This is a genomic window from Devosia sp. Soil_C_22 (assembly GCF_057657195.1).
This window is the reverse complement of record NZ_JBDGIY010000001.1, coordinates 2,887,256-3,116,398: the sequence shown is the minus strand read 5'-3', so window position 1 is coordinate 3,116,398 and position 229,143 is coordinate 2,887,256. Positions and strand designations below refer to the sequence as shown.

198 protein-coding genes (2 of these 198 only partly in view) are annotated in these 229,143 nt (G+C 65.9%); 97 read left to right on the top strand and 101 right to left on the bottom strand.

Translation table 11 applies throughout. The features are described from left to right. Positions 1-486, bottom strand: partial view of a phosphotransferase family protein gene (locus AC3A6I_RS15050; RefSeq protein ID WP_487544544.1) — the 5' portion only. It extends 432 nt beyond the left edge of the window; 486 of the gene's 918 nt are visible here — the first part of the coding sequence; the start codon lies at positions 484-486; its stop codon lies off the left edge, out of view. A 102-nt stretch (positions 487-588) separates the two neighbouring features. On the opposite strand from AC3A6I_RS15050, the gene AC3A6I_RS15045 reads away from it, so the two are divergent. Beyond that, positions 589-2,235 (top strand): FAD-dependent oxidoreductase, encoded by a 1,647-nt coding sequence (locus AC3A6I_RS15045; protein ID WP_487544543.1) that lies wholly within the window; start codon positions 589-591, stop codon positions 2,233-2,235. 77 nt (positions 2,236-2,312) lie between these two features. On the opposite strand, the gene ctrA is transcribed toward AC3A6I_RS15045, so the two are convergent. After that, entirely contained in the window at positions 2,313-3,023 is a 711-nt protein-coding gene (ctrA, locus tag AC3A6I_RS15040; protein WP_487544541.1) for a response regulator transcription factor CtrA, read from the bottom strand. Between the two features lie 385 nt (positions 3,024-3,408). Between ctrA and fliI the strand changes: the two genes are divergently transcribed. After that, positions 3,409-4,746, top strand: a complete 1,338-nt coding sequence (fliI, locus tag AC3A6I_RS15035; protein WP_487545039.1) for a flagellar protein export ATPase FliI — start codon at positions 3,409-3,411, stop codon at positions 4,744-4,746. A gap of 28 nt (positions 4,747-4,774) precedes the next feature. Continuing rightward, on the top strand, positions 4,775-5,188 hold the full coding sequence (gene fliJ, locus AC3A6I_RS15030) for a flagellar export protein FliJ (RefSeq protein ID WP_487544540.1): 414 nt from the start codon (positions 4,775-4,777) through the stop codon (positions 5,186-5,188). 70 nt (positions 5,189-5,258) lie between these two features. On the opposite strand, the gene AC3A6I_RS15025 is transcribed toward fliJ, so the two are convergent. The 3 genes from AC3A6I_RS15025 to AC3A6I_RS15015 form a co-directional block, all read right to left on the bottom strand. Then, complete coding sequence (locus AC3A6I_RS15025; protein ID WP_487544539.1) at positions 5,259-5,882, bottom strand: PRC-barrel domain-containing protein; 624 nt, start codon at positions 5,880-5,882, stop codon at positions 5,259-5,261. Between the two features lie 291 nt (positions 5,883-6,173). Further along, a complete protein-coding gene (locus AC3A6I_RS15020; protein ID WP_487544538.1) occupies positions 6,174-6,608 on the bottom strand; it encodes a GNAT family N-acetyltransferase in 435 nt (144 codons plus the stop codon). A gap of 158 nt (positions 6,609-6,766) precedes the next feature. Further along, positions 6,767-7,876, bottom strand: coding sequence for a zinc-binding metallopeptidase family protein (locus AC3A6I_RS15015; protein ID WP_487544537.1), 1,110 nt, complete (start codon positions 7,874-7,876; stop codon positions 6,767-6,769). A 135-nt stretch (positions 7,877-8,011) separates the two neighbouring features. Here AC3A6I_RS15015 and AC3A6I_RS15010 point away from each other — a divergent pair, with 135 nt between their 5' ends. Together AC3A6I_RS15010 and AC3A6I_RS15005 are read left to right on the top strand one after the other, a co-directional pair. Beyond that, positions 8,012-8,209 carry a hypothetical protein gene (locus tag AC3A6I_RS15010; protein WP_487544535.1) on the top strand — a complete coding sequence of 66 codons (198 nt, stop codon included), beginning with the start codon at positions 8,012-8,014 and terminating at the stop codon, positions 8,207-8,209. A gap of 89 nt (positions 8,210-8,298) precedes the next feature. Beyond that, on the top strand, positions 8,299-8,484 hold the full coding sequence (locus tag AC3A6I_RS15005) for a CsbD family protein (protein WP_487544533.1): 186 nt from the start codon (positions 8,299-8,301) through the stop codon (positions 8,482-8,484). 186 nt (positions 8,485-8,670) lie between these two features. On the opposite strand, the gene flhA is transcribed toward AC3A6I_RS15005, so the two are convergent. The 6 genes from flhA to fliF all read right to left on the bottom strand — a co-directional run bounded on the left by flhA (position 8,671) and on the right by fliF (position 16,232). Continuing rightward, positions 8,671-10,806 (bottom strand): flagellar biosynthesis protein FlhA, encoded by a 2,136-nt coding sequence (flhA, locus tag AC3A6I_RS15000; protein ID WP_487544531.1) that lies wholly within the window; start codon positions 10,804-10,806, stop codon positions 8,671-8,673. Positions 10,807-10,986: 180 nt separating this feature from the next. Then, positions 10,987-12,351, bottom strand: a complete 1,365-nt coding sequence (gene flbD, locus AC3A6I_RS14995) for a sigma-54-dependent transcriptional regulator FlbD (RefSeq protein ID WP_487544530.1) — start codon at positions 12,349-12,351, stop codon at positions 10,987-10,989. 157 nt (positions 12,352-12,508) lie between these two features. Further along, positions 12,509-12,796: a flagellar motor switch protein FliN gene (gene fliN / locus AC3A6I_RS14990; protein ID WP_487545038.1), complete on the bottom strand. Its 288-nt coding sequence runs from the start codon at positions 12,794-12,796 to the stop codon at positions 12,509-12,511. 32 nt (positions 12,797-12,828) lie between these two features. After that, complete coding sequence (locus AC3A6I_RS14985; protein WP_487544529.1) at positions 12,829-13,464, bottom strand: FliH/SctL family protein; 636 nt, start codon at positions 13,462-13,464, stop codon at positions 12,829-12,831. Next, on the bottom strand, positions 13,461-14,537 hold the full coding sequence (gene fliG / locus AC3A6I_RS14980) for a flagellar motor switch protein FliG (protein ID WP_487544528.1): 1,077 nt from the start codon (positions 14,535-14,537) through the stop codon (positions 13,461-13,463). The genes AC3A6I_RS14985 and fliG overlap by 4 nt, the downstream gene beginning before the upstream one ends. 12 nt (positions 14,538-14,549) lie before the next feature. Beyond that, entirely contained in the window at positions 14,550-16,232 is a 1,683-nt protein-coding gene (gene fliF / locus AC3A6I_RS14975; RefSeq protein ID WP_487544527.1) for a flagellar basal-body MS-ring/collar protein FliF, read from the bottom strand. A 157-nt stretch (positions 16,233-16,389) separates the two neighbouring features. Here fliF and AC3A6I_RS14970 point away from each other — a divergent pair, with 157 nt between their 5' ends. Further along, entirely contained in the window at positions 16,390-17,013 is a 624-nt protein-coding gene (locus tag AC3A6I_RS14970) for a glutathione S-transferase family protein (RefSeq protein WP_487544526.1), read from the top strand. A 166-nt stretch (positions 17,014-17,179) separates the two neighbouring features. Here the strand turns inward: AC3A6I_RS14970 and sciP are convergent, their stop codons facing one another. After that, positions 17,180-17,458 (bottom strand): CtrA inhibitor SciP, encoded by a 279-nt coding sequence (gene sciP, locus AC3A6I_RS14965; protein ID WP_055046067.1) that lies wholly within the window; start codon positions 17,456-17,458, stop codon positions 17,180-17,182. A 225-nt stretch (positions 17,459-17,683) separates the two neighbouring features. On the opposite strand from sciP, the gene AC3A6I_RS14960 reads away from it, so the two are divergent. Beyond that, positions 17,684-18,238 carry a pyridoxamine 5'-phosphate oxidase family protein gene (locus AC3A6I_RS14960; RefSeq protein WP_487544525.1) on the top strand — a complete coding sequence of 185 codons (555 nt, stop codon included), beginning with the start codon at positions 17,684-17,686 and terminating at the stop codon, positions 18,236-18,238. 4 nt (positions 18,239-18,242) lie between these two features. Here the strand turns inward: AC3A6I_RS14960 and AC3A6I_RS14955 are convergent, their stop codons facing one another. Together AC3A6I_RS14955 and AC3A6I_RS14950 are read right to left on the bottom strand one after the other, a co-directional pair. Further along, positions 18,243-18,941, bottom strand: coding sequence for a flagellar hook assembly protein FlgD (locus AC3A6I_RS14955; RefSeq protein ID WP_487544524.1), 699 nt, complete (start codon positions 18,939-18,941; stop codon positions 18,243-18,245). Positions 18,942-18,950: 9 nt separating this feature from the next. Next, positions 18,951-20,927, bottom strand: coding sequence for a flagellar hook-length control protein FliK (locus AC3A6I_RS14950; RefSeq protein ID WP_487544523.1), 1,977 nt, complete (start codon positions 20,925-20,927; stop codon positions 18,951-18,953). Between the two features lie 364 nt (positions 20,928-21,291). On the opposite strand from AC3A6I_RS14950, the gene mnmA reads away from it, so the two are divergent. Then, entirely contained in the window at positions 21,292-22,443 is a 1,152-nt protein-coding gene (gene mnmA, locus AC3A6I_RS14945; RefSeq protein WP_487544522.1) for a tRNA 2-thiouridine(34) synthase MnmA, read from the top strand. A 174-nt stretch (positions 22,444-22,617) separates the two neighbouring features. Here mnmA and AC3A6I_RS14940 read toward each other — a convergent pair whose 3' ends face one another. After that, positions 22,618-22,809, bottom strand: a complete 192-nt coding sequence (locus AC3A6I_RS14940; protein ID WP_487544521.1) for a hypothetical protein — start codon at positions 22,807-22,809, stop codon at positions 22,618-22,620. Positions 22,810-23,098: 289 nt separating this feature from the next. On the opposite strand from AC3A6I_RS14940, the gene AC3A6I_RS14935 reads away from it, so the two are divergent. After that, the gene (locus tag AC3A6I_RS14935) at positions 23,099-23,653 is read left to right on the top strand and encodes an RNA polymerase sigma factor (protein WP_487544520.1); all 555 of its coding nucleotides are present in this window, start codon (positions 23,099-23,101) and stop codon (positions 23,651-23,653) included. Beyond that, positions 23,650-25,749: a vWA domain-containing protein gene (locus AC3A6I_RS14930; protein WP_487544518.1), complete on the top strand. Its 2,100-nt coding sequence runs from the start codon at positions 23,650-23,652 to the stop codon at positions 25,747-25,749. Before AC3A6I_RS14935 ends, AC3A6I_RS14930 begins: the two co-directional genes overlap by 4 nt. Positions 25,750-25,846: 97 nt before the next feature. On the opposite strand, the gene AC3A6I_RS14925 is transcribed toward AC3A6I_RS14930, so the two are convergent. After that, complete coding sequence (locus AC3A6I_RS14925; RefSeq protein ID WP_487544517.1) at positions 25,847-26,797, bottom strand: ring-cleaving dioxygenase; 951 nt, start codon at positions 26,795-26,797, stop codon at positions 25,847-25,849. 181 nt (positions 26,798-26,978) lie between these two features. Here AC3A6I_RS14925 and AC3A6I_RS14920 point away from each other — a divergent pair, with 181 nt between their 5' ends. Then, positions 26,979-28,220, top strand: a complete 1,242-nt coding sequence (locus AC3A6I_RS14920) for a putative DNA modification/repair radical SAM protein (RefSeq protein ID WP_487544516.1) — start codon at positions 26,979-26,981, stop codon at positions 28,218-28,220. 181 nt (positions 28,221-28,401) lie between these two features. Next, positions 28,402-29,841 carry a UdgX family uracil-DNA binding protein gene (locus tag AC3A6I_RS14915; RefSeq protein WP_487544515.1) on the top strand — a complete coding sequence of 480 codons (1,440 nt, stop codon included), beginning with the start codon at positions 28,402-28,404 and terminating at the stop codon, positions 29,839-29,841. 141 nt (positions 29,842-29,982) lie between these two features. Here the strand turns inward: AC3A6I_RS14915 and efp are convergent, their stop codons facing one another. Then, the gene (gene efp / locus AC3A6I_RS14910) at positions 29,983-30,555 is read right to left on the bottom strand and encodes an elongation factor P (protein ID WP_487544514.1); all 573 of its coding nucleotides are present in this window, start codon (positions 30,553-30,555) and stop codon (positions 29,983-29,985) included. 143 nt (positions 30,556-30,698) lie between these two features. Between efp and epmA the strand changes: the two genes are divergently transcribed. Both epmA and AC3A6I_RS14900 read left to right on the top strand, forming a co-directional pair. Continuing rightward, the gene (gene epmA / locus AC3A6I_RS14905; RefSeq protein ID WP_487545037.1) at positions 30,699-31,769 is read left to right on the top strand and encodes an EF-P lysine aminoacylase EpmA; all 1,071 of its coding nucleotides are present in this window, start codon (positions 30,699-30,701) and stop codon (positions 31,767-31,769) included. Continuing rightward, positions 31,766-32,818 (top strand): lysine-2,3-aminomutase-like protein, encoded by a 1,053-nt coding sequence (locus AC3A6I_RS14900; RefSeq protein ID WP_487544513.1) that lies wholly within the window; start codon positions 31,766-31,768, stop codon positions 32,816-32,818. The genes epmA and AC3A6I_RS14900 overlap by 4 nt, the downstream gene beginning before the upstream one ends. 261 nt (positions 32,819-33,079) lie before the next feature. Here the strand turns inward: AC3A6I_RS14900 and AC3A6I_RS14895 are convergent, their stop codons facing one another. Both AC3A6I_RS14895 and AC3A6I_RS14890 read right to left on the bottom strand, forming a co-directional pair. Further along, positions 33,080-33,823, bottom strand: coding sequence for a sugar isomerase domain-containing protein (locus tag AC3A6I_RS14895; RefSeq protein ID WP_487544512.1), 744 nt, complete (start codon positions 33,821-33,823; stop codon positions 33,080-33,082). 1 nt (position 33,824) lies between these two features. Next, the gene (locus tag AC3A6I_RS14890) at positions 33,825-34,574 is read right to left on the bottom strand and encodes a GntR family transcriptional regulator (RefSeq protein ID WP_487544511.1); all 750 of its coding nucleotides are present in this window, start codon (positions 34,572-34,574) and stop codon (positions 33,825-33,827) included. 213 nt (positions 34,575-34,787) lie between these two features. On the opposite strand from AC3A6I_RS14890, the gene AC3A6I_RS14885 reads away from it, so the two are divergent. After that, positions 34,788-35,420, top strand: a complete 633-nt coding sequence (locus tag AC3A6I_RS14885; RefSeq protein ID WP_487544509.1) for a GNAT family N-acetyltransferase — start codon at positions 34,788-34,790, stop codon at positions 35,418-35,420. A gap of 91 nt (positions 35,421-35,511) precedes the next feature. Here AC3A6I_RS14885 and AC3A6I_RS14880 read toward each other — a convergent pair whose 3' ends face one another. The 3 genes from AC3A6I_RS14880 to AC3A6I_RS14870 all read right to left on the bottom strand — a co-directional run bounded on the left by AC3A6I_RS14880 (position 35,512) and on the right by AC3A6I_RS14870 (position 38,587). Continuing rightward, positions 35,512-36,531 carry an ABC transporter permease gene (locus tag AC3A6I_RS14880; RefSeq protein ID WP_487544508.1) on the bottom strand — a complete coding sequence of 340 codons (1,020 nt, stop codon included), beginning with the start codon at positions 36,529-36,531 and terminating at the stop codon, positions 35,512-35,514. Between the two features lie 207 nt (positions 36,532-36,738). Further along, positions 36,739-37,779 (bottom strand): sugar ABC transporter substrate-binding protein, encoded by a 1,041-nt coding sequence (locus tag AC3A6I_RS14875; RefSeq protein WP_487544507.1) that lies wholly within the window; start codon positions 37,777-37,779, stop codon positions 36,739-36,741. Between the two features lie 37 nt (positions 37,780-37,816). Further along, positions 37,817-38,587, bottom strand: a complete 771-nt coding sequence (locus tag AC3A6I_RS14870; protein WP_487544506.1) for an ATP-binding cassette domain-containing protein — start codon at positions 38,585-38,587, stop codon at positions 37,817-37,819. 201 nt (positions 38,588-38,788) lie between these two features. On the opposite strand from AC3A6I_RS14870, the gene AC3A6I_RS14865 reads away from it, so the two are divergent. The 3 genes from AC3A6I_RS14865 (at position 38,789) to pbpC (ending at position 47,647) form a co-directional block, all read left to right on the top strand. After that, positions 38,789-39,658 carry an NAD(P)-dependent oxidoreductase gene (locus AC3A6I_RS14865; protein ID WP_487544505.1) on the top strand — a complete coding sequence of 290 codons (870 nt, stop codon included), beginning with the start codon at positions 38,789-38,791 and terminating at the stop codon, positions 39,656-39,658. A gap of 260 nt (positions 39,659-39,918) precedes the next feature. Continuing rightward, positions 39,919-45,402, top strand: coding sequence for an alpha-2-macroglobulin family protein (locus AC3A6I_RS14860; RefSeq protein WP_487544503.1), 5,484 nt, complete (start codon positions 39,919-39,921; stop codon positions 45,400-45,402). A gap of 190 nt (positions 45,403-45,592) precedes the next feature. Next, positions 45,593-47,647: a penicillin-binding protein 1C gene (gene pbpC / locus AC3A6I_RS14855; RefSeq protein WP_487544502.1), complete on the top strand. Its 2,055-nt coding sequence runs from the start codon at positions 45,593-45,595 to the stop codon at positions 47,645-47,647. 254 nt (positions 47,648-47,901) lie between these two features. Here the strand turns inward: pbpC and AC3A6I_RS14850 are convergent, their stop codons facing one another. The 8 genes from AC3A6I_RS14850 to AC3A6I_RS14815 form a co-directional block, all read right to left on the bottom strand. Next, the gene (locus tag AC3A6I_RS14850) at positions 47,902-49,764 is read right to left on the bottom strand and encodes a glucose/sorbosone family PQQ-dependent dehydrogenase (RefSeq protein ID WP_487544501.1); all 1,863 of its coding nucleotides are present in this window, start codon (positions 49,762-49,764) and stop codon (positions 47,902-47,904) included. Positions 49,765-49,892: 128 nt separating this feature from the next. Next, positions 49,893-50,720 carry an NAD-dependent epimerase/dehydratase family protein gene (locus AC3A6I_RS14845; protein ID WP_487544500.1) on the bottom strand — a complete coding sequence of 276 codons (828 nt, stop codon included), beginning with the start codon at positions 50,718-50,720 and terminating at the stop codon, positions 49,893-49,895. 11 nt (positions 50,721-50,731) lie between these two features. Next, on the bottom strand, positions 50,732-51,697 hold the full coding sequence (locus AC3A6I_RS14840) for a mannonate dehydratase (protein ID WP_487544499.1): 966 nt from the start codon (positions 51,695-51,697) through the stop codon (positions 50,732-50,734). A 115-nt stretch (positions 51,698-51,812) separates the two neighbouring features. Next, positions 51,813-52,688 (bottom strand): ABC transporter ATP-binding protein, encoded by an 876-nt coding sequence (locus tag AC3A6I_RS14835; protein WP_487544498.1) that lies wholly within the window; start codon positions 52,686-52,688, stop codon positions 51,813-51,815. Further along, positions 52,678-53,712 (bottom strand): ABC transporter ATP-binding protein, encoded by a 1,035-nt coding sequence (locus AC3A6I_RS14830; protein WP_487544497.1) that lies wholly within the window; start codon positions 53,710-53,712, stop codon positions 52,678-52,680. Before AC3A6I_RS14830 ends, AC3A6I_RS14835 begins: the two co-directional genes overlap by 11 nt. Positions 53,713-53,717: 5 nt before the next feature. Further along, positions 53,718-54,623, bottom strand: coding sequence for an ABC transporter permease (locus tag AC3A6I_RS14825; RefSeq protein WP_487544496.1), 906 nt, complete (start codon positions 54,621-54,623; stop codon positions 53,718-53,720). A gap of 11 nt (positions 54,624-54,634) precedes the next feature. Continuing rightward, a complete protein-coding gene (locus AC3A6I_RS14820) occupies positions 54,635-55,633 on the bottom strand; it encodes an ABC transporter permease (protein WP_487544495.1) in 999 nt (332 codons plus the stop codon). Between the two features lie 66 nt (positions 55,634-55,699). Next, entirely contained in the window at positions 55,700-57,493 is a 1,794-nt protein-coding gene (locus tag AC3A6I_RS14815; RefSeq protein WP_487544494.1) for an ABC transporter substrate-binding protein, read from the bottom strand. 771 nt (positions 57,494-58,264) lie between these two features. Between AC3A6I_RS14815 and AC3A6I_RS14810 the strand changes: the two genes are divergently transcribed. Continuing rightward, entirely contained in the window at positions 58,265-59,482 is a 1,218-nt protein-coding gene (locus AC3A6I_RS14810) for a lytic murein transglycosylase (protein ID WP_487544492.1), read from the top strand. 138 nt (positions 59,483-59,620) lie between these two features. Further along, positions 59,621-60,838, top strand: coding sequence for a GGDEF domain-containing protein (locus AC3A6I_RS14805; protein ID WP_487544491.1), 1,218 nt, complete (start codon positions 59,621-59,623; stop codon positions 60,836-60,838). Here AC3A6I_RS14805 and AC3A6I_RS14800 read toward each other — a convergent pair. Continuing rightward, complete coding sequence (locus AC3A6I_RS14800) at positions 60,835-62,046, bottom strand: NAD(P)/FAD-dependent oxidoreductase (protein WP_487545036.1); 1,212 nt, start codon at positions 62,044-62,046, stop codon at positions 60,835-60,837. The two genes, AC3A6I_RS14805 and AC3A6I_RS14800, sit on opposite strands and share 4 nt — an antisense overlap. 153 nt (positions 62,047-62,199) lie before the next feature. On the opposite strand from AC3A6I_RS14800, the gene AC3A6I_RS14795 reads away from it, so the two are divergent. Continuing rightward, positions 62,200-63,234, top strand: a complete 1,035-nt coding sequence (locus AC3A6I_RS14795) for a proline racemase family protein (RefSeq protein WP_487544489.1) — start codon at positions 62,200-62,202, stop codon at positions 63,232-63,234. Here the strand turns inward: AC3A6I_RS14795 and AC3A6I_RS14790 are convergent. The 4 genes from AC3A6I_RS14790 to AC3A6I_RS14775 all read right to left on the bottom strand — a co-directional run bounded on the left by AC3A6I_RS14790 (position 63,231) and on the right by AC3A6I_RS14775 (position 68,174). After that, on the bottom strand, positions 63,231-64,511 hold the full coding sequence (locus tag AC3A6I_RS14790) for an L-fuconate dehydratase (protein ID WP_487544488.1): 1,281 nt from the start codon (positions 64,509-64,511) through the stop codon (positions 63,231-63,233). The genes AC3A6I_RS14795 and AC3A6I_RS14790 overlap by 4 nt on opposite strands. Before the next feature lie 67 nt (positions 64,512-64,578). Continuing rightward, positions 64,579-65,523, bottom strand: a complete 945-nt coding sequence (locus tag AC3A6I_RS14785) for a substrate-binding domain-containing protein (RefSeq protein WP_487544487.1) — start codon at positions 65,521-65,523, stop codon at positions 64,579-64,581. Between the two features lie 93 nt (positions 65,524-65,616). After that, a complete protein-coding gene (locus tag AC3A6I_RS14780) occupies positions 65,617-66,612 on the bottom strand; it encodes an ABC transporter permease (RefSeq protein WP_487544486.1) in 996 nt (331 codons plus the stop codon). Further along, a complete protein-coding gene (locus AC3A6I_RS14775) occupies positions 66,609-68,174 on the bottom strand; it encodes a sugar ABC transporter ATP-binding protein (RefSeq protein WP_487544485.1) in 1,566 nt (521 codons plus the stop codon). Before AC3A6I_RS14775 ends, AC3A6I_RS14780 begins: the two co-directional genes overlap by 4 nt. A gap of 175 nt (positions 68,175-68,349) precedes the next feature. On the opposite strand from AC3A6I_RS14775, the gene AC3A6I_RS14770 reads away from it, so the two are divergent. After that, entirely contained in the window at positions 68,350-69,042 is a 693-nt protein-coding gene (locus AC3A6I_RS14770) for a FadR/GntR family transcriptional regulator (protein WP_487544484.1), read from the top strand. A gap of 110 nt (positions 69,043-69,152) precedes the next feature. Next, positions 69,153-70,382: a chromate efflux transporter gene (gene chrA / locus AC3A6I_RS14765; RefSeq protein WP_487544483.1), complete on the top strand. Its 1,230-nt coding sequence runs from the start codon at positions 69,153-69,155 to the stop codon at positions 70,380-70,382. Here chrA and AC3A6I_RS14760 read toward each other — a convergent pair. Beyond that, the gene (locus tag AC3A6I_RS14760) at positions 70,379-70,687 is read right to left on the bottom strand and encodes a hypothetical protein (protein WP_487544482.1); all 309 of its coding nucleotides are present in this window, start codon (positions 70,685-70,687) and stop codon (positions 70,379-70,381) included. The genes chrA and AC3A6I_RS14760 overlap by 4 nt on opposite strands. 105 nt (positions 70,688-70,792) lie before the next feature. Between AC3A6I_RS14760 and AC3A6I_RS14755 the strand changes: the two genes are divergently transcribed. After that, positions 70,793-71,410, top strand: coding sequence for an ANTAR domain-containing response regulator (locus tag AC3A6I_RS14755; protein WP_487544481.1), 618 nt, complete (start codon positions 70,793-70,795; stop codon positions 71,408-71,410). Continuing rightward, positions 71,407-72,564 carry a CmpA/NrtA family ABC transporter substrate-binding protein gene (locus AC3A6I_RS14750; protein ID WP_487544480.1) on the top strand — a complete coding sequence of 386 codons (1,158 nt, stop codon included), beginning with the start codon at positions 71,407-71,409 and terminating at the stop codon, positions 72,562-72,564. The genes AC3A6I_RS14755 and AC3A6I_RS14750 overlap by 4 nt, the downstream gene beginning before the upstream one ends. On the opposite strand, the gene AC3A6I_RS14745 is transcribed toward AC3A6I_RS14750, so the two are convergent. Further along, positions 72,552-73,337, bottom strand: coding sequence for an IclR family transcriptional regulator (locus tag AC3A6I_RS14745; RefSeq protein ID WP_487544479.1), 786 nt, complete (start codon positions 73,335-73,337; stop codon positions 72,552-72,554). The genes AC3A6I_RS14750 and AC3A6I_RS14745 overlap by 13 nt on opposite strands. A 189-nt stretch (positions 73,338-73,526) precedes the next feature. Here AC3A6I_RS14745 and AC3A6I_RS14740 point away from each other — a divergent pair, with 189 nt between their 5' ends. Further along, positions 73,527-74,588, top strand: a complete 1,062-nt coding sequence (locus tag AC3A6I_RS14740; RefSeq protein ID WP_487544478.1) for a LacI family DNA-binding transcriptional regulator — start codon at positions 73,527-73,529, stop codon at positions 74,586-74,588. 3 nt (positions 74,589-74,591) lie between these two features. Here the strand turns inward: AC3A6I_RS14740 and AC3A6I_RS14735 are convergent, their stop codons facing one another. The 5 genes from AC3A6I_RS14735 to AC3A6I_RS14715 all read right to left on the bottom strand — a co-directional run bounded on the left by AC3A6I_RS14735 (position 74,592) and on the right by AC3A6I_RS14715 (position 82,599). Then, positions 74,592-76,454: an ABC transporter ATP-binding protein gene (locus AC3A6I_RS14735; protein ID WP_487544477.1), complete on the bottom strand. Its 1,863-nt coding sequence runs from the start codon at positions 76,452-76,454 to the stop codon at positions 74,592-74,594. Between the two features lie 12 nt (positions 76,455-76,466). Continuing rightward, positions 76,467-77,345 carry an ABC transporter permease gene (locus AC3A6I_RS14730; RefSeq protein WP_487544475.1) on the bottom strand — a complete coding sequence of 293 codons (879 nt, stop codon included), beginning with the start codon at positions 77,343-77,345 and terminating at the stop codon, positions 76,467-76,469. Then, positions 77,345-78,280, bottom strand: a complete 936-nt coding sequence (locus AC3A6I_RS14725) for an ABC transporter permease (RefSeq protein ID WP_487544474.1) — start codon at positions 78,278-78,280, stop codon at positions 77,345-77,347. Before AC3A6I_RS14725 ends, AC3A6I_RS14730 begins: the two co-directional genes overlap by 1 nt. Positions 78,281-78,343: 63 nt before the next feature. Further along, positions 78,344-80,908 carry a hypothetical protein gene (locus AC3A6I_RS14720; RefSeq protein ID WP_487544473.1) on the bottom strand — a complete coding sequence of 855 codons (2,565 nt, stop codon included), beginning with the start codon at positions 80,906-80,908 and terminating at the stop codon, positions 78,344-78,346. Positions 80,909-80,982: 74 nt separating this feature from the next. Next, entirely contained in the window at positions 80,983-82,599 is a 1,617-nt protein-coding gene (locus AC3A6I_RS14715; RefSeq protein ID WP_487544471.1) for an ABC transporter substrate-binding protein, read from the bottom strand. A gap of 227 nt (positions 82,600-82,826) precedes the next feature. On the opposite strand from AC3A6I_RS14715, the gene AC3A6I_RS14710 reads away from it, so the two are divergent. After that, complete coding sequence (locus AC3A6I_RS14710; protein ID WP_487544470.1) at positions 82,827-85,016, top strand: alpha-amylase family protein; 2,190 nt, start codon at positions 82,827-82,829, stop codon at positions 85,014-85,016. Between the two features lie 77 nt (positions 85,017-85,093). Here the strand turns inward: AC3A6I_RS14710 and AC3A6I_RS14705 are convergent, their stop codons facing one another. The 3 genes from AC3A6I_RS14705 to AC3A6I_RS14695 all read right to left on the bottom strand — a co-directional run bounded on the left by AC3A6I_RS14705 (position 85,094) and on the right by AC3A6I_RS14695 (position 88,678). Continuing rightward, positions 85,094-86,704, bottom strand: a complete 1,611-nt coding sequence (locus tag AC3A6I_RS14705; RefSeq protein WP_487544469.1) for an ABC transporter substrate-binding protein — start codon at positions 86,702-86,704, stop codon at positions 85,094-85,096. Positions 86,705-86,787: 83 nt separating this feature from the next. Beyond that, a complete protein-coding gene (locus tag AC3A6I_RS14700; RefSeq protein ID WP_487544468.1) occupies positions 86,788-87,897 on the bottom strand; it encodes a mandelate racemase/muconate lactonizing enzyme family protein in 1,110 nt (369 codons plus the stop codon). Between the two features lie 127 nt (positions 87,898-88,024). Continuing rightward, a complete protein-coding gene (locus AC3A6I_RS14695; protein WP_487544466.1) occupies positions 88,025-88,678 on the bottom strand; it encodes a GntR family transcriptional regulator in 654 nt (217 codons plus the stop codon). Between the two features lie 317 nt (positions 88,679-88,995). Here AC3A6I_RS14695 and AC3A6I_RS14690 point away from each other — a divergent pair, with 317 nt between their 5' ends. The 7 genes from AC3A6I_RS14690 (at position 88,996) to AC3A6I_RS14660 (ending at position 97,653) form a co-directional block, all read left to right on the top strand. Next, positions 88,996-90,150 carry an enolase C-terminal domain-like protein gene (locus AC3A6I_RS14690; protein ID WP_487544465.1) on the top strand — a complete coding sequence of 385 codons (1,155 nt, stop codon included), beginning with the start codon at positions 88,996-88,998 and terminating at the stop codon, positions 90,148-90,150. A gap of 44 nt (positions 90,151-90,194) precedes the next feature. Continuing rightward, a complete protein-coding gene (locus tag AC3A6I_RS14685) occupies positions 90,195-91,451 on the top strand; it encodes an extracellular solute-binding protein (RefSeq protein WP_487544464.1) in 1,257 nt (418 codons plus the stop codon). Positions 91,452-91,523: 72 nt separating this feature from the next. Next, positions 91,524-92,483 (top strand): carbohydrate ABC transporter permease, encoded by a 960-nt coding sequence (locus AC3A6I_RS14680; protein ID WP_487544463.1) that lies wholly within the window; start codon positions 91,524-91,526, stop codon positions 92,481-92,483. A gap of 4 nt (positions 92,484-92,487) precedes the next feature. Continuing rightward, complete coding sequence (locus AC3A6I_RS14675; RefSeq protein WP_487544462.1) at positions 92,488-93,333, top strand: carbohydrate ABC transporter permease; 846 nt, start codon at positions 92,488-92,490, stop codon at positions 93,331-93,333. Between the two features lie 5 nt (positions 93,334-93,338). Further along, a complete protein-coding gene (locus AC3A6I_RS14670) occupies positions 93,339-94,415 on the top strand; it encodes an ABC transporter ATP-binding protein (protein ID WP_487544460.1) in 1,077 nt (358 codons plus the stop codon). A gap of 182 nt (positions 94,416-94,597) precedes the next feature. Then, positions 94,598-95,767: an enolase C-terminal domain-like protein gene (locus AC3A6I_RS14665; RefSeq protein WP_487544459.1), complete on the top strand. Its 1,170-nt coding sequence runs from the start codon at positions 94,598-94,600 to the stop codon at positions 95,765-95,767. A 5-nt stretch (positions 95,768-95,772) separates the two neighbouring features. Then, the gene (locus AC3A6I_RS14660; RefSeq protein WP_487544458.1) at positions 95,773-97,653 is read left to right on the top strand and encodes a DUF8034 domain-containing protein; all 1,881 of its coding nucleotides are present in this window, start codon (positions 95,773-95,775) and stop codon (positions 97,651-97,653) included. 136 nt (positions 97,654-97,789) lie between these two features. Here AC3A6I_RS14660 and AC3A6I_RS14655 read toward each other — a convergent pair whose 3' ends face one another. Genes AC3A6I_RS14655 through AC3A6I_RS14630 form a run of 6 tightly spaced genes read right to left on the bottom strand, consistent with a single transcriptional unit; the run spans position 97,790 to position 102,151 of the window. Further along, on the bottom strand, positions 97,790-98,233 hold the full coding sequence (locus tag AC3A6I_RS14655; protein ID WP_487544456.1) for a MaoC/PaaZ C-terminal domain-containing protein: 444 nt from the start codon (positions 98,231-98,233) through the stop codon (positions 97,790-97,792). Beyond that, positions 98,233-99,327 (bottom strand): extracellular solute-binding protein, encoded by a 1,095-nt coding sequence (locus AC3A6I_RS14650; protein WP_487545035.1) that lies wholly within the window; start codon positions 99,325-99,327, stop codon positions 98,233-98,235. Before AC3A6I_RS14650 ends, AC3A6I_RS14655 begins: the two co-directional genes overlap by 1 nt. 17 nt (positions 99,328-99,344) lie before the next feature. After that, positions 99,345-100,496, bottom strand: a complete 1,152-nt coding sequence (locus tag AC3A6I_RS14645) for a CaiB/BaiF CoA transferase family protein (RefSeq protein ID WP_487544455.1) — start codon at positions 100,494-100,496, stop codon at positions 99,345-99,347. Beyond that, positions 100,493-101,062 carry a MaoC family dehydratase gene (locus AC3A6I_RS14640; protein WP_487544454.1) on the bottom strand — a complete coding sequence of 190 codons (570 nt, stop codon included), beginning with the start codon at positions 101,060-101,062 and terminating at the stop codon, positions 100,493-100,495. Before AC3A6I_RS14640 ends, AC3A6I_RS14645 begins: the two co-directional genes overlap by 4 nt. Next, positions 101,052-101,381, bottom strand: a complete 330-nt coding sequence (locus AC3A6I_RS14635; protein WP_487544453.1) for an L-rhamnose mutarotase — start codon at positions 101,379-101,381, stop codon at positions 101,052-101,054. Before AC3A6I_RS14635 ends, AC3A6I_RS14640 begins: the two co-directional genes overlap by 11 nt. After that, positions 101,378-102,151, bottom strand: a complete 774-nt coding sequence (locus AC3A6I_RS14630) for an IclR family transcriptional regulator (protein ID WP_487544452.1) — start codon at positions 102,149-102,151, stop codon at positions 101,378-101,380. Before AC3A6I_RS14630 ends, AC3A6I_RS14635 begins: the two co-directional genes overlap by 4 nt. A gap of 143 nt (positions 102,152-102,294) precedes the next feature. Between AC3A6I_RS14630 and AC3A6I_RS14625 the strand changes: the two genes are divergently transcribed. Both AC3A6I_RS14625 and AC3A6I_RS14620 read left to right on the top strand, forming a co-directional pair. Then, entirely contained in the window at positions 102,295-103,266 is a 972-nt protein-coding gene (locus AC3A6I_RS14625; protein ID WP_487544451.1) for an aldo/keto reductase, read from the top strand. Positions 103,267-103,335: 69 nt separating this feature from the next. Continuing rightward, positions 103,336-104,442 (top strand): mandelate racemase/muconate lactonizing enzyme family protein, encoded by a 1,107-nt coding sequence (locus AC3A6I_RS14620; RefSeq protein WP_487544450.1) that lies wholly within the window; start codon positions 103,336-103,338, stop codon positions 104,440-104,442. A gap of 187 nt (positions 104,443-104,629) precedes the next feature. Here the strand turns inward: AC3A6I_RS14620 and AC3A6I_RS14615 are convergent, their stop codons facing one another. Beyond that, complete coding sequence (locus AC3A6I_RS14615) at positions 104,630-105,322, bottom strand: GntR family transcriptional regulator (protein ID WP_487544449.1); 693 nt, start codon at positions 105,320-105,322, stop codon at positions 104,630-104,632. 84 nt (positions 105,323-105,406) lie between these two features. Here AC3A6I_RS14615 and AC3A6I_RS14610 point away from each other — a divergent pair, with 84 nt between their 5' ends. From AC3A6I_RS14610 to AC3A6I_RS14555, 12 genes are all read left to right on the top strand, one after another. Beyond that, positions 105,407-106,558 carry a mandelate racemase/muconate lactonizing enzyme family protein gene (locus AC3A6I_RS14610; RefSeq protein WP_487544448.1) on the top strand — a complete coding sequence of 384 codons (1,152 nt, stop codon included), beginning with the start codon at positions 105,407-105,409 and terminating at the stop codon, positions 106,556-106,558. A 43-nt stretch (positions 106,559-106,601) separates the two neighbouring features. Beyond that, positions 106,602-107,873 carry an ABC transporter substrate-binding protein gene (locus tag AC3A6I_RS14605; protein WP_487544447.1) on the top strand — a complete coding sequence of 424 codons (1,272 nt, stop codon included), beginning with the start codon at positions 106,602-106,604 and terminating at the stop codon, positions 107,871-107,873. Between the two features lie 216 nt (positions 107,874-108,089). Further along, positions 108,090-109,019: a carbohydrate ABC transporter permease gene (locus AC3A6I_RS14600; RefSeq protein WP_487544446.1), complete on the top strand. Its 930-nt coding sequence runs from the start codon at positions 108,090-108,092 to the stop codon at positions 109,017-109,019. Next, entirely contained in the window at positions 109,006-109,920 is a 915-nt protein-coding gene (locus AC3A6I_RS14595; RefSeq protein WP_487544445.1) for a carbohydrate ABC transporter permease, read from the top strand. Before AC3A6I_RS14600 ends, AC3A6I_RS14595 begins: the two co-directional genes overlap by 14 nt. Before the next feature lie 5 nt (positions 109,921-109,925). Continuing rightward, a complete protein-coding gene (locus AC3A6I_RS14590) occupies positions 109,926-110,258 on the top strand; it encodes an L-rhamnose mutarotase (RefSeq protein WP_487544444.1) in 333 nt (110 codons plus the stop codon). Positions 110,259-110,269: 11 nt separating this feature from the next. Further along, positions 110,270-111,448: an aldose 1-epimerase family protein gene (locus tag AC3A6I_RS14585; RefSeq protein WP_487544442.1), complete on the top strand. Its 1,179-nt coding sequence runs from the start codon at positions 110,270-110,272 to the stop codon at positions 111,446-111,448. Next, complete coding sequence (locus AC3A6I_RS14580; RefSeq protein WP_487544441.1) at positions 111,448-112,212, top strand: SDR family NAD(P)-dependent oxidoreductase; 765 nt, start codon at positions 111,448-111,450, stop codon at positions 112,210-112,212. The genes AC3A6I_RS14585 and AC3A6I_RS14580 overlap by 1 nt, the downstream gene beginning before the upstream one ends. Before the next feature lie 198 nt (positions 112,213-112,410). Then, complete coding sequence (locus AC3A6I_RS14575; RefSeq protein ID WP_487544439.1) at positions 112,411-113,604, top strand: CaiB/BaiF CoA transferase family protein; 1,194 nt, start codon at positions 112,411-112,413, stop codon at positions 113,602-113,604. After that, positions 113,601-114,371: an enoyl-CoA hydratase/isomerase family protein gene (locus AC3A6I_RS14570; RefSeq protein ID WP_487544438.1), complete on the top strand. Its 771-nt coding sequence runs from the start codon at positions 113,601-113,603 to the stop codon at positions 114,369-114,371. The genes AC3A6I_RS14575 and AC3A6I_RS14570 overlap by 4 nt, the downstream gene beginning before the upstream one ends. 86 nt (positions 114,372-114,457) lie before the next feature. Further along, positions 114,458-114,976 (top strand): DUF4142 domain-containing protein, encoded by a 519-nt coding sequence (locus AC3A6I_RS14565; protein WP_487544437.1) that lies wholly within the window; start codon positions 114,458-114,460, stop codon positions 114,974-114,976. After that, positions 114,976-115,290 (top strand): cupredoxin domain-containing protein, encoded by a 315-nt coding sequence (locus AC3A6I_RS14560; RefSeq protein WP_487544436.1) that lies wholly within the window; start codon positions 114,976-114,978, stop codon positions 115,288-115,290. The genes AC3A6I_RS14565 and AC3A6I_RS14560 overlap by 1 nt, the downstream gene beginning before the upstream one ends. A gap of 9 nt (positions 115,291-115,299) precedes the next feature. Then, positions 115,300-115,977 (top strand): RNA polymerase sigma factor, encoded by a 678-nt coding sequence (locus tag AC3A6I_RS14555; protein WP_487544435.1) that lies wholly within the window; start codon positions 115,300-115,302, stop codon positions 115,975-115,977. 26 nt (positions 115,978-116,003) lie between these two features. On the opposite strand, the gene AC3A6I_RS14550 is transcribed toward AC3A6I_RS14555, so the two are convergent. The 7 genes from AC3A6I_RS14550 to AC3A6I_RS14520 form a co-directional block, all read right to left on the bottom strand. Then, a complete protein-coding gene (locus AC3A6I_RS14550) occupies positions 116,004-117,080 on the bottom strand; it encodes a Gfo/Idh/MocA family protein (RefSeq protein ID WP_487544434.1) in 1,077 nt (358 codons plus the stop codon). Then, positions 117,080-117,931, bottom strand: a complete 852-nt coding sequence (locus AC3A6I_RS14545; protein ID WP_487544433.1) for a sugar phosphate isomerase/epimerase family protein — start codon at positions 117,929-117,931, stop codon at positions 117,080-117,082. The genes AC3A6I_RS14550 and AC3A6I_RS14545 overlap by 1 nt, the downstream gene beginning before the upstream one ends. A gap of 3 nt (positions 117,932-117,934) precedes the next feature. After that, positions 117,935-119,350 carry a CehA/McbA family metallohydrolase gene (locus AC3A6I_RS14540; protein WP_487544432.1) on the bottom strand — a complete coding sequence of 472 codons (1,416 nt, stop codon included), beginning with the start codon at positions 119,348-119,350 and terminating at the stop codon, positions 117,935-117,937. 169 nt (positions 119,351-119,519) lie between these two features. Continuing rightward, the gene (locus tag AC3A6I_RS14535) at positions 119,520-120,632 is read right to left on the bottom strand and encodes an ABC transporter ATP-binding protein (protein ID WP_487544431.1); all 1,113 of its coding nucleotides are present in this window, start codon (positions 120,630-120,632) and stop codon (positions 119,520-119,522) included. After that, complete coding sequence (locus AC3A6I_RS14530; RefSeq protein ID WP_487544430.1) at positions 120,632-121,462, bottom strand: carbohydrate ABC transporter permease; 831 nt, start codon at positions 121,460-121,462, stop codon at positions 120,632-120,634. Before AC3A6I_RS14530 ends, AC3A6I_RS14535 begins: the two co-directional genes overlap by 1 nt. Then, the gene (locus AC3A6I_RS14525; protein ID WP_487545034.1) at positions 121,462-122,325 is read right to left on the bottom strand and encodes a carbohydrate ABC transporter permease; all 864 of its coding nucleotides are present in this window, start codon (positions 122,323-122,325) and stop codon (positions 121,462-121,464) included. The genes AC3A6I_RS14530 and AC3A6I_RS14525 overlap by 1 nt, the downstream gene beginning before the upstream one ends. Before the next feature lie 355 nt (positions 122,326-122,680). Next, complete coding sequence (locus tag AC3A6I_RS14520) at positions 122,681-124,042, bottom strand: extracellular solute-binding protein (protein ID WP_487544429.1); 1,362 nt, start codon at positions 124,040-124,042, stop codon at positions 122,681-122,683. A gap of 319 nt (positions 124,043-124,361) precedes the next feature. Between AC3A6I_RS14520 and AC3A6I_RS14515 the strand changes: the two genes are divergently transcribed. Both AC3A6I_RS14515 and AC3A6I_RS14510 read left to right on the top strand, forming a co-directional pair. Further along, positions 124,362-125,399 (top strand): LacI family DNA-binding transcriptional regulator, encoded by a 1,038-nt coding sequence (locus AC3A6I_RS14515; protein WP_487544428.1) that lies wholly within the window; start codon positions 124,362-124,364, stop codon positions 125,397-125,399. Positions 125,400-125,410: 11 nt separating this feature from the next. Continuing rightward, entirely contained in the window at positions 125,411-127,258 is a 1,848-nt protein-coding gene (locus AC3A6I_RS14510; protein WP_487544427.1) for a DUF5054 domain-containing protein, read from the top strand. 34 nt (positions 127,259-127,292) lie between these two features. On the opposite strand, the gene AC3A6I_RS14505 is transcribed toward AC3A6I_RS14510, so the two are convergent. From AC3A6I_RS14505 to AC3A6I_RS14490, 4 genes are read right to left on the bottom strand one after another with little or no spacing between them, the layout of a single operon-like run. Beyond that, a complete protein-coding gene (locus tag AC3A6I_RS14505) occupies positions 127,293-129,875 on the bottom strand; it encodes a hypothetical protein (RefSeq protein WP_487544426.1) in 2,583 nt (860 codons plus the stop codon). A gap of 11 nt (positions 129,876-129,886) precedes the next feature. Beyond that, on the bottom strand, positions 129,887-130,720 hold the full coding sequence (locus AC3A6I_RS14500) for an enoyl-CoA hydratase (RefSeq protein WP_487544425.1): 834 nt from the start codon (positions 130,718-130,720) through the stop codon (positions 129,887-129,889). A gap of 11 nt (positions 130,721-130,731) precedes the next feature. Then, positions 130,732-132,999, bottom strand: a complete 2,268-nt coding sequence (locus tag AC3A6I_RS14495; RefSeq protein ID WP_487544424.1) for a CaiB/BaiF CoA-transferase family protein — start codon at positions 132,997-132,999, stop codon at positions 130,732-130,734. 8 nt (positions 133,000-133,007) lie between these two features. Continuing rightward, positions 133,008-135,395: a transketolase-like TK C-terminal-containing protein gene (locus AC3A6I_RS14490; protein ID WP_487544423.1), complete on the bottom strand. Its 2,388-nt coding sequence runs from the start codon at positions 135,393-135,395 to the stop codon at positions 133,008-133,010. Between the two features lie 144 nt (positions 135,396-135,539). Here AC3A6I_RS14490 and AC3A6I_RS14485 point away from each other — a divergent pair, with 144 nt between their 5' ends. From AC3A6I_RS14485 to AC3A6I_RS14450, 8 genes are all read left to right on the top strand, one after another. After that, positions 135,540-136,013 (top strand): Lrp/AsnC family transcriptional regulator, encoded by a 474-nt coding sequence (locus AC3A6I_RS14485; RefSeq protein ID WP_487544422.1) that lies wholly within the window; start codon positions 135,540-135,542, stop codon positions 136,011-136,013. A 196-nt stretch (positions 136,014-136,209) separates the two neighbouring features. Beyond that, complete coding sequence (locus AC3A6I_RS14480; protein ID WP_487544421.1) at positions 136,210-137,805, top strand: ABC transporter substrate-binding protein; 1,596 nt, start codon at positions 136,210-136,212, stop codon at positions 137,803-137,805. A 70-nt stretch (positions 137,806-137,875) separates the two neighbouring features. Then, on the top strand, positions 137,876-139,054 hold the full coding sequence (locus tag AC3A6I_RS14475) for a mandelate racemase/muconate lactonizing enzyme family protein (RefSeq protein WP_487544420.1): 1,179 nt from the start codon (positions 137,876-137,878) through the stop codon (positions 139,052-139,054). Between the two features lie 9 nt (positions 139,055-139,063). Then, entirely contained in the window at positions 139,064-140,311 is a 1,248-nt protein-coding gene (locus AC3A6I_RS14470) for an alpha-hydroxy acid oxidase (protein WP_487544419.1), read from the top strand. After that, positions 140,308-141,297: a D-2-hydroxyacid dehydrogenase gene (locus AC3A6I_RS14465; RefSeq protein WP_487544418.1), complete on the top strand. Its 990-nt coding sequence runs from the start codon at positions 140,308-140,310 to the stop codon at positions 141,295-141,297. Before AC3A6I_RS14470 ends, AC3A6I_RS14465 begins: the two co-directional genes overlap by 4 nt. 19 nt (positions 141,298-141,316) lie before the next feature. Next, positions 141,317-142,255 (top strand): ABC transporter permease, encoded by a 939-nt coding sequence (locus tag AC3A6I_RS14460; RefSeq protein WP_487544417.1) that lies wholly within the window; start codon positions 141,317-141,319, stop codon positions 142,253-142,255. Between the two features lies 1 nt (position 142,256). After that, positions 142,257-143,144, top strand: a complete 888-nt coding sequence (locus tag AC3A6I_RS14455) for an ABC transporter permease (RefSeq protein ID WP_487544416.1) — start codon at positions 142,257-142,259, stop codon at positions 143,142-143,144. Between the two features lie 9 nt (positions 143,145-143,153). After that, positions 143,154-145,013 carry an ABC transporter ATP-binding protein gene (locus tag AC3A6I_RS14450; protein WP_487544415.1) on the top strand — a complete coding sequence of 620 codons (1,860 nt, stop codon included), beginning with the start codon at positions 143,154-143,156 and terminating at the stop codon, positions 145,011-145,013. Between the two features lie 9 nt (positions 145,014-145,022). Here AC3A6I_RS14450 and AC3A6I_RS14445 read toward each other — a convergent pair whose 3' ends face one another. Further along, positions 145,023-146,213, bottom strand: coding sequence for an MFS transporter (locus AC3A6I_RS14445; protein WP_487544414.1), 1,191 nt, complete (start codon positions 146,211-146,213; stop codon positions 145,023-145,025). Between the two features lie 260 nt (positions 146,214-146,473). Between AC3A6I_RS14445 and AC3A6I_RS14440 the strand changes: the two genes are divergently transcribed. Next, a complete protein-coding gene (locus AC3A6I_RS14440) occupies positions 146,474-147,460 on the top strand; it encodes a 2-hydroxyacid dehydrogenase (protein ID WP_487544413.1) in 987 nt (328 codons plus the stop codon). Between the two features lie 1,141 nt (positions 147,461-148,601). Here the strand turns inward: AC3A6I_RS14440 and AC3A6I_RS14435 are convergent. Next, complete coding sequence (locus AC3A6I_RS14435; RefSeq protein ID WP_487544412.1) at positions 148,602-149,918, bottom strand: enolase C-terminal domain-like protein; 1,317 nt, start codon at positions 149,916-149,918, stop codon at positions 148,602-148,604. A 68-nt stretch (positions 149,919-149,986) separates the two neighbouring features. Further along, positions 149,987-150,958 carry an aldo/keto reductase gene (locus AC3A6I_RS14430; RefSeq protein WP_487544411.1) on the bottom strand — a complete coding sequence of 324 codons (972 nt, stop codon included), beginning with the start codon at positions 150,956-150,958 and terminating at the stop codon, positions 149,987-149,989. A 238-nt stretch (positions 150,959-151,196) separates the two neighbouring features. Between AC3A6I_RS14430 and AC3A6I_RS14425 the strand changes: the two genes are divergently transcribed. From AC3A6I_RS14425 to AC3A6I_RS14360, 14 genes are all read left to right on the top strand, one after another. Then, on the top strand, positions 151,197-151,937 hold the full coding sequence (locus tag AC3A6I_RS14425) for a FadR/GntR family transcriptional regulator (protein WP_487544410.1): 741 nt from the start codon (positions 151,197-151,199) through the stop codon (positions 151,935-151,937). 2 nt (positions 151,938-151,939) lie between these two features. After that, positions 151,940-152,689: an SDR family oxidoreductase gene (locus AC3A6I_RS14420; protein WP_487544409.1), complete on the top strand. Its 750-nt coding sequence runs from the start codon at positions 151,940-151,942 to the stop codon at positions 152,687-152,689. A gap of 217 nt (positions 152,690-152,906) precedes the next feature. Further along, a complete protein-coding gene (gene kdgD, locus AC3A6I_RS14415) occupies positions 152,907-153,818 on the top strand; it encodes a 5-dehydro-4-deoxyglucarate dehydratase (protein WP_487544408.1) in 912 nt (303 codons plus the stop codon). Between the two features lie 61 nt (positions 153,819-153,879). Next, positions 153,880-155,439, top strand: coding sequence for an ABC transporter substrate-binding protein (locus tag AC3A6I_RS14410; protein ID WP_487544407.1), 1,560 nt, complete (start codon positions 153,880-153,882; stop codon positions 155,437-155,439). A 65-nt stretch (positions 155,440-155,504) separates the two neighbouring features. Continuing rightward, positions 155,505-156,422, top strand: coding sequence for an ABC transporter permease (locus AC3A6I_RS14405; RefSeq protein ID WP_487544406.1), 918 nt, complete (start codon positions 155,505-155,507; stop codon positions 156,420-156,422). After that, positions 156,422-157,348 (top strand): ABC transporter permease, encoded by a 927-nt coding sequence (locus AC3A6I_RS14400; RefSeq protein WP_487544405.1) that lies wholly within the window; start codon positions 156,422-156,424, stop codon positions 157,346-157,348. The genes AC3A6I_RS14405 and AC3A6I_RS14400 overlap by 1 nt, the downstream gene beginning before the upstream one ends. Continuing rightward, the gene (locus tag AC3A6I_RS14395) at positions 157,345-158,964 is read left to right on the top strand and encodes an ABC transporter ATP-binding protein (protein ID WP_487544404.1); all 1,620 of its coding nucleotides are present in this window, start codon (positions 157,345-157,347) and stop codon (positions 158,962-158,964) included. The genes AC3A6I_RS14400 and AC3A6I_RS14395 overlap by 4 nt, the downstream gene beginning before the upstream one ends. A gap of 76 nt (positions 158,965-159,040) precedes the next feature. Further along, positions 159,041-160,048, top strand: a complete 1,008-nt coding sequence (locus AC3A6I_RS14390) for a LacI family DNA-binding transcriptional regulator (RefSeq protein ID WP_487544403.1) — start codon at positions 159,041-159,043, stop codon at positions 160,046-160,048. Positions 160,049-160,182: 134 nt separating this feature from the next. Then, positions 160,183-161,187 carry a zinc-binding dehydrogenase gene (locus AC3A6I_RS14385; protein WP_487544402.1) on the top strand — a complete coding sequence of 335 codons (1,005 nt, stop codon included), beginning with the start codon at positions 160,183-160,185 and terminating at the stop codon, positions 161,185-161,187. Then, on the top strand, positions 161,184-162,041 hold the full coding sequence (locus tag AC3A6I_RS14380) for a sugar phosphate isomerase/epimerase family protein (protein WP_487544401.1): 858 nt from the start codon (positions 161,184-161,186) through the stop codon (positions 162,039-162,041). Before AC3A6I_RS14385 ends, AC3A6I_RS14380 begins: the two co-directional genes overlap by 4 nt. A 23-nt stretch (positions 162,042-162,064) precedes the next feature. Next, positions 162,065-163,405: an ABC transporter substrate-binding protein gene (locus tag AC3A6I_RS14375; RefSeq protein WP_487544400.1), complete on the top strand. Its 1,341-nt coding sequence runs from the start codon at positions 162,065-162,067 to the stop codon at positions 163,403-163,405. Further along, positions 163,402-164,358, top strand: coding sequence for a carbohydrate ABC transporter permease (locus AC3A6I_RS14370; RefSeq protein ID WP_487544399.1), 957 nt, complete (start codon positions 163,402-163,404; stop codon positions 164,356-164,358). The genes AC3A6I_RS14375 and AC3A6I_RS14370 overlap by 4 nt, the downstream gene beginning before the upstream one ends. Before the next feature lies 1 nt (position 164,359). Continuing rightward, positions 164,360-165,244 carry a carbohydrate ABC transporter permease gene (locus AC3A6I_RS14365; RefSeq protein ID WP_487544398.1) on the top strand — a complete coding sequence of 295 codons (885 nt, stop codon included), beginning with the start codon at positions 164,360-164,362 and terminating at the stop codon, positions 165,242-165,244. Between the two features lie 34 nt (positions 165,245-165,278). Next, a complete protein-coding gene (locus AC3A6I_RS14360) occupies positions 165,279-165,869 on the top strand; it encodes a DJ-1/PfpI family protein (protein WP_487544397.1) in 591 nt (196 codons plus the stop codon). Positions 165,870-166,008: 139 nt separating this feature from the next. On the opposite strand, the gene AC3A6I_RS14355 is transcribed toward AC3A6I_RS14360, so the two are convergent. From AC3A6I_RS14355 to AC3A6I_RS14345, 3 genes are all read right to left on the bottom strand, one after another. Then, complete coding sequence (locus tag AC3A6I_RS14355) at positions 166,009-166,980, bottom strand: ABC transporter permease (protein ID WP_487544396.1); 972 nt, start codon at positions 166,978-166,980, stop codon at positions 166,009-166,011. Then, positions 166,977-168,494 carry a sugar ABC transporter ATP-binding protein gene (locus tag AC3A6I_RS14350; RefSeq protein ID WP_487544395.1) on the bottom strand — a complete coding sequence of 506 codons (1,518 nt, stop codon included), beginning with the start codon at positions 168,492-168,494 and terminating at the stop codon, positions 166,977-166,979. The genes AC3A6I_RS14355 and AC3A6I_RS14350 overlap by 4 nt, the downstream gene beginning before the upstream one ends. 142 nt (positions 168,495-168,636) lie before the next feature. Then, positions 168,637-169,575, bottom strand: a complete 939-nt coding sequence (locus tag AC3A6I_RS14345) for a substrate-binding domain-containing protein (protein ID WP_487544394.1) — start codon at positions 169,573-169,575, stop codon at positions 168,637-168,639. 140 nt (positions 169,576-169,715) lie between these two features. On the opposite strand from AC3A6I_RS14345, the gene AC3A6I_RS14340 reads away from it, so the two are divergent. Beyond that, positions 169,716-171,164, top strand: coding sequence for a xylulokinase (locus tag AC3A6I_RS14340; RefSeq protein WP_487544393.1), 1,449 nt, complete (start codon positions 169,716-169,718; stop codon positions 171,162-171,164). Positions 171,165-171,195: 31 nt separating this feature from the next. On the opposite strand, the gene AC3A6I_RS14335 is transcribed toward AC3A6I_RS14340, so the two are convergent. From AC3A6I_RS14335 to AC3A6I_RS14320, 4 genes are read right to left on the bottom strand one after another with little or no spacing between them, the layout of a single operon-like run. Further along, entirely contained in the window at positions 171,196-172,302 is a 1,107-nt protein-coding gene (locus AC3A6I_RS14335; protein ID WP_487544392.1) for a substrate-binding domain-containing protein, read from the bottom strand. 53 nt (positions 172,303-172,355) lie between these two features. Further along, positions 172,356-173,300 carry an ABC transporter permease gene (locus AC3A6I_RS14330; protein WP_487544391.1) on the bottom strand — a complete coding sequence of 315 codons (945 nt, stop codon included), beginning with the start codon at positions 173,298-173,300 and terminating at the stop codon, positions 172,356-172,358. Further along, the gene (locus AC3A6I_RS14325; RefSeq protein WP_487544390.1) at positions 173,297-174,295 is read right to left on the bottom strand and encodes an ABC transporter permease; all 999 of its coding nucleotides are present in this window, start codon (positions 174,293-174,295) and stop codon (positions 173,297-173,299) included. Before AC3A6I_RS14325 ends, AC3A6I_RS14330 begins: the two co-directional genes overlap by 4 nt. After that, positions 174,292-175,803: a sugar ABC transporter ATP-binding protein gene (locus tag AC3A6I_RS14320; RefSeq protein ID WP_487544389.1), complete on the bottom strand. Its 1,512-nt coding sequence runs from the start codon at positions 175,801-175,803 to the stop codon at positions 174,292-174,294. Before AC3A6I_RS14320 ends, AC3A6I_RS14325 begins: the two co-directional genes overlap by 4 nt. Before the next feature lie 361 nt (positions 175,804-176,164). On the opposite strand from AC3A6I_RS14320, the gene AC3A6I_RS14315 reads away from it, so the two are divergent. Next, a complete protein-coding gene (locus AC3A6I_RS14315; protein ID WP_487544388.1) occupies positions 176,165-177,796 on the top strand; it encodes a GMC family oxidoreductase in 1,632 nt (543 codons plus the stop codon). Between the two features lie 28 nt (positions 177,797-177,824). Further along, entirely contained in the window at positions 177,825-178,589 is a 765-nt protein-coding gene (locus AC3A6I_RS14310; protein WP_487544387.1) for an SDR family NAD(P)-dependent oxidoreductase, read from the top strand. A 10-nt stretch (positions 178,590-178,599) separates the two neighbouring features. Here AC3A6I_RS14310 and AC3A6I_RS14305 read toward each other — a convergent pair whose 3' ends face one another. From AC3A6I_RS14305 to AC3A6I_RS14290, 4 genes are all read right to left on the bottom strand, one after another. Continuing rightward, positions 178,600-180,099 carry an alpha/beta hydrolase gene (locus tag AC3A6I_RS14305; RefSeq protein ID WP_487544386.1) on the bottom strand — a complete coding sequence of 500 codons (1,500 nt, stop codon included), beginning with the start codon at positions 180,097-180,099 and terminating at the stop codon, positions 178,600-178,602. After that, positions 180,099-181,751, bottom strand: coding sequence for an alpha/beta hydrolase (locus tag AC3A6I_RS14300; RefSeq protein ID WP_487544385.1), 1,653 nt, complete (start codon positions 181,749-181,751; stop codon positions 180,099-180,101). Before AC3A6I_RS14300 ends, AC3A6I_RS14305 begins: the two co-directional genes overlap by 1 nt. Positions 181,752-181,872: 121 nt before the next feature. After that, a complete protein-coding gene (locus AC3A6I_RS14295; RefSeq protein ID WP_487544384.1) occupies positions 181,873-183,234 on the bottom strand; it encodes an FAD/NAD(P)-binding protein in 1,362 nt (453 codons plus the stop codon). 43 nt (positions 183,235-183,277) lie between these two features. After that, on the bottom strand, positions 183,278-183,724 hold the full coding sequence (locus AC3A6I_RS14290) for an RrF2 family transcriptional regulator (RefSeq protein WP_487544383.1): 447 nt from the start codon (positions 183,722-183,724) through the stop codon (positions 183,278-183,280). 382 nt (positions 183,725-184,106) lie between these two features. Here AC3A6I_RS14290 and AC3A6I_RS14285 point away from each other — a divergent pair, with 382 nt between their 5' ends. The 9 genes from AC3A6I_RS14285 to AC3A6I_RS14245 all read left to right on the top strand — a co-directional run bounded on the left by AC3A6I_RS14285 (position 184,107) and on the right by AC3A6I_RS14245 (position 192,868). Then, positions 184,107-184,664 carry a flavin reductase family protein gene (locus tag AC3A6I_RS14285; RefSeq protein ID WP_487544382.1) on the top strand — a complete coding sequence of 186 codons (558 nt, stop codon included), beginning with the start codon at positions 184,107-184,109 and terminating at the stop codon, positions 184,662-184,664. A 127-nt stretch (positions 184,665-184,791) separates the two neighbouring features. Then, on the top strand, positions 184,792-185,313 hold the full coding sequence (locus AC3A6I_RS14280) for a flavin reductase family protein (protein WP_487544381.1): 522 nt from the start codon (positions 184,792-184,794) through the stop codon (positions 185,311-185,313). A 182-nt stretch (positions 185,314-185,495) separates the two neighbouring features. Beyond that, the gene (locus AC3A6I_RS14275; protein ID WP_487544380.1) at positions 185,496-186,518 is read left to right on the top strand and encodes an ABC transporter substrate-binding protein; all 1,023 of its coding nucleotides are present in this window, start codon (positions 185,496-185,498) and stop codon (positions 186,516-186,518) included. A gap of 26 nt (positions 186,519-186,544) precedes the next feature. Then, positions 186,545-187,444, top strand: coding sequence for an ABC transporter permease (locus AC3A6I_RS14270; protein WP_487544379.1), 900 nt, complete (start codon positions 186,545-186,547; stop codon positions 187,442-187,444). Further along, positions 187,420-188,157: an ABC transporter ATP-binding protein gene (locus AC3A6I_RS14265; protein WP_487544378.1), complete on the top strand. Its 738-nt coding sequence runs from the start codon at positions 187,420-187,422 to the stop codon at positions 188,155-188,157. Before AC3A6I_RS14270 ends, AC3A6I_RS14265 begins: the two co-directional genes overlap by 25 nt. Before the next feature lie 12 nt (positions 188,158-188,169). Then, positions 188,170-189,534: an LLM class flavin-dependent oxidoreductase gene (locus AC3A6I_RS14260; RefSeq protein ID WP_487544377.1), complete on the top strand. Its 1,365-nt coding sequence runs from the start codon at positions 188,170-188,172 to the stop codon at positions 189,532-189,534. Between the two features lie 9 nt (positions 189,535-189,543). Next, a complete protein-coding gene (locus AC3A6I_RS14255; protein ID WP_487544376.1) occupies positions 189,544-190,386 on the top strand; it encodes an NADPH-dependent oxidoreductase in 843 nt (280 codons plus the stop codon). 27 nt (positions 190,387-190,413) lie between these two features. Further along, positions 190,414-191,517: an LLM class flavin-dependent oxidoreductase gene (locus AC3A6I_RS14250; RefSeq protein WP_487544375.1), complete on the top strand. Its 1,104-nt coding sequence runs from the start codon at positions 190,414-190,416 to the stop codon at positions 191,515-191,517. A 94-nt stretch (positions 191,518-191,611) separates the two neighbouring features. Then, positions 191,612-192,868, top strand: coding sequence for a DUF3422 family protein (locus AC3A6I_RS14245; RefSeq protein ID WP_487544374.1), 1,257 nt, complete (start codon positions 191,612-191,614; stop codon positions 192,866-192,868). Between the two features lies 1 nt (position 192,869). Here the strand turns inward: AC3A6I_RS14245 and AC3A6I_RS14240 are convergent, their stop codons facing one another. The 5 genes from AC3A6I_RS14240 to AC3A6I_RS14220 all read right to left on the bottom strand — a co-directional run bounded on the left by AC3A6I_RS14240 (position 192,870) and on the right by AC3A6I_RS14220 (position 197,377). Further along, positions 192,870-193,646, bottom strand: coding sequence for an ABC transporter ATP-binding protein (locus AC3A6I_RS14240; protein WP_487544373.1), 777 nt, complete (start codon positions 193,644-193,646; stop codon positions 192,870-192,872). A 75-nt stretch (positions 193,647-193,721) separates the two neighbouring features. Next, positions 193,722-194,735, bottom strand: a complete 1,014-nt coding sequence (locus tag AC3A6I_RS14235; RefSeq protein ID WP_487544372.1) for an ABC transporter substrate-binding protein — start codon at positions 194,733-194,735, stop codon at positions 193,722-193,724. Between the two features lie 19 nt (positions 194,736-194,754). Further along, entirely contained in the window at positions 194,755-195,504 is a 750-nt protein-coding gene (locus AC3A6I_RS14230; RefSeq protein ID WP_487544371.1) for an ABC transporter permease, read from the bottom strand. Between the two features lie 101 nt (positions 195,505-195,605). After that, positions 195,606-196,592 (bottom strand): LysR family transcriptional regulator, encoded by a 987-nt coding sequence (locus AC3A6I_RS14225; protein WP_487544370.1) that lies wholly within the window; start codon positions 196,590-196,592, stop codon positions 195,606-195,608. An 89-nt stretch (positions 196,593-196,681) separates the two neighbouring features. Further along, entirely contained in the window at positions 196,682-197,377 is a 696-nt protein-coding gene (locus tag AC3A6I_RS14220; protein WP_487545033.1) for a GntR family transcriptional regulator, read from the bottom strand. 160 nt (positions 197,378-197,537) lie between these two features. Here AC3A6I_RS14220 and AC3A6I_RS14215 point away from each other — a divergent pair, with 160 nt between their 5' ends. The 4 genes from AC3A6I_RS14215 to AC3A6I_RS14200 all read left to right on the top strand — a co-directional run bounded on the left by AC3A6I_RS14215 (position 197,538) and on the right by AC3A6I_RS14200 (position 202,056). Then, positions 197,538-198,794 carry an extracellular solute-binding protein gene (locus AC3A6I_RS14215; protein ID WP_487544369.1) on the top strand — a complete coding sequence of 419 codons (1,257 nt, stop codon included), beginning with the start codon at positions 197,538-197,540 and terminating at the stop codon, positions 198,792-198,794. Positions 198,795-198,880: 86 nt separating this feature from the next. Further along, on the top strand, positions 198,881-199,744 hold the full coding sequence (locus AC3A6I_RS14210; protein ID WP_487544368.1) for a carbohydrate ABC transporter permease: 864 nt from the start codon (positions 198,881-198,883) through the stop codon (positions 199,742-199,744). A 3-nt stretch (positions 199,745-199,747) separates the two neighbouring features. Then, positions 199,748-200,581 carry a carbohydrate ABC transporter permease gene (locus AC3A6I_RS14205; protein ID WP_487544367.1) on the top strand — a complete coding sequence of 278 codons (834 nt, stop codon included), beginning with the start codon at positions 199,748-199,750 and terminating at the stop codon, positions 200,579-200,581. A gap of 20 nt (positions 200,582-200,601) precedes the next feature. Further along, positions 200,602-202,056, top strand: a complete 1,455-nt coding sequence (locus tag AC3A6I_RS14200; protein ID WP_487544366.1) for a hypothetical protein — start codon at positions 200,602-200,604, stop codon at positions 202,054-202,056. Positions 202,057-202,214: 158 nt separating this feature from the next. On the opposite strand, the gene AC3A6I_RS14195 is transcribed toward AC3A6I_RS14200, so the two are convergent. The 4 genes from AC3A6I_RS14195 to AC3A6I_RS14180 all read right to left on the bottom strand — a co-directional run bounded on the left by AC3A6I_RS14195 (position 202,215) and on the right by AC3A6I_RS14180 (position 206,509). Then, complete coding sequence (locus AC3A6I_RS14195) at positions 202,215-203,459, bottom strand: ABC transporter substrate-binding protein (protein WP_487544365.1); 1,245 nt, start codon at positions 203,457-203,459, stop codon at positions 202,215-202,217. Positions 203,460-203,586: 127 nt separating this feature from the next. Continuing rightward, on the bottom strand, positions 203,587-204,684 hold the full coding sequence (locus tag AC3A6I_RS14190) for an ABC transporter ATP-binding protein (protein ID WP_487544364.1): 1,098 nt from the start codon (positions 204,682-204,684) through the stop codon (positions 203,587-203,589). Positions 204,685-204,686: 2 nt separating this feature from the next. After that, positions 204,687-205,616: a carbohydrate ABC transporter permease gene (locus AC3A6I_RS14185; RefSeq protein ID WP_487544363.1), complete on the bottom strand. Its 930-nt coding sequence runs from the start codon at positions 205,614-205,616 to the stop codon at positions 204,687-204,689. Next, positions 205,616-206,509 (bottom strand): carbohydrate ABC transporter permease, encoded by an 894-nt coding sequence (locus AC3A6I_RS14180; RefSeq protein ID WP_487544362.1) that lies wholly within the window; start codon positions 206,507-206,509, stop codon positions 205,616-205,618. The genes AC3A6I_RS14185 and AC3A6I_RS14180 overlap by 1 nt, the downstream gene beginning before the upstream one ends. A 237-nt stretch (positions 206,510-206,746) precedes the next feature. On the opposite strand from AC3A6I_RS14180, the gene AC3A6I_RS14175 reads away from it, so the two are divergent. The 4 genes from AC3A6I_RS14175 to AC3A6I_RS14160 all read left to right on the top strand — a co-directional run bounded on the left by AC3A6I_RS14175 (position 206,747) and on the right by AC3A6I_RS14160 (position 209,686). Next, positions 206,747-207,193, top strand: a complete 447-nt coding sequence (locus tag AC3A6I_RS14175; protein ID WP_487544361.1) for a VOC family protein — start codon at positions 206,747-206,749, stop codon at positions 207,191-207,193. Between the two features lie 88 nt (positions 207,194-207,281). Then, positions 207,282-208,283, top strand: a complete 1,002-nt coding sequence (locus tag AC3A6I_RS14170; protein ID WP_487544360.1) for a LacI family DNA-binding transcriptional regulator — start codon at positions 207,282-207,284, stop codon at positions 208,281-208,283. Positions 208,284-208,305: 22 nt separating this feature from the next. Beyond that, positions 208,306-208,776, top strand: coding sequence for a VOC family protein (locus AC3A6I_RS14165; RefSeq protein WP_487544359.1), 471 nt, complete (start codon positions 208,306-208,308; stop codon positions 208,774-208,776). A gap of 88 nt (positions 208,777-208,864) precedes the next feature. Then, a complete protein-coding gene (locus AC3A6I_RS14160; RefSeq protein WP_487544358.1) occupies positions 208,865-209,686 on the top strand; it encodes a pentapeptide repeat-containing protein in 822 nt (273 codons plus the stop codon). Here AC3A6I_RS14160 and AC3A6I_RS14155 read toward each other — a convergent pair. The 4 genes from AC3A6I_RS14155 to AC3A6I_RS14140 are packed head-to-tail and all read right to left on the bottom strand — an operon-like array spanning position 209,683 to position 214,393. Then, positions 209,683-210,366, bottom strand: a complete 684-nt coding sequence (locus AC3A6I_RS14155; RefSeq protein WP_487544357.1) for a hypothetical protein — start codon at positions 210,364-210,366, stop codon at positions 209,683-209,685. The two genes, AC3A6I_RS14160 and AC3A6I_RS14155, sit on opposite strands and share 4 nt — an antisense overlap. Continuing rightward, positions 210,363-211,898 carry an outer membrane protein assembly factor BamB family protein gene (locus tag AC3A6I_RS14150; protein WP_487544356.1) on the bottom strand — a complete coding sequence of 512 codons (1,536 nt, stop codon included), beginning with the start codon at positions 211,896-211,898 and terminating at the stop codon, positions 210,363-210,365. The genes AC3A6I_RS14155 and AC3A6I_RS14150 overlap by 4 nt, the downstream gene beginning before the upstream one ends. A 53-nt stretch (positions 211,899-211,951) precedes the next feature. Further along, the gene (locus AC3A6I_RS14145) at positions 211,952-213,772 is read right to left on the bottom strand and encodes a PQQ-dependent dehydrogenase, methanol/ethanol family (protein ID WP_487544355.1); all 1,821 of its coding nucleotides are present in this window, start codon (positions 213,770-213,772) and stop codon (positions 211,952-211,954) included. Positions 213,773-213,802: 30 nt separating this feature from the next. Further along, positions 213,803-214,393 (bottom strand): QcrA and Rieske domain-containing protein, encoded by a 591-nt coding sequence (locus AC3A6I_RS14140; protein WP_487544354.1) that lies wholly within the window; start codon positions 214,391-214,393, stop codon positions 213,803-213,805. 296 nt (positions 214,394-214,689) lie between these two features. Here AC3A6I_RS14140 and AC3A6I_RS14135 point away from each other — a divergent pair, with 296 nt between their 5' ends. The 4 genes from AC3A6I_RS14135 to AC3A6I_RS14120 are packed head-to-tail and all read left to right on the top strand — an operon-like array spanning position 214,690 to position 218,055. Next, positions 214,690-215,121 (top strand): cupredoxin domain-containing protein, encoded by a 432-nt coding sequence (locus AC3A6I_RS14135; protein ID WP_487544353.1) that lies wholly within the window; start codon positions 214,690-214,692, stop codon positions 215,119-215,121. A 3-nt stretch (positions 215,122-215,124) separates the two neighbouring features. Beyond that, the gene (locus AC3A6I_RS14130) at positions 215,125-216,099 is read left to right on the top strand and encodes a PQQ-dependent catabolism-associated beta-propeller protein (RefSeq protein WP_487544352.1); all 975 of its coding nucleotides are present in this window, start codon (positions 215,125-215,127) and stop codon (positions 216,097-216,099) included. Continuing rightward, positions 216,092-217,252 (top strand): type 1 periplasmic-binding domain-containing protein, encoded by a 1,161-nt coding sequence (locus AC3A6I_RS14125; protein WP_487544351.1) that lies wholly within the window; start codon positions 216,092-216,094, stop codon positions 217,250-217,252. Before AC3A6I_RS14130 ends, AC3A6I_RS14125 begins: the two co-directional genes overlap by 8 nt. Next, positions 217,243-218,055 carry an ABC transporter permease gene (locus tag AC3A6I_RS14120; protein WP_487544350.1) on the top strand — a complete coding sequence of 271 codons (813 nt, stop codon included), beginning with the start codon at positions 217,243-217,245 and terminating at the stop codon, positions 218,053-218,055. The genes AC3A6I_RS14125 and AC3A6I_RS14120 overlap by 10 nt, the downstream gene beginning before the upstream one ends. A gap of 155 nt (positions 218,056-218,210) precedes the next feature. On the opposite strand, the gene AC3A6I_RS14115 is transcribed toward AC3A6I_RS14120, so the two are convergent. The 11 genes from AC3A6I_RS14115 to AC3A6I_RS14065 form a co-directional block, all read right to left on the bottom strand. Continuing rightward, positions 218,211-218,957, bottom strand: a complete 747-nt coding sequence (locus tag AC3A6I_RS14115) for an ABC transporter ATP-binding protein (RefSeq protein WP_487544349.1) — start codon at positions 218,955-218,957, stop codon at positions 218,211-218,213. Between the two features lie 97 nt (positions 218,958-219,054). Next, positions 219,055-220,107 (bottom strand): SMP-30/gluconolactonase/LRE family protein, encoded by a 1,053-nt coding sequence (locus AC3A6I_RS14110; protein WP_487544348.1) that lies wholly within the window; start codon positions 220,105-220,107, stop codon positions 219,055-219,057. A 396-nt stretch (positions 220,108-220,503) separates the two neighbouring features. Next, a complete protein-coding gene (gene hydA, locus AC3A6I_RS14105; protein WP_487544347.1) occupies positions 220,504-221,967 on the bottom strand; it encodes a dihydropyrimidinase in 1,464 nt (487 codons plus the stop codon). 2 nt (positions 221,968-221,969) lie between these two features. Beyond that, complete coding sequence (locus AC3A6I_RS14100) at positions 221,970-222,839, bottom strand: NHL repeat-containing protein (RefSeq protein WP_487544346.1); 870 nt, start codon at positions 222,837-222,839, stop codon at positions 221,970-221,972. 11 nt (positions 222,840-222,850) lie between these two features. Continuing rightward, a complete protein-coding gene (locus AC3A6I_RS14095) occupies positions 222,851-223,714 on the bottom strand; it encodes an ABC transporter permease (protein WP_487544345.1) in 864 nt (287 codons plus the stop codon). Continuing rightward, complete coding sequence (locus tag AC3A6I_RS14090; RefSeq protein ID WP_487544344.1) at positions 223,711-224,520, bottom strand: ABC transporter ATP-binding protein; 810 nt, start codon at positions 224,518-224,520, stop codon at positions 223,711-223,713. Before AC3A6I_RS14090 ends, AC3A6I_RS14095 begins: the two co-directional genes overlap by 4 nt. Before the next feature lie 2 nt (positions 224,521-224,522). Beyond that, positions 224,523-225,416 carry an ABC transporter permease gene (locus AC3A6I_RS14085; RefSeq protein WP_487544343.1) on the bottom strand — a complete coding sequence of 298 codons (894 nt, stop codon included), beginning with the start codon at positions 225,414-225,416 and terminating at the stop codon, positions 224,523-224,525. Between the two features lie 10 nt (positions 225,417-225,426). Further along, complete coding sequence (locus AC3A6I_RS14080; RefSeq protein WP_487544342.1) at positions 225,427-226,746, bottom strand: ABC transporter substrate-binding protein; 1,320 nt, start codon at positions 226,744-226,746, stop codon at positions 225,427-225,429. A gap of 141 nt (positions 226,747-226,887) precedes the next feature. Beyond that, positions 226,888-227,724, bottom strand: coding sequence for an IclR family transcriptional regulator (locus AC3A6I_RS14075; protein WP_487544341.1), 837 nt, complete (start codon positions 227,722-227,724; stop codon positions 226,888-226,890). A 174-nt stretch (positions 227,725-227,898) separates the two neighbouring features. Next, the gene (locus tag AC3A6I_RS14070; RefSeq protein WP_487544340.1) at positions 227,899-228,645 is read right to left on the bottom strand and encodes a class I SAM-dependent methyltransferase; all 747 of its coding nucleotides are present in this window, start codon (positions 228,643-228,645) and stop codon (positions 227,899-227,901) included. 217 nt (positions 228,646-228,862) lie between these two features. Beyond that, positions 228,863-229,143, bottom strand: the 3' portion of a protein-coding gene (locus AC3A6I_RS14065; protein WP_487544339.1) for a putative quinol monooxygenase. 4 nt of this gene lie beyond the right edge of the window; only the last 281 of its 285 coding nucleotides appear in the window; its start codon lies beyond the right edge, outside the window; it ends in the stop codon at positions 228,863-228,865.

The following is a 229,143-nucleotide window of genomic DNA, read 5'->3' as shown; positions in this document are numbered from 1 at the left end:
GTGGGGCAGGTCGGCGGCGATGCGGGCGAGGGCGTGAGGCCAGGCGGAGCGTTCGGGGAGCCAGCCGGTCAGGTCGGCGGGCGGGACGCGATGGTGCTGGTCGGCGATCATGACGCCGAGTTGCCCGCCCAGCGCGCGGGCATAGCCGGGGTCGGCGAGGACTCGGCTGTAGGTGGCCCAGGGATCGACAGTGCCGGGGACGGCGGCGCGGAGCTGCCAGTTCGGGCCGGTGGCGAGGACGCGCGGGGTGGCGAAGCGGCAGTGGCTCGCGAGGAGCGCAAGGACGCGGGCTTCGCGGGCGATACGGTCGGCGCCGGTGGGATTGGTGGGGAACCAGGCGATGCGGTCGCCGGGGAGGAAGGCGACGAAGCGGTCGTCGCGGGGCTCGATGCGGATGTCGGCAGGGGCCGGATCTAGGCCGAGCGCCGCGGCTACCGCGGCGGGCTCGGGGGCGATCCAGTCGGGGGCGGCGAGCGGGTGTTCCATGCGGATTGAGTAGCCCGGATGGGCGGGCGGGCAAAGCGCATTGCCGGGTCCACGGGAAGCGGCTAGCACTGGCGCAGCTCTAGCCTGATACCGGGACCTGCCATGCTCACTGCAGACGATCTTGCGCCTGTTCCCATGTTCGCGGCCGAGGCCGAGCCGGTGCGGCAGGCGCTGGTGGCGGGGTCGGGCGATATCCGGCTGGGGGCGGGCGAGTTCGTGGTCTACGAGGGCGACGAGCCGATGCTCTACGCCGTGCTCGAGGGCAGGCTCGAGGTGATCAAGCGGGTCGACGGGATCGAGCGCAAGATCGGCGAGCGGCTGCCGGGGACGTTTATCGGCGAGGTGCCGATCGTCTACGGCACGCAGTTCCAGGCGGCGGCGCGGGCAGTGGAGCCAACGCACCTCGTGCGGATCGAGCCCAGGCAGTTCCATGCGGCGGCGGCGCTCTCGACCGAGCTGGCGCGCAAGATGGGCGAGCTGGCGCGCGAGCGGATCGGCGGGCTGCAGGGCATCATTGCGAATGCAAGGCGGGCCAAGGTGGTGCTGATCGGGCAGCGCTGGGACCCCGAGTGCCTCGCGGTACGGCGGTTCCTCGCCGGCAATCGCATCATGTTCGATACGTTCACCGCCGATGCGCCGGAGCTGGCGACGCGCTGGCAGGGGGAATTGCCGACGGCGGAGCAACTGCCGGCGGTGCAGGTGATGGACGGGCCGACGCTGTTGCGGCCGGGGTTCCGGGCGCTGGCCGAGGCGGTGGGGCTCGAGACCAAGGCCAAGGCGGCGCGCTACGATACGGTGATCATCGGCGGCGGGCCGGCGGGGCTGGCGGCGGCGGTGTATGGCGCGTCCGAGGGGCTGAAGACGCTGGTGATCGAGCGCGAGGCGCCGGGCGGGCAGGCGGGGACGTCGTCGCGGATCGAGAATTATCTCGGGTTTCCGGGCGGGATTTCGGGCGACGAGCTGGCCGGGCGGGCGCTGCTGCAGGCGAAGCGGCTGGGGGCCGAGGTGCTGATCACGCGGTCGATCGAGGGGATCGATCCGGTTGAGCGGGTGATCACGCTCGATGGCGGCGAGGCGATCTCGGCGCGGACGATCATTCTCGCGACGGGGGTGAGCTGGCGGCGGGTGGCGATCGAGGGGTTCGACCGGCTGATCGGCAAGGGCATCTACTATGGCGCGGCGCGGAGCGAGGCGGGGACGACGCAGGGGCTCGACATCCACCTGATCGGGGCGGGCAACTCGGCCGGGCAGGCCGCGATGTTCTTTGCCAGCCACGCGCGCTCGGTGACCATGCTGGTGCGCGGGGACTCGCTCGAAAAGAGCATGTCGCAGTACCTGATCGAGCAGGTGCGCAGCAAAGCCAATATCCGCGTGGCGCTGAACAGCGAGGTCGGCGCGGTGCATGGCGAGCAGAACCTCGTCGGGCTCGACGTGGTGGACCGGGTGAGCGGCGCGTCGCGGCGCGAGGAGAGCGCGGGGCTGTTCGTGTTCATCGGCGCCGATGCCGAGACGGACTGGCTGCCGGCGGAGGTGGCGCGGGAGGGGCACGGCTATGTGCTGACGGGCGAGGATCTCAGGCGGGCCGGGCGGTGGAGCGAGGAGCGCGATCCGTATCTGCTGGAGACGAGCGTGCCGGGGATTTTTGCCTGCGGCGACGTGCGGTTCGGTCCGGTGAAGCGGGTGGCGTCGGCGGTGGGCGAGGGCGCGATGGCGATCGCGTTCGTGCACCAGTATCTGGCACGGGGATGAGGGTGGAGCCGCACGGTGCAAAAAGCAAAAGCCCCACATTGGGCGGGGCTTTGTGACGTGACGTGTGCTGTCGGTGCCTAGGCGACGCTGGATTCGGCGAAGTTCTCGTTGTCGTCGGGTTCGCGCAGGACGTAGCCGCGGCCCCAGACGGTTTCGATGTAGTTCTTGCCGCCGGTGGCCACCGAAAGCTTCTTGCGGAGCTTGCAGATGAACACGTCGATGATCTTGAGCTCGGGCTCGTCCATGCCACCGTAGAGGTGGTTGAGGAACATTTCCTTGGTGAGCGTGGTGCCCTTGCGGAGCGAGAGCAGCTCCAGCATCTGGTATTCCTTGCCAGTGAGGTGCACGCGCTGCGTCTGCACTTCGACGGTCTTGGTGTCGAGGTTGACGCTGAGGTCGCCGGTGTTGATGACCGACTGAGCGTGGCCCTTGGAGCGGCGGACGATGGCGTGGATACGGGCGACCAGCTCGTCCTTGTGGAAGGGCTTGGTCATGTAATCGTCGGCGCCAAAGCCGAGGCCGCGGACCTTGTCCTCGATGCCGGCGAGGCCGGAGAGGATCAAGATCGGGGTCTGCACCTTGGCGACGCGCAGGGTGCGCAGCACCTCGTAACCCGACATGTCGGGAAGGTTCAGATCCAGCAGGATGATGTCGTAGTCGTAGAGTTTGCCAAGGTCGACACCCTCTTCACCGAGATCCGTCGTGTAGACGTTGAAACTCTCGGACTTGAGCATCAGTTCGATGCTCTGCGCTGTGGCGCTGTCGTCCTCGATCAGAAGCACACGCATGCCGTCAATCCTCTTAAACCGTTCCCTGCTGGAACACTGGGCCAAACGCCTGTTGCGTTCACCCTTAACCGAACCCTACTGGATATGACCCAAACCTAAGCGCAATTAGTTAACAAAGTTTAATTCTGATCCGCAAGGTTCTAATCGCCTCCCGCTAACGATATATTAAGTCGTTGATTTTGTTGAGGAAAATGCCGATTACCGACTTAAGAAATTAGGTTAAGAAAGGCTTTCAAGCGACTCTTGAGACTCAATGATTTCGGGGGATCGGGGTGGTCCGGAGCGGCCGCAGGCAGACCAGGCTCCGAGGCTATGGTTAACGCATTTTGTTTAACGTTCGGTTACGTTGGTTCAAAGCGATTCGTGCCACCGTCAACAGGGCCAGATGCAGTCCCTCAAAGCCGCCATCGATGCGATCGAAGAGGTCGAGGTGTTCGGCCGCGTAAAGACGGTGCAGGGCCTGCTCGTCGAGGTGGTCGGCCCAGTGCGCGAACTCAAGATCGGCGGACGGGTGGAGATCGAGACCACCGGTGGCGGCACGCTCAAGGCCGAGATCATCGGGTTTCGCGACGGGCACGCGCTGTGCCTGCCATTCGGGGCGCTGACAGGCGTCAGACTCGGCTGCAAGGCGGTGTTCAGGAGCCATGACGGCGCCGTGCAGCCGTCCGAGCATTGGCTGGGGCGGGTGATCAACGCGGACGGGGTGCCCATCGACGGCAAGGGGCCGCTGCTGCCCGGCCCGATCGCCTATCCGCTGAAGCAGCAGCCGCTGCCGGCGCATGAGCGCATGCGGGTAGGCGATCCGCTCGATATGGGCGTGCGCACGATGAACACGTTCACCACCATGTGCGAGGGCCAGCGCATGGGGATCTTCGCCGGCTCGGGCGTCGGCAAATCCGTCCTGATGTCGATGCTGGCGCGTAACGCGCAAGTCGATGTGGCGGTGATCGGGCTGATCGGGGAGCGCGGCCGCGAAGTGCAGGAATTCGTCACCGACTATCTGGGCGAGGTCGGCATCGAGCAGGCGGTCGTGGTGGTGGCGACGTCGGACGAGGCGGCGCTGATGCGGCGGCAGGCGGCCTACCTGACGCTGGCGCTGGCGGAGTACTTTCGCGATCAGGGCAAGCGGGTGCTGTGCATGATGGACAGCCTGACCCGCTTTGCGCAGGCGCAGCGCGAGATCGGACTTTCCATCGGCGAGCCGCCGACGGCCAAGGGTTACCCCCCGACGGTGTTCACGGAACTGCCCGGATTGCTGGAAAGAGCCGGTCCTGGATTGAAGGATAGCGGCTCCATTACCGGTCTATTTACCGTTTTGGTGGAAGGTGACGACCACAATGAGCCCATTGCGGACGCCGTTCGCGGCATTCTCGATGGGCACATCGTGATGGAGCGCTCGATCGCCGAACGGGGGCGGTACCCGGCGATCAACGTGCTCCGGTCCATATCTCGCACCATGCCAGGTTGCGTGCCGGTTGTTGTCCGGCCCGTCCTGCAGAAGGCGCGGGAGCTCATGTCGACATTTGCCGACATGGAGGAACTGATCCGGCTGGGGGCTTACCGGAAAGGATCGGATCCGGGCGTGGACCGCGCCATTGCGATCAACCCGGCGCTGGAGGCATTTCTCAGCCAGCAGCGGGAAGAACGCACCTCGATCGCCGACGGCTATGTCATGCTGGAGGCGATCCTGGACAAGGTGGCCAGCGGGACGCCAGTGAAGTGAGTGACTTGATGTGTAAGGAGTACAAGTCATGAAGTCGCGCAGCGAAAGCCTGATCCGGCTCAAGAAGTTTCAGGTGGACGAAAAGCGGCGTCAGCTGACGCAGATCGAGATGATGATTGCCGATTTCGAGCGCATGGCCGCCGAACTCGACCAGCAGATCGAGATCGAACAACAGAAAACCGGCATTTCGGATGTCGCGCATTTCGCCTATTCGACCTTCGCCAAGGCAGCGATGGCGCGCCGGGACAACCTGCTGGCTTCCGCGCGGGATATGCGCGGGCAACTCGAGGCGGCCCAGGACGCATTGGCCGAGGCGGTCGAGGACTTGAAGAAGGTGGAGCTGCTGGACCAGCGCGAGCACGGCCGCGAAGCGGCAGCCGACGCCAAGGCCGAACAGGCCGACTATGACGAGATCGGCCGGCTGCGTCACCGCCGGCACTGAACCAACTCTGTCGCCGCCGCAATGAAAAAGGCCCGCTTGCGCGGGCCTTTCGCGTTCTGATGTCTTGTCGTTACGGCGTGGCGGGAGCCGCCGGAGCCATCGCGCCACCGTCAGCTGGGGCAGCCGGGGCCATCGCGCCACCATCTGCCGGCGCCGGGCTCATGCCGTCGGCGGCAGGAGCCGCTGCGTCGTCGGTGGTTTCAAAGGCCGGGGCGGCGTCGAGGGTTTCCTTGGTGGTCGGCAGCACGAAGCGCTCCGAGCCATCCTCGGCGGTGACCCACTCGAGCTCGGCATAGTTCACGGCAACGTTCTTCTCGCCGATGCCGAGGAAGCCGCCGACGCCGATGATCACGGCAGCAATGTCGCCGGTTTCACCGATGACGAGATTGTTGACGTCGCCGATATGCTCGGCATCAGCGGCGCTGGAGGAATAGACCTGCTTGCCGATGATCTCGGTGGCGAGGTTGTCCTTGTCGGTAACCGTGTAGCCGGTGGCGAGAATGGAGTCGCCGGTCGCAGGGGCAGCAGTGGCCGCGGCGGGGGCGTCGGCTGGCGCCGGAGTAGCAGGGGCGTCGGTAGCCGGGGTGGCAGGAGCCTCGGTCGGGGCTGGAGTGGCAGGCGCAGCGTCCTGCGCGATGGCGCCGGCCGATAGCAGGGCGGCGATAGCAGTGGAGGTCAGCAGGGTGCGGAACATTGGGACGTCCTCTCGTTGTTGCCTTCATGTTGAGGCCGCGCAGGCGGGCTGCACGGCCGCATGAGAGACCAACGTGGCTCTGCGGCTGGCGTTCCTGCGACAAAGCGCGTGCTGACGAAAATATGAAAAGGACCGGCCCCGTGTTCGAGGTCCGGCCCAATACGCCTCCCAGCGTGCTGTCGAGGCGGCAGAGCGCCTCACATGAATCAAGTTAGCGTAAAATGCGGGGCAGTTGGCACGCGGCCGGGTTAACGGGTTAAGCGGGAGTTAACGGGCGGCGGTGAGCCGGCATCAATAAGTCTTCATGGCGAGATGGAGGATGCCGGAGCCGTCGTCGAATTTGTCGCCATAGGCGACGAAGCCGAGCTTTTCGTAGACGGCGGTTTTGTCATGCTGGGCAGCGAGCCAGAAGCGGGCGTGGCCGCGCTCGCGGCCAATCTCCATGGCGCGGGCGAGCATGAGAGAGGAGATGCCCCGGCCGCGCCAGGCGCGGGCGACGGCGACGCGACCGAGCTTGGCCTGCTCCGGCGTCTCGATGATCCGCAGCGTGCCGACCACGGTCCCGGCGGCGATGGCCACGAGGTGAGTGGCGGTGAGATCGTCGGCGTCGAACTCCTCGGCCTCGGGGATCTGCTGCTCGACGACGAAGACCTCGCGGCGCAGGGCGAAGGCGAGGTTGCAGAGCGGGGAGAAGACGGGAACGGGGAGGAGGGTGATGTCGGGCATGAGGCCGACATCAGCATGGACGGGCTAGAAAGGCGAGTGGGTCCGGCGTCGGCGCACTTGGCACCCCCCACCCCTGTCCCTTCCCCGCAAGGGGGAGGGAGACGCCCACATGGGTAACGGCGCTTGTGGCCGCCCCTCCACCAGCTTCGCGGGGAGGATCACGCCGGTTCGTTGATCGGGATGGGGCCCGTTGGGCCGGGGACGGTCCACTGGGCGGCGCCGGCGGTGCGGACGAGGGTGGCGATGAAGCCGAGCTTGGCGATGACGGCGGGGGTGAGGACGAAGGGGTAGGCGTCGTGCTGGCCGACGGCGCGGTTGAGATTGTTGATCAGCGAGGCGAGGGGGATCCAGTTTTCGACCAGGCCCTCGATGCCGCCGGAGTAGGGATCGAAATCGACCACCTTGGTGAGCTCGCCACGCTCGTCGAGCTTGGGATCGAGGCGGACGCCGAAGGCGGCGGCCATCTCGGTGGTGTCGGTGAGGTGGAGGTAGTGGGCGAAGGTTTCGGCGAAATCCTCCCAGGGGTGGGAGGTGGCGTAGGCCGAGATGTAGTGCTGCTGCCAGCCGATGGGAATGTCGTTGCCGTAGTAGCGGGAGAGCGCCCCGGCATAGTCGGCGCTTTCGTCGCCGAACAGGGCGCGGAACTCGGCATGGGCGGGCTGGTTGGCGACGAGGATATCCCAGTAGTAGTGGCCGATCTCGTGGCGGAAATGGCCGAGCAGGGTGCGATAGGGCTCGCGGAACTGGGTGCGCCGGTATTCGCGCGCGGCGTCGTCGGCCTCCTTGAGCGCAATGGTGACGATGCCGTTGTCGTGGCCGGTGAGGACAGGGGCGGGCGCAATGTCCTCGTTGATGAACTGGAAGCTGAGGCCGTGCAGCGCGTCCTCGTTGCGGGTGGCGAGGGGGAGACGCAGGCGAAGGAGCGAATAGATCAGGCGCTTCTTGGCGCGCTCGAGCGCCTGCCAGCGGCCCAGATCGAGCGGATCCTCGATATTGGGGATGAGTGCGTTGTGGCGGCAGGCGCGGCAGTAGGGATCAGCGCCGGGCGCGTAGGGGACGAGCCAGTTGCAGGCGCCGTGCGCGGCATTGGCGCAGAAGACGAATTCGCGGTTATCGAGGAAGGGCGCGGTGAAGACGTCCGGGCCACCCTCGAGCGAGACGAGGGCGTTGGATTGCGGCTCGTAACCGAGAGTGCGGCCGCAATGCTCGCAGCGGGTGTTTTCGAAGTAGAGAAGGTGACCGCAGTGGTCGCAGCGGAAAAGTTTCATGACGGGCCCCCGGGTGCGGTGAGAATGTTGCTGGGACAGAGGCGGTTCCAGCCCAACGGGGAATTAAGGTAGAGCGACGATGATCGATGCCGTGCGGGAATTTGCGGAAGGCCGTAGAGCGCGATGGCCAAGCGCATGACGAAGACGCTCGCGGCGGAAATCGCCGAGCGGGTGCTGAAGGTGGTGAACCCGGCCAATCGCCCGATGGCGCTGAGCGAGGCGCTCAGGCGGCACGGGTTCGGCTCGGCGACGCTGCCGACGGGCGGGCTGCCGGCCGACAAAGCCGCGATGGTGGCGTGGCTGCAGGCGACCTATCCCGGCGAGGGCGGCTAGCGCGCTGGTTGCGAACATTAAATTCTCGCAGCGGGGGAACGGCGCCGGCGGGCGGCCCGTTGTTCGGCCACCTGAAACGGAGGTTCAGAATGCCCCACAAGGATGAAGTCAAAGGTACGGCCAAGGAAGCCCGCGGCCACGTGAAGGACGCGATCGGCAAGGCGACCGGCGATGAGAAGCTGCGCGCCGATGGCGCGGCCGACAAGGCCGAGGGCAAGGTGCAGAAGGCGGTCGGCAAGGTGAAGGAAGCAGCGCGGGATGCGCTGAAGCACTGAGCCGGCGGTGAGCTGGATTTTTGAACCGGGCGCTCTGTGAGGGGCGCCCGGTTTTGTTTGGGGGCGGGGCGGTCGCGGCATCGCAGGGCCCCCTCACCCTAGCTCTGCTAAGCCGCTTTGCGGCTAGCGGCGCTACCCTCTCCCCGACGGGGCGAGGGGACGCGGTGGCTCGGCTGGCGACCTCTATTAGACGCTGCCGATCGTCTTCAGCCGCACGCGTGGGTGCACCTCGTTCTGGCTCATGACCACGGTCTGCGGGCGGAAGCGTTCGATGATGGCGCGGACGTGGGGGCGGATGCCGGGCGAGGTGATGAGGACGGGGATTTCGCCCATCTGGGCGGCGTTCTCAAAGCCCTGCTGGATGCCGACGATGAATTGCTGCAGGCGCGAGGGGGCCATGGCGAGGTGGCGCTCGTTGCCGTCGCCGACCATGGCTTCGGCGAAGTCACGTTCCCATTGCGGTGAGAGCGTGAGCAGCGGCAGGTTGCCGTCCGGGCCGAGATTGGCAGCGCAGATCTGGCGGGCGAGGCGGGAGCGGACGTGCTCGGCGATGGACTGGGCGGTGCGGCCGGGGCCGGCGATTTCGGCGATACCTTCCAGGATGGTGGGCAGGTCACGGATGGAGATGCGCTCGGTGAGCAGCGTCTGCAGCACGCGCTGGATGCCCGAGACCGAAATCTGCGATGGGACGATGTCCTCGACCAGCTTCTGCTGGTCCTTGGGCAGTCCGGAGAGCAGGGACTGGACGTTGGCGTAGCTGAGCAGGTCGGCGACGTTGCCCTTCAGCACTTCGGTGAGGTGGGTCGAGATGACGGTCGAGGGATCGATGATCGAGTAGCCGCGGAGTTCCGCTTCGTCGCGCAGGGCGGGCTCGATCCAGGTAGCGGGGAGGCCGAAGGTGGGCTCGGTGGTATGGATGCCCGGGAGGGTGATCTCGTGGCCCATCGGATCCATGACCATGAGCTGATGGGCGTAGATCTGGCCGCGGCCGGCGTCGACTTCCTTGATCTTGACGCGATAGTCGTTGGGCTCGAGCTGCATGTTGTCGAGGATGCGGACGGGCGGCATGATGAAGCCGAGTTCGGTGGCGAGCTGACGACGCAGCGCCTTGATCTGCTCGGTGAGGCGGTCGGTGCCGGTATCGTCCTCCTTGACCAGCGAGAGCAGGCCATAGCCGAGTTCGAGCTTGAGCTCGTCGATGCGCAGGCTGTCGGTGATCGGCGCCTCCTCGGCGGTGGCCGGGCCCGCCTGCTGGGCCTGCTGCATGGCAGTTTCGATGATCGCCTTGTCGGCCGCGACGGACTTGCGCTTGCCGGACTTGAAGGCGAGCCAGCCGACGCCACCGGCAAGGGCGAGGAACGGGATGATCGGCATGCCGGGCAGCAGGGCCAGCCCGCCGATGACGGCGGCCGACATGCCGAGGGCCTTGGGGTAATGCGTGAACTGGGCGACGAGCGCCTTGTCGGCCGAACCGGTGACGCCCGATTTCGACACGAGGATACCGGCGGCGGTTGACACGATCAGCGCGGGGATCTGGGAAACGAGGCCGTCGCCGATGGTGAGCAGGGTGTAGACGCCGCCGGCCTCCTGAAAGCTCAGGCCCTCCTGCATCATGCCGATGATCATGCCGGCGATGATGTTGATGAAGGTGATGAGCAGGCCGGCGATCGCGTCGCCGCGCACGAACTTGCTCGCACCGTCCATGTTGCCGAAGAAGGCGCTCTCGGCCTCGAGGTTTTCGCGGCGCTTCTTGGCGGTCGTCTCGTCGATGAGGCCGGCGCTCAGGTCGGCGTCGATGGCCATCTGCTTGCCGGGCATGGCGTCGAGATTGAAGCGTGCCGCGACTTCGGCGATGCGGCCCGAGCCCTTGGTGATGACGATGAAGTTCACGATCAGCAGGATCGCGAAGACCACGACGCCGATGACGAAGTTGCCGCGTGTGACGAACTCGCCGAAGGCCTCAATGACATGGCCGGCCGCATCGGTGCCGTTATGGCCTTCGGACAGGATGAGGCGCGTGGTGGCGAGGTTGAGCGCCAGCCGCAACAGCGCCGAGATCAGCAGCACGGTGGGGAAGGACGAGAATTCGAGCGGCGTCTGGATGAACAGCGCCGTCATCAGGATGAGGACCGAGAAGACGATCGAGACGGCGAGCAGCAGATCGAGCAGCAGCGGCGGCAGCGGCACGATGAGGACGAGGATGATCCCCATCACGCCGACCGCCAGGCCGATCTCGGACGAGCCGAGGGATTTCAGCAGGCCCTGGAGGGTAAAGGCGGGGAGCCTTGCGCGGGCGCCGGAGGGGGCGGAGAGATCAGCCATTGGTCACCGAAGAAGAGATGGCTGAGTGCCCTATCGATAGAGACGCCCCCCTCCCGGCCTCCCCCACAAGGGGGGAGGTGAAGGGGGAGTTTGTGGCGCTGACGGTGCCCCGAATGCGATGCGGCACCTCCCCCCTTGTGGGGGAGGATGGGAGGGGGGCGTCTGCCAGCAGTCGATCCATCAAGCCACGTTCCGCTGTTCGCCCGGCGCCGGGACGGCGATCCCTTCGTCCATGTACTGGTTGAGCTTGTTGCGCAGGGTGCGGATCGAGATGCCGAGGATGTTGGCGGCGTGGGTACGGTTGCCGAGCACGTGGTCGAGCGTGTCGAGGATCAGGTCGCGTTCCACGTCGGCGACGGTGCGGCCGACCATGGTGCGGGCGATGGCGTCGGCGGCCTGGGCGGCCTGGCTGGCGACGGACGGCGTGGCGACTTCCGTCAGACCGGTGCCGTCGGGCATGGCGATGGCGTCGGGTCCGATGACTTCGCCGCCGGCGAGGAGAACCGCGCGGTGCAAGGTGTTCTCGAGCTCGCGCACGTTGCCGGGCCAGGGGGCGCGGACGAGGGCGGTGCGGGCTTCTTCGTTCAGCACGCGGCGACCGAGGCCGTTGGCCTTGGCGTATTTGTCGACGAAGTGGTCGGAGAGCGCCGCAATATCGGCGGGGCGGTCGCGCAGCGGCGGGAGTTTCAGGTTCACGACGTTGAGGCGGAACAGCAGGTCCTCGCGGAAGCTGCCTTCGCGCACGGCGTCGCTGAGGTTGCGGTTCGAGGTGGCGATGATGCGGATATCGACCGGCACGGGGCGGGTGCCGCCGACACGGTCGATCAGGCGCTCCTGGATGGCGCGGAGGAGCTTGGCCTGCAGGCGCACGTCCATTTCGCTGATTTCGTCGAGCAGGAGCGTGCCGCCATTGGCTTCCTCGAACTTGCCGACGCGGCGGGCGACGGCGCCGGTGAAGGCGCCTTTCTCGTGGCCGAACAGCTCGGACTCGAGCAGGGCCTCGGGGATGGCGGCGCAGTTGATGGAGATGAAGGGCCGCGACGCGCGCTTGGAACGGGCGTGCAGGTACTTTGCCATCACTTCCTTGCCGGTGCCGCTCTCGCCCGTGATGAGCACAGAGGCTTCCGACGGGGCGACCTGCTCGGCGAGCTTCACCACGCGCGCCATGGACGGGTCGCGGTAGAGCATGTCGCTCGACTCGCGGGCGACGGCGGCGATGACGGCGGCGATCAGCTCGGCGTCGGGCGGCAGCGGGATGTATTCCTTGGCGCCGGCGCGGATGGCACTCACCGCGGCAGCGGCATTGGACTCGGTGCCGCAGGCGACGACCGGCACGACGATGCGTTCGGCATCGAGGGCGGCGATCAGACCGGCAATGTCCATCACCACATCGACTAGCAGCAAGTCGGCGCCGCGGCCGGCGCGGAGCGAGGCGAGCGCGATCTCGATGCTCGGGGCGTGGGCGACTTTGGCGCCGCCATCCATGGCGAGTTTGGTGGCGGTGGTGAGCTGGCCTTCGAGAGCGCCGACGATGAGTAGCCGCATTAGTATTCTCCGAAAATGTCGGCCAAGGCCACTGGTGTCATCCCCGCGAAAGCGGGGATCTTCGTTTGCGGCGCGTGCCGCGAATTCAGAAAACGGAGGTTCCCGCTTTCGCGGGAATGACCCGGTGATGGAGCCGCCAGTTCAGCACTGACGCCCATCATGCTGCCTTGATGATTTCGGTCATGGTCACACCCAGGCGGTTCTCGACCAGCACGATCTCGCCGCGGGCGACGAGGCGGTCGTTGACGTAGATTTCGACGGCTTCGCCGACCTGGCGGTCGAGTTCGACGACGGTGCCGACATCCATCTTGAGCAGGTTCGCGACTGGCACCTTGGCGCGGCCGAGGACGACCGAGATGCGGACGGGGACGTCGAATACGGCCTCGAGGTCGGCCGCGGTCTTCTCCGCCGGCGGGGTGTAGCCGTCGCGGTCGGGGGCAGTCATCTCCTCGAAGGCGACGCCTGGCTCAGTGGTCATCAGGACTGCTCCTCGTTGCGGATGCCGCGGGCGGCAAAGTACTGGCTGATCTGGTCGTCGATGCCGGCGCTGATGGCGCGGATGTCGCGCACCACGCCGCCATCGGCCCATTCGATGCGGGCGTCGCCGATGGCGATGTCGGGAGCGCCCATGACGACGAGCCGGCCGGCAAAGCCCGAGGTGGCCATGCGCGCCTCGGCAATGTCGCGAACCCTGTCGGCGAGGCTTGGCTCGCAGCGGATGACGAGATGTGGGGCACCACCGAGGGTGGCCATGCACTCGGCGACCAGCGTCTCGATTTCGGCTGCCGGCTCGCGGGCGATGAGGCCGCCGGCGAGTTTTCGCGCGATGGAAAGGGCGACCTCGACGGCTTCGGCGATGGTCTGCTTGCGCAGGTCGTCGACCGAGGCGGTGAAGGCGGCGACACGGATCGCAAGCGCTTCGGCATGGGCGGCCTCGGCCCTGGCGGCTGCCGCGAGCGCTGCGCGTTCGCCTTCGGCGCGGCCGGCGGCAAAGCCTTCCTCGCGTGCGGCCTCGAGCATGGCCGACATCGCGGTCTCGCTGACCGTGGCGTTGCGCTCCTCACGGCGGCCGAGGTCGAGATCGAAGGTGAAGCGGGCGGGTGCGGCGCTCACTCGATCATCTCCTCGTCGGCCTTGCCCTTGGTGATGACGATCTCGCCGCGGGCCGCGAGGTCCTTGGCCGTCGCGACCATGCGGGCCTGGGCCTCGTCGACATCCTTCAGGCGGACCGGGCCGAGGGCCTGCATGTCTTCCTTCAGCATCTTGCCGGCGCGGCTCGACATGTTGGCGAAGAACATGTCCTTGACCGTGTCGTTGGCGCCCTTGAGCGCCAGGGCCAGTTCCTTCTTGTCGAGCTTTTGCACCATGGTCTGGATGGCGCCGGACTCGAGGCGGGCGAGATCCTCGAAGGTGAACATCAGCGCCTTGATGCGGTCCGAGCCGTCGCGGTCGCGTTCCTCGAGCGTGGTGAGGAAGCGCGCCTCGGTCTGGCGGTCGAAGGCATTGAAGATCTCGGCCATCTGCTCGTGGCTGTCGCGGCGCTTGGTGTGGCTGAGCGTCGACATGAACTCGGTGCGCAGGGTCGTCTCGATCTTTTCGAGGATTTCCTTCTGCACGGGATCGAGCGCCAGCATGCGTTGCACCACGTCCATGGCCAGCTCCTCGGGCAGCTCGGAGAGGACGGCGGCGGCATGATCGGTGTTGAGCTTGCTCAGCACCACGGCAATGGTCTGGGGGTATTCGTTCTTGAGATAGGTGGCGAGCACGTCCTGCTGAACGTTGCTCAGCTTCTCCCAGATGTTGCGCCCGGCGGGACCGCGGATCTCTTCCATGATCGCATCGACGCGCTCCTGCGGCAGGAAGGAGAGGAGCAGGCGCTCGGTGGTGTCGGTGTTGCCCGAGATGTTGCCGTTCGAGGAAATCGTGGTGACGAACTCGATGAACAGGGTGTCGAGCATGTCCTGGGTGATCGGGCCGAGCTTCACCATGGCGCGGGAGAGCTGGCGGATCTCCTCGTCGTCGAGCTCCTCGAGGATGGGTTTGCCGAAATCGGGGCCGAGGGCGAGCAGCAGCACGGCGGCCTTTTCGTCGCCGCCCAGCGCGCGCTGGGTGGCGTCGGCGCCGACGACCAGTTGCCGGGTCATTGCCTGCTGGGCGTCGTTGCTGGCGGGGTTGGGGGTGGCCATCTGCGCTCAGTCTCAGGTGGTGCCGGCCAGCCAGTCGCGCACGATCAGCGCGGCCTGGCGGGGATTTTCGTCGACGAGCTGGCCGACGGTCTTGAGTGTGGCCGCCTGTTGCTCGCCAAGCGCCTTGGCGTTGTTCATCCAGGCGGGCGTGCGGGGACGCTGGGGCTCGTCCTCGTCGAAGCCGCCTTCGAGGCCCGGAGGAAACGGCGGGGCGGCGCCGGGGGCGAAATTGCCGGGAACCATCGCGGTGCCCGGGGCATGGCCGAGCTCGGCGCTGGCGGGCAGGGCGAGCGTCCTGTTCTCGGGCGCCAGCACCCGCTTGAGCAGCGGGCGGAGGACGAAGAACACCAGCGCCAGGGCAATGAGGATGGTCACCGCCATCTCGGCGAGGTTCATCAGATCGTCGCGGGTGAAATCGAACAGGCCGGCTTCGGCGGTGCCGCCGGTGGCGAGCTCGGGGCGCTCGGCGAATTGCAGGTTGGCGACCTCCACCTGGTCGCCGCGGGCTTCGGAGAAGCCGACCGCGGAGCGGACGAGGGCGGTGATCTGGTCGAGTTCGGCCTGGGTGCGCGGGGTGTAGGTGGAGTTGCCATTGGCGTCGGCGACATAGGTGCCGTCCACCACCACCGCGATCGACAGCCGCTTGATGCCGCCGGCCTCGGTCATGGCCGTCTCGGTGACCTTGGAGATCTCGTAGTTGGTGGTTTCCTCGGTGGTGGTCGCTTCTTCCGAGGTGGTGCCGCCGCCGGTGGCGGCAGGCGTCGCACCCGGCAGTTCGGTCGAGGCGCTGACCTGGCCGCTCTCGCCGGCGCCGCGGGCCGAATTGGCGAGGTCGCGGGTCTGGGTCGAGCGGACGACCTGGCCGTTGGGGTCGAAGGTCTCGGCGGTGCGGCTCAGCCGGTTCATGTCGAGCTCGGCCGACACCTGCACGCGGGCGCGGCCGGCGCCGACGATGTTGGCGAGCAGATCCTCGACACGGTTGCGCAGGCGCGTTTCGGTGCTGAGAGTGCGCTCCTCGAGCTCGCCGGCGACCATATCCTCGGCGCCATTGCCGGCGCCCGAGGCGAGGAGGTTGCCGGTATCGTCGACGACCGAAACGCGCATCGGGGTCAGGCCCTCGACGGCGGAGGCGACGAGGTGCTGGATGGCGCGGATTTCGCCGGCCGAAAGCTCGCCGCGGACGGAGAGGACGATGGAGGCGGTGGGGTCCTTCTGCTCTCGGCTGAACAGGGCGCGCTCGGGCAGGACGAGGTGGACGCGGGCCGAGCGGATGCGAGCGAGCGAGGAGATGGTGCGGCTGAGCTCGCCTTCGAGGGCGCGGACATTGTTGATGTTCTGGACGAAGCTGGTGGCCCCCAGCGTCGACTGCTGGTCGAAGATCTCGTAGCCGACCTGACCGCGGGTGGGCAGGCCATCGGTGGCCAGCGACATGCGGATGGTGGTGATCTGGTCGCGCGGGACCAAGATGGTGTCGCCTTCGCCGCGCAACTCGTAAGGTACGTTCTGCGTCTGCAGTTCGGAGACGATGGCGGCCGAATCCTCGAAGCTGAGGCCGGAGTAGAGCGGCGCCAGAGACGGCGCGGAGGCGCGCATGATGAGGAAGGCGAAAAAGCCCAGCATCAGCACGGCGATTACGGCCATGGCGGCGACGCGCGCCAAACCAAGGCGATTGACGAATGCCAGCAACCCGTCCACGCGGGGATCACCCTTTAGTCATTTGGGTGCGCACGAACGCACCGAGCCCATAGGCAAAAATTACCCATCAGATGGTAAACAGCTGGTTAACCACTGGTTGCAGAATGCAAAAATCGGCAGGGATTGCCGGGTACACGGTTAGGGAGTGGTGAAGGAAATGAGCCTCAAGATCCTGGGTCGGGTGACCTCGATCAACATGCGCAAGGCGCTCTGGACAGCGGACCTGATCGGGGTCGAGTACGAGACCGAGCTATGGGGGCTGCCGCATCGCGACCCCAAGGCGCCGGAATACCTGGCGCTCAACCCCAATGGCCTCGTGCCGGTGATCATCGATGACGGGTTCGTCTTGTGGGAGAGCAACGCCATCATGCGCTATCTCGCCGATACGCGGCGGAGCGGGCTGTGGCCGACGGCGCCCAAGGAGCGGGCGCTGGTCGACCAGTGGCTGACCTGGCAGGTGGCCGAGCTGAACGCCGGCTGGGGCTATGCGGTCCATGCGCTGCTGCGCAAGAACCCGGCCTATGACGACGAGTTGCGGATCGCCGAGTCGATCAAGAAGTGGACCGCGGCGATGCAGATCCTCGAGGCGCAACTCGTAAAGGGCGGCGGTTTCGCGGCCAACGAACGGCTGAGCATCGCCGATATCGGGCTGGCGCTGTCATCGCACCGCTGGTTCTCAACGCCGTTCGACAAGCCGAACCTACCTGCAGTGGCGGAGCATTACAGCCGGCTGCGGGAAACGCCGGAGGGGCTGAAGTATATGGGTGGGGAGACGCCGTAGGGGGAGTAGAAGGTAGGAAGTAGAAGGTAGAAGTTAGAAGTTGGTGCGTGCCGGGCTGGCAGGCTTTCGCTGCTTCCCACGTTTCTACCTTCTACTTTCTACCTTCTGCGAATGCGAAAAACCCGCCGCGGCGTGCCGGGCGGGTTTTCGGAACCGACAGGATCGATCAGCCTTCGCGGTAGTGCTGAATCCAGGTGGTGCGCAGGCCGGCGAGGCCGTGCTTGTCGATGGCGGCCTGCCAGTTGAGGAATTCATCGACCGAAAGAGTATAGCGCTGGCATGCCTCTTCGAGGCTCAGCAGCCCACCACGGACGGCCGCGACCACCTCGGCCTTGCGGCGGATGACCCAGCGACGGGTGTCCTTGGGGGGGAGGTCCGCAATCGTCAACGGACTGCCGTCCGGACCGATCACGTACTTTACACGGGGACGCATTTGTACGGTCATTGTACTCACTTACTCAACCTGACCACGTCCCAAACCCTAGGCCATCGCGCTTAAAATTCGGCTAAGGCATTACTTAGAATGCGTTAAGAGCCAAGGGTTTCGGGGTGGTACAACCATTAACGCATTGCACGTGGGCGCGACCGGCCGCGGCGGCAAGACTTGGCCGCAAGTTGCATCGAAAGCGATCAGTTGGCGGCGTATCGAAGTGCCGAAAGGACGACTGGAATGGCCAAGGATTTTCCGGCGCTCAACGCGCACCAGCGCGAGTTCATCTCGCGGCAGCATTTCTTCTTCACCGCGACGGCGGCGGCAGGGGCGCGCATCAATATCTCGCCGCGCTCGACCGACATGTTCCGGGTGATGGGCGACAATGCCGCCTGCTATCTCGACCGCACCGGCAGCGGCAACGAGACTGCGGCGCACCTGATCGCGGACGGGCGGATGACGATCATGTTCTGCGCGGTGGACGGGCCGCCGCTGATCCTGAGGCTCTATGGCCGGGGGCATGTGATCGTGCGCGGTTCGGACGAGTATGCCCGGCTGCTCGAGGAGCAGTTCAGCAATACCGAGCCGCTGGGCGCGCGGCAGATCACCTGGATCGATTTCGACCTGGTGAAGACCTCGTGCGGCTATGGCGTGCCGCTGATGGACTATGTCGGCGAGCGCGACACGATGGACCGCTGGGCCGAAGCCAAGGGGCCGGACGGGATCGTGAACTACTGGGCAGAAAAGAACATGGTCAGCCAGGACGGACTGCCCACGGGCTTCCGGCAGGAATAGCGAGCTAGGCGGCGGCTTCTTCCTCGGCCGGCGGGGTGTCCGCCGCGGTCTTGGCGCGGACCGAGAGGACCGAGGACAGGTTGACGCGGGCGCCGCCGACGATGAGCACCGGCTCGGTGCCGGAGAAATCGACGCCGGTGACTTCGCCGGTCATTTCGGTGGCGACGTCGAGCAACTGGCCTGTGGCGCTGTCGCGGGCCTGGATCTGGACGGTGTAGGTGCCTTCGGGGCGGTCGCGGCCGTCGTCGCCGATGCCGTCCCAGGTGAAGACGCTCTCGCCCTTATTGACCGTGCCGGTCTTGGTGTAGACCACGTTGCCCTTGGCATCCTTCACCGTGGCGATGATGTCGGCCTTGCTCTCGACGGCGAAATGCCAGGTGGCGAGGCCATCGACCAGCTCGGATTTTTCGCCCGAGGCGGTGACGATCTTGCCGACATAGGAGACGGCCTGCGAGTTGTTGGCGGTCTGGGTCGAGGTCATCATGGCCTCGAGGAACTCATTGGTCTTGAGCTGCTGCTCGACACCGGTGAATTGCACCAGCTGCTGGGTGAACTGGTTGGTATCGAGCGGATCGAGCGGGTTCTGGTTCCTTAACTGCGTGGTGAGCAACTGCAGGAAGGTATCGAAATTGTCGGCAATGGTCTGCCGGCTATTCGCCATTGCGCTGGTGTTCGAGGTGGAACCGACGCCGTTGATGGCCATGCCAGTCTCCTAGACGAAAAGGTTGACGCCGCCGGCCGAGGCCGTGCCGCGATAAAGATTTGCCGCCGGGGCGATCTCCGCACCGGAGGGATCGCCGCCGCCGGCGCCATTGCCGCCGAAGCGCGGCTGGTTGTTGGCCTGACCATCGGCGAGGCCGCCCTGCTGGGCGAAGGGGTTCTGGCGCAGCGAGAATTCGAGGTTGGTCTTGTTGGCGTCGAGCCCAGCCTGCTGCAGCGCCTGGTGCAAAGCGCGCTGGTCGCGCTGCATCAGGTCGAGCGTTTCGGAGCGCTCAACGGTGAGGCGGGCGCTGACGGTACCCGACTTGTCGACATCGAGCTTGACGTCGATGCGGCCGAGCTCGGGTGGATCGAGCCGGATCTGGAAGCGCGAATTGCCGGCCTCGAACTGGCGCGCGACCTCGAAGGCGACCTGGGGCAGATTCACCTGCTGGATCGGGGCCTGGTAGGCGGCATGGGCGGTGCGCGCGACCGGGGCCGCGGCATCGACCGGCGGGGCTGCGGCAACGGGTGCGGGCGGGCTCAGCGGCTGCGGCGCGGTTTGCGGTTGGGTGGGAGTGGGATCGGCCGGCTTACTAGTAGCAGCCGCGGCGTTCGGCGCACTCGGTTTCAGGTCGGGAGCGGGGCTGTCGGTTGGCAGGTCGGTGGACGCATCGAACTCGAGCGCGGTGTCGGGCGTGGTGGGCGCGGCTGCGGGGATCGGGGCCGCCGGATTTGCCTCGGCCTTGGGCGGCGGTTTGACGGGTTCGGGCCTCGGCGGTTCAGCCTGTACGGGCTGCGGCTTGGCCGGCTTCGGCTGCTCGGCATCGTCGGCCAGCGGCTCCAGTACATCGAGGGCGACGGCGGCGAAAGGCTGCCGCTGCGGCGGGGCGGCAGCCGCCGGCTTTTCCGGCCTGGGCGTGGCGGTGAGCGCGGCGGTCAGTTGCTCGAGCTCGGGCGTGGTGCTGTCGGCGGTGCGAGTCAGGCCGAGTTCGGCCAGCACGTCGTCGGGGACATCGCCGACGGCGATGCGATCGCCCAGCTTGGCGAGGGTCCTGGCAAGGTCGGGCGACTGCCGCTCGAGCCGGGCTGCGAGATACTCGAGGGCAGTGCCGAGCTTGCCCAGCGCCTCCGGAACGATTTTCGCCTGCACGGCGGCCGGGACGAGGCTCGCGGGGGCCGCATCGACCGGCGCGTCCGGCGCCGTGGCGGCGGCAACAGCGGGTGCCGGGGGGAGGGGTGCGGGGGGCGGGAACTCGGCCGCGCCAGGAGGAGTCGGTGTCGCCACGACAGCCTGGGCCGGCGCGGTGGCTTGCGGCTGTTGGGCCTCGGGCCGCTCGGCCGTCTCCGTGCCGCCATCCGGAGAGAGCGAAGCAGGGGGCAGGTCGGTGGCGGGGGTCGGCAGCAGGCCGGCAGCCATCTGCCCGACGATGGCAATCGCTTCGGTGGGCGTAGCCGTCGGCTGGGGCTGCGGCAGGCCGCCGAAATAGGCGGCGACGGCATCGAGCGTGTCGCGAAGCCTTTGCTCCTGCTCGGGATCGAGCGGCTTGCCGTCCTGCAGCGTCGCCTGGGCGGCACGCAGGGCTGCGCCGAACGCCTTGAGCAGGGCTTTGCCGTCCCCGGTGGTCGGGGTGGCTTCGAGGCTGGCGGGCACGGAAGCGAGGGGAGCCGGGGGCGGCACGGGGCTGTCGGGCTGCGTCGCAATCGGCGGAATATCGGCCGGAGGCTTGGCTGCGGGGACGTTCGCCACCTGGGCGCCGGGCAGGGGGTGCGCGGTCGGCTCGACGTTCAGGAGGTCGGAGCCCTTGGGTTTGGGCGTGTCGATCGCTTGCGGTGGCGGCGTCGCGCCGGGCGCGAGCATGGCCACCAGCATGGCGAACAGGTCGGCGCCACCGGCATCGGTCCCCAGCGTCGGGGCGACAGCGCCAGCCGGCGCCGCGCCCGTGACGAGCGGCGAACTTGCCTGGGAAAAGCCGACGGTGACCGACACGAATGCCTCGCGAGACACAATAATCCGACGAGAGCGATGCAAGCCGCATGCCGGGGCGGGAGGTAGCAAAAACAATGGGTTAGATGGCAGCGGATGCCGCGATGGCCGGCAAGGCTTGTTCAATCGGCAAGATATGCCTAGCCGATAAAGACGCCCCCTCCCGGCCTCCCCCACAAGGGGGGAGGTGCAGACAGAAAAAGCGGCTGCACTGCACCCTCGACCTGCTCGTGTTGTCGCCCCCTCCACCGGCTTAGCCGGTCCCCCTCCTCCGCTTCGCGGGGGAGGATCAAGAGGTGACATCCTCGGCCTGAGCGACTATATCCCGCGCCATCCGTCGGACCTTGAACCCTTCCGGATGAGAGATATGGACCTGAATTCGCTTGATTTGCCCAAGCGTCCCGAGGACACGCGCGTCGTGGTCGCGATGTCCGGGGGCGTGGACAGTTCCGTTGTTGCCGGACTGCTTGCCCGCCAGGGCTACGATGTGGTCGGCGTTACCCTGCAGCTTTACGACCATGGCGAAGCGACGCACCGCAAGGGCGCCTGCTGCGCTGGCCAGGATATTCACGATGCGCGGCGCGTGGCGCAGGCGCTGAACATCCCGCATTACGTGCTCGACTACGAAGAGCGCTTCAAGAATTCCGTGATGAAGCCGTTCGCCAATGCCTACCAGCAGGGCGAGACGCCGGTGCCGTGCATTGCATGCAACCAGAGCGTGAAGTTTGTCGACCTGATGGAGGTGGCCAAGGATCTCGGCGCGGACGTGCTGGCGACGGGGCACTATGTGCAGAGCAAGCTCGTGGACGGTCGCCGCCGGCTGTTCCGGCCGGTGGATGACAGCCGCGACCAGAGCTATTTCCTGTTCGCGACCACGCAGGATCAGCTCGATTTCCTGCGCTTTCCGCTGGGCGGGATGACCAAGCCGGCGGTGCGAGAGCTGGCGCGCGAGTTCGGGCTGGAAGTTGCCGAAAAGCATGACAGCCAGGACATCTGCTTTGTGCCGCAGGGCAAATATGCCGACGTGATCCGCAAGATGCACCCCGAGGCGCATGCGGGAGGCGAGATCGTGCATCTCGACGGGCGCGTGCTGGGCACGCACGAGGGCATCATCAACTACACGGTGGGCCAGCGTAAGGGCTTGGGCATCGCGGCGGGCGAGGCGCTCTACGTGATCAAGCTCGACCACAAGGCCGGCCGGGTGATCGTGGGGCCGCGCGAGGCGCTGATGACCAAGACCGTGCGGCTGCGCGACGTGAACTGGCTCGGCGAGCGGGCGCTGGCTTCACTGGCGGCCGGGAACGGTCTCCCGATCGAGGTGAAGGTGCGCTCGACGCGGCCGCCGCAGGCCGGAGCCGTGCACATGGATGGCGGCGAGGTGTTTGTGACGCTGTTCGCCGGCGAGTACGGCATTTCGCCGGGCCAGGCCTGCGTGTTCTACGCCGATGAGAGCGAGACCACGGAAGTGCTGGGCGGCGGGTTTATCGCTGAGGCCGTGCCGCAGGCGCTGGTGGCTTAGGTCACGACGACGTCTGCTATTTCAATGACGCCCTCATGGCCGGGCTTGTCCCGGCCATCCAGCCACGCGGCGTCTGCCGCGTGCAAGAGCCCTTCTCGCTCCGCGGACGCGGAGCGGCTGGATCACCGGGACAAGCCCGGTGATGAGGGACACGAGAGAGAGCAGGCGACCCGACTAGTTCGTCGCCGGCGCTTCCGCCGCGGCCTTGGCCTCCTGCGAGGCTTCCTTGAGCTGCTGGTAGTTGCCTAGGCCGTTGAACAGAGCGGAGATAGTGTAGGTCACCAGCAGCGCGCCCAGGACCAGCAGGACGATGCGGCCGGAATTCATCCGCCAGGGTGAGTTTGGCTTTGGGGCTTGGTCGGTCATGCTGGTGGCCTACGCTCGCGGGGTGGCGAAGGCAAGGCGGCGGGGTGACGCTGGTGCCTCGCACGCCGGCTGTCGTCCCTGCGAAGGCAGGGATCCATCTCTCCTCCAGCGCGGGCTGCGCGTTGGACCCCTGCTTTCGCAGGGGTGACAACCGGTGGGTAGGATGCTCGCGTGGTGCGCGGGGCTCCTGCCAACTTTTTTCACTCCCCACCCCAAGGATTGCCTCGGCCCGCGCGTCTCACCCATAAATGCCGCGCGAGAATGCCAGGTGCTACGGTCCTCAGCCTTGATGCCGCAGTTCGTTGAAGCCGGGGTGATGGCCCCGCCCGTTGCCGACGAGACGCTGATCGCCCGGGCGATCGGCGGGGATCGGCATGCCTTCGGGGAACTGGTCGAGCGGCACTACGACTTCATCTTCCGCACCGCCTGCAAATGGTGCGGCAAGGTGTCGGATGCCGAGGATGTGGCGCAGGAGGTGGTGATCAAGCTCGCCTCGGTGCTGAAAAGTTTCGATGGCCGGTCGGCGTTCACCAGCTGGCTCTATCGCGTGACGCTGAACGCGGTGCGCGACATGCAGCGGGCGCGCAGCCGGCGGAACCGCAACGCCGACCGCTATGCGGAGGTGGCGCCGGACGAATACCTGCCCGAGCAGGAAGACTCGGCGGCCTCCCGCGAGTTGTGGGCCGCGGTACGAAGATTGCCCGAGCAGCAACGCGATGCGGTGCTGCTGATTTACGCCGAGGGGATGAGCCACGCCGAAGCCGGCGTGATCATGGGGTGCAAGGAAGCAACGGTGTCGTGGCACGTGCACGAGGCCAAGAAGACCCTAAGGGGGCTCCTATGAGCAACCAGGACGAAAAACTCAATTCTCTGCGGCAGGCTGAGGTTCCGGCGCCTTCGGCGGCGGCCAGGCGCCGTGCGCTCGATGCGGCGCTGCTGGCTTTCGATGCCGAGCAGGAAAATCAGAAAAAGGCCGCCCAAGGAAATCCGGCGATCGGTCGTCTCAGGTCCATCTTCCAAGAGTGGAAAGGGAAATGGACGATGGATACCCGCCTCTCCTACGGGCTGGGCACGGCTGCGGTCGCGCTGCTGCTCCTGCCGCTGGGCTACCAGCTCTATTCGACCACGGCGATCTCGCCGATCAACCCGCCGGTGCAGACCGCGGCTGACGCGCCGGCCTCGGTGACGGCGACCACGCCGGAGCCGATGGCGATCGAGACCGGCCGGGTGCGCGAGGACCTCGCGGTGGTGCCGGCCGATGAGGCGCTCGGCAATGCTGCGGTGCAGACGCAGGCAGCCAAGCCTGCCGCCGGTGCCGATGCGGAGATGCCGGCGATGGCCGAGGCCTCGCCCGAAATGAAGCGGCAGGCGATGCCGGAGATGGAGATGGCGCCGGTGCCGCCCTCGACGCTTGCCCAGCCGCGCGCGCCGATGCAGACCTTCGCCACGGCGCCTCAGGCGCAGAGCGGCGCTGCCGACATGCTGGCGATGCCGGCACCGATGGTGGCGCAGCCCACTGCGCCGAGCGGCGACCAGTTCACGACGTTCACGGAGTCGCCGGTCAAGATCGTGCGCGAGGCGCCGGTTTCGACCTTCTCGATCGATGTCGACACGGCGTCCTATTCCTATGTGCGGCGGACGCTGAACGAGGGCTGGGTGCCCGAGCCCGATGCGATACGCGTCGAGGAGATGATCAACTATTTCGACTATGCATATCCGGCGCCGACCGATGCGGCGACCCCGTTCAAGCCGAGTGTGCAGGTCTATCCGACGCCGTGGAACGCCGGCACGCAGATCGTCCAGATCGGCATCAAGGGCTACGTGCCGCCGGTGACGGAAGACAAGCCATCCAACCTGGTGTTCCTGATCGACACGTCCGGGTCGATGGATGAGCCGGACAAGCTGCCGCTGCTGAAGCGTGCCTTTGCGCTGCTCGTAGACCAGCTCGGGGCGAATGACACGATCTCGATCGTCGCCTATGCCGGTTCGGCCGGCGTGGTGCTGGAGCCGACGAAGGGTACGGAAAAGAGCAAGATCCTTGCGGCGCTCGACAACCTTTCGGCCGGTGGTTCTACCGCCGGTGCGGAGGGGATCGAGCTCGCGTACCGGCTGGCGGCCGAGCACAAGGTGACGGGTGGAGTGAACCGGGTGATTCTTGCCACCGACGGCGATTTCAATGTCGGCATCGAGGACCCCGAAGCGCTCAAGACCTACATCAGGGACAAGCGCGACGGCGGGGTGTTCCTGAGCGTCCTCGGCTTCGGGGCGGGCAATCTCGGCGACGATACGATGCAGGCGCTGGCCCAGAACGGGAACGGCAATGCCAGCTATATCGACAGTTTTAGGGAAGCCCAAAAGGTGCTGGTCGAGGATGCCGGCGGCACGCTCGAGACCATCGCCAAGGACGTGAAGATCCAGGTGGAGTTCAACCCGCAGGTGGTCAGCGAATACCGGCTGATCGGCTACGAGACGCGGGCGCTCAACCGTGAGGACTTCAACAACGACAAGGTCGATGCCGGCGAGATCGGGGCGGGCACCACGGTGACGGCCCTGTACGAGATAACCCCGGTCGGCTCGGGCGCGGCGCTCAACGATCCGCTGCGCTATGGCGGGGAGACGACGGCGGCTCCGGCCATGTCGAGTGGCGAGATCGGCTACCTGAAGCTACGCTACAAGCTGCCGGATGGCGATACGTCGACACTGGTCGAGCAGCCGATCGGGCAGGATCTGGCGGTGCGCGAGATCGGCGAGGCCTCGGACGATGCGCGCTTTGCGGCGGCAGTCGCGGCCTTCGGGCAAAAGCTCAAGGGCTCGAATTACGGCGAGATGCGCTGGGACGAGATCCGGGCGCTGGCGAGCGGGGCGCGCGGTGCCGACGAGAACGGGTATCGGGCCGAGTTCGTCGGGCTGGTGGACCTTGCGGCAGCGCTGGCGCCGTAGCGGGCACCGGAGAGGTGACTGCCGACGGGCCAGCGGGCCTTCTTGATCCTCCCCAGCGCAGCGGGGGAGGATCACGGAGAGGGCGGTGCTTGGCCGCTCAGAGCGGCTTCAGTCCCGCTTCGATCTCGGCGCGGCGCGGCTCGAGGAAGGGCGGGAGAGTGAGGCGCTCGCCGAGCGTTTCCAGCGGCTCATCGGCGGTGAAGCCGGGGCCGTCGGTGGCGATCTCGAACAGGATGCCGTTGGGCTCGCGGAAGTAGAGCGACTTGAAATAGTAGCGCTCGACCTCGCCCGACGAGCGGATGCCCGAGCCGGTGAGGCGGCGGACCCAATCGTTGAACTGATCCTTGTCCGGTGTGCGGAAGGCGACGTGGTGGACGCCGCCGGCGCCCTGGCGGGCCTGCGGGGCGCCTGGGTTCACCTCGACATGCAGTTCGGCCGCAGCGCCGCCCGGGCCCATCTCGAAGACGTGGGTTTCGCCATGCTTCTCGCGCGCCGGGTAGGTGCGGATTTCGCGCATGTTCATCACGTTGGTGAGGACGTTAGCGGTGCGAGCCAGGTCGGGCACGGACAGCGTGATCGGGCCGAGGCCGAGGATCTGGTGCTCGGCGGGGATCGGGCTCATGTCCCACGGGTGGCCGGGGCCGGCCTTGGGATCGGCGATGAGGCGGAAGCGCTGGCCCTCGAAATCCTCGAAATCGAGGGAGAGGTGGCCGGCACGCTCCTTGATGTTGCCGGAGGCGACATCGTGCTCGGCGAGGTGCTCTTTCCACCAGCTGAGGTCGGCTTCAGTGGCGACGCGCAGGCCGGTGCGGCCGACTTCGTGGTTGCCGCGCTTGTTGGGCGCGGCGGGCCAATCGAAGAAGGTGAGGTCGGCGCCGGGGGAGGCGACGGCATCGCCGTAGAACAGGTGGTAGGCGCTGACATCGTCCTGGTTGACGGTCTTCTTGATCAGCCGCATGCCGAGCACGCGCGTGTAGAAATCGACGTTCCGCTGTGCCTGTGCGGTGATGGCGGTGAGATGGTGGATGCCACCGAGTTCGAGGGCCATTTATGCCTCCTCTGGTTCCGTTGGCTCAGAACTTAGGGGCAGGCGGTGTCCGTGGGAAGGCACCGGCGCGGGACTGATCGTTCAGCGATAGCGAACGAAGGCGTGATCGGGCGGATGTCATTTTGTGTTGCGACGAGTCGGTGGCGGGTTCATGTTCGATGCGAACGAATAGTGAACATGTATGGTCCAGCTGACGCTTTCCAACAAGCTCGCGATCCTCTCGGACGCGGCGAAGTACGATGCCTCCTGCGCCTCGAGCGGCACGGTCAAGCGGTCGAGTCTCGAGACCAAGGGGATCGGCTCGACCGAGGGGAGCGGCATCTGCCACTCCTATGCGCCGGATGGACGCTGCATCAGCCTGCTCAAAATCCTGCTGACTAATTTCTGCGTCTACGACTGCGTGTATTGCGTCAACCGCTCGTCCTCGAACGTGCAGCGGGCGCGATTCAGCGTCGAGGAAGTGGTGGATCTCACGCTGGGCTTTTACAAGCGCAACTATATCGAGGGGCTGTTCCTGTCGTCGGGCATCATCCGCTCGCCGGACTACACGATGGAAGAACTGGTGCGCGTCGTTCGCACGCTACGCGAAACCCACAGGTTCAATGGGTACATACACTTAAAGATCATTCCTAATGCTTCGGCAGAACTTCAGGCGGAAGCGGGCCGATGGGCGGATAGGCTCTCGACCAATATCGAGCTACCGACCGATGTGAGCCTCGAGACATTCGCGCCGGAGAAGAAGCCGAGTGCCATCCGGACCGCCATGGCGGCGATCGAGGCAAAGCGCGAGGAGAGCCGGCCGGAGGGCAAGGTCGAGGGCAAGAAGAAGCCGACGAAGCTCGCGCCGGCCGGGCAATCGACGCAGGTGATTGTGGGCGCGGATGGATCGGACGACGCGATCATCCTCAGGCGCAGTGCCGGGCTCTATTCGGGCTACGGGCTGAAGCGGGTCTACTACTCGGCCTTCTCGCCCATTCCCGATGCGAGCTCGCGCCTGCCGGTGAAGGCGCCGCCGCTGCTGCGCGAGCATCGCCTGTACCAGGCCGACTGGCTGATGCGGTTCTACGGGTTCGACGCGGATGAGATCGTCTCGGGTGGGGAGGGTGGGCATCTCGATCTCGCGGTCGACCCCAAGCTCGCCTGGGCGCTCGGCAACCGCGCGCTGTTTCCGGTGGACGTGAACCGCGGGGCGCGCGAGCGGCTCCTGCGCGTGCCGGGGCTGGGGGTGCGGGTGGTGGACCGGATACTCGCCGGGCGTCGGCACCATCGGCTGACGCTGGCCGATGTGGCGCGGATGGCGGGCTCGATCGACAAGGCGCGGCCATTCATAGAGGCGGCGGACTGGACGCCGGGGAAGCTCACGGATGACGCGGGGCTGCGGCGGCGGATGACGCCGGAGCCTGTGCAGATGGAGCTGTTTTGATGGCTCGGAGTGCTTGGCCACCCCCACCCACCGGCTTCGCCGGTGCCCCCTCCCCACAAGGGGGAGGGAGACCCGACTGCGAAGTCGGAGTGGAGGTTGCCCGCTGTTTCCCTCCCCTTGATGGGGAGGGGGGACCGGCGAAGCCGGTGGGTGGGGTGGAGCTTACGCACTGGGCTGCGCTGTGAAAACCATCCGGCTGAAATCGCTCAACGATTTCGACGAATGGCGCGCCGCAGCCCGGGGGCTGCTGCTTGCCGCCGTCCCGCCGGACGAGGTGACGTGGCTCGATCCGACGACGCCGGACGATCTGTTCAGCACTGCGGAGCCGGCGCCACAGGTGACGGGCCGAAAGGTCGGGACGGTGCCGCAGCGGTTCATCGATTGGGCCGAGGCCGGGATCTGCCACACCGATCCGGAGCGGTTCGCGCTGCTCTACCGGCTGCTATGGCGGCTGCAGAAGGATTCCACGCTGATGACGGTGCGGTCGGATCCGGACGTGGAGCGGCTGGATCGGCGGGTGTCGGCGGTGCGGCGCGACGCCCACAAGATGAAGGCGTTCGTGCGGTTCAAGGAGATTGCCGACGATAGCGGACTCGAGCGTTTCGTGGCCTGGTTCGAGCCCGAGCACTACGTGCTCGAGCGGGTGGCGCCGTTCTTCGTCAGGCGCTTCACCGGCATGATCTGGGCGATCGTGACTCCCTATCGCTCGGCCTACTGGGACGGCGAGACGCTGGAATTCGGGGCGGGCGGCAGCAAGGCCGATGTGCCGGCCGAGGATGCGCTGGAGCCGGTGTGGAAGAGCTACTTCGCCTCGATCTTCAATCCGGCCCGACTGAAGGTTCAGATGATGAAATCGGAGATGCCGGTGAAATACTGGCGCAACCTGCCCGAGGCCGAACTCATTCCCTCCCTGATCCGCGGTGCGCGGGAAGCGGAGGCCGAAATGGTCGCACGACAGGCAAACGAACCGTCATCGAAACATCTGAGGCGAATGGAGCGGCAGGTCGAGCCGGAGCCGGCTGACGAGGAAATCGGCTCGCTCGAAGAGGCACGCGAGGCGATCGACGAATGCCGGCGCTGCCCGCTCTACGAGCACGCGACGCAGGCGGTGTTCGGCGAAGGGCCGAAGACCGCCGGGCTGATGTTCGTGGGCGAGCAGCCGGGCGACCAGGAGGACTTGGCGGGCAAGCCGTTCGTCGGGCCGGCGGGCAAGGTGTTCGACGCGGCGATGGCCGAGGCAGGGCTGCCGCGCGAGCGGGCCTATGTCACCAATGCGGTGAAGCACTTCAAGTTCGTGCCGCGCGGCAAGAAGCGGCTGCACCAGCGGCCCAATATGGGGGAGGTGAAGGCCTGCAAGTTCTGGCTGAACCTCGAGCGGGAATTCGTGAAGCCCAGGCTGATCGTGGCGCTGGGGGCGACAGCGGTGTCAAGTCTGGCTGGCTCAGGGACGACATTGTCGTCGGTGCGCGGGAAGATCACCGAGCTCGAGGATGGCACGCGGATGTTCGCGACCGTGCACCCCAGCTATCTGCTGCGCATGCCGGATCGCGAGGAGGCAGCGCGGGAGCGGGAGCGGTTCGTCGAGGATTTGCGGGCGGTAGGGAAGGCGATGGGGTGGTGAGGGGGCTGAACCCCTCACCCGTCTCGGCCTCCGGCCGATCCACCCTCTCCCCGACGGGGAGAGGAATAGCGGTGGCCTCCAGCCTCTCCGTATTCTTCTCCCCGTCGGGGAGAAGGTGGCGCGTAGCGCCGGATGAGGGTCTCAGTCCTTGGCGCGTTCGACGTACGAGCCGTCTTCGGTCATCACCACGACGCGGGTGCCGACGCCGATATGGGGCGGGACCATGGTCTTGACGCCGTTGTTCAGCGTCGCCGGCTTGAACGAGGACGAGGCGGTCTGGCCCTTCACGACGGGCTCGGTCTCGACGATCTCGAGGGTGACGCGCTGGGGCAGCTCGATCGAGAGGGAATTGCCCTCGAAGGTCTTGATGAACACTTCCATGCCATCGACCAGATAGGCGGCCTGATCGGCGACGACGTCCTTGGAGACGGTGATCTGCTCGAAAGTCGTCGGCTCCATGAAGTGGAAGCCTTCGTCGTCGTTGTAGAGGAAGTTGTAGGCGCGCTCGTCGACGTCGGCCTTCTCCACCATTTCAACCGTACGCCAGCTGGCCGCGACCTTCACGCCGTCGGAAATGCGGCGCATGTCGACCTTGGTCACCGAGTTGCCCTTGCCCGGGTGAATGTTTTCGGCGAACAGAATGATGTAGAGTTTGCCGTCGTCGTGCTCGACCACATTGTTCTTGCGCAGCGACGAGGCGATGACCTTGACCATTATTTCTTCCTTGTTCATGTGCAGGCGGCGGCCTAGATGAGCGAACGTTAGGCCCGGCCGGACGCACCGATATCTCTGTGTGGGCCGCCCGATAGCGCAATTTGGCGAAAACCGCCAGTCCCGAGCAGCAAACAGACACGCCATTGGTCTCTGCCCCGCAATCGCCGCCCGCATCGCCCTGGTGGACGCCTTCGGTCCATGCCGACCGGCGGCCGCTGCTGCTGGCGCGCAATCGGATCGAGCTGGCGGTGCGCGGCTATTTCGCCGACCACAATTTCGTGCTCATCGACCCGCCGGGGCTGCAGCGCAGCCCGGGGAACGAGACGCACCTGCACGCCTTCACCACCGAAATGATCGGCAATGATGGGCTGGGGGAGACGATGTATCTCCACACCTCGCCCGAATTCTCGATGAAGAAGCTGCTGGCGGCCGGCGAGCGGCGCATCGCCGCCATCGGGCATGTGTGGCGCAATCGCGAGCGCAGCGCGCTGCACCATCCCGAGTTCACCATGCTCGAGTGGTATCGCGGCGAGGAGGCCTATGACGCGGTGATCGCCGACTGCGTGGCGCTGTGCCGGATCGCGGCGGAAGCGACCGGGGCCGCGGTGCTGCGGTTTCGCGGCCGCACCTGCGATCCGTTCGCCGAGCCCGAGCGGCTGAGCGTCGTCGACGCGTTCCGCGAGTATGCCGGCGTTGATCTCTTCACGACCATGGATGCGGCGGGCAATACCGACGCCGAGGCGCTGGCCGCGCAGATGCGGGCGCTGGGGCTGGAGGTGCCGGGGGAATTCACCTGGTCGTACCTGTTCAGCCGCGTATTGGTGCAGATGGTCGAACCGGCGCTGGGGGTAGGACGGATCACGGTACTCGATCGGTACCCGGCGGCCGAGGCGGCGCTGGCACGGCGCGTGGCCGACGATCCGCGGGTGTCGGAGCGGTTCGAGCTCTATGCCTGCGGGGTCGAGCTCGCCAACGGCTTCGGCGAGCTGACCGACGCGGATGAGCAGCGGCGGCGGTTCGAGGCGGAAATGGCCGAGAAGGCGCGGCTCTATGGCGAGCGCTATCCCATCGACGAGGATCTGCTCGCAGCGTTGCCGCTGATGCCCGAGACCAGCGGCGTGGCGCTCGGGTTCGACCGATTGATATTGCTGGCGACAGGCGCGCCGCGGATCACCGACGTGATCTGGGTACCGGTCGCGGGAGACGAAAGATGAAGCAGGATCGCGCGATCCGTACGGCGAAGGACCTGATGGCAGCGGGGCTGCTCCCGGCCGATCGGCTGGACGAAGCCGAGGTGGTGGCGAAGAAATACGCCATCGCGGTGACGCCGACGGTGGCGGGGCTGATCGACCGGGACGACCCGAACGATCCGATCGCGCGGCAGTTCGTGCCGGATTTCGCCGAGTTGAGCGTGACGCCCGAGGAGCGGGCCGACCCGATCGGGGACCTGACGCATTCGCCGGTCGAGGGCATCGTGCACCGCTATCCCGACCGGGTGCTGCTCAAGGCCGTGCATGTCTGTCCGGTCTATTGCCGCTTCTGCTTCCGGCGCGAGATGGTCGGCCCTGAGGGGCTGGGCACGCTGTCGCCCGAGGCGATGGATGCGGCGATCGGCTATATCGCGAGCCATTCCAAGATCTGGGAGGTGATCCTCACCGGCGGCGATCCGCTGGTGCTGTCGGCGCGCCGGCTCGAGGAGATGATGGCGCGGCTCGCGGACATTCCGCATGTGAAGATCGTGCGCTTCCACTCGCGCGTGCCGGTGGTGGAGCCCGAGCGGGTGGACGAGAAGCTCATCGCGGCGCTCAAGGCCAGCGGCAAGACCACTTACGTCGCGGTGCACGCCAACCATCCGCGCGAGCTCACCGATGTGGCGCGGGCGGCGATCGGGCGGCTGGTAGACGCGGGTGTCGTGATGCTGAGCCAGTCGGTGCTGCTGCGTGGGATCAACGACGATGCTGACGTGCTGGCGGCGCTGATGCGCGGCTTCGTCGAGGCGCGGGTGCGGCCGTATTACCTGCACCATCCGGACCTTGCGCCAGGGACGGCGCATTTCCGCGTGTCGATCGCGGAAGGCCAGGCGCTGGTAAAGGCGCTGCGGGGGCGGGTGTCGGGGCTGTGCCAGCCGACCTATGTGCTCGATATCCCGGGCGGCTACGGGAAGGCGCCGATCGCGGCGGCCAATGTGCGCGACGAGGACGGGCTGTGCGTGGTGACGGACTGGCGGGGCGGGGAGCATGTTTATCCGCCGCGCGAGGGGTGAGTGGCGTCCGGTGCGCCACCGCACCCCCTCTCTGCTGCGACTAACTCGCTTACGCTCGTAAGTCTCGCGTCTCCCCCGCCGAGGGGGAGAGGGTGCGTCTCACACCCACCGGGTCACGCGGTGATCTTCTCCCCCTTGGCGGGGGAGAAAGCGAAAACTTGGGCTTAGCGCAGCTAAGTCCTTAGTTTTCGCAAGAGAGGGGGTTTCTGACCCCCGCACATTCAAGAAAAACGAGGCTGTAGGGTCGCCTGCCCGACGACCCTACAGCCCCCTGATCCGCGTTTGCCACCGGCGGATCATGTCGTTTGCAGACGCCTCGGCGTCCTGCATGTTGGCGCTCTGATAGACGTCGACCGCGATACCGCGCTTGGACAGCAGCTCGACCGCGTCGGCCATCAGGGCATTGAGGATGAAGACGCCGACCAGCGTCGAAGTCGGTCCCATGCGCACGCTCCCGCCGATCGGCAGCGAGGCGTCGCCATATTCGCCACCATTGTCGAGCACGAGGTCCACGACCTCGAACAGCAGGCTGCCCGAGCGGTGCCGCGAGGTGATCTGTCGCGAGTGGCGGACGGAGGTGAGCGCGATGGTGGTGGCGCCACGCGACCTCGCGGCGAGGGCCATCTCGATCGGGTAGGCGTTGCGGCCGGAATTGGAGGCGATGATGACCACGTCGCCGGGGCCGACCGGATAGTTGGCCAGCACGCGTTCGGCGCGGCCCTCCTCGCGCTCCAGCTGGGTCGAGCGCGAAGCGCCCAGATGCAGCATCAGGTCGGGATCGAGGATGGCCTGGGCGGCGGCAATGCCGCCGGCGCGATAGAACGCCTCCTCGGCGAGCAGGTGCGAGTGCCCGCTGCCCGCGATGTAGATCAGGTGATCGCCGGCAAGGGCGGTGGCCACGGCGTCGCGCGCAGCGTCAAAGGCCGAGCCCTGCTCGGCCAGCATGCGGTCGACGATCATGACCAACTGGTCACGGTAGCGGTGGCGCGGGGGCATGCAGCTCATCTCAGCCCCTCAGCTCGCCGACATACTTGTAGCGGTCGCCGCGATACCAGCTGACCGCATCCTCGACCACGGTACCGCTGGCGCCGTAGCCGAGCTGGGTGATTTCGAGCACGGCAGCGCCGGGGGCGATGGCGAGCAGTTGGGCGATCTCGGGATCGGCGCCGGTTGCCTGCAGGCTCTGCAGCACCCGGCGGGGGCGGAAGCCGCGGGCATCCATGCGCTCGTAGAGCGAGCTCATGCCGTCATAATCCGAACCGACGGCGTCCACCGGTACGATAGAACGCTCGTACGCAATGGGTTCGCCGCCGGCAAGGCGCAGGCGGACCAGCGTCAGCACCGGCGTGCCGAGCGGCAGACCGGTCCGAAACGCCGCGTCCGAATCCACCGGCGCGATAGAGCATTCGAGCACCCGCGAACTGGGCAGGAGCCCGCGCAGCTGCATGTCCTCGGTGAAGCCCGAGAGGCGCGACAGCGCCTTGTGGATGCGTCCGACGACGACCGTGCCGGCGCCGGGACGGGTGGCGACGAGACCCTGCAGTGCCAGGTCCTTCAGCCCCTGGCGCAGGGTGGAGCGCGAGATATCGAGCCGCTCGGCCATTTCCCGCTCGGAGGGCAGCGACTCGCCGGCAGCGATCACGCCGGCATCGAGGGTATCGACCAGCGCGTTGCGCAGCCGCTCGCCCAGCGGGCCGTGCTGCCGATCCATCCGCTCCTTTACCGCCGCGTAGAAGTCCACGGTCCCTCCAGCCATTTGGCTACCGTTATGCAACTGGTATGCTTTTGGCTTGGTGATGGCAAGGCAAAAGCACGCGAGTCGAAGGGCAGGTGATGGAGACAGGCCGAACCAAAATCATACCGGACATGCGGATGAGTTGCGGATGGCCGCAGCCGAGGCGAATCTATAGGTTGCGGCAGCAGCAATCAGCCGCCGGTGGAGCGGCCGCGTGACGGCAGGGGGCGAGCTATGGACGTTGAGTTGGGGGATGGCTACCGGCTGCGGCGGGCCACGGCGGAGGACCGGCCGGCGCTCGAGATGGTGTGCCTCAAGACCGGCGATTCCGGTGCGGATGCGAGTGCGCGGGAAGATGATCCGCGCCTGCTCGGGCTCATCTATGCGGTGCCTTACCAGATGTTCGCGCCCGATTATGCCTTCGTCATCGAGGGGCCGAACGGGGTCGCGGGCTATGTGCTGGGGGCGCCCGACAGCGCGGCCTACTACGATTGGGCGGGGCGCGAGTGGTTCCCCACGATCGCGGCCACGGTAGCCGATCCGGGACCGGACGAGGCGAGTTGGACGGGCAGCGACTGGGCGCGGCGCCTGATCCACCACCCGAGCTTCACCTATCCCGCGGCGCTGCATCCCTATCCTGCGCATGGCCATATCGACCTGTTGCCGGAAGTGCAGGGCAAGGGGTTCGGGCGCAAGGCGCTGGAGCATGTCATGGCGGCGCTGAAGCACGACGGCGCCACGGGCATGCACCTGGGCGTGAGCCCGCGCAATCGCGGGGCACTGGCGTTTTACGAAAAGCTCGGTTTCATGCGGTTGACGGGGCCGGATGCACCGCGGAACGCGGTGTATATGGTAATGCGGTTTTAGACGGGGGTCCCTATTTTTCCCACCCGCCGGGGCACCCGGCGCAGGCCGGGGCGATCGTGTGTTTGGCACGATCAGCCCGGCATTGGCACGGTCACGCGAGTTTCTGGCGTATCCGCAGCTTGAACGTATCGAGCAACACTGCGGCGAGCACCAGCAGGCCGTGGATCACCTGGGTATATTGCGCCTGCAGGCCCATCAGGTTGATGGCGGTGTTGATGGCCGAAAGCAGCAGCACGCCGGCGTAGACGCCGGGCAGGGCGCCGACGCCGCCCTTCAGGCTGATGCCGCCGATCACCACCGCGGCGAAGGCGTTGAATAGCATGCCGATGCCCAGGTTCGCCGTGGCGCCGGAGGTGCGGATGGCGAGCAGCCAGCCGGCGAGCGCGGCGATGGCGCCGGCGAGGACGAAGGCGGTGATCAGCAGGCGATCGACCTTGATGCCGGCGCGGAAGGCGGCCTGCTCGTTGCCGCCGATGATCTTCAGGTGCCGGCCGAACGGGGTCATGGCCATGATGAAGCTGAACACCACGAAGCAGCCGATGGCGAGCCAGGCGGTGAGCGGGATGGCGAAGTTGAAGTCCGGCAGGGTGATGCCGAGGCGCTGGATGCCGAACCAGCGGATGGCCGGGGCCAGATCCTGCGCCGAGCGGCCGCCGGAAATGGCGAGGACGAGGCCGCGCACCCAGATATAGCTGGCGAGCGTGACGATGAAGGCGTTCATCTTCAGCTTGACGATGAGCAGGCCGTTGAACAGGCCGATGGCGGCGCCGACGGCGAGCGCGATGAGCAGCGACACGGGCACTGCGAGCCAGTCGGGCTGCAGCTGCAGGCCGATGCCGATGCCGGCGGAGCAGAACAGGATGCCGACCGCCATGGCACTGAGCGCGGCAACGGATTCGACCGAGAGGTCCATGTGGCCGGAGATGATCACCAGCGCCAGCCCGATGGCCATGACGCCGAGCACCGAGGAGGCCTCGATGATGTTGGCGAAGATGCCGGGCTGGAAATAGTTCGGGATGAAGATCGAGAAGATCGCCAGCACGGCGAGCAGGATGAACCAGACGAGGTTATCGAGCAGGAACTCGAGGGTTTTTCGGGTGCTGGGGGTCATAGGGGCCCTGTTTGGCGACACGCGCCGGTGGTGGCGATCCTCCCCTGCGCAGCGGGGGAGGGGGACCAGCGAAGCTGGTGGAGGGGGCGGCCAAGTGCGCTGGTGCCCCCTCCGGCATTCTGGTGTTTGTCGCCGCCCCCTCCACCGCCTACGGCGGTCCCCCTCCCCCGTGAACGGGGGAGGATCACGGAGAGGCCGGCGCCCTCATTACTCCACCGACTTGATGGTGTCGGTCGGGGGCTTGAGGTTGCCCCAGAACTTGGGGTCGTCGACATTGTCCTTGGTGATCGCGGCACCCGGGAGCCGGATGTTGGGACCCCAGGCTTCGGTGGTCACGGTGCCCGTGAGGCCGATCACGTCGTATTCGCCGGGTGCGATTTCGGCCTTGGCGACGATCTTGTCCATGAACATGGCGACGGCGGCGGCCTGGGCGTAGAGCGGCTGCTCGACTTCGACCTGCAGCCAGCCCTTGCGGATGAGATCGAGGCCGACGGGGGCGCCGTTCGAGCTCATCACGTAGATGTCGCCCGGCTGCTTGCCGGCGGACTCGAGCGAGGCGACGGCGGCAACCGAGAGGTGTGCGGCGTGGTTGAAGATCAGGTCGATATCAGGGTTGGCGAGCAGCTGGTCGGCGACGATGGTGCCGGCATTGCTGGCTTCCCACTGCATGGCGGGCTGGGAGATGATGGTGACCTCGGGGAAGGCGGCCATCTTTTCTTCGAAGCCCTTCTGGATGTCGAGGGTGTAGGGGTCGCCGGGGTCGCCGAGGACCTGCAGAACCTTGCCCTTTACCGACCCGTTCTTCTCGGTCAGCAGGCGCTGCACTTCGGTGGCGGCGACGTAGCCGATCTCGACGGTGCCGGCGACCGAGGTGAAGGCCGACGGGGTCGAGGTGATCTGGCGGTCGAACTCGACCACCGGGATGCCGGCGGCCATGGCGGCCTCGATCGAAGGCTTCAGTGCGTTGAAATCGACGGCGGCAAGGATGATCGCAGCCGGCTTCAGGGCGATGACGTCGTTCATCTGCGACTGCTGCACGTCGGTCTTGTTGTCGGCGTTCAGCGTCTGCATGTCGTAGCCGACCTGCTCGAGGAACATCTCGAGGGCCGACACCGAACCGGTCTGGAACTCGTCGAGCAGGGTGGGCACGAGGTAGTAAACCGTGCCCTTGGACTGGGCGATAGCCGGTGTCAGCATGGCGAAGGCCAGTGCCAGGACGCCGAAGACGGATAGCAGTATTCGCTTCATTTCGTTCGCTCCTGTGTGCCGGATTTCCCTTGTCCCCTCAGCCTGCCGCTCCGGCAGCGGCAAGGGTTTCCCCGGTGATCATGCGGACCACCGCGTCGGGGCTTGTTCTTTGTCGCTCCACATCGCCGGCCACGACGCCCTGGCGGATCACGACGATCCGGTCGGCAACCTGGAAGGCCTGCTGCATGATGTGGGTGATGATGACGACGCCGATGCCCTGCGCGGCGACGGCGCGGATCATGTCGAGGCCGCGGCGGGTCTGTTCGACGCCGAGGGCGGCGAAGGGTTCGTCGAGCAGCACGAGCTTGCCGCCCCAGTGCACGAACCGGTTGAGCTCGATGGCCTGGCGCTGGCCGCCCGACAGGTGCTCGACCTTGGTGCGGAGCGACGGGATCTTGGTGCCGGCGCTGGCGAGCGCCTTGGCGACGACCTGCTCCATGGCCTTCTCGTCGAGCACGGGGACGCCCATGACACGGCGGGTCAGCTCGCGGCCCATGAAGAAATTGGCGACGACATCGACGTTGGTGGCGAGCGAGAGGTCCTGGTAGACGGTCTCGATGCCCGCAGCCTTGGCTTCGGCGGGGGATTTCGCCTGCCACTCGCGGCCATCGAAGACCATCTTGCCGGAGGTGGCCTCGAGCCCGCCGGAGATGATCTTGACCAGCGTCGACTTGCCGGCGCCATTGTCGCCGAGCAGCGCCACGACCTCGCCCTTGCCGATGGTGAAGGTGATGCCCTTGAGCGCTTCGATGGCGCCGTAATTCTTGCGGATGTCGCGCAGCTCGAGCAGCGGGGCGAAGGCGGTCATGCGGCTAGTCCCTCAGGCCCGCGAACGGGATAGCAGCAGAGTTGTCCGAAGCGGGGCGGCAGCACAAGGGGGGACTGCAAGAGCTGCAGTAGCTGCAGTGCAAAGCGGCCAATCCTAACACGTGACCTAACGTAGGGCTCGCCCTAGAAGGGGCGCGCAGCTAACGCTGCGACGGAAAATTTCAGCTTCGAGGGTAGCAGGATGGTGAAGGCGGCGTTTCTGGGTCTGGGCGTCATGGGGTATCCGATGGCGCGGCATCTCGCGCAGAAGGGGCACGAGGTCACGGTCTATAACCGCACCACCGCCAAGGCCGAGAAATGGGTGTCCGAGTTCGGCGGCAAGCTGGGCAAGACCCCGGCGGAAGCCGCCGCGAACCAGGACGTCGTGTTCGCCTGCGTCGGCAACGACAACGATTTGCGTTCGGTGACGCTGGGGCCGGATGGCGCCTTCTCAGCGATCGGCAAAGGCGGGCTGTTCGTCGACCACACGACGGCGTCGGCCAATGTGGCGCGCGAGCTCTATGCGGCGGCACAAGCCGGCGGGTTCGAGTTCCTCGATGCGCCGGTGTCGGGCGGGCAGGCGGGCGCCGAGAACGGCCAGTTGACGGTGATGATCGGCGGCGACCAGGCGGCGTTCGAGCGGGCGCAGCCGACGATCATGAGCTTTGCCAAGGCGGCGCGGCTACTTGGGCCGGCCGGTGCCGGCCAGCTCGCCAAGATGATGAACCAGATCGCCATTGCCGGGCTGGTGCAGGGCCTCGCCGAGGCGATCCATTTTGGCAAGAAGGCCGGCATGGATATCGAGGCGGTGGTCGACGTGATCTCCAAGGGTGCGGCGCAGAGCTGGCAGATGGAGAACCGCTACAAGGCGATGGATGCCGGCAAGTTCGAGTTCGGCTTCGCGGTCGAGTGGATGCGCAAGGATCTCGGCATCGCACTCGAGGAGGCGCGTGCCAATGGCGCCAAGCTCCCGGTGACGGCGCTGGTCGATCAATTCTATGCCGAAGTGTCGGCCATGGGCGGCAAGCGCTGGGATACGTCGAGCCTGATGGCGCGGTTGCAGCGCGACTGAGTTCTTCGAACTCCGCACCACCACTGAGTGTCACCCCAGCGAAAGCTGGGGTCCAACTCACAGCCCGCGCTGGTGGAGAGATGGATCCCAGCTTTCGCTGGGATGACAGCCGGTGGCTGGGGCGATGTCGGTGTACGGCAGACCCAAGGAACGAGCTTCGGCCCGCGTCTCGGAACAGAGGCGCGGGCTTCATTCATTTGTCGTTCAGCCCGGTTGTACTTTAGGGTGCAGCACTAGAAAATCTGTTGAGGGACAGGGTCATGAAGCGGCTTATTGCGTCTGCCGTCGGTCTGGTTATGGGCGCCTTCCTCTCCCTCGGACCCGTCCTCGCCCAGGAGCGCAGCATCACGCTGCTGCCGGGCACGGACCTGCCGGGTTTCGACTATTCGGTGCTCAAGGACGTGGAGCCGGAAGTCTGCGAGGCGGCCTGTTCGGACGATCGTATTTGCCGGGCCTTCACCTATAACGAGAAGGCCAACTGGTGCTTCCTCAAGTCCGATGTCGGCACCGCGGCGCCGTTCGACGGCGCCACTTCGGGCCGGGTGGATTTCACTCCCTCGATCGACGAGATCAACGCGCAGCGGCTGGGCGAGCTGCCCTTCCCGGCGCAGGACCTCTTGGATTCGGCGCGCTACTTCGCCATCAGCCTGCCGCAGACCGATCCGGCGCCGCCGGACGTGACCTATCCGGACCTGGTCGCCGCCGGCGACGAGGCTTCGGGCCAGTCCAATCCGGCTGCGGCCATGGTGTCGTACCGGCAGGCGCTGGGGATCAACAAGAACGATCCGGCGGTGTGGCTGAAGCTTGCGGCCGAGACCGAGGCACGCGCCGATATCGAGGCGCAGGCCGGCAACGGCACCTACGACCTCGCGGTCAATGGCTCATATGCGGCGATGAATGCCTGGATGCTGTCGGAAACCCGGCAGGAGAAGGCAGCGGCGCTGGCGGCGCTCGGCAAGTCGCTGGAACGGCGCGAGATGTGGCGGGAGTCGATTGCGAGCTACCGCGAGAGCGTGAAGCTGGTCGATGACACGACGCTGCAGGCGCGGCTCGACCAGGTGGTGGCCGAGCATGGCTTCCGCATCACCTCGCACCAGGTCGACGCTGAGGCGGCTGAGCCGCGCATCTGTGCGGTGTTCTCGGAGCCGTTGCCGTCGGGCGAGACCGACCTCAGCGCCTATGTCGTGGTGCGCGATGCGCCGACCGTCGCGGTGGAAGCCGAGCAGAGCCAGATCTGTGTGACCGGCGTCGAGCATGGCCGGCGCTATGCCATCACCTTCCGTTCGGGGCTGCCTTCGGCGGCCGGCGAGGAGCTGCGGCAGGACGTCGACCTCGACCTGTTCGTGCCGGATCGCGCGCCCTTCGTGGGCTTTGCCAACAATGCCTATGTGATGCCGGCTGGCCTCGGCGGCGGGCTGCCGATCACCTCGATCAATGTCGAGAGCGCCGACATCGTGATCTACCGGATCGGCGATCGCGGGATCGCGCAGGCGGTGCGGAACGGGGTGTTCCAGCGCACGCTCGACGGCTATTCGGCCGAGGACGTGGCCAACACCTATGGCGAGAAGACCTGGGAGGGTCATGTCGACCTGGCGCAGGGCGCGCCGAACGCGATGAGCGTCACCGCCATTCCGGTGACCCAGGCGATCGGGGAGCTGCAGCCGGGCGCCTATGTGATCACCGCCAAGGTGACCGACTCCAAGGCCGAGTACTGGCAGGAGATGGCGACGCAGTGGTTCATCGTCACCGACCTCGGCCTCACTACCGTGGACGGCAATGACGGTGTGCATGCGTTCGTGCGCTCGCTGACCACGGCGCAGCCGGTGGCGGGCGCCAATGTGCGGCTCGTTGCGGTGAACAACGAAATCCTCGGCGAAGCGACGACCGATGCGGATGGCCGCGCGGTGTTCGCGCCGGGCCTTGCGCGTGGCGAAGGTGGCCGCGCGCCGCAGGTGGTGACGGCCGAGACCGATGGTGGCGACTATGCCTTCCTCGATGTCTCGAAGTCGGCGTTCGACCTGACCGATCGCGGGGTGACGGGCCGGCAGTCGCCGGGGCCGCTCGACCTGTTTGCGACGACCGAGCGCGGCGTCTATCGTCCGGGGGAGACGGTGTTCCTCAGCGCCATCCTGCGCGACGTGAAGGCCAAGGCCGTCACCGACCTGCCGCTGACCGTGGAAGTGCAGCGGCCGGATGGCGTGATCGATGAGACGGCGGTCATCAACGATGGCGGCGCCGGCGGCTATTTCGATGCCTACGAGCTGGCGCCCGAAGCAATGCGCGGCTCGTGGCAGGCGCGGTTCTATGCCGATCCGGAAGGGGCGGCGCTGACTTCAGTCAACTTCCTCGTCGAGGATTTCGAGCCCGAGCGGCTGGCCTTCGAGATCAACGCGGCGGATGAGCCGATCGCCTTCGGCACCGCGACCAATGTCGATGTGGCGGCCAAGTACCTCTATGGCGCGACGGCGCCGGATCTCGTGGTCGAGGCCGATGCAGTGATCAAGCCCGTGAACGCGCTGCCGGATTTCCCGGGCTACACGTTCGGGCGGCTGGACGATGCGTTCCAGACCTATCGGGAATCGCTCGGTAGCGTCGGGACGACCGATGCCGACGGCAATGCCGTGGCCGAGATCACGCTCGAAGAGCAGCAGGCGACCACCAAGCCGCTCGAGGCCCAGCTGATCCTGCGGCTGGTGGATTCCAACGGCCGTGCCGTGGAGCGCAGCCTGACGCGGCCGGTGCTGGCGACCAGCGATCGGATCGGCGTTCGTCCGCGCTTCGAGTCGGCCGAGGGGCTGGGCGAGGGCAGCGAGGCGGCGTTCGATGTGATCGCGGTTTCGCCGGAAGGCGAGACGATCGACAAGGCCGGGCTCGCGTGGATGCTGTCGCGCATCGAGACGAACTACCAGTGGTATCGCGATAACGGCACATGGAAGTGGGAAGCCGTGACGACCACCCGCGAAGTGGCGAACGGCACGGTGGATGCAACTGCATCGGGGCCGGCCGCTATCGGCGCCAACGTCGACTGGGGTCTTTACCGGCTGGAAGTGTCCAGCACGGGCGAGGGCGCGAGTTCGACGAGCTACGAGTTCTATGCCGGCTACTACTATCCGGAAGCGGGTTCGGACACGCCGGACACGCTGTCGGTGGCCCTCGACAAGGCGGCCTATCGCACCGGCGAAACGGCGCAGCTGAAACTCGATCCGCAGTTTGCCGGCACGGCGCTGGTGATGGTGGTCGATGACCGCATCATCTCGATGCAAGCCGTCGATGTGCCGGAAGGCGGCACGACCGTGCCGCTGACGGTGACCGACGACTGGGGGCCGGGCGCCTATGTGACGGCGATCCTCTACCGGCCGGCCGATGCCGCCGAAAAGCGGATGCCGGCGCGGGCGCTGGGACTTGCCTATGCCGACGTGGAGCCGGGCGACCTGAAGCTGAACGTTGCCATCGACGCGCCGGCGCAGACGCTGCCGCGGCAGGCCTTCAGCGCCACGGTGAAGCTCGACAACGTGCAGCCGGGCGACAAGGCCTATGTCGTCGTCGCGGCGGTCGATCTCGGTATTCTCAACCTGACCAACTTCCAGGTCCCCGATCCGGACGGCTATTTCTTCGGCCAGCGCCAGCTCGGGGTGGAGTTCCGCGACCTTTACGGCCAGCTGATCGACCCGACCCAGGGGACGGCCGGTGCACTGCGTGTCGGCGGTGACGAGGGGGGCGGCCGGTTCGGCACGCCGCCGGCGATCACCGAACTCGTGGCGCTGCATTCGGGCATCGTCGAGGTCGGTGCCGATGGCACCGCCACGGTGAGCTTCGACGTGCCGGACTTCAACGGCACGGTGCGGCTGATGGCCATGGCCTGGTCGCTCGGCGCGGTCGGGCATGCCTCGGCCGACGTGATCGTCCGCGATCCGGTGGTGGTGAACCTGAGCCCGCCGCGGTTCCTGCGGCTCGACGATACGTCGCGCCTGCTGGTCGAGGTGAACAATCTCGATGGCGTGCCGGGCAGCTACACGGTGGCGCTCGACACTGGCACCGGGCTTTCGACTGATGCGACGGAGACGACCGTCGAGCTCGAGGCGGGTGGGCGCACATCGCTCAACCTCAGCCTCACCGGCGAGACGATCGGCGACCATGAGCTGACGGTGACGGTGACCGATCCGAACGGCAATGCGCAGATCAAGAAGCTGACGCTGGGCGTGCGTGCGGCTTCGGCTCCGGTGACGACGAGCCAGCTGATCCCGCTTGCCCCGGGCGAGACGGTGACGCTGGACAACAACCTCTTCACCGACATGGTGCCGCACACCGGCTCGACGACGCTGGCGATCGGTCCGATCGCGCGGCTCGATGTGCCGGGGATCCTGCTGTCTCTCGACCGCTACCCGTATGGGTGCGCCGAGCAGATCACCAGCCGGGCGCTGCCGCTGCTCTACCTCAACGAGGTGGCGCAGATGATCGGCATGGGCAATGACGACGCGATCGACCAGCGCATCAAGGACGCGATCCAGAACCTCTTGACCAAGCAGACTTCGGGTGGCGGCTTCGGGCTCTGGGGTCCGTATTCGACCACCGACCTGTGGCTCGACAGCTATGTCACCGAGTTCCTGCTCCGCGCCAAGGCGGAAGGGTTCGAGGTGCCGGAGCTGGCACTGACCCGCGCGCTCGACAGCCTGAGCGCCCAGGTGGCCTATGCGTCGGACTTCAGCAATGGCGGCGAGGACGTGGCGTTCGCACTCTACGATCTGGCCCGCGCCGGCCGGGCCGCCATCGGCGACCTGCGCTACTATCTCGAGGCTCGCCTCGACGCGTTCGGTTCGCCGCTCGCCAAGGCCCAGCTCGGCGCCGCACTTGCCCTCTATGGCGACCGGACCCGTGCTGCCACCGCCTTCCAGGCGGCGGTTGCCGACCTGGCGCGGCGTGAGGACCGGAGCGTCTATCGCTACGACTATGGCAGCCAGCTGCGTGATACGGCCGGAGTGCTGGCGCTCGCGGCCGAGTTCTCGCCCACGGGCGTCGATATCGGCGAGTTGGCGGGCAAGCTCACCGGGCTGCGCGATGCGGCCAGGTGGACTTCGACGCAGGAGGACGCGTGGACGCTGGTCGCCGCTGCGGCGCTGGGCCGCGAGGCCACCGGCGGCGAGGTGACGATCGATGGCGAGCCACTAACGGGCTCGGTCTATCGCCGGTTCGAGCAGGAGCACTTTGACGGGTTGACCGTCGAGGTGACCAATAACGGCAACCAGCCGACCGAGATGAAGGTGACGACCACCGCCATCCCGGCCATCCCGCCGGCGGCCAGCTCGAACGGCTTCACCATCAGCCGCGACGTGTACCTGCCGAATGGTGAGCCGGCCGACCTGTCGACCATCGCGCAGAACGACCGGTTCGTGGTGGTGCTGACGGCACAGCCGACGATGCTGGGCTCGGGCCAGTATGTGATCGCCGATCCGATCCCGGCCGGGTTCGAGATCGAGAATCCGGACCTGCTGCAGGGCTCGGGCGTGGCCGATCTCAGCTGGCTGACGGTGGATACGCCGAGCCATGTGGAGGCGCGCACCGACCAGTTCGTCGCGGCGTTCCGCTTCACCTCGGATACTTCGAGCGTGACGACCGCCTACATGGTCCGCGCCGTCTCGCCGGGCAGCTTCGTGATGCCCGGCGCGACGGTGGAGGACATGTATCGGCCCGAGCTGCGCGGCAATACCGACGCCGGGCAGATCGAGGTCACGCCGTCCGGGCCATGAGCGCGCGGAGTGAAATGACGTGACGGAAGTGGCCGCCAACCCCTCACCCCAACCCTCTCCCCGACGGGGAGAGGGGGCGATGTGGCACGGATGGTGGTCTCGCGTCCCCTCTCCCCGTCGGGGAGAGGGCCAGGGTGAGGGGAAGAGCCGGGGACCTGCGCCGGGGCTGTTCACCGCGGCGGCGGTGCTGGTGACGTTCGTCGGGCTAATGGCGGCTCAGTATGGCCTCGCCGTGCTGCGCGACATCCGGGCCGGGCTGCCGGTCGTGCCGGCGGTGGCGACCCTGCCGGTGTCGCCGGTGGTGGTGGATCGGGCCGGGCTGCTGCTCCGGCCGTTCACCGCCGACGGCGGGCGCTGGCGGTTGCCGGTCGAGATCGGCGAGGTCGACAAGCAATTCATCGACATGCTGCTGGCCTACGAGGACGCGGATTTTCCGACGCACCATGGCATCGACTGGGTGTCGATGCTGCGGGCGGCCGGGCAGTATGTCGGGGCAGGCGGGCGTATCGTCTCCGGTGGCTCGACGCTGACCATGCAGGTGGCGCGGCTGCTGGAGAAGGAGCCGACCCGCAACCTTGCGGGCAAGATCAGGCAAATGGTGCATGCCGACCTGCTGGAGCAGCGGCTGAGCAAGGACGAGATCCTGACGCTCTACCTGACGCTGGCGCCCTATGGCGGCAATATCGAGGGCGTGCGGGCGGCGAGCCTTGCCTATTTCGGCAAGGAGCCGGGGCGACTGACCACGGCCGAGGCGGCGCTGCTGGTGGCGCTGCCGCAATCGCCCGAGGCGCGGCGGCCGGACCGCGATCCGGTGGTGGCGCTCGAGGCGCGCAACCGGGTGCTTGACCGGATGGTGACGCAGGGCGTGATCAGCGCCGAGGAAGCCGCCGGCGCCAAGATGGAGAAGATTTCGTCGCTGCGGCGCGAGTTCCCCAAGCTCGCGGCGCACCTCTCGGAAGCGGCGGTGACGGCGCGGCCGAACGCGCGCGAGATCCAGCTGACGGTCGACCGCAAGCTGCAGGCGGCGCTGGAGAAGCTCGCCGGCGACCGGGCCGGGCAGCTGGGCGAGAAGCTATCGGTGGCGATCGTGGTGGCTGACCAGCAGACCGGCGACATCCTCGCTTCGGTGGGTTCGGCCGGCTTGTTCAACGCCGAGAGCGACGGTTATCTCGACATGACGACGGCGGTGCGCTCGCCGGGCTCGACGCTGAAGCCGCTGATCTATGGGCTGGCGTTCGAGCTCGGGCTGGCGCATCCGGAAAGCCTGATCGAGGATCGGCCGACGGCGTTCGGCGGCTATGTGCCGGTCAACTTCGACGGGTTCACGCGCGGCACCGTGACGGTGCGGCAGGCGCTGACCGAATCGCTCAACATCCCCGCCATCGTGGTGCTGGATGCCGTGGGTCCGGCGCGGCTGGTGGCGCGGATGCGGCGGGCGCATGCACACCCGCTGCTGCCGGTGGACACGGCGCCGAGCCTTGCCGTGGGGCTAGGCGGTGTCGGCATCACGCTGCGTGACCTCGTTTCGATCTATGCTGCGATCGCGCGGGGCGGCACGCCGGTGACGCTGCGCGACGGGGCGCGGCAGGTGGCCGAGGAGATGGCGACGCCGGCGCCGGTGCTCGATCCGGTGGCGGCCTGGTATGTCGGCAATGTGCTGGCCGACGTACCGCCGCCGCGCAACGGCTCGCCGGGGCGCATCGCCTACAAGACCGGCACCTCGTACGGCTATCGCGATGCCTGGGCCATCGGCTTCGATGGCGAGACGGTGGTCGGCGTGTGGGTCGGGCGTCCGGACAATGCGCCGGTGCCGGGGATTACCGGCATTTCTGCGGCGGCGCCGATCCTGTTCGAGAGCTTTGACCGGCTGGAGTCGACCACGGTGCCGCTGAAGAAGGCGCCGCCGGGGACGATCTTTGCCGCCAATGCCGACCTGCCGGCGCCGCTGAAGCGGTTCCGGCACCCGGACGAGCAGAAGGTGGTTCGCGATGCGGCGCCCGAGATCGCCTATCCCGGCGATGGCGTCGATGTGGATCTGGGGATCAAGGCGGGCGATGCATCGCCGCTGATCGTCAAGGTGCGCAACGGCGTGCCGCCCTTCACCTTCTTTGCCAACGGGGCGCCATTCGGGCGCACGGCGTTCGCCCGGCAGGAGACGCTGGTGCCGGATGGGCCGGGGTTCGTGACGCTGTCGGTGGTGGATGCCGAGGGACGCTCGGACAGCGTGAAGGTGTTTTTGGACTGAGGTGGTGACGTGGAGGTCGGAGCGTGGGCTCCACCCCCTCCGACCTGCGCTAGTTCGCTACGCTCACAAGCTTCGGTTGCCTCCCCCATCAAGGGGGAGGTGGGCCGGTGCGTGTCGCCACAAATCATATCGAATGCGACTGCTGTCGCTGAGGCTTCGTGAAAGCGGGGGTGCGAGGGTGCGGTTGCCTCGCTCCCGCCCGCCGGGAGTCATTTCACTTTGGCCGCCGCGCTTCGACGTGGCGGCCTTTTTCGTTATTTCGCGATGGTCATGCCGGCGAGCACGTCCGCATCCGGGGGCAGTTCGGTATCGCCGGGGGCGAAGCCGTTGACCTGGAGGATGTAGGCGGTGAGGTCGGCATAGGTCTGGTCGGGCAGGCTGCCCGGCTGGCTGGGGGGCATGCGGTCGTGGGCGTGGGTGTAGAGCTCGCCAACGGTGCGGCCGGTCCAGTTGTTTTCGAAATACGGGCCGGCGAGAGGCGGGCCATAGTTGGCGCTGATCAGGTCGGGGCCGTGGCAGGAGACGCAGTTGGCGTCGTAGGCGGTCTTGCCGCGGGCGGCCTGCTCGGCCGTGAACATGGGCGGATCGCCGGCGGGCGCCGCCTGTTCGGCCGTCGCTGTGGGAGCGGTCTCGGTCGTGGTCGTTGCCGCGGCGGAGCCGTCGCCTTCACCGGCATAGGTGTAGACGAGGATGGCGCCGGGGTTCTCGAGCGTCGTGCCGGCGCCACCGTCCATGGTGCCGACGAGGCCGGAGACGTCGGTCGCTACATACATGGTCTTCATGTCGGGGCTGAGCGCCATGTCGCGCAGGCGGTTCTCGGACTGGAAGTAGCGCTCGATCGGGCCGGCAACGGTCCGGCCATCCGCGCTGAGCGGCACGCGGTAGATGGAGCCGCGCTTGAGCGTGGTGACGAGCAGCGAGTGCTCCCAGCCGGGGATGCCTTCGCCGGCCTTGGGGAAATAGGCCTGCATCGACGAGGTGGCGACTGTAGGCCAGCAGATGAAGTCGATGCCGCCACAGGCTTCGTCGGTGAAGTCCCAGTCGTTGGGAACGGTGAACAGCGTCGCGAGCGGGTCATGCTGCTCGCCCGGCCAATCGGTCTCGTCGGTGACGGGCACCGAAGGATCGATGGTGATGTCGGAGAAGGTCAGCTGGGCGCAGGGTGTGGTGGCAAGGTCCCAGCGGGCGGCCTGGTAGGCCATGTCGTCCTTGAACCCCACGACGTGCGGCCAGCCATAATTGTCACCGCCAACGAGGATGTTCACTTCGTCGTCGGTCTTGGGGCCCTGTTCGGACGCGTAGAGCGTGCCGTCCGGGCCGAAATCGATACCCTGCATATTGCGGTGGCCGTAGGTGAAGACGTGGCTCTGCACGCCGTCGATCTCCGGGTTGTCGTCGGGGATCGAGCCATCGAGATTCAGACGGAGCGACTTGCCCTGGTAGGCGATCCAGTCGCTGGCGCCGATTTCGTCGCCGGTCGGAAGGCGCTGGGCTTCGATGGGAATACACCAGTTGCCGAGCTGCCCCTTACCGCCATCGCCGATGGTATAGTAGAGCTTGGCGTCGGGGCCGAACTTGAGGCGGCCCGAATTGTGGTCGTTCTGGCCCGGCATGCCGGCGATGAGCTCGACCGGATCGCTTAGCGTGCCGTCGGCCTCGTTGTAGGTGAGGCGGACGATCTTGGCGAAGAGGTTGGCGTAGGGGCTGAACGGGTCGGCGACCCATTCATGCTTGGGCCGCTCTTTGTCGACATAGGTGTAGGCAGCGTAGACATAGTCGTTGCCGGTGCCCTGCAGCAGGCCCGGATCGAGGGCGAGGCCGAGCAGGCCATCCTGGCCGCCGGGGGCCGAGACTTCCTCGATGTCGATGGCGACCTGCCTGGTGCCGTCTGCCGGGTTGATGCGGATGATCTTGCCGCCGGTGCGCTCGGTGACCCAGAGCCAGTTGTCGGGGCCCCAGGTGATTTCCCACGGACCTTCGAGGCCATCGGTCAGCACCGTCATTTCGAACTGCTTGGTGCCGGTCACCGCCGAGTCGGGCGGGTTCTGGGCATATGCAAGCGAACTGCCGACGAGAAGCGTCAGCAATGCGCCAGCCAGGCTGGGAAGTGAGCGCATGGGAATGTTCCTTTTGATCTGCCGCAAGCGTGCCCCGAACCGCGAGGTCCGGGGTAGGTGCAGGTTCCGCCAAAAGGCTGCGGAGCCTGGTGCCGTGGGGCGCCGGTCGGAGCCGGCGCCCGATATGGTCAGAGGTCGTGCTTCCAACCGAGGATACGCTCGGCTTTGGACGAATTGAAGAAGGCCTTGCGACCGCTCAGATCACCCTTGATCGGGATGCCCGGGAAATACTTGGCCGCGACTTCCAGGCTGGGGATATCGACCGTGGTGTCGGGCGCCACGATGTAGAAGGCTTCGTGACCCTTGAACTTGCCTTCGACGCTCAGCAGGCATGCGCGCGCCGCCGCGTCGAAGCGGGTATAGGCGAACAGGTGCTTCTTGGGGCTCTCGGAATCGAGGGTGAAGCGCGTCGCGGGCAGGGCGCGTTCGGGCACGACCCAGTGGAAGCGCATCGAGGCAATGGAGATGTCATCCCAGCGCCGGGCGAAGGCATCGGCCTGGGCTTCGCAGATCCACTTCGAGAGGCTGTAGGGCTCCTCGGAGTAGTTGGCGTGCTCCTCGTCGATCGGCAGGTAGTCGTAGTGCGGATCGCGGCTGTAGGAGTGGCCGATGGCGTTGACGCTCGAGGCCTGGCAGATGCGCATGATGCCGTTGTCCACGGCGGCCTGCAGCGCGTTGTAGCTGCCCACGACGTTGTTGTTGTGGACCACGTGGTCCGGATGCCGGCCCGGGGAGGGGATGGCAGCCATGTGAATCAGCGCGTCGCAGCCCTTGAAGGCGTCGACGAGCTTTTCGAACTCATCCATGTCGGCCTGGATGAAATGCAGGTCCTTGGTCTCTTCGGTCTCGGGGGCAGCGACGCGGTCGATGCAGACGAGTTCGTGGCCCTGCTTTTTGGCTTCGGTGATGATGGCGCGGCCGATGCCGCCCGACGAGCCGGTGAGTGCGATCTTCATTTGAGTAGGTCTTAGCCCTTGTAGACGGCCTGGTGCAGGCCGCGGATGTAGCCGATGGCGTAGAGCCGGCCGAAGGAGGAGTAGCCGGCATGCTCGTTACTGTCGCCTTCGACGGTCGGCACGTGATCGGGACGCAGCACGCCGTCGAAATCGATGTCCTTGTAGGCGCGCATGGTGGCGAGCATGTCGGTCTTGCCGGCATCGTGCCAGGTTTCGCGGAAGTTGGTCGGCACACCCTCGACGTCGCGGAAGTGGACGAAGCTGATCTTCTTCTTGCCGAAACCGCGGATGACGGACGGCAGGTCGTCGGTCATCAGGGTGAAGTTCCCCTGGCAGAGCGTGATGGTGTTGTAGTCGGACGGCAGCATGTCGACGAGGCGCTGGAAGTTCGGCACCGTGCGCATGATGCGGGAAACGCCCTTGATCGGGGTGATCGGCGGATCATCGGGGTGCATGGAAAGCTTCACGCCGGCCTTTTCGGCGACGGGGAGCACGCGGCGCAGGAAATATTCCAGCGTCTCCCAGAGCTTCTCTTCGCTGATGGGCGGGTTCGAGGTGATCGAATCCGGCACGTCGTTGACGTTGAAGCTGGTGACCACCGAGCCGCCGCGCGAGGGCGTGGCCATGTTGGTGCGGACCCAGTTGAAGTCGGTCATCCACTCGTAGCACCATACCGGGATGCCGAGCTTGCCCATGTTGGTGATGAGTTCGCAGACGACGTCGATTTCGTCGTCACGCCCCTCGAGGCCGCGCTTGGCCTTGTTGAGCGGCGGACGGGCCTCGATGACGCGGATATCGAAGCCACCCTCGTTGTAGCTGTCCTTCATGCGCTGCAGCGCCGAGAGCGAAGACACGCGCTCGCCCGCCTGCAACTGCTCGAAGGGCAGGCCGGCCACGGCGAGATCGACGCCGCACTGCTTGGCGAGCTTCCAGACCGGCGTGTACTTGGGAGGGATGACCTCGGCGATTTCCAGCATGTTTGGATCCTAACGAGAAATACGAGCCCGCCGCATGCGGCTCGGGATGGTGAAGGCGCGACCCCGGAGGCCGCGCCAAAGGTGAGGAGCGCGATGGGCGGGGAGCCTCGCGCGCCTAGGGGGTGGGCATCTTGTCCTGAGTGTGGAACTCGTCCTGCGATGCCTGGGACCGGATCGAGTGCTGGCCCCATTTCTGGTCGAGGTTGGGCCACGGGATCGAGTCGACCAGCAGACGCGTATAGGCGTGCTGCGGGTTGCGGATCACGGTCTCGACGTCGCCCTTTTCCACCACGTCGCCGCGGTAGAGCACGGTGATCGAGTCGGCGACGTGGTAGGCCGTCGTCAGATCATGCGTGATGTAGATGATGGTCACGCCGTGATCCTTGTGCAGGTTCTTCAGCGATTCAAGGATGTTGGCGCGGAGCGAAGCGTCCACCATTGACACCGGCTCGTCGGCGATCAGCAGCTTGGGCTTGAGCAGCAGGGCGCGCGCCACGTTGATGCGCTGGCGCTGGCCGCCCGACAACTGATGCGGGAAGCGGCCGAGCACGTCCTCGGGGCGGAGGCCGACGGCGGTGAGTGCTTCATCCATCTTGTTGCGCGCGTCGCGGCCGGACTTGGCGAGCTTGAACTGCTTGATCGGTACGGTCAGCAGGTGGTCGACGGTGTAGAATGGGTTGAACACCGCGAACGGGTCCTGGAACACCGCCTGCACCTCGCGCCGGTAGGCGAGGCGGTCGGGACCGCGCAGGGTGGTGATGTTCTGACCCTTGTAGAGGATCTCGCCGGTAGTGGGGGGGATGAAGCCCAGCACCAGCATGGCGAGCGTGGTTTTGCCCGAACCGGACTCGCCGGCGACGGTCAGGATGGTGGGCTCGTCTTCCTTCAGCGTCAGCGAGAAGTTGTTGAGCGCGATCTTGGCCTTCGAGGATAAGAGGCCCCGCTGGTAGACCTTGGTGACATTCTTGATTTCAAGCAGGTTAGCGGCCATCGGTGCTGCCCTCCTGGTCGTAGAGATGGCAGGCGACGAGCTGGCCGCCGGGGAGCACGTTCACCTTGGGCTTTTCCTTGCGGGAGCGATCCGAGGCGAGCGGGCAGCGCGGATGGAAGGCGCAGCCGCTGGGCAGGCGGAGCAGCGAGGGCGCAAGGCCCGGGATGCCCTTGAACTGGCCCTTGTTGTCGAGCGTAGGAAGGCTCGAGATCAGCGCCTGCGAGTAGGGGTGCTTGGGGCTGGTAAACATCTCGCGCACGGTGGCGAGCTCAACCAGCCGGCCGGCATACATCACTGCGACATGATCCATGGTCTGGGCCATCAGGCCCATGTCATGGCCGATGAGGATGACGGCGGCGCCGATATCGTCCTGCACCTTGTCGATGGTCTCCATCACCTGGCGCTGGGTGACCACGTCGAGCGCGCTGGTCGGCTCGTCGGCGATGATCACCTCGGGGCGCAGTAGGATGCCGATGGCAATACAGACGCGCTGCTTCATGCCGCCCGACAGCTCGTGCGGGAACATGTGGAACACGCCCGGATCGAGGTCCACCGACTGCAGGGCCCAGACGCAGCGGTCGTTGATGGCCTTGCGGCTTTCGCCCGGCAGGTGCGACTTGATGGCGTCGACCATCTGCGCGCCGATCTTCATCACCGGGTTGAGCGAGTTCATCGCGCCCTGCGGGATATAGGCGATCTTGGACAGCCGGGCCTTGCGGATACCCTCTTCGTTGAGGGACTGCAGGTCGGTGCCGCCGACGATCACCCGGCCGCCTTCGATCCGCCCCGGCGGCTTGATCATGCGCATCATGGCAAGGGCGAGGGTGGACTTGCCCGAACCGGACTCGCCGACCATGCCCATCTTCTTGCCCGCTTCGAGCGTAAAGCCGACATTGTCGAGGGCGCGGGCGCGACCGAGATCGGTGTAGTAGGTGACGACGAGGTCTTCGACGCGCAGGACCGGGTTGCCGGTCGCGGCGGACGCACTGGGCCCGGCCGCGGTTTCCGTGGTTGACAGGTTCATCGTCATTACTCCGTCCGCCGCACGCGCGGGTTGGCCAGTTCGTCGAGGCCCATGTTGATGAGGGCGAGCGAGCCCAGGATCAGGATCATCGCGATGGAAGGGGCGATCGGCCACCACCACCAGCCGTTGAAGAAGGCGCCCTGAAGCTGCGCCGCCCAGATGAGGTTGCCGAGCAGCGGCTCGCGCAATGGGCCAAGGCCCAGCACGGCGAGATAGAAGGAGGCAAACACGGCGGAGAAGACCTGGCCGACGAAGGCCGCGGCGATGAAAGGCAAAAGGTTGGGCAGGATTTCCTTGAAGATGATCGCGAGATCACCCACGCCGGAGAGTTTTGCCACGGCCACGAACTGGCGCTCCTTCATGGTGAGCACCTGTGAGCGGATAACCAGGGTCGGTCCCATCCAGGCGAGCATCACGACGATCAGCGCCATGGTGACGATGGTGACGTCGCGCTTGTCGAGCGAGCCGGCCACCACAACCTGGATCAGCAGCACCGGGATGGGGGTGAGGATCTGGCAGACGGTGCGAATGGTGGCATCGATCCAGCCGCCGAAATAGGCGGAAATGAAGCCAAGGATCACGCCGATGATGGTGCCGAGGCCGCCGGCGATGACGCCGATCACGGCGGTCTGCCACATGCCCACCACCATGGCGGCGAGCAGGTTACGGCCGAAGAAATCGGTACCGAACGGATATTTCAGGCTTGGCGGCTGCTTGGTCGCGACTGCCAGCGGATAGGCGTGCTTGGGGTTGATGGTGAGCAGGCCGATGACGGTGAACAGCACCAACCCGAGCAGGATGAGCAGACCGATGGCAAGGCCACGGTTGCGATTGAAGTAGCGCAGCAGGAGGGTGAGCCGTCCCGGCTGCTGGACGGAGGTATCCGTCGAAGTTGCAGCAATTGTCGCCATTGTCCGGGTTCCTACTGGTTACGCACGCGCGGGTCGATCAGGGGGTAGATGAACTCGAGCACCGCCATCAGCACGGCGATCGCGATGGTGATGAACAGCACGATACCGTAGATGAGCGGGAAGTCGTTCGAGCGGATGGCGTTGTTGAGCACCGTCCCGAGGCCGGGCAGGCCGAAGAGGCCCTCAACGATGATCGCCGAGGTCACCACCGTGCCGAGCGCGAGGGCGAGACCCGTCACCTGCGGCAAGAGCGTGTTGCGCAAGTAGTAGTCGCGGAAGATGCGGCCGCCGGTCAGGCCCTTGTGCTCGGCGAAGTTGACGTAGTCCTCGCCCTGGATGGTGACGCCCATGCCGCGCATGGAGAGCACCCAGCCGCCGACCGAGCCGAGGATAAGCGCCAGCGCGGGCAGCAGCTGGTGGCGCAGCAGGTCCAGAACGAACGGCCACGACCAGTTGGGCACGAGGCCGACCGAGTAGGCGCCGCCGAGCGGCAACAGCTTCAGGCGGAAGCCGATGAAGAACAGGAGCAGCACGCCCATGATGACGGGGGGGACGCCCGTGAGCAGCACGAAGGGCGTCGCGATCGAGCGCAGCCAGCGCGGCGCCTTGGGCCAGGCCGAGATGGCGCCCAGCAGGTTGCCGATGATGAAGCTCAGGATCGTGGTGACGAGGAGCAGGAAGAAGGTCCAGGGCAGGGCCTGGGAAATGATGTCGGTAACCGTCGAGGGATAACGGTTCAGTGAGTAGCCGAAATCCAGCCGGACGATGTTGCCGAGATAGTTCCAGTATTGCTCGAGCAGGGGCCGATCGAGGCCGAACTGCTGGTTCATGGAAGTGATGATGGCTTCCATGTCGGCCGGCGAGAAGCCGCCCGAACGTGCCAGCTCGGAGAAACGTTCGCGGATGGCGTTACGCGGCGACAGGCGGGGGATGAAGAATACGATCGTGGATGCGGCCCAGATGACCAGAACCAGGAAAGCGAGACGCTTTGCGATCAACTTGAAATTCACTTGGGCAGCTCCGGCACCGTGAAGTGAAGGAGTGCGCGCGGACGCGCACTCCAATGTCGGGATCGATTACTGCGCGCCGGACGGCTGCAGCGAGGTGATGACCAGCATGCCCGTGTGGGCCCAGAAGGCGCCATTGGTGCCCATGGCCGGGTTGGCTTCGGTCGGCCAATTGGTCCAGTAGTGCTGGTTGTAGGCGATGCGGTGCAGCCACTGGATGATCGGGATATCGATCTGGTCGCGCCAGTAGATGCCCAGAGCCTGAGCGGCACCTTCCTGGAACTTCGGATCTTCCGACGAGAGCGGGGCGATCGAGTCGAGGATGGCGTCGTACTCGGGGTTGTTGTAGCGCGAGTAGCGGTTGTTGCCGGCCGACGAACCGATGGCGGCGCTGTACTTGCCGTGGAAGAGGTTCAGAGCCTCGAACGGGTCGTAGAGCGAGGCGCCGTGACCGAACATGTACAGACCGGCCTTGCCGTCGATCATGTTCTGGTTGGCGTCGGGACCGAAGTTGATCGAGGCATCAAAGCCACCCTGACGCAGCATTTCGACCAGGATCGGAACGATGTCGCCGTGGATGTTTTCGAAGCCCTGGATCGTGGCGTCGACGGTGTTGCCGTCCTTCTCCCACAGGCCGTCGCCGTTCATGGTGAAGCCGGCTTCGGTCATGAGGGCTGCGGACTGATCGGGGTCGAACAGGCGCGGCTGGTACTGCTCCTCGAGCGCCTTGACGGCGGGCGAGTCAGCAAAAGCCTGCAGGTTCGGATAGAGCGGGAACGGATAGATGGTGGCGATCTGGGCGCCTTCATACAGAATGTCGTTGATGACATCCCGGTTGATGATGAGGCTCATCGCGCGGCGCACCTTGGGGTCGCTGTACGGCTCGAGCTGGGTGTTCATCCAGAGCGAGTTGGGCCACCAGTCGAGATAACCGAACGGCGACGCATTGCCGGTGTGCGTGGTGATCTCGGGGTTCTGGGCAAGGATGTTGCCGATAACCGAGGACCGCATGTCGAGCGCGGAGTCGAACTCGTTGTTCACGAGGCGCTGGGCCACGGTGTCCATCGAGACGCCGGTGATATTGGCGATGATGACGCGCTTGACGGCCGGCTCGGCGATGCGGCCGGCGGCCACGGCCCACCAGTCGGGACGGTAGTCGAAGATCTTCTGCGCCGCGTTCCAGGCGATCAGGTCATAGGGACCCGAATGCGGCATGTCGACGCCGCCGGGCTCCATGTTCACGTCCGGCTTGTCGGCCAGGAAGTGCTCGGGAACGATCGGGATACCGGTGTCGAACTTCTCGGTCAGCACTTCGAACTTGAAGCGCGGAGCGGGGGCCTTGAACTTCACCAGCACGGTGAGGTCGTCGACGATTTCGGTCGACTCGACGAACTGGTTGAAGTGGGCGTTGTAGGGCAGCTTGGAATTGTTGAGCTGGCCATCGAAGGTGAACTTCACGTCGGCGGCGGTGACCTGCTCGCCATCGCTCCACTTGGCGCCCGGATTCAGCTTGATCTCGAGAGCAGTGAAGGTGTCGTCGGTGTATTCCATGCTGTCGGCCAGCCACGGAACATACTCGCCCTTGAAGATGGCGAAGTACATCAGCGGCTCCCACATGAAGGCGTTGCCTTCCTGGTGGGTGTAGCCGGGCAGGGCCCACGGGTTGGTGACGCCGATCGGCGACGAGAGCGCGACGCCCCAGCCGAGCACGGCAGTCTGGTTGCGCGGAACCTCCGACAGCGAGGCCGGCACGATTTCCTTGGGTGCGGTAGCAGCGAGCGGGCTTTGCGCCATCGCGGCCATGGGCATCGCCGAGACGCCGAGCGCCAGCAGTGCCGCAGTGATTAGTCTGGATTTGACCATGTGACAGGTTCTCCCTTGACTGTCATGGAAGTAAAACGCCTTGGCGGCGGTCTAGTGCAATCGATGCGGCCCTACCTGGCCCTAGTTTCTCCTCTTCTCCATCCGATCTCGTCGCGTGAGAGCATCCACCCGTCCGGGTGACCAATGCTTCGGCGCGACCAGGTAATCCGCTTGGTCCTCCCACGGAGGCATCAGGCCAGTGGCAATCAGCGTTCATCGGGGCGGGCAGCAATTTCCCGCTCGCCCGCCAGTTTCGACCGGGCGGACGGATCGTCACACTCGAAGCGCTTTGATTGTGCTGCCCACTGGACAGTCAGATCGTGCCAAATGGCATTCGGTTTGGCGTCTCCCCCACCAGTGCCGGACTCCTCCAGAGCACCGGCTTCTCCCTAATATCTACAAGGGTTAGTGAGCAGAGTCCTGCGAGTCAACAGCTGGAATGGTAGTTGCCGCAACGGGTTGGCGGCAGGAACTACTTGCGCCGGCTAAGCGCCTTGAATGTACGAGGTTTTTTGGATCGCGCATCTCGTACATTAAATTCTTTGTTTCGTGTGCTAAAGCGCTGACGTGCTACGCGGCCCGCCGCAAATTGAGGGCAAATCGCCGCAGGTTGCGCGGAAAAATCGCTAACCACCGGCAGATCACGCGATCGCGAAGTCACGCTTAACGCGATCTTAAATCCGATCCGCAGAATCGCCAGAAAGCGCCCGGAGAGTCTCCGGCGCTTGGCTCGTCGCGTTTCCCTGGCGTTCGTTCAGTTCCGAGGCTTCCATGTCCCGCGTTAGCAAGCCCGTTGCGTTCTCGCTTTCCCGCCGCTCCTTCGCCCTGGGCGCCGCTGCGCTCGCCGGCTCGATGCTGGTGGCCCCGCCTGCCTCTGCTTCAGTATCCAGCTTTGTGGACGGGGTGTGGCGCCGTGCCAGGGCCAAGGGGGTGTCACGAAAGGTGTTCGATGTCGCGATGGGGGGCTTCAAGCCGCTCGACAGCGTCCTCGACCTCAGCCGCAAGCAACCCGAGTTCGTGTCGACTGCCGCCGATTACGTGGGCAAGCGCGTAACCAACGGGCAGGCCGGCAGAGGGCAAGGTATGAGGCGGGAATGGACGCAGACGCTCGGGGCGGTTGCCTCGCGCTATGGCGTGCAACCCGAGATCATGCTTGCCATCTGGGGCATCGAGACCAACTATGGCGGCTACATGGGCGGCACCAATTCGGTGCATGCACTGGCGAGCCTCGCCTATGGCGGCTATCGCGCCGATTATTTCAGTTCCGAGTTGATCACGGCGCTGCAGATCCTCGAGGGCGGACATGTGCGTGCCAAGAACATGGTGGGCTCGTGGGCCGGCGCGATGGGGCATCCGCAGTTCATGCCGTCGAGCTTCATGAAATATGCCGTCGACTTCAAGGGCGACGGGCACAAGGACATCTGGGGCTCGGTGCCCGATGCGCTTGCCTCGATCGGCAACTACCTCAACTCGTTCGGCTGGCGAGCCGGCGAGACCTGGGGCTACGAGGTGAGGCTGCCGAGCGACTTCAACTACCAGAATGTGTGGACCCGTGTGAACGCCACGCTCGGCGACTGGAGCGGGATCGGTGTGGTACGGGCGAGCGGCAAGCCGTTCCCGCGGCCGGCCGACGCGGCACGGCTCTACATGCCCATGGGCGGCAAGGGACCGGTGTTCGCGGTGCTGCCGAACTTCGACGTGATCAAGCGCTACAATAACTCGGACAGCTATGCGCTGGCCGTGGGACACCTGGCCGACAGGATCATCGGCACTGGGGGATTCGTATCGCCCTGGCCGCAAGACACCGCGCTCAACAAGACCGATCGCATGCAGGTGCAGACCATGCTGCTGCGCAAGGGTTACGACATCGGCTCACCGGACGGGGTGATCGGACCCAAGACGCGTGCCGCGGTCATCGACTTCCAGGCGCGCGTCGGGTTGTTGCCGGATGGCCACGTGTCGGGCAACCTGTTGCGGTCGCTGAGTTAAATTCCATCGGGTAAGTAAAATTGCTGCGCTGCGGCAGGGCAACCCGTTAAGGAGCTGCCTCCTGGGCTCGGATATTGAGTTTGGGCGAGACCCATGCAGGAGCGTGGCAGACAATCTGTCCTCGACAGGAAGTCGAGTTTGCGGCTGGCGACCGTCGCCTGGCCATTCGTCGCCATTATCGTCCTGCAAGTTGTTCTCGCGACATTCAGTCTACAGATGGTGACGACGCTGCGCGCCTATGTTGCTGGCGAAAGTCAGTGGTCGAAGGCACAGCATAACGCGATCTATTTTCTCAACAGATATGTCGACACCGGGCAGTCTGTATTTCTCCGTCGCTACGAGCTGAGCTTCGACGTGCCGATGGGCGACCGCGACGCGCGCCTGGCGCTCGAGAAGCGGCCACCCAACTACGTGGCGGCCTATGACGGCTTCCGGCGCGGGCGCAACCTGCCCGCCGATATTCCCGGCATCATCTGGTTGTTCCAGAATTTCGGCTGGTTCAGCTACATGCGCGATGCGATTGGGCACTGGCGGGCGGCCGAACCGCTGCTGATGCAGCTCGATACGCTGGCCGACGAGGTGGCGGCAAAGCCCGATGCCGGACGGGCCGAACGCAGCAGCTGGAAAATCAGGCTCGACGCGATCAACAACATGGTCACCCCGCTCACCGAGCGGTTCTCGACCTCGCTGGGTCAGGGCACGCGCTTCGTGCAGGCCGTGCTGTTCGCGGCGAACTTCCTCGTCGCGGCGCTGTTCGTGGCGATGACGCTGTGGCAGCTCAACGGCTTCGTGCGGCAGCGCCGGGAACTCGAGGGGGACCTCACCTGGAAGGTGATGCACGACCAGCTGACCAAGCTCCCGAACCGGGCAGCGTTCGAGAAGGTGTTGGCCGAAGGGCTGACGGATGGTACCGCGGTGGCGCTCTTGTTCATCGACCTCGATCGGTTCAAGCAGGTGAACGACACCGCAGGCCACGCGGCAGGCGACCGGCTGCTCTGTGCGGTCTCCGACATCCTGATGCTGGCGATCGACGAGTACGATCTCGCGGCTCGGCTGGGCGGCGACGAGTTTGCGGTGATCGTGCGCCGCAGCACGCACGACCATGGGCTGGCCACGGCACATCGGCTGCGCCTGGCGCTGGCCGACCTGCCCTTCCTGTGGAAGGACGCCCATTTCACCATCAGCGCCAGCATTGGCTTTGTGGCGCTGGGGCAGCCGGACGACACGGTGCAGTCGGTGACGATGGCCGCCGATCTTGCCTGCTATCGGGCAAAGCAACTGGGTCGCAACCGTGTGTTCGTCCATGGCAGCGAGCCGCAGGCCGTCGACGGCGAACCGGAGCGGCTGACCGCCTAGTTGAAGCGCGCGATATCGAAGGCTGACACGTCGGTCGGCCGGGCGGCGATCATTTCCGACACAAGACGCGCGGTGACGGCGCTCAGGGTCAGGCCGAGATGGCCGTGGCCGAAGGCGAAGACGATGCGCGGATCGCTGGGGTGGCGGCTGATCACCGGCAGCGAATCCGGGGTGGAGGGCCGCCGGCCCATCCACTGGCTGCCGCCTTCGGGCAGGCTCGGCACGTAGCGGCGCATCTTGGCGCGCATAGCCTTGGCGCGGCCGTAGTTGGGGGCAGTCCCGGGGCGGGCGAGCTCGACTGCGCCGCCAACGCGCAGGCCATCGACCAACGGGGTGGCGATGAAGCCGTGGTCGGCGAAGCCGACCGGCATGCTGAGGTTCCAGCCGAGATCGGTGAAGGTGGTGTTGTAGCCGCGCTCGGTCTCGAGCAAGACCCTTACGCCGAGGCCGCGAACCAGTTCGCGCGACCAGACGCCGGAGGCGACGACTACGCGATCGAAATAGTCGATCACGCCGCCAGCACGGAGCACGCCGATGCGGTCGGCCCCCGGGGCGATTGCGGTGATCTCGGACGGGATCAGCTCGGCCTTCGCGCGAATGAAGGCCTGGTGGTGGCGGAGGATGGTCAGCGGGTTGGAGGCGGTCCAGTAGACCGGCTGGTGCACGGCGCCGGCGAACTGGCCTTCGAGCTGCGGCACGAGCTTTTGGGCGGCCTCGGTGGTGAGACGCTCGTAGGGGTAGCCGAGGGCCTGCTTCACCAGCTCGGCCTCGTGCAGGGCGGCGGCGATGCTGGCTTCGTTGTCGTGGACCGAGATGTAGCCGGTCTGGCGCAGGTGGCCATCGAGGCCATCGATGCGGCCGAGCTTGAAGTGATCCTCGAGCGCGGTGCGCATCAGGCCGGTTAGGGCCGCACGGACCTTCGTGCCGTGCGAGGGCGTGGCCGAGGCGAGGAAGGCGACGAGCCAAGGGGTGAGCGCCGGGACATCCGGCCAGCGCACCGTCAGGGGGCCCAGCGGGTCAAGCATCCAGCCGGGGACGGCCGTCAGCACGCCGGGGCTGGCGAGCGGAGCGATTTCGGGCAGGGCCATCAGCGAGGCGTTGCCGGCCGAGGCGGGACGGCCATCCGGCTCGCGCTCGTATGCGGCGACGTCATGGCCATCGCCGATGAGCCAGGTAGCGATCGAAGCGCCAATGATACCGGCTCCGATGACAGCGATGCGAGCCAGAAGGAACTCCGTCGGATGTGGGTAGGCGTGGGGTTTCAGCCTGGTTCTAGCGTCGTGTCGTCAATCTGTCGACAGGATGAATTGACAGTGTCCGCGGCGCATTGGATACAGCGCGGGACAGGTGGAGAGCTGCCCATGCGCTGGTCGAAGACCGTAACCCTGGTTGAGGCTCATGCCGAGGGGGAGGTGGGGCGCATCGTCACCGGCGGGGTGATCGACGTGCCGGGCGCGACCATGGCGGACAAGCTGCGCCACCTCAACGACGGCGACCAGTCGCTGCGCAAGTTCCTGGTGTTCGAGCCGCGAGCCTCGGCGCAGATGAGCACCTGCCTGATCTTCCCACCGACCCGCCCCGATGCCGATATCGGCTTCATTATCCTGCAGGGCGACCGGGCACATGCGATGTCCGGCTCGAACAGCATCTGCCTCACCACCGTACTGCTCGAGACCGGCATGCTGCCGATGACCGAGCCGGAGACGGTGGTGCGGATCGATACGGCCTCGGGGCTAGTGACGGCACGCGCGACCTGCCGCAACGGCAAATGCGAGCGGGTGACGCTGAGCATGAACCCGTCCTATGCGCACGAGCTCGATGCGGTGGTGGATGTCGACGGCTTCGGCAAGGTGAAGGTCGATATCGGCTATGGCGGCATCTTCTATGCGCTGATCGACCCGGCGCAGTTCGGGCTCGAGATCCGGCCGGACATGGCGCGGAAGCTCGTCGAGGCGGGCAGCGCGGTGCATCGCGCGGTGAACAGGCAGATGCAGATCGCGCATCCCGAGATCGAGGCGATCAAGGGGATCAGCTACACCATGTTCGTCAGCCACAACGAGGCGGGCGAGCTCAAGGGCGCAACGATCATGCCGCCGGGACGCATCGATCGCTCGCCCTGCGGCACGGGCAATTCGGCGCGGCTGGCGGTGGCGGCGGCGCGCGGATTGGCAAAGCCGGGTGACACGTTCACGGCACGCTCGATCATCGATTCCACATTCACCGTGACCTATGCCGGGGACACCACGGTGGCAGGCAAGCCGGCGGTGCAGCCGGTGATCACCGGCCGCGGCTGGATCCACGGCATCCACCAGATCGGCGTCGACCCGACCGACCCATACCCGCAAGGGTATACGGTATCGGACACCTGGGGCGATGCGTACGACCTGATGAGCTAGGCAGCCGGCTTGAACGTGTTGGCCGCGATGGAGGCGGGCTTCATCTCGATGGAGAAGCCGGGCAGTTTGGGCGGCATGTAGGCGGCGTTCTGGATGACGCAGGGCTCGACGAAGTGCTCGTGCAGGTGGTCGACATATTCGATCACGCGGCCGTCCTTGGTGCCCGAGACGACGAGATAGTCGATCATCGACAGGTGCTGGACGTACTCGCAGAGGCCGACGCCGCCGGCATGCGGCCAGACGGGCAGGCCGAACTTGGCGGCGAGCAGCAGCACCGACAGTACCTCGTTGAGCCCGCCGATGCGGCAGGCGTCGATCTGGACGATGTCGATGGCGCCCGAGGTGATGAACTGCTTGAACAGGATGCGGTTCTGGCACATCTCGCCGGTCGCCACCTTCACTGGGGCGATGGCGTCGCGGATGGCCTTGTGGCCGAGCACGTCGTCGGGGCTGGTCGGTTCCTCGATGAAGTACGGGTTGAAGCGCGAGAGCGAGCGCACCCAGTCGATGGCCTGGCCGACGTCCCAAACCTGGTTGGCGTCGATCATCAGGTAGCGGTCGGGCCCCATGATCGAGCGGACGATCTCGAGGCGGCGGATGTCGTCGTCGAGGTCGCGGCCGACCTTCATCTTGATGTGGGTGAAGCCGGCCTCAACTGCTTCGGTGGCGAGGCGGGTGAGCTTCTCGTTGGGATAACCCAGCCAGCCGGCGGAGGTCGTGTAGCACTTATAGCCTTCGGCCTCGAGCGTCCTGATACGCTCGGCCTTGCCGGCCTGGGCTTTGCGGAAGATGGCCAGCGCTTCGTCCGGCGTGATGGCGTCGGTCAAATAGCGGAAATCGATGATTGAAACGAGCTGCTCGGGGGTCATGTCGGCGACGTAGCGCCAGACGGGCTTGCCCGCGTGCTTGGCCAGCAGATCCCACACGGCGTTGACCACGGCACCGGTGGCGAGATGCATGGCGCCCTTGTCGGGGCCGATCCAGCGCAGCTGGCTGTCGCCGGTGACGTGGCGCCAGAAGCGGCCGGGGTTCTCGGAGATCCAGTCGAGTTCGAGGCCGAGCACGCGCGCTTTCAGCGCCTCGATGGCGGCAACCACGACTTCGTTGCCGCGTCCGATGGTGAAGGTGAGGCCGTGGCCTTCATGCGCGCCGTCGGTGCCGAGCACGACATAGGCGGCCGAGTAGTCCGGATCGGGGTTCATGGCGTCCGAACCATCGAGCGTGGCCGAGGTGGGAAAGCGCAGGTCGTGGGTGGAGAGCGAGGTGATCTTGGTCATCGGAACCCGTCCGGCAGGCAAGAGAAAGGCCGGGCGCCCGAGAGCGCCCGGCCAGGTCAGGCGTGGATCAGTCGTAGAGAACCGCGGCGATTTCCGGCGCGGTCATGTTGCTCTTGTCGTACCAGAAGAAGCCGGTATCGATGACCTTGGGCAGGGTCTCGCCCTTGGTGGCGGCGATTGCGGCCTTGACGGTCTCGTAGCCGATGCCGACCGGGTTCTGGGTGATGGCGCCGGCGATCACGCCGCTTTCGATGAAGGCCTTCTGCGCGGCGCCGGAATCGTAGCCGATGACGACGACGTTGCTGTTGAGCTCCACCTTGCCGTTGGCAACACCGAGCACCGAGCCCTCATTGGCGCCGAAGATGCCCTTGAGATCGGGGTTGGCGAGCAGGATCGACTTGGTGATTTCCGTCGACTGCAGCTGGTCGCCGGCACCGTACTGCACGGTCACGACTTCGATCTTGGGGTAGGCTTCCTTGATCCGGTTGCTGAAACCGTCGACACGGTCGATGCCGGTGCGGCTGGTCTGGTCGTGCGCGACGATGGCAACCTTGCCCTCGCCACCGATCAGCTCGGCCATCTTGTCGGCAGCGAGCGCGGCGGCCGCGACGTTGTCGGTGGTCGCGGTGGTCAGCGGGATGTCGCTATCGACGCCGGAGTCGAAGGCGATGACCGGGATGTTGGCGGCCTTGGCCTGCTCGAGCAGCGGGGTCGCGGCCTGGCTGTCTAGGGCGGCGAATCCGATCGCGTCCGGCTGGCGCGACAGGGCAGCGGCCAGCATGTCCATCTGGCGATCGACCTGGCTTTCGGTTTCCGGGCCTTCGAAGGTCACGTTGGCGTTGAACTCGGCAGCGGCCTTGTCGGCACCGGCCTTAACAGCCTGCCAGAACTGGTGCTGGAAGCCCTTGGAGATGAGGGCGATGTCGAGCTTGTCCTGCGCGAAGGCAGGGACGGCAGTGGACAGCATGGTGACCGCGGCGAGAGCGCCGAGGAGCGTGCGTCTGGTGAACATGGGTTTCCTCCCAACGGGGTTGTTTGTCAGTCTTATGGGCATTGGCCTGCCTCTTGTTGGCGTCCGCCCGGCGGACGCTCGACCGTTCGGTGCCTAAAGTGTGCGGCGCCGCAGGATATCGGCATAGACGGCCAGGATGATGATGGTGCCGGTCACCACCGTTTGCCATTCCTGGGCCACCGAAAGGATGCGCAGGCCATTGGCCAGCACAGAGATGATGAGCGCGCCGATCAGTGTGCCGAGCACGGTGCCGCGGCCGCCCGACAGCGATGTGCCGCCGATGACGACCGCCGCGATGGCGTCGAGCTCGTAGCCCTGGCCGAGGGCCGGCTGGGCCGAGTTGAGACGCGAGGCGATGAGGATGCCGGCAACGCCACAAATGCCGCCGGCCGTGGCGTAGACCGCGATCTTCCAGCGATCGACGTTGACGCCGGAGAGGCGGACGGCCTCCTCGTTGGAGCCCAGCGCGAAGGTGTAGCGGCCGAGCGCGGTCTTGCTCAGCACAAAGGCGGCGATCAGGGCGACGGCGAAGAGGACGAGCACGCCATTGGGGATCGGCACGGCCGGAAAGATCGTGCCGACGATCGAGCCCAGCGAGATCTGGTTGAAGCCCGGCGTGTCATTGAAATAGATCGGCTTGGTGCCCGAGACGACCAGCGACAGGCCCTTGAGGATGAGCATCATGCCGAGCGTCGCGATGAAGGGCGGCACTTTCAGCTTGGCGATGATGAAGCCGGAAATGAAGCCGCAGGCGAGTCCGGTCAGGATGGCGCCGGCGAGGCCGAGCGGTAGCGGCAGCCCCAGATAGGTCAGGATCACGCCGGCGATGACGGCGCAAAAGGTCATCAGCGTGCCGACCGACAGGTCGATGCCGCCGGTGATGATCACCAGCGTCGCGGCGACCGCAAGGACGCCGTTGACCGCGGTCGCCTGCAGGATGGCGAGCACGTTTGGGGTCTGGAGGAAGTTCGGCGAGGCGAGAGAGAACACCACCACCAGCGCGATGAGGCCCGAGAAGGCCAGCAGCCGGTGGAAGGCGCCCGAGATGCGGATGCCGGGTTTTGCCGCGGGGGCAGCGGTATCGGTCATGCCGACCTCCGTAGTTCAGTTGTTTCGGCCACGGCGCTCTGGCGCTGGGTGGCGAGCCGCATGATCTCTTCCTGGCTGGCGCCACCGGGCAGCATGCCGGTCAGGCGGCCTTCGCACATCACCGCGATGCGGTGGGAAAGCCGCAGGATCTCGGGCAACTCGGACGAGATCATGATGATGGCCTTGCCCTCCGCGGCGAGCGCGTTGAGCAGCTTGTAGATTTCGGACTTGGCGCCGACATCGATGCCGCGGGTCGGCTCGTCGAAGATCAGGATGTCGCAATCGCGCAGCAGCCATTTGGCGATGACCACCTTCTGCTGGTTGCCACCAGAGAGAAGGCGGGCTTCCTGCGTATCGGAGGGCGTCTTGATGGAGAGCTGGCGGATGTACTTTTCGGCCATCTCGCGCATTTTCGCATCGTCGAGGATGCCGCCGGGGCCGGTGAAGCGCTCGATCGAGGCCAGCGCGATGTTGTTGCGGACGTCGAGCCCAGTGGCGAGGCCGAAATGCTTGCGGTCCTCGCTGAGGTAGCCGATGCCGGCGCGCACGGCGTCCCAGGGCGAACGGATATCCACCGGCTTGCCGTGGACGAGGATCTCACCGCCATCGCGACGATCGGCGCCGAAGATGGCGCGGGCGACTTCGGTGCGGCCGGCGCCCATCAGGCCGGCAAAGCCGAGGATCTCGCCCTTCCTGACCGAGAAGCTGATGTCGCGCACTTCGCGGCCACGGTTGATGTGCCGGACCTCGAGCGCCACCGGCGCGGCGGAGGTATCGGGGATGGAGAGCGTCTCGTCGGTGAGCTTGCGGCCGACCATCATCGAGATGATGGTCTCGATCGAGGTTTCGGCGGCCGGCACGGTGCCGACATATTCGCCGTCGCGCATCACCGTCACCCGATCCGAGATGCGTTTGATCTCGTCCATCTTGTGGCTGATATAGACGATGCCGACGCCCTTTGCCTTGAGCCGGTTGATGATCGCAAACAACTCGGCGATCTCGGCGTCGTTCAGCGCCGCGGTCGGCTCGTCCATGATGAGAACGCGCGAGCGATAGGACAGCGCCTTGGCGATCTCGACCATCTGCTGCTTGGCGATGGTCAGCGTCTCGACCTTGACCGTCGGCTCGATGGCGAGGTGCATCGAGGTAAAGATCGCGTCCGCGTCGCGGTTGAGCGCGGCGTCGTCGAGCAGGAAATTGCGGCGCGGTTCGCGGCCGATGAAGATGTTCTGGGCCGCCGTCAGGTCGCGCATCAGCGCCAGTTCCTGATGGATGATGCCGATGCCCATATCCTGGGCCTGGCGCGGTGAGCCGATCTCGACCGGCTTGCCGTTCAAGCGGATTTCGCCGGCATCGCGGGAATAGACCCCCGAGAGTATCTTCATCAGCGTCGATTTGCCGGCACCGTTCTCGCCCATCAGGGCATGGACTTCGCCGGGGCGCAGGTCGAAACGGGCGCGCGACAGGGCGCGCACGCCGGGAAACGACTTGTCGATGTCGATCATCTCGACCAGCGGCACGGCGGCAGCCGGCGCGCTCGAGGGCTTCAGCCCATCATCCATTCGTATTCCTCCCGGCACGCCTCTCCGGTCTTTGAAGCCAGGAACAGGCGTGTTGAGCGGACAAAACGTCATCTCGGTCTAGCTGTCAAGTGGTCAGACCAGTGGACACGTTCGCGCGACCCCGCTATGAACGGCCGATCACGGCACCAGGACGCAGGAGGGCGTTTCGGCAGCGATGAAGCTTCAGGTCGTCTCCAACCGCAAGCTCTACCTCCAGATCGCGGACCAGATCCGTGACCAGATCCTCAATGGCGCCGTCGAGCCGGGCCGGCAGCTACCGTCGGAGCGTGACCTGGCGGCCAGCCTCGGCGTATCGCGGCCGACGCTGCGCGAGGCGCTGATCGCACTGGAAGTCGCGGGCCTCGTGGAAGTGCGCGTTGGCGTTGGCGCCTTCGTGCGAGGGCCGGACGCAACGAGCGAAAGCCTGCCCGAGCTCAGCCGTTCGCCGATCGAGATCATGGCGGTACGGCGGCTGCTCGAGCCGGAAGCAGCGGCGATTGCCAGCCAGCAGATCGAGGCCGCCGGCCGGGCGCGGCTGCAGACCATCGTCAGTCAGATGCGCGCCGAGACGGCCAAGGGGCGCTGGTCGGCCGAGAGCGACCAGGCGCTGCACATCACGATTGCCGAAGCCACCGGGAACACCGTGCTGCGCGAGATGCTGGAATCGCTGTGGACCATGCGGGCCGAGGCGGTCGACACGCGCTTCCATCAGCACCTCGCCGATATCAGCGAAGTGCGCCAGCGTATCCTCATCGACCATGAGAACATCGTCACCGCGATCGTCGCAGCCGATGCCGATGGTGCGCGGACGGCGATGGCGGCGCATCTCGATTTCGTGGTGCAGGCGATGCTGGAGACGTGGGAGTAGGCGGGCCCGGCGATCGCGGCACATGTGTTGATTGTGTCATATGCGGCCCCTAGAGATCGATTCCCATTGACCAATTTGCGTGCGGGCCGGGTGCCCGCCGGGGGAGTTGCATGACGCGTGAGGCCGGTACCGCCAACGATGTGACGCCGGCGCAGGCTGCGGGGTCTCCCGGCGAAGTGTTCCTCGCCTTCCTCAAGCTGGGCCTCACCTCCTTCGGCGGGCCGATCGCGCATCTGGGCTATTTCCGCGATGAGCTGGTGGTACGGCGCAAGTGGATCGACGAGGACGGCTATGCCGATCTCGTTGCGCTCTGCCAGTTCCTGCCCGGCCCGGCCTCGAGCCAGGTCGGCTTCTCGCTCGGGCTGTTGCGCGGCGGGCCGCTCGGCGCGTTGGCGGCATGGGCAGCGTTCACCCTGCCCTCTGCCATCCTGCTCATCGCATTCGCCTACGGCGCGGCGGCGTTCGAGGGGCACATCGGTGCGGGGCTGCTGCACGGGCTGAAGCTGGTGGCAGTCGCCGTAGTGGCTCAGGCCGTGTGGGGCATGGCCAAGGCGCTGGCGCCGGATCGAGAACGGGCGGGCATTGCATTGCTATCGCTGTTCATCGTTGTGTTCGTCGCCGGATCGTTCGGACAGGTTGCCGCCATCGTCGTGGGGGCGCTTGCGGGATTGCTGTTGCTCCGGGGATTGCCGGTCAATTCAGTGGGTAAGCTGAGCTTCAGTGTGTCGCGCAGCGTGGGTGTCGCGGCGCTGGTGCTGTTCGCCGTGCTGCTGGTGGGGCTGCCGGCACTGGTGGCGGCGTCGGGATCGCAGGGGATCGCACTGTTCGATGCGTTCTACCGCTCCGGCGCGCTGGTGTTCGGCGGCGGGCACGTGGTGCTGCCGCTGCTCGAGGCCGAGGTGGTGCAGCCGGGCTGGGTGGCGGCGGACGGGTTCCTCGCCGGCTATGGCGCGGCGCAGGCGGTGCCGGGGCCGCTGTTCACCTTCGCGGCCTATCTCGGCGCGATCATGGGGCCGGCGCCCTCGGGCCTTGCCGGCGCGGCGATCGCTCTGGTGGCGGTGTTCCTGCCGGGGCTGCTGCTGGTGGTCGGGGCGCTGCCGTTCTGGGATGCGTTCCGTACCCGGCCGTTGGCGCAGGCGGCGATGCGCGGGGCCAATGCGGCGGTGGTCGGCGTACTCGGTGCGGCGCTCTACGATCCGGTGTGGACGAGCGCCATCCTGAGGCCGGCCGATTTCGCGGTAGCGCTGGGCGGCTTCCTGCTGCTCACGGTGTGGAAGCTGCCGCCGTGGATGGTGGTGGTGGCACTGGCGCTGGCCGGCGTGGGGCTGGCTTTCGTCTAGAGCAGCGTCACCTGGTAGAGGCGGACGAGGATCTGGTGCTGGACCAATTCGGCTTCCAGCGCCTCGCGGTACTCGCGCCACCATACGGTATCGACGTCGCGAACCATGACCTCGAAGATGGCGATGCGATCGTGAATCGCCTCACCGCCGGTCGGTTTCCAGGCGCCGTCGGCGGGTGATTGCAGGAAGGCGGTGACGCCGCCGAAGCGGTCCGTGAGTTCGGCCTTGACGCGCTCGAACAGGTTGGCGGGCACTTGCGTGCCGTCGGGCTTTTCGAGCGGCAGGTAGATCTGGACGACGAACACGGTGAGCCTCCTGAGCCGGGCGCAACTGGCATATCCGTCCGTTGCCCGGCTAGCCAGCGCGGAATGCAGGGCAGGGTCCCTCGCGTGCGGCTTGTATGCATGGCCATGAGCCGGCTAGATCGCGCCATGGCGGTGCCCGAGTTCAGCATTCTCATCGTCGACGAGAACCGGATCCGCGCGTCCATCATCGAGGACGGACTGCGGGAGGCGGGGCATACGCGGGTGACGCTGGTGCACAGCGTCAACGAGGTGGCGCGGCAGATTACCGAGATCATGCCCGACGTGGTGGTGATCGACCTCGAGAACCCCGATCGCGACCGGCTCGAGCATTTCTTCACCCTGTCCAAGGCGCTGCAGAAGCCGGTCGCCATGTTCGTCGACCGCTCGGACACGGCCGAGATCCAGGCGGCGGTGGAGGCGGGGGTTTCGGCCTATGTGGTCGATGGCCTGAAGAAGGAGCGGGTGAAGGCCATTCTCGATATGGCCATCAGCCGGTTCAACGCCTTTGCGCGGCTGTCGCGTGACCTCGAGGAGGCGCGCGGCGCTCTGGAGGATCGCAAGATCATCGACAAGGCCAAGGCCATCCTGATGAAGAGCCGCGGGCTCGAGGAGGCTGAGGCCTATGCGCTGCTCAGGCGCACTGCCATGAACCAGAATCGCAAGATCGTCGAGATCGCGCAGAGCCTCATCACCGCTGCGGGGCTGTTGGGACCCGAGACATGAGCAAGCACCGCATCACAGCCGGCTTCATTCCGCTGACCGACAGCCTGGTGCTGGTCGCGGCCCGGGAGAAAGGCTTCGCGGCTGCCGAAGATGTCGACCTGGCGCTGGTGCGCGAGATATCGTGGGCCAACATTCGCGACCGTTTGGCGGTCGGCCAGTTCGATGCCGCCCACATGCTGGGGCCGATGCCGATCGCGGCCAGCCTGGGGCTTTCGCCCATCGACGTGCCGGTGGTCGCGGCGATGGGCCTCAATCTCGGAGGCAACACGGTGACGGTGAGCGCGGCGCTGTGGGAGGCGATGGCGGCCGAGGGCGCGCCGGACGATTACGCGCCTGGCCCAGTGGGCGCGGCGCTGCGGGCGGTGGTGCGGAAGCGGGCGGGCAAGCTCAAGCTCGCGGTGGTGCATCCGTACTCAAGCCACAACTACGAGCTGCGCTACTGGCTTGCGGCGTCGGGTATACATCCCGATCGCGATGTCGAGGTAGTGATCGTGCCGCCGCCGCTGATGGCGGATGCGCTGGCAGCCGGGCGCATCGATGGGTTCTGCGTCGGCGAGCCATGGGGCAGCGTGGCGGTGGCTTCGGGGGCGGGGCGGATCGCGACGGTGAAGGCAGCTCTCTGGCCGCGCAGCCCGGAAAAGGTGCTCGGGGTCACCGAGCGCTGGGCCGAAGCTCATCCCGAGGCGCTGGCGGCGCTCCTCCGGGCGATGTACCGGGCGGCGGTGTGGTGCGGCGACCCGGCCAACCACGCGGAAGCGGCGGCGCTTCTCGCGCAACCCGGCTATCTCGGGCAGCCGGCGGAACTGGTGCAGCGAGCGCTGTCGGGTGCAATTCAACCGGCGGCCGGATGGACGGTGGCGGTCGACGAGTTCTTCGTGCCGCATGCGTTTGGCGCGAACGTGCCGAGCCCCGACGATGCGCTCTGGTACTATAGCCAGATGGTGCGGTGGGGCGATGTACAGCACAGCCCTGAGCGGATGGCGCTGGCGGCGCACAGCTACCGCCCCGATCTCTATCGCGATGCGCTTGCCGGAATCGTCGTGCCGGATCCGGTGCGCGGCGGCTGGTTCGACGGCGTCGGCTATGACCCGAAGCAGCTCGAAAGCTACCTTACCGGCCTGATCGGCGGATCGCCTAGACCTCAGACGCTGTGAACGGGCTGGCCGCCGAGGGTGCGGGTCAGCTCGGCGGCGGTCTGGGCGACGAGGCGGCCGAGGGTGGGCATGCGCTCGGTCTTCATGCGATTGGGCAGGCCGGAGAGCGAGATGGCGCAGACGACTTCCTGCTGGCTGTCATAGACCGGCGCCGCGACGCAGCGGAGACCTGGCTGGAATTCCTCGCTGTCGATGGCATAACCGTTGACCCGGGCACGCTCCAGCTCGTCGTCGAGGTCCTGGCGCAGGGTGATGGTCTTGCTGGTGGCACGGCGCATGCCGGTCTTGCGGATCACGGCCGATACGTCGTCGTGCGAGTAACAGGAGAGGATAGCTTTGCCCATGCCGGAGGCGGTCATCGGCGTGCGGCCGCCGACGCGCGAGATGGCGCGGGTGATCTCGCGGCTCTCGATCTGGTTGACGAGCACGATCTCGCCGCTGTCGACGACGCCGAGATTGGCGGTTTCGCGGGTGAGGTCGCGCAGGCGGCGTAGCAGCGGCAGCGCCGGGGCGACGAAGTGCCGGTCGCGTACGAAGGCGGAGCCGACGGTGTAGGCCTGGCGACCGACATGCCACAGGTTGTCGCGCAACGAGAAATGCACGAACTGGCGTTGTTCGAGCGTAGTAAGCAGCCGGTGGACCGTGGTCAGCGACAGGCCGGTGCGGCGAGCCAGGTCGGTCAGCCGTTGGCCATGATCGTCTTCGCTCAGCACTTCCAGCAGCGTCAGGGCGCGGTCGACGGACTGCACGCGTCCCAGCAGGTCTTTACCCATGCCAGTTTCCCTCCCCGCGTGGGTTGCCGCTCCTCCGCAGCCCACATTTTTATGGTTTTGGTAGCGCTACCATGCTTATCTGTCAACGCGCGAGGCACTATTCATCAGTCGGGGTGGCGCTTGGGATCTGCAGGGCAGGGGGACCGCATGGCTGGACGGAGACGAAGCGGACGCCCCACGATAGCAGACGTGGCGGCGCGGGCAGGCGTGGGCGCGATTACGGTGTCGCGGGCGCTGCGCGAGCCGAGCAAGGTGTCGCCGGAGCTCAGGCGCAGCATTGAGCAGGCGGTCAGCGATCTCGACTACATCCCCAATCTCAACGCCCGTGCGCTGGCGTCGCGGCGGACGGACGTCGTGGCGGTGCTGGTGCCGTCGCTGACGCAGAACATCTTTTCGGACGTGCTGCGCGGCATCTATGACGGGGTTGAGGAGAGCGGGCTGCGCATCGACATTGCCAATACCCGCTACAACCCGCAGCGCGAGGAAGACCAGATCGTCGCCATCCTGCGGCACCGGCCCGCGGCGATCATCATTTCCGGGGTCGAGCAGACGGCGGCGTGCCGCAGGATGCTCGACAATGCCGGGTGTCCGGTGGTGCAGATCATGGATCTCACTACCGACCCGATCCAGAAGATCATCGGCTTTTCGCACGAGCGGGCCGGGCTCTCGATGACGCAGCACCTGATCGACGCCGGCTATCGGCGCGTCGCCTTCTTCGCCGGCTGGCTCAATACTCGCTCGCACGAACGTTTCGCCGGTTATCGCAAGGCGCTCGAGGAAGCGGATCTGTTCGATCCGGGCCTCGTGGGGCTGATGGGCAACGAGGATGACCCGGCGCGGACGGACCATCATCTGTTCTCGAATGCGATGATGGGTCGCCAGCTGATGGAGCACATGCTCGACAACCGGCCGGACATCGATGCCGTCTTCTGCAACAACGACGTGCTGTCGCTGGGGGCATTGTTCGCCTGCAATGCGCGCGGCGTGCCGGTGCCGCAGCGGATGGGGATCGCCGGGTTCAACGACTTCGACTACATGGAGGCGGCGACGCCCGCGCTCAGCAGCGTGCGCATCCATCGCTGGCGCTGCGGTTACGAGGCGATGCAGGCGGTGCGGCATCAGCTCGATGGCGGCGACATCGGCCAGCGGATCGTCGATCTCGGCTTCGAGATCATGAAGCGGCGCAGCACAGACCGGAACGGCGTGCTCGGCGAGCCGGCGCCGGGCGAGATTCCGTACATCCAGGGGTGAGGCCTAGGGTTTCCAGTCGCCTTCCCATTCCTGCACGACGTGACCGGCGCCGACATCGCGGTAGACGCGGGTCGGCGGTACGAAGTCGGCGGGGCGGATGGGGCTCTTGACCTCGTCGTTGTTGACGGGGCGCACCTGGGTCCGGCGGGCCGGATCGGGGATCGGCACCGCGGCGATCAGCCGCTTGGTGTAGGGGTGCTGCGGATTGGCGAATACCGCCTTGGCCGGACCCATCTCGACGATCTCGCCCAGATACATGACGGCGACGCGGTGGCTGACGCGCTCGACCACGGCCATGTCATGCGAGATGAACAGGTAGGAGAGACCGAGCTGCTGCTGCAGGTCGAGCATCAGGTTCACCACCTGCGCCTTGATCGAGACATCGAGCCCGGAGACCGACTCGTCGGCGACGAGCACCTTCGGCTCGAGCGACAGGGCGCGGGCGATGCAGATGCGCTGGCGCTGACCGCCCGAGAATTGCTGCGGGTAACGGCCGGCGACGGCGGGATCCATGCCGACGCGCTGCAACAGGTCGGCCACCTTGGCGCGGGCCTGTTCGCGGGTTCCGAGCTTGTGGGTCAGGAAGGGTTCGGCGATCGCCTCGCCGACGCGGATGCGCGGGTTGAGGCTGGCGAACGGATCCTGGAAGATCATCTGGATGTGCCGGCGCATGTCGCGCATGCGGTTGCGCTGCAAGCCCAGGATATCGGTGCCGTCGACGGTAACATGCCCCGATTGCGGCTCGACGAGGCGCATGATGGCGCGGCCCGTGGTCGACTTGCCGCAGCCGGATTCACCCACCAGCGACAGGGTTTCGCCGGGCTGGATGTCGAAGGAGACGTTCTCGACGGCATGGATGCGACCGCGGACGCCGCCGAAGAAACCGGAGGGCAGGTCGTAGCGCTTGACGAGATTGCGCACCGACAGGGCCGGCTGGCTCTCGTGTGCAACAGTGTCGGGCCGGACCTTTTCGACCTTGAGCTCACCGGTCTTGCGATCGATCATCGGGAAATGCTGCGGCTGGCCGGAGGTGCCGGTGCCGAGGCGCGGCACGGCGGCGATCAGCGTCTTGGTGTAGGCGCTTTGAGCTGCATCGAAGATGTCCTCGGTGTTGCCCTGCTCGACCACTTCGCCCCCCAGCATCACCACGGTGCGGTCGGCGATCTCGGCGACGACGCCCATGTCGTGCGTGATGAACAGCACGCCCATGCCCTCTTCGCGCTGCAGTGTCTTGATGAGCTCAAGGATCTGGGCCTGGATGGTGACGTCGAGCGCGGTGGTGGGCTCGTCGGCGATCAGCAGCTGCGGCTTGCAGGCGAGCGCCATGGCGATCATCACGCGCTGGCGCATGCCGCCCGAGAGGTTGTTCGGCAGATCCTTGGCGCGCGACTTGGCGGCCGGGATGCGCACGCGCTCCAGCATGCGCACCGCCTCCGCCTCGGCGGCGCCGCGGGCTAGGCCATGCACGGTCAGCGCCTCGGCGATCTGGTCGCCGACGGAAACGAGAGGATTGAGGCTGGTCATCGCTTCCTGGAAGATCATGCCGATGCGGCGACCGCGGATGTCGCGCATCTGGGCTTCCGGCAGGGTCAGCAGTTCCTGGCCGCCAAGCTTGATCGACCCTTCGATGCGGCTGGTCTCGGGAGCGAGGAGGCGCATGATCGACAGCGCAGTGACGCTCTTGCCCGAGCCGGACTCGCCGACCACGGCCACCGTCTCACGGGCGGCGATGTCGAAGGAGATGCCCTTGACGATCTGGGTCCAGCCCTCGCCGGCGCGGAAGGCGGTGCGCAGGTCGCGGACGGACAGCACGTTACCGGTGGTGGCGGCGGCGCCCGGGGGCGAGGCGGTGGTGATATCGGTCATCAGCGTCTCCGGTCACTTGGCCGTCGAGGGATCGAGCGCATCGCGCACGGCGTCGCCGACGAGGTTGAAGGCGAGGACGACGAGCGTGATCGCCGCGCCGGCGCCGATGATCGGCCAGGGCGAGCCGAAGATGTTGTTCAACCCGTCACGGATGATGTTGCCCCAACTCGGGTTGGGCGGCTGGGTGCCGATACCGAGGAAGCTGAGCGAGGCCTCGAGACGAATAGCGGAGGCAACCCACAGCATCATCAGCACCACGATCGGAGCCATGATGTTGGGAATGATGTGCTTGAAGATGATCACCGGCGTGCTGACGCCGACCGAGATCGCCGCCTCGACATAGGGCTCCTGCTTCACCGCGAGGGTCTGGGCCCGCGCGACGCGGGCGAAGCCGGGCACGAAGGCGACGGTGATCACGAAAATGACGTTCCAGAAGCCGCCGCCGAGCACGGCCGCGATCATGATGGCGAGCAGCAGTTCGGGGAAGGCGAGCAGCAGGTCGATGACGCGCGAGATGATGCGGTCAACCCAACCGCCGAAGTAGCCGGCGATGACACCCAGCGTGGTGCCGACGAGGGCGGCGCAGGCCGGGGAAATGAGGCCGAAGATCAGTGAGTTGCGCGAGCCGTAGAGCATGCGCGAGAGCACATCGCGGCCGAACTGGTCGGTGCCCAGCCAGTTCTCCCAACTCGGCATGCGGTTGATCTTGATCATCGACTGGGTGAGCGGGTCGTAGGGTGCCAGCACGGGCGCCAGCAGCGCGACGAGGCAGAGGATCGCGATGATGATCACGGCGACGATGGTGCCGGGGCGGCCGAGGATGATCGTCCTGATCAGGTGGAAGACGTTCTGCTCGGGGGCGAGCTGCGGGGTCTCTGAGATCGTGGTCATCACTGCATCCGGATGCGCGGGTCGACGATGATGTAGAGCAGGTCCATCAGCAGGTTGATGAGGACCACGAACATGGCGAACACCACTATGCCCCCCTGGATGACGGCGTAGTCGCGCTCGGAGATGGCGCTGATCAGCAGCTTGCCGATGCCCGGCCGGTTGAATACCAGCTCGATGGCCACTGAGCCCGAGAGGGTGGCGAGGGTCGAAAGGCCGAGGCCGGTGGTGAGCGGCAGCAGGGCGTTGCGGAGGCCGTGGCGGTAGACCACACGCCTCTCCTTGGCGCCCTTGGCGCGGGCTGTACGCACGAAATCCTTGCTCAGCACTTCGAGCAGCGAGGTACGGGTGAGGCGGCCGATGAAGGCGGCCTTGACGAAGGCGAGGGTCAGCGCCGGCAGGAAGACGTGGTGCATGCGATCGAGGAAGCCCTCGCCGCCGCCATTGATCGGGAACCAGCCGAGATTGAGCGCGAAGGTGATGAGCAGCAGCGCGCCGAGATAGAAATCCGGGATGGCGTAGCCGATGAGCGAGAAGATGCGGACGCCCGAATCCGGCCACTTGTTACGGTTGGTGGCGGCGAGAACGCCGAGCGGGACGCCGACGATGATGCCCATCAGCACCGACACCACAGTGAGCTCGATGGTGTAGGGCAGGTTGTAGAGGATCAGCCCCAGCACGTCCTTGTTGTTCATCATCGACGTGCCGAAATCGAGCGTCAGCACGCCGACGACGAAATTGATGAACTGCAGCCAGAGGGGGGCATTGAGGCCCATCTTCTCGCGGAACAGCTGCAGCTGCTCGGCCGTCGCCATGTCGCCGAGGGCGGCAATGGCGGGGTCGCCCGGCAGGATGCGCATGGCGATAAACACCAGCAGCAGCACGAGAAATACGGTCGGGATCGCATCCAGCAACCGCAACAGCAGGTAGCGCATCATCCTCTCAACCCTCCCCCCGCCCCATGGCGGCGATGATGCCGGCCCGGTGTTTCCGGGTCGCGGTCAGTGTCTGAGCAGCGTCACGTAAGGTTCGTTGGCAAGGTCCGCGGCGAGGCCGGGAACCAGCACGGAATCTCCGTCCCGGGTGAAGGACACGAAATACTGCAGGTGGAAATCGCTGGCGGTGTAGTCGGCCGAGATCTCGGCGGCAAAGCCGTTGCCGTCGCGCTGCATGTCGACGGAGCGCCAGCGTTCGGCCTGGTTGATGTGGCGATAGTGCAGGGTTGGCCGGGCATCAGACGGGGCCTGGACCCGGACTTTCGCCGGTTCTCCGGCCTTGAACCGGCCGCCGCCAATGTCGAGGGCTTCGGCACGCGTCGGACGGCGGGCCTTGAGCGCGGCGATGGCGGCGAGAGTGGCCTCGTTGGCCGGAACGGACTCGGTGCCGCCGAGGCCGCGGATGGCTTCGAGGTCGAGCAGCTCGGCCTGCATCTCGGGCAGGCGAGAGTGCCAGGAGCCGCGCAGCCAGCTTTGCGGGCCGTAGGTGATGTCGTCGGAATAGAGGTCGCGCGAGACGGCGGCCAGGCCTTCCCAAGCGAGGACGGCGCGGCGGGCGTGGTCGAGCATGGGCTCGATGAGGACGCTGGCCTTCGTGGCGACGAACAGCTCGGCCCAGCAGGCGGCGCGGAACTTCTCGGTGAAGTGGCGGGCCATGCCGGCGAGGATCGCCACGTCGGTCATGATGCGCTGCACTTCGGCGCGGCCCCAGTCGGCGGCGGAGCGGGCCTCGGTCAAAGCGCGCTCACAGCCTTCGGCCAGCCCTTCGAGCCAGTCGGCGACATCGAGCGGGGTGTATCGGTGCGAGGACTTTCCGGCGAGCAAGAGCTCGGCGTATTCGCGCGCTGTGGCAAACAGCGCCGAGTCGAAGGTCGGTGCATTGCCGAAGCGAACGGGCCCCTCCATGTCGAAAGCGTACGCCCGTTTGCCCGATCCGTCGATCAGGCCGAGGTTGGTGTAGATCTCGGGCCAGTAGTGGTTGTTGGACGCCGACGGGCCGTGGGTCAGGGTGATGAGCGGCAGGACGCGGCTCGCGAGTGACAGGGCCGTCTCGCAGGCGCCGGCGGCATCGCCACATTCGCGCTCGAGCCAGCGCAGCCAGCTCTGGCGCGGGGCCTCAGGGTTGTAGAGGAGGCGGCCCCAGACGCGGTACTGGTAGTCGTACTTGCGCCAGTCCTGCTTCGTCGCGAGCCCGTGCTTCTGGTAGGTGAAGCGCTGGCCGGGGATGCCGGTGCCCATGCGACCCTTCCAGCTCTGCGGCTCGAGCCACTCGACGCCGTCGGAGCCGGCGAACATCGAGCTCTTGCCGTAGCCGGCGGCGAGCACCGGATCGCCCCAGAGCAGCACGCGCTGCGTGCCGGCCCAGATGCGATAGATGACCTTGTAGTCCTTGTTGTGGGTCAGGAGGTCGCCGTAGGAGTAGCGGAGGAACTTGCGCGAGCCCTCGCTGAGCTGCTCGCGCTCGGACTTGGCCACCTCGGGCGGGTATTCCTTATTGCGGATGGCCGACTGGTGGTAGGGCAGGCCCATATGCTCGGCGAGGTATTTGGGCGAGGCGGCGACCGGCATGCCGGAGCGGCGGGCGATGTCGATCATCTTGTGATCGAGGCCCTTGCCGTGCATGTCGATTTCGACCGGGCGACCACCGGCGGCGACACCGGCGAAGGCCTCTTCCCAGAAGCCGTAGTCACCTTCGGCGATGCCGCCTTCGACGTGGACGCGGAAGGTGATGCCGGTGATCTCGGGCACTTCGCGCACCAGCCGGGTGAGGGCGGCGCGGCAGTAGGGCGCAAGGTTCTGCTTGGTGACGCCGCGCACGGTGTAGTTGGCGCGGGGCACGTCATCGAAATCATAGTTCTGGGTCCACAGCGCGAGCTGGAATTCGAGGCCGCGCTTTTTGGCTTCGCGGGCGATGAATTTCAGCGTTTCGAAATTGGCCTCGCGCTCCTCGACCGGCAACTCCTTGACGTCGATCTGGTAGCCGTCGACGTCAAACAGGAACGGGTAGGGGAAGTAGAAGTAGACGTCGGTGATCCAGGGGTTGTGGTAGGGGTAGTTGTAACCCATGCCCAGGGTCAGGGCGAAGCGGTTGAACCGGTTCGAGGCCAGCATGGTCAGGTAGTCGCGCCACTGCTGGCGGTCGTGGAACCAGCCCTTGTCCTCCTCCTCCGAGCAGAACAGGCGAGCCATCGAGCGGATGCGGGCGGTCGGCTTTTCGATCAGCGGGAAAGTGCCGGCAAAGGGATCGTCGCCACCGACGGTACGGGCGCGGTCGGCGAGCTCGGTCAGGGCGTAGACGAGGCCGCGGCTGTCATGGCCCCAAACGGTGATGCGATTGCTGGTGCGGGCGAGCGCCATGGCTTCGGCAACGCGCGGCAGCTCGAGGCCGGGCACGTTCGCTTCGGCAGGAACGATCTCGACGATGAGCGAGGCGTCGCTGGCGCGGCCGATGGAGGCGGTGATGTCGCGCAGGGCGAGGGCACGCTGCAGTTCGCCGGCGGCCCAGGCGACGCTCTCGTCGGCCTCAAGTGCCTCGGGCAACAGGATGCCGATGCTTGCGGTTCCGCTCATGTCGATCAACTCTCCGATAGAGACGGCGGCGTCCCGGACTCGCTGGGATTCCGGGACGCCGGTGGTGGTTCAGATCAGGCGAACTTGGCCTGCGACAGCGGCCAGTTCACGTAGCCGGACTGTACCTCGAAGCCGAGGTCGACCTTGGGCGAGCGTACGATCATGAAGCCGTTGTTGGAGACGGGCAGGATCACCGCATCGCTCAGTGCCTTGACCTCGATCTGCTGGACGATAGCGATGCGCTTGTCGAGATCGGGTTCGGCCAGTGCCTGGCTCAGCAGATCGTCGATGCCCGGGATGGCGACGCCGTAGTGGCTCATGTTGGAGCCACCATTGCCGTCGGCCTTCACCTCGGCTTCGGCCGGCAGGTAGGTCACGATCACCTGGGTCGGAACCGGCGGCATGGCCGAAGACTGCTGGCTCAGCGTGTTGGTGCCGATATTCTGGTCGGCGTGGAAGGCGGTGTGGTCCTTGATGTTCAGTTCCATGTTGACGTTGATGCGCCGCAACTGGTCCTGGATCATCAGCATGATGGCCGAGAAATCCTCGCGCTGGCTGGTGTCGTTCTTGAACGACAGGCCGTCGGGAAAGCCGGCTTCGGCGAGCAGCGCCTTGGCCTTTTCCGGATCGTAGTTGTAGGCGACCTCGGGCGGGATGGTCTCGGCGGTGAAGCCGCCGGGGAACGAGGGCGGGTTGAGGCCGTAGGTGCGCTTGCTGATCGGCGCGATGGCGGTGGTGATCTCGTCCCGGTCGATGCCGTAGAACAGGGCCTGGCGCACGCGCACGTCGTCGAAGGGCTTCACCGTCAAGTTGACCTGGATGGTGAAGAAGCTGCCTGGGCTGACGACGTCGAAGAGCAGCGAGGGATCGCGCTGCCGCATGGAGTCGGCCCAGCCGGGAGCGCGGACGCCCTCGATCATGTGCACGTCGCCCGAAAGGATTGCGAGCGTACGCGCTGTGGTGTCGGCGATGTAGACGCACTGGAGTTTCGGCGTCGCTGCCTTGGTGTCCCAGTAGTCGGGGTTGGCGGCGAGCGTGATGCCCTGGCCGGGATCGGTGTGCACCGTCTCCAGCACGTAGACGCCGGTGCCGATGGGGTCGGTGCCGATCGGCTCCTCGCCCTTCTCCTCGACCGCCTTCTTGCTCATGATGGCGCCGTCATAGTCGCTGAGCACGCCGAGCGGGAACAGCGGATCGGGCTGCTCGAGGTTGAAGATCACCCTGTACGGGCCATCGGTCTCGGTGCTGGCGATATTGGTGAACTTGGCGCGGACACCGCCTACGCGGGGCGCATCGGTGGCGCGGTCGAAGGTGAACTTGACGTCTTCCGACGTCATCTCGCCATAGCCCTTGTGGAACTGCACGCCCTGGCGCAGTTCGAAGGTCCAGGTCTTGGCGTCTTCCGAGCTCGACCAACTGGTGGCGAGACGCGGAACGAGCTCGTCGAGGGTCGCCGGGAAGCTCCAGCGCGGCAGGTCGACCAGCTTGTCGTAGATGGCGATGATGGCCCAGTTGTCGACGCCCTGGATCGACTTGTGCGGGTCGATGGTGCGCAGGCCGCGGGCTGCGAAGGCGATCTTGATGGTGTCGCTGTCCTGCGCGAAAGCCTGGCCGCTGAAAGCGGCGAGTAGCGTCGCGCTGCCGAGAGCGGCCGCAGTGCCGCCGATGAATCCACGTCTGTTGACCTGCATCCTGTCCTCCTCCAAGGCCGGCCCCCTCAGGGCTGTACCGGGTCGTGAAGACGGTAGCGGTACCATTGTCGCGAGCAAGCAAGCCCGTGCACGTTTTCCGTCAGGCGGAAGCGACCGGGCGAAATCGATGGTAGCGCTTCCACATCGCGGAAAGCTGCGCGTTCGCCCGCCGACGCGATCGCAGCTATCGGCTAGCTCTGGTGGCAATGTGAGGTGGGAGGACGAGCATGGCTGAGGCACCCTGGTATAAGAAGACGCTGCGCTGGGGCCAGACGAACCTGGTGGAGCTGGACCCGGCCCGCTACGATTCCGACTGGTGGCGCGAGCACTGGCGGCGGACGCGCGTGCAGGGCGTCATTGTCAATGCCGGCGGCATCGTCGCCTACTATCCCTCGAAGTTTCCGTTGCATCACCGCGCCGAAAAGCTCGGCGAGCGCGACCTCTACGGCGAGATCGTCAAGGCAGCGCGCGAGGAAGGGCTGGCGGTCGTCGCCCGCATGGACTCCAACCGGGTAGCTCAGGATTTTTACGACGAGCATCCCGACTGGATCTGCCGGCAGGCCGATGGCAGCCCCTACACGCAGGCCGACAAGTACGTCACCTGCATCGGCTCGCCCTACTATACGGAATACCTGCCGGCGGTGATGGAAGAGATCATCGAGCGCAGCCATCCTGACGGGTTCTCGGACAATAGCTGGGCCGGCCTGCCGCGCGCCAATATCTGCTACTGCCAGCACTGCAAGTCGCAGTTCCACATCTACTCGGGCAAGGACCTGCCCAAGGCGCATGACTGGAACGACGGCACCTATCGCGACTGGATCCGCTGGAACTTCCAGCGCCGCACCGACCTGTGGAAGCTCAACAACCGCGTCACCACCAGCATGGGCGGTGAGCACTGCATCTGGTCGGGCATGATCGGGGGCGAGACGCTCTACAATTCGGCCCGCTTCATCGACCTGCAGCAGATCATGCCGGAAGCGGCGATCGTGATGCTCGATCACCAGCGGCGCAACGCCTATGACGGGTTCGAGCAGAACACCGAGGCGGGCAAGCGCCTGCACGAGGTGGCCGGGTGGGACAAGCTGATCCCGGAATCGACGCCGCAATACCAGCTCGGCGCCCCGGCCTTCCGGCTCGCCTCGATGCCGCCGTCGGAAGTGCGGCTGTGGTCGTCGTCGGGCTTTGCCGGCGGCATCCAGCCCTGGTGGCACCATATCGGCTCGATGCATGAGGATCGCCGGCAGTACAAGACCGCCGAGCCGATCTTCGTGTGGCACGAGGCCAACGAGGACGTGCTGACCAACCGCACGCTGACGCCGGATGTCGGCATCGTATGGTCGCAGCAGAACCAGGACTATTTCGGCCGCGAGAGTGCCGCGCTGAAGACCATGGCGCCCTATCGCGGGGCAGTGAAGGCGATGGACCGCAACGGCATTCCCTATGTGCCGCTGCACGCCGACGAGATCGGCCGCGCCTTCGAGCGGATGAGCGTGATCATCCTGCCCAATGTCGGCGGGCTGAGCGAAGAGCAGGTGCGTGGCGTGCAGGCGTTCGTGGCGGCCGGCGGATCGGTCATCGCGACGGGCGAGAGCTCGATCGCGACCCACTATGGCGACCGGCGCGGCGACTTCGCGCTGGCCGATCTGTTCGGCGTGCATCGCAAGGATGGGGCGATCGGTGGCGAGGATGCGCCGAGCCATAATCTCGAGACGCATGCGCGGCACAGCTACCTGCGGCTGGCGCCGGAAATCCGTGCCGGCGTCTATGGTTCTCGCGATGCGACGGCGCCGGCTCCGGGCGGCAAGCGGCATCCGGTGCTGGCCGGGCTCGACGACACCGACACGCTGCCCTTCGGGGGCTATCTGCCGATGGTTTCGGTGGATAGCGGGGTCGAGGTACTGGCGACCTACATCCCGGATTTCCCGATCTATCCGCCTGAAACCTCGTGGATGCGCGAACCGAGGAGCGACATTCCAGCGATCACGGCTAAGACGGCCCGCTCGGGCGGCAAGCTCGTGTGGTTCGTCGCCGATCTCGACCGCTGCTTTGCTCGCGACGAGTCGTTCGAGCATGCGCTGCTGCTCGCCAACGCGGTGCGCTGGGCGCTGGGCGACAAGGCCAAGGTGACGCTGGCCGGCACTCACGGCGTGGTCACGGCCGAGCTCTACCGGCAGAAGGACCGCCACGTGCTGCATCTCAACAACCGGCTGCTGTTGTCGCGCGTGCCGGGGCGGCAATACGACCTCATCCCGGTCGGGCCGGTGGAAGTGCGAGTGCGGGTCGGCGACCGGACGCCCGACCACGTCAACCTGCGTGTGGCGCGCAAGTCGGTGCCGGTCAAGCGCGACGGCGACCAGCTGGTGTTCACCGTCGAGGCCATACTCGATCACGAAGTGGTCGAAATCCCCTCCCGCTGACCGTCCTCCCACGGTCAGTGAAAAGGGGGCGCATCCCCTCAGATGCGCCCCCTTGATTTTTGCCCGAAGCGTTCGGATCAGGCGGTCTTCTTGGCCTTGCTCAGCGGCCAGTAGGCATAGCCAGACTGCACCGGATAGCCGAGATCGACGCGCGGGTTGCGGGCGATCACGTAGCTCAGCGTGATGATGCCGAGGATCGGCAGATCGGTGAGCAGCTTCTTCTCGATCTCCTGGAAGATCGCGGTGCGGTTGTTGAAGTCGGGCTCGTCCTGCGCCTTGGTGAGCAGGTCGTCGATGCCGGGGATGGCAACGCCATAGTGGCTGAAGTTGCCCTGGCCGGTGCCGTCGGCCTTGACCTCGGCGCCTGCCGAGACCTGCTGCAGGAACACGTTGATCGGCAAGGGGCCATAGCTCGAGGAGTTGAGCGGCATGGCGTTCTTGTCGTTGCGGTTATCGGCGTGGAACGTGTTGTGGTCGATGATCTGCAGGTCGAGGTTCACGCCGACGGCGCGCAGTTGTTCCTGGATCATCAGCATGATCGCCGAGTAGTCCTCGCGCTGGCTGGTGTAGCACGAGATGGTCAGCCCGTCGGGGAAGCCGGCCTCGGCGAGCAAGGCCTTGGCCTTTTCCGGGTCGGGATTGTACTGCAGCTCCGGCGGCAGATCCTCGCGCTTGACCGAGCCCTCGAACTGGCTGGCGATGATGCCAACCATCGGCTTGGCCATCGGGCCGTAGGCGGAGGCGAGCGCGGCGCTGTCGATGGCGTAGCGCAGGGCCTGGCGGACCTTGAGGTTCTCGAGCGGGGTGCGGGTCAGGTTGAGATGCAGGAAGTTGAAGCTGCCGGGCGCGGTCATGTCGAACTGCGTCTCGGCGGAGCGCTGCTTCATCGTCTCGATCCAGCCGGGCGCGCGGACGCCCTCGATCATGTCGATCTGGCCCGAGGCGAAGGCGAGGGTGCGCGCGGTGGTGTCGGCGATGAAGGAGACGCGCACCTTGGGCGAGGCCGGCTGCTCGCCGAAGAACTCGGGGAAGGCAACGAGCGTGATGCCCTCGGTCTCGCTGACGCTTTCGACCTGGAAGCAGCCGGTGCCGACGGGATCGAAGTTGAAAGCGTCGCCTTTTTCCTCGAAGGCCTTCTTGCTGATGATCGAGGCGCTGAGCACCGAGGCGGCCGAGCCGTTGAACAGCGGATCGGGGCGCTTCAGGGTGACGACGAAGGTGTAGGCGTCCGGAGCGTCGATCTTCTCGATATTGGAGAACTGCACCTTGCCGCCGGTGACGAGCTCGGGGTCGAGCTGGCGGCCGAAGGTGAACATGACGTCCTCGGACGTCATCTCGCCGTAGCCCTTGTGGAATTGCACGCCCTGGCGGAGCTTGTAGGTCCAGGTCTTGGCGTCTTCCGAGCTGGTCCAGCTCTCGGCGAGGCTGGGCTCGAATTCTTCGGGGCGGGTGGCGAAACGGCCATCCGGGGCGCGGACCAGGGTATTGAACAGCTGGTAGATAGTCCAGTTGTCGCCCCCGGTGAGGCCGGTCTGCTGCGGGTTGAGGCCGGCGGTGGCACGCGCGGCGAGCGCGATGGTGATCATGTCGGCGTCCTGCGCGAGCGCGGCCGGCATGTTGAGGCCGATGCCGGCAGCCGCCCCCGCGGCGCCGGCGGTGATCAGGAAGTCACGTCTCGACAGTGCCATAAGGTTCTCCTCCCCTTGTCAGGCATTGCTTTGGGCCACCGAGATTCCCGCGGTTCGCGGGGATTTGCGGGGTGGTCAAGGCATCAGGCGGTGATCGGCAGGCTTCGCCGCTTCAGTTCGTCGGCGTCGAATACGGCGCCCAGTCCCGGTGCGGTCGGCAGGTGGAACAGGCCGTTCCTGGGCTCGGACGGGTTGGTGAAGACGCTCGAGGCGCGTTCCCAGCCATCGGCGAGCTCGACCGGCTTGTTGAGGTGCATGATGGTGGCCAGCACGTGCAGGTTGGCCAGGTGCCCGATCGAGGGCTGGGTCTGGTGCGGCACGAGGTCGACGCCGTGCGCGTAGGCAATGGCGGCGCACTGCATCAGCCCGGTGATGCCGCCCATCTTGATGATGTCGGGCTGGACCATGCGGACGCCGGCATTGATCAGGTCCTTGAGGCCCTGCAGGGTGTAGGTCTGCTCGCCGGCCGAGACGGTGATGTCGAGGCGCTGCGCGACCTCGCCCATGGCGGAGACGTGATAGTGCTGCACCGGCTCCTCGAACCAGGTGTAGCCGAGATCTTCCAGCGCCCGGCCGACGCGCATGGCGCCGCCGACCGAGTAGCCATTATTGGCATCGAAGCCGAGGACGAAGTCGTCGCCCAGCGCCTTGCGCACGGCCTTCGCCTTGGCGATATCGCCCGGGATGTCGACGTCGAGCTTGGTACGGTCGCCGTCCCAGCGAATCTTCACGGCCGCCGGTTTTTCCTTCTCAACGCGGCGCATCACCACGGCGACGGTTTCATCGGGGGTGCGCCAGGCATTGCCGCCGACGGAGGAGTAGCAGGTGAGCTCGGTGCGCCAGGCGCCGCCGAGGAGCTTGTGGACGGGCTGGCCGAGCAGCTTGCCCTTCAGGTCCCAGAGCGCGATGTCGATGGCGGCGAGCGCGCCGGTGACGACTCCCTCGGGGCCGAGCTTCACGCATTTATGGTAGAGCGTATCGACGAGGACGGCGTGGTCGAGGGCATCCTTGCCGACGAGGAATGGCGCCATTTCGCTGGCGATCACGCCCAGATGCGCCAGCCCGCCCGACATCGGCGTGGCCTCGCCGAGGCCGAACTGGCCATCTTCGGTTTCGATGCGGACGAACGCGGCGCGGGCCTTCTTGGCCTCATCCCATGCCAGCTGAAACGTCTCGACCTTGGTAATCTTCAACTTCGCGTCCTCCTCTTGCCGCAGCGTTGATCGCGGCCAGCCAGTCTAGGGACAGCGGGTACGATCGGTCGCGAACGACAGCGGAGTTTTCCGCATAGTGAAAGAACCGACCGTTGTCGGCGGAGGGTCAGGCGGCGAAGGTGCGGTGGGTGGAGGCGCGGAAATGGGCCTCGAGGGCTTCGACGGCGCCGTCGATATCGTGCCGCTCGAGGCAATCGACGACGCGCAGGTGCTCGTCGATGGTTTCGAGCAGGGCGCTACGGAAGCCGGGGCGGCGATGCACCTGCTGCGCCATGCGGATATTGTCCTGCAGGCGCTGGTGCGTATCGAGGATGGAGCGATTGTCGAGCGCCTCGACGATCTCGCGATGCATGCGGTTGTCGAGCGCGAGAAAGCGCAGTTGCGCCTCCTCGAAGACGCCGCCATCGGTGAGGTTGCGCCGGCACGCTTCGTGGCTCTCGCGCATATTGGCGAGCCATTCCTCGGTGACGGTGTCGCCGAAGCTGCGCAGGGCGTAGATCTCGATCATGATGCGGAACTGGTAGTTCTCGCGGATGAACTTGACCTCGGGATAGACGATGCGGATGCCGGTGCGGGGCTTGATCTCGACCAGCCCGAATTCCTCCAGCAGCACCAGTGTTTCGCGCAGCGGCGACAACGACAGACCGAGCAGGTCGCAGAGCTCGTTCTGGGTCACCACCATGCCGGCCTGCAGGCGTCCATCCTGCATGGCGGAGCGGAAGCGGCGATAGCCTTCATTGTCTTGGCGGATGTCGGACATGGCGGTCGAAGGCTCGGTAAGGGCAGCGCGTTGCTACCTTGGTATATCATTGGGCGGATAAAAGATGTCAGGCTTATGGCCGCGAAACGCCTGCGTCGCAAGCGCTTCTTCGCAGGGTCATGCGCTGTACGAGTTAGATACATGGCCATCATCGGTGGCGCGGGCGCTTGACTTGAGATATCAGCGGCGCAAATAAATATCTCAACAGAGAGATATCCGACGGTGCGGTTCGCCACAGCGCGACCGGCCGGCTGCCGACGCAGCCGGGGTTGGATGACGGCTGGGTCGCAGCCGCGGGTTTTGTCTTGGAGGACTTCATGAAGATCACTGGGTTCACGGGTTGGCTGGTCGAGCACGATCCCGGACCGAAATTCATCTGGCGCGACGGGCTGCATGGTTCGTGGGGCGACATTCCGCGCGGCAGCCAGCCGCGCAAGGCGGTGATCCGCATGGAGACCGATGCCGGCCTCTACGGCACGATGGAGATCAACCGCGGCGATGCGGTGATCGACCTGGTGCGCCGGCGCTACCACGAGTTCATCGGCGAGAATCCGCTGCTGACCGAACGGCTGTGGCGGATCATCTGGGAGATCGACCGCGTGGAGGAAATCCACATGCGGCATCTGGGCCTGCTCGACGTGCTGTGCTGGGACGTGAAGTCGCAGCACGCCAGGATGCCGATCTACCAGATGCTGGGCGGCGACGACCGGGTGGTGCCGGCCTATGCCTCGACGGTCACCTGGCCGACGATGGGCGAGTACGAGCGCTACATCAAGATGAGCCGCGACCTAGGCTTCAAGGCGTTCAAGCTGCATGCCTGGGGCGGACCGGTGAAGCGCGACATCGAGCTGTGCACGAACCTCCGCAAGTGGGTCGGCGACGATGCCGACCTGATGTTCGACGGCTCGGCCGGCTGGGACTATGTGAACGCGCTCGAATTTGGCAAGGCGATCCAGGACCTGGGGTTCCTGTGGTACGAGGAGCCGATGCGCGAGTTCCACCTCGGCGCCTATGCCAAGCTGTGCGAGAAGCTGGATATCCCGATCCTTGCCGCCGAAACCTCGGACGGCGTGCACGGCAACATGGCGACCTGGATCGAGAACAAGGCGCTCGACATGGTGCGCGTCTCGTCCTTCTACAAAGGCGGTTTCACCGGCTCGATGAAGGTGGCGCACCTGGGCGAAAGCCACGGCATGCGGGCGCAGGTGCACGGCATGGGCCTCGAGAACGCCCAGATCTGCGCCGCCATCTCGAATAACGACTACTACGAGCAGCTGATCATGGACGAGGACCAGATCAACGGGCTTTCGAAGCTCGGCCCGCTCGCCATCGTCGACGGCAACCTGACCGTCAGCGAGGAGCCCGGACTCGGCTACCGCTACGACTTCAAGCAACTCGATGAAACCTGCCTCACCAAGGTCGAGGTCACGGAGCGCTTGACGCCGCAGCATACTCTTGTACCATGGCACTGATATATCAGACCGCATAAGTGAGCGATCACAAGGGAGGAGTTGAAATGACAACGAAGTTTGACCGGCGTTCGGTCCTGAAGATGGGCGGGGGCCTGCTGGCCGCGTCGGCGATGACGCCGATCACCGGCGCTTTCGCGCAGGCGGCCGGCATCAACTACTGGCACACCTTCACCAGCCAGTCGGAAGCGGCCGGCCTGCAGGCGGTGCTGGACCTGTTCAAGGCGGCGCACCCCGATGTCGCGGTAACGCCCGAGAACATCCCGAATCCCGAATTCATGGCCAAGATCACCGCGGCCGTGGTGTCGGGCAGCCGACCCAATGTCACCATGGTCGCCTCCGAGCGGTTCCAGGACCTGCTCGCCATGGGCGCGCTGACCGACATGACCGACCGCATCGCCAACTGGGAGCGTCGTGCTGACTTCGACGACAAGCGCTTCGACTCCATTACGGCCGACGGCAAGGTCTATGGCGTGCCCGGCTTCACGTTCGTGGACTGGATGTACTACCGCAAGGACTGGTTCGAGGAGGCCGGCATCGCCCCGCCGACCACCTATGACGAGTTCCGCGACGCCGCCATCAAGCTGACCGATCCGGCCAAGGGGCGCTTCGGCTTCGGCCTGCGCGGCGGCCCGGGCGGCCAGAACTTCATCGTCAACGTGATGGAAGCCTTCGGCTCGCCCGTGCTGCACGCCGACGGCACGATCGGGCTCGATCGCGACAAGGCCATCCAGGCGCTCGACTGGTATTCGGGCCTCCTGGTCAAGGACCACGCGGTGCCGACCAGCGCCGCCAATGACGGCTTCCAGCAGGTCATTTCCGGCTTCCAGACCGGGCAGACCGCGATGATCTGGCACCACACCGGCTCGTACCAGGACATCGCCAGCAAGCTGGAGCCGGGCGTCGAGTTTGGCACGCTGGCCATGCCGGCAGGTCCGGCGACGCGCGTGGCTCGCCTTGCCTACGCCTATAACTGCATCACCAACGAGGAGAATGCAGACGCGGCGTGGGAGTGGATCAAGTTCTGGGGCGAGCCTGACGCGGCCGTGGCGTTCCTCGAAAAGACCGGCTACTTCCCGGCCTCCACCGTTGCGGCCGGCGACGAGCGCATCGGCGGCAACCCGATGTACAAGGCGGCATCGGATACGCTGGGCTTCGGCATTCCGCAGCCGAGCTTCCCGGGTGCGGCCGGCTGGGCCGAGAGCACCGTGCTGCCGGCGCTGCAGCAGATCCTCATCGGCCAGGCGACGCCCGAGCAGGCGGTCGACCAGATGATCCAGGGCCTGGCCGAAGCCACTTCCTGATGCCTCGGGCGGCCGAGTGAATCCGGCCGCCCTTTCCTGCAACACGACCGATCCACGCTTTAGGGAGCCTTGATGAGCCAGGGCCGTTCCATACCCGCCATGCCGCCGCCACGTTCCACCTGGGACGCGATCAATCCAATGCGGCTGCTCGGCGAGCTCTCCGAGACGCGCTACTGGATGTATCTGCTGCTGCTGCCCAGCGCGCTGCTGATCACCGCCATCGTGCTCTTTCCCACCCTCTACGGCTTCCAGCTGAGCTTCACCGAGATGCGGCTCAACCGCCCGGCGGGCAATGGCGCCTTCGTGGGCCTGAAGCACTACGCCCGGATGATCTCGGACCCGATCTTCTGGCTGTCACTGCGCAACACCGCGGTCTGGGTCACCTTCTCGATCATCATCGAGTTCGTGGTCGGCCTCGTCGCCGCGCTGGCGCTGAACCGCAACCTGCCGGGCAGCAAGATCTTCGCGGTGCTGATCCTGATCCCGTATTTCCTGCCCAACGTGGTGGCGGGCAACATGTGGGCGCTCATGCTCGATGCACGCGTCGGCGTGGTCAACGACCTGCTCGTCCGCATCGGCTTCCTCGAGACCTACAAGGCGTGGTTCGCCGACCCCAATACCGCGATGGCGGCGGCCATCTTCATCGAGGCCTGGCACAGCTTCCCGTTCTTCACGCTGCTGATCATGGCGGGGCTGAAGGGCATTCCGACCGACCTCTACAAGGCCGCCGACATCGACGGGGCAGGGGCTTTCTCGCAGCTGAGGCTGATCACGCTGCCCATGCTGCGCACCATCATCGCGGCGGCGGTGATCCTGCGCGTCATCGGCCTCGTCAACTCGCCGGACCTCCTACTGATCCTGACGCAGGGCGGGCCGGGACGATCGACACAGGTGCTGTCGCTGTATGCGTTCCAGAACGCCTACAAGGATTTCAACTTCGGCTATGCCGGCGCGCTGTCCGTCGTGATGTTCGTGCTGCTGATGCTGTTCGCCTGGGCCTATATCCGGCTCAGCAAGGTCAACCAGGACTAGCGCCATGGCCCAGACCCGCTCCAGCTCCAAACGCGTATGGGATGTGCTCAGCTACGCCGTGCTGATCTTCCTCGGCCTGCTCAGCATCTTCCCGCTGCTGTGGATGCTGCTGACCTCGTTCAAGGTCGAGGACGACATCATCACCCGCGAGATGGTGTATTTCCCGACCCGCTTCACGCTCGAGAGCTATGTGAAGCTGTGGAACCAGTCCGGCTATCCGGTGCTGGTGTTCAACAGCCTGATCACCACGACGCTGACGGTGGCGATCTGCCTGCTCACCGGCACCATCGCCTCCTACGCGTTCTCGCGGTTCAACTTCCCGGGCCGCACGCAGCTGATGCTCAGCTACCTGATCGTGCGCATGTTCCCGGCGGTGCTGATGATCATCCCGCTGTTCATCGTGATGAAGAATGTCGGGCTGCTCGATTCCAGCGCCGGCCTCGCGGTGGCGTACACGAGCTTCCTGTTGCCGCTGTTCGTGTGGATGCTGAAGGGCTTCTTCGACGCGGCGCCCAAGGAGCTCGAGAGCGCGGCGCGCATCGATGGCTCGACCCGGATCGGGGCGATGTTCCGCATCGTCATCCCGATCGCGCGCAACGGGCTGGTCGCGACCTGCGTGTTCGTCGCGATCGCGGCGTGGAACGAGTATCTGTTCGCGCTGATGCTCACCACCAGCACCGGTTCGCGCACCTGGCCGGTCGGCCTGCAACTGATGGTCGGCGAGTTCCAGCTGCCCTGGGGCATGCTGGCCGCCGGCGGCATCATTTCCATCATCCCCGTGATCGTGCTGTTCGCCCTGGTGCAGCGCGTCATGGTTGCCGGCATCACCGCCGGCGCAGTCAAGGGTTAGTGCCGATGGCCACTCTATCGATCAAAGGCATCCGCAAGAGTTTCGGGACGCTGGAGGTGCTGAAAAGCATCGACATCGAGCTCGACGATGGCGGCTTCCTCGTGTTGCTCGGGCCGTCGGGCTGCGGAAAATCGACGCTGCTGTCGATCATCGCCGGGCTCGAGCCGAGCTCGGGCGGCGATGTCCTGATCGGGGACCGCAACGTCAACGACGTGCACCCCAAGGATCGCAACATCGCCATGGTGTTCCAGAGCTATGCGCTCTATCCGACCATGCCGGTGCGCCGGAACATCGGCTTCGGGCTCGAGATGCGGAAGGTACCGCAGGGCGAGCGCGAGGCGGCGGTGCAGCGGGCGGCGGAGCTGTTGCAGATCGAGCACCTGCTCGACCGCAAGCCGGCGCAATTGTCGGGCGGGCAGCGGCAGCGCGTGGCCATGGGCCGCGCTATCGTGCGCGATCCGGACCTGTTCCTGTTCGACGAGCCGCTGTCCAACCTCGATGCGAAGCTGCGTGTCGAGATGCGGACCGAGATCAAGCGGCTGCACGACCGGCTCGGGACCTCGGTGGTCTATGTCACGCACGACCAGGTGGAGGCGATGACGCTGGGCACCAAGGTGGCGGTAATGCGCGAGGGGGTGATCCAGCAGATCGCCGATCCGCAGACCATCTACGAGCGGCCGGCCAACATGTTCGTCGCGGGCTTCATCGGCTCGCCGACGATGAACTTCCTGTCGGGCACGCTCGAGCAGGCCGGCGACGGGCTGGTGCTGCGGCACGGCGATGGCGCGCTGCCGCTCGCGGGGCTCGAGCAGGATGTCGCGGCGTTCGTCGGGCGCAAGGTGGTGGCGGGCATCCGGCCGGAGAGCCTGAGCGCCGGCACGGGGGCGGCGACGCTGAGCGGTACGGTCGAGGTGGTCGAGCCTACGGGGCCGGACACCATGGTGATCGTCAATGTCGGCGGGCAGCTGATCAGCGCCCGGCTCGGTTCGCGCGCCCGGCCAAGGCTCGGCGACACGCTGACGCTCGAGGTCGACGCGAGCGCAGTGAACCTGTTCGACCCCGAGTCCGGCAACCGAATTTGACTTCAGGCCAGCTGGGAGGCTGGCCGCCATCCGCATCCACCGGCTGTCATCCCTGCGAAGGCAGGGATCCATCTCTCGGCTGGCGCGGGCGGTGAAATGGACCCCTGCTTTCGCAGGGGTGACATCGAATTTGGGGCGAGGTGCGGTGAGTGGAACTGCGCCTGCCTCCAGGAGGAGACAGCATGAAAGACCTGCGCATCAAGCGCCTGACCGTCACGCAGTACAAGTGGAAGCGGCGCGACCTGACCGGCGACTATAACGGCTTCAACCACGTCTATCTCAAGGGCGGCGAAGTCGAGTTCACCGACTACGTGATGACGATGGAGACCGAGGGCGGGATCACCGGCGAGTATTCGGGTGGCGTCGGCGTTTCCTACGCGCAGGTGGCGATGGCGGCGCAGTACCTGATCGGCAAGAACGCGCTGCAACGCGAGCTGATCTGGAACGACCTGAAGCGGGCGCTGCGCAAGCATGACAGGTTCGGCATCGGGCCGATCGACTGCGCGCTGTGGGACATTGCGGGCAAGGCCTATGGCGTGCCGGTTTACGAGCTGCTCGGCGGGTGGCGGAAGGCGCTGCCGGCCTATGCCTCGACCTTCCACGGCGACGAGAATGGCGGGCTCGACAGCCCGGAGGCGTTCGGCGAGTTCGCCTTGCAGTGCAAGGAAATGGGCTATCCGGCGTTCAAGATCCACGGTTGGGGCCACGGGCCGATCCGGCGCGAGGCGCAGGCCGTGCTCGCCACCCGCAAGGCGGTGGGCGACACGATGGACCTGATGATCGACCCCGGCTGCGAGTACGAGAACTGGGGCGACGCGCTCAAGGTTGGCCAGGCCTGCGATGAGGCCAACTATTTCTGGTACGAGGATCCGTACAAGGATGGCGGGCTGTCGGCCTATGCGCACAAGCGGCTGCGCGACTTCATCAAGACGCCGATCCTGATGGGCGAGCACATCCGCGGCATGGAGCTGCGGGTCGACAACCTGATCGCCGAGGGCACGGATTTCGTGCGCGCCGATGTCGACTATGACGGCGGTATTACCGGGGTGATGAAGCTGGCGCATGTCGCCGAGGGTTTTGGCATGGACCTCGAGATCCACGCGCCGGGGCACGCGCCGCGGCATTGCATGTCGGCGATCCGCAACACCAACTACTACGAGCTCGGGCTGGTGAACCCGAAGGTCGCGGGCTGGAAATCGCAGCACCAGGTGCATGCCGACGACTATTCCGACGATCTCGACGCGGTCGACAAGAATGGCTGCGTGCCGGTGCCGGAGGGGCCGGGCCTCGGCTACAACCTCAACTGGGACTGGATCGAGAAGCACGCCACCGGCACCACGGTCTACGAGTAAGCGCCATGTCCACCGCCAACCTGCCGCGGGTGGACGTCACCCGCCTCGCCCCGCTGCCGAAATGGGCGCTGCTGCAGCGCCGGATCTTCGATGTGCTCAACGTGGCGGCGATCGAGTTCGCCGACCGCTACACCCGCGATGACGGCACGCTGATCTGGCGCGACGAGTGGCCGGGCATGGATGGCTCGGACGACCCCTATGAGGGGTTCATGAACATGCCGCTGTTCTACGCGCTGGGCGGGGCGCGCGAAGTGTACGAGCGCAGCCGTGTCATCTGGGACGGCATCACCTGGCAATGGACCGAGTACGGCCAGATCCACCGTGAGTACGACGCCTATTACGACTGGATGCACCACGGCGAGAGCAACCTGTTCTTCTATTTCCTCGGGCTCGCCGACCCCGATGTGCTGAAGGACCGGCAGCGCACGCGGCGGTTCGCCGGCTTCTACAATGGCGAGGATGCCGAGGCGCTGAACTGGGATGCCGAGCGCAAGCTGATGCGCTCGCCGATCAATGGCAGCCGGGGCCCAAGGCACGTGCAGACGGCCGAGGACTGGTCGACGCACCGCGAAATCCTCGACAACTACCTGCCGCCCTTCGAGGACCTGCCGGGGATCGACCGCTACGGCATGAAGACGCCGTGGTCGGACGATGCCGTCTATGCCGAGATCCTCAGGCGGATCAACGAGCGGCAATCGCGCGGTGACGTGCCGCTGAACCTCGGCGCCAGTTCGCTGATGACGCATGCCTACGCCTATACGGGCGAGGAGAAGTATCGCGCCTGGGTGCTCGACTATCTCGCGGCGTGGGAAGAGCGCACGGCGCGCAATGGCGGGATCACGCCGGACAATATCGGACTTTCGGGCGAGATCGGCGAATACAATGACGGCAAGTGGTGGGGTGGCTATTACGGCTGGCGCTGGCCGCATGGCTCGGTGTCGCTGCTCGAGCCGATCTCCGTCGCGGGCATGAATGCCGTCGCGCTGACCGGCGAGATGAAACACCTCAACCTCCTGCGCTCGCAGCTCGACATGCTGTGGGGCCTGCGGCAGGGCGAGCTGGTGCCGAACCGGCACTATGACGAAGGCTGGCGCGATTTCCGCCATCCGCACCCGATGTTCGGCGTCTACCTCTGGGCCATATCGATGGACGAGGCCGACGCGGCACGGGCCGAGCGCGGCTGGGCACATGAGCTGTTCGACGCGGTGAGCCCGGCCTATTCGAGCTACGGCCAGAAGACGGCCGGCGGGCACATGGGCTTCAACGGCAACACGGCGCAGTGGTTCAGGTTCATGCGCGGGGATTGGCCGGACTATCCGGAGCGGATCCTCGAAGCCAACCTTACGACGATCGCCGAGCAGATCGCTACGTTCCGCTCGGACGAGAACGATCCCGAGACGATGGACCACTATCGCGAGTCGATGACCATCCACATGTGGCAGCAGCTGACCCCGATGATCATCGAGGGGCTGACGCAGCTGACGCTGGGCGGGCCGATGCACGTCTATCACGGCGGGTTGCAGCATGCCCGGTTCCGCTACTTCGATCCGGACGGCGAGCGGCCGGGATTGCCGGAGGGCGTGGCCGCGCTGGTCGATGGACTGCGCGATGACGGGGCGTCGCTGACGCTGGTGAACACCGATCCGCTCAAGGCGCGCGAGGTGATCGTTCAGGCGGGGACCTTCGGGGAGCACGACTTTGCCGGTGGGACGCTGGATGGCGTGGCGTTCGATGCGACGGGGCGCTGGTTGACGGTACGGCTCGCGGCTGGGGCGACCGCGAAGCTGGAGCTTGGGATGAAACGGTACGTGCGGCCGCCGAGCTATGACACGCCGTGGGTGACGGCAGCGGAGGGCTTGGCACCGATACGGGGTCGGGTGGAGTAGACCACCTCTCCCTTGGGGGAGAGGTCGGCGCGAAGCGCCGGGTGAGGGGGCCTTTCCCACGCTCGGCGTTTGCGGCAAGGCCCCCTCACCCTAACCCTCTCCCCCAAGGGAGAGGGGACGATGCGGAGCGATGGAGCTATCCCCGCCGCTGCGCCAGGTAGATGTGCTGGCAGGCCAGCACGACCTCGTCGCGCTGGTTGATCACCCGCACCTCCTCGGTGATGCGGCCGTATTGGGGGCGCTTCGGATCATCGTCCAGCGCGGCGATGGTCAGCTCGGTGTGGATGGTGTCGCCGATGAACACCGGCCTGGGGAAGCGCAGGCGTTCGTAGCCGTAGGTGAAGGCGAGCGGGTTGATCTCGGTGGCGGTGAGGCCGATGCCGATGGCGAAGGTCATGGTGCCGTGGGCGATGCGCTGGCCGAATTCCGAGGCCTTCATGAACTCGGCATCCATGTGGTGCGGGAAGAAATCCCCCGTATGGCCGGCATGGACGACGAAATCGGTCTCGGTGATGGTGCGACCGCTGGTCTTGCGGAGTTCGCCGACGGCGTAGTCCTCGAAATGGCGCGGGCGCTCCATCAGAAGCTCTCCCGGAACATGCGGTCGATATCGGCGAGGATGGCGGCGGGGGCTTCCCGGTTGATCAGGCCGGCATTGAGGCGCTTTGAGGCGGCATCCTGGAACGCCATGTAGCCGTTGTGGCGCGGGCGGACATAGGCGCCTTCGAGCGTCTTGCGGGTGTCGCGATAGAAGTCGCCGGCGGCGGCGTTCACGGCGTCGTCCTCCCACGCCGTGGCATGGCCGGGCTGGCCGCCGGAGCTGGCATATAGGCCGCGTTGCACATCGGCCGAGGCGACCCAGTAGGCGTAGTCGATCGCGGCCTGCCGGTTCTGCGAGAAGGCCGAGACGGCGATGCCGGTGCCGCCGAGGGCCGAGCCGGTTGCGCCGGGCAGCGGAATATCGGCGAAGGTCAGCCGGTGGGGGCGGAAGCCGGGCACGGCGTAGCTGACATAGCCATAGCCGAGCGGCATCAGCGATACGAGGGCATCGGGGCGAGCCATGGCTTCGGAGGCGGCGATCGGGTCCATGGCGAAGTTGGAGGGCTCAATGTGAGCGGCAACTTCGGCCAGCATTTCGATGGCGCGGATGCCGGTGCCGCGGTCGACGAACTCGCCGTTTTCCACCGCGCAGGGATGGCCGAGGTTGGCGGTGAGGGTGAAGAAGCTCATCATCGAGTGCGGGGCGAGGAGCGGGAAGACCACCTGTCCGGCTTTCGCCAGCGCGACGACGCCGTCCCAGTCCTTCGGCGGTTCGACCAGGTCGGCGCGGTAGGCCATGACCTGCGTCGCGGCATCGATGGGGAAGGCCCATTGATGGCCGGCATACTCGTAGCTCGGGTAGGACTGGCCCACCGAACCCCGGGCCAGCGCATTGCGCTCGGCCTCGCGGCCGGGGATGTCGAGCGGGGCGAGGCAGCCTTCGGCGACGACCTGGCCGACATGTGGGTGATCGATGACGATCATGTCGTACTGCCGGGCCAGTTCCTCGACCGGGAAGGACTCGAAGTCCTGCAGGCTCCGCTTGTCCCACTCGATCCGGACGCCGGTCTTGCCGGCCCATGCGCCGGCGGTCGCCACCATCGGGTCATAGCCGCGCGGATGGCTCCAGGTCATGCCCTTGAGGGTGATGGTCACAGGCCGAACTCCTTGCGGATCTTTGCGCTCTGCTCGCCGATCAGCGGCGCAGCGCGGGTGGTCTTGCTGCGTGCGCCGTCGATGCGGAGCGGCGAGCGGGTAGTGAGAATGGAGACACCGTCGTCACGGGTGACGGTCTGCAGCATGTCGAGCGCCTTGAAGCCGTCGCTCTCCATCAGCTCGGGCCATTCGAGCACTTTCGCGCACCAGATGTCGGCGGGCTCGAGGAGGGCCAGCCATTCGGCGGTAGTGCGGGTGGCGAGCCGCTCGGCGATGTGCCGCTTTATCTCGTCGCGGGCGGTGAACCAGCTTTTCGGATCGGCGGCGTAGGGGGCAAGGGCCGGAAGCTCGAGCAGGTCGCGGATCTTGCCGAGCGGGGTCATGGCGAGGGCGAGCCAGCCGTCGGCGGTGGCGTAGACGCCGTATGGGGCCGACAGATAGGCGTGGGCCGAGCGGAACTCCGAGCGCTTCGGCTTGCGGCGGCCGTCGTTGAGATGGGTAGTCAGCACCTCGAACTGGAAGTCGATCAGCGCTTCGAGGAGGCTCGTTTCGACATGGGCGCCCTTGCCGGTGCGGCCCTTCTGCACCAGCGCTGCGAGAATGCCCTGCGCCACAGCGGCGCCGGCGAGCATGTCGGCGATGGCGAGGCCGAAGGGAACCGGCCCCTGGTCATGATCGCCATTCAGCCACATGACGCCGGAGCGGGCCTGGGCCAGCAGGTCCTGTCCGGGGCGCTGCACCCACGGACCTTCGTCGCCGTACCCGGTGATCGAGGCGTAGACCATGCCGGGGTTGATGGCCTTCACGCTATCATAGTCGAGGCCCAGCCGCTCGATGACGCCCGGGCGGAAATTCTGCAGCGTGACGTCGGCCTTGGTCAGCAGCTTTTTCAGCGCGGCGATGTCGGCCGGATTCTTGAGATCGAGCGCGAGGCTTTCCTTGCTCCGGTTGATAGCGTGAAAAATGGTCGAGTCGCCGCCGATCTCGGTGTCGCTGAGATAGAGCCGGCGGCTGAGGTCGCCGCCGTCAGGGCGCTCTATCTTGATGACGCGCGCTCCGAGATCCTGCAGCCGAAGCGAGGCGTAGGGGCCGGACAGGAACTGGCAGAGGTCGACGACGATGATGCCGTCGAGGGGCAGGGTGGTCATTTCTCGGCGGTCTTTTCTGTCTGGCCTTCGAAATCGGGCGGGTTGCGGTATTTCACCGTCTGCAGGTGCTCGCAGTAGAGCACCAATTCGCCTTCGCCCTTGAACACTTCGTAGCTGGCGCGGATCAGGCCCAGCTCCTTGTATTTCGGGCGTTTCTCCATGTTGGTGCGGATGGTGTAGATGGTGTCGCCGATGAAGGTCGGTTTGATGAACCTGAGCTTGTCATAGCCGTAGCTGAAGGCATTGATGCAGTTGGTGGCGACGAGCCCCAGCCCGGCTGAGAACACGAAGGCGCCGGCGACGAGGCGGCGGCCGAACTGGCCTTCGCTGGTGGCGAAGATCTCGTCGGCCACATAGGGGTGCATATCGGTGACGAGGGCGTTGAACTGCATGCTCTCGCCCTCCGAGATGGTGCGGCGGAGCGAACGGATTTTGTGGCCGACCTCAAAATCCTCGTAGAACCAGTTCTCGGCGTTCCATACCGGCAGGCGCGCGTGCTCGGCCGGCATGGTCGTCGGGTTGGTCGAATGGATGCCGACGGTGGGCATGGGCGCCTCAGTCGACATGGAAGACTTCTTCGGTGGAGGCCCACCACTCGCCGTCCTTGCGGGTGTCGAGCGGCTTCTGCATCGGGCCGCAGAGCGCCCACCATTCCTGCGTCCTGGGGTCGGCGGCCATTTTGGCCATGTCGGCCTCGTAGTCTGTGCCGACATACTCGAAATAGGCGAACATGAGGTTCTCCGGCTCGCGCAGGAAGATCGAGTAGTTGGTGATGTTGCTGGCCTTGATCTGGGCCAGCACGTCCGGCCACACCGCGGCGTGGACGCGCTTGTACTCGGCCATCTGCTCGGGCCTCAGCCCGATGACGCTGCCATATCGCTTCATGTTGTTCCTCCCGGGGTGATGACGCGCTGCGAAATCTCGCGGCCGGCGCGCTGCAGCAGCGCGAGCGTGGCCGGCATGTCGGGGGCGGCGGCGATGTCGAGCCGCTGCGAATAGGGGCATGTCAGCGCCGCGAGCACGGTGCCGAGCGGGCCGTGGACGGGCACCGACAGGTTGTGGACGCCGGGGATCTGCACGCTGGGCATGGCCTCGTAGCCCTGCGCGCCGACCTCGATGAGGGCGGCCTCCAGCCCGGCGGGCAGGGCCTCGGACTGTTCGGCCAGCATCAGGGCACGCTGTTCGGGCGTGGCGAAGGCGAGGAAGATGTGGCCCGAGCCGGTGTTGACGAGGCTGACGCGGCTGCCGACGCGGATCGAGACGTTCCAGTAGCCGGGGCCGTCGACCTGGGCGATCACCACGAGCGCGTTGCGGTCCTCGACGACGAGATGCACCGCCTGCTCGGCGGTCAGCGCGAACTGGCGCATGATCGGCATGGCGTGGCCGACGAGGCGCTGGATGGGCGAGTGTCGGTAGGCGAGTTCGAACAGCTTCAGCGTCAGGTCGTAGCGGTCTTCGGCGGTACGGCGGACATAGCCGCGGCGCACGAGCCGATCGAGCATGCGGTAGATTTCGTTGGGGCTGCGGTCGAGCGCCTTCGCGATTTCGGCCTGGCTCAGGCTGTCGGGCCGGCCGGCCAGCAGCTCGAGGATGTCGAGGCCCTTGTCGAGGGCGGGGGCGCGGTAGCGATCGGCCTCCTCCGCAAGCTCAGCCATCGTTCCTCCTTGATACTCACATGCAAATAGATCATTCATATACGAGTGATCAAGCCGAAAGGTCAGTGGCGGGGTCGGCTCGGGCGGGATATGTCCGGCTGGCTCGGCGGCCATGGGGCCGGCGGCAACAGGAAGACCAGTTCATGTTCGACTTGCGCCCGGTGGGCCAGACTGCGCTCGCCGTGACCAGCCTCGGCTTCGGTTGCGCCTCGATCGGCAATCTCGGCCTGACGGTGAGCGACGACGAAGCAGCGGCGGTGCTGGCGCGCGCCTGGGACGCTGGTGTCCGCTATTTCGATACGGCTCCGCACTATGGGCGAGGGCGGTCGGAGGCGCGGCTGGGGGCCTTCCTCAGGACGCGGCCGCGCGGCGAATATGTCGTGTCGACCAAGGTGGGCAAGGTGCTGCGGGCCGGGACGTACGTACCTGAGGCGGACGGATTTTTCGATCCGCTGCCCAACGACGCGCACTACGACTACTCGGCGGAGGCGATCGAGGAGGCGCTGGCGGGCTCGCTCGGACGGCTCGGGACCGGGCATGTCGATATCGTCTACGTGCACGACATCGGCACGATGACGCATGGGGCGGCCAACGCGCGGCATTTCGAGGCGCTGATGGCGACGGGCCTGCCATACCTGCAACGGCTGAAGGCCGAGGGGAAGATCGGGGCGATCGGCGTCGGCGTGAACGAGACGGCGATCGCGGTCGAGATCCTCAGGGCGCAACCGCTGGATGTGGTCCTGCTGGCGGGGCGGTGGACGTTGCTGGATCGCGAGGGCGAGGCGGAGCTGGTGCCGCTGGCGCGCGAGAAGGGCACGAGCCTCGTCCTCGGCGGGATCTACAATTCGGGCATCCTCGCCAGCGGAGCGCAGCCGGGCGCCTGGTTCAACTACCAGCCGGCGAGCGAGGCGGTGTTGGCCCGGGTGCGCGAGCTCGAGGCGCGGGCCGAGGCGGAAGGTGCGAGCCTGCCGCATGCGGCGCTGCAGTTCGGCCTGACGCGGCCGGGCGTCGCCAGCGTGCTGGTGGGCACGGCGCGCGTGCCGCAACTGCAGCAGAATCTCAGCTGGGCGAGGACGCCGTTCTCGTCCGAGGCGGCGGCGCGGCTGTTTGCATAGGTGTGGTCGCGCTTTTGAACCGGGAAAGTCTGCAACTTTTCCTGGAAGCGCTTCGGTAGGGAGAAGGATATGAGCAGGATCGTTCGCGTCGACCTCGTGATGGTCGATCTGAAGCCGAAGGTGAAGCGGGTCGATGCGATCCAGAGTTTTGTGTCGCAGGAAACGCCCATAGTGCGCATCACCGATGCGGATGGCGTCGTGGGAACGGGCTACAGCTACACCATCGGCACCGGCGGGCATTCGGTGATGGCGCTGCTGGAGCGGACACTGGCGCCGGCGATCCTCGGCGAGGATGCCAATGACATCGAAAAGATCTGGAAGAAGCTGCTGTTCCTGACCCACGCGACCACCGTGGGGGCGATCACGGCGATCGCGATGGCGGCGATCGACACGGCGTTGTGGGATCTGAAGGCGCGGCGGGCAAACCTGCCGGTGCACAAGCTGATCGGCGGGGCGCAGGACAAGGTGCGGCTCTACACCACCGAGGGCGGCTGGCTGCACCTGGAACAGTCGGCGCTGGTCGAGGATGCGCTGCGCGCCAAGGCGGCCGGGTTCGGCGGCTGCAAGCTGAAGGTGGGGCGGCCGATCCACGAGGACGTGGCCCGGATTTCAGCGGTGCGCGAGGCGGTGGGGCCGGGCTTCGAGATTTTCACCGACGCCAACCAGGCGTTCGCGGTGGACGAGGCGATCCGGCGGGCGCGGGCCTACGAGGGGTTGGACATCGGCTGGCTCGAGGAGCCGCTGCCGGCGGACGATATCGCAGGACACAAGCGGCTGGTGGAGCACACCTCGATCCCAATCGCGGTGGGGGAGAGCCTCTACAGCCACCTGCATTTCCGCGAGTATCTGGAGCAGCACGCGGCGAGCGTAGTGCAGGTCGATGTCGGCCGCATCGGCGGGATCACGCCGTGGCTGAAGGTGGCGCACCTCGCCGAGTGCTTCAACACGCCGGTTTGCCCGCATTTCCTGATGGAGCTGCATGTGGCGTTGTGCGCAGCCGTGCCGAATGCGCGCTGGGTGGAGTATATCCCGCAGCTCGAGGAGCTGACCACCGAGGGGATGCGGATCGAGGACGGGTATGCAGTGCCTTCCACGGAGCCCGGACTGGGCATTGCCTGGGATTTCGAGGCGATCGGGAGGATGGCGGTCGAGGGGTCGGCGGTTGGCGTGAGCTGACGGTCGGCGCGTCGGGCTCCACCCCCTCCGAGCTGCGCTAGGCAGCGGAGCTGCCAAGCTGCGCTTGCCTCCCCCATCAAGGGGGAGCGGGGGCCGGTGGATTTTGCTTCGATCGTGCCCCAAACCACCGGCAGGCACCTCCCCCTTGATGGGGGAGGATGGGAGGGGGTGGGCGGTGGCCGCCGGCCTAGATAAACATCCCCAAATGCCGCTGCAGCGCGGCGTTGAAGTGCGCCACCAGCGCCGCTTCCGCCCGGTCGGGATCTCTCGCCGCGCAGGCGTCGATGATCTCGAGGTGTTCCTTGATCGAGCGCTGGGCCAGCGGGACGGTCAGCTTGCGGTCGAGGCGGACGAGGCGCAGGTAGGTGTGCATGCGCCGGTAGCTGGTGTCGATCAGCGGGTTGCGCAGGATGTCGATCACCGAGTTGTGGAGCAGGGTTTCAAGCGCTTCCAGTTCGGTCATCGCTTCCTTGGTGAGGCCGTGCTTCTCGATCTCGATGCTTACCGCGCGGTGGCGGGCGCCGAGTTCGCGGATCAGGTCCTCCTCGCCCCATTCGGCAAAGTTGCGTACCGCGGCGCGCTCGATGATGGTGCGGAACTGGTAGGTCGACTTGGTCAGTTCCATGCCCGGCTTGACGAACTGGATGCCGGAGCGCGGGTGAATGGTGAGGATGCCTTCCACCTCGAGCACGCGCAGGGCGTCGCGCAACGGGGCGACGGGAATGCCGAGCAGCTTCACCAGGTCGTTCTGGCTGACGAAGGCGCCCGCCGGCAGGCGCCGGTCGAACAGGTTTTCGAGGATGCGCGTGTAGGCCAGATCGCTCAGCCGACCCGATGGTTGCGCCTCTGCCAGAACGTCCGATGCCTCTCTGCTGGCCACTTGTGCGCCTGCCTCCGTTGGTCTATTACCGCTGATGTCTGATATATCAGAATGTCACATTAGTCGATCAGAGATCGTCCACCTATGCGCATTTCCGAGTTTCGCATTACCCGATTCCAGTTTGCCCGTGACCGGGTGATCGGCGACAGCCAGGTTCGCATCGACGATGTGAACATAGCGGCGCTCGAGCTGATTGCCGATACCGGAGCGATCGGGCTCGGGTTTATCCAGGGCTTGCTCGTTTCGTTGCCGGACCAGGCGGAGATCGAGCGGGTGTTCCGTGCCGAAGCCTGGCCCGGACTCGAGGGGCAGCCGCCGGCGGCGCTGGTGCATCGCGTCGGCCGCCCGCGCGGCGGCAACCAGCGCGCCTATTCGCTGAATTTCCACGAAGCGCTGCAGGTCGCGCTGTGGGACCTGGCGGCCAAGGAAGTCGGCCTGCCGCTGCACCAGATGCTGGGCAGCCGGCGCGACAGGGTGGAAGCCTATGCCAGCGGGCTCGATTTCCACCTTTCCGACGACGAGTTCGCGGCCTTTTTCGCGCATGCAAATGCGATCGGCTATCGCGCCTTCAAGATCAAGGTCGGCCATCCCGATTTCGACTGGGATCTCAACCGGCTGAAGATACTCAAGGAAGTGGTCCGCAAGGACGCGCTGGTGATGATCGACTCCAACGAGGCCTGGGGCGCCAAGGAAGCGCTGGTGAAGCTCACCGCGATCCGCGAGGCCGGGCACGAACTGCTGTGGGTCGAGGACCCGATCCTGAGGAACGACTATCCGGGCCTCAGGATGCTCAAGGATGCGTGCAACTGGACGCTGATCAACTCGGGCGAATATCTCGACGCGCATGGCAAGCGCCTGCTGATGGAAGCGGACGCGACCGACATCCTCAACGTGCACGGCCAGGTGACGGACGTGATGCGGATCGGCTGGCTCGCCGCCGATCGCGGCATTCCGGTGAGCCTGGGGAACACGTTTCTCGAGGTCGGCATCCACATGGCCTGCGCGCTGCCCGAAGTGCAGTGGATCGAGTACTCGTTCCAGAATTTCGACCATCTCGTCGACCAGCCGGTCGAGATTCGCGACGGCTTGGCCTATGCGCCGAACCGTCCGGGCCATGGCCTCGTGCTGAGCGAGACGGCGCGCCGCGAGTGGGCCCGTCCGAACCTGTTGTCGCGGGCCGCGCTCGGCGAGGCCCCGTTCAATCCGCGCGTCGCCGGTGCGCTGCGCGCCGCCTGATCGACTAGCCAAGACTTACGTCATCCAGGGAGGAGACATCCTTATGAATCTTCTGCGTATCAGCGTGGCGCTCCCGGCGATCCTCGTCGCCGGCGCCGCATTCGCCCAGGACGGTGCCATCACCGTGTGGGCCGACGCTACCCGCCAGCCGGCGGTTGAGGCGTTCATCGCCGCCCATCCGGACGTGCCGGTCAACCTCGTCCTCGACGATGGTTCGTCGGGCGCCTCGGGCACGTTCCAGACCAAAATCAGCCTTGCCGATCAGGCCAACGAGGGCTGGCCGGATGTCGTGTTCTCGACCCAGAACAACGATGCCGCCTGGGCCGCTCGCGAGAATAACGGCGCGCAGGCCTTCGCGCAGGTGCTGAACGAGGGCTTCCTCGATGAGGAATTCCTGTCGGGCTTCACGCCGGGCGCACTCGATCCGGTCACCATTGACGGCAAGGTCTACGGCCTGCGCAACGACCTCGCGCCGGTGCTGTTCTGGTACAACAAGACCCTGCTGGACCAGTTCGGCTATGCCGCTCCGACCACCTGGGAAGAGTACCAGGCGCTGGGCGACAAGCTCGCCGCCGAGCATCCGGGCTACTTCCTCGGCGCCATCGGCGACGCGTTCCAGGGCCCGTATATCTATTACTGGAGCGGCCAGGCCCCGATCTTCCAGCTCGAAGGCGAGACCTTCAAGTCGGACACCTCCGATGCCAACGCGGTCAAGGTCTCGAACCTCATCGACCACATGGTGGCGAACAAGAGCCTGACGCTCGACAGCGTCTTCGGCGCCAGCTTCGTCGCCACCGCAGGCAACCTCGTCGCGATCCCGGGGCCGGCCTGGTATGCCGGTGCCCTGTTCCAGAACCCGGGCGGCGTCAACGCCACGGCGGGCGACTGGGTCGCGGCGCCGCCGTTGAAGTGGGCTGACGGCGATGCCGTCACCGGCAACGTGGGCGGCGGCGTCTGGTATGCCTCGAGCCACACGCAGAACCCGGAAGCGGTGAAGACCTTCCTCAAGTTCGTGACGTCCGACGCTTCTGTCGCTGGTACGGGTGGACTGCCGGCCTACCAGTCGGCGGCCGATGCCTGGCTCGATACGCAGGCCGCGAGCGGCTTCTACGCCGGCGACTTCAAGGCCGCCGTCCAGGCCGCTGCGTCGAGCGTGTGGAACGGCTGGGGCTACCCGAACTTCTCGCCCGAAACGGCCTGGGCCAAGATCGTCACGCCGGGCCTCGCGGCCGGCAAGACGATGACCGACCTGTCGGCCGACTGGCAGCAGGAGATGAAGAACGAGGCGCAGGTCGTCGGCTACACCGTCGAGTGATCCTGCGCTGCCGTGTTTACCTCTCCCTCTGGGGGAGAGGTCGACGCGAAGCGTCGGGTGAGGGGGCCTTGCCGTGCAAGAGAAGGCCCCTTCTCCTCATCTACGCTAGGCGGCGAAGCCGCCAAGCTTCGCTATCCTCTCCCCCAAGGCGCGAGGAGGCGCAGGGGCGTCACGCGGTGCCTCGAGAACAAATGCCTGGTGCCTGGAGTTTGCCGAGTGAGCACGATCGAGCATAGCGCGCACGCTGCGACGCGCCTCGAACGCCCGAAGAAGGGCCTCAGCGTCGAGCGCGCGCAGGGCCGGATCGGCATCCTGTTCGCGACGCCCTACACGCTGTTCCTGATCTTCTTCGGCATCCTGCCGGCGCTCTATGCGATCTATCTCGCCTTCACCAAGAAGGGCGCTTTCGTCGGCTTCGACAACTTCCTCAAGGTGTTCAAGGACTACCGGTTCTGGCCGGCGGTCGAGCATGTCGGCATCTTCATCGTGGTGTGGCTGGTGCTGCTCGTGGTGCTGGTGGTGACGCTCGCCATCCTCGTCCACTCCATCGGCTTGCGCTGGTTCAGCGGCGCGATGCGCTTCGTCTACTATATCCCCGGCGCGCTGGCCGGCGCTTCGAGCGTGATGCTGTGGCTGTTCGTGCTCGATCCGACGGTGAGCCCGGTCGCGTGGCTGCTGCAGATGCTGGGAATCCAGACCTTTGTCGGCGCCGTCGAGTCGAGCCGGCTACCGATCGTCCTCGCGGTGATCGCGTTCTGGACCGGTGCGGGCGGCTGGATCGTCATCATGTATGGCGCGCTGAACAATATCAGCAAGGACGTGATCGAGGCGGCGCGCGTCGACGGGGCCGGCCCGGTGCGGATCGCCTGGTCGATCCAGATTCCGCTGATGCGCAAGTGGATCGCCTACATGGTGATCATGAGCTTTGCAGGCGGCACGCAGCTGTTCGTCGAGCCGCGGGTCCTAGCGCAGGCGAGCCGCGGCGTCGTGGGGCAGGACTACTCGCTGAACCAGCTCGCCTTCCTCTATGCCTTCAAGCAGAACGACTTCAACGGCTCGGCCGCCATCTCGCTGGTGCTGCTCGTCGTGGCCGTCGCCCTTTCCGTCTACTTCGTGTTCAAGGGTGGCCTGTTTGAGCGCGCTTAGTTCCGAAATCGTCGTCACCCGCACCAAGGACCTGACGCCGGGCGCCTGGCTCGGTCGCGCCTTCGGCGTGCTGGTGCTGATCGCCTTCGCCCTGTTCTTCGTGGTGCCGCTGCTCTGGCTCCTGATCGCGCCGACCAAGACCGACCGGCAGCTGCTGCTCGAGGCGCCGTTCGCGCTCGGCGATATCGGCACGCTGCTGGCGAACTGGCAGAGCCTGATGACGTTCCAGGGCGGGCTGATCTGGACCTGGATCGGCAACTCGGTGTTCTACTGCGTCGCGGCGCTGGCGATCACGCTGTGCATCTCCATCCCGGCCGGCTATGCGCTGGCGATGACGGAGTTCCGCGGCCGCAAGCTGCTGCTGGTGGTGACGCTGATCGTGATGCTGATCCCGTCCACGGCGCTGGTGCTGCCGATCTTTCTCGAGCTCAGCGCGGTGCGGCTGATCGGCAATCCGCTGGCGGCGATCCTGCCGTTCTCGTTCTATCCGTTCGGCGTCTACCTCACCTACATCTACTTCTCGACCGCGGTATCGCGCGACCTGCTGGCGGCGGCGCGGCTCGACGGGGCGAACGAGTGGCAGGTGTTCACCAGGATCGCCATGCCGCTGAGCACGCCGGTGATCGCGCTGGTCGGCTTCTTCAGCTTCACCGGCAACTGGAACAACTACTTCCTGCCTTATGTGACGCTGCCGGGCCGCAAGGCGCCGATCCAGGTCGGCCTCGCCGAGCTGCTGTCCAACGTGCCGGCGTTCAACCCGACCAATGCGGCCTCGACCACGATCACGCTGTCGGCGCTGGCGCTGGCGACGCTGGTGGCGATCGCTCCCGTGATGCTCGTGTTCCTGTTCGCCCAGCGCTACCTCGTGAGCGGCATGACCGCTGGCGGCACCAAGGAGTAGTCCCGATGGCGCAGCGGATGGGCATGGTGATTGGGGTGAGGCCCGAAAAGCTCGACGAGTACAAGCGGCTCCACGCCAACCCGTGGCCGGAGATGGATGCGGCCCTGAGTGCGGCCAACATCCGCAACTACTCGATCTACCTGCGCGAGCCGGAGATGCTGCTGTTCGGGTACTGGGAGTACACGGGCTCGGACTACGCGGCGGACATGAAGGCGCTGGGCGAAAAGGCCATCACCAAGGAATGGTTGGCGCTCACCGATCCGTGCCAGGCGCCACTCTCCACGGCCGCGTCGGGCGAGTGGTGGAGCACCATTCCCGAAATCTACCATCTCGACTGAGGAGACGCCCGATGGTGCAGCTGAACGGCCGGACCTATACGCGCCGCGAGATCGCCGAGCGGGCCGGCATGCTGAGCCAGTTCGCCGGGGTGCGGCTGATGGAGCTTTCCGACGGGGTCGAGCGCGGCATCCGCATGCTCGAATTCCGCACCGGCTCGGGGCTGCGCTTCACGGCGCTGGTGGACCGGGCGCTCGATATCGCGGACTGCGAGTTCAAGGGGCAGGCGATCGGCTGGAACTCGCCGGCCGGGTTCCGGCATCCGGGCCTGCATGAATACGAGGGCGAGGGCGGGCTGGCCTGGGCGCGTTCGTTCTCTGGGCTGCTCGTGACCTGCGGGCTCGACCACATCCTGTTCATGAACGACGTACCGGCGGACAACTATGTCTATTCGCCGAAGCAGAAAGTCAGCCACTCGCTGCACGGGCGGGTGGGGACGATTCCTGCGCGGCTCACCGGCTATGGCGAGGAATGGCACGGCGACGAGTGCGTGCTGTGGGCCGAGGGGATCGTGCAGCAATCGGCCGTGTTCGGCGAGGATCTGCACCTGATCCGGCGCATCGAAGCCGATGTCGGCGGCAAGGACATCCGCATCACCGACCGGGTGGTGAACCACGGCTTCTACAAGACGCCGCACATGTACTGCTACCACATCAATGTCGGGCATCCGGTGCTCGACGAGGGCTCGCGCTATCTCGCACCGATCCGAGACGTCGTGTGGGCGGCGCATGCCGGCGACGACTACCGCAAGCAGGGCGTCGGCTATCGAACGCTGCCGGCGCCGCAGTTCGATTTCCACGAGCAGGTGTGGCAGCACGAGCTCGGCGCCGATGGCGACCGCAGGCAGTATGTGGCGCTGGTGAACGACAAGGCCGGGATCGGCTTCGAGGTTACGACGCGCAAGGACCAGCTCCCCTGCCTGTACGAGTGGCAGAACCTGCAGGCGGGCCAGTACGCACTGGGTATCGAGCCCTCCACCAACCATGTGCTCGGCAACAACGCGGCGCGCGAGCGCGGCGAGATGATTTGGCTGCAGCACGGAGAGGAGAAGCGCTACGACAGCGTGTTCCGCATCCTCGACGGCGCGGGCGATATCGTGGCGAGCGAGGCGCGCATCCGGGCGATATCGGGTCAGCCGGAGGACGAGTATCCGCCGGTGTCGGGCAACCACATCAAGATCGGGGGACGCTGATGGGTGTGGATCGCTTCGGTTCGCTCGAGGGGCGGACCATTCTCTATACCGGCGCGGCGGGCGGGCTGGGGCTGGAGACGACGGTCGAGATGCTGCGCTCGGGGGCGAAGGTCCTCGCCATCGACAACAACCCGGTGAAGGTCGCCGCGCTCGAGGAAGCGGCCGCGGGGCAGGGTGGGCTGACGGTAGCGATGCTCGACCTGTCGGATCTTGCCGGTTTCCGCGCGGGGCTGGAGAAGCTGTCGGCCGAAGCTGGCGGCTTCGACATCGTCATCAACAATGCCGCGATCTATCCATCCAAGCCGTTCGAGGCCTACACGATCGACGAGATGCAGCTGGTCCAGCGCGTCAATGTCGATGCCGGCATCGTCGCGGTGCAGGTGGCGCTGCCGCACATGAAGGCGGCGAAGCGCGGGCGGATCATCAACATCTCGTCGGTGACGATCTCGGGCGGCTGGTCGGACCTCACGCCCTATGTGCAGTCGAAGATGGCGCTGGTCGGGCTGACGCGCTCGTGGGCGCGTGAGTTCGGCAAGCACGGGATCACCGTCAACGCGGTGGCGCCGGGGGCGTTTCCGACCGACGCCGAGAAGATTCATCCGGACCTGCCGGCCTACGAAAGGCGCATCTACGAGGCGCAGGCGCTGCAGCGGCGCGGGGCACCGGCCGATATCGCGAATATCCTGATGTTCCTGTCGTCGGACGCGGCGAGCTTCATCACCGGCCAGACCATCCATGTGGATGGCGGCTGGGTCATGCACTGAGATGACGAGTGTGTGGCTCCACCCCCTCCCGTCCTCTCCCCTCAAGGGGGAGGTGCCGTCCGGTGAGCGGGGCAAGATCGAGTCACGAGCACAGTTCTACACCTCCCCCTTGATGGGGGAGGACGGGAGGGGGTGGAGCCAGATGCACCTGCCCATGCCCATTCCGAATAACGTTTCTTACACAAGGCACTGACACCCATGGGCATCCTGTCCGGTTATCGCGTTCTCGATTGTTCCATCGCCATGGCCGGGCCGTTCGCCGCGCAGCGGCTGGGCGATCTCGGGGCCGATGTGGTGAAGGTGGAGCCGGTGACCGGCGAGTGGCAGCGCCACACTGCGGCGGGCGGGGCGCGCGGCAACAAGGTCAACGTGTCGTTCCTGTCGCTCAACCGCAACAAGCGCTCGCTGGCGGTGGACCTGAAGGACCCGGACGGCAAGGCGGTGCTGCTCGAGCTGGTGAAGACGGCCGACGTGTTCCTGCAGAATTACCGGCCCGGCGTGGCGAAGCGCCTGGGCGTCGACTACGAGACGCTGAGCGCGATCAATCCGCGGCTGATCTACGTCTCGATCTCGGGCTATGGTGAGGACGGTCCATACCTGCACCGGCCGGGGCAGGACCTGGTGCTGCAGGGCATGTCGGGTGCGATGCTCTCGGCGGGCCGCGAAGGCGAGCCGCCGAACGCGGCGGGGCAGTATCTGGTCGACGGCATCACCGCCTACACGGCGTTCGAGGGCGCGCTCGCGGCGCTGCTGCATCGTGAGCGGACCGGCGAGGGCCAGCTGGTGCAGGTGAACATGCTCGATGCCATCACCACCATCCAGATGCAGGAATTGTCGGTGTTCACCGTGGGGGGGAAGCCGCAGACGCGATCGGCCGAGCCGCATGCGCATGTCTATATCCGCGCGCCCTATGGGGCGTTCGCGACGAGCGACGGGTTCATCATCGTGGCCTTCCCGAAGCTCGCCAATCTCGGGCAGACGATCGGCGAGCCGAGCTTCCTCACCATGGATGATGAGGTTGATACCTGGGAGAAGCGTGACGAGATCTTTGCCAAGACACGCGACCGGCTGAAGACCAAGACCACCGCCGAATGGCTGGAGCTGCTGCGGGCAGCCGATATCTGGTGCGGCCCGGTCTATGGCTATGCCGACCTCGTCGAGGACGAGCAGATCAAGCACAACGGCACCTTCGTCGAGTACGATCACCCGACCGAGGGGCACGTGAAGACGCCGGGCTTTCCGATCCGGTTCTCGAAGACGCCCTCGACGGTGGATCGCGGGGCGCCGGTGGTGGGTCAGCACAGCCGCGACGTGCTGATCGAGGCGGGCTACGACGACGCGGCGATTGAAGCGCTGATTGCCAAGGGCGCGGTGGCGGAGAACGGAGTATGAGCGACAACATCCTCGTCGCCCGCGACGGCTTCGTCGGGACGATCACCATCAACCGGCCGGAAAAGCTGAACGCGATGACGCCGGAGATGGCGGAGGCGCTGGTCGCTGCCGTCACCGAGTTCAATGCGGATGACGACATCCGCTGCGTGATCCTGACAGGGGCCGGCGAGCGGGCATTCTGTGCCGGCTCCGACATCCGCACGCTCGACGACTACGACTCGGCGTGGAATTTCCGCAACCGGCCGGATTATTGCGATGCGATCCGGGCGCTGCTTAAGCCCTCGATCGCGGCGGTGAACGGCTACGCGTTCGGCGGCGGGCTCGAGACGGCGATGGCGTGCGACATCCGTATCGCCTCCGAGACCGCCAGCTTTGCCGCGCCCGAGATCAAGCTCGGCTGGATCGGCGGCGGCGGCATGGCGGTGAATCTCGCGCATGCGGTGGGACCGTCCAATGCGGCGCTGATGATCATGACCGGCGATCCGATCGATGCCGCACAGGCGGAGAAATGGGGGCTCGTGTCCCGCGTCGTGCCGCAGGCCCAACTGCGGGCCGAGGCTCAGAAGATCGCACAGGCGATTGCGGCGCGCGCACCGATTGCGGCCGAGACGGCGAAGCTCAACCTGCGCGCCGCGTGGGAGCTGTCGATCGCGAACGCGATCAGCTACGAGCGCGACCTGCAGGCGATCTGCTTTGCCACCGAGGACGCCAGGGAGGGGCGCGCCGCGTTCAAGGAAAAGCGGGCCCCGGTGTTCAAGCGGCGCTAGGTGGCGCGAATTCCGGGAACGCCAGCGGCGGTGGCGCATCCAATGGGCAGAGTGGCGGAAATGTCCGCCGCATCGAGGAGCCCAGAATGTTGAAATCCACCATCGTCGCCATGTTCGCCGCGCTCGCCATGACGGGCGCTGCCGCGGCCCAGGACAAGCCCACCGATCCGCAGATCGCGCATATCGCCTACACTGCCGGGCAGCTCGACGTCGCGGCGGCCGAGCAGGCCCTGCAAAAGAGCAAGAACGCCGATGTGATCGCCTTTGCCGAACTGATGGCGCGCGACCACAAGGCGGTGAACGACCAGGCGCTGGCGCTGGTGGGCAAGCTCGGCGTCACGCCCGAGGACAATCCGACCAGCCAGAAGCTGACCGCCGACGCCAATGCCACGCTCGCCGAGCTGGCAAGCCTCGATGGTGCCGCCTTCGATGTGGCTTACGTTGCCAACGAGGTGAGCTATCATCAGGCGGTGAACGATGCGCTGGCCAAGCTGTTGATCCCTTCGGCGCAGAACGCCGAGCTGAAGGCGCTGCTCGAGACCGGGCTGAAGCTCTTTACCGAGCACCAGCAGCATGCCGAGCATCTGGCGATGCAGGTGAAGTGATGCGCACGCTGGCTTTCGCCACCGCGATCGCGGCCTTGCTCGCTTCGGCGAGCTGGGCTGCCTCGGCGGAATACACCGTCGTCGTGTCGGACATGACGTTTGGTCCTATGCCGACGGAGCTGCATGTGGGCGATACGATCGTGTGGCGGAATGACGATATCTTCGCGCATACGGCGACGGCCAGGGACGGCGGGTTCGACGTGGACCTGCCGGCCAAGACCTCAGCCAGCATGGTGGTGGGCAGCGCGGGCAGTTTTGCATTCTTCTGCAAGTTCCATCCCGGCATGACCGGCACGCTGGCCGTGGCGCCATAGGAGGACGAGGTGAGCGCAACCGCGATCATACGCGAGGACCTGGGCCAGCTCGAGGATGGGGCGCTGGTCGAGCTGGCACGTGGGAAAGACGAGGCCGCCATTCGCTGCCTCGTGCGCCGTCACAACCAGATGCTGTTCCGGGTGGCCCGGTCGATTGCCGGCAGCGACAGCGAGGCCGAGGACGTGGTGCAGGCAGCCTATATCGCCGCCTTCCGCAATCTTGACGGCTTCCGTGCTGCGGCACGATTTTCCACCTGGCTGACGCGGATCGTCATCAACGAGGCGCTGACCCGCAAGCGGCGGCAACGGCCGACCGTGGGGATCGAGCAGATCGATGTCGAGCCCGGCAGCCGGATCATTCGTTTTCCCGGGCTGGAGGCCCCCGACCCGGAGGCGGAGATGTCGCGCAAGGAAGTTCGCACGCTGCTCGAGCATGTCATCGACGAACTGCCGCCGGTGTTCCGGACCGCCTTCGTGCTGCGCGAGGTTGAGGGGCTGAGCGTCGAGGAGATCGCCGAGCAACTCGATGTGCAGGTCGAGACAGTGCGCTCACGCCTGTTCCGCGCGCGGCGGCTGCTGCGTTCGCAGATCGAAAAGCAGATCAGCTCCACATTTGCGGGACTGTTTCCATTTGCCGGAACGCGGTGCGAAGCCATGGCCGAGCGGGTCGTCGCCGGGCTCCGCTAGGCCTGACCAGTGGCGTACGCGCCCGATCAGGCCTGCGTCAGGAAATGGCGGCCGACTTCGGCGAAGAGCTCGAGGTCGGCGAGCGAGTCCGATAGCCGCGTCTTGGGCTTTTCGCCGGTGGTGACCGCGTGGTGGAAGGCGCCCAGCTCGACACGGAAGGCGTCCTCGTAGAACGGGCCGACGATCTCGGTGCCGGTCGAGTGGAGGTCCGAGGTGGTGATCTCCAGCCGGGTCGGCAGGTTGCGCACATAGGGCGTGTCGTAGTTGATCCTGAAGTGCTGGTTGAGCGTCAGCACCTCGATGCCGGCATCGAAGCGGGCGACGTCGTGGATCACCGCTTCGTAGAGCGCGGTGAAGCTGCCATAGTCGAACATCACCAGCACGTTCTCGCCGCGGTGCTGGCGCGCCGCCGCAACGCCTCTGGGCGAGCCGAACAGCTCGCGCATGGCGGAGAAGCTGTGCGAGGAGAGGCCGGTGAGCACCTGGTAGGCGCGAACCTGCTCGGGCGAGGCGGTGTCGCCCATCACGGTTCGCAACAGCGCCTGCGTCTTGCTGCGACCCTCGGCGATCAGCTCGGCCGGGACATCGGTGGGCTTCACGATATTGCGGGTCTGGTCGACGAAGAACTGGCTCTCGCGGATCAGGTCGCGGATGCGGACGTGGCGGATTTCGTCGCGGGGCGGCAGGCGCTCCTTCAGCGCCGTGAAGGCCGGCGCGAAGCGGCGCATGTAGCCGACGAAGACGATCTTGTTGTTGTCGCGATCGAGCTCGATCAGCGGCTTCAGCTCGGGTGCGGTGAGGGCGGCGGGCTTTTCGATGAAGACGTGCTTGCCGGCCTTGATGGCTTTCTCGAGCAGCGGAGCGTGCAGGTAGTCGGGTGTGAGGATGAACACCGCATCCAACGCCGGGTCGGTGATCAGCGCTTCGGCCGAGGCGTGCCGGGTCTTCACGCCATAGCGCTCGGCGACGTAGGCCATGAGGCTGGGCGAGGCGTCGGTGACGGCGGCGATCTCGAAGCGCCGGTCGTCGGCGAGCAGCGGCAGGTGCATCAGCTGGGCGACTTCGCCGAGGCCGATGAGGCCGACTTTGATCCGGTCAGTCATCACGCGATCGCCTGCATGTAGGTGAAGTTGCGCTGGGCGAGCTGCAGCGGGGTTTCGGCGGCGTTGTCGGCCACGTCCTGCTCGACGACGATCGGGCCGTCAAAGCCCTTCGCTTCGAGGAAGGCCATGACGGCGCGGATATCGACGGCGCCATCGGGCAGGGGGGCCATGACGCCGCGGCCATAGCTGTCGGCAACCGACAGCTTGCCGTCGAGGACGAGCTGGCGCACGGCGGCGTCGACGTTCTTCAGGTGCATGTAGGCGATGCGGCCCCAGACCTTTTCCATGTAGGCGAGCGGGTCCTGGTTCCAGAAGGCGTGGTGGCCGGTATCGAAGCAAAGGTCGATATCGGTGTCCTGCAGCAGCAGGTCGATCTGCCACTCGAACTGCACGGCGGTGCCGATATGGGGGTGGAAGCTGGCCTTGAGGCCATACTCGCCTTCGATCACCGCCTGCGCCTCGCGCACGGTGGCGACGAGACCCCGCCAGCCGGTTTCGTCGAGCTTGCCCTCCTGGCCCATCGGGTACCAGTTGCTCTCGTCCATGATGACGAGGTGTTTGGCGCCCAGGTCGCGCAGCAGCGGGGCGAGTTCGCGCAGGGTTGCCATCAAGGTCGGCGCCGAGCTGCGGTCGCCGAAAGTGTGGACGTGGGTGGCGCCGATCAGGGTCAGGCCGCGCTTGTCGAGCTCGGGGCCGAGCACGGCCTTGTCCTTGGGCAGGAAGCCGAAGGGGCCGAGCTCGGTGCCGCGATAGCCGGAGGCGGCGACCTCATCGAGATATTGCTGCCAGGTGTAGCGGTTGCCGGTGGGGTAGTTGATGCCCCACGAGCAGGGGGCATTGCCGATGAGCATGGTTCAGTCCAGGTCGATATAGACGGGGTTGGAAATGGCGCGCCGGATCGGCTCGTCAGCGAGGTGCGAGCCCTGGAATTGCCAGGGCAGCTCGCCGCGCTCGGTGGCGGCGGCGGTGAACTCGGCGATCAGCCGTTCGCGGCTGGCCTTGGCGACGATCTCGGCGCGGATGAAGGTCGTGGCGCCATCGAGCAGAGCGAGCTCGCCGCGCCAGTCGTCGCTATCGATCGCCTGCTCGGTGGCGGTGCCATTGCCGTCGATCCAGACCAGCACGTCGCCGCTGGCGCCGCGCACGATCGCCTCGCAGGCGAGGGGCCTGGTGACGGAGGAGCCCATGGGCTGGCCGTTTACGGTGATCTCGAGATGCGGGCCGTTGGGGCCTTCGGTGACGTAGCCGCGGCCGGATTTCATCGCGGCGAGCACGGCGTCTTCGCTCAGTTCGGGCAGCCACAACACAGTAGTGGGGCGGGCGAGGACGAGCGGGCCTTCGGGCTGCAACTGTTCGGGCTGGTGGAAGTCGCTGCCGCCGATGGCGGAGATGCGGAGGCCACGGGCGAGCCGCTCCTGCCAGCGGGTGAGCGACACCCAGTTCCACGCCATCCAGGTCGATTGCCAGACTTCCTGGCAGTCGATCCTGGGCAGCTCGTAATCCCAGGGGATGGTGGGCTTGTCGTGGTTCACCGAAAGCAGGCCGCCCTTGCGATGCACGATCTCTTCGATCACGTGCGCATCGGACGGCTTGGTCATGCGGAAATCGACCCAGTCGTCGACGCCGTAGACATTGGCGTGGCCGACGGCGGTGGTGATCTCCATGGCGCGCACGAACACCAGGTCCGGCGACGAGGCGGGGTGGAAATAGCGGCGCTGGGTGGTGGTGTTGTGATCGGCGATGGCGAGGAAATCGAGCCCGGCCTGCTTCGCTGCCGCGTGAAGGGTCTCGGGCGCACCGCGCGCATCGGAATGGAAGGTGTGGCAGTGGAGGTCGCCCTTGTACCAGCCGGCCTGCTGCCGCACCGGATAGGTGCGCGTAGGGGGCGGGTTGGTGGCGCGCTCGGCGCTGTCGAGGCTTACCGTCACGGTGACGTCGGCGCCCTGGGGCGGCACCTTGTAGAGGCCGAGGATGACGTTCCATTCGCCGGCCGGCATGGGGCCGTGGACATAGCCGGGGGTGGCGTCGTCGGTCGCGACGAAGAAGCGATCGCGCGCACCGCCCGACCAACCACGGAAGCCGCCCTCGGAGGGGAAGGGCGTCATGGCCGGGTCGAACATGCCGAGATCGATGATGCAGTCCTCGGCCTTGGGGTAGGCGAGGGTGACGTCGATGCGGGTGGTGCCGGGGGGAACGGTGACGGGGATGTAGTAGTAGGGGTCGCGCGCCTGGTCGGCGGGGGTGACGTGGATGGTGATGGTTTGGGTCATTGGCTGACCTCGGCGATGACCGATAGAGACGACCCCCTCCCGGCCTCCCCCATAAAGGGGGAGGTGAAGAGTCGAGGCTGCGGATCGATGGTGCCCAAGGCACAGGACGGCACCTCCCCCTTTATGGGGGAGGATGGGAGGGGGCCGTCTGCTAGGGCTCGCGCGCCGGTCACAGCGGCTGCTCCCCGTCGGCCGGGATGCGGTTGCCGTCGGCGTCGAACAGGGTGGCGTGGGCGCCCGAGAAGGTGAAGGCGACGTTTTCGGTGGTCTCGACCAGATCATCGGTGAAGATGCGGGCGGTGACGCGGCCGCCGTCCTGGCGCTCGAAGGTGACGAGCTTTTCGGGGCCCATGTTCTCGTTGGCGAACAGCTTGCCGCTCAGCGTGTTGATGTCGTTGAGCGTGCCCATGCTCAGGTGCTCGGGCCGGACGCCGAGGGTCAGAGTCGGGCCCTTGCCCAGTGCGGCGCGGATGCCCTGCGACAGGGGCACGTCGCGCACCAGCACGCCGTGGGCGCGCAGCTGCAGGCGGTCGCCTTCGACGAGGCCTTCGACCGGGATCATGTTCATGGGCGGGTTGCCGACGAAATTGGCGACGAAGGTGGTCGCGGGCCGGCGATAGATCTCGATGGGGCGGGCGAACTGCACGATGCGGCCGCGGTCCATCACGGCGATGCGCGTGGCGAGCGCCATGGCCTCGGCCTGGTCGTGCGTGACATAGACGGCGGTCATGCCCATGTCGCGCTGCAGGTGGTTGAGGAAGCCGCGCGCTTCGAGGCGAAGTTTGGCGTCGAGGTTGGAGAGCGGCTCGTCGAACAGGTAGACGCGGCTGGGATAGACGAGGGCACGAGCCAGCGAAGTGCGCTGCTGCTGGCCGCCGGAGATCTGGCTCGGCAGCCGGTTGAGCAGGTCGCCGATCTTCAAAACGTCGGCGACTTCCTTGGCCCGCTTGTGGCGCTTCTCGACGCTCTCGCCGCGCACCTTGAGCGGATAGGCGATGTTGTCGGCGAGGTTCATGTGCGGGTAGAGCGCGTAGTCCTGGAACACCATGGAGATCTGGCGGTCCTTGGGATGGAGGTGGGTGACCTCGTCGTCGCCGATGAAGATCTTGCCACTGGTGGGCGTCTCGAGGCCGGCGATCATCCTGAGGCTGGTGGTCTTGCCGCAGCCCGACGGGCCGAGCAGGCAGATGAACTCGCCGTCGGCGACCTTGAAGCTGATATCCCGCACGGCCGAGAAAGTGCCGAAGGACTTGGTGACGTTCTGGAATTCGACCGAGGCCATTACGCTTTGATTCCACCGAAGAAGCGGAAGCCGAACTTCCAGCTGACGAAGAGGTAAAGGACGATGACGGGCAGCGAGTAGATCAGCGAGTAGGCCGCGAGCAGCGTCACGATCGGCGTGCCTGCCTCTGAGTAGAACGAGTAGATGGCGACCGAGGCCGGCATCTGGTCGTCGGAGCGGAGCAGGATGAAGGGGATGAGGAAGCTGCCCCAGATGTTCACGAAGGCCCAGACGACGACCACGACGATGCCGGGCCGGATCACCGGCAGCGCCACATCGAAGAAGGCCTGCACCGGGGAGGCGCCGGCGACCATGGCGCTTTCCTCGTAGGTCTTGGGAATGCCGTCGATGAAGTCCCGCAGGATGAACATCGCGGTCGGCAAGAGGCCGCCGGCGAAGACGAGGATCACCGCGACCTGGGTATCGATCAGCCCGGCCGAGGAGATGATGAGGAAGATCGGCACCATCGCCGCCGAGCCCGAGACGACCGAGGAAAACAGCAGCAGGATGTAGGTGACGGCGCCCTTGCCGGGGATGGACGAGCGGCTCAGCGCATAGGCGGCGAGCGTCGCCGCGATGCCGACGAGGATGACGCCGCCGACGCTCTGGATCAGGCTGTTGAGCAGGCCGCGCATGGCAAAGCCGTTGCCGAACACGGTCATGAAGTTCTGCAGCGTCCACGGGTCGGGGACAGCGAGACCCAGTTCGGCGCGGGCGTTGAACGGGGCGAAGATGAACCATATCAGCGGCAGCGCGAACAGCACGCCGATGATGGCGGCGAGCACGGAAAAGCCGATGCGCGACAACAGCTGGCCGAAGGAGAGCCTCATTACGCCGCTCCCTTCGCCTTCTTGCGCCCGATGCTGAGGTAGATCAGCGCGAAGGCGAGGTTGACCAGCATGATGATGACGCCGACGGCCGCGCCCTTGCCGAACTCGAAATCGCGGAAGGCGACGCGGTAGTTGTAGATCGAGAGCAGTTCGGTCCGATAGGATGGCCCGCCGCCCGTGAGGATGAACGGGGTGAAGACGTTGAACGTCCACATGGTGATCAGCACGAGATCGGTGACGATGTGGCCACGGATCAGCGGCAGGCCGATATCGCGGAACTTCTGCCAGCTCGAGGCGCCGGCGACGTCGGCGGCCTGGAAATAGCTGGGCGGGATCGACGAGAAGGCCGAGTTGAACAGCATCATCGAGAAGGCGGCGCCGCGCCAGGTATTGAAGATGACGATGACCCAGAAGGGCTGCTGCAGCAGGAAATCGCCTGCCGGCAGGCCGAGCCCGGTGAGGATCATGTTCAGGGTGCCGTGCTCGTAGTTGAGGAAGGCGAACCAGGCAAAGCCGATCACCACTTCGGGGAGGATCCAGGCGGCGATCACGCAGGCCTCGACCGTGCGCTTCAGCGCCGGCGGGATGGTCTGGATCAGCCAGGCGAGCAGCAGGCCGAGCAGGGCCTGCCCGACGAGGGCAGAAAGAATGACGAACTGGGTGGTGAGGATCAGCGAGAAGCCGAACTGGCCGCGGGTGAAGAAGTTCACCGGGTCGAACAGCTTGATGTAATTCTCGAAACCGACGAATTCGGGGTTGAGGGCGGTCTTGCCGAGCAGCGTGCGGTTGGTGAACGAGACGAAGATCACCCAGAAGAAGGGCAGCAGCACGAAGACGCCGACCAGCGCGGCGGCAGGCGCCATGAAGGCGGCCCCGGCGCGGTTCGAGAGCAGGGAGAAGCTGCGCTTTTTCTTTGTCGGCAGAGGTTCGTTCACTTGAAACACCCCCCACCCTGTCCCTCCCCCGCAAGGGGGGAGGTGACCTGCGCTCGCAGGTCTTCGTAAGCCACCGGCAGCAGTGTTGTCGTCTCCCTCCCCCTTGCGGGGAGGGGACAGGGGTGGGGGTATTCTTCCCGCACCGCGGCTTGGGCAAACAGCTGCTCAGTCGTGCTCAATATGACAACCCATGCAAAAAGGGAGGCCTCCCCGATCGCGGGGAGGCCTCCCCAGGGGGTCGCCCGGCGCTGCTGAGACGCCGGACGATCGGGAGGAAGGCTCGTTACAGCTTGGAGACCGTGTTGGCCTCGCCGACGATGCCGATCACCGCCGACTTGTAGGCGGCCATCGCGTCTTCGGGGCTGAGTTCGCCGGACACGACGCTCTCGGTCATGCGCTGGATCTCGGCCGAGACCTTGTTGTAGTTCGGGTCGTTCGGCCGGGCAGTGGTCAGCGGCAGCAGCGATTCCTGGGTCTTCTGGAGATAGACGCTGCTCGGGGTCTCGACGTCGTCGCGGATGCGGCGGGCTTCACGATAGCCCTGGAAGGCGGTGAGCTCGGCCTGGCTGTTCATGTAGCTGAGCAGGGCCCAGGCTTCGGCCGGGTTCTTGGTGTTGGGGTTGAGCACGAAACCCGTGCCGCCCGAGACCGTCACGAAATCCTGGCCGCGATAGCCCTTGCCAGGCTCCTGGGCAGGCATCGAGGCCCAGATGACCTTGTCGTTGCGGTCATCCATGCCGAACTCGGCACCCGGGGCCAGCACCGACTCGTGGAACCAGTCGCCTTCGACCAGCATGGCGGTCTTGCCGTCGCGGAAGCTGGCAAAGGTCTGGTTGCGGCCGTCGGCGAGGAGCTGGGCGCGCTGATCGCCGAGCTTTTCGTCGACATAGATGGTCTTGTAGAGGTTGAGCGTGTCGAGAATGCCCTGGCTCGAGACGATGTACTTGCCGTTCTCATCGACGACGCTTTCGCCGGTGCCGAGAATGGCCATGTAGTAGCCCTGCATGGTGGTGGCTTCGCCCATGTTCACGCCGGCATTGAGCTGCAGCGGGAAGCTGTCGGGGGCGGCCGTCTTGATGGCGCGGGCGGCGTCGAGCAGTTCGGTCCAGGACTTGGGCTGGAACGTTGCCGGATCGATGCCGGCCGCCTCGAGCAGGTCCTTGCGCACGAAGATGGCGCGCACGTCGGTACCGAGCGCGAGGCCGTAATCCTTGCCCTTATAGCTCATCAGGTCGCGCGAGCCCTGCGAGATGTGGCTCCAGCCTTCCCAACTAGTGACATCGGCGCCGGCCACTTCATCGAGCGGCTTCAGGAGCCCACCTTCGACGAAGGAGGGGATGAGGAAACCGTCGAAGGCGGAGACGTCGGCGCCCGCTCCAGTCGAGAAGTCGAGCGCCAGCTGCTGGGTCATCTGCTCGTCGGAGCCGCCGAACTCGTTGAGCGAGACGGTGACGTCCTTGCCGGCCGCCTTCATCTCTTCGGTGAACTTGGGGATCACGCTTTCCTTGATCCAGGTCGCGGTCTCGCTGTTCACGCCGCCGACGACGCAGCGGCAGATGACGGTGAGATCGACGGCAAAGGCCGGCGTGATCATCGTGGTGGCAGTGGCAAGCCCCAGATACAGGGCGCGCAAGCGATTGCTCATCGCGAAATATCCTCCCTTGTGGCGCCGCTTTGCGGGCGCCGAATTGGCGACGCGGCAGCCTCCCTATGGCCGCCGCAGCTCACGACTGGAACAATGAACACGCTTTCATTATCAGTCAAGCGACAGAATGAATGTTGCAGATGACAGCCGAATGACGCGTGTCATGGAACATTCATTCTGCAGGTATAGATATCCGCCATATGCCTGCAAATGCTGATGTTTCGTCGGATTCGCGCATTGGGCACGCTTGACAGTCGGCACATCCGGGCGGCACAAACACTGTTGTACACGATTGCAATATGGCAGCGAGACAGACCTATTGAGCGACAACGCCACCCGCAATCGCAGCCGCGCCACAGCGGACATGGTCGCGCGCACCGCCAACGTCTCGCGCGTCGCGGTCAGCCGCGCGTTCAACCCGCATGCCTCGATCAAGCCGGAGAAGCGCGACCTGATCCTCAAGGTGGCGCAGGAGCTCAATTACACGCCCGACATGGCGGCGCGCTCCATGGTCACCGGGCGCTCGCACCTCGTCGGCATCATCGTGCCGGATGTGTCGGGGCCATGGGAGAGCCAGGAGCTCGACGCCATGACCACGGCGCTGCAGGCAGAGGGTTTTGCGACGCTGCTGTTCCGCACCCGCGACGACCTGTCGATGGATGAGACGCTGCTCACCTACATGAAGGGGTTCAACCCCGACTCGGTGATCGCGTATGCTGAGAACGTGCGGCCGACCACCCTGTCGCGCGTGCTCGACCGGGCGGTGCCGATCTATGTCGGCTATCCGGATGAGGAGGGGGAGCCGGCCGCCGCCGGTCCGCTGTTCGACCGGCTCGACGTATTGCAGCGGGCGGGCATCGAGCAGGCGGTAGCGCTGATGCAGGGCTATGGTGCGAAGACCTTCGCCTTCCTCGCCGGCAAGCAGAACTCGCTCGCCACCAATTCGCGCGGGCGCATGGTGGCGAAGGTGTTGGCCGAGCGCGGGCTGCCGCCGCCGATCCGCATCCAGGGCGATTACAGCTATGACACGGCCTATCGCGAGACGCTGAACCAGTTCCGCGTCGGCGAGCCGGTGGATGCGATCTTTGCCGCCAACGATGTCGGCGCGTTCGGCGCGATCGATGCGCTGCGCCACGAGCTCGGGCTGCGCGTGCCGCAGGACGTGAAGGTGGTGGGCTTCGATGACATCCAGCAATCGCACTGGAAGAGCTACAACCTCACCACGGTAAAGCTCGATCTGGCCGAACGCAGCCAGGCGCTGGTGCGGCTGATCCTGCGGCGGCTCAAGACCCCGACGGCGCCATCGCTGACCGAAACCATTTCGACCCGCCTGGTCGTGCGCGGCACGGTGGGCTGACGAGAGTTTTCATGACCAAGACGATCCACCTGGTCTTCAAGACCCATCTCGATATCGGCTTCACCGATCACGCGGCGCGGGTGCGGGCGCAGTATCACGAGCGGTTCATTCCGCAGGCGATCGATACCGGCGAGCATTTTTACCTCGAGGATCCGGAGCATCCGAAGTTCATCTGGACCACCGGCGCGTGGCTGATCTGGGATCATCTCAACAGCGCTGGCCCGGCGGCGGTGCAGCGGCTGGAGCGCGCCATCGACCGCGGGCTGATCCGCTGGCATGCGCTGCCTTTCACCACACATTCCGAGCTGATGTCGCCGGCGGTGTTCCGGGCCGGGCTGAGCTACAGCCAGGAGCTCGACAAGCGCTTCGGCAAGACGACGATCGCCTCGAAGATGACCGATGTGCCGGGGCACACGATCGGCATCGTGCCTTTACTGGCCGAGGCCGGGGTGAAGTTCCTGCATTTGGGCGTTAACACCGCCTCGCCGCCGCCGGACGTGCCCGATGTGTTCCGCTGGCGCGCGTCGGACGGGTCCGAGATCGTGGTGCTGTACCAGAAGTCGTATGGCGAGACCTCGTTTCCCGAGGGGTTCGACGAGGGGCTCGGGTTTGCCCATACCAACGACAATATGGGGCCGCAAAGCGTGCCGCAGACGGTGGATGCATGGCGCGAGCTCGAGGCGCATCACCCGGATACGGCGATCGTCGCTTCGACGCTCGATGCCTATGGCGAGATCCTGTGGGCGCGGCGGGACGAGTTCCCGGTGGTCGATATCGAGCTGGCGGATAACTGGATCTACGGCACGGCGTCCGACCCCGACAAGATCAAGCGGTTCCTGCATTTGCAGCGCGTCTATGACAGCTTTGCCGAAGGGACGCTGACGCCGAGCCGGCTCGCGTTCGGGCGCGGGCTGGGCATGGTGGCCGAGCATACCTGGGGCGTCGACATCAAATCCTACCTGCGCGACGAGACGGCCTGGGATCGCCCGGCCTTCGAGGCGGTGCGCGCCAACGACTACCGGTTCCAATACTCCCAAGCCTCGTGGGATGAGCAGCGCGCCTATCTCGACGACGCAGTCGCCGTGCTCGAGCCGGCCGACCGGGCGATTGCCGAGGCGCGGGACGCCGAGCCGGTCGAGGGCAGCGGCTGGCTGGTCGAGACCGATCCGGCGACGGGTGACGTGGCGCTCATCCGCTCGCCGGCCGGCAAGGAATTGCGCGGCGAAGGCGGGAGCCTCCTGGGCTATCGCTACGAGAGCTACGACGCGGCCGATATCGCCGCGCATATGGATAGCTATCTGACCCATCGGGCCGTGTGGGCGATTCTCGACCACGCCAAGCCTGGGCTCGAGCGCGCCGCCACCGCGCGCTCGAGCGTTTATTCCCCGGATGGCGAGCTGAAGCTCGACGCCACCGCGCATGCCGAGCTCGGCGCGCCGGCGCGGGTCGAGTACCGATTCCGGGCGCTGGACGAGCACCGCATCGAGATCACCGTGACGCTGGTCGATAAGCCCGCCAACCGGATGCCGGAGGCGAGTTTTGTCACGTTCACGCCGGCGGGGCGGCGCGACTGGCAGTTCCTCAAGATGGGGCAGTGGCTTGCGGCGAACCGCGTCGCCCACAAGGGCGGCGGGCAGCTGCAGGCGGTTGCCGCGGTGCGCGCCGAGGGCATTGAGCTCAGGCCGCTCGACAGCATGCTTGTGGCGCCGGCCGACACCAAGTTCATGCCGTTCAACCCGCTGCCGCCGGATTTCTCTGCCGGCCTCAGGTTCAACCTCCACAACAACAAGTGGGGCACGAATTTCCGGATGTGGTGGGGTGCCGAGCGGTTCTCGGCCCGCTTCGTGCTGGCGCTGTAGCGAGGCCGCCAGCGGCGACCTCGCTTCTTGATCGTCAGGCTCGCTGCGGAATCAGCAGGTAGGGCGCGCCGGCGAGGTTGTCGGCGAAGCCCGGCGCGACGCCCACGCCGCTTGCCTGCTCGCCCGTGACGTAGACCTGCAGGTGGTCGTTGGAGTTGGTGTAGTCGGCCGGGATGGTCGCTTCGTAGCGACCGCCATTGCGCGACATCGGCATGGCTTTCCAGCGCTCGCCCTGGTTGACGTGGCGATAGTGGAGCTGGGCGCGCTGCAACTCGCCCGTCGCGTCGATGGCGACCGTCACCGCCTCGCCCGGCGCAAAGCCCGTCGGGGCTTCGAGCTTGACCCCCAGCCGGCCTACAGGCTTCCGAGCACCCAGGATCGCGATGACCCGGTCCGCATCGGCCGCGCCATGCGTCGGCTCGGGCGTGTCCTGCATCTGGTAGACCTGGATGTCGTTGGCTTCCTTGGCCACCTCGTCCGTGCGGGCCGACCAGGTGCCGCGCATGTGGCGGCCCGGGCCGAAAGTCATGTCGCGATGGTAGCCGCGATCGCCGGCATTGGCGGTGCGGGTCCAGGCGGCGAGAGCGAGCCGGGCATGGGCGAGGGCGAGGCGCTGAGCGGCGCGCGAGCGCGTCGCCAGCATCAGTTCGGCATAGCAGGCGCTACGGAATTTCTGTGCGAAGAAGCGGCCGATGCCGGCCATGATCTCGGCATCGAGCGCATAGCGCGCGACGAGCCGGTATGAGCTTTCCGGCACGCGGGCGAGTTCGGCCAGCGCCGCTTCCGCTTCCGCGGCGAAGCCGTCGAGCCAGTCGGCCACGTCCAATGGCGTGTAGGAGGGCGGGGTGGTCTCGGCGAGCAGCGCTTCGACATAGACCTTCGCCGAGGGGAACATCTGCGGATCGAACGAAGGGGCGTTGCCGAAGCGGGTCGGCCCGTTCATGTCGAAGCCCACCGGGCGGGGGGTGAACGTGCCGACCGCGGAGATGTTGGTGTAGACCTCGGGCCAATAGCAGTTATTGGCGATCGAGGGGCCGTGCGTCTTGGTGACGAGCGGCAGGATGCGGCTTGCGGCCCCCATGGCCTTTTCCACCGCAGCGGCGGCCGAGCCGAGCTTGGCGGTGAGGTAGCGCTGCCAGCTCTCGGGGCCGATGTCGGGCGAGTAGGTCAGCCGGCCGAGCAGGCGGAAGGCATATTCGTGGCGCTGCCACTCGGGCAGAGAGGCGAGCGTGGGGTCGATGAGGCCGCTGCGGCCGCCGGAAATGCCGGTGCCCTGCCGACCCTTGAAGGTCATCGGCTCCATCCACTCCATGCCGTCGGCGTCGCAGAACGACATCGAGCGGCCATAGGCGGCGGCGAAGGCGGGGTCGCCCCAGCTGAGTACGCGCTGCGTGCCCGGCCAGATGCGGAACATCACGCGCCAGTCGCGCTTGGGCGGCAGGTAGTCGCCATAGCTCTGGCGGGTGAAGCGGCGCGAGCCGGTGCTGAGCTGCTCGCGGCCATGGACGGCCTCCGCGGGCGGATACTCGGTCTCGCGGATGGCCGAGGGGTGGTAGGGCAGGCCCATATGTTCGGCGAGGTACTTTGGCGCCACCACCAGCGGCATGCCGGTGTCGCGCGCGGCGCCGAGCACGTGATCGTCGAGGCCCTTGGCGTGGAGGTTCATCTCGATGGTACGGCCGCAGTTCTTTACCGCCGAGAACACCTGCCGCCAGAAATCGTAGTCGCCTTCGGCAACGCCGCATTCGACGTGGATGCGGAAGCTGAGACCGGTGATCTCGGGGATTTCGCGTAGCAGGAAGGCGACGCTGTCGCGGCAGTAATGGCGCAGGTTCTCTTCGGTGACGCCGTAGACCTGGTGGCTCAGGTGGTCCTGGTCGTCGAAGTCGTAACCCTCGTTCCACAGGCCCAGTTGGAAATCGAGGCCGCGGCGAGCTGCTTCGCGGCCGATGAACTTGAAGGCCTCGAGATTCTGCTGCCGCTCGAGCTCAGGCAGGCCGCCGACCTCGATGCCGTAGTCCGGCAGGTCGACGAGGAAGGGGTAGGCGAAGTGCAGGTAGACGTCGCTGAGGATGTTGTTGTGGTAGGGGTAGTCGTAGGCGATGCCGAGGTTGATCGCGAGGCGGTTGAACCGGTTGGTCGCCAGCATGTCGAGATACTTGATCCAGCCCGAGCGGTCATAGAGCCAGGGTTTGTCCTCGATCTCGCTGCAGAAGGCGCGCGCCACGGCGCGGATACGGGTTTTCGGCTCCTCGACCAGCGGCAGCTTGCCGAACAGCTCGCCTTCCTTGTCGAGCAGCCGGTCGGCCAGCTCGGTGATGGCGTAGCCCATGGCGCGGCGATCAAAGCCCCAGGCGACGATGTCGCCGCCGGTGCGGAACAGCGCGAAAGCCTCGGTCTTGCGGGGCAGGGTGACGCCGGCGGCGCTGGCGGCAGCATCGGCATCGGTGCCCGAGGCGAGGCGGATGCTCTGGGCGGCGGCGCCATCGCGGACGAGCGCGATGTTACGCTGCTGCAGTGCCCGCTCGAGCAGGCCGAGTGCCCATTCCACCGTATCGTTACGCGTGTTGGCATCGGCGCCATGCTGGATGGCGATCCGCTGGGTGGTCTCGGACACGTCTATCTCCCCTATTGTTCTGATTCCGACGTCTTGTTGTATCTGGCCAGCCGCTCCCGAGCGGTCAGTTCACCGCCCCCGAAGGTACCGGAGTCCTTCCGGTGCGGCAGGGCCATCATGTAGTTCTTGAAGGCGGTGTTGATGCTGTCGGCCTGGCCCTGCCGGTCGAGCGCCTCGTTGACCGAGAGCTTGGCGAGCCGGAGCGCGAACGGGTCCTGCTTGGCGATGGTCTGGGCGAGCGCCAGCGTTTCGTCGGCCAGTGCCTCACGCGGCACGACGCGGTTGACGAGGCCGAGGCGGTGAGCCTCATCGGCGCTGATCGGGCCGGAGGTGAACAGGAACTCCTTGGCCTTGCGCGCGCCGACCTCCCAGGGCAGCGTAAAGTACTGCACATGCGCGCCGCCCCAGGCCACGGTGCGGTCGGCAAAGACGGCATCGTCGGCGGCCACGATCAGGTCACAGCTCGAGGCGACCATCAGCCCGCCCATGATGCAGTTGCCCTGCACCTGCGCGATGGTCGGCTTGGGCAGGTTGCGCCAGCGCAGGCAGAGTTCGACATTCCAGTGCAGCAGCCGCTCATACTCGGCCGGGATGCCCGGCTTGGGCGGATCGAGACGCCGCTCCTCCAGCGCCTGCGGGCTGCCGAGATCGTGCCCGGCGGAGAAGTCCTTGCCGGCGCCCGCGAGGATGATCACCACCGTGTCGTCGTCGGCGACCGCTGCAGTGAAGGCGTCGTCCAGCTCGGCGAGCAGGGTGCGGCTCTGGGCGTTGCGCACTTCGGGGCGGTTGAGGGTGAGGCGGCGAACCTTGCCGAACTGCTCGGTGATGATGGTCGACTGGGTCACGACTGCGCTCGTCAGGTGGGAATGCTTGCGGTCACGCCGTCGCGGGCCATCGCCTCGCGCTCGGCGGCAGTGAAGCCGAACTCTTCGAGCAGTTCGTCTGTGTGCTGGCCAAGGGTGGGCGCGGCACTGCGATCGCGGCCGGGGGTGCGATCGAGATGGATCGGCATGGTCTGGTACGGGCGGGTGCCCGCCTCGGGATGCTCCAGCGTCACGAAGGCGGCGCGGTGGCGAAAGAAGGGATGGGCGGCGAGTTCGCCGGCGTGCAGCACCGGCGCGGCGGGAATGCCGGCCTGCTGCAACAGGGCGCCGGTCTCATTCTTGTCGCGGCTGGCGGTCCAGGCGGCGATGAGCGTGTCGAGTTCGGCTTCGTTCGCTCGGCGTGCCTCCGGCGAGGCGAATTTCGGGTCGGTGGCGAGGCTGGGTTCGATCAGGTCGCAGAGCGCCCGCCACGCCGAGGCATCGGGGGCGGAGATGGCGACCCACTCGTCGGTGCCGACGGAGGGATAGACATTGTGCGGCGCGTGGCTGCGCACATGGTTGCCGTCGCGCAGGGGATCGATGCCGGTCTCGAGCGCCTCGAGGATTTCGCCGCCGATGAAGTGCATGGCCGCTTCAACCTGGGGCAGCTCCACATGCGCGCCGACGCCGGCGCGTTCGCGCAGGGCGAGGGCGGTGAGGATGGCGGCGGCGGCGTTGAAGCCGCCGATCGGATCGGGGTAGTTCGGGCCTGTCGGGACGGGCTGGTCGCCGGGATAGCCGATCAGGCTCGCCATGCCTGAGGCCATCTCCATGGTCGCGCCGACCGCCAGCGCACCGCTATCGGGGCCGGTAAGGCCGTAAGCCGGCATCTCGCAGACGATGATCGCGGGGTTCAGCGCCGAGAGTTCGGCATGGCCGAGGCCGAGCCGGTCAAGCGTGCCGGGGGTGAAATTGGTGAGGATGACGTCGCATTGCAGCGCGACGCGCCGGGCGCCGGCGCGGCCGGTGGGTGCCTTGAGGTCGAGCGAGAGCGAGCGCTTGTTGATGTTCTGCGAGTTGAACAGCGCGTTGCGGTTGTAGCGCGCACCGTCCTCGTCGCTGCCGGCATAGAGGGCGGGATTGTAGACCTGCCGGTGATGCCGCCACAGGTCGGGCTTGCTGGCGTGCTCGAGGTGAATCACGTCGGCGCCGAGAAAGCCGAGCACGCGGCCGGCCATCGGGCCGGCCCAGGCGGTGGTGAGGTCGAGGACGCGGATGCCCTCGAGCGGCATGGTGTGCGTGCCGGCTTCCGTTCGCGGAGCCGGGGCGGCCTCGGCGGTGGCCGCCCGGAACCGGAAAGGCGGGGCCATGGCGAGGCCGTTCGCGCCCGGCGCCGTGCGCCAGAAGCCGCGCGCCATCAGATGCGGGTCGTCGGCGAGGGCGGAGAGGCGCTGCGTCTTCGCGGTGATCAGCCGGCGGGCGCGGAGGCGGGCGACGATATCGTCGCCCGGCGTATCGCGATGGCGCTGCTGCAGGATGTCCATCAGTTCGGCCCAGTGCTTGGCGCGCGTATTGTGCTCGGCAAAGCGCGGGTCATCATGCAGGTCGGTGGCGTCGAGCGCGGCGCAGAAATCCGGCCACTGGTAGGGGTAGCACCAGAGCAGCACCCAGTCGCCGCCGCACTCGATCAGGCTGTGGCCGCCGGTGCGCTTGGCGGTGACGCGACCGCTATAGCCATAGGCGACGGCGCCGGTGGTCATGGCAGCGGCGACTTCGGCTATGGCGATGTCGATATCCTGACCTTTGCCGTCGCGCCGGCGCTCCAGCTCGGCCGCGACGATGCCGCAATAGGCGGCGACGCCGGCGGCGTAGCTGGCGCGGTGGCCGCAGCCATAGAGCGGGGCGCGGTCGGGGGCGCCATTATTCGGCATGGCGCTGGACAGCGCCTGGTAGATCATTTCCGAGCCGCGCCAGTCGGCGAGGGGGCCATCGATGCCGAAGCCGGTGATCGTGGCGACGATGGCGGAAGGCGCGGCGTTGCGGGCAAGGTCGCGATGGCGGGCGTTGCAGACGATGACGATGTCGGCGACGCCGGCAGCGAGGCTCAATGCGCTGTCGTCATCGAGGTCGATAGCCGCGACCGACTTGCCGTTGTTGAGATGGCGGAACAGCCATGGACTTTCCGCGCGCGTCGCCGACCCTGCCGCCGGCTCGGCCAGGTGCACGGTCGCGCCATAGTCGGCCAGCAGGCGCGCGCAATATTGTCCGGCCACGGAGTCGCTGGCATCGAGCACTCGCAATCCGCTGAAGGCCGGGGTCATCGCATGGCTCAGGCGGATCGGGCGTAGCGTATGGGGCGGGCCGGGGCCATGGCGTTGGCCGCCGCGATGATGCCGGCCGTGTCGATGCCGTAGTGGCGGTAAAGGTCGGCAATCGTGCCGGTCTGGCCGAAGTGCTCGACGCCGAGCGAGCGCGTGCGATGGCCGCGCACCGCGCCCAGCCAGGCCAGCGTTGCCGGGTGGCCGTCGATCACGGTGACGAGGCTGCAATGCTGTGGCAGGTCGGCCAGCAGGCGCTCGACATGACTGGTAGCGTACATCTTGCCATGTTCGCGTGCTCGCTGCGCCGCGGTCCACCCCGCATTAAGTCGGTCAGCCGACGTGACGGCAAGCACGCCGATATCGCGCCGGTCCTCGGCCATGAGGCCGGCGGCGGCGATGACTTCGGGCGCCACGGCGCCGGTATAGGCGACGACGAGATCGCAATTGGGGCCGGGCGGGCGGAGCCAGTAGGCGCCATTGACGATGTCGTTGCGCAGGGCATCGGTCATCAGCCGCTTGGGCTGCTCAACCGAGCGGCTGGAGAGGCGCAGGTAGACCGAGCCGCCCGAGGCGTCGCGCAGCCAGGTGGTCTCGTCGGTCACCTTGTCGCCGGCGCGCTGGATATACTCGAAGCTGAAGCGCAGCAGCACCGCGAGCTCGTCGACGAAGGCGGGCTCGAAGCTCGCGAGACCATCCTGCGCCATGCCGATCAGCGGAGTGGCGATCGACTGATGCGCACCGCCCTCGGGGGCGAGCGTCACGCCCGATGGGGTGGCGACGACGATGAAGCGCGAGTCCTGGTAGCAGGCATAGTTCAGCGCATCGAGGCCGCGCTCGATGAAGGGGTCGTAGAGCGTGCCGATGGGCAGCAGGCGCTGGCCGAACAGCTGGTGCGACAGGCCCAGCGCCGACAGCATGATGAAGAGGTTCATCTCGGCAATGCCGAGCTCGACGTGCTGGCCGCGCGGCGACTGGTCCCAGGCGAAGGTCGAGGGAATGCGGCTGGATTTGAACTCGTCGGCCACGGTGTCGATCGAGAATACGCCGCGCCGGTTCACCCAGGCGCCGAGATTGGTGGAGACCGTCACGTCGGGCGAGGTGGTGACGATGTGCTGGGCGAACGCTTCCTCGGAACGGGCGACCTCGTTCATCAGCAGCCCGAAACCCTGCTGGGTGGACATGGTGGGCTGGATGGCGAGGGGCAGGTTGTCGGGGATGAGCAGGGCGGCCGCCTCGGTGCGGCGGTTGGCGCGGGCGAAGAAGGGGGCGTCGGCGATCAGCTGCTCGAGCTCGCGCTGCAGCTTGCCGGTGCCTTCCATCGGCTCCCATTCATGGCCAGGGCGAACACCGAGCGACGCCCGCAATTCCTCGGTCTGGGCCGTGGTCATCACGCCGGCATGGTTGTCCTTGTGGCCAGCGAGGGGGAGGCCGTAGCCCTTGATGGTGTAGGCGATGAAGCAGACCGGCCGGTCATGTGTACGGGCCGCTTCGAACGCATCACAGAGGCTGGCGATGTCGTGGCCGCCGAGATTGCTCATCAGGCGGCCGAGCTCGGCGTCGCTGCGCCGGCCGATCAGCGCGCTGACCTCGCCCTGGTCGCCGAGATCGTCGAGCAGGCGCTTGCGCCAGGCGGCGCCGCCCTGGAAGGCGAGGGCGGAGTAGATCTGGTTGGGGCAGGCGTCGATCCAGTCGCGCAGCTTTTCGCCGCCGGGCTCAGCGAAAGCCGCTTCGAGCAGGCGCCCGTATTTCAGGATTACGACATCCCAGCCAAACGTGCGGAACACGCTTTCGAGCCGCTCCCACAGGCCTTCGGACACCACGGCATCGAGGCTCTGGCGGTTGTAGTCGACCACCCACCAGGTGTTGCGCACGCCGTGCTTCCAGCCTTCGAGCAGGGCCTCGAAGATGTTGCCCTCGTCCATTTCGGCATCGCCGGCGAGCGCGACCATGCGGCCGAGCGGCGCCTCGCCCTGCCACTTGGCGGCGACATAATCCTGCACCAGCGAGGCGAACAGCGTCTGTGCCACACCGAGGCCGACCGAGCCGGTGGAGAAATCGACGTCGTCGATGTCCTTGGTGCGCGAGGGGTATGACTGCACGCCGCCATAGCCGCGGAAATTCTGCATGCGCTCCAGCGATTGCCGGCCGGCGAGATAGTGGATGGCGTGGAAGATCGGGCTCGCATGCGGCTTCACCGCGACGCGGTCCTCCGCGCGCAGGGCGTCGAAATAGAGCGCGGTCATGATCGTCGCCATCGAGGCGGACGAGGCCTGGTGGCCGCCGACCTTCAGGCCATCGCCAGTGTCGCGGAGGTTGTTGGCATTGTGGATCATCCACGTCGCCAGCCAGAGCACGCGCTGCTCCAGCCGCTCGAGTAAGGCGACACGATCGGTCATTGGCTGTCCTCCGCCGGCGACCGACGCAAGCGGTGCCAAGTCGAAAGGCTAACTTGTGCGGGCAGCTGGTTGGAGCCAGAATTGTACGTATCGGCACCATAGTTTGGCAGATTCAGCCAAAACACCACATCGACAGGTCGGAACTTGCCAAACCTCGTCCTCGACGCCATCGACCGCAAGATCATCATCGAGCTGCAGTCGGATGGCCGGATGCCGGTGCAGCAACTGGCCGAGCGGGTCGGCCTGTCGCCGTCGCCCTGCGCCCGGCGGGTGCGGCTGCTGGAGCGGGCCGGGGTGATCAAGGGCTATGTCGCGGTCGTCGACCAGCGCAAGGTCGGGCTGCCGATCAGCGCCTTCGCCTCGATCAAGCTGGCGCGCCAGCACGAGGATGATCTCGACAATTTCGCGGAGACGGTGTCGCGCTGGCCCGAAGTGGTGGACTGCTACCTGATGACCGGGCAACGCGACTATCTGATGCGGATCGTGGTCAAGGACCTCGACGAGTACGAACGCTTCCTCAAGGAAAAACTGACCCGCGTGCCCAGCGTCGCCTCGATCGAGACGAGCTTTGCGCTAGGCCAAGTCAAGCGCTCGGACCACTTGCCGCTGGTCTGGTGAATTATCGCCAAAATGGCGGAAAATCGCACTAACGGCCACCTAACGCGAAGTATCCGCCGAAAGTCATAGTTCCGGAGCGGAATTTTTGGCTGCATCCCCGCGAGGGAGCGGTGTAACGTTTTGCCAACGATCGAGCCGACGACCAAACGTCGGCCAATCAGGATCCCGCAAAAGTTGCGGTGGAGGAGGTAGCTGAATGACAGCTCTTAATAGGCGCCAATTCGTTGGCGCGACGGCGGCGCTCGCCGCGAGTTTCGGCCTGCTGGGCACCGCACGCGCGCAGGACGGCCAGACCATCCGGCTCGGCATGGCCGCCGCCAAGGTCGGCACCATCGATCCGATCAAGCTCACCCAGGGCGTCGACAACTGGTCGATCAACCACGTGTTCGACCATCTCGTCCGTCCGCCGGCCGGGTTGGGCTCCGCGTCCCCCGCCGACTACGTGCCCGAGCTCGCCGAGAGCTGGGAAATGTCGGACGACGCCAAGACGTGGACCTTCAAGATCCGCAAGGGCGCCCAGTTCCACAAGGGCTATGGCGAGGTGACCGCCGAAGATGTGAAGTTCAGCTTCGAGCGCGCCGCAGATCCGCAGGCCGGCTCGGTCGGCGCCATCTCGTGGCAGAACGTCGCCTCGATCGAGGCGCCCGACGCCAACACCGTGGTCATCAACCTCGAAGGTCCCGATCCGCTGTTCCTCACCAGCACGCTGTTCAGCACCAATTCGGCGGTGGTGAGCAAGAAGGCGGTCGAGGAGAAGGGTGATGCCTTCGCCATGGATCCGATCGGATCCGGCCCGTACCAGGTCGACAGCGTCGAACCCGAGCGCGTCCGCCTCGTCGCTTTCCCGGAATACTGGGGCGAGAAGGCCAACATCCCGAATTTCGAGGTACAGTATATCGTCGATACCTCGGCGCGGACCTTCGCGATCCTCGGAGGCACCGTCGACATGATCCTTGCCCCGGCCGGCCCGGGCGCGATCAACGCGATCATGCAGCAGAACCCGAACCTGAAAATGGATGTGGGCCTGCCGGGCAACTACTGGTCGCTGCACTTCAACATGACCAAGAAGCCCTTCGACGATATCCGCGTCCGCCAGGCCTTCGCCTACGCCATCAACAAGCAGGCGCTGTCGGATGCGCTGACGCCGCCGACGCCCCGCACCTACGGGCTCATTCCGCCGGCGGTGGATGGCGGGCTCAAGCTCGAGGATACGCCCGAAGAGCTGCAGTACAACTACGATCCCGAGAAAGCCAAGGCGCTGCTCGCCGAAGCCGGCCAGTCGAACCTCGCCTTCGACTGCTTCTGCTCGGAGCGTGACGACTATTCCAGCCAGATGCTGATCGTGCAGGAAAACCTGCGCCAGGTTGGCGTCACCATGAACCTGACGCTGATGGACCACACTGCGTTCCACGCCGAAAAGAACAAGGACCTCAACACCCTTGTGCTGCGCGGCGGCGGCTACCCGGCGGTGGCGACGGCGGCCCTGCAGAACGAGGCGATCACCGCAGCGCTGGTGAACTCGGAAGGCACGGGCGGCGACAACTTCTCGCACTACGGAGAGGTCATCCCGGGCATTGACGAGTTGTTCAACCAGGCCCTGAACGAGGCCGACCTGACAAAGCGCCTCGATCTCGTCCGCCAGATGCAGCTGAAGATCCTCGAGGACATGCCGGTGATGTCGACCTGCTCGACCGCCTATGTCGTCATCCGGTCGGAAAAGATGAACCTGCCGTTCGAGATCGTCTCTTTCCCGGGTGGTTTGTGGCGCCTGACCGGCGTGACGTTCAGCTGATAGCCTCCCCGGCCGGCTCCCCGTGAGCCGGCCGTCCTCCCTTCCTCCCTAGTCTGTCGGGCAATACTCCATGAAGATCACCGCGATCGAGGATATCCACGTCGTCTCCGGTCTCGGACACTTCTCCTTCCTCAAGATCACCACCGATTCCGGCCTTGTCGGCTGGGCCGAGTATAACGAAACCAACATGAAGACCCGGCCGGTCAGCGCCCAGATCAAGGGCCTGGGTGAAAGCCTGATCGGGCAGGACCCGTTGCCGGTGCAGAAGATCACCACGCAGCTCTACCAGCTCGCCGTCCAGCATCCGGGGGGGCTCGCGCAGCGCGCGAATGCGGCGATCGAGATGGCGCTGTGGGATATTCGCGGCAAGTCGGTCGACCTGCCCGTGCATGCCCTGTTCGGCGGGCCGGTGCGCGATCGTATCCAGGTCTACTGGAGCCATTGCGGCTCGTATCGCATGCAGGCCGGCGAAAAGCTCGGCGTGAAGCCGATCAAGACGCCCGACGACATTGCCGAGCTCGGCGCCGAAGTGAAGGCGCGCGGCTTCAAGGGCCTCAAGACCAACGTCTTCCACCTGATCGACGGCCAGCTCAGCCGCCAGATGCAGGGCTATGGCCGCCAGCCGACCCACGCGGCACTGAACCTCGAGCGCCATACGGTCGAGGGCGTGGTTGCCACGCTGCGCGCGTTCCGCGAAGGCGCCGGGCCGGAGATGAGCCTGCATCTCGACAGCAACGTGCACTTCAAGACCGAGGGCTATATCCGCCTCGCCCGTGCCATCGAGCAGTTCGACATGACCTGGCTCGAACTCGACCTGTGGGACGCGCCGGCGCTGGCCGACGTGCGCGACAAGTCGCCGGTGCCGATCGCCTCGCTGGAGCAGGTCGTCGGGCGGCGCAACTTCCGGCCGTTCCTCGATCAGAAGGCCGTGGATTTCGCCATCGTCGACCTGCTGTGGAACGGCTGGTCGGAGTCGATCAAGATCGCGTCGATGGTCGAAAGCTACGAAGTCAGTTGCGCCCCGCACAATTATCACGGGCACCTGTCCTCGGCGATCTCGGCGCATTTCTGCGCGCTGGTGCCCAACATCAAGGTCATGGAAACCGACATCGACAGCGCGCCCTGGCGCGACGAGCTGTTCATGACCGAGGTGCAGTACGACAACGGCGACATGCTCGTGCCCACGGGCCCCGGCTGGGGCATGGACGTGAACGAAGCGGTGGCGCGCAAATACGCGCCGCAGAGCTAGGACACTTCGATGGCTGTATCCGACGGCAGGCCGATCACCCCGCCGGTAGCGCATGAAGCGAAGATCCAGTCGCCGGCGGCGCGCAAGGCCGTGCCGCGGCGGCTGCGGAACATCCTCTCGCTCAACGACTACGAGGCAGCAGCCAGGCGCTACTTGCCCAGATCGGTGTTCGCGTTCGTCCAGAGCGGCGTCGAGAACGAAGTCACGCTGCGCGACAACCGCGAGGCGTTCAAGGACTGGCAGGTGGTGCCGCGCGTGCTGGTCGGTGTCACCAACCGCTCGCAGAAGACGACGGTGCTGGGCGAGACCTACGATTCCCCCTTCGGCGTCGCGCCGATGGGCATGGAGTCGCTGGTCGGCTATCGCGGCGACCTGATGATCGCGCGGGCCTGCGCGGAAAAGAACATCCCGTTCATCCAGTCAGGGGCCTCGCTGATCCGGCTCGAGGATATCCGGGCCGCCTGCGAGACGGCCTGGTTTCAAGCCTACCTGCCGATCGATTTTGAGGATATGCGCGGGCTGATGGACCGGGTGCGCAATGCCGGGTTCAAGACGATGGTGTTCACCGTCGATATGACCGCCGGCTCCAACCGCGAGAACACGGCGCGGGCCGGGTTCAGCGCGCCGTTCCGGCCGAGCTGGCGCATGTTCTGGGATGGGGCGACGCACCCGAGCTGGTCGATCGGCAATTTCATCCGCACGATCGTCCAGAACGGCATGCCGCATTTCGAGAACCTCGATGCCGGCCGGGGCGCCGCCATCGTTTCGAGCGGCACGCGCAACACCAATCGCACCGGCCAGAACTGGAACGCGCTGGCCCGCATCCGCGACGAGTGGAAGGGCAACCTGGTGCTCAAGGGTCTGCTCGATCCACGCGACGTCAAGCTTGCGGTCGATGCCGGCATCGACGGTATCATCGTCTCCTCGCATGGTGGACGGCAGATCGACGGCGTCATTCCGCCCATCCACGCGCTGCCGGCCTGTGTCGCGGCCGCGGGCGACGTGCCGGTGATGATCGACAGCGGCATCCGGCGCGGCACCGACATCATCAAGGCCCTCGCGCTCGGGGCGAAGTTCTGCTTCGTCGGCCGGCCGTTCAACTATGCGGCGATCTACGGGCAGGAGGGCGTCGAGCACGCCATCAACCTGCTGCGCGCCGAGTTCAGCCGCGACAGCGGCAATATGGGCTTCAACTCCGTGGGCGAGATCACGCGCGAATGCATCGTGCCGCGCCACTCCGCAAGGCCGACCGCATGACCCGACTGATCGTTGCCACCACCGACCTGCCTTTCGATCCGCCCACCTGGGCTGAGCTTGAGGCGGTCGCGGCCCCGGACCGTTTCGCGCGAGTCGACCGCAAGGATAGTGCGGCCTTCCGCGCGGCTCTGGCCGAGGCCGAAATCGCCGTGCTCGGCAACGATCTCGACGACGAGGTGCTCGCCGCGCCCAGGCTCAAATGGGTGCACGTCAACCTCTCGGGCATGACGCTCTCGGCGCGTCCGGACATCTTCTCCCGCGGGATCAAGGTCACGGGCGTGGCCGGGCGTTCGGCGCCGGCCCTGGCCGAGCATGCGATGATGTTCATGCTCGCCATCAATGCCAACCTGCGCGGCTTCGAGGAGGCGCAGCGGGCCCATCGCTGGGGCGGCGTCGACGGGAGCCGCGACCTGCGGGCGCTCTACGGGCAGACGGTCGGCATTCTCGGCGTCGGCTTCACCGCCAAGGAACTGGCGATCCGCGCCAAGGCCTTCGGGATGAACGTGCTCGGCTATCGCCGCCGCGAGGCCGAGTTGCCCCCGGGGTTCGACCGCATCTACTCCGCCGATCGCGGCGAGACCATCGCGCCTATCCTCGAGCAGGCCGACTTCATCGTTCTCGCCATCAACCTGTCGGATGCGACGCATCACCTGATCGGCCGCGACGAGCTCAGCCGGATGAAGCCCAACGCGGTAATCGTCAACCTGTCGCGCGGCGGGGTGATCGACGAGGCGGCGCTGCTCGAGGCGCTTTACGCCCGCCGCATCCGCGGGGCCGGGCTTGATGTCTTCGATACCGAGCCGCTGCCGGCCGAAAGCCCGTTCTGGGACGCCCCCAATACGCTGGTGTCGCCGCATTTTTCGGCACCGGTGCATGACCGGCTGAAGCGGACTATGGCGATCATCACCGAAAACTTCCGGCGTTACCGGGCGGGCGAGGATATGCTCAACCCGCTGACGCCCGAAGACGTCTACACTGCGAGCTGAGTAAGGGGAGGGGACGACGATGCTGCGTAATCTTGTCGTGCGTCTGGTCGATACACTGCCGACGCTTCTGCTCGTCCTGACGCTGGTGTTCGTCGCCATGCGAATCCTGCCGGGCGACCCGGCAGTGGCTGTGCTCGGCGATGCCGCAACACCCGGCCAGCTCGAGATCTATCGCGAGAAGATGGGGCTCAATGTCCCGATCTGGCAGCAATATTTCAACTTCATCGGCGGCGTGCTGACGCTCAACCTGGGCAACTCGTACCAGACGGGCATGCCGGTGACGCAGATGATCGCGCGCAGCCTGCCTTATACGATCGAGCTCACGGTGGTTGCTGTCTTCCTCGGCGCCATTGTCGGCATTCCGCTCGGCGTCATCGCGGCGCGGCGGCGCAACAAGGCGCCGGATACCAGCGTGCGCATCTTCTCGCTGGTCGGCTACGCGGTGCCCGATTTCTACCTCGCGGCGCTGCTGCTCATCATGTTCGCGCTGAACCTCCACTGGTTCCCGCTCAATGGCGGTGGCGACCCCAACCTCGTCAGCCGGCTGCACCATGTCTTCCTGCCGGCGCTGACACTGGCGCTGGTGAAGGCGGCCTTCCTCGGCCGACTGACGCGCACCAGCGTGCTCGAGGTCTACTCCAAGGACTATGTCCGCACCGCCCGCGCCAAGGGCGCGTCGGAACAGCGGGTGACCTACCGCCACGCGCTGCGCAACGCGCTGATGCCGATCGCCACCGGCCTCGGCCTCTCGACCCTTGCGACGCTGTCGGGCTCGGTTGCGGTGGAGCTGGTGTTCAACCGCCCGGGCATTGGCCGGCTGCTGATCGAAGCCATCCAGCAGCGCGACTACGCCGTGATCCAGGGCGGCGTGCTGGTGTTCGCCATCTTCGTGGTGGTGATCAACCTGGTGATGGATCTGCTCTATGTCGTTATCGATCCGCGCGTGAAGGTGACCTGAGATGACCATTGCCGCCGGGGAACCTGTCCGCGCCTCCGCTCCACTGCCGCCCAACGCGCTCTCGCGTATCCGCAAGGTCATGTTCGGACGTCCGGAGACGGCGTTCGCGTCGATCGTGATCATCCTGTTCGTCATCGTCGCCGCCGTGGCGCCGTGGATCGCGCCCTACGATCCGCTGTCGCAGAACATCGCCAACATCAACAAGCTGCCATCGGCCGAGCATTGGCTGGGCACCGACCTGTTCGGCCGCGACGTGTTCAGCCGGCTGCTCTACGGCTCGCGCAACTCGCTGATGTTCGGCTTCATCTCGCCGGTGCTGGCGGCGATCATCGGCACGGCGCTCGGCGTCATCGCCGGCTATTTCGGCGGCATCGCCGACCGGGTGATCTCGCGGGTCGTCGACCTGCTGCTTGCCTTCCCCGAGTTGCTGCTGGCGATCCTGATCGCGGCCTCGCTCGGCGGCGGCTTCTGGAACATCATCACCGTCATCACCATCGCCTTCGTGCCCGGCTTTGCCCGTGTCGCCCGGGCGCAGACGCTCGCGGTCAAGCACGAGCCCTATGTCGAGGCGGCGATCTCGATGGGCGTGCGCACGCCGGTGATCATCGTGCGGCACATCGTGCCCAACATCATGGCGCCGATCGTGGCGCTGATGACGCTGTGGGTGGCCTCGGCCATCCGCATCGAGGCCTCGCTCAGCTTCCTGGGCCTCGGCACGCGGCCGCCCAACCCGAGCTGGGGCAACATCACCCGCGATGGCCTTGCGAGCCTGTTCTCGACGCCGTGGCCGATCATCGGCGCTGGCGCTGCGATCACGCTGGTCGTGCTTGCCTTCAACCTGGTCGGCGACGCGGTCCGCGACGCGCTCGACCCCGCGACCAACCGCTAGGAGACGCGCGTGGCGCTTCAGACCGAGACCATCGAGCCGGTGAAGGCGGGAACGACCGTCCTGTCGGTGCGCGACCTCAAGACCTCGTTCGACACCTCGAACGGCTGGGTCGAGATCGTCAAAGGCCTGTCCTTCGACATCGCGGCGCGCGAGACGCTGGCGGTCGTCGGCGAATCCGGCTCGGGCAAGTCGGTGACGGCGCTGTCGGTGATGCGCCTGCTCGATCCCGAGGCGAGCCGGGTGGAAGGCTCGGTGAAGCTCGGTGGGCGCGAGCTGCTGACGCTCAATACCACCGAGATGCGGGCCGTGCGGGGGCTCAAGATGGGCATGATCTTCCAGGAGGCGATGACCAGCCTCAACCCGCTGCAGAAGGTCGGCGACCAGATCGCCGAGGTGCTCCACATCCACGGCATCTCCTCGGGTTCGGCCGCGCTCGCCGAGGCCAAGCGCCTGCTCGAGCGGGTGCGGATTCCGGCGGCGGCCTCGCGCATGAAGGACTATCCGCAGTCGCTGTCCGGCGGCATGCGCCAGCGCGTGATGATCGCCATGGCGCTCGCCTGCAAGCCGCAGCTGCTGATCGCCGACGAGCCGACCACGGCGCTCGACGTCACCATCCAGGCCCAGATCCTCCAGCTCATCAAGGAGCTGCAGCAGGAAGAGGGCATGGGCGTCCTCTTCATCACCCACGACATGGGCGTCGTCGCCGAAGTGGCCGACCGCATGGTGGTGATGCTGGACGGCAAGGCGCTCGAAACCGGCCGGACCGAGGGCGTGTTCCGCAACGCCCAGGACCCCTACACCCGCGCGCTCATCGCCGCGGTGCCGCGGCTGGGCGAGGGCAGCGCCAGCGGGCCACAACCCTTTCCGGTGCTCGACCGCAAGAGCGGCACCGTGGTCCAGGGGCGCGAGCGCCCCGATACGGTGCAGCATGACGGCCCGCCCGTCCTCAAGGTGCGCAACCTCGTCAAGCATTTCGACCTGCCGGGGACGCTGTTCCGCGGCCCGAGCGGCCGCGTGCACGCGGTCGAAAATGTCAGCTTCGACCTGCGCGCCGGCGAGACGCTGTCGCTGGTCGGAGAATCCGGTTGCGGCAAGTCGACCACCGGCCGGGCGCTGATGCGGCTGACCGAGCCGCAGGCCGGCGAGATCCGCATTGCCGATACCGATATCCGCGCGCTCGGCAAGGAAGAGCTGCGCGAGATGCGCCGGCACATCCAGATGATCTTCCAGGATCCGTTCGCCAGCCTCGACCCGCGCATCACGGTCGGCGACGCCATCGCCGAGCCCTACCTGACCCATCGCCTCGGCACCCGCAAGCAGGCGCGCGACAAGACGATGGACCTGCTGCAGCGCGTCGGGCTCAGCCCCGACATGGCGGCCCGCTATCCCAACCAGTTCTCGGGCGGGCAGCGCCAGCGCATCTGTATCGCGCGTGCCCTGGCGCTCGAGCCCAAGATCATCGTCGCCGACGAGGCGGTGTCGGCGCTCGATGTGTCGATCAAGGCGCAGGTCATCAACCTGATGATGGACCTGCAGGAGCAGTTCGGCCTCGCCTATGTGTTCATCTCGCACGACATGGCGGTGGTCGAACGCATCAGCCACAAGGTGGCGGTGATGTATCTGGGCGAGATCGTCGAGATCGGGCCCGCAGCCTCGATCTTCCGCGATCCGCAGCACCCCTATACCAAGCGCCTGATGGCCGCCGTGCCGGTGCCCGATCCGTCGCGCCGCAAGCAGCTCAGGCCGATCGACAACGACGAGGTCAAGAGCCCGATCCGCGCCATGGACTACCAGCCGCCCCAGCGCGAATACCGCGAAGTGTCGGCGGGGCACATGGTGCAGGTCTGGGGCGACGACTGGCGGCTGTAGGGCAGGGCGTCAGCCCTGGGGCTTGTCGGTGCGTGGAAACGGTACGCGGATCACCAGCACCGATGCGGCGGCCATCAGCGCGGCAGTCGACAGGAACATGCCCGAGACACCGGCGCTGATCAGTCCCACGGCGGCCGGGACGCCGGCCTGGGCCAGGCGATTGGCGAAAATCCTCAATCCCACGGCCGATCCGCGCAGGCTCGGCGGCATGGTCAGCGATACCCAGGCGAGCGAGATCGGCGGCGCGAGGCCGAGTGCCAGACCCAGGGCGATGGCGATCGCATAGGCCAATGTCAGGTCGACGAAGGGCATTGCCGCCAGCGAAATGGCGGTGAGGATGGCCGAGCCGACCAGCAGGTTGCGCCGGCCCAGCACGCGCAGGATCGGCAGCATGAAGAAGCGCACCACGATGCTGGCGGCCGAACGCAGCGACAGCAGTATGCCGATGGCAATGGGAGCGATCTGGCGCTCGGCGCCCCAGGCCGGCAGGAAGATCGACAGCATGTCGATGATTGCGGCGATGATGGCGTTGTAGCTGAGGATCGGCACTGCGCCCTTCACCGCGATGATCGAGCCGATGGCGCGGAAGGCGGGCGGAGCGGCGCTGTCGTCCTCGCGCGTCTGGCGCCAGGCCTCGCGCCCGAACAGCAGCAGCGTTCCGAGCCCGGCCAGCGCCAGCGCGCCGGCAACGGAAAAGCCGATGGTGCTCGAAAGCCCTTCGCCGTCATGGGTCGAGCCGAGGGCTGTCGCGGCGACCGGCCCGAACATCTGGCCCACGGCGTTGGCGCTGAACAGCCAGCCGAAAACGCGCTCCTGCTCCTCCTTGACGACCGCTCCGGCAATCAGCGCGTGCTGCCCGATGATCGAGAGCAGCATGGCAAGGCCGAGGATCGCGGCGGCAATGATCAGGGAAATGGGCGTGACGACGACGAGCGGGACGATGGCGGCAACCAGCATCAGCACGTCGCCCAGCAGCGTCACCTTGAGCCCGCCGATCCGGTCGGTCCAGCGGCCGGCGTGGAAGGCGATGAACACCGGCGGTACGCCGAAGCTGGCGGCGAGGATGCCGAGTTCTGCCGGGCTGAATCCGAGGTCGATGGCGCCATAGCTCGCGACCACCTTGAAAGCGCCGGTCGCCGCAAAAGTGGCGGCCGCGTGGATGGCAACGGCCCAGCGCAGGCGGTGAACGTGTGGCGACATCTCGGCAATCTATTTTGGGCGAACGCCCCGATGGCGGGCAGGCACGACGCCGAGACTAAATGCCGGGCGCAGCGGCGTCACACTGCGCTCACGTCACCAGCGGCGGGAGAGAACTTCAGCATTACGCCCAAAGCAGTGACTCGTCACTCCCGGGGCTGCTAGCTTCGGAAAGTTATCACATATATGATGACATGCAACTTCAGGGCTCGTCGACCGATCGCTGACTGCGGCGGTCATTTTTATCGCAGGACATCCGCAGAATGAGTTCATCCCCAGCCAGCGCAAAGCCGCGCGTCATCATGCTCGATCCGGTCGCCTATGCGGAGATGGGGCCGCCGACGCGCCAGCGGCTCGATGAGGTGTTCAACCTGACCAAGCTGTGGGAAGTTCCGGATGGCGAGGCCTATCTCGCCGCGCACGGAGCCGAGTTTGGCGGCATCCTCGCCCGCGGCATCCTGCCCGAGGCGACGCTCGACAAGCTGCCCAACGTCAAGATCGTGTCGCAGACCGGTGTCGGCACCGACAAGGCACCGATCGCATACTTCAAGGCGCACGGCATTTCCTACACCAACACGCGCGGCTCGCTCAGCGACTCGGTCGCCGATATCGCCATTACGCTGGGGCTGTGCGTCACGCGCGGCATCATCACGGGGGACAGGCGGGTGCGCACGAAGCTCTGGGCCACCGAGCGCCCGCCGATGGGCCGCAGCTTCAGCGGCAAGAAATACGGTGTGCTCGGGCTGGGCAGCATCGGGCAGGCCATCGCGCAACGGCTCGAGGGGTTCGACGGCGAGATCCGCTACCACAACCGCAAGCCGGCCGAGGGCGTCAGCTATGCTTACGTGCCGACGCTGCTGGAGCTCGCCAGCTGGGCCGATTTCCTGTTCATGGCGCTACCCGGCGGTGACACGACCGGCATTGTCGGCGAAAAGGAACTGCGCGCCCTCGGTCCCGACGGCATAGTCGTCAATGTCGGCCGCGGCGGCGCCATCGACGAGGAGGCGCTGGTGCGCGTGCTCGAGGATGACGGGCTGGGCGGCGCCGGTCTCGACGTGCATGCGCGCGAGCCGCACGCCAACGACAAGCTGATCGGCATGGACAACGTGGTGCTGCTACCGCATCTGGGCAGCTCGACAGTCGAAACCCGCGCCGCGATGCACAAGCTGTGCATCGACAATCTGCTGGCCCATTTCGAAGGCCGCCCGCTGCTGACGCCGATCTACGACGCGAGCAAGCCGAACGGATAGCGTTCCTGGTGATGCGGGACAGCGGCGATGCGTGTGCCTGCCGCCCCACCCCCTCCCAACCTCCCCCATCAAGGGGGAGGTGCCGCATCGAGTATATGGCGCGTTCTGGCCCACCCACCGGCCCCACCTCCCCCTAGATGGGGGAGGCAAGCGCAGCTTGTGAGCGCAGCGAACTAGCGCAGCTCGGAGGGGGTGGAGCCATCAGCTTGGGCGCTTCCCGCCCACCCCTCATCCGCCCTTCGGGCACCTTCTCCCACAAGGGGAGAAGGGCCTTCCACTGCTATCTCAGTGGGCCTTCTCCCTCGATGGGAGAAGGTGGGCGAAGCCCGGATGAGAGTGGAGCCACAAGCACCGATCCCTCAGTCGTCTCTCCCTCCCCCTTGTGGGGAGGGGGGACCCGCGCAGCGGGTGGGTGGGGGTGGCCAAACGCACCGGCCAACAATCTTATCCCCCTCTCTCCCCACGCTCATACAATCCCCCCGTCCGCCGCACCAAAAGCGAGATCATGACGAGTGGTTGGTGTGGTGGAGATTGGGAGGGTCGGCAGTCGTGCCGGTCCAGGCCTAAAGCACGTCGGCACGATCCGGTTCGCCGGGGACGCCGCTATAAACGCGGGGACTTGGCGGATGCACGTCCGGTCCCAGGCTGCAACTGCCCGGCATCGGGCGGGGGGCGAAGGTTGGTGAGCGCGGAATCCGGCAGCCAGCTCAGCTTCGCGCAGCTCGCGATGCGGCACGGGATGCGCCCGGGCCCACGTGCCATAAGCCCAAAACCCCGATCGGCCGGCGAGGCGTGAGCCTCACATATTGCTGCGGACTACCGCGAGGGGCAAAGGCCCCGCCGGCCCGTCGCTTCGCTCTTTGACATCCTCCGGGGCCAAATGGCCGCCGGATGCATTGGCATGGCCCAACAGTTGGCCACGGATTATGCCATCCCGCCTCCCTCCCCCTTGCGGGGAGGGATTGAGGGTGGGGGTAGCGCGGTGATCACCGATGGACCCCCACCCCCGACCCCTCCCCGCAAGGGGGAGGGGAGCCCGCCGGTTCATGTGCGCGATCGAAGCCAAAGCTCCGACTGGTCACCTCCCCCTTCATGGGGGAGGATGGGAGGGGGTCGTCTGCCTAAGCGACGCCCCCAACCCTCAAAACTGCGTCGGCGTTGCCGTAAACTCCGGGCGGAACTTGCGCATTTCGGTCTGATCGTCGCGTTCGGTCTGGCCCGAGGCGATGTACTGCTTGTGCAGCCGATCGAGCGCCGCACGATCGAGCTCGACGCCGAGACCCGGCCCGTCAGGCAGGGTGATGTTGCCGTTCTCGATCTTGGCGCGGCCGCCGACGATCACGTCCTCGCGCTGCCAGGGGTAGTGCGTGTCGACGGCGTAGGTGAGGTTCGGCGTCGCTGCCGCCAGGTGGGCCATGGCCATCAGCGAGATGCCGGCATGGCTGTTCGAATGCATCGACAGGCCGCGACCGAACACCTTGCAGAACTGCGCCAGCGTCATGCAGGGCTGGAAGCCGCCCCAGAAGTGGTGGTCGGAGAGGATGATCTGCTCCGAGCCCAGCCGGAGCGAGCCGGGCAGGTCGTCGAGCGACACCGTGCACATGTTGGTGGCGAGCGGAATGCCGAGCTGCTTGTAGAGTTCGGCCATGGCTTCCTGGCCACGCACCGGATCCTCATAATACTGCAGCGCCGGGCCCATTTCCTTGCCGTACTTGAGCGCGGTTTCCATCGACCAGCAGGCGTTGGGATCGAAGCGCAGCGGCATGTCGGGGCCGAAATGATCGCGCAAAGCAAGGATCGCGGCAGTCTCGAGCGAGGGATGGAAGGCGCCGCCTTTGAGCTTGATCGACTTGAAGCCAAAGTGCTTCACCATCGCATCGGCCTCGGCGACGATGCCCTCGGGGGTCAGCGCCTCTTCCTGGCGCTGGGCTTCCCAGCCGGTCAGGCCCGGGGCCTTGTTGACGCCGAGCTCGCCGCCGCCGCCTTCATATTTGAAGAACAGGTAGGCCGAGCACGGCACTTCGCGCCGCACCACGCCGCCGAGCAGGTCGGCGACGCGCTTGTTCATCGCCTTGCCGATCAGGTCGTAGCAGGCAACCTCGAAGCCCGAGCGCACATGGTTCTTGCGGCGGCGGGCATTGGCTTCCTTCTTGTTGCCGGTGGCGCCGATGGCGGCCTGCCAGGCGTCGGCATTGTCGGGAATGCCGAAATGCGCGTCGAGCAGCTGGTCGAGGCGGTTGAAGTCGAACGGGTCGTGGCCGTCGAGCTTCTGGACGAATTCGCGCAGCGCTTCCTCGGTCTTCACGCCGCCGGGCAGCTCGGCGAGGCCGGTGATGCCGTCATCGGAAATGATCTCGACCACGATGCGCAGGGCATAAGGCTGGTGGCGGCCGGCGGCGCTCAGCAGTGGCGGATCGCTCAGCGCAATCGGGGTGATGTTGACGTCCTTGATCTTCATGGCTGCCCTCTCCTCTGGCAATCTTTCGTCGGCAATGTGCTGGCCGGATCGGCCGTAATTCGAGTGCGCTAGCTCACCTTGGCCGGTGCGTCGCCGGTAGCTGTGGTGACGCCGGCAAAGGCCTGCCGCAGCTTGTCGAGCACGGCGGGCGGCAGCGGCGGCATATCGATGGCGCGGACATTTTCCTTGAGATGATGGATGTTGCCCGTGCCGGTCATCACCACGTCGATGCCGGGCGAATGCCGGCAGAAGCGGTAGGCCGCCTCGGTGAGCGGGATCGGGCGGCGCGACTCGGTCATGAAGCCGAAGGGATCGGCCGCATCGAGCGCGTCGGCCACAATCTCGCCCTTCGCGACGAGGTCGGCGATGAGGGTCCTCGCCTGCTCGATGACGACGAGGCCCCAGCGCACCGCGAACATGCAGAGCATGCCGATCTGCTTTTCCTGCGTCAGCGGCAGCACAGTGCGCGCCGCGGTCTGGTTGAACAGGTTGTAACCGACCATGACAACGTCCCAATGGTCGTCGCGGGCCGCCAGCTGCAACATCTCGTGGGTGGTGTCGGAGTTGAATTTCTCGGTGATGCCGAAGAAGCGGATCTTGCCGGCGGCGCGCAGTCGCTCGAGTTCGGGCACCAGTTCTTCGACGCAATGGCGATACTGCGAGGCGGCGACCGCATGCAGGTGGAAAATATCGATATAGTCGGTGCGCAGCTTGCCGAGACTCGTCTCGACCGACTGGCGGAGCGCCTCGGGCGTCAGGTTGCTTTCCTCGCCCGTCTTGCTGCGGACGGTGACGCTGGCCTTAGTGGACAGCACGACCTTGTGGCGCACACCGGCCAGCCCTTCGCCGACGATCTCCTCGGTGCCGTAGGGCGCGGCGGTATCGACGATGGTGATGCCCTGGTCGAGCGCAGCCTTCACCACGGCAACGGACTCCGCCGTGGTCTTGCCGGTGCCCATACCGAGCCGGCTATGCCCGCCGGCGCCGAGGCAGGCTACACTGACGCGAAGGCCCGTTCGGCCCAGGAGGATTTCGTCCATCGGCAGAGCTTCTCCGTGGAGCGGTCGGTCGCACGCTGGACACCACTCCTTCGCTCCACTTATATGATGTCATATAAGAAATGAGGGTGTAAAGCGACTGGAGCAGCGGGATGGCCTCGTCCTTTCGGCGAACAGCCAACTCACAAGTGAGAAGGTGGTCTGTTGTGTCGCCACTCGACACTCGATGTTTGGATTTGTATGACGCCTAAATAACCAATCTGGCTGGTACAATCGCCCCATGACGGACGAAAGCTCCATTCGCGAGCCTGCAATCGGGAATATTGGCAAGCGGGGCAACCTCGTCTCGATGCTCGCCGAGTCGCTTGAGCGCGAGATTATCGAGGGCCGCTATCGCCCCGGGGATCAGCTTCCCACGGAGTCGGCAATGGCGGCCAGTGCCGGCGTCAGCCGTACGGTGGTGCGCGAGGCGGTGGCCTCGCTGCGCGCCGCGGGTCTGGTCGAAACGCGCCAGGGGGCAGGGGCCTTCGTGCTTGCGAGCATGCGCCGGCTCGGCGGCATTCCCAAGATCGAGCGCAACCAGCTCGAGGATATCGTTGCCATGCTCGAACTCCGCATCGCGGTCGAGGTGGAAGCGGCGGCGCTGGCCGCGATGCGGCGAACCGACGAGGACATGGCGCATATCGACCGCGCGCTGGCCCAGTTCGACAGCGAGCGTACGCATCAGGGCTCCGGACTCGATGCCGATCTCGACTTCCACCAAGCGGTCGCGGCGGCCACCAAAAACCCGTATATCAGCCAGTTCCTGTCGGGGCTCGGCCGCTCGGCGGTGCCGCGCAGCCGGATCAAGGACGCCAAGAACCTGCAGGACTATCTGGGCTTCGTGCACATGGAGCACACGGCCGTCCGCAACGCGATTTTCGCGCGGGATTCGGCACTTGCGGCCGCGTCGATGCGCGCGCATCTGGCCGGCAGCCGCAGCCGTTACGCTGCCATGCTCAACGAGACGGGCGGAGAATAACCATGGCGGAAAAGCGCGGCGTTGCGCTTGTCACTGGGGGCGGCAGCGGTATTGGCCGTGCCACCGCGATCGCCCTGGCTGGGGCCGGCTGGACGGTGTTCGTCACCGGCCGCCGCGAGGATGCACTGCTCGAGACGGCTGCGCTGGCGAAAGGGCGGATCCACGCGATCGCCGCTGATGTGACCGACGCCGCGGGCGTTGATAGGCTGTTCGCCGAAATCGAGCGCCGCGAAGGCCGGCTGGACCTGCTATTCAACAATGCCGGCGTCAACGCGCCGCGGGTGCCGCTCGACGAACTCGATGTGGCGCAGTTGCGTTCGGTGATCGACATCAACCTGTTCGGCTCGATGCTGTGCGCTCGCGCCGCCATGTGGATCATGAAGCGGCAGAGCCCGCAGGGCGGCCGGATAATCAATAATGGCTCGGTGTCGGCCTATGCGCCGCGCCCCAACAGCGCGCCGTACACGGCGACCAAGCACGCCATCACGGGCCTCACCAAGCAGATCACGCTCGATGGCCGGGAGTTCAACATCGCGGCCGGGCAGATCGACATCGGCAATGCTGCCGTGGCGCGCACGGCCGAGCTCGGGAGTGGCACGAAACAGGCGAGCGGCAAGGTGATGGGCGAGCCGATGATGCCGGTCGAGCGCGTCGCTGAGGCCGTCGTCTACATGGCGAGCCTGCCGCTCGAGGTCGATGTGCCGTTCATGACGCTGATGGCGTCGGGCATGCCGCTCTACGGCCGCGGCTAAGCGGCGGCCTTCGGCACCATATACATCATTTGTCTGACAACGCCTCCCTCGTGGCGGCGTTTCCTTACGCAACAGCCCGTCATTCCTGCGATTTTCGGCCCTGGACCGGCGGTCCACAGGCGCCTTGATGCCAATTGACACCGGCTCAACGCCCTGCGTACTTATAATACATCGTATAACTAGCGGCTCAAGCCGCCTATTCACCACGCGGGGTGTCATGGACTTCCAACACGCCAGAGCGGCGCTCAGCTCGGGGCTTCTGTCTTTCCCGATCACCGATTTTACGGCTGATGGCAGCTTCGACGCGAAAAGCTACCGGGCGCGGCTCGAGTGGCTGATGCCCTATGGCGCCAGCGCACTGTTCGCCGCCGGCGGCACTGGCGAAGGCTTTTCGCTGAACGTGGGCGAGCACTACGAGGTGGTGCGCACGGCCGTGGAAACCTGCGGCGATCGCACCCCGATCATCGGCTCCGCCGGCTATGGCACGGCACTGGCGATCGAGATGGCCAAGAACTCCGAGAGGGCCGGCGCAGCCGCCATCCTGCTTCTGCCGCACTATCTCACCGAGGCCTCGCAGGTGGGCATCGTCGAGCACGTCAAGGCGGTGTGCCGGGCGGTGAAAATCGGCGTCATCCTCTACAATCGCAACGTGTGCCGGCTCGAGGCCGACAGCGTGGCGCGCATTGCCGAGGCGTGCCCCAATTTCATCGGTTTCAAGGACGGCATCGGCGACATCGAGCTGATGGTCGGCGTGCGCTCGGCGCTGGGAGACCGGCTGACCTACCTGGGCGGATTGCCCACGGCCGAGGTCTATGCCGCGCCATACCGGGCGATGGGCGTGCCGGTCTATTCGTCGGCCGTTTTCAACTTCATTCCGCGTAGCGCGATGGCTTTCTACACCGCGCTGGTCAAGGGCGACGAGGCCACGACCAGCCGGCTGATCCGCGATTTCTTCATGCCCTACCTGAAGATCCGCAATGGCGGGAAGGGCTACGCGGTCAGCATCGTCAAGGCCGGCGCACGCATCGTCGGTCGCAGCGCCGGTAAGGTGCGCGCACCGCTTCTGGACCTGAACACCGCCGAGGAGACGGCGCTCGCAAAACTCATCGAGGGACTTGGGCCGCAATAGACCTCAGGGGTCTGGCGCGCGGCCGAGGAACCGCGATCGGCAGTATAGGGAGGGAATTGAAATGAAAGCAGTTGGACTGACCCCCGCGAAATCGTGGGGGATCAACCGCCGAAGCGTCCTGTCGGCCGCTTCGGCTATCATGCTGGCGGGCTCGCTGGCGCTCGGCTCCGCATGGCCGGCGCTGGCGCAGGCCGACACGTCGATCACCGTGGTCGGGCCGATCGAGCCCAACTCGCTCGACGTGTGCGAGTCGAGCAACCAGGCTCCGGGCCGCATCACCCGCCAGAACGTGTTCGAGACGCTGACCGAGACCAGTAGCGAAGACGGCTCGGTGTTACCGCGCCTCGCCACCTCGTGGGAGCAGATCGACGACAAGACCTGGCGTTTCCATCTCGTCGAGAACGCGACTTTCACCGACGGTGAGCCGCTCAACGCCGCGGCAGTCGCCTACAACCTCGAGCGCGCCAAGGCCAATGCCGACTGCGCCATGTATGGCCGCGCCTTCGGCGGCATCAAGGTCACGGGCGTGCCGGTCGACGAGCACACCGTCGATCTCGTGAGCGACGTGCCGGCGCCGATCCTGCCGACCAATGTCTCGATGCTGGCGCTCGCCTCGCCCAAGACGCCGATGGAAACGCAGCGCCAGAGCGATGGCACCGGCCCCTACAAGATCACCGAATGGTCGCCGGGCAAGATCGTGCTCGAGGTCAACGAGAACTACTGGGGCGAAAAGCCCACCGTGACCAAGATCACCACGGTGTTCCGTACGGAAGACGCGGTGCGTGCCGCCATGGTTGCCGCCGGTGAAGCCGACATCGCCATCGACGTGTCGCCGGAAGATGCGAACAACCCCGAGACCGATTTCACCTACCTGAACTCGGAAACGACGTTCCTTCGCTTCGACCTGCGCAACGCGCCGCTGAACGATGTGCGCGTGCGCCAGGCCTTCAACTACGCCATCGACCGCGACGCCATGCTCGGCACCGTGGTGACGGCCGGCTCGCTCAAGGCGACGCAGCTGCCGGTGCCCAGCATCCTGGGGCATAATGCCAAGCTCGAGCCCTATCCATATGATCCGGAGAAGGCCAAGGCCCTGCTCGCCGAAGCCGCCGCCGACGGCGTCGACGTCACCGTGCCGATCCGCTTCATCGTGCGCGCCGGCAACTTCGCCCAGGTGGATGAATTCGCCGAAGCGGTCACCGCGATGCTTCAGGACGTTGGGCTGAACATCAACCTCGAGATCATGGAGCGCAGCCGCGCCTCCCTGTTCCAAGGCAAGCCCTTCCCCGAGGATTCGGGCCCGTACATCCAGTTGATCATGTCGGACAACAACCTCGGCGACGCCTCGTTCAGCGTGTTCCCGCACTATTCGAGCGGTGGCACGCAGTCGATGATGGCCGACCCGGCGTTCGACGAAGAGATCGCCAAGGCCGGTTCGGCCACCGGTGACGAGCGCCGCGCGGCGTACGAGGAGATCTTCCGCAAGCTGCACGAGGAGGTCGTGCCGGCGGTGATGATGTTCCACATGCTGGCCGTCACCCGCGTCGGCCCGCGGCTCGACTGGGTGCCGACCATCAAGGCCAATAGCGAGCTCGACTTCTACAACATGAAGTTCAAATGATCGGTCGGCTGCCGCGGCCTTGAGGCTGCGGCAGCCCCTCTTGCTGACGTGACGGGGAGTTGGCGGTGGGCCGCTTTATCATCCAGCGAGGACTAGACTCGCTGATCACGCTGGTCGTGCTTCTCATTCTGGTCTTCTGCCTGACGCGGATGACGGGCGATCCCGCCCTGTTGTTCCTGCCCGAGACCGCAACGCTCGAGGAGCGTGCTGCTTTCGCTGCCGCCCAGGGCTATTCCGATCCGCTTTATGTGCAGTTCGCCCGCTATGTCTGGGGCCTGGTGCAGCTCGATTTCGGTCGCTCCATGTTCCAGCAGCGGCCCGCCATCGAAGCCGTCGCCGACGCGCTGCCGATGACGATGATGCTGGCCTCGATCTGCCTCACCGTCTCGGTCGTAGCGGCGCTGACCATCGGCTGCCTTGCGGCTGCCAAGCCAGGTGGCGTGTTCGACCGGGTCGCCACCATCCTGTCGCTGATCGGCGGCAGTGCGCCCGATTTCTGGATCGCCATTGTCGGAATCCTGCTGTTCTCGGTGGCGCTCGGGTGGTTGCCAACGTCGGGTACGGGTGGGCCCGAATACTACATCATGCCGGTCATCGTCGTGGCGCTGAGACCGGTGGCGGTGCTGACCCAGGTGGTGCGCGGCGCGATGATCTCGTCGATGTCGGCTGCCTATGTGAAGACGGCGCGCGCCAAAGGCATCGGCGATCTCGCCATCCTCATCAAGCACGCGTTGCGCTCGTCGCTGCTGCCCACGATTACCGTGATTGGCAGCATCGCGGTGGGCATGATCAACGGGTCGGTGATCGCCGAAACCGTGTTCGGCCTGCCCGGCATGGGCAAGTTGCTGATCGAGTCGATCCTGCTGCGCGATTTCGCCGTGGTGCAGACCGTGGTGATGGTCGTCGCCATCGCGGTCTTCCTGCTGAACATCTTCATCGACATCCTCTACGTGATCGTCGATCCCAGAATCAGGCACAACTGATGAGCGATCTCGCTTCACCCCAGCCGATCGCCCCCGAGCGCGGCCGCTTCGCCGCCATTGCCGGAATGCTGTCCAAGGACGCGTTCGCCGTCACGGCGGTGGTCATCCTCGTCATCATCTTCCTGTTCGCGCTGATCGGGCCGTTCATCCTCGCCGATGAGGCGACCGGGATGAACCTCAAGCTACGCAACCTCGCCCCGTTCAGCCTCGAGCATGGCTGGGCCTTCGTGCTGGGCGCCGACAATCTCGGGCGTTCGATGCTGGCCCGCATCGTCGTCGGGGCGCGCACCACGTTCATCATCGCGCTCTGCGCCGTGACGCTCTCCATGGTCATCGGCGGCGCGCTCGGCGTGATCGCCGGCTATCTCGGCGGCTGGACCAGCCGTATCGTGCTGCGCCTCGCCGACGTGATCTTCAGCTTCCCCTCGCTGCTGCTGGCGCTGATCATCCTCTATATCGTCGGTCCCAGCATCACCAACGTGATCTTCATCCTCGCCGTTGGCGGGCTGCCGCACTACATCCGCGTCACCCGTTCGGAAGTGCTGGAGCTCAGGCAGCGCAACTTCGTCAATGCCTCGCGCGCCATTGGCGCTGGTACGCCGCGCATCCTGATCCGCCACATCGTGCCGCTGGTCCTGCCCACCATCATCACCTTGGGCGCGCTCGATTTCTCGGGCGTGGTGCTGGCCGAGTCCGGATTGAGCTTCCTCGGTCTTGGTGTCCAAACCCCCGATTTCACCTGGGGCGCCATGGTGGCGACCGGTCGCAACTACCTGCAGACGGCGTGGTGGCTGGCCTTCTTTCCGGGCCTCGCCATCGTCATCACCACGCTCTCCATGAACATCCTCGCGCACTGGGGCCGCACGGCCGCCGATCCGCAGCAGCGCTGGCGCCTGCAGCTGTCGCGCAAGCGGAGCCGCAAATGAGCAACCACCTTCTCGAAGTCCAGAACCTGAGCGTCGCCTTCGGCAGCCTGAACGGTCCGGTCGAAGTGGTGCGCGACGTGAGCCTGCATGTCGATGCGGGCGAGTCGCTGGTGATCCTGGGCGAAAGCGGCTCGGGCAAGAGCGTCACGTCGGCTGCGATCATGGACCTGCTCGATATGCCGCCGGCCGAAATCACCTCGGGCCGCGTGCTGTTCCAGGGCCAGGACCTGCTCGCCATGCCGAGCAGGCAGCGGCGGGCGATCAACGGCAAGGACATCGCCATCGTCTTCCAGGACCCGCTAGCACACCTGCATCCGCTCAAGACCATCGGTGCCCAGATGGTCGAGGGCATGATGGTGCATGGCGGCCGTTCGTCGTCCGAATGCTGGCAGGAGGCCGAGCGCCTGCTCGACCGTGTCGGCATCCGCGAGGTGAACAAGCGGATCAAGCAGTATCCGCATCAGTTTTCGGGCGGGCAGCGCCAGCGCGTAATGATCGCCATGGCACTGGCGCTCAAGCCCAAGCTGCTGATCGCCGACGAGCCGACAACGTCGCTCGACGTCACCGTGCAGGCGCGCATCCTGAAGCTGGTGCGTGAGCTCTGCAGCGATCTCGGCATGGGGCTGATCCTCATCACGCACGACCTCGCGGTCGCGGCAAACATGGGCGATCGCATCGCGGTGATGCGGCAAGGTCGGATCGTCGAGACCGGTCCGACCCGGCAGATCTTCGAGCAGCCGACCCACCCGTATACGCAGGAGCTCCTGCGCGCCGTTCACGCCGATGCGCGCCATGCCCAGCCGGACAGCCGGGGTGAGGTGCTGCTGAAGGTCGAGAATGTGGTGAAGGACTACCATGTCCCGGGCGGCCTGTTCTCGGCGCAGGTGATCCCGGCGGTGAAGGGCGTGAGCTTCACCGTCTCCAAGGGCGAGACGCTGGCCGTGGTGGGTGAGTCCGGCTCGGGGAAATCGACCATCGCGCGTGTGCTGATGCGGCTCGAGGAGCCGACGGGAGGCGCCGCGCTGTATCGCGGCGAGAATATCTTCGCGCTCGAGGGTGCCGAGCTGCGCAAGCACCGGCGGCGCATGCAGATGGTGTTCCAGGATCCGTATTCGTCGCTCAGCCCGCAGATGCGGGTGGGCGAGATTATCTCCGAGCCGCTGGCGGTGCACCCCGAAATCCTGCCCAAGTCCGACTGGGCCGATCGCGTCGCCGAGCTGCTCCGGCTGGTGGGGCTGTCGCCGGATCACGCCAAGCGCTATCCGCACCAGTTCTCCGGCGGTCAGCGCCAGCGCATCGCCATCGCACGCGCGCTGGCGTCGGAGCCGGAACTGCTGATCTGCGACGAGGCGGTGTCCTCGCTCGACGTCTCGATCCAGGCGCAGGTCGTGGCGCTGCTCGCCGACCTCCGCGACCAGCTCGGGCTCGCCTACATCTTCATCTCGCACGACCTGCACGTGGTGCAGAGCTTTGCCGACCGCGTGCTTGTGATGAAGAACGGCGAGTTCGTCGAGGAGGGCAGCGTCGACGCCCTCTTCACCCGCCCCCGCGAGGTCTACACGCGGGAATTGGTCACCGCGACGCCGCAGCCGAAATGGGCGATGGCACAGGTATGAGCTCCCCCAGGGCTTGCCATCGCGTGCAGCGAGTGTAGCACTGCGCGCCACTGCGAATGCATGTTCCGGGGTGAGGGTGGCACGACAGCCGCGCGAGAAGGCGCTCAGCATCTACGACATTGCCCGGGATCTGGGGATTTCCTCCGGCACGGTTTCGCGCGCCTTCAACAATCACCCCGAGGTCAGCCAGGCGACTCGCGAGCGCATCCTCGCCAAGGCGCGCGAGCTCGGCTACACGCCGAGCCCGCTCGCGCGAGGCCTCGCCCGGAATGTGACTTCCGCCATCGGCATCGTCATTCCCACGGTCTACGATCCGTTCTTCCTCGATTTCGCGCAGGGCGTGCAGCAGGCGGCAGCCGAGGCCGGGGTGGCGGTGATGATGTCGTTCACCGACCACGCCGAGGAGTCCCTTCATTCGGCGGTGCGCTCGTTCGAGCAGTTCCGGGTCGCCGGGGTGCTGCTGCTGGGTGGTAGCGGACAGCATGACGTCGAGCTCAGGACGCAGTTCCGCCAGCTGCCGATTGTCGTGGCGCTGAGGCGTTCCCAGGAATCGACGTTTCCTGCGGTGTTCATCGATCACAAGCGCGGCACGCTCGACATGATGCGGTTTCTCGCCTCGCGCGGGCATGATCGCGTAGGCTATGTCGGCCTGCCGCTCGTCACGCAAGCGGCGCTCGAGCGGCTTGCCGGCTACCGCGAGGCAGTTGCGGCGTTGGGCACAGCGCCGGGGATAGAGGTTCCCGCCGAGGGCAATGCTTTTGCCGACGGGATCACCGCCACCAACCGGCTGTTGGCCGAGTCGAAGCCCGATGCGATCCTCTACGCCAGCGATGCCCTTGCAACGGGCGGGCTGCATGCCCTGGCCCACCGCGGGGTGCGTGTCCCGGATGATATTGCCGTGGCCGGTTTCGGCGACATTATTTCCTCGTCGGTGACGGTGCCGGCGTTGACTACCGTGCACGTGCCCATGCGCGAGATCGGCGCCCGGTCGGTGGCGTTGCTGTTGCAGATGCTCGCCGGCGGCGAGGGCGTGGGCACCGGCATACAGCTAGAGACGAAACTGGTCGTCAGGGAATCCGCCTGAAAGCCGCCTAACGGCCAATTGCAGCGGACTTTGCCAGCATCTGAAATGAGGTGATTGACACGGAAACTGATCGGCCTTAGCAATCTCCGTAACCGGTTACGGAAACGGCCGGCACAGGAGGAGAGTGACGTCGCATGCTCGTGCGCGAAGTTGTTTTTGCTGGCCAAAATCAGGTCGAAGTGCGGGAGCGAGAAGCTGAACTAGCTCCGGGCCCGCGCCAGGTCCTGCTCAGGACGCTCTATTCGTTCGTTTCGACGGGGACCGAGCGCGCCAAGCTCACCGGACTCCAGAAGATCGGCTACCCCTGGGTCGCCGGGAACCGCGCCGTCGCCGAAGTGCTGGCGGTCGGGACAGAGGTGACGGATGTCGCTCCGGGCGACCGGGTGCTGGCCCATACGCCGCATACGAGCCACGTATTGACCGATGCGTTTCGCGTTGCTGTGCCCGATGCGGTGTCCTCGCAGCAGGCCGCGGCAACCGCGCTGGCGCTGGTGGCGATGACGGCGTTGCGGGTGAGCCCGCCGGAACTGGGTGACGCCGTCGTCGTGGTCGGCCTGGGTCCGGTCGGGATGATCGCCGCTCAGCTCTACGAGGCTGCGGGCGTGACTGTCGTCGGGGTCGATCGCGATCCGGGGCGGCTGGTCCTCGCCAAGGCGCTTGGCATCGGCCACGGCGTACTTGCCGGCAGGGCGGAAACACTGACCGAGGTGCGCGCGATAACCGGCGAAGACGGGGCTCGCATCGTGATCGAAGCGACCGGCATTCCATCAGTCGTAGCGCAGTGCTTCGACTTCGCCCGGCAGGGCGGGGACCTGGTGTTGCTCGGCTCACCGCGCGGCGCCGAGGTGGTGGACATCACCCCGATCCTCGATCGCATGCATCTGTGGAAGCCGCACAGCTCGGTGACGGTGAAGGGGGCGCATGAGTGGCAGTTCCCCTCGTACCGCACGCCGTTCACCCGGCATTCGATGGAAGAAAATGCCCAGGCCATTTTTGGGTTGATCGCCCGCGGCCGGCTCGACCTGTCGCGCGTGGTCGACCATATCGTGCCCGCCGCCGAGGCGCCGCGCGCTTACGAGGGGCTGCGCACCAATCCTGGCCAGTGGTCCGGCATCCTGTTCGATTGGACCGCAGCATGATCCCGCTCGCCTACGGCACATATGGGCTCGGTGCCACCCCGCTCGATGCCGCCATCCCCGCTATCGCGGCGGCCGGCTTCGACGCGGTGGAGCTGACGCTCGCCGACGGCTACCCCGGCGTGTCGCGGCAGGTCGGGACCGTCGACGGCGCGGCGATCCGGCAGCGCGTCGCCGATGCCGGGCTCGAGCTGACGGCGTTCCTAGCCAGGGACACGGTGCTGCCCGGCGCCGACCGTGCCGGCATGGACGACGAGACGCTGAGCACGCTGATCCGGTCGGCGCACCACTGTGGCGCAGGCGGCGACGCGATCATCACCTTCACCATGGGTGGCGCGCGTGCCGAGTGGCCGGCCCGCAATGAGGAGTTGGTCGAACGGTTGCGCCAGCTCGGCGATATCGCGGCGCGCGAGGGCGCGGTGCTGGCGGTCGAGCCGCATGCCAAGGGGTTGATCGACTCTGTCGATCGCGCCGTGTGGCTGATGCAGACCGTGGATCACCCGGCGATCCGCTTGAATTTCGATATCAGCCACTACGCGCTACCCGGCGTCGAGTTCGACCTCGAGGATGCGGCGGCGCGGCTGCTGCCCTACGCGGTGCACGCTCACATCAAGGATAGCGTGCCCACCGAGAGTGGCTTCCGCTTCGTCCTGCCCGGCGCCGGTCTGTTGGATCTTGCGCAGTATTTCGTGGTGCTCGGCCGCCATGGCTGGAACCGGCCGGTGACCGTCGAGGTGAGCGCCATGGTGTTCAACGCGGCGGGCTACGATCCGCTCGATGCGATCAGAACCAGTTTTTCGGCCCTCGACGCCGCTCGGCGCGAGGGAATTTCCGCCGGGCAACGCGCCCGAGCCTGAGACTTCATCTGGGAGGAGAAGAAATGACCTTGGATTTCCTGAACCGCCGCCGGTTCCTCGCACTATCGGCCGCCAGCGCCACCCTTGCCGCCACCTTCGGCCACAGCACCTCGTCGCTCGCCGCGTCCGACCCGGCCTCGTGGACCGGCACGCTGAAGATCAACGAGCGCGCCACGCCCAACAAGATCGCCTACTGGGAGCAACTGGGCGCGCGCTTCATCGACGAAGCGCCGAACCTGCAGGTCGTGGTGGAATCCAGCGATACCGGCACCAACTACGACACGAAGCTTCTCACCGGCTCCATCTCCAAGACCGTGGGTGATCTCGCCTGGCTGGTGACGACGCAGAACTTCAACCTGTTCCAGTCCAAGGGGCTGGTGCTGCCGGTGGACGATTTCATCGCTGCCGACGGGCACGATCTGTCGCCTTACCTCAAGGCCGCGCTCGATGCGGTGACCATTGACGGCAAGCTCTACATGATCCCGACCGGCTTCCATGGTGGGCCGATCTCGATGTTCTACAACAAGAAGCTGTTCGACGAGGCCGGTGTGGCCTACCCGACGCCGGAATGGACGCTGGCCGAGTTCGAGGCCGCGGCGGCGGCGCTGACCAAGCCTGAGAACGATCAGTTCGGCGTGGTGCTGCCGCTCGACAACCCCGAGGCACTGGTGGTGCTGGCGCGCTCGTTCGGCGGCGATGTGCTCAAGAATAACGGCACCGAAAGTGCGTTGGGCGATGAAGGTATACGCGCCGCCTTCGAGTGGATCGCGGGGTTGATCAACGACAAGAAGGTGATGAAACAGCCCGCCGAATTGCCCAGGCTGGCTACTGGCTCGATCGACTATAATGGCTTCTTCGGCTCCAATAAGGTGGCCATGTGGCAGGCCTCGCCTTGGCATGCCAACATGCTGCGCACCGCGCTCGGCCCCGAGGCCTTCGCCGAGACCTACGACATCGCCCTGATCCCGCAGGGGCCAGCCGGCCGTGTCGGCCAGTTGGTGGTCGAAGGCTATCCAATCTTTTCGACCACCAAGAACCCGGACGCGGCCTGGGCCTTCACCAAGCTCGCGACGAGCAAGGAGGAAGGCGTCGCCCGTATCGCGCACGGTTTCGTCGCCGCACCGCGCGAGGACGCTATCAACGATGCCGAAATGGTCGCGAACGACCCGATCTATGCCTTTTACAACCGGGCCGTGATGGACAACCCGCCGCCGCCTGCCTCGGTGCCTGCCAACAACAAGATCACCGAGATGTACGCCATGATGAAGCTCGCCTTCGACGGTGTATGGAGCGGCGATCAGGCGGCGGCTGACGCGCTCGCAGCCGCCAACCAGCAGCTCACCGACCTGCTGGGGCAGGCATGAGCGAGATGACGGCCCCTGCCGGCGCCACCCCGGCGGCCCGTAGGGACCTCGCGGATCGCAAGCCCATGCGGGATTCGGTTCGCGAGGCCCTTTGGGGCTTCGGTTTCATCAGTCCGTGGCTGTTGGGGACCTTGTGCCTGACGCTCATTCCGATGGTGCTGTCGCTCTACTACTCATTCACGAAGTACGATGTGTTCTCGTCGCCGGAGTGGATCGGCCTTGCCAACTATGCGCGGCTGACATCGCAGCCGATCTTCTGGCGCGCGCTGACGACTACGCTTGCCTACACCGCCATGCTGGTGCCGCTGTCGGTCGGGTTGTCGCTGCTTTGTGCGGTGCTGCTCAACGCGCGGGTCAAGGGTCGGGCCTTCTTTCGCGGCGTGTTCTTCTTTCCCTCGCTCGTGCCCTCAGTGGCCGCGGCCTATCTATGGCTGTGGATGCTCAGCCCCGAATTCGGCCTGGTGAACAGCGCGCTCGAACTGGTGGGCATTCATGGGCCGAACTGGCTCGGCTCGACCAACACGGCGCTGATCTCGGTCGTAATCATCGCGATCTGGGGCGCGATTGGCGGCACCATGATGATCACCTTCCTCGCCGCGCTCCAGAGCGTACCCAAGGAACTCTACGAGGCGGCCGAGATCGACGGCGCGAGCCGTTTCGTGCAGTTCGTCTCCATCACCGTGCCGCTGATCAGCCCGACGATCTTCTTCAACCTGATCATCGCCACCATCGGTTCCTTCACGGTGTTCGATATCGTCTATGTGACCACCGGCGGCGGGCCGCAATATTCGACCTACACCTACTTCATGCACATCTACACGACGGGCTTCCACAGCTTCGATTTCGGCTCGGCCTCGGCCATGACCTGGGTACTGACGCTGATCCTGTTCGTGCTCACGGCGATCCAGTTCCGGCTGCAACGCAGGTGGGTCTACTATGGAACGGAGGTCTGAGATGAGCACGGATGTGAGCCACGCCCGTCCGCACCGGGCCGGCGGCAAGGTGTTGCTCTACGGCATGCTGGCGCTGTTCACGGTGTTCTTTTTGACGCCGCTGCTCTGGGCGGTGCTGGCCTCGCTGAAATCGCCGGCCGAACTCCAGCAATATCCGCAGCCGCTGCTGCCGAGGGAGTGGCTGTGGTCCAACTGGATCGACGTCTGGACGCTGCTGCCGCTCGGCACCTTCTTTGCCAACACGACGATCGTCACCGTGTTGGCGCTGGCCGGGCAACTGCTCAGTTGCTCGCTCGTCGCCTATGGTTTTGCGCGCTTCCGCTTTCCGCTGCGACGCACCTTGTTCGGCGTGGTGATCGCGGTGCTGATCCTGCCCGGGATCAGCTACCTGATCCCGCAATATGTGATCTACACGCAGCTGGGCTGGCTCGACACCTTCCTGCCGCTGGTGGTGCCGTGGTGGGTGGCGGCAGGCTCGGGCAGCGCGTTCTCGATTTTCCTGCTGCGGCAGTTCTACGCCAACATCCCGCGGGAGCTCGAGGAAGCTGCGCTGCTCGATGGTGCCGGTTACCTGCGCATCTGGTGGAGCATCATCCTGCCGTTATCCAAGCCGGCCCTCGGCGCCGTGGCAGTGCTCGGCTTCATCTGGCACTGGACCGAGTTCCTGCAGCCGCTGATCTACCTGCAATCGCAAAGCAATTTCACGCTCACACTGGGGCTCAGGTTCCTGCAGACGGGCGCCGCCGACACTACGGTCACTTCGCAGAGCACCGACCAGTATCTGATGGTCGCCACGCTGCTGGCCTGCCTGCCGCCGCTGCTGCTGTTCCTGTTTGCGCAGCGCCAGTTCATCCAGGGCATCAATCTCAGCGGCGGCAAGGGCTGACGCTCCTTCTTCTCCATTCGGAAGTTCGACAAAAATGCATAGCAACAAAGTCCTGATCATCGTCGGCGATGCGACCGAGACGGTCGACACGCTCTATCCCTACCTGCGCCTGCAGGAGGATGGCTTCGAGCCCGTCGTCGCCGGTCCGGAAAAGCGCCAGTTCCAGATGGTGCTGCACGAGATCAAGCCGGGCTGGACCATCACCCGCGAGTGGGAGGGCTACACGATCGACGCCGATATTGCCTTCAGCGAGATCGACGAGACCGAGTATGCCGGCATCTTCTTTTCCGGCGGCCGCGCGCCCGAATATATCCGCGACAACCCGGACCTGATCCGGATCACGCAGTATTTCATCGATAGTGGCAAGCCGGTGGCCAGCATCTGCCACGGCGTCGAGATCCCGGCTCGGGCCGACCGCGTGCGCGGCCGCCGCATGGCTTGCGTGCCGAAATGCCAGTTCGACCTCGAGGTATGTGGCGGCATCTTCGTCAACGAGCCCTGCGTCGTCGATGGTAACATCGTCTCCGGCCGCACCTGGCACGACCATGGGCCGGTCATCGGCGAGTGGATGCGGATGCTCAAGCGCGAGAACGAGCGCAACGGCGACCGGGTGAAGGCTGCCTAGCGCGTTTTCACCTTCGAAGCGGTCCCCAAACTCCGGCGTCATCCCGCTAAGGCGGGGATCCAGCAGCCGCACGCTCGGTGCCCGACTGGGTTCCCGCCCGCGACAGCATCAGCGATGCCGTGCTGAGCGTAGGATAGCCCTACCGCCGCAGGCGCTGCGTGATCGAGCTGGCGGCGACGGCGAGGACGATGATGCCGCCGACAAGGATTTGGCGGATGTAGCTGTCGACGCTCATCTGGGTGAGGCCGTTATCGAGCACGCCGAGGATCAGCACGCCGATCACGGTGGCGAGAACGCGCGGCGTACCCTGTTCGCTCATGGTCATGCCGAGAAACACCGCCGCGATGGCGTTTAGCATCAGGCCGCTGCCCTGGGTCGGGTTGGCCGAGGCGACGCGGCTGGCATACATGATGCCGGCGCCGGCGGCGCTGAGGCCGGTGAGCGAGAAGGCTATCAGCTTCAGCCGCCGCACCGCCACGCCGCTCAGGTAAGCGGCCTCGACATTGCCGCCGATGGCGTAGAGCCGGCGGCCGAAAGTGGTCTGTTCGAGCAGCAGCCAGGCGGCGAGCACCGTCAGCAGCGCGACAATTGTGAGATTGGGCAGCATCACCGCCACCCCGCCGATTTCGCCGAGCGGGATGCCGCCGCGGGCGAAGTTCGAGAAGCCTTCGGGGATGGCGGCGCCCGAAATGGTCTTGCCGCCGCTCAGGACGAATGCGGCGCCGGAATACATGGTGAGGGTGGCGAGCGTCGCAACGAACGGCAGGATGCCGATGAAGCTCACCAGCACGCCATTGAACGCGCCGCCGATCAGCCCGACCAGCAGTGCCGCGCCGACCGCGGCCCAGATGGGGTAGCCCGCGGCGAACAGCACGCCGGCGACAATGCCGGCAAGGCTCGCGGCCGAGCCGACCGACAGGTCGAAATCGCCCATGACCATGACGATGGTCATGCCGCAGGCGACTACCATCAGCATGGAGAGCTGCTGGGTGATGTTCAGCCAGTTGCGCGCGGTCATGAAGGTTTCGGGCAGGTTGAGCCAGAAGAAGATCAGGATCAGCGCAAAGCCGACGAGCGTGCCGTAGCGGCGGAAGAGGGGGGCGATGGTCATGCGGCCAACGGGGCCCGGCCGTAGCAAAGGTTCAGCAGGTCGTCTTCCTTGAGCCTGTGCGCGCTGACGATGTCGGCGATGGCGCCGTCGCGCATCACCGCGATGCGGTCGCACATGCCGATCAGCTCGGGCAGGTCGGAACTCACCAGGATCACCGCCATCCCCTTGGCCGTCATGTCGCGAATGATGCTGTAGATATCGAATTTGGCGCCCACGTCCACCCCGCGCGTCGGCTCGTCGAGCAGCAGCAGTTTAGGGTTGCCGCCGAGCGCCTTGGCGAACACCACCTTCTGCTGGTTGCCGCCGCTCAGCTCCCGCGCGAGCTGTTTCGGACCCGACGCACGCAGTCGCACTTCAGCGCCGAGTCCGGCGGCAAAGCGGCGTTCCGCTCCGGTGGTCAGGATGCTGCCGGCGAAACTGCGCTGGTCGAGATGGGGCAGGGTAACATTCTCGAAGATGGCACGAGTCAGCATCAGCCCCTCGGTGCGCCGCTCGCGCGGTACATAGGCAACGCCGGCCTTCCAGGCGGCGGAGGGGCCGTAGGGCCGGTAGCGGCGGCCCGACAGGGTGATGATGCCATGGCGTGGCTTCAGATCACCGAACAGCGTGCGCAGCAGGTCGCGCTGGCCCATGCCCGACAGGCCGGCAACGCCGAGGATCTCGCCTTTGCCGACGCTGAAGGACAGCGCCCGGAGCCGCTCGGTCGAGAGATTCTCGATGGTCAGCGCTGCTTCGGCCGACGGCTTCACGCTGGCCGGTGGGTAGGCCTCCTCGACCTTGCGGCCGATCATCATGGCGACGAGATCGTCGTGGGTGATGTCGGCCATGCGACCGGAGTCGATGGTTGCGCCGTCACGCAACACCGTGGCGCGGTCGCACAGCGCCATCACCTCGTCGAGCCGGTGCGAGACATAGAGTACCGAGCCACCTGCGGCGCGGATTTCGCGCAGAACCTTGAAGAGCCGCTCGGACTCATCGCGCGTCAGAGCGGCAGTGGGCTCGTCCATGACGTAGAGGCGCGCCGGCGCGCCCGGCTCGCTGAGGAAGGCACTCGAGATGCGCACCAGCATCTGGTCGCCGAGCGACAGGCGGGCGAGCTTTTCGCGCGGATCGATATGGGTGATGCCGAGCTGGCGCAGCGCCTCGAGCGCCGTGGCGTGGAGCGTGCGCCAGTCGACGAACAGTCCGGCGCGCTTGGGATAGCGGCGGCCCATGAAGATGTTCTCGGCCACCGACAGCGCCGGCACCACGTTGAATTCCTGGTGCAGGAAGCGGAAGCCGAGCCGATGCGCTTCGGCGGGGCCGCCGATCGTGGTGGGGCGCCCGTCGATGGTGATCTCGGCCGTGTCGGGAACGACGACGCCGGCGAGGATGCGGATCAGCGTCGATTTGCCGGCGCCGTTCTCGCCCATCAGCGCGTGGATTTCCCCCGCCTCGATGGTGAGGTCGACCCGGCGCAATGCCGGAACACCGGCATAGGCCTTGGCGATATTGGTAAGGGAGATGAAAGTCATTGAACCGAACGATGCCGAGGTGCCACCACCACCGGGTCATTCCCGCGAAAGCGGGACTCTCTGTTTACGGTGCCGCCCCAAACGGAGATCCCCGCCTTCGCGGGGATGACCCGAGCTTGGGGCGACAATGGCGCAGGGCCGATTACTCGGCCGCGTTGTCCTTGGTGACGAGCTTGGTCGGCACGTAGATCACGTTCGAGGCGGGCGCGGTGCCGGCGAGGAGGCCGGCGACAGCCTCGGCGGTGGCGGTGCCGATGCCGGCGAAGTCCTGCGCGACGGTAGCCTCGAAGTTGCCGCCCTTGGCGACTTCCTCGCGGGCCTGCGGGTTGGCGTCGATGCCGGTGATGACGATGCCCTCACCCTCGCGGCCGGCGGCCTCGATGGCCTGCAGGGCGCCGAGCGCCGGCTGGTCCCAGGCGGCCCAGACCGCACTGATGCTGCCCGGTTCGGGGTTGGCCGCGAGCACGGCATCCATCTTGGCGCGCGAATCGGCGATGCCGCCGTCCGACACGTCCGGCGTGATGCGGTCGAGAATCTTGATGCCCGGATTGGCGGCGAAGATTTCGTCGGCCTTGGCGCCGCGCACCTGCACAGGCGGGAATGCGTCGAACACGAACATCACGACATTGCCTTCGCCCTTGAGGCGGTCGACGACGAAGCCGGCGGTGGTTTCGGCCATGGCGACGCCGTCCGAGGTGACGTTGGTGGCGAGCAGCGGATCGCTGCCCGCATCCATGCCGACGACCGGGATGTTGGCATCCTTGGCAGTCTGCAGGCCCGCGGTGACCTGGGTCGGATCGACGTTGATGACGATGGCGTCGACGCCCTGGTTGACCACATCCTCGATGCGGCTGATCACGGCGGCGACGTCGCCGGCGGTGTCGATGACGTTGACGTCCCAGCCCTTGTCCTTGGCGACGGCCTGGAAGGCTTCGACATAGGCCTGCGTGCCGGGCTGCGCCATGTAGGGGGTGACGACGGCGACCTTGGACTGCGCCAGCGCTGCGGCGGTCGAGCCGGCCAGCAATGCGACGGCGGCGACGCCGAGCGTGCGGAAGGTGCGGGAAAGGGTGATGGGCATGCTCTGATAGACCTCCGGGCACGGGTGGGCGTCCTGTCGCCCCGCCGCCGCGCGCCCCGCGCAGACGACTGTTTTCCTTATGCCGCAGGCAACTATAAGGAACGGAGCCGCAGGCGGCTACGGGCATTTGGGGGCATTGTTTGGTTAGCACTACACTCATCGGCATCGACGTCGGCACGACCGCGATCAAGGCGATCCTCATCGACCAGAGCGGCAATCGCCTCGATGCGTTTTCCCGGCCCTATGCGATCTCGCGCCCACGCGAGGGATACGCCGAACAGAACCCGCAGGACTGGATGGATGGCGTGCTCGCGGCGCTCAGCCAGTTCGCCGCCGGGCATGACCTCAGTGGGCTGGCTGGCATGGGCATCTGCTCGCAGGTGAACACGCATGTCTTCGTCGACGGGGCAGGCCAGCCGCTGCTGCCGGCCATCCTCTGGCAGGACGGGCGCTCGGCCCCGGACGCCGCGGAACTCGACGCGCAGGTCAGCGCGCAACAGAAGCTCGACTGGTTCGGCGGCCCGGTGCCGATCGATGCCAGTCACGCGCTGTCGCGGATGGCGCATATCCGACGGACGGCTCCCGACATCTACGCCCGGACCCGGCACGTGCTGCTGCCGAAGGATTTTTGCGTGCTGCAACTGACCGGCGCCGTCGGCAGCGACCCCATCGCGGCAGTCGGCCTCGTCGATCGCGCCGGATATGTCGCGCCGCTGCTCGATCTCGTGCCCGGCGCGGCGGAGCGCCTGCCGCCGCTCTTCGGCTTCACCCACGTCGCCGGCCAGGTGCGCGACGGCTTGCCCTGTGCCGGCGCACCGGTGGTGGTGGGCGCTATGGATGCCTGGGGCGGCATGTTCGGCACGGGCGTCGCCGCGGATGGCGACGCGATGTACCAGAGCGGCACCAGCGAAATCCCGGGCATCGTTTCGGCCAAGGTGAACCCGACGCCGGGCGTGATCCTGTTCCCGCCCTACGAGGGCATCGTCATGCATGCCGCGCCGACCCAGACCGGCGGGGCGGCGCTGGCGTGGCTGGGCAATATGCTCGGCCGCAGCCCGGCCGAGATGTCGGGGTTGGCGGAGAGCATCGGGCCGTCCTCCGCCATCCCGGTGTTCCTGCCGCACCTGCAGGGCGAACGGGCGCCGATCTGGGACAGCGCTTCGCGCGGCGTGTTTGCGCGGCTCGACAACCGGGCCGGTGCTGCCGAGATGGTGCGCAGCGTGATGGAGGGTGTGGCCTTCTCGGTGCGCTGGGCGTTCGAGGCGCTGCAATCCTCGGCCGGGATGGAAGTGGCGCTCGCCAATATCGGTGGCGGCGGTTCGCGGTCCGATGTGTGGTGCCAGATCCGCGCCGACGCGCTGGGGATGACGCTGCGGCGTACCAGTGCACCCGAAGCCGCGGCGATCGGCGCGGCCATCCTGGCGGGCGTGGGCAGCGGGATCATGCCGTCGATCGCGACGGCGTCGCGCGAGCTGGTCCAGTTCGACCGCGAGTTCACGCCCGACGCGAGCAAAGCCGCGTACTACGCTGAAAAGTATGGGAAGTATCGCGAGTTGTACGAGGCGCTGAAGGCCTTCAACCGGCAATAGGGGACGGGGCGCCGGAGCGCCCCGCCTGGGCTCAGAAGTTGAAGTCGCCGATGTTTTCCTTGGTGAAGACGAACGGCGCGCCGAGCAGGATCTCGGAGCCGTTGATCACCTGCAGGTCGCCGAGCTTGCCGGCGGCGACGGATGTGGCGCCGGGGGCGAGCGTGCCGTCGGCGGCCGCGCGCAGCACATAGGCCGCCGCATAGCCGAGATCGACCGGATTCCACAGCACCACCGACTTCACGCAGTCGGCCTCGACATAGGGCTTCATGGCATTGGGCGTCGCGAGCCCGACCACGGCGATCGAGCCGCACTTGCCGGCCTGGGTCACGGCATCGGCCGCGGCGGGGGTCGCCACCGAGGTCATGCCGAGGATGCCCTTCAGCTCATCGCCGTACTTGTTGATGAGCGTGTTGGCCTGGTTGAAGCTGAGGATATTGTCTTCCTGCGCTTCCACCGTTTCGAGCCACTTGAGGTTGGGGTGGCAGGCGGCGGCATAGGCGGCCATCTCGGCGATCCAGCGCGCCTGGTTGGGCGTGGTGAAGGTCGAGGTGACGATGGCGAAGGAGGCGTCCTCGCCCACTTCGGTGGCGAGGTTGTCGATCATCGCCTTGGCGATACCGTTGAACTCGGCCTGGTTGACGAACCACTGGCGGGCATCGGGCTCGGAGTTGGCGTCGTAGCCGACGACGTTGATGCCGGCCGCCAGCGCCTTCTTCAGCACCGGCGCGATCGCCACCGGGTCGTTGGCGGCGAACAGGATGCCGTCGACGCCTTGGGTGATGTAGTTGTCGATCACCGTGATCTGGTCGTCGATATTGGCCTCGGTCGGGCCGTCGGTCGTCGCCTTCATGGTGCCCATCTCGGCGGCCGCGTCGGCGATACCCTTCGATGTGGCGTCGAAATAGCCGATGCCGATGAGTTTTGGCACATCGACGACGGTCAGTTCCTTGCCCTTCCGGTCCGGCGGGTTGGTGGGCGAGCCACCGTCATAGTCCTTGGCGACCGGCGTGGCCGGCGTGCCGTCGCAGGCGAGCGGGCTCGTGGGCAGATCGTCGCCGCCGGTCCAGGCCGATTGGGCCTGGACGAGGCTGGTGGAGAGCGAAAGTGCCGCAAGCACGGCGAATGTCGTACGAAGCATAGTCTCCTCCTTGATGTCGCCGGCCCGTTTCGGCATGGCCATTGCGCGACGGATTAGCGGGTGCCGCCCCGGTAGACGAAGTTCGAGACGAGGATCGTGAGGATCAGCACGGCGCCGATCAGCACGATGGTTCCGTCGCTTTTCACACCGGCAAGCGACAGGCCGTTCTTGAGTGCCTGGATCAGGATCAATCCGAGCACGGTTCCGATGATGGTGCCGCGGCCACCGAAGATCGACGTGCCGCCGAGCACCACGGCGGTGATGGCGTCGAGCTCGATGCCGGTGCCCATGTCCGAGCGGGTGGTCGAGACGCGCGAGACGAAGATCACTGCCGCGAGCGCTGCGGCAAAGCCCGAGGCCGCGTAGATCGCCATCTTCACCGCATCGACGCGCAGCCCGGAGAAGCGGGCCGCCGTCTCGTTCGAGCCGATGGCATAGGTGGCGCGGCCCCAGGTGGTCGTGCCGAGGACGATGGCGGCGATGATGGTGACGGCGAGGAAGATCCACAGCTGGGTCGGCACGCCCAGCACCTGGCCCTGGCCGAGCACGTAGAACCAGTCGGGATAGCCGCGCACCGAGCGGGCCTCCGACACGCCCTCGGCGATGCCGCGATAGAGCGCCAGCGTACCCAGCGTCGCGATGAGCGGGGGAAAGCGGAAGCGGGTGATGATCACGCCGTTGAGCAGCCCGGCAACCGTGCCGACGGCGAGGGTCAGGACGATCGCCGCCTCGAGCGGCAGGCCGAGATTTTTCCAGAACACGCCGAGCATGATGGCCGACATGCCCAGGATCGAGCCCACCGACAGGTCGATGCCGCCGGTGACGATGACGAAGGTCATGATGATGGCGATCAGCCCGACCTCGGTCATTAGCCGGCCCTGGTTGAGCAGGTTGTCGAGGGTGAAGAACTTGTCGGACTGGGCCGAGAGGACGAGCAGCGCCACCACCACCAGCACGGCAAGGATGGTCTCGTGGCGGATGAGCCGGGACAAATTCATCGCCCGCCCCGCAACTCGCGGGTGCGGCGCAACATGTCGACCAGCACGGTAAGCAGGATCAGCGCGCCGATCACCGCGCGCAGCCAGTAGGCCGAGACGTTGATGAAGATCAGCGCCGAGCCGATGGCCGAGAACAGGATTGCCGCGAGCGTCGAGCCGATCACCGTGCCGGTGCCGCCCAGGATGGAGACGCCGCCGATCACCGCGGCGGTGATGATGGTGAGCTCGAGGTTGGGCGGTACGGTCGACTGGATGATTTTGAGCTGGGTGGCGAACAGGATGGTCGCCAGCCCGGCAAAGGCACCGTGGATCATGAACACCTGCACGGTGCGCCGTTCGATGGGAATGCCCGCGGCCCGTGCCGCCTCGGGGTTGCCGCCGATGGCGTAGAGCGAGCGGCCGAAGGCGGAGTATTTCATCCAGGCGAAAGCGCCGAGGGTGAGGATCACCATGAACCACACCGGCACCGGAATGCCGAGCAGGCGCTGCTGCGCCAGAAGGAATTCGGGCGGCAGGTTGTTGATCCAGGCGCCGCCGGTCACCGACACGAGGCCGCCGCGCAGGATGGAGAGCATGCCGAGCGTCACCACGATCGAGGGAATCCGCCCGTAGGCGACGAGCAGGCCGATGACGAAGTTGACGCCGATGCCGACGAGGATCGGCGCCGTCCACGCCACCCAGACCGGGGCGCCGGACACTGCGATGGTGCCGGACACTGTCGCCAGCACGCCGATCAGCGCGCCGACCGATACGTCGATATGGCCGGTGATGATGATCATCGCCATGCCGATGGCGGCTACCGCGATATAGGCGTTGCCCGAGATCACCGTGTTGAGGTTGTTGGCGCCGAGAAAGCGCGGGTTGATCGCCGACACCACCGCGAACAGCACCAGGATGGCGCAGGCGATCACCACTTCCTGCCCATAGGCGGAGATGAAGCGGCTCAGTGCGCTGCGCTGGGCGCGGAAGGGTGGGGCGGCGGCCTCGAGCGTCATGCTGCGGCCTCCATCGCACTGCGCGTCATGGCGGCTCCGACCGTCTCGGGCGTGGCGTCGGCGCGATCGATGGTGGCGGTCAGCCGGCCGCCATGCATCACCAGCACGCGGTCGCTCATGCCGAGGATTTCGGGCAGCTCGCTCGAGATCATCAGTATGGCCATGCCTTCGCCGGCGAGCCGGGCCATCAGCGCGTGGATTTCGGCCTTGGCGCCTACGTCGATTCCGCGTGTCGGCTCGTCCATGATGAGGATGCGCGGCGAGGTCTCGAGCCACTTACCCAGCACCACCTTCTGCTGGTTGCCGCCGGAGAGCTGCCCCACCACCTGGGCTGGGACGCGCGCCCGCACGCCGAGCTTCTTGATCGAGTCGGCGGCGCGGCGGAACTCGGCGCCGACATTGATGAAGATGCCCCGCGTCACGTTGTGCAGCGAGGCCATGGAGTTGTTCTGCGCGATGGTCATCGGCCGCACGAGGCCTTGGAGGCCCCGGTCCTCCGGCACGTAGGCGATGCCGAGATTGCGGGCCTGCTTGGGCGAGCCGATGCTGACCGGCTGCCCATCGATGACGATTTGCCCTGATGTCGCCGGGGTGATGCCGAACAGGGTCAGCGCCAGCTCGGTGCGCCCGGCGCCGACGACGCCGGCCAGCCCGAGGATTTCGCCGCGCCGCAGCTCGAACGAGATGTCGCGCACGCGGCTGCCGTGGCTCATGTTCTCCACCCGCAGCAGCACCTCGCCGATATTGGGTTCGCCGCGCGGGAACAGGTGATCGATTTCGCGGCCGACCATCATGGCGACCAGCGATTGCTCGGTGACCTCGGCGATAGGGCGGGTGCCGATCAGCTGGCCGTCGCGCAGCACGGTGACGCGGTCGGCGAGCTCGAAAATCTCGGGCAGCTTGTGGCTGACATAGACGATACCGACGCCGCGCTCGCGCAGACGCTTCACCACCGCGATCAGGCGGCGGATGTCGGCGTCGGCCAGCGCCGCGGTGGGCTCGTCCATGATCAGGACCTTGGCGTCCTGGCTCAGTGCCTTGGCGATCTCGACCCGCTGCCGATTGGCGACCGAGAGCGAGCCGACCTTGGCGTCGACGTCGAGGTCGGGGCTGTCGAGGGAGTCGAGCAGCTGCCGGGCGCGGCGGCGCATCTGCGTCCAGTCCAGCATGCCGGCCGGGCCGCGCGGCGCGTTGCCGAGAAAGACGTTCTCGGCCACGGTAAGCTCGGGAAAGAGCAGCAATTCCTGATAGACCGTGGCGACGCCGCCGCGGCGCGCTTCCTTGGGGCTGACCGCATCATAGCTGGTATCGCCAAGGCGGATCGTGCCGCTGTCGGGGGCGTGGACGCCGGCGATGATCTTGATGAGCGTCGACTTGCCGGCGCCGTTCTCGCCGAGCAGCGCGTGCACCTCGCCGGCGCGGACGTCGAAGTCGACGTTTTTCAGCACCGTGATGCCGGCGAACGACTTCGACACAGCTTGCAGGCTAACCGGGATCGACTGCGTCATGGGCAACTCCGATCCGTGATCGACGCCCGCCCAGCCGCCCTCCAGCAGCCACCAGCCGTCCTCCCGTTTTGCCAGCTGCGGCGTTGCGCAGGGGGCGATTTCAGGGCTTGCCGCCCGTGTCGCGCATTACTGACATGTTAGTGTAAGCACGCAGCGTCCGCGCCCGTCAATGTCGATTAAGCATGTATTTCTTGGGCTTGCGAACTGCTGCCGGGTTGCGCAGCAATAGACCCAAGTACCGGAGGAGGTGCGGGCGCATGGATAGTCGGCGGCGAGGAGGCTGCTGCTTTCCCCGCGCCCGGTTCGTGTTCGCGAAGAGCGCGGAAAACTCGTCCGGACACTTGGTGGGGAGACAGTGCCGGTGCCGGAAGAGTTCGATCACATCGTCATCGGCGGCGGCGCCTCGGGGTGCGTCGCGGCGGCGCGGCTGGTGACCGACGGCGACCGCAAGGTGCTGCTGCTCGAAGCCGGGTTCTCGCACCACCACCCGCTGCTCGACATGCCGCCGGGTATCTTCAAGCTGATCAACGGGTCGAAATACATGACCTACCATCAGACCGTGCCGCAGCCGCACCTGCATGATCGCGTGCACGATATCCCGCAGGGGAACGTGCTGGGCGGGGGCACCTCGGTGAATGCGCAGGTCTACATGCGCGGCCGGCCGTCCGACTACGACGAGTGGGACGACGTGCTGCGCGGCAATAATGACGGGGCGCGCTGGAACTGGGACACCGTGCTCCGCCACTTCCGCCGCATCGAGGGCAATAATCGGCTGAGCAACGAGCTGCATGGCAGCGAGGGGCCGCTGCTGGTGTCCGATCCGGGCCATGTTGATGACGTGTCGCGCTGGTTCGTGCAGTCCGTGCAGGAGAAGGGCGAACCCTTCACCACCGACTTTAACGGCCCGACCCAGCGTGGCGTCGGCTTCTACCAGTTCATGAACCGCAAGGGTAAGCGCTCGAGCGCCGCCTATGCCTATGTCGAGCCGCTGAAGGACGACAAGCGGCTGACGGTGCGGTTGCGGGCCCGCGTCACCCGGATCAACATCGAGAACGGCCGCGCCGTCAGCGTCACCTATCGCGACGAGAGCGGCAACGAACACACGGTGCATTCGCGCGGCGATATCGTGCTCAGCTCGGGCGCGCTGGTGACGCCGAAGCTGCTGATGCTGTCCGGGCTCGGCCCCGCCGACCAGCTCAGGCAGCACGGCATCGACACGATCGTCGACCTGCCGGGCGTGGGCCAGAACCTGATCGATCATCCGGAAGTGCCGGTGATCTCGGTGGCCAACGGGCCCTATGGCTATTTCCGGCAGGGCGTCGGTTGGCGGATGCTGAAGAACGGGCTGAACTTCAAGATTTTCGGCAATGGCCCGATCCTGTCGGCGGGGTTCGAGGCGGGCGCTTTCATCAACCCGATCGATCGCGATGCGCCGCCCTCCATCCAGGCGTTCTGCGTGCCGATCGTCTATCTCGACCGCGACCTGCTCAAGGTGTTCGACGACACCTACGGGGTCACCATCACCACCGTGCTGGTGAAGCCGAAATCGCGCGGCTACGTGCAGCTGCGCTCAGCCGACCCGATGGCCATGCCGCTGGTGTCGCCGCACCTGCTGCAACACCCCGAAGACATGAAGATCATGGTCGAGGGCCAGCGCTTCTTCCGCGACGTGCTGCTCTCGGGCCCGCTCGGCAAGCGGGTCGAGAAGGTCATCGCCCCGGCTGGCCCCGACCTCAGCGACGAGGTGATGGCCGAGCATTGCCGGCGGTTCGTGAAGACCAACTACCATCCGGCCAGCACCGCCCGTATGGGCGCCGATGGCGACCCGATGGCAGTGCTCGACGCCCGCATGCGAGTGCGCGGGGTCGACAACCTGCGGGTCTCCGACCTGTCGGCGGTGCCGAACATCAATGCCGGCAATACCACCGCGCCGGCCATGATGCTGGGCGACCGGTGCGTCGATTTCATCCTGGGGCTCGATCGCGCGGCCTAGCCGCCGCCCCATACCGAGGGAGAGGAACGTGATTCAGGATCTGTTTCGTCTGGACGGCAAGGTGGCGCTGGTCACCGGCGCGACGCGCGGCATCGGGCTGGGCATCGCCAAGGCGCTGGCGGAAGCCGGCGCACACGTCGTGATGTCGTCGCGCGTGCCGAAACCCGACGTGGTCGCCGAGCTCAAGCGGGCGGGGCACAAGATCGACTACATCCAGGCCGACATGCATGAGCGGCCGGCCCCGGCCAAGCTGATCGCCGACACCCTCGCGCTCGCCGGCAAGCTCGATATCCTCGTCAACAATGCAGGCGTCGCCCAGCACGGGGACACGCACAGCTTTCCGGCCGAGCAGTATGACCGGTTGATGGAAATCAACCTGCACTCGCTGTTTCGCGCCTGCCAGGCGGCGCTGGGGCCGATGATGCAGCAAAAGAGCGGCGTGATCCTCAATATCGGATCGATCTCGGGCTATATCTCGAACATCCCGCAGCCGCAGGCGGCCTATAATGCGTCGAAGGCCGCGGTGCACATGCTGACCAAGAGCCTCGCCAGCGACTATGCGAGCCTGGGCATCCGCGCCAACGCCATCGCGCCCGGCTATATCGAAACCGACATGACCGCCGGTGGCCTCTCCGATCCCGAGTGGGGCCCGATCTGGCGCCAGATGACGCCGCTGCCCATGGTCGGCAATGCCGACGATATCGGCGCCGCGGCGCTCTATCTTTGCTCCGACGCGTCGCGCTACGTCACGGGCGAGGTGCTGGTTATCGACGGCGGCTACACGGTGCGCTGATTATCGATGGCTATTGCCGGCCTTCGCCTGTCCGGTCTTCGATCATCCCGAAGATGATGGGGTAGAGAAACTCGATCTGCGCCTTGGCTTGCCGAGGGTCGATGAGGTCGTGGATGATGCCGAGCTCTATCGGCAGCCGCTTGATGTCGACCACCGCGCCCTGTCGCGTCCATGATGCAGCGACCCGTTCGGCGGTGGGGTTGTCGACCGCGTCATCGGCCTCGTTCACGAGCAGGCCGGGCGCATGCCCAACGGGCGCTTCCGCCGCAGCACTGGCGGCCAATACCTCGCCCAGCCGCATGAACTGTCCAAGCGCGCGCGAGGCGACCTGCGGATAGGCGTACTCCATTCCCGGCGGCCCCTTAGGTTGCTCGGGATCCCACACGATCATCATGTTGGGCAGCAGCAACAGCAGGTTCGTCGCTGCGCGATTGGCCCATTCCGGGGTGCCATAAGGTGACAGGAACGGCGCCATGGCGACGGTGCGGTCGACATCGGCCCGATTCTGCGCCAGCCACATCGTTGCCGTCCCGCCGCCCGAAAGCCCGACAAGGACGACGCGCTCGCCCAGTCCGCCGGCAATATCGGTCGCCTCGTTCGCAGTCGCGACAATATCCTGGGCGGTGAGATCCTTCAGGGCGAGGGTCAATGGATCCACCTCGCCGTGCAGCGGGAAGCGCGGCAAGTAGACATTGTAGCCCTTCTCGAAAAGCTGCCGACCGAACTCGTCGCCCTGCTTCGGACAGTTGGTGAGGCCGTGGAAATACACCACTGTCACCGCGGCCGCCGCGCCGTGTGTAAGCAGCACGGACTTGCAGAGCGGATTGAGGTCCAGAGCCGACTCCCGGGCCTCGACCTCGGCAAACCGAGCCATGGCCTGGTCGTAACTCAGTCTTGGCTGCGGCGTGGACGGCCGCTCGAGGCCAGCCTGGTCGAGCGGGATGATGGAGAGGGCTATGAAGCCCAGGACCATAAGCAGCACGAGCCCGCCGGCAACCGTCACCAACCACCGCGCCAGCCGATGTTCGGCCCCCGAGCGGGAGGTGTCTGGCCTCCTGATGAACAGCGCCAGCACCATGCCAATCGCGCCCATGGCGATAGCGGCGGCAAAGCCGGTGGTGAGCAGCAGCAGGATAGTCAGTTCGAGCGCGCGGAGAAGCCGGTCACCCAGATCGTTCGCCCCGACGAAGATCGTGCGCAGCAGTTCTGCCAGTACGAGCGTGACGGGATAGGTGAGCAGCGCCGCCAGTATTCCGGCCACACCGCCGCGCAGCATCGACACGCGCCAGGGCCGGATGACGACGGCCTGCCAGGCGATGCAGGCGCTGATGAAGCTGCCAACGAACAGCGTCGGCCAGCCCACCTGGCCGAACTGGATACCCTGGACTCCGGCAATCTGCCCGCCGCTGAGTGCTGCCGTGGCAAGGCTGCCAAGGGCAAGCAAGAGGGCGGCCAGCGCCGTGCGCTGCCACCCGATGCGATCTCCGTTTTCCGGACCGGTCTCTGCCATCAGTCGCGCCCCGTGTACTTCCCGACCGCCACCTTCAGCGCATCGAGCCTCGCTGCATCCCAGCCCGCAGGCTCGAGCAGCGCTTCCCACGCATCAACATAGTCGGCGGTGGAATAGACGTGGCCGTAGCCCAGCGGCGAGTCGTTGGAGATGGCCATGTCCATGGCCAGTTGCAGGAAGGTGACCAGCGGAAACCATTGGAACTCGGGCGAGACGCCCTCGCCACGCTCGCCCTCCATCCAGTCGGGTCGGGTCAAGATCGTGGCGAAATCGAACAACACGATGGGATCGCTGGGATATTGCAGGAATGCGATGCGCATCGGACCCCACGGCCCTTGGTGCTTGCGCAGGTCGGCGCCCCGGTTGGCGAAGCGGATGCTGGAGCTGTCGCCGAATTCGGGCCGCCAGAACGGTGATCCGGCCGCCCGGTTGAGGGTCGCCCAGCGCCACACGGTGCTGGTATAGGGCGGCCCGACCCAGAGCGCCCCATCGAAGGGATCCGCCATCACGTCGAGGAACACCGTCGAGGCCTGCGAGCTGTTGGCGCCGAGGCTCAACCCATTGAGGAACAGGCGCGGGCGCCCGTCGCGCGGCAGGGTGCGCCAATAGCCATAGACGGCCTCGAACACAGCCTGTGCGGTGTCCTTGCCCTGGTCTGGCTCGACAATCAGGGCCAACGGGCTGCTGAGATAGGAGTACTGGACCGAAACGCTCGCGGCGTCGCCATTCATCAGGTATTCGACGGCGGCGATGCTGGGCGGATCGACCCAGCCCGTACCAACCGGCATGATGACCACCAGCACCGATCGCTCGAAAGCGCCGATACGCTGCAACTCGGCCAGAGCCAGCGCTGCCCGGGCCTGCGGTGTCTCGGCCGAGCGCAGGCCTACGTAAGTGCGGAGCGGCGCCAGCGCGGGCTGGCCGGAGATGGCCTCGATCTCGGCAGCAGTCGGCACGGTCGTGACGTAGCGTCGCCCGTCACGCCCGATGCCGTTCCAGGCCACCAGTGACTGCGCACTGCCCGATTGGGTCGGATCGGTTGGCGGCGGGTCGCCAAACTGGCCGGCCACGGCGTCGAGCTGCTCGTAGAACCTGTCGGCAATGGTGAGTGCGCCGCGGAACAGCACGCCGCTGAACAGCATGGCAGTCAGCACGCCGACGATGAGAATCCCGCCCAGCGTCGCTACCCGCGGCGGCAGCAGATGGCGTAGCAGGCCGGCGACGCGCTGAACTCCCACGGTCAGCGCGGTGCCGATGATGATCAACAGCAGCGCAGGGACGGCCGCTACCAGCACCACGAGGAAGACGTGCCCGGTGGCTGCGGGCTCGATCCCCATCGCAACCCGGACGGAGTCCTGCCAGTTCACGTTCAGGGAGAGACAGATCACGACCAGAATGACTGTTGCGATCAAGCTGATGCCGCGCACCCACGCCGTGACCGTTGCGGGAAGCTTGAGGCCAAGATAGTTCCAGCACCATTCGAGGATGGCGCCGACGGCGTAGCCGGCCGCGAACACGCAGCCCGACAGCAGCCCCTGGACCAGCGCGGAACGCGGAATGAGCGATGGCGTCAACGAAAGAGCCAGCAACAACCCGCCCACGACCAGTCCGGGTCGTGACAGGTTGGTGCGAACCCACTCGAGCAGCTTCATGATGCCCCGCTCACCTCAACCATCGGATAAGTCTGCGAAATGTCAGACTTCCCGTCCACCGTAGCTATATGCCAACGGGCCCGCCATGCCTATGCGCGTGGCGCCGGTGCGTAACGCGCAGCTACCGGAAGCGGCGTTCGAGGATACGGTCGGCCTGGTGGAGCAGCCGCTCGGCAAGCTCGGCGCATTGCACGCGGATGTCCGGAACGGCCTCGATCTCGAAGAAGGTGCCGCGCGTAAGCGGGCCAATGGCGAAGAGACGCTCGGCCGGAGTACCGCCGGCCGAGACAACCTCGCAGGCCTCGGTAACGTCGAGGCCGATGTGCAGCCGGTCCGGCCTGGCAAGGCCATCGGCGATGAGCCGGCGGACGACCGGATTGCTCGATTGCTCGACATCGACGCTGACGCCGCCGCAGTCGTAGACGCGGGCCACCCGCAACTCCTCGGTATTGGCGACGCCCTTGCGCCGCACCGTCGCGAGAACATCGCCGCCGTCACGCCGCACATCGAGGAACTTGCCGGCGATCAGCGTGACCTGGCCACTGCCGACGGCCTGGCGCAGCCGTTCATGCAGATCGGGAGGAAGGCGATGGCGATGGATGTTCCAGATGGGCCGCACATGCGCGAGGAAGCTGCGGCGCGAGTTTTCCGACCAGGCCTGCCAGATGCGCTGGTTGAATGGGCGCAGGGCGTCGACGACGCTGCGCCAGTCATGGCCACTGCGCCGTGCTTCCTCGACCGTCTCGAGGAACCACTCGTAAAGATAGAGGAGGCCCGTGCCGAAGGGCACGTCGGCGGCATCGAGCGCGAACTTCTCGACCTGGCGGTGGCCCTGGGGCAGGAGGCCGTGGCGCGACACGACGGTGATCGAGCCGCGATGCCCGGCCTGGGCGAGGGTGAGCCAGGCATCGACCATCGACAAGCCGGAGCCGAGGATCATTACCGGCGCATCCGGATCGATCGGCGTATCGGCGTCGGAGCCGACGCGGACGGCGATGCCCTTGCTGCGTGCCGGTTGCTCCTCGTGCCCTACGGCGAGCACGGCGGCATGAGCGAGGATGGAACTGCCATTGTCGAGCAGGACCTCGACACCACCTTTGTTGGCAGTGATGCTGGTGGCGGTGGCCGAGACTGTCAGCAGGCGACCATCGCCTGTGAGGCCTGCAAGAACGCCGCCGAGATAGGCGCCGTAGTGCCGGCGCGGCACGAAGGTGAAGCGATGCGCGTCGTCGACGAGCCCACGCTGCCGCAACCAGCGCCAGAAATGCTCGGGATCGTCGGCGTAGGCGCTCATGTTCGGCGCAGCGACGTTGAGCACGTGGTCCTGCTGGCGGGCGGAATAGGCGACACCCTGGCCAAGGTGGTCGCGCTTTTCGATCAGCGTCACGCGCAGGTCCATTGACGGATCACGTAGAAGGTGCCCCGCAAGAAGCACGCCGCTGGCGCCGCCTCCCACGATGACTATCGACAGGCGCTGGGTCATCGGCCTCTCCTCTGCGTTGCAACGCCCGAGAAGCCCGACAGGTCTAGGCGGTGCGAAGCTCCAGGGGCAGCATGTCGCCATCCATGTCCCGCATCTGGGCGAGATTGGTATGGTCGAGCACCTCGGCGATGGCGTTGCGAACTTCCAGCATCATGTGCCGCACCTGGCAGGTGGCCACATCGCAGTCGTCGCAGGCCGAATAGCGGGTGTGGCTGGCGCAGGGAATGGGAGCCAGCGGGCCATCGAGCACGCGCACGATGGCGCCGACCTTGATCTCCTCGGGCGGGCGCGACAGCCGGTAGCCGCCGCCCTTGCCCTTGCGGGCCTGCACGATGCCGGCATTGCGCAGCTCGCTCAGGATCGCGTCGAGGAATTTCTTCGGGATGTTGTTGGTTTCCGCCATCTCGGTCGCAAGCGCCAACTGGCCCGGCTGCAGACGAGACATATGAACCAGAGCCTTCAGCCCATACTTGCCCTTGGCGGTAAGCATCGAAACGATTTTCCAACTTCTACGTCCATCCAGCTTATATGTTCTAGAAACTTTATGGACAAGAGAGCGGTTTCCCGGGGGGCCTGCGTAGCCGGCCGGTTTTCCCCTGTCCTCTGGAGTGCGCGCTACCGGCAAGCCGTGTTGTGCCGGCGGCGCTTCGCGAAAATCCGTTCCCCTCTGTTCGTCCGCTTTGCAAGCCGAATTCTCGACTAGTTTTATAGACTGTATAGCATTTATGCCAGACTGAACTCGGCCTCCGGCAACAACAAGGTGCTGGCGGTGCGGCGAGGGAGCGTACCGGCGAGCGATGTAAGGAGCCGCTCGCAGTAGCTCTGCGGCACATCAAGGAGGCCAGTCGGGCCACGAACTAGGAGTATTGCCTATGTCTGTCGTCGAGCTGCGCAGCAGAACCGTCACGCTGAAGACTCCCGATGAGGAGATCGCTGCGTTCAAGCTGGCGATGCGACATCTGGCCGGCGCCGTGGCTGTGATCACCACCGGCAGCGGCGAGGGCCGTACCGGGTTCACGGCTACCTCAGTGTCCTCCTTTGCCGCCGATCCGCCGAGCCTGCTCGTCTGCCTCAACCGCGAGTCGTCCTCCTGGCCGATCATCCAGGACCATGCCGGCTTCTGCGTGAACCTGCTCGCGCACGATCAGTCCCATGTTGCCGATCGCTTTGCCGGCCGGGGCGGCGCCAAGGGCGTGGCGCGCTACGAGGGCGCGCACTGGCAGGAGCAGCGTTCCGGCTCGCTCGGCCTTGCCAATGCCCTCGCGACCATCGACTGCGAGCTCGAGGAGGCGATCGAGCGCCACTCGCACGCCATCCTGATCGGGCGGGTGAACAGCGTCACGCTGCGCAGCGAGGCCGAGCCGCTGCTCTACTGGCACGGCGCTTACCGGCTGATCTCGAATCTCGATCGGGTGCTGACCCAGGCGTGACCTCGGGCAGGTTGCTTTCGCCGACGTCGCGCTGACCGATTCGTCCGGCTCCTCCCGGGCGCCCGGGCGTCGCATGCTCACCTCCTGGACCGCGCGACGCCGTTCCTTTTCAACAGGGCCGACAGATATGAGTGAAGCGCAGCAACAGGTCACCGAGATCGACCCGCGGACCTTCTGGCGGGCGATCGGCAATCGCGCCGTAGGGGTGTCGGTCGTCACCGCGAGGGGGGCGGACGGCCCGGCCGGCTTCCTGGGCCTGTCGGCCTCGCACCTCACCGCGTCGCCGCCGTTGGTGACGGTCTCAATCGATGCCAGCACCTCGGCCCTTGCGGCGGTGCGTGGCAGCGGGGCCTTCGCCATCAACTACCTGAGTTCGGCCGCCACCGAGGTCTACGACCGGTTCTCGTCTCGCGATGCGCCGAAGGGCGCCGCTCGGTTCGTGGGGTTGCAATGGCAGCCCGGCACGACCGGCTCGCCCGTGTTTCGGGACATCGTCGGCGCGTTCGAATGCCGGATCAGCGATCTGATCGAGCGGCATGGCGTCATCCTCGCGATCGGCGAAATCGTCGCCGTCTCCGGCGACCCGGAGGCCGATCCGTTGGTCTATTTCCGTGGCGCAGCTCGCGTGCTGGACCGTGTCTCTGAATAGCGCCCGGCATCCCGTACGCGCCTGACGGAGAGGACGATCCCTTCGTTCTTCGACAGTGCCGGATCGCAGTTTCGGCGTTCCTCAACCGACCGAACATTCGCGAAACTGATCCATGTAAGTCTATAGATTTGATAGACTGTAAAACCTATCGTTTGGCCGTTCAGTAACCGATGGGACAAACCATGACGCCCAACCGCCGTATCGCAACGCTGCTGATCGCAGCTTCGCTCCTGTCGATCGCCCCACTCGGTGTTGCGAGCGCACAGGAAAGTGCTCCGTTCCTTACTGAGGTTCCGGCCGGGACCAAGCTGGTGGTCGGCGATCCGCAGACCCAGAAGGCGCTGGAGCTTTCCGGCCTGATCAATGAGATCCCGTTCGAGATCGAATGGACCAATCTGAGCGGTGGCCCGCAGACCTCCGAGGCGTTCCGTGCCCGGGCGCTGGATGTCGGGTCGGTCGCCGAGATCCCGTCGATCTTTGCCAACTGGAACAACCTGCCGGTCCGCAATATCGCCTACCGCGAACGCAAGGATCCGATCACCCACCCGGTCTACCGCTTCGGCGTTGCGCCGGGCGTCGAGGTGAAGAGCCTTGCCGATTTCCGCGGCAAACGCATCGCCTTCAGTCCCGGCCAGGCGCAGGGTGCGCTGGTGCTGCGGGCACTGCAGGCGGCTGGGCTCACGCGCCAGGACGTAACTCTGGTCGAGCTGCCGAGCACCGGAGACGTCTATCCGGTGGCGCTGGCCAGCCACCAGGTGGATGTCGCACCGATCGGTGGCGTCTATATCCGCCGCTACATCAATCAGTACGGCGCCGAGGGCGCGGCACTGGTCGAGCACGGCCTGCGCGACGACCCCGGCCATCTCTACGCCCCGCAATGGGTGCTGGACGATCCAGGCAAGGCCGCTGCCCTCGCCATCTATGTCGGCTTCTGGGCTCGCGCCACCGAGTGGATCAACAACAATCCCGAAGCCTGGATCGAGGGCTACTATGTCAAGGACCAGGGGCTCAGCAAAGAGGACGGCCAGTATCTGGTCGACCTGACCGGCGAGTTCGTCGTGCCCGCAAGCTGGGATGAAGTCGTTGGCCGGCACCAGCAGACCATCGACCTGTTGGCTAAGGAGCTCGGCTACGAATCCTACAGTGCCGAGAACATCTTCGATCGCCGTTTCGAGACCTTGGGCGCGGCGGCCCTCGCCCAATAGTTCCCATCCAGGCAGGAGATTTGGCGATGGCCTATCTTAGCAGCGGCGACAGCCAGAGACTGAATTTCACGGACCGCGAGCGAGGTGCGGACTACGAGGCACCGCAGGCTCGAGCGTCGGCCAGTTCCGTTCCTTCCACCCAGCGCCGGCGGCGGCGGCTCGGACCCGGGCCGGCTATCCCCTTTGGTCTCCAGATCGGGCCGGCCCTGCTGCTGGCCATCTGGGTCGGGGGCTCTTCCCTCGGCCTCATCGATCCGCGCATCCTGCCAACGCCGTGGACGATCGTCACGACCTTCGGCGACCTGATCGCCGATGGCCGGCTGCAATCGAACTTCATCACCTCGGCGGTCCGCGCTTTCCTGGGCCTCGGCTTCGGCATCCTCATCGGCCTCGCACTGGCGGTGGTCTCGGGCCTGTCGCGGGTCGGCGAATCCCTCATCGACGGTCCGATCCAGGTCAAGCGCGCCGTACCCACGCTCGCCATGATCCCGCTGCTGATGCTCTGGCTCGGTATCGGCGAGACCATGAAGGTCACGATCATCACGCTGGGCGTCGTGGTGCCGATCTACATGCACACCCACAACGCGTTGCGGGCCATCGACAATCGCTATGTCGAGCTCGCCGAAACCCTGCGCATGAGCCAGCGCGACTTCCTGCTCAACGTCGTGCTGCCGGGCGCGGTGCCCGGCTTCCTCCTCGGCCTGCGTTTTGCGGTGACCCTGTGCTGGGTGTCGCTCGTCGTGGTCGAACAGATCAATGCCACCAGCGGCCTCGGTTACATGATCGAGCTCGCCCGCACCTACGGCCAGACCCAGGTCATCATCGTTGGCCTCGTGGTCTACGCCTTCCTCGGCCTCACCTCGGACGGGATCGTCCGCCTGCTCGAAAGGAAGCTGCTGTCATGGCGCCGCACGCTCGCGAACTGAAGGCAGTCGAAGTCCGCCAGCTGACGCGGCGGTTCGGCACCACCACCATTCTCGACAATGTCGATCTCGACATTGTCCCGGGCGAGTTCATCGCCCTGCTCGGCAAGAGCGGTTCGGGCAAGAGCACGTTCCTCCGTGCCCTCGCTGGTCTCGACTACGACGTGGTGGGCACGGGAAGCCTCCGCACGCCTGACGCTCTCTCGGTGGTGTTCCAGGATGCCCGGCTGCTTCCATGGCGCAATGTGATCCAGAACGTCACGCTCGCTCTGCCTGGTGCTCGCGGGCAGGAGGCCGGCCGCAAGGCGCTCGCCGAGGTCGGTCTTGCCGGTCGCGAGACGGCTTGGCCGATCGAGCTCTCGGGTGGCGAGCAGCAGCGCGTGGCGTTGGCCCGCTCGCTGGTGCGCAATCCCGCACTACTGCTGGCCGATGAGCCGTTCGGGGCGCTCGACGCGCTGACCCGGCTCAAGATGCATGGCCTGTTGCGCGAGCTCTGCGCTCGCCACCAACCGGCCGTGCTGCTGGTCACCCACGATGTCGATGAGGCCATCGCGCTCGCCGACCGCATCCTCGTGCTCGATGAGGGGCGGTTCGTCGAGGACATGCAGATCGACCTGCCTAACCGCCGCAACCATGGCGACGCCCGGTTCGGCGCCATCCGTTCCCACCTTCTGTCCCGGCTCGGCGTCGATCTCGCCGACCGCGACGCTGCTTAATTCGAGGCCAGCATGACCAAGCAGAAGCGACAGCTGAAACTCGGCGCCTTCATCATGGCGACCGGCCACCACGTGTCTGCGTGGCGGCACCCCGACTCGCAGGCCGATGCCGGGCTCAATATCGACCACTACCGCGAGCTGGCGCAGACCGCCGAGCGTGGCAAGTTCGACCTCGTCTTCGTTGCCGACAGCCCGGCCGGCTGGGAGCGCGCCAAGGACCCCGAGGCCCTGCGCCGCTCGAGCCAGGGGGCGCATTTCGAGCCGGTGACGCTCTGGGCCGCCCTGTCGCAGGTGACCAACCATATCGGCTTCGTCGCGACGGCCTCCACTACCTACGAGGATCCGTACCTCCTCGCCCGCAAGTTCGCCTCGCTCGACTATATCAGCAAGGGCCGGGCGGCCTGGAACGTCGTTACCACCGGGGCCGATGTCTCGAAGAACTTCTCAATTCCCGGCCATCCGGCCCATGCCGATCGCTATGAGCGGGCGGAGGAGTTCGTCGATCTCGTCAAGGGGCTGTGGGATTCCTACGAGGACGACGCCTTCATCCGCGACAAGGAGAGCGGCGTCTATCTCGACCCGGACAAGGTCCATCAGCTCAACCACCAGGGCAAGTTCTTCACCGTCAGCGGCCCGCTCAATGTCGGGCGTCCGGTGCAGGGCTATCCGGTGATCGTGCAGGCCGGCGCCTCCGAGCCGGGTCGCGAGCTTGCCGCCCGCACGGCGGAGATGATCTTCACCGCCAACCAGACGCTCGAAGACGCGCAGGAGTTCTACTCCGACGTGAAGGGCCGTCTCGCCCGCTATGGCCGCAGCTCCGACGAGTTGCTGATCAGCCCGGGCATCTTCCCGGTACTGGGCGGCACCGAGAAGGAGGCGCAGGAGAACTACGACTACATCCAGTCGCTGATCCACCCGTCGATTGCCTGGACGATCCTCCAGCGGCACTACAAGGGAGTCGATCTGTCGGGCTACTCGCTCGACGACCGTGCACCCCCGCTGCCGCAGGATACCGAGCTCAACAAGAGCCGGCTCAAGCTCGTCACCGATTTGGTCGAGCGCAACAATCTCACCCTGCGCCAGTTCTACCTCGCTGTCGCCGGGGCACGTGGCCATCGCACCGTGGTGGGCACGCCCGAGCAGATTGCCGATGCGATCCAGGAGTGGTTCGATAACGGCGCTGCCGACGCCTTCAACATCATGCCGCCGATCCTGCCGACCGGTCTCACCGATTTCGTCGACCAGGTGGTGCCGATCCTGCGCAAGCGCGGGCTGTTCCGCGAGGAATACGAGGGCACCACCCTGCGAGAAAATCTCGGCCTCGCCCGGCCGGCCAACAGCTTTGCGCTGCGCCGCGACCAGCAGGTCGCGGTCTAGGAGGGGCCGATGTCGCTTGCTGAACTCCAGCCGCAACCCGGCCCCGACGACGTGCTGTTCGAGCGCTACCGCGAGGCGCCGCCGAAGCGCAGCGCCGAGTGGAATGACACGCTCGACACACTGCTGACCCATCGCTCGGTGCGGGCCTTCCTGCCCACGCCGCTGGCGGAGGGGACAATCGAGACGCTGGTTGCCGCCGCGCAATCGGCGCCGACCTCGTCGAACATCCAGGCCTGGAGTGTCGTCGCCGTCGAGGATCCGGCGCGGCGGGCGCGGTTGTCGCTGATTGCCGGCGATCAACGGCACATCGTCGAAGCGCCGCTGTTGCTGGTGTGGGTCGCCGATCTGGCGCGCGCCAGCGCCGTTGCGGCCGAGCGCGGGCTCGAGCTCGAGGCGGCCGGCTTCACCGAGTCCTTCCTGCTGGCCACCATCGACGCGGCCTTGGCCGGGCAGAACGCGGTGGTTGCGGCAGAGTCGTTGGGCCTCGGTACGGTCTATATCGGCGCGCTGCGTAACAATCCCGAGGCGGTGGCTGCTGAGCTTGGCTTGCCTGATCGGGCTTATGCGGTGTTCGGCCTCGTCGTCGGCTATCCCGACCTCGCTCGTCCGGCCGCGGTCAAGCCACGGCTGCCGCAGCAGGCGATACTGCATCGCGAGCGCTATGACGCCAACGCCCAACGCGATGCCATCGCGAGGCACGACCGACACCTCGCGGGTTTCCGCGCCGAACAGCGCCTGTCACCGCAGAGCTGGAGCGACCTCGCCGTCGACCGGCTGCGCACGGTGGACGCCCTCAAGGGCCGTCACGCGCTGCGCGACGTCCTTTCCCGGCTGGGCTTCCAGCTTCGCTAGTTCTCCCATCACCGGAGTATCACCATCATGAGTCGTCCCTCCGAATTCCTCTGGTACATCCCCAACCAGGTCAATGCCGGCCATCGCGGCGAGCCGGTCACCGCCGACCACAACAGCCTCGATACGCTCACCGTTCAAGCCAAGGCGCTTGAAGACCATGGCTGGCACGGCGCGCTGCTCGGCACCGGCTGGGGCCGGCCCGACACGTTCACCGTCGCCGCGGCGCTCGCTGCCCGCACGACGACGTTCGAGCCGTTGATCGCCATCCGCCCGGGCTACTGGCGCCCCGCCAATTTCGCCTCGGCGGCGGCAACGCTCGACCATCTCAGCGGCGGCCGCGTGCGCGTGAACATCGTTTCGGGGCAGGATAATCTCGCCGCCTATGGCGACAGCGAAGGTGATCAGGCCCACCGCTATGCCCGCACCAAGGAATTCATGCGACTGGTGCGGCGGCTGTGGACCGAGGAAAATGTCACCTTTGCCGGCGAGCATTTCTCGGTGACCGACAGCACGGTCACGCCCCGCACTGTGCAGCGCGGCGAGCGGAAGCATCCGCGACTCTACTTCGGTGGTGCGTCGGAGGCGGCCGAGAAGGTCGCGGCCACCGAGGCCGATGTGCAGCTCTTCTGGGGCGAGCCGCTCGATGGCGTGGCCGAGCGCATTGACCGCCTCAAAGCGCTGAGCAAGACGCTCGATCGCGACCTGCCGCCGCTGCAGTTCGGCCTGCGCATCACGACCTTCGTGCGCGACACCACGGAGCAAGCCTGGGCCGACGCCGAGGCCAAGGTGGCCAGCATGGCCGAGGGGCAGGGCGGCAGCTGGAACGATCACAATCGCAAGCTGGCCATCGGCCAGAAGCGCCTCCTCGACTTGCAACAGCGGGGCGATGTGCTCGACGACAACCTCTATACTGCCCCGGGGAAGTTCGGAGGTGGCGGGGCAGGGACCACCTGGCTGGTCGGCTCGGCCCAGGATGTCGCGAACTCGCTGATCAAGTACCGCGATCTCGGCATCGACCACTTCGTGCTGTCCGATACCCCGTATCTGCAGGAAATCGGCCGGCAGGGCGACCAGCTGCTGCCCTTGCTGCGCGGGGACGCAGGTACCGTTCGGTCGGTGGCCGCGGAGTGAAGCGCGACAAATAGTTCCGCTATCGAGCGACCAAATGTGGATGTCGGTAGCGGGCGTGCGGGCCTAGAATGAGTCGCGTCAGCTGGAGATAGACGTGACCGACAGGCCTCTGGATCATCCCTTCCGACAGACCATCATGGACGAAGTCCATGCCAGGCCCGTCGACATCGTGCCCGAGGCCGCCCGTGTCCGGCGGGTCGTGTTCGTCATGCCGACGGCGGCCGGGACTCTGGCCGCGGCCCTGAGTCGCTTCGCGCAATTCTGCGCCGATCGGGGCTACCCGGCTCCCGAGGACGAAAGCCGCCAGCACAGCTTCGAAACCGACAGCTACGTGGTGACGTGGGAGTTCCATACCGAGTTCATTACCATCACCTGGCGCGCCACGGCGGGCGGCGATGTGGCCTGGCCGGATGGGATCGGCATTGAGCTGCTGTCGGACGGGCAGTTGATCGGCGCGATGCGCATCGACGTGATCGCCGATGCCGAGGTGCCGGCACGGCTGCTGCCCGGCTTCGCGCTGCCGAGCCTGTGCGTATCGGCCATCGAGAATGGGCAGGCGCAGGTTGCGACCGACTTTGTCACCGACGAGCAGAGCTTTACGCGCTTCGAGTTCGCGGCGGGACGCCTGACGCCGCTGCGCCGCTCGATCGCGGTGCGCCGGCTGCTCGAAATCGAAACCTATCGCACCATGGCGCTGATGGGGCTGCCGCTGGCGCGGCAGGCTTCGCCAGATCTGCGGTTCGCGGAGACCGAGCTGACAGCGGTCATCGGCAGCCTTGCCGACGTCAACACCACCGACGAGGCGCAGGCGGCGCTGGTGGCGCTAAACTCGCTGTCGGTGCGAGCCGGACAGATTTCGGAACGGCTGAGCTACCGGTTCGCGGCGTCGCAAGCCTATGGCGGCGTATTGCGGGCGCGCCTTGAGGGACTGAAGGAAGACACGACGGCGGTGGGCTCGCGGCTTTCGACCTACCTTGCCAATCGTGTCGAGCCGGCGCTTGCCACCTGCATGGCCATCGAGAAGCGGCTCAGTGTCCTGTCGGACAAGATCGAGCGGGCCATCGGGCTGCTCGACGTGCGGCTGGAGCTCGAGATGCAGGTGCAGAACAAGGCCGTGCTCGAGACCATCGCCAAGACTGCACACAGCCAGTTCCAGCTGCAGCGCACAGTCGAGGGGCTCTCGACCATCGCCATCAGCTACTATCTGCTCGGCATCCTGAGCTACGTGATGGCCGGCCCGCTCGGCGAGCTCCATTTCGACAAGACACTGGCGCTGTCGATTGCCGCGCCCTTCGTCCTGCTGTTCGTCTGGCTCATGGTGCGCCGCGTGCGCAACGCGCACAGCTCATGAGCTACTGCGGCCGATAGAAGTCGGACTGCGGGTCGGAAAGGACGAGCTCGCGCATGCGCGTGGAGAGATAGGCGCGCAGCTTGATGTACCGCTCGTCGGCCCGCGCATCGTCGAGATGGCGGGGGCGCTCGAGTTCGACATCCAGCGTCTCTACGATCCGCCCCGGCCGCGGCCCCATAAGCACGATGCGGTCGGACAGCACGATCGCCTCGTCGACGCTGTGGGTCACGAACAGCACTGTCGACTGCTGTTGGCTCCAGATGCGCAGCAGCTCCATCTGCATCAATTCGCGGGTCTGCGCGTCGATGCTGGCAAAGGGCTCGTCCATCAGCAGCACCCGCGGTTTGGTCACCAGCGCACGGGCAATTGCGACGCGCTGCTTCATGCCGCCCGAGAGTTCGTCGGGGTAGGCATCCTTGAAGCGCGCAAGGCCAACGGCTTCGAGTTGTTCCAGCACTTTGTCGGCCCGTTCGGCCTTCGACAGCCCCTGTTCGCCCAGTGGGAACTCGACATTGGCTTCGACCGTGAGCCAGGGAATGAGGCGGAAGGACTGGAACACAAAACCCATGTCGGGGCCGGGCCGCGGCGGTTCGCCATGCACCCGCACCGAGCCGCGCTGCGGCTTCAACAGGCCGTCGACCAGCCGGAGCAGGGTGGTCTTGCCGCAACCCGAGGGCCCGAGCAGGCTGACGAACAGCTTGTCGGGCACCTGCAGGTTGATGTCGTTGAGTGCCACGATCTCCTGCTTGAGCCGGGCGGATTTGAACGAGACGCCCACGCCTTCGAGATCGATGGCGGCGACGGGGGACGATGCTTGATCCAGAACTTCAGTCCCCCATCCGGTACTCGTGCCTCAGCGGGCGACGGCGTCTCCCTCGACCGTACCCACGTCGGCGAGTACCGCGTCAACTGGACCGAAGTCTACCCATTGATCGAGGGTAACGGGAGTGACGTCGGCAAAATCCTCGGTCGAGTAGAGCCATTCCTGCGTGTATTGCAGGTCCGTGGCGTTCATGCCGCCATTGACGCTCCAGGTGCCCGCGAAGGTGGCGGCCAGGGCCTGCAGCCCGGCCTCGTCGGTGTTGGGCGCATACGGCACCATGGCTGTGGCCCAGGCATTGGGATCGGCTGCAAAGTCACGCGAGATCTTGATCAGCGCACGAATGACACCCTGCACCTCGGTGCCGCGCTCGTCCAGCACCTTCTGGGTTACGGCGTTGACCTTATTGATGACCGGCGCCGCCGCATAATAGGGGTCCTGGTCGACGAGGATGTGGAAGCCGGTCTTGTCCGGGATCGACAGCCAGACCCCGATCGACATGGTGGTCGCATCGATCTGTCCGGCGACCAGCGACTGGGCGCGAACGCCGGGCTGGCCGATGGCGAGCACTTCCATCGAATCGACGTCGAGCCCTTCGGCCGCCAGCACCTTGGTCGACAGCGAATGGTCGAGGCTGCCGACGCGGCCGACGCCGAACTTCTTGCCGGCGAGATCGGCAACCGTCTTGATGTCGTCCTTGGCGACGATGACATAGGGCAGCGACTTGTTCGGCGAGGTCACTGCCTTGAGGTCGGTAGCACCCTGCGCGACAAGCAGCAGCAGGCCGTCGACGCCCACATTGGCCATCTCGCCTTCACCGGCGGCCAGTGCCTGCAGCGCGGACGGGGTCTGCTCGACGCGGACGAGTTCGACCTCGACCCCCTCAGCTTCGAAATAGCCCTTCTCGAGCGCCAAATCCATTACCGAGTTCGGCACCAGCGGCGGCTCAAGATGGGTGAGGATCAGCCGGAACGGCGCAGCAGCGGCGGGCTGCGCGATGAGGAGCGCGGCGAGCGCAGGCAGGAGCAGGGACGCTAGTCGTTTCATGGGGCTCTCCCGGAAATGGTCAGGTTGACGGCTCGCCACGCCAGCGCTCGAGGCGCTGTTGCAGATGGCGCAGAAGCTCGGTGACAATGACGCCCACGGTCGCAAGGATCAGGACGATCACGAAATACTCGGCCATGCGGAACGTGTTGCCATAGATGGCCAGCAGTCCGCCCAGCCCGCGCACGGCGGTATAGAGCTCGGCCACGACGGTATTGATGAGGCCGATCGTTGCGCCTACCCGCAGCCCCACGACGATGAAGGGCACGGCGCTGGGGATGGTGATGCGGCTGAAGATGCGCCAACGGCTCGCGCCCACGGACTTCGCCATCTCGACGAGTTCGTCGTTGGAGGCGAGCACGCCGGCATAGGTGTTGAGCAGGATCGGCATCGCCGCTCCGAGAAAGACGATGAACACCTTGGCCTGCACCCCCAGGCCGAGCAGCACGATGATCAGCGGAATGAAGGCGACGCGCGGGGTTGCCGCCAGCGCGTTGACATAGATGTCGAGCGTCTTGCCGAGCGGCCGGAAGCCGCCCATCAGGACCCCGAGCGGCACTGCCACGAGGGCCGCAAGCCCGAAGCCGAGGCCATAGACCGTCAGGCTGTCGCCGATGGCGATCCATAGCCGTGCCTCGCTGAACAGGCGCTGGGCCGCTGCGAGGGTCAGGAAGGGAGTGGGAATGAGATTGCGGGGAACAAGTTCGGCGGCGAGCGTCCAGCCGGCCAGGAGCAGAGCCAGGAAAGCAAGCCGGTAAAGCCAGATCGTCACGTCTCGAACCGCGGCCTTGGCGACCGTCCTTCATTCCCCGATGGCGCCAAGCTAGCGCCGATCGGCAGTGAAGGGGCGAATAGGCCCTATAGGCTTCTCCTCTAGGCCGTGAGAAACGGTGGCGCCGGAGCGATGCTGGGCCGGATCTGTTCGCCCGCAACATCATGCAGGGTGTCGATCAGAGCCGAGTAGGGGGCGAGGTGCCGGTATTGCGAGGGCACCAAAGCCACCAGCGGGCGGGGAATATCGAGCGCCACGTCGTAGAGCCGGATGCCGCCGAGCACCGTTTCGCCAGCAAAGCAGCTGAGCGCGGGAGCCAGGCAGACGCCGAGCCCGGCGCGTACCATCGCCACCGCCACCTCGAAGCTGCGGCACCGGGCGACGACATGGTGCCCGGGCAGGGCGGCCTCGTACCAGAGGTCGATCCGGTTCTGGTGCTGGGTGCCATAGACGAAATGGATGGCGCTGTTCAGCGTCGCGCGCGCCGCGGCATCGAGCTCAGCCTCGGACTCGATACCGTCGAGCCCGAGCCCTTCCGGCACGACAAGGACATAGGGGTCATCGAGCAGCGGCACCTGCACAAAGCCCATGCTGGCCCGCGCGATCGAGCTGGCGGCGACAATGCCGATATTGGCTCGCCGCGCATACAGCATGGCCAGCACATCGCTCGGGCTGCTCTCATGCACATCGAACCCGATATCCGGGTTGAGGTCACGGAAGCGCCGCAGCGCGGGCGGCAGCAGCACGCGGACCGGCGTACTGATGCCGGCAATGCCGATGGTGCGCGAACCACCGGCAATGCCGCTGAGCCCGTCCTCGAGCTCCTGCATCTCGCGCATCACCTGCTCGGCGCGCGCGACGAGAAAGGTCCCGATCTCGGTCAGCGTCATGCGACCCGCCCGGCGCTCGAACACCTTGTGCCCGATGCTCGCCTCGAGCTTGGCGATCTGCTGCGAGAGGGAGGGCTGCGACAGCCCGATCTGCTTGGCCGCACGGCTCACGGTCTCCGCGTGAGCCACTGCCCAGACAATGCGCAACTGATGAAGGGTCAACTGGGGGCCGCCCCCGGCCCGAGTCACGATCGGCATGGGACGAACCTATCCAACCGCGACGCGATGCGCACCTGCAAATGGCAGCGCGACCAGGTGCGCTGGCATGCTTGCGGATGCCGGCATGTTCACTCGGCCGTCTTTTCGGGCAGTACCGCATCCAGATGGTGTGCCATTTCCGACACCGCATCCTCTGGTGAACTCGCCGTAATGCACGCCAGGATTCTCTCATGGTCGGCAATCACCTGGGCCATGCGGCCCTCCTGGGCGAGCGTCATACGGCGATAGCGGTCGACCTGAACCTTCACCTGCAGCACCTGCCGCCATATTCCGGGAAAGCCGCTGATCTCGGCGATCTTGGCGTGAAAGGCCTCATCGGCGCGGTGAAAGGTCGTCTGGTCGTTGGCCTCGGCCGCCTCGCGTTGCTGCTCGACGATGGTGGCGAGGGCCAGCACCTGGCTCTTGGTCGCCTTTTCAGCCGCCAGCCTCACGGAAGCCGTCTCCAGGGCCTTTCGGATCACCATCGCCTCGGGCAGATCGTCGTACGGAATGCGGGCGACGAAGGTACCGGATTGAGGAAAGACCTCGATCAGGCGCTCATCGGCCAGACGTTGCATAGCTTCACGGACCGGGGTCCGGCTCAACCCGTAGTGCGAGGCGATCTCCTTCTCGTTGATGGGGTCGCCAGGCCTGAGGTGCAAAGATACGATCTCGTCCCTGACATTCTGATATACTAGTCTCCACGCAGAGCTGATGCCAGCCGCGCTGGCACGACGCGGACTGGCACGTCGGCGTGACCGAGTTGATTCTCTAGGCAAGTCCATTGGCAGAACCACAATTTGGCGGGCTTCTGGCCGCCCGTTGGATGAGAGTCTAGCACAGGGGCCCGCCGCCTGTGACGATGAGACCGTTGACTTGGATACTATTATATCAGTAGCGTAGGCAAGGAGATCGTTCGAAAGGGGACGATCAGGAGGAAACATCATGAAGGCTTTCAACCGGCTGGCCGTGTCGGCCATGGCCATAGTCGCCACATCGGCGCTACCGCTTGTTGCAGTTGCGGGCGAGGTCGAGTTCTGGAGCCCGTTTACCGGCCCTGACGGCAACGCCATCGACGCATTGGTCAAGGAATTCAATGCCGGCGCCGGCGCCGAGGCCGGCGTGCAGATCAACCTGCTGATCATTCCGTGGGACGACTACTACACGAAGCTCTCGGTCTCGATGGCGTCCCGCACCGCCCCCGATCTCGCCGTGATGCACAGCCACCAGATCGCCGGCTTCGTCAAGCAAGGCGCGCTCGAGGCCTACACGCCAGAGGAGGTGGCAGCGGCCGGCCTCGTAGAAGCCGACTACATTGCGCCGCTATGGAGTGCCGGCGTGGTCGCCGACCAGCGCTACGGGGTGCCGATCGACGCGTTTCCGCGCCACATCTATTTCAACAAGACACTGTTCGAACAGGCCGGGCTCGACCCGAACAATCCGCCCAAGACGGGCGCCGAACTACTTGATGCGGCAACCAAGATCCAGGCGCTCGGCAACGGCGTCATGGGCCTTCAGTTCCAGCTCAATGGCTCGGGCGCGTTCCGCAACTTCTACTCGATCTACTGGCAGTACCAGGACGACCTCTACAACGCCGACCAGACCGATGTGGCCGACGGTTTCGCCGAGACGGCAAAGAAATCGCTCGAGACGCTGAAGGCGTACATGGACGCCGGGCTGGCGCCCAAGGAGATCATTACCGACGTGCCGGCGCAGTTCGCACAGAACAAGTTCGGCATCGTGATCAACCAGATCACCGACCTGCCGGTATACCAGACCGCCGCCGCCGACCAGGGGTTGCAGTTCGGCGTGGCGCCGTTGCCGACCTTCGGCGACAGGGCCGCAACGTTTGCGCTCGGCCACAACTTCGTCATCCCGCGCGGCACGCCGCCCGAGGCTCGTGCCGATGCGCTCGTCTTCGTCAAGTGGATCGGCGACAACTCGATCGCCTGGGCCAAGACAGGGAAGATGCCGGCCAAGGTCACGACGCTGAACAGCGATGAGTTCAAGGCGCTGCCCGAGCAGGCCATCGTCGCGACTTCGCTCGACTACGTGCACTTCCCGCCGGCCCTGTCGGTGCAACCGCAGGTCGACCGCGTCATCCAGACCACGGCCGAGGCCTTCTACGCCGGTCAGGTCAATGCTGACCAGGCCGTGCAGATGATGGTCGACGGCATCCGCCAGGAATTGGCCAAGAAGTAACTCCCCGCCCGCTTCGGCGGACGACTCCCAGCGGGCGGCCGGCTTCAGCAGGTCGCCCGACTTCCCCGGCCACCTGAAGGACTGCGATGGCTCGCCAGCGTTCGACACTATTCCCGTATCTGCTCGCGGGACCCTATATCGCGCTGTTCGCGGTGTTCGTCGCCTATCCGGTCGGGCGGGCGCTCTACATGAGCCTGTTCGACTGGGGCATCTTCGGGCCTAACGCATTCGTCGGGCTCGCCAACTACACCTCGCTGATCGGCGATGCGCGCTTCTGGAGCTCATTCTGGGTCACCAGCACTTTCGCGCTGATGTATGTGCCGATGATCACGGTGATCTCGCTGCTGCTGGCGGTGCTGCTGCATCGCAAGCTCCCCGGCATCGGCATCTTCCGCACCGCTTTCTTCCTGCCCATCGTCATCAACGTGGCGGTAGCGGCTATCGCCTTCAACTGGCTGTTCGAGCCCAATATCGGCACCATCGACAAGGTGCTGCAGTTCTTCGGCCTCCCTGGCCAGAACCTGCTGCAGCAGCCGGGTTGGGCCCTGTTCGTGGTCAGCCTGGTGACGCTGTGGATCAATGTCGGGTTCATGGTGATCATCCTGCTTGCCGGGCTCGAGAATATTCCCGACGAGCTCTACGAGGCGGCGCGGCTCGATGGCTCCAATCCGCTGCAGGACCTCGTTCTCATCACCGTGCCGCTGCTGCGGCCGATCCTGCTGATCGTCATCGTCCTGTCGATCGTGCAGGGCTTCCAGATTTTCGGCGAAGTGCTGATCATGACGCAGGGCGGGCCATTCGGGTCCACGACAGTCCTCACCATGCTGCTCTACGAGGAGGGGTTCCAGCGCTTCTCGCTCGGCCGCGCCGCAGCGATCGGCGTCGTCATCACCATCATCATCGCGACGCTGAGCTTCATTCAGTTCCGCTTCTTTAGGCGGGAGGCCTGAGCCATGCAGCGCAAGGGTACGCAGACGGCGCGCTGGATCGTCCTCGTCATACTGGCGGCACTGTGGTTCCTGCCGCTCGTCTCGCTCGTGCTGTTCTCGTTCGCGCCGCCGGCCGAGGTGCTGAAGGGAGTGTTCATTCCCACGCAGTGGACGCTCGACAACTACTGGAAGGTGCTCACCGAAACCCAACGCGGTGTAAGTGTGCCGGGCGGGCTGTGGAACAGCACGGTCATCATGGTGCTTCAGGTTGCCGGTATCCTGCTGCTCGACGTTCCGGCGGCCTATGCGTTCGCGCGGACGAAATTCTTCGGCCGCAACGTACTGTTTGCCCTGGTGCTGGTGTCGATGATGATGCCTGGTATCCTCGAGGTCATCTCGCTCTATGACCTCATGGCCAATATCGGGCTCGTCAACACGCTGTGGGGCGTGATCCTGCCCGGGCTGCCGCGCGTCATCGGCATCTTCATCTTGCGCCAGTTCTTCATGGAAGTGCCACGCGAGCTGGACGAGGCGGCGCGTATCGATGGTGCCAGCGAGTTCCAGATCTTTTCGAAGATCATGGTGCCGCTGGCCATGCCCTCGATCATCACCGTCACGGTGATCACTGCGCTGTACAGCTGGAACAACTTCCTGTGGCCGCTGATCGTCACCAACTCGCCGGAGGCGATGCCGGTGCCGGTGGTGATCGCCTATCTCAGCGCCGATACGAGCGCGGTGCTCAACTACACCATCATTCTCGCCGCGGCCTTCGTCACCTCATTGCCGATGATCATCCTGTTCCTGCTCGGACAGCGGTGGATCGTCAGCGGAATGCGCCCGGCCTCGGGCATCAAGTAATAGTCTCAGGAGCTCCTTTCATGCCGACGATCAAAGTCGACCCGCGGCCGCTGCACGCCATTTCGCCCCGCCTCTACATGCAGTTCATGGAGCCGCTCGGCACTACGGATTCGTCCGTCGAAGCCTGCTGGGACGCACTGTCCGACCGCTGGCGGCCGGACTTTGTCGAGGTTGTGCGCGACCTTGCACCGAGCTCGATCCGCTGGGGCGGCATCCTCACCAGCTTCTGGAAGTGGCGCGAGAGCGTCGGCCCGCGCGCCGCGCGCAAGGACATGGTCAACTACCTCTGGGGCGGCTGGGAGAAGAACGTCGTCGGCGTCGACGAATTCCTCGAGTTCTGCGAAGCGGTGTCGGCCGAGCCGATCATGGCGATCAACTTCGCCGCCGACGGGCGGCCCGAATATATCAACACGGCGCTCGGCGAACAGCGCTCCGGCGATGCCACCGAGGCGGCCGATCTCGTCAGCTACGCCAATGATCCGGACAATGCCGAGCGCATCGCCAATGGCCGCAAGGCGCCGTGGGCCATCCACACCTGGCAGATCGGCAACGAGACCTCGTATCCCAAGGCAGGTGAGCGCTTCACGAGCTCAGAAAACGCGAAACACTATGTCGAGTTCGCCAGGGCGATGAAGGCGCGTGACCCCTCGATCCAGCTGATTGGCTGGGGCGACATGGAGCGCGACACAGGCAAGTGGTGGGCCAACGAGCTGGTGCAGGAGGGCGGTGACCTCGTCGACATGGTCGCCATCCATATGATGCACCAGAACCCAGGCAACGAGCCGACCGTGCTGCATGGCCGGGACTACCGCAAGGACTATGGCGCGACCTGGGAAGCGCTGGGCGGCATGTACAGGAAGGTCGAGGACAAGCTGCTCGGCGCGCGCCAGACGCTCAAGGATCTCGGTACGCCCGCCAAGCTCGCGATCACCGAGGCGCATCTGTCGATCCAGCCGCACAACAAGTCCGAGATGCTGCGCGAGTGGATCTCGGGGCTTTACCATGCCCGCTGCATGGCGCTGTTCGAGCGGCACTCCGACATTGTCGACATCTCGACGCTTGCCGATTTCGCCGGCACGAGCTGGACCGTGAACGCCGTGTTGCTCGGCTCGCCGCGCGAGCAGCCCTACCTGCTGCCGGTCGGCCACATCATGCGCCTGTTCCGCCGCCACTCCGGCACGCACGGCGTGAATGTCAGCTCGGACGACAAGTCGATCGAGGTCTCGGCCAGCCGCTCCGGCGACACGCTCTACGTGCACGTCGTCAATACCAGCCTCGACAATGCGGCTGACGTCACGCTCGATCTTGGTACCGTGCCGAAGTCGGTTCGTGCGCACCGGATCAACCCCGAACTCGATACTGCCATAGACAGCACGGCGCTGGACGTCTTTGCTGTGACGACGACGACCGAGCCGACAACGGGCACGTTGCGCATACCCAAGGCTTCGGTGACGGCCTATGAGCTCGCGCTCTAGCGACCGGCAGTGATCGAGATCAGCCCTCTTCACCGCCGGCCATAATCAGGACGACGTAGCGGCGAACCTGATGAGCCGGAATGCAGCGATCCAGGCGGCCCGGGAGGGTGCCGCCTGGATCCGACGTGCCGTGCGGACCGGCCCGTCATAGACGTGGATCAACCGAAGATCGCGTCACGCTCGTCCTTGAGCGCCTCGATCACGTCGTCGACCGTCTGCGACTTGTCCGACCAGTAGTTGAACATCACGTTCCAGATCGCGTTGTTCCAGTCGGCGTCGATCACGTTGAACGGGTTCGGCACTTGCGCATTCGGCACGTTCAAGGCGTCCATGGCCACCTTGTTGCAGGCGTCCTGGAACTCGGTGGGCGCATCGGCACGCGGCGAGGTCGAGCCCTTCTGCTGGTTGGCCTTGGCCGATACCACCGGGTCGACGAAGGCGGCGACGAGGTCGAGTTCGGCCTTGTCGATTTCCTCGTTCTGCCCACCCAGCACACCCATGGCATCCGAAGTCACCGGCACGGCCTTGGCGCCGGGGATGACCTGGCAACCGAAGTCGACGCCCGGCACCTTGCCGGCCGCCAGCCACTCGCCCTTCATCCAGTCGCCCATCACCTGGAACAGTGCCTGCCCGGTGATCACCGTGTTGGTCGCTTCGTTCCACGGCCGGTTCTCGGCCTCGGGCCCGGCTTCGTTCGAGAAGGCGCGTACCACTTCCACGGCCTTCCTGAACTCGGGCGTATCCATCACGGTCGCATCGGGCTCTTCCGAGTAGAGCCGGTTGTAGATCTCGGGCCCGCCAATGGCGGCCAGCATGGCGTGGAACAGGTAGCCGACCTGGAAGGCCTGCGAGCCCACCGCCACCGGAATGAACCCGGCATCCTTGATCTTCTGGAAATCGGCCAGCATCTGGTCGACGTCCTTCCAGGCGGCCGGATCGACGCCGGCCTTGGTGGCGACTTCCTTGTTCCAGTAAACCATGCCGTCGATGTGCATGAAGAGCGGGATCTTCACCAACTGGCCGTCGACCGTCGACAGGTCGCGGATGATCGGGAAGAAGCCCTCGGTCGCGCCGATCTCGTTGTAGGTGTCGGTCAGGTCGCGGGCGAGCCCCATCTTCTGCAGGTCGCGGAAGACGTTGGGGTCCGAGGTCACGAAGGCGTTGGGCGGCTCGCCGCCGGTGACCATGTTGACGATCGAAACGTTGACGCCCGAGTTGTGCGGGATGGCGAGGTCCTTCCAAGTGTGGCCCTTGGCCTCCATCGCCTCCCTCAGCACGTTGAGGGCATTCACTTCCGACTGGGTCGACCAGCCGTGGTAGACGATCAGTTCTGCGGCGTGACCGGAGAACGTGGCGGCGCTGGCCATGAGGCCGGCGACGATGCCAAGCAGTTTGCTGCGCATATCCTTCTCACTCCCTTATGTCCCAGGGGGACGTTGTCGTCGGGCTGTTCCGGTTCCTGCCGCCGCGTGCCCTTCGCGGTCATCCGGAGCTGTTGTCGGGCCGTCCGGGCCTTTGCCCGGCATCCGGTCACATGCGCAGGCCGCTGCCTGCGTCGAACACGTTGAGCTTGTCGCCGGGGAAACCGACGCTCACCACATCGCCCTGGCTGAGCGCCGACGAGCGGCCCGGTTCCATGCGAATGGCGAGCAGCCCGTCCGGCAGCTTCAGGTAGCCGGTGGCGTCACCTCCCGTGCGCTCGGTGTATTGCACCGGCAGCGCGAAGCGCCCGGCCTCGCCCGCCACGTCTTGCCCCGGCTGGCCGAAATGCTCGGGCCGCAGCCCCAGCACGATCTCCTGCCCATCCTTGGGCGCCGTGGCGAAGCGGTAGCGGGTCAGATCGAGGCTTACCCCATCGATCTGCGCGCTGGTCCGGCCGTTCACCTGCGAGATGACGCCGCGGCGCAGGTTCATGGCTGGCGCCCCGATGAAACCCGCGACGAACAGGTTGCGTGGCGCCTCGTAGATCTCGTCGGGCGTGCCGAATTGCTGGATCACGCCGCCATCCATCACCGCGATCTTGGTGGCCATGGTCATGGCTTCGATCTGGTCGTGCGTGACGTAGACGACAGTCGAGTTGGTCTCGTCGTGCAGCTTCTTGATCTCGAGCCGCATCTCGGTGCGGAGCTTCGCATCGAGGTTGGAGAGCGGCTCGTCGAACAGGAACACCGGTACCTGCTTCACCAGCGCCCGGCCGATCGCCACGCGCTGCCGCTGCCCGCCCGACAGCTGCGCCGGCTTGCGGTCGAGCAAGGGCTCGATCTGCAGCAGCTTTGCCGCCCAGGCGACGCGCCGGTCGATCTCGGCCCGGTCGAGCTTCTGCGCCGAGAGCCCGAAGCGCAGGTTCCCGCGCACCGTCTTGGTCGGATAGAGCGCGTAGGATTGGAACACCATGGCGAGCCCGCGATCCTTGGGATCGAGGTCGGTGACGTCGCGTCCGCCGATGGTGATGCGCCCCGCCGAAACCTCGAGCAGTCCGGCGAGCAGGTTGAGCAGCGTGGTCTTGCCGCAGCCCGATGGGCCGAGCAGTACGACGAACTCGCCGTCCTCGATGGTGAGGTCGAGACTCTTGAGCACCGTCAGGCGCCCATACGACTTGATGATGTCTTCGAATTGCACGCGTGGCATGGCTAACCCTTGATCGCGCCGGCGGTGATGCCCTGCACGAAGAACTTGCCGAGCACGAAGTAGATGACGAGGGGAGGAATGGCCGTGAGCAGGGCGGCAGCCATGTTCTCGTTGTAGGCCGTCTCGCCCGTAGTGGTGATCACCACATTGGCCAGCACCACGCTCATCGGTTGGGTGCCGAGGCCGCCGAAGGTCAGTCCGATCAGGAAGTCGTTCCAGATCGAGGTGATCTGCAGGATCAGCACGACGATGAGGATATTCGCCGACATCGGCAGGATGATCTCGATGAACACCCGCCAGAAGGACCCCGAGTCCATCATGGCCGCGCTCATGATCTCCTGCGGGATGCCCTTGTAGTAGTTGCGGAAAATCAGCGTCAGGATCGGCATAGCCAGCACCGCGTGGATGATGGCGATGCCCCACACGCTGCCGTAGATCTTCACCCACGAGCTCATGATGATGAGCGGGATCATGATGATCTGGAACGGCACGAACGCGCACATGAACAGGATGAACAGGAAGGTGTTCGCCCATTTCACATTCCACAGCGCCAGCGCGTAGCCGGTGACCGAGGACAGCGCGATCGAGACGGCGAGGCTGGGGAACAGGATGGCGATCGAGTTCCAGAAGCCGATCTTCAGCCCGTCGCAGCGAATGCCGGAGCAGGCATTATTCCAGGCTTCCCACCAGGCATCCAAGGTGAAGGGCGCGGGCAGGGCGAAGATCTCGCCGCCGCGGATCTGCGCCATCGTCTTGAACGAGGTGACCACCACCACATAGAGCGGTACGCAGAAGAACAGCGCGCAGATCGTGAGGAACACGATGATGGCGATCGAGCGTCCCGAAATTCCCTTCTTGCGGCGCGGAAACAGTGGCGCCCGCTCGACGGCGACTTCGGCACCCGCCCGGTTGGTATCGGCTACGGCGTCCATCAGGCGACCACCTTTCTGGCCCGTTCGCGTAGGGCTGTCAGCAGGACCAGGGGCAGGAAGATGGCGGCCGTGATCAGCAGCATCACCACCGCGGCGGCCGAGGCGTAGCCGAGGTTGGATTTGGCCCAGTAGGCGTTGATGGTGAAATAGGCCGGCACCCAGGTCGATTGCCCCGGCCCGCCATTGGTCATGGCGACCACCACGTCATAGGCCTTCACCACGCCTAGCGAGAGCAGGATGGCGCAGGTGAGGAAGGTGAACTTCATCATCGGGATGATGATCTCGAAGTAGAGCCGCCACACGCTCACCCCATCGAGCCGCGCCGCACTCCAGATCTCGGTGTTGATCGACTTCAGCCCCGACAGCATCAAGGCCATGTAGAAGCCCGAGCCCTGCCAGATATAGGCCAGGATGATGCCGTGCATGGCCGTCTCCGGCCGTGACAGCCAGTCGAAGTCGATGAAGTTCAGCCCAATCGAGTGGAAGAAGGCCTGCACGCCCAGGCTCGGGTTGAACATCCAGCGCCAGGCGACACCGGTGACGATCAGCGACACCGCCAGGGGATAGAGGAACACAGTGCGGAAAAAGCCTTCGCCGCGCTTTTCGCGCTCGATCAGCGCGGCGAGCACGAAACCGAACACGATGGCGAGCGTCGAGCCGATGCCGAGGACGACGAGGTTCTGCAGCGAGATCTGCCAGCCATCGTCGCGGAACAGCCGTTCGTACTGGCGGGCCCATTCGCTCCAGTCGATCTCGTACTCGGCGAACCGCCGCGAGCGAGTAAGGCTCATGTAGACGGTCCAGCAGATCGCGCCGATGAAGGCAACGACGGTGATCGCCACGGCCGGCGACAAGGCCAGCTGCGGAGACCATCGGCTCCAGCGAATGGCCATCCCCTCCCTCCCTCTCCTCAGCCGCCCTGTTGCGGGCGGCAATCCGTGGCGTCCGCCTCCTCAGGAGACGCTCGGACGTATTAGCGTTAATCTTTCAGACCCTGCCGCAGCGGTCAATCCGGATTCTTGTGGCCGGGATTTACTGTGCAGGATTGACCGATTGGCAGGTTGAGGTGATAGTCTACCGTATTAACGCTCATACAAATGGACGCAAAGCGCCGCGTTAGGGAGAGAGATATGCAGGGCATCACAGGCATCGCCCATGTCGCGATCAAGGTGAAAGACCTCGATAAGTCGCTGGATTTCTACATCAACAAGCTCGGTTTCCCCGAGATGATGCGGCTGCATCACGACGATGGCAGCGTCTTCCTCGTCTACCTGCGCATCACCGACACGCAGTATCTCGAAGTCTTCCCCGGCGCCGAGGGTGACCGTGCCCCGGGCTGGAACGCCAACGGCATGAACCACCTTTGCCTCGAGTCCAGCGACGTGAAGAAGCTGTCCGAGGACATCCAGGCGGTGGGCATTCCGCTGCTGCTGCCCCTGAAGCTTGCAGTCGACGGCAACTGGCAGGCCTGGATCGAGGATCCCGACGGCAACCGCATCGAATTGATGCAGATGGCCGCCGACTCGCTGCAGCTCAAGGCCATCGCCCGGCTCAAGGGTGAGACCGCGATGGCCTGATACGGGGCGTTCGCATGTTGTCCGGTCCAATGGCCTGTCGTAGCTAGGCAAACTCGGCCGATCCTGGCCGGCATACGGACCCGCCAGCATGCGCACCACCACCCGTCTCAAGGACATCGCGGAAAAGACCGGCTTCTCGGCCAACACCGTCTCGCTGGCCTTGCGCGACAGTCCGCGCATTCCCAGCGAGACCCGCGATGCCATCCGACGGGTCGCCGAAGAACTGAACTACCAACCCAACCACGTGGCCCGCTCGCTGGTGAGCCGCGAAACCAAGACCATCGGGCTCATCCTGACGGACATCATGAACCCTACGCTCACGCGCACGGCCCAACAGGTGGAACTCGCCCTCGCCGAGCGCGGCTACGGCACGCTGCTTGCGACCTCGAACCACAAGCTCAGCGAGGAAAAGCGCCTCGTCGAGCTGTTCCGGGCCCGCCGCGTCGACGGCATGCTCGTTTATCCCGCCATCCACCACGAGCTCGGACACCTGCGCGCCCTGCGCCGGCACTTCCCCGTGGTCTCGCTGATCGCCGGACCTGATCCGGGTATCGACGTCGTTAGTGTCGATGATCGCAGCGGCACCGCCCGCGCCATCCGCCATCTGATCGGCGTCGGCCACCAGCGCATCGGCTTCCTCGATCCCTTCGCCGCCAGCGGCAACAACGAGAAATTCGAAGGCTACCAGCAGGCGCTGGCCGAAGCCCGGCTGCCCTTCGATCCGGAATTGGTGATCACCACCCGCGGGCACTACGCCACCGATGGCTACTACGCGCTCGATACGCTGATGAGCATTTCGCGCCCGCCCACCGCCGTGTTCACCCACAACGACTCGCTGGCCTTCGGCGCCTTGCGCTGGTGCCACCGCCACGGCCGGCGCGTGCCGCAGGACGTGGCCATCATGGGCTACGACAATATCGAGCTCACCGAATTCGCCGAGCCGCCGCTCTCGACCATGAACTACGCGGTGGACGTCGTTTCCCGCATGGCCGTCGACCGGCTGATGCGGCTGATCGCGGCCGGGGACGAAGCGCCCGAGCCGCGCACTACGCTGATCGACCCCGAACTGGTGGTGCGATCGAGCACATGAACAACGCCATGGGAGGACTAGAATGGCTGCCTTTGACACGCTGGGACACGTCGCCTTCAAGGTGAACGACCTCGATCGGTCGCTCGACTTTTACGGCAAGCTCGGCTTCCCCGAGTTCCTGCGCCTCAACAATGCCGATGGCCGCCCGTGGATCGTCTACCTCAAGGTCACCGACCAGCTCTTCCTCGAGCTCTTTCCGGGCGGCACCGGCGAGCCGGTCGCCGGCCCCCAGTCGACCGGCGTCAATCATCTCTGCCTCACCACCGAGGACATCGAGGCGACCGACGCCCACCTCAAGTCCGTGGGCATCACGCCATCCTCGGCGCTGGTGGCATCCAAGCGCGGTGTCGACGGCAACCGGGGCATGTGGGTCACCGACCCCGACGGCAACCGTATCGAGATCATGGAAATGGCGCCCAACTGCATCCAGTACGAAGCCATCCGTGCGCTTCGTGCCGCCGGCGGCCCGACCGTATTGGTTCGCCCGCTGTAGATTGAAGCGATGTCATCGCCTGCGGAGGGATCGGTCGGGCCGTCCGTCCGTAGCATTTACTTGTGGTCCGGGGCAGCTATCATGCCCCATGAGTAAAATCTCGCGTTACCTCGCTCCTGTACTGTTGCTTGCAATGGCGGGGAGTGCAGCGGCACAAAATCGGATCGAATGCTATCCGATTTCACCGCGGCCGCCGCTAGCCCAGGTGGTAGTCGATCTCGATCAGGTCGTCGTTGGCGACGTAGCGGCGTTTCTTGCCGGCCGGACGTCGGACTGTCCGAAATGCGTGCTGGATTCGGCACGGCTACAGCACCGCAACCTCGCGGGCGCCGACCTCAGGGGTGCAGTTCTGGCTGGTGCCAGCCTGTTCGGCGCGAACCTGAGCAAGGCGCGCCTCGATGGCGCGGTGCTGGCCGGCGCGAACCTGGGACGCGCCAAGCTCGGCGAGGCATCGCTGATCGGCGCGGATCTGTCGAACGCCATGCTGGTGCGCGCCGATCTGACAGCGGCAAACCTTGCTGGTGCAGACCTGAGGCAGGCGCGGTTGCAGCACGCTCGGGTGATGAACGGCCGCATCGATGAGGCGAATTTCGAGGGCGCGGTGGCGGTGGGCGCCAACTTCTCGCAGACCTATGCCGTAGGCGCGAATTTCCGGCTGGCCAACCTGATCCAGAGCAACTTCACCGGTGCGACCCTGCGCAACGCCAATCTCGAGCATGCCGGCATGTCCGATGCGGACCTGACCTCGGCCGATCTCGCCTACGTCAAAGGCTTCAATGTCGACTTTGCCGGTGCGACGTTACGCGATGCGGCCCTGACTAATGCCGACATTCGAAATTCGCGGCTCTACGAGGCCGATCTGGGGTGCACGGTCTTCACCAACACCAGCATCGGCCGGGCGCCGGGCTAGTTCGGATCGGCGAGGCGAATCTCGAAGCGGCTGTCGCTGACGAAGTAGGTGTCCTGCACCTTGCCGAACGTATCGACGAAATCCTGCCCGGCCTTGTGGAAGTAGTTCTGCGACAGGGACAATGCACGGCCCTCACTTTCGCCGGTACAGGCGCGCTTGACGAAGAAGCTGGCCGCGGCGGTTTCTCGCGGGCGGAGTTCGCTGTCCTCGCAAGTCCAGCTGGCGTCGGCGTAGTGCTGCTGCAGGACGGCGGCGAGCCGCCACTGATCGTTCCGCTCACCGCCGGATGCACCGCGCGGGTCGGCCAGGATGCGTAGCCCGGCCAGTGTACCCGATGCATCGAACAGCGCCGAGACCATGGCGCGAAAGCCGTAGACGCGGGTGCCCTCGAGCCGGGCCAGCGGCCAGCGCTGCCAGGCCTCGCGGAGTGCGTCGGCTTCATCGTCGTAACGGAAATAGACCTCGTGCAACCCGCTGGACTCGGCAGGGCAGAGGGCGAAATCGGCAAAGCCGGCCAGCGGTGTGGTCGGCGGTCCGCCATTGCCGCCGCAGGCGTATTCGACGAATCCGGAAGGCTGGGCGCCGGCCGGTTCGCCCAACCGCAGGTCCCAGATGGTGTCGGCACCGGCCGCCGGGCCGGCGAGCGCGATAGCGGCGGCGAGTGCGAGGAGCCGTTTCATTGGTCGCGCTGTCCCATGACGAGGAGGACCAGCAGACCTTCGGACATCGAGAGGTCGGGCGAGCGATAGGCGATGTAGGGGCTGATCGCATCACCACCGACGGCGATGACCAGGCGATCCTCGCCATCCACCGTGGTTTTCAGCGGCTGGACCGACGACAGCGCGGCCATCTGTCGGTCGGTCACCGGCTCGAGCGTCTTGGCGTCAAGCACATAGAGCGCTCCATCCGCGCTCGTCACAGCAAGGAGACCGTCCCCGATGATAGTGGCGCCGCCTACCAGTGGCGCGGGGAACAGCCGTTGTGCCACGATCTTGCCGGTGGCGATGTCGGCGGCCGTCAGGATGCCGAGCGAGGCATCGTGTCCGGCATAATAGGCGCCGAGCCAGTTGGGCTCCCGCCGTTCTGTGAGGATGTGGCCGACGCCGGTTACGCAGGCATTGGCGTTGGCGCCGTAGGCAAGGCCGGTCCCGACATCGACGCTGGAGGCATAGCCGTTGACGGTCCAGGCGTTCTCGCAGGTTGCCGTCGGCGCCGCGATGCCGAGGTCGTTGTTGTGCGTGCCGGCCGAGAAGGCGATGCGCGCCGGGTCGAGCCCATAGATGCTGGTGTCGGTGAGCGGCTCGCCCGACGCGGCGTCGAGCAGCACGACGCTGCCATTGCCGCGGAACTGCAGCAGGCGGGCCGGTAGCTCACCGGTGGCGGCAAGCAGGTGCACCGGGCCGTCCTGCGGCAGGGCGTCGGGCGGCGGGGCTTCGCGATGCAGCCAGCGCAGGGCGCCGGTGGCGATATCGAGGGCGACGACGCCGTTTCCCGCCCAGGCTCCGCGCTCGGCCTCGGGCACCGCGATGGCGGGGAAGGTGAAGGGCCAGAGCAACTGGCCGCGCTCGGGGTCGAGGACGCCGGGCTGGCGCACCGCGGCGCTGAGGCCGGCAATCTCGCCGAGTTCGGCGGTCCAGGCCGGCTCGCCGGTGGCCTTGTCGAAAGCGACGAAGGTCAGGGGGCCGACGCGATCGTCACCGGAGCCGGCGACGACCACCAGGGTGTCGGTCACGATCGGGGGCGCGACGATGTCGAAACCGTCGACCGGGTTGCCAGCCGCGACGCTGCGGACCAGCGTGCCGGAGGTGGCGTCGAGCCAGTGCAGCAGGCCATCCGAGCCGCCGACGAAAATGGTGTCGCCGTCGAGCACCATGCCGCGCGCGGCCTGCAGCCAGGCGTCGATGTCGCGGCGGCCCAGGTCGTTGTACCAGACGCGCTCGCCCTTCTTGCTCAGGTCGAGCTTGGCGATGCCGCCCCAGCCATCGATGGTGTAGAGGAAATCGCCGCTTGCCAGATAATTGTGGCTGGCGACGTTCTGGTAGTGGCCGGCGCCTTCGACGGCGCCACCCAGGACCACGGAGAATTTCGGGACGAGGTCGGCCATGCCGGGGGCCGTGAAGCGGCCTGCATCGGCGGCCATGGCCGGAGCGCCACACAGCAGCAGCAGTGCCAGGCCGGGCAGGGGCCCGCGGTTTCGGCGGCCAGCGGTCACGGTGAAATCCTGAAACGGCTCCGGGGGACGCTGGGCCCCCCGGAGCCAGTCACTTACTCTTCGACTTCGAACACCCAGATCACGCCACCGGTCGGCACGGTGGTCGCGGCCTTGAACTTGTCCGGGTAGCTGCTGGCGAGGCGGTTCTGCATGCTGGCGGCGTCGATGCCCCAGCCGGCCTGAACCGACACATACTGCTTGCCGTCAACTTCGAAGCTGGCCGGCACGCCGATAATGCCGGAGTTCAGCTTCTGCTCCCACAGGATCTCGCCCGTCTTGGAGTCGTAGGCGTGGAACATGCTGTCGTTGGTACCGCCGCCGAAGACGAGGCCGCCGGCAGTGGCCATCAGCGGGCCCCAGTTCTGCGACTGGAACTTGGTGCTCCAGACTTCCTTGCCGGTGCTGAGATCCCACGCCTGGACTTCGCCGATATGGTCAGCGCCTTCCGCGATGTAGAGCTCGGACTTGTCGCCCTGGGTGCCGCGGGTGAAGCTGGCGCCCGGACGGTACTCGACCACCGTGCCGCCCGCCATGACCGTGCAGAGGTTCTCGTTGGCCGGAATGAACACGTAGTTCAGCTCCGGATCGTAGGCGATCGGAGGCCAGTCCTTGCCACCCCAGAACGAGGGGCAGAAGTCGCCCTCGATGCCGGTGCCGGGCTTGGTGCCCTCGGCATACTCGATATAGCCGGTCTCGGGATCCATGCTCCCGATCCAGTTCTGCTCGACGTAGGGCGTGCCCTTGATGAAGTTGATCGGGCCTTCCGGCGTACGCTCGAGTTCCCACAGCACGCCGTTACGGGCGGCATGGACGAGGCCGGGGACCTTTTCGCCATCCTTGTTGGTCAGGTCGACCAGGATCGGGGCAGCCACTTCGTCCCAGTCGAACGAGTCATTCGGGTGGTACTGGAAGTGACCGACGATCTCACCGTCGTCGGCCTTGAGGGCCACGGCGGAGGTCACGTAAAGGTTGTCGCCCGGGCGCTGGTCGCCCATCCACGGTCCACCGTTACCGGTGCCCCAGTAGATGATCTTGTTCTCGGGGTCGTACTGGCCGGTCACCCAGCTCGATGCACCGCCGGTCTTCCAGGCGTCCTCGAACTCGTCACCGGGCTGCGGCCAGGTTTCCGAGCCGGGCTGGCCGGGTTCGGGAACGAGGAAGGTACGCCAGGCCTCTTCGCCGCTCTCGGCGTCGAAGGCGGCGATATAGCCACGGATGCCGCGCTCGCCACCGGAAGTGCCGACGACGATCTTGTCCTCGACCACCAGCGGGGCAAGGTTGGCGTAATAGCCCAGGCGATAGTCCTGCACGGTGGTCGACCACACTTCGGCGCCGGACTTGGCGTCGATGGCGACGAGCACGGAGTCGCGCGACATCCAGTAGACCTTGTCGCCGAGCAGGGCGACGCCACGGTTGGTCGGGTGCGAGCCCAGCATGTCGGCCGGCAGTTCGCGCTTGTAGCGCCACAGGATGTCGCCGGTCGCCGCGTCGAGCGCCAGGATCTGGTTGCCGGCGGTGGCGGTGAACATGACGCCGTCGACCACGATGGTCGGGGCTTCGTGGCCTTCGGCATAGCCCGTCGAAACCGACCAGGCCGGCTTCAGGTTCTTCACGTTCTCGGTCGTGATCTGCTTCAGCGGGCTGTAGCCCCAGCCGTTGTAGGTACGGCGGTACATCGGCCAGTCGCCGTCAGCGGGGTTGACCAGGCTCTCGGTGGTCACCGACTTGTAGTCGGGGATCGCGATCACCGGGGCCGGCGCCGCCGGCGCAGCAGCCGGTGCCGCCGGAGCAGCGGCCGGCGCCTGCTGCGCATATGCAGCACCCGCCATCAGGGCCGTGAAGCTCACGGCCAAGCCAAAATTCAGCAACTTCATTCCAGGTTCTCCCTCAAGAGTGGCTAGGGGCTACTCCGCGTCTCCTCCGACGCGGGAATCATAAGCAGAAGCAATGGTCAGCCGACCTTCGGCATCCACCGCCAGGCTGATCGACGGCAGCTTGCGGGTCGCAGGCCCGTTGGCGAGCGCGCCGCCTTCCTTCAGGTTGAAGCGCGAGAAGTGGCAGGGGCACTCGGCAATCGCCGTCTCGGGGTTGTAGTCGGTGACCTCGCAGGCGGCGTGCGGACAGATCATGGTGTTGGCGAGCACGCCTTCGGCCGAAGTGGCGCGGACGCTCTCGCTCAGCTGATCGGCCGGAAATGCCGTCAACATCAGGATGTTGATGAATGTTCCGTCGCGGGCAACGCCGGTGGCCGGGTCGGCCGCCCAGGCCTGCATCGGATATTGCGCGCCCACTTCGACGTCGCTGACCTTGATCGGGGTGGTCTTGTCGTCGCCACTAGCGCGAACCAGCAGGTCACCGACCTGCGGGGACATCATCGTCGCTTCATCGGCGGCGAATGCACGGCCAACCGTGAGGCCGACGGCCGCTCCCGCGGCACCGACGAGCACGGCCCGACGGCCGATGCACCCACAGGCAACTTGATCCTTTTTACTCAACGCAAACCTCCCTAAATCGTGACAAAACGATAGGGCACCTCGTTAGCTGCGCAACCCATTTAAAACTTGATCGGGCGGCGCAGGTTTCCTCCCTGGACGCGGTCCAGGGTCGTAGACCCATTGAATTTGTTTAACAAAACGCCGCAGCGCTACCTATAAGTACCATGGTACTAATACCTTCGGCGGGTTGCCGGGCTCGGATGGCATCCGCATGATCGGTGTTCGGCCGCATCAGAACGGCTGGCGCGCCGAGCGGGACGATATTTCCAGGGGAGGAAGGTTTCACAAGTATGGTCATGTTGCGTCGCTTCTTGCGCCGCGCCGTTTCTGGCGTGATGGCGTTCATTGCATTTTCCAGCATCGCGCAGGCAGAGGGTAACCTTGCCGCAAACGCCACGCGGTTGCCTGATCTCGAGATAAATTCAGCAGACTTGAGCTTCTCCCAGTCGAGCTACGAGCTGGAGACCGGCAAGTATTACCGCTGGCGCATCGTGCATGACGGCGGCGAGGAACTGGCGGTGATCGCGCCGGAGCTGTTCCGTAATTCCTGGATCAACCAGGTTATCATCAACGACCTCGAGATCACGCCCTACGGGCTATACAGCGTCGAGTTCGACGACGAGGGCACCATTGACATCTGGTTCGTCCCGATCCGGCCGGGCGAGTACGATTTCTCCGCCGACGGCTACGAGAGCCGCGGCATGGTCGGCAAGTTCGTGGTTAAGTAGGCCATGAGCATCCGATCCGTGCTCGCCGGCGCCGCCATCGCCCTTGGCCTCATTGGTCCTGCCGAGGCGGCGGGGACCAACCTGATTTTCGTCTCTAACGAGCGCAGCCACGAGGTGGTCGTGCTCAACCCGCAATACGAGATCATCAAGCGGATCGAGACGTCGCGCCGGCCTCGCGACATGCACTTCAACGCCGACCGCACGCTGCTCTACGTGGCCTGCGGCGACGACGACGCGCTCGACATCATCGATGTCGCGACGCTCGAGATCGTCGACAGCATCAAGACCGGGCCGAGCCCGGAGGTGTTCGCGTTCTCGCCGGACGAAAGCCGAATCTACGTCTCGAACGAGGAGGACTCGCGGCTCGAGGTGATCGATGCGGAGACGCGCGTCTCGGTGGCAGATATTCCGACCGGCGCCGAGCCGGAGGGCGTTATCGCGACCAAGGACGGCTCCACCGTCTACGTCACGTCCGAAGTGGCCGACATGATCCATGTGGTCGACGTGGCGACCAACGCGGTCACCAAGAATATCCTCGTTGGAACCCGGCCACGCCGCTTCATCATGACTCCGGATGATACCGAGCTATGGGTCTCGGCGGAGTTGTCGAGCGAGATCTATGTCATCGACCGCGCCACCAACGAAGTGAAGGACGTGCTCGAATACCTGCCGCCCGGCTTCCGTATCGAAGACGTGACCCCGGTGGGCATGGACATCACCAAGGATGGCAGCAAGGCTCTCGTCAGCTTGGGACGCGCCAATCACATCGCAATCGTCGACGTGGCCAGCAAGGAAGTGCTGGAATACGTGCTGGTGGGCAGCCGCGCCTGGTCGGTGGCGCTCAACCACGACGATTCGATCGCCATCGTCGCCAACGGGCTGTCCGACGACATCACCATCATCGATATGGCGACGATGAAGGCGACCCAGTCCATTCCGGTCGGGCGCGTGCCGCACACCGTGTTGATCGATGACTAGGCTCCTGACGCTCCTGGCGTTCTGCCTTTTTGCGTCTGTGGCCACTGCCGCCGATATCGGCATCGGCTTTCTGTCGCTCGACAACGACCCGCGATACGACGAGGAATTTGTCTATGCGCGGATCGAGCTCCGGTCCACCGGCGATGCGGTAAAGGGCGCCGAGCTGGGCATCATCGATTCCGAGATGATCGCAGCCGCAACCGGCAATGCCTTCAAGCTGCAGCCCGGCAGTGCGGCCGATCTCGATGGCCTGAAGGCCAGGGTGGAGGAACTGGCGGCAGCCGGCGTCCATTATGTCGTACTCGATCTTCCCGGCGAGACGGTCGACCAGCTGGCGGCCGCCACCCGCGAGTTGTCCGTCACCCTCGTCAACGCCACGGCACCCGAGGACGAGCTCAGGACCAAGTGCTACCCCAACCTGCTGCATACGGCTGCGTCGGATCGGATGAACTCGGATTCCATGGTGCAGTTCCTGCGCACGCATGACTGGAACCGCGTGCTGCTGCTGGTTGGCGAGGAGCCCCGTGACGCGCAGATCGCGCAGAGCTTCCGCCAAGCAGCCGAGCGCTACCGCCTGAACATTGTCGAGGAGCGGCCGTTCTCGCTGTCCTCGTCACCCGAGAACCGTGAGCTCAACAACACGCTGCTGCTGACCGGCGGTACGGAGTATGACGTCATCTACCTGGCCGACAGCCGTGGTGAGTTTGGGCGCTTCCTGCCCTATGCCACCCAGTTGCCGCGTCCGGTCGTGGGTTCCACCGGTCTCGTCTCCACCGAGTGGCATTGGTCGCTCGAGCGCTATGGAGCGCCCCAGGTCAACTCGCGCTTCGAAGACCTTGCCGGCGGCCGGCGCATGGCGGGCCAGGACTGGTCGACCTGGATGGCGGTGAAGGCGATCACCACCGCCTACGCCAAGTCGCGGGCCACCGATTATGCTGGCATCGATGAATACCTGCGCGGCGGGCGGCTGCGCATCGATGGCTCGAAGGGCGTGACGATGAACTTCCGTCCGTGGGACGGCCAGATGCGGATGCCGCTGATGCTCGCGACCCATAACGCGGTGATCTCGCTGCCGCCGCTGGATGGCTTTTTGCACCAGACGAACACGCTCGACACGCTCGGTACGGACGAACCGGAGCACCAGTGTCAGTAGCCGTCCGCGATCTCTGGCTGGGGCTCTATGCGATCAGCTGGCGCGAGATCGCGAAATTCCTGCGCCAGACCGAGCGGTTGCTGTCGGCGCTGGTGCGGCCGGCACTGTGGTTGCTGGTGTTCGCCACCGGGCTGCACGACCTGCTCGGCGTGTCGATCATTCCGCCGTACCGGACCTATATCCCGTACCAGGAATACATCCTGCCCGGCCTGATCGGCATCGTGGTGTTGTTCCAGTGCATGCAGTCGGCGCTGTCGATGGTCTATGATCGCGAAGCGGGGGTGATGCAGGTGATGCTGGTGTCGCCGCTGCCGCGCACTTTCCTGTTGCTGGGCAAGATTGTCGGCGCCACGGTATTGTCGCTGCTGCAGGTCTTTGCCTTCCTCGCGCTGGCTCGCCTGTTCGGGTTCGGTTTTCCGGCGCTCGGCTACCTGGCCGTGATCCCGGCGATCATCCTGGCGGGGTTGCTGCTCGGCTCGATCGGCCTGCTAGTCTCGGTCTACACGCGCCAGCTCGAGAACTTTGCCGGGATGATGAACTTCGTGGTGTTCCCGATGTTCTTCCTGTCCTCAGCGCTCTACCCGCTGTGGAAGCTGCGCGAGGCCGGCGCAGAGCCGATCTACTACATCTCGCTCGCCAACCCGTTCACCCATGCGGTCGAGCTCATCCGCTTCGCTGCCTATGGCAAGTTCGACCTCGTCCATTTCGCCGTGGTGGTTAGCTGCGCGGCGCTGGCCTTCGCACTGGCGGGGCGGGGCTACGATCCGCTGGTCGGGGCGATCCGCAAGCGGCGTCCCGACTAGATCGCTTCACGTTTGAAGCGGTCCCAAATTCCTGCGTCATCCTGCCCAGGCGGGGATCCGGCGGCCGCACGCTCGTTGGCCCGGCTGGGTTCTCGCCTTCGCGGGAACGACATTATGGGGCAGGATGCTCCGTCGCAGTCCGCTCGTGAAGTGCCCTAGTCGGTGGCCACCGCGCCGCCGAGTGTCAGGTAGGCCTCGGACAGGCTCGGCGCGCCGGCCTCGGCGCACAGCTCTGCGGGTGTCCCGGTGGCCGCCACCCGTCCGCCCGCGATCAGGACGATCCGATCGGCCACCTCGGCTTCGTCGACGAGGTGCGTTGCCCACAGCACCGCGACGTTCATCCGCCGCTGCAGGCTCTGGACGTGGTCGCGCAGCACCCGGCGCGTCTGCATGTCGAGCCCGACGGTCGGCTCGTCCATCAGCAGCAGTTCGGGCTGGTTGAGCAGGGCCCGGGCGATCTCGACCCGGCGCTGCTGCCCGCCGGACAGGTTGCGCACCATCGTGCCGGCAATGTCGGTGATTTCCAGCAATTCGGTCACCTCGGCGATACGCTGCCTCAACTGCTGTCCGGAGAGGCCGAACAGCGCGCCGTGAAACTTGAGGTTGGCGGTGACGGTCATGTCCATGTCGACCGACCGCGCCTGGAACACCACCCCGAGCCGGCGCAGGATCTGCGAGGGATCGTCGCGATAGCTGCGGCCGAACAGGGCGACGCTGCCCTTGTCGGGCCCGAACAGCCCGGCCGCGATGCGAAACAGCGTCGATTTACCCGAGCCGTTGGGGCCGAGAAGGCCCACGAACTCACCGGGCTGCACGGCAAAACTCAACCCCCGGAGCGCCAAGGTCCGGTCGTAAGATTTCTCGACGCCTGAGAATTCCAGGGCCGGCGGGCTATCGGTCACAGGCAAAAATCCACGGTCGTCGCCAGTGGCCGGACTAGACCACGCGGTCCGGGGCCGGGCAAGCGGTTGGGCCGGCGCACGGGCGCCGGCCGTATGGTCAGTCGAGCGGCACGAAGGCCAGCGCGTTGTTGGCGTTCATCGGGATCACCAGCTGATTGGCGCCGGCGTCGTAGCACATGGAAGCAGCGCTGGGGATATTCTCGGCGATCAGCTCGGCCGGCTGGCCCGGCACCATCTTGGAAACCCCGCCCATCTGCACCGACGACACGTATTTCGTGCCGTCTTCCATGATCACCAACCCGTCATTGCCGGATTGGGCGGCCTGTTCGGTGTTCAACAACTCGCCTGCCGGCGAGAAGGTCAGCACGTCGGGCGACCCGATGTTGACGACGACGATGTTGCCGTCCTTGTCGACCTCGACACCATTGGGCTGGAACATCGGCTCGCCCTGCTTGAACACCTCGGCGGTGCCATCGGGCGCGATCTTCCAGATCTGCCACGTGTCCGGCTGCGGGTTCTGGCCGCCGCTGCCGGTGTTGGAGGCGTAGATGGTGCCGTCGGCAGCGATGCCGAGGTCGTTGAAGCCGCCCGAACCTTCGACGCGGATTTCGCCGGCAGGCGTGCCGTCCTTCATGTTGAACTTGCGGATCACCGCCACAGAGGGGAGGTTCTCGCCCGGATTACTCGCGTCCGGGGTGCCGCCGTCGCGATCGGCGAGGTAGAGCACGCCGTCGTGGATGAGCGAGCCGAACGGCTCGTTGAGCACCAGCGGCGGCGTCATGCTGTCGCGTTGCGCTCCGGGATTCTGCACGCCGATCCAGCGTGCCGTGTTGACCGAACCATCGTGGTTGATCAGGGCGACGAACGCATCGTTGGCCCGGAAGGCCTGGCCCACGCCACGGGCGGGAGCAACAATCAGGTCGCGCTCGGGGTCGTAGGCGCAGCTCTCGGTCGAGTAGATGGCGCCGAACACCTTAACGTTGTCAGAGATGGCGTTGAATGCCGTCGGATCGTCCGCAGCCGGTGTGATCGGGAGCCCCAGCGCATTGCCTACCGCATAGGGGCCGGGGGCGGGCGCCTGCTGCGCAAAGCCGACTCCCGCCGCACCAATCGCAAGGCCAAGACCGGCCACAAGGATATACGTCCTCATTCGTCATGCTCCTCCGTTTGCTCGTCGGAACAGACTAGCGGTGACCGGTGGCAGCGCAACCCACCGCCATACTGGCCTTTCGGCTAAGGCGTTGGACCGGCGGCCAAAAAGACGCCAGCTACGGCACCCCTCGCCCAGCAGGGAGGCGGGCGGCGATGCGGCACTTTCGACAGCTGATCGATCAGCGAGATCGCCGAGGAGCGACTCAGACCGAGGGCCGCATGCACAAGAAGGTGATTGAGGATTTGGTAGCGGAGGTCCGCTACCGCCATACCCCCCGGCCAGCGATACCCATCAAAATTGAGGTTTGAGCCAAGGCGGAGACGACCCTGTCAGTCACACCGCTGTAGTCACCGGCAGTGTGACGCCCGTCTCCCACGCTCGGTGCCTTCAAGATCAATAGGCTGGGTTTACCTCTCCGGTGATCGGATTGAATGGCGTGGTGAAATTGCCGGTCGGTTCTATCATCGCATAGGGCTTACGGGCGAGGTGCTGCCCGCCCGAGCTGGGGCCGATCAGCGAGCCGTCCCTGTAGATGGCGCGACCACGCAGATACGTGGCGATCGGGTAGCCGGTGACTTCCTTCCCCTCGTAGGGGGTGTAGTCGCCGGCGTGGTGCATCAGCGCGTTGGTGAGGGTCACCTTGCGGTCGGGGTCCCAGATCACGAGGTCGGCGTCGCTGCCGACCGCGATGGTGCCTTTCTGCGGGTAGAGGCCGAAGAGCTTGGCCGGTGCGGTGCTGACGAGGTCGACGAACTTCGCCAGCCCGATGCGCCCGGCCGAGACGCCTTCGGAGAACATCACCGGCAGGCGGGCGGCGAGGCCGGGGACGCCGTTCGGCACCCTGCTGAACGGGGCGTTCTCGCCGGCGAACTTCTTGCCCATCGGGTCGTCGTATTTCGAGGGCGAGTGATCCGACGAGATGACGCTGATGACGCCGCGGCGGATGTAGTCCCACAGCGCTTCCTGGTCCGCACGGGTGCGGGCGGGAGGTCCAAAGATGAACTTGGCGCCTTCGAAGCCCGGCTTGTCGAGGTCGGCGGCGGTGAGGGTGAGGTAGTGCGGGCAGGTCTCGGCCCAGACCTTGAGACCACGTTTTTGCGCCCGCTCGATTTCCGCCGCCGGCTCGGCACCCGAGACGTGGAAGATCTCGATGGGCACGTCGAGCGCCTCGGATAGCGCGATGATGCGCTGCACCGCCTCGCGCTCGGCGATGATGGGCTTGGACCAGGGGAAGTATTTCGGCGTGGTGAGGCCGGCCTTCAGCAGCTTTTCGGTCAGGTACTCGATCAGCGCGTGGTGCTCGGCATGGACGCAGATAAGCGCCTGGTTGCGGCGGGCGGCGTCCAGCACACGCAGGATCTGGCCGTCGTCGAGCCCGACGCCCTTGTAGGTCATGAAGATCTTGATCGAGCGGTTGCCCTGCGCGATCAGCTCCGGCAGTTCCTCCTCCAGCACCTTGTCAGTCGGGTCGGTGAGGGTGAGGTGGAAGGCGTAGTCGACGCGCGAAGTCCGCGCCTTCTCGTAGTAGCCACGGGTGACTTCGGCGAGGGAGTCGCCGACTTCCTGCCAGGCAAAGCTCACCACCGTGGTGGTGCCGCCGGCGGCCGCCGAAGCGCTGGCGGTCTCGAAATTGTCGCACATCTCGGCCGAGGGCGACGGCTGGTCGATATGGGCGTGGGTGTCGACGCCGCCCGGGGTGACGATGCGGCCGGTGGCGTCGACCGTCTCCCCGGCCGAGAGGCCGAGGTTGTGGCCGATCACGGCGATCTTGCCGTCCTTGATCCCGATATCGGCGAAGACCACGTCGCCGCCGGTCACCACCTGGCCACCGGTGATCAGAAGGTCGAGTTCGTCCATGGTCAGTCTCTTATGCTGTCAGGTTCGGAGGGAAGCGGCACCAATCGAGTGACGCGGCTGGGGGAGGGCTCAGCGAGGTAGATATTGCCGTGGGCGTCGCCGTAGATGCCGTGCGCGGCGTTCAGCACCGGCCGGCAATGTCCGAGGCGTTCGCCAGTCGGCGAGAGCAGGGTGAGTGAGGGTACGAAATCGGCGACGAACAGGCGGCCTTTGGCGTCACCCCAGATATCGAGCGGCTTCACGAACCCGGTCCAGATGTCCAGGAACTGACCTTCCGGCCCGAAGACCTGCAGGCGGTCGTTCTCACGATCGACGACCACGACGCGCCCGTCGGGCTCGACCCAGACGGCATGCGGGTTCATGAACTGGCCGGGGCCGTCACCGAGTTCGCCCCAGGAGCCGAGCAGCATCCCCTCCGGAGTGAAGCGATGGATCTTGTGGTTGGCGTAGCCATCCGAGACATAGATTGTGCCATCGGGAGCGAAGGCCACCGCCGTGGGGTGGTTGAAGGGCGAGAGTGGGCGATGGCGGCGGCCAATGCCGCCAACCCGGATACCATCGCGGAACTGGATCACCTCGTGCGCATCGCGATCGACGACGAACAGCCGCCCATCGGCGGCAGGCGTCAGCATATGGGCGTCAACGATTTCGTCGCCGCCCCACCACGACATCACTTCGCCCTGGGGGCTGACGGTGATGACGGCGGGCTCGGCCTGCGAGGTCAGCGAGTCGTGGCGGACCAGTACGTGCACATTGCCGGCGCTGTCGACGACGACGTCGGAGACACCGCCAGAGCCCGTATGGGCGTAGAACGGGCGTTCGACGCGGTAGCGGGTCTCGCCCAGCGCTACGATCAGGTGTTCTCTGGGCATGGGGTCTTGGCTCAGGCGAGGGTGGTGGGACGGCCGGCCGAGCGCGGAGCCCACTGCAGCAACTGCTGCGACAGGCGGTTGAACAGGGCGTAGCTGATCGAGGCGTAGAAGATGAACAGCAGCGCCACGAAGAACATGCGGTCGACGTAGCCAAACTGCTGGGAGTAGACGAGGATGTAGCCCAACCCCGACTGCGCCCCGAGGTACTCGGCGCCGATCACCGTCGCCCAGGCCGTGCCGAGGCTGAGCAGGATCGTGGCGCGAAGTTCAGGGAAGATCGCGGGGATGATGACGGTGCGGTAGAGATCGAGGGTACCCGCGCCGAGGGTGCGGGCATTGTCGATGTAGATGGGCGGGATGTTCTTGACCGCGTTGATGGTGCCGGCGACGAACAGCACGCCGACGCCATAGGCGACGAAGGTCACCTTGCCGACGAAATAGGTTCCGAACCACAGCTGGAACAGCGGCACCATGGCGAGCAGCGGCAGGGTGCGGAGCAGTTGCACCGGCAGATCGATCAACCGGCGGGTCCAGGCGGAGGCCGAGATGACGAGGCCGAGCAGGGTGCCGATGATGGCGCCGGCGAAGAGGCCGACATAGAGGCGTACGAGCGTGTCCCAGGAATGGCTGACGACCGCGAGGAACGCGGCGGGGTAGGAGCGCTCCGCGCCCTCGAGAACAGAGGGGACGCCGAGGCCGCCGCCCCAGTAGTCAGCGAGCGACAGGAACGTGCGGGTGAATAGCACCTCCCACCCCGGAACCATCGGCACACCATCGAAGATCTCGACGGTGTAGATGCGGGAGAGAATTTCCCAGAGAACGATCATCGCTAGGAGCACGCCGAGCGAGGTCCAGCGCTGCGCGGAGGCAGTCATTCGGCGGCCTCGCTGCGGCGCCCGTGCTCGAGGCCGAGATGCGCCAGCAGCGTGTGCTTGGCGGCGAGCATGTCGGGGGTGGCGAGGGAGTCGGTATTGCGCGGGCGATTAGCGCCGATGCGAAGATCGTCCACCAGCCGGCCGGCCTTTACTACGATGATGCGGTCGGCGAGCAGCAGGGCCTCGTCGACGTCGTGGGTGACGAACACCACCGTGCGGCGGTGCTTGCCCGAGGCTTCGGACCAGAGCTCGAGCAGCACGTCGTGCAGCTGACGCTTGGTGACGTAATCGAGTGCGGCGAAGGGTTCGTCGAGCAGCAACACCTCGGCGCCGTTGGCAAAGACTGTGGCGATGGCGACGCGCTTGAGCATGCCGCCCGACAGCTCCTTGGGCCAGGCGCGGGCGACGTGCGAGAGGCCAACAAGCTTCAGGTAGTGCTCGGCCATGCGGTGGCGCTCGGCGGCGGGGACGTTGCGGCGCTTCAAGCCGTACTCGACATTGTCGATGACGCGGAACCAGGGAAAGACGCTGTCCTTCTGGAACACCACGCCGCGCTCGGGGCTCGGGCCATGCACAGGAGTGGTGCCGACCGAAATGGTGCCGCTGCTGGTGGGCAGGAGGCCCGAGATCATCTGCAGCAGCGTGCTCTTGCCACAGCCGGAGGGGCCGACGAGGCAGACGAACTCACCCTCGGCGATGGTGGCCGAGACACTGTCGACAGCGGTGACGGCTTGGCCGTCGCCGCGCACGAAGCGGCGCGAGACACTCGAAAGCGCGATGTCGCCGGCGGTTGGGGAGGTCGACATGGTCAGCTCCGGGCAGTGGATGAGGAGGCATGCCAGCGCGTGGCGAAGCCCACAGCGCGGCCGGCGAGGAAATCGGCGAGGACGGCGACAATGCCGAGCGTGATGAGAGCGGCGAAGATGCCTTCCATGTCGAGGCTGCCCGAGAGCAGCTCGATGATCTTGCCGATGCCCTGCTGGGCACCCAGGAGCTCGGCGATGGCCTCGAGGCCCCAGGCGCCCGCGAGTGCAATGCGGATACCGCCGAGGATCTGGGGTAATGTACCGGGGATCAGCACATCGCGCAGGATGTCGCCGGTCGAGGCGCCCAAGGTGCGAGCGGAGTCCTCGTAGACCGGGTCGAGGTTGTCGGCGGCACGCTGAGCGAAGAGGTAGAGGATGATCACGACGTAGAGGGTGACGAGCAACAGCGCGCTCCAGCCTTCGGCGCCGAACCAGATGAGGAAGAACGGCGCCATCACGAGGATCGGGATGGTGCCGATGGTGTTGAGGATCGGATCGAGCACGGCGCGGACGATGGGCACGCGGGCCGTGACGAGGCCGATCACGGTGCCGATCAGCGAGCCTACGACTACGGCGATCAGCACGTTCGTGGCCGTGTAGAGCATCGAGCCGAGGAGGCCGGTTTCGGGCAGGCCGTAATAGGAGAGCTGGTCGGCGATCAGGAAATCGTTGGCGATGCGGTTGAGCACGGCGCCCGGTGGGGGCAGGGCGGTAGTCGAGACGACGAAGGTCAGCGCCCACCAGATGACGATGGCCAGCGCAACGCCGAGCAACCCGAGGAGGTCAACGCCGAGCCTCCACGGCTGGCGCGTGACGACGGTGAGCGTGCCGGTCCCCTGGATAGTGGAAGGTCGGCTGGCGGCCGGCCCTCCTTCGATTGTGGTGGCTTGGGACATCAAGTCGGGCTCAGGAATTCGCTGCGGTGGCGAAGCGGTAGGCGTCGAGGAAGTCGAAGATGGCGAAGTAGGTCTTGGCCTGGTCAAGGAGCGCCTTCTTGTCATCGGCGAGCGTCTTGCCCTCCGCCTGCTTGATCAGGTCGTCGGACTTCACGCGGTAGTCTTCCATCGTAGTCCAGATCGCGGCGGCCCACACGATGTCGTCGGGCGTGGTGTTAGCGTTGGTCAGGATGCCGTTGGCCACGTATTCCTTGATGATCGAGCCCCAGGCGCTCTTGTAGTAGAGCACGGAGCTCTCGTCCTTGAAGTAGGTGTTGCCGGCTTCAAAGGGCGCGAAGGGATGGAGCGAGTCGACGGTCGCCTTGAGGCCCGCGGCATCGAGATCGGTGCCGGCGACGCTGTTGAGATAGGGTGCCTGCAGCTCGAACAGCGAGGGGTCCTTCTGCACCGCATCGATGGTGCGCCAGACGACCGACATGAAGCGCAGCACCGTGTTGGGGTGAGCGTTCACGTAGTCGGAGTTGGCGCCGATGCCGACGATGGCGACCAGCGGAGCAACCGGCGAGGCGGCGCCGCCCGGCGCGAACTCGTAGAGATCGCCGATGCCGAGGATCTTGGTCCAGCCGGCCTGCTCAAGCGTGTAGACGACCGGCGCGCCTTCGGGGTTGAGGAAATCGATCTGGCCGGACTTGGCCAGCACCAGGGACTTGGAGTCCTCCAGTACCTGGGTGTTCCACTTGGCGCCCGAGAACTGGGCAGCGGCATCGGTGAACGGCCGGTTGGAAAGCTGCGGTGGGGTAACGAGGGTCTTGCCCTCCATGGGCGCCAACGCCAGCTTGATCGCTTCGTCGAAGGATTTGCCCTCGTTGATGTAGTCGCGGAACGACTTCAGCCCCAGCTTGGGATTGGCCATGATGGCCATGCCGAGGAACGTGTCAGTGAAGCCGATGCACTTGAGCTTATCGGTGGTCTTGTAGGTCGGCAGCATCAGCGGGCAGTACTGGCTGGCGATATCGACCTGGCCGTTGAGCAGCAGAGCGGTGCCGTTGGTGTCGTTGATCTTCATGCCCAGCTCTTCGGGCCCGATCGTGATGCCGACATCCTTGAACCAGCCCTTCTTCATGGCGATCACGTAGAAGGTGTTATCGGCGAAAGGGCGCATGCCGAAATTGACGCGCTCTTCAGGGATATCGGTGCCTGGCTCGGCGGCCGGCGCCTGGAAGGTGCTCTGGGCCACGGTGGCGGGCGTCAGCGCCAGTAGCGTTCCGCTCGCTAGGGCTACACTCATGGCTGCCCGGATTGCGAGCCGGACGGTATTCTTGATCAACATCGGTGTTCGACTCCTGCGTGTTCTGCTAACAGAACGATGGACTACACAGAGAATGATGTGAGCCAAAGCGATCGCGCGTGTCAATCGACTCGTCGACCAAATAGGCAGAACGTCGAAGTGCTCAAACCATGAGCACGGTCGTCATGAGGGGAAGCTTGCCGGCGGTTTGGCGAGGATGGCACGGTGAATATCGGCGACCGCAGCCTGCATTTGCTCGGTTATGCCCGCTTCGTGCGGCTTGATGTCGGGTAGAAAACCCAACGTGCACACAAGATAGAGCACGTCGCCCTCACGATCGAAGATCGGCAAGCCGAAGGCCATCATGCCTTCGTAGTGCTCGCCTATGCTGCGCGAGTAACCGCGCTCGCGGGTCTGCTGGATCTCGAGAGCCAATCGCTCGCGTTCCACGATCGATTCCGAGGTGTAGCGGTGCGGCTCCCAACTCGCGAGCCAGGCGTTGATCTGCACTTCATCCTGCCAGGCGAGGTACGCTCGGCTCTGCGCTGGAGCGTCCTTGGGGAAGTGAAATCCGACCGGGTGCGACACTTCCATCGATCGGGTAGCAGTGAAGTTCTCGATGGCTACGAAAGTGTGGTCGGGTTGCGGCTGCGACAGAAGGCACGAAAAGCCTGTCTCGGCCACCAGCCGTGCCAACCGCTCACGAATGCGTACGAGGAGGGGCGAACCTAGCAGTGATCCGCCACTGGCTATCAGGCCGGAAGAAAGCTGGTACGTCTTATGACGCTCGTCGAACTTCAGCCAGCCTGCACTACACAGTGTCTTCAGGATAGCGTGGCAATGCGACTTGGTGATCGCCAGCGACTGCGACAACTCAGCGAGGCTGGCCGAGTGCGGCGCATGCTCGTTCAAGAAATTGACGATAGCAATGGCGTTGGCGACGGCGGGAACAAGCCGGCGTGGCTGCTCCTCGTGCGCCATAATCGAGGTTCGGTCGAGCAGATCGCTGATTTGGGGCAAAGCACTATTTGGGTTCGTGATTGCCGATACATGGGAGAAAGCTCGCAGCGGCGCAAGGTACCTCTGTATTGAAGCCAACCGGAACGGTCATCGTCCCATAAATATGACTCGAGCCCTTTGTTCCCAATTGGCCCGCGCGTCCGACAGGCGTGAATGGCCGGTTGTGGCCCAAAGCTACGCGCGGGCAACCAGAGTGAAGAACCCGGGGATCGTCGTGTTCGACGGATCCGGATGCTCTTCCAGTCGCAGCGGCGCGAAACCTGCCTCTATGACCGCTGTGAGAACTTCACCGAGGGTCCAGAACCGGTAGCTGCACTTTCCGAGAGATGGACTGCCCGGCACTGGGTTCGGGACGTCCGCTTCGACTAGATCGGTGTGGAAGTAGTCACCTGGCCCGTCCGCCCAGAATACCTTGCGCTGGACCGGATGAAACTCGTTCAAGATCAGAGTGCAGCCGTTCGCCGCGAGCAGACGCATCACCGAGAAAAAGCCAGCGAGGTCTTGATGGTAGTGAAGGATGCCGAGCTCAAGCACGAGCAGGTCGAAATCGTGGTTTCGCCCCACGCCGCCGCCCTCCATGACATCGCAGACGGTGTAGTCGAGTACAACGTCCGCCGCCTCGGCCAGGGCTAGCGCGAAGCGACGGTTTTCCTCTGAGAAGTCGATGACCGTCACCTGGGCGCCGAGTCTTGCAAGGGCAACCGCCACGCGACCGTGGGAGCCCTGGATATTGCAGATGCGCTTGCCTTCCACCGCTCCGAGATAGGGCAAGATCCGGCGCAGTACGCGCTGCGGATCGGCGACGATCCTCGCCGCCTCCGCTTCGGTGCCCCCGAAGGCCGCTAGCCACGCGTCAAATCGCTGCGCATCCCATGCGCGTCGGTTCGCTTCAGTGACCTCGTTTACCGCTTCGCTCGCCATCGATTGATTATATCTGCTGTCCGAAGGTCCGCAATTGCTCCCGAAGCGGACCTCTCGGCAATGGGACTTATCGCGCCCTTTCCAGATGTTCCGACACCATCTGGAAAACCCCGGATTCGCTCGGCTAGAGGGTGGTCGGTCACCAGTTCCACGACCACCCCCTGCGCACAATATGCGGCAGGCCATGACGGCTTGCCCGATGGAGGCGACGGAACTCTCAAAATGGCTTCTCTGCCTTCTCGCTCCGGTAGACGCTCACCTCGGCGATACCCCGCTTCACCCCCGGTGCCTTTGCGATCTTCCGCCAGGCTTTCCATGAGTTTTCGTCGCGCCAGATCTCGAGGATGTTGCTGCGTTCGGCGTCGACCGGGTCGACGCTGATGGCGAAGTCGATGCAGCCGTCCTGCGCCCGCGCCCGTTCCACCATCTGCGCGAATGCGGCAACATTGGAATCGCGTTCGGCGGTCGTCTTCGCCCGTGAGTGGCCTGCAATGATGA

Excerpts from the sequence above, each read along its gene's own strand:
- AC3A6I_RS15045 (WP_487544543.1), top strand. The coding sequence starts at position 589 with ATGCTCACTGCAGACGATCTTGCGCCTGTTCCCATGTTCGCGGCCGAG.
- ctrA (WP_487544541.1), bottom strand. The coding sequence starts at position 3,023 with ATGCGTGTGCTTCTGATCGAGGACGACAGCGCCACAGCGCAGAGCATC.
- fliI (WP_487545039.1), top strand. The coding sequence starts at position 3,409 with ATGCAGTCCCTCAAAGCCGCCATCGATGCGATCGAAGAGGTCGAGGTG.
- fliJ (WP_487544540.1), top strand. The coding sequence starts at position 4,775 with ATGAAGTCGCGCAGCGAAAGCCTGATCCGGCTCAAGAAGTTTCAGGTG.
- AC3A6I_RS15025 (WP_487544539.1), bottom strand. The coding sequence starts at position 5,882 with ATGTTCCGCACCCTGCTGACCTCCACTGCTATCGCCGCCCTGCTATCG.
- AC3A6I_RS15020 (WP_487544538.1), bottom strand. The coding sequence starts at position 6,608 with ATGCCCGACATCACCCTCCTCCCCGTTCCCGTCTTCTCCCCGCTCTGC.
- AC3A6I_RS15015 (WP_487544537.1), bottom strand. The coding sequence starts at position 7,876 with ATGAAACTTTTCCGCTGCGACCACTGCGGTCACCTTCTCTACTTCGAA.
- AC3A6I_RS15010 (WP_487544535.1), top strand. The coding sequence starts at position 8,012 with ATGACGAAGACGCTCGCGGCGGAAATCGCCGAGCGGGTGCTGAAGGTG.
- AC3A6I_RS15005 (WP_487544533.1), top strand. The coding sequence starts at position 8,299 with ATGCCCCACAAGGATGAAGTCAAAGGTACGGCCAAGGAAGCCCGCGGC.
- flhA (WP_487544531.1), bottom strand. The coding sequence starts at position 10,806 with ATGGCTGATCTCTCCGCCCCCTCCGGCGCCCGCGCAAGGCTCCCCGCC.
- flbD (WP_487544530.1), bottom strand. The coding sequence starts at position 12,351 with ATGCGGCTACTCATCGTCGGCGCTCTCGAAGGCCAGCTCACCACCGCC.
- fliN (WP_487545038.1), bottom strand. The coding sequence starts at position 12,796 with ATGACTGCCCCCGACCGCGACGGCTACACCCCGCCGGCGGAGAAGACC.
- fliG (WP_487544528.1), bottom strand. The coding sequence starts at position 14,537 with ATGGCCACCCCCAACCCCGCCAGCAACGACGCCCAGCAGGCAATGACC.
- AC3A6I_RS14970 (WP_487544526.1), top strand. The coding sequence starts at position 16,390 with ATGAGCCTCAAGATCCTGGGTCGGGTGACCTCGATCAACATGCGCAAG.
- sciP (WP_055046067.1), bottom strand. The coding sequence starts at position 17,458 with ATGACCGTACAAATGCGTCCCCGTGTAAAGTACGTGATCGGTCCGGAC.
- AC3A6I_RS14960 (WP_487544525.1), top strand. The coding sequence starts at position 17,684 with ATGGCCAAGGATTTTCCGGCGCTCAACGCGCACCAGCGCGAGTTCATC.
- AC3A6I_RS14955 (WP_487544524.1), bottom strand. The coding sequence starts at position 18,941 with ATGGCCATCAACGGCGTCGGTTCCACCTCGAACACCAGCGCAATGGCG.
- mnmA (WP_487544522.1), top strand. The coding sequence starts at position 21,292 with ATGGACCTGAATTCGCTTGATTTGCCCAAGCGTCCCGAGGACACGCGC.
- AC3A6I_RS14940 (WP_487544521.1), bottom strand. The coding sequence starts at position 22,809 with ATGACCGACCAAGCCCCAAAGCCAAACTCACCCTGGCGGATGAATTCC.
- AC3A6I_RS14935 (WP_487544520.1), top strand. The coding sequence starts at position 23,099 with ATGCCGCAGTTCGTTGAAGCCGGGGTGATGGCCCCGCCCGTTGCCGAC.
- AC3A6I_RS14930 (WP_487544518.1), top strand. The coding sequence starts at position 23,650 with ATGAGCAACCAGGACGAAAAACTCAATTCTCTGCGGCAGGCTGAGGTT.
- AC3A6I_RS14925 (WP_487544517.1), bottom strand. The coding sequence starts at position 26,797 with ATGGCCCTCGAACTCGGTGGCATCCACCATCTCACCGCCATCACCGCA.
- AC3A6I_RS14920 (WP_487544516.1), top strand. The coding sequence starts at position 26,979 with ATGGTCCAGCTGACGCTTTCCAACAAGCTCGCGATCCTCTCGGACGCG.
- efp (WP_487544514.1), bottom strand. The coding sequence starts at position 30,555 with ATGGTCAAGGTCATCGCCTCGTCGCTGCGCAAGAACAATGTGGTCGAG.
- AC3A6I_RS14900 (WP_487544513.1), top strand. The coding sequence starts at position 31,766 with ATGAAGCAGGATCGCGCGATCCGTACGGCGAAGGACCTGATGGCAGCG.
- AC3A6I_RS14895 (WP_487544512.1), bottom strand. The coding sequence starts at position 33,823 with ATGAGCTGCATGCCCCCGCGCCACCGCTACCGTGACCAGTTGGTCATG.
- AC3A6I_RS14890 (WP_487544511.1), bottom strand. The coding sequence starts at position 34,574 with ATGGCTGGAGGGACCGTGGACTTCTACGCGGCGGTAAAGGAGCGGATG.
- AC3A6I_RS14885 (WP_487544509.1), top strand. The coding sequence starts at position 34,788 with ATGGACGTTGAGTTGGGGGATGGCTACCGGCTGCGGCGGGCCACGGCG.
- AC3A6I_RS14880 (WP_487544508.1), bottom strand. The coding sequence starts at position 36,531 with ATGACCCCCAGCACCCGAAAAACCCTCGAGTTCCTGCTCGATAACCTC.
- AC3A6I_RS14875 (WP_487544507.1), bottom strand. The coding sequence starts at position 37,779 with ATGAAGCGAATACTGCTATCCGTCTTCGGCGTCCTGGCACTGGCCTTC.
- AC3A6I_RS14870 (WP_487544506.1), bottom strand. The coding sequence starts at position 38,587 with ATGACCGCCTTCGCCCCGCTGCTCGAGCTGCGCGACATCCGCAAGAAT.
- AC3A6I_RS14865 (WP_487544505.1), top strand. The coding sequence starts at position 38,789 with ATGGTGAAGGCGGCGTTTCTGGGTCTGGGCGTCATGGGGTATCCGATG.
- AC3A6I_RS14860 (WP_487544503.1), top strand. The coding sequence starts at position 39,919 with ATGAAGCGGCTTATTGCGTCTGCCGTCGGTCTGGTTATGGGCGCCTTC.
- AC3A6I_RS14850 (WP_487544501.1), bottom strand. The coding sequence starts at position 49,764 with ATGCGCTCACTTCCCAGCCTGGCTGGCGCATTGCTGACGCTTCTCGTC.
- AC3A6I_RS14845 (WP_487544500.1), bottom strand. The coding sequence starts at position 50,720 with ATGAAGATCGCACTCACCGGCTCGTCGGGCGGCATCGGCCGCGCCATC.
- AC3A6I_RS14840 (WP_487544499.1), bottom strand. The coding sequence starts at position 51,697 with ATGCTGGAAATCGCCGAGGTCATCCCTCCCAAGTACACGCCGGTCTGG.
- AC3A6I_RS14835 (WP_487544498.1), bottom strand. The coding sequence starts at position 52,688 with ATGGCCGCTAACCTGCTTGAAATCAAGAATGTCACCAAGGTCTACCAG.
- AC3A6I_RS14830 (WP_487544497.1), bottom strand. The coding sequence starts at position 53,712 with ATGAACCTGTCAACCACGGAAACCGCGGCCGGGCCCAGTGCGTCCGCC.
- AC3A6I_RS14825 (WP_487544496.1), bottom strand. The coding sequence starts at position 54,623 with ATGGCGACAATTGCTGCAACTTCGACGGATACCTCCGTCCAGCAGCCG.
- AC3A6I_RS14815 (WP_487544494.1), bottom strand. The coding sequence starts at position 57,493 with ATGGTCAAATCCAGACTAATCACTGCGGCACTGCTGGCGCTCGGCGTC.
- AC3A6I_RS14810 (WP_487544492.1), top strand. The coding sequence starts at position 58,265 with ATGTCCCGCGTTAGCAAGCCCGTTGCGTTCTCGCTTTCCCGCCGCTCC.
- AC3A6I_RS14795 (WP_487544489.1), top strand. The coding sequence starts at position 62,200 with ATGCGCTGGTCGAAGACCGTAACCCTGGTTGAGGCTCATGCCGAGGGG.
- AC3A6I_RS14790 (WP_487544488.1), bottom strand. The coding sequence starts at position 64,511 with ATGACCAAGATCACCTCGCTCTCCACCCACGACCTGCGCTTTCCCACC.
- AC3A6I_RS14785 (WP_487544487.1), bottom strand. The coding sequence starts at position 65,523 with ATGTTCACCAGACGCACGCTCCTCGGCGCTCTCGCCGCGGTCACCATG.
- AC3A6I_RS14780 (WP_487544486.1), bottom strand. The coding sequence starts at position 66,612 with ATGACCGATACCGCTGCCCCCGCGGCAAAACCCGGCATCCGCATCTCG.
- AC3A6I_RS14775 (WP_487544485.1), bottom strand. The coding sequence starts at position 68,174 with ATGGATGATGGGCTGAAGCCCTCGAGCGCGCCGGCTGCCGCCGTGCCG.
- AC3A6I_RS14770 (WP_487544484.1), top strand. The coding sequence starts at position 68,350 with ATGAAGCTTCAGGTCGTCTCCAACCGCAAGCTCTACCTCCAGATCGCG.
- chrA (WP_487544483.1), top strand. The coding sequence starts at position 69,153 with ATGACGCGTGAGGCCGGTACCGCCAACGATGTGACGCCGGCGCAGGCT.
- AC3A6I_RS14755 (WP_487544481.1), top strand. The coding sequence starts at position 70,793 with ATGAGCCGGCTAGATCGCGCCATGGCGGTGCCCGAGTTCAGCATTCTC.
- AC3A6I_RS14750 (WP_487544480.1), top strand. The coding sequence starts at position 71,407 with ATGAGCAAGCACCGCATCACAGCCGGCTTCATTCCGCTGACCGACAGC.
- AC3A6I_RS14745 (WP_487544479.1), bottom strand. The coding sequence starts at position 73,337 with ATGGGTAAAGACCTGCTGGGACGCGTGCAGTCCGTCGACCGCGCCCTG.
- AC3A6I_RS14735 (WP_487544477.1), bottom strand. The coding sequence starts at position 76,454 with ATGACCGATATCACCACCGCCTCGCCCCCGGGCGCCGCCGCCACCACC.
- AC3A6I_RS14730 (WP_487544475.1), bottom strand. The coding sequence starts at position 77,345 with ATGACCACGATCTCAGAGACCCCGCAGCTCGCCCCCGAGCAGAACGTC.
- AC3A6I_RS14725 (WP_487544474.1), bottom strand. The coding sequence starts at position 78,280 with ATGATGCGCTACCTGCTGTTGCGGTTGCTGGATGCGATCCCGACCGTA.
- AC3A6I_RS14720 (WP_487544473.1), bottom strand. The coding sequence starts at position 80,908 with ATGAGCGGAACCGCAAGCATCGGCATCCTGTTGCCCGAGGCACTTGAG.
- AC3A6I_RS14715 (WP_487544471.1), bottom strand. The coding sequence starts at position 82,599 with ATGCAGGTCAACAGACGTGGATTCATCGGCGGCACTGCGGCCGCTCTC.
- AC3A6I_RS14710 (WP_487544470.1), top strand. The coding sequence starts at position 82,827 with ATGGCTGAGGCACCCTGGTATAAGAAGACGCTGCGCTGGGGCCAGACG.
- AC3A6I_RS14705 (WP_487544469.1), bottom strand. The coding sequence starts at position 86,704 with ATGGCACTGTCGAGACGTGACTTCCTGATCACCGCCGGCGCCGCGGGG.
- AC3A6I_RS14695 (WP_487544466.1), bottom strand. The coding sequence starts at position 88,678 with ATGTCCGACATCCGCCAAGACAATGAAGGCTATCGCCGCTTCCGCTCC.
- AC3A6I_RS14690 (WP_487544465.1), top strand. The coding sequence starts at position 88,996 with ATGAAGATCACTGGGTTCACGGGTTGGCTGGTCGAGCACGATCCCGGA.
- AC3A6I_RS14685 (WP_487544464.1), top strand. The coding sequence starts at position 90,195 with ATGACAACGAAGTTTGACCGGCGTTCGGTCCTGAAGATGGGCGGGGGC.
- AC3A6I_RS14680 (WP_487544463.1), top strand. The coding sequence starts at position 91,524 with ATGAGCCAGGGCCGTTCCATACCCGCCATGCCGCCGCCACGTTCCACC.
- AC3A6I_RS14675 (WP_487544462.1), top strand. The coding sequence starts at position 92,488 with ATGGCCCAGACCCGCTCCAGCTCCAAACGCGTATGGGATGTGCTCAGC.
- AC3A6I_RS14670 (WP_487544460.1), top strand. The coding sequence starts at position 93,339 with ATGGCCACTCTATCGATCAAAGGCATCCGCAAGAGTTTCGGGACGCTG.
- AC3A6I_RS14665 (WP_487544459.1), top strand. The coding sequence starts at position 94,598 with ATGAAAGACCTGCGCATCAAGCGCCTGACCGTCACGCAGTACAAGTGG.
- AC3A6I_RS14660 (WP_487544458.1), top strand. The coding sequence starts at position 95,773 with ATGTCCACCGCCAACCTGCCGCGGGTGGACGTCACCCGCCTCGCCCCG.
- AC3A6I_RS14655 (WP_487544456.1), bottom strand. The coding sequence starts at position 98,233 with ATGGAGCGCCCGCGCCATTTCGAGGACTACGCCGTCGGCGAACTCCGC.
- AC3A6I_RS14650 (WP_487545035.1), bottom strand. The coding sequence starts at position 99,327 with ATGACCTGGAGCCATCCGCGCGGCTATGACCCGATGGTGGCGACCGCC.
- AC3A6I_RS14645 (WP_487544455.1), bottom strand. The coding sequence starts at position 100,496 with ATGACCACCCTGCCCCTCGACGGCATCATCGTCGTCGACCTCTGCCAG.
- AC3A6I_RS14640 (WP_487544454.1), bottom strand. The coding sequence starts at position 101,062 with ATGTCGACTGAGGCGCCCATGCCCACCGTCGGCATCCATTCGACCAAC.
- AC3A6I_RS14635 (WP_487544453.1), bottom strand. The coding sequence starts at position 101,381 with ATGAAGCGATATGGCAGCGTCATCGGGCTGAGGCCCGAGCAGATGGCC.
- AC3A6I_RS14630 (WP_487544452.1), bottom strand. The coding sequence starts at position 102,151 with ATGGCTGAGCTTGCGGAGGAGGCCGATCGCTACCGCGCCCCCGCCCTC.
- AC3A6I_RS14625 (WP_487544451.1), top strand. The coding sequence starts at position 102,295 with ATGTTCGACTTGCGCCCGGTGGGCCAGACTGCGCTCGCCGTGACCAGC.
- AC3A6I_RS14620 (WP_487544450.1), top strand. The coding sequence starts at position 103,336 with ATGAGCAGGATCGTTCGCGTCGACCTCGTGATGGTCGATCTGAAGCCG.
- AC3A6I_RS14610 (WP_487544448.1), top strand. The coding sequence starts at position 105,407 with ATGCGCATTTCCGAGTTTCGCATTACCCGATTCCAGTTTGCCCGTGAC.
- AC3A6I_RS14605 (WP_487544447.1), top strand. The coding sequence starts at position 106,602 with ATGAATCTTCTGCGTATCAGCGTGGCGCTCCCGGCGATCCTCGTCGCC.
- AC3A6I_RS14590 (WP_487544444.1), top strand. The coding sequence starts at position 109,926 with ATGGCGCAGCGGATGGGCATGGTGATTGGGGTGAGGCCCGAAAAGCTC.
- AC3A6I_RS14585 (WP_487544442.1), top strand. The coding sequence starts at position 110,270 with ATGGTGCAGCTGAACGGCCGGACCTATACGCGCCGCGAGATCGCCGAG.
- AC3A6I_RS14580 (WP_487544441.1), top strand. The coding sequence starts at position 111,448 with ATGGGTGTGGATCGCTTCGGTTCGCTCGAGGGGCGGACCATTCTCTAT.
- AC3A6I_RS14575 (WP_487544439.1), top strand. The coding sequence starts at position 112,411 with ATGGGCATCCTGTCCGGTTATCGCGTTCTCGATTGTTCCATCGCCATG.
- AC3A6I_RS14570 (WP_487544438.1), top strand. The coding sequence starts at position 113,601 with ATGAGCGACAACATCCTCGTCGCCCGCGACGGCTTCGTCGGGACGATC.
- AC3A6I_RS14565 (WP_487544437.1), top strand. The coding sequence starts at position 114,458 with ATGTTGAAATCCACCATCGTCGCCATGTTCGCCGCGCTCGCCATGACG.
- AC3A6I_RS14560 (WP_487544436.1), top strand. The coding sequence starts at position 114,976 with ATGCGCACGCTGGCTTTCGCCACCGCGATCGCGGCCTTGCTCGCTTCG.
- AC3A6I_RS14550 (WP_487544434.1), bottom strand. The coding sequence starts at position 117,080 with ATGACTGACCGGATCAAAGTCGGCCTCATCGGCCTCGGCGAAGTCGCC.
- AC3A6I_RS14545 (WP_487544433.1), bottom strand. The coding sequence starts at position 117,931 with ATGCTCATCGGCAATGCCCCCTGCTCGTGGGGCATCAACTACCCCACC.
- AC3A6I_RS14540 (WP_487544432.1), bottom strand. The coding sequence starts at position 119,350 with ATGACCCAAACCATCACCATCCACGTCACCCCCGCCGACCAGGCGCGC.
- AC3A6I_RS14535 (WP_487544431.1), bottom strand. The coding sequence starts at position 120,632 with ATGGCCTCGGTCGAATTCCAGAACGTCACCAAGTCCTTCGGCACTTTC.
- AC3A6I_RS14530 (WP_487544430.1), bottom strand. The coding sequence starts at position 121,462 with ATGAGGCTCTCCTTCGGCCAGCTGTTGTCGCGCATCGGCTTTTCCGTG.
- AC3A6I_RS14525 (WP_487545034.1), bottom strand. The coding sequence starts at position 122,325 with ATGGCGCCTGCCGCCGCGCTGGTCGGCGTCTTCGTGCTGCTGCCCTTC.
- AC3A6I_RS14520 (WP_487544429.1), bottom strand. The coding sequence starts at position 124,042 with ATGAGCAATCGCTTGCGCGCCCTGTATCTGGGGCTTGCCACTGCCACC.
- AC3A6I_RS14510 (WP_487544427.1), top strand. The coding sequence starts at position 125,411 with ATGACCAAGACGATCCACCTGGTCTTCAAGACCCATCTCGATATCGGC.
- AC3A6I_RS14495 (WP_487544424.1), bottom strand. The coding sequence starts at position 132,999 with ATGACCCCGGCCTTCAGCGGATTGCGAGTGCTCGATGCCAGCGACTCC.
- AC3A6I_RS14490 (WP_487544423.1), bottom strand. The coding sequence starts at position 135,395 with ATGACCGATCGTGTCGCCTTACTCGAGCGGCTGGAGCAGCGCGTGCTC.
- AC3A6I_RS14480 (WP_487544421.1), top strand. The coding sequence starts at position 136,210 with ATGACAGCTCTTAATAGGCGCCAATTCGTTGGCGCGACGGCGGCGCTC.
- AC3A6I_RS14475 (WP_487544420.1), top strand. The coding sequence starts at position 137,876 with ATGAAGATCACCGCGATCGAGGATATCCACGTCGTCTCCGGTCTCGGA.
- AC3A6I_RS14470 (WP_487544419.1), top strand. The coding sequence starts at position 139,064 with ATGGCTGTATCCGACGGCAGGCCGATCACCCCGCCGGTAGCGCATGAA.
- AC3A6I_RS14465 (WP_487544418.1), top strand. The coding sequence starts at position 140,308 with ATGACCCGACTGATCGTTGCCACCACCGACCTGCCTTTCGATCCGCCC.
- AC3A6I_RS14460 (WP_487544417.1), top strand. The coding sequence starts at position 141,317 with ATGCTGCGTAATCTTGTCGTGCGTCTGGTCGATACACTGCCGACGCTT.
- AC3A6I_RS14455 (WP_487544416.1), top strand. The coding sequence starts at position 142,257 with ATGACCATTGCCGCCGGGGAACCTGTCCGCGCCTCCGCTCCACTGCCG.
- AC3A6I_RS14445 (WP_487544414.1), bottom strand. The coding sequence starts at position 146,213 with ATGTCGCCACACGTTCACCGCCTGCGCTGGGCCGTTGCCATCCACGCG.
- AC3A6I_RS14440 (WP_487544413.1), top strand. The coding sequence starts at position 146,474 with ATGAGTTCATCCCCAGCCAGCGCAAAGCCGCGCGTCATCATGCTCGAT.
- AC3A6I_RS14435 (WP_487544412.1), bottom strand. The coding sequence starts at position 149,918 with ATGAAGATCAAGGACGTCAACATCACCCCGATTGCGCTGAGCGATCCG.
- AC3A6I_RS14430 (WP_487544411.1), bottom strand. The coding sequence starts at position 150,958 with ATGGACGAAATCCTCCTGGGCCGAACGGGCCTTCGCGTCAGTGTAGCC.
- AC3A6I_RS14425 (WP_487544410.1), top strand. The coding sequence starts at position 151,197 with ATGACGGACGAAAGCTCCATTCGCGAGCCTGCAATCGGGAATATTGGC.
- AC3A6I_RS14420 (WP_487544409.1), top strand. The coding sequence starts at position 151,940 with ATGGCGGAAAAGCGCGGCGTTGCGCTTGTCACTGGGGGCGGCAGCGGT.
- kdgD (WP_487544408.1), top strand. The coding sequence starts at position 152,907 with ATGGACTTCCAACACGCCAGAGCGGCGCTCAGCTCGGGGCTTCTGTCT.
- AC3A6I_RS14410 (WP_487544407.1), top strand. The coding sequence starts at position 153,880 with ATGAAAGCAGTTGGACTGACCCCCGCGAAATCGTGGGGGATCAACCGC.
- AC3A6I_RS14400 (WP_487544405.1), top strand. The coding sequence starts at position 156,422 with ATGAGCGATCTCGCTTCACCCCAGCCGATCGCCCCCGAGCGCGGCCGC.
- AC3A6I_RS14395 (WP_487544404.1), top strand. The coding sequence starts at position 157,345 with ATGAGCAACCACCTTCTCGAAGTCCAGAACCTGAGCGTCGCCTTCGGC.
- AC3A6I_RS14385 (WP_487544402.1), top strand. The coding sequence starts at position 160,183 with ATGCTCGTGCGCGAAGTTGTTTTTGCTGGCCAAAATCAGGTCGAAGTG.
- AC3A6I_RS14380 (WP_487544401.1), top strand. The coding sequence starts at position 161,184 with ATGATCCCGCTCGCCTACGGCACATATGGGCTCGGTGCCACCCCGCTC.
- AC3A6I_RS14375 (WP_487544400.1), top strand. The coding sequence starts at position 162,065 with ATGACCTTGGATTTCCTGAACCGCCGCCGGTTCCTCGCACTATCGGCC.
- AC3A6I_RS14370 (WP_487544399.1), top strand. The coding sequence starts at position 163,402 with ATGAGCGAGATGACGGCCCCTGCCGGCGCCACCCCGGCGGCCCGTAGG.
- AC3A6I_RS14365 (WP_487544398.1), top strand. The coding sequence starts at position 164,360 with ATGAGCACGGATGTGAGCCACGCCCGTCCGCACCGGGCCGGCGGCAAG.
- AC3A6I_RS14360 (WP_487544397.1), top strand. The coding sequence starts at position 165,279 with ATGCATAGCAACAAAGTCCTGATCATCGTCGGCGATGCGACCGAGACG.
- AC3A6I_RS14355 (WP_487544396.1), bottom strand. The coding sequence starts at position 166,980 with ATGACCATCGCCCCCCTCTTCCGCCGCTACGGCACGCTCGTCGGCTTT.
- AC3A6I_RS14350 (WP_487544395.1), bottom strand. The coding sequence starts at position 168,494 with ATGACTTTCATCTCCCTTACCAATATCGCCAAGGCCTATGCCGGTGTT.
- AC3A6I_RS14345 (WP_487544394.1), bottom strand. The coding sequence starts at position 169,575 with ATGCCCATCACCCTTTCCCGCACCTTCCGCACGCTCGGCGTCGCCGCC.
- AC3A6I_RS14335 (WP_487544392.1), bottom strand. The coding sequence starts at position 172,302 with ATGCTTCGTACGACATTCGCCGTGCTTGCGGCACTTTCGCTCTCCACC.
- AC3A6I_RS14330 (WP_487544391.1), bottom strand. The coding sequence starts at position 173,300 with ATGAATTTGTCCCGGCTCATCCGCCACGAGACCATCCTTGCCGTGCTG.
- AC3A6I_RS14325 (WP_487544390.1), bottom strand. The coding sequence starts at position 174,295 with ATGACGCTCGAGGCCGCCGCCCCACCCTTCCGCGCCCAGCGCAGCGCA.
- AC3A6I_RS14320 (WP_487544389.1), bottom strand. The coding sequence starts at position 175,803 with ATGACGCAGTCGATCCCGGTTAGCCTGCAAGCTGTGTCGAAGTCGTTC.
- AC3A6I_RS14305 (WP_487544386.1), bottom strand. The coding sequence starts at position 180,099 with ATGGCAGAGACCGGTCCGGAAAACGGAGATCGCATCGGGTGGCAGCGC.
- AC3A6I_RS14300 (WP_487544385.1), bottom strand. The coding sequence starts at position 181,751 with ATGAAGCTGCTCGAGTGGGTTCGCACCAACCTGTCACGACCCGGACTG.
- AC3A6I_RS14295 (WP_487544384.1), bottom strand. The coding sequence starts at position 183,234 with ATGACCCAGCGCCTGTCGATAGTCATCGTGGGAGGCGGCGCCAGCGGC.
- AC3A6I_RS14290 (WP_487544383.1), bottom strand. The coding sequence starts at position 183,724 with ATGCTTACCGCCAAGGGCAAGTATGGGCTGAAGGCTCTGGTTCATATG.
- AC3A6I_RS14285 (WP_487544382.1), top strand. The coding sequence starts at position 184,107 with ATGTCTGTCGTCGAGCTGCGCAGCAGAACCGTCACGCTGAAGACTCCC.
- AC3A6I_RS14280 (WP_487544381.1), top strand. The coding sequence starts at position 184,792 with ATGAGTGAAGCGCAGCAACAGGTCACCGAGATCGACCCGCGGACCTTC.
- AC3A6I_RS14275 (WP_487544380.1), top strand. The coding sequence starts at position 185,496 with ATGACGCCCAACCGCCGTATCGCAACGCTGCTGATCGCAGCTTCGCTC.
- AC3A6I_RS14270 (WP_487544379.1), top strand. The coding sequence starts at position 186,545 with ATGGCCTATCTTAGCAGCGGCGACAGCCAGAGACTGAATTTCACGGAC.
- AC3A6I_RS14265 (WP_487544378.1), top strand. The coding sequence starts at position 187,420 with ATGGCGCCGCACGCTCGCGAACTGAAGGCAGTCGAAGTCCGCCAGCTG.
- AC3A6I_RS14260 (WP_487544377.1), top strand. The coding sequence starts at position 188,170 with ATGACCAAGCAGAAGCGACAGCTGAAACTCGGCGCCTTCATCATGGCG.
- AC3A6I_RS14255 (WP_487544376.1), top strand. The coding sequence starts at position 189,544 with ATGTCGCTTGCTGAACTCCAGCCGCAACCCGGCCCCGACGACGTGCTG.
- AC3A6I_RS14250 (WP_487544375.1), top strand. The coding sequence starts at position 190,414 with ATGAGTCGTCCCTCCGAATTCCTCTGGTACATCCCCAACCAGGTCAAT.
- AC3A6I_RS14235 (WP_487544372.1), bottom strand. The coding sequence starts at position 194,735 with ATGAAACGACTAGCGTCCCTGCTCCTGCCTGCGCTCGCCGCGCTCCTC.
- AC3A6I_RS14225 (WP_487544370.1), bottom strand. The coding sequence starts at position 196,592 with ATGCCGATCGTGACTCGGGCCGGGGGCGGCCCCCAGTTGACCCTTCAT.
- AC3A6I_RS14220 (WP_487545033.1), bottom strand. The coding sequence starts at position 197,377 with ATGGACTTGCCTAGAGAATCAACTCGGTCACGCCGACGTGCCAGTCCG.
- AC3A6I_RS14215 (WP_487544369.1), top strand. The coding sequence starts at position 197,538 with ATGAAGGCTTTCAACCGGCTGGCCGTGTCGGCCATGGCCATAGTCGCC.
- AC3A6I_RS14210 (WP_487544368.1), top strand. The coding sequence starts at position 198,881 with ATGGCTCGCCAGCGTTCGACACTATTCCCGTATCTGCTCGCGGGACCC.
- AC3A6I_RS14205 (WP_487544367.1), top strand. The coding sequence starts at position 199,748 with ATGCAGCGCAAGGGTACGCAGACGGCGCGCTGGATCGTCCTCGTCATA.
- AC3A6I_RS14200 (WP_487544366.1), top strand. The coding sequence starts at position 200,602 with ATGCCGACGATCAAAGTCGACCCGCGGCCGCTGCACGCCATTTCGCCC.
- AC3A6I_RS14195 (WP_487544365.1), bottom strand. The coding sequence starts at position 203,459 with ATGCGCAGCAAACTGCTTGGCATCGTCGCCGGCCTCATGGCCAGCGCC.
- AC3A6I_RS14190 (WP_487544364.1), bottom strand. The coding sequence starts at position 204,684 with ATGCCACGCGTGCAATTCGAAGACATCATCAAGTCGTATGGGCGCCTG.
- AC3A6I_RS14185 (WP_487544363.1), bottom strand. The coding sequence starts at position 205,616 with ATGGACGCCGTAGCCGATACCAACCGGGCGGGTGCCGAAGTCGCCGTC.
- AC3A6I_RS14180 (WP_487544362.1), bottom strand. The coding sequence starts at position 206,509 with ATGGCCATTCGCTGGAGCCGATGGTCTCCGCAGCTGGCCTTGTCGCCG.
- AC3A6I_RS14175 (WP_487544361.1), top strand. The coding sequence starts at position 206,747 with ATGCAGGGCATCACAGGCATCGCCCATGTCGCGATCAAGGTGAAAGAC.
- AC3A6I_RS14170 (WP_487544360.1), top strand. The coding sequence starts at position 207,282 with ATGCGCACCACCACCCGTCTCAAGGACATCGCGGAAAAGACCGGCTTC.
- AC3A6I_RS14165 (WP_487544359.1), top strand. The coding sequence starts at position 208,306 with ATGGCTGCCTTTGACACGCTGGGACACGTCGCCTTCAAGGTGAACGAC.
- AC3A6I_RS14160 (WP_487544358.1), top strand. The coding sequence starts at position 208,865 with ATGAGTAAAATCTCGCGTTACCTCGCTCCTGTACTGTTGCTTGCAATG.
- AC3A6I_RS14155 (WP_487544357.1), bottom strand. The coding sequence starts at position 210,366 with ATGAAACGGCTCCTCGCACTCGCCGCCGCTATCGCGCTCGCCGGCCCG.
- AC3A6I_RS14145 (WP_487544355.1), bottom strand. The coding sequence starts at position 213,772 with ATGAAGTTGCTGAATTTTGGCTTGGCCGTGAGCTTCACGGCCCTGATG.
- AC3A6I_RS14135 (WP_487544353.1), top strand. The coding sequence starts at position 214,690 with ATGTTGCGTCGCTTCTTGCGCCGCGCCGTTTCTGGCGTGATGGCGTTC.
- AC3A6I_RS14130 (WP_487544352.1), top strand. The coding sequence starts at position 215,125 with ATGAGCATCCGATCCGTGCTCGCCGGCGCCGCCATCGCCCTTGGCCTC.
- AC3A6I_RS14125 (WP_487544351.1), top strand. The coding sequence starts at position 216,092 with ATGACTAGGCTCCTGACGCTCCTGGCGTTCTGCCTTTTTGCGTCTGTG.
- AC3A6I_RS14110 (WP_487544348.1), bottom strand. The coding sequence starts at position 220,107 with ATGAGGACGTATATCCTTGTGGCCGGTCTTGGCCTTGCGATTGGTGCG.
- hydA (WP_487544347.1), bottom strand. The coding sequence starts at position 221,967 with ATGGACGAACTCGACCTTCTGATCACCGGTGGCCAGGTGGTGACCGGC.
- AC3A6I_RS14100 (WP_487544346.1), bottom strand. The coding sequence starts at position 222,839 with ATGCCCAGAGAACACCTGATCGTAGCGCTGGGCGAGACCCGCTACCGC.
- AC3A6I_RS14095 (WP_487544345.1), bottom strand. The coding sequence starts at position 223,714 with ATGACTGCCTCCGCGCAGCGCTGGACCTCGCTCGGCGTGCTCCTAGCG.
- AC3A6I_RS14090 (WP_487544344.1), bottom strand. The coding sequence starts at position 224,520 with ATGTCGACCTCCCCAACCGCCGGCGACATCGCGCTTTCGAGTGTCTCG.
- AC3A6I_RS14085 (WP_487544343.1), bottom strand. The coding sequence starts at position 225,416 with ATGTCCCAAGCCACCACAATCGAAGGAGGGCCGGCCGCCAGCCGACCT.
- AC3A6I_RS14080 (WP_487544342.1), bottom strand. The coding sequence starts at position 226,746 with ATGTTGATCAAGAATACCGTCCGGCTCGCAATCCGGGCAGCCATGAGT.
- AC3A6I_RS14070 (WP_487544340.1), bottom strand. The coding sequence starts at position 228,645 with ATGGCGAGCGAAGCGGTAAACGAGGTCACTGAAGCGAACCGACGCGCA.